The 230,686-nt window shown below is 39.5% G+C and carries 213 protein-coding genes (2 of these 213 only partly in view); 96 read left to right on the top strand and 117 right to left on the bottom strand.

Annotated features, from left to right (window positions below; all coding sequences use genetic code 11):
* Positions 1-199: the start of a hypothetical protein gene (locus ABIB30_RS06530; protein WP_354300383.1), read on the bottom strand. Its footprint begins 464 nt before the window's first position; only the first 199 of its 663 coding nucleotides appear in the window; its start codon is at positions 197-199; its stop codon lies beyond the left edge, outside the window.
* Positions 200-458: 259 nt separating this feature from the next.
* Between ABIB30_RS06530 and ABIB30_RS06525 the strand changes: the two genes are divergently transcribed.
* Together ABIB30_RS06525 and ABIB30_RS06520 are read left to right on the top strand one after the other, a co-directional pair.
* On the top strand, positions 459-1,160 hold the full coding sequence (locus ABIB30_RS06525; protein WP_354300381.1) for an SIMPL domain-containing protein: 702 nt from the start codon (positions 459-461) through the stop codon (positions 1,158-1,160).
* Positions 1,161-1,344: 184 nt separating this feature from the next.
* Positions 1,345-1,653: a hypothetical protein gene (locus ABIB30_RS06520; RefSeq protein WP_068403813.1), complete on the top strand. Its 309-nt coding sequence runs from the start codon at positions 1,345-1,347 to the stop codon at positions 1,651-1,653.
* A gap of 62 nt (positions 1,654-1,715) precedes the next feature.
* On the opposite strand, the gene ABIB30_RS06515 is transcribed toward ABIB30_RS06520, so the two are convergent.
* Positions 1,716-3,083 carry an amidohydrolase family protein gene (locus tag ABIB30_RS06515; RefSeq protein WP_354300378.1) on the bottom strand — a complete coding sequence of 456 codons (1,368 nt, stop codon included), beginning with the start codon at positions 3,081-3,083 and terminating at the stop codon, positions 1,716-1,718.
* Positions 3,084-3,172: 89 nt separating this feature from the next.
* A complete protein-coding gene (gene serS / locus ABIB30_RS06510) occupies positions 3,173-4,444 on the bottom strand; it encodes a serine--tRNA ligase (RefSeq protein ID WP_354300376.1) in 1,272 nt (423 codons plus the stop codon).
* Positions 4,445-4,488: 44 nt separating this feature from the next.
* Between serS and rsmI the strand changes: the two genes are divergently transcribed.
* The 3 genes from rsmI (at position 4,489) to lnt (ending at position 7,567) form a co-directional block, all read left to right on the top strand.
* Positions 4,489-5,199 (top strand): 16S rRNA (cytidine(1402)-2'-O)-methyltransferase, encoded by a 711-nt coding sequence (gene rsmI, locus ABIB30_RS06505; protein WP_354300786.1) that lies wholly within the window; start codon positions 4,489-4,491, stop codon positions 5,197-5,199.
* A gap of 65 nt (positions 5,200-5,264) precedes the next feature.
* Positions 5,265-5,921, top strand: coding sequence for a PH domain-containing protein (locus ABIB30_RS06500; protein WP_354300374.1), 657 nt, complete (start codon positions 5,265-5,267; stop codon positions 5,919-5,921).
* Positions 5,922-5,938: 17 nt separating this feature from the next.
* On the top strand, positions 5,939-7,567 hold the full coding sequence (gene lnt, locus ABIB30_RS06495) for an apolipoprotein N-acyltransferase (protein WP_354300372.1): 1,629 nt from the start codon (positions 5,939-5,941) through the stop codon (positions 7,565-7,567).
* A gap of 39 nt (positions 7,568-7,606) precedes the next feature.
* Here the strand turns inward: lnt and ABIB30_RS06490 are convergent, their stop codons facing one another.
* The 3 genes from ABIB30_RS06490 to ABIB30_RS06480 all read right to left on the bottom strand — a co-directional run bounded on the left by ABIB30_RS06490 (position 7,607) and on the right by ABIB30_RS06480 (position 11,304).
* Positions 7,607-8,716 carry a hypothetical protein gene (locus ABIB30_RS06490; protein WP_354300370.1) on the bottom strand — a complete coding sequence of 370 codons (1,110 nt, stop codon included), beginning with the start codon at positions 8,714-8,716 and terminating at the stop codon, positions 7,607-7,609.
* A gap of 269 nt (positions 8,717-8,985) precedes the next feature.
* The gene (locus tag ABIB30_RS06485) at positions 8,986-10,623 is read right to left on the bottom strand and encodes an NAD+ synthase (RefSeq protein WP_354300368.1); all 1,638 of its coding nucleotides are present in this window, start codon (positions 10,621-10,623) and stop codon (positions 8,986-8,988) included.
* A gap of 6 nt (positions 10,624-10,629) precedes the next feature.
* Positions 10,630-11,304 (bottom strand): porin family protein, encoded by a 675-nt coding sequence (locus ABIB30_RS06480; RefSeq protein WP_354300366.1) that lies wholly within the window; start codon positions 11,302-11,304, stop codon positions 10,630-10,632.
* Positions 11,305-11,416: 112 nt separating this feature from the next.
* Between ABIB30_RS06480 and gldB the strand changes: the two genes are divergently transcribed.
* Positions 11,417-12,448, top strand: a complete 1,032-nt coding sequence (gldB, locus tag ABIB30_RS06475) for a gliding motility lipoprotein GldB (RefSeq protein WP_354300364.1) — start codon at positions 11,417-11,419, stop codon at positions 12,446-12,448.
* A gap of 4 nt (positions 12,449-12,452) precedes the next feature.
* Entirely contained in the window at positions 12,453-13,253 is an 801-nt protein-coding gene (locus tag ABIB30_RS06470) for a patatin-like phospholipase family protein (protein ID WP_354300362.1), read from the top strand.
* On the opposite strand, the gene ABIB30_RS06465 is transcribed toward ABIB30_RS06470, so the two are convergent.
* From ABIB30_RS06465 to ABIB30_RS06435, 7 genes are read right to left on the bottom strand one after another with little or no spacing between them, the layout of a single operon-like run.
* The gene (locus ABIB30_RS06465; protein WP_354300360.1) at positions 13,248-13,970 is read right to left on the bottom strand and encodes a 2-phosphosulfolactate phosphatase; all 723 of its coding nucleotides are present in this window, start codon (positions 13,968-13,970) and stop codon (positions 13,248-13,250) included. The two genes, ABIB30_RS06470 and ABIB30_RS06465, sit on opposite strands and share 6 nt — an antisense overlap.
* Positions 13,971-13,989: 19 nt before the next feature.
* Positions 13,990-15,069 carry a glycine cleavage system aminomethyltransferase GcvT gene (gene gcvT, locus ABIB30_RS06460; protein ID WP_354300358.1) on the bottom strand — a complete coding sequence of 360 codons (1,080 nt, stop codon included), beginning with the start codon at positions 15,067-15,069 and terminating at the stop codon, positions 13,990-13,992.
* Between the two features lie 41 nt (positions 15,070-15,110).
* Positions 15,111-16,313, bottom strand: a complete 1,203-nt coding sequence (locus ABIB30_RS06455; protein WP_354300356.1) for a glycosyltransferase family 4 protein — start codon at positions 16,311-16,313, stop codon at positions 15,111-15,113.
* Between the two features lie 17 nt (positions 16,314-16,330).
* A complete protein-coding gene (gene rnhB, locus ABIB30_RS06450; protein ID WP_354300354.1) occupies positions 16,331-16,942 on the bottom strand; it encodes a ribonuclease HII in 612 nt (203 codons plus the stop codon).
* 21 nt (positions 16,943-16,963) lie between these two features.
* Positions 16,964-18,073, bottom strand: coding sequence for an ABC transporter permease (locus ABIB30_RS06445; protein ID WP_354300352.1), 1,110 nt, complete (start codon positions 18,071-18,073; stop codon positions 16,964-16,966).
* A complete protein-coding gene (locus tag ABIB30_RS06440) occupies positions 18,073-19,209 on the bottom strand; it encodes a glycosyltransferase family 2 protein (RefSeq protein WP_354300350.1) in 1,137 nt (378 codons plus the stop codon). The genes ABIB30_RS06445 and ABIB30_RS06440 overlap by 1 nt, the downstream gene beginning before the upstream one ends.
* On the bottom strand, positions 19,187-20,164 hold the full coding sequence (locus ABIB30_RS06435) for a hypothetical protein (protein ID WP_354300348.1): 978 nt from the start codon (positions 20,162-20,164) through the stop codon (positions 19,187-19,189). Before ABIB30_RS06435 ends, ABIB30_RS06440 begins: the two co-directional genes overlap by 23 nt.
* Positions 20,165-20,209: 45 nt before the next feature.
* On the opposite strand from ABIB30_RS06435, the gene ruvC reads away from it, so the two are divergent.
* Both ruvC and ABIB30_RS06425 read left to right on the top strand, forming a co-directional pair.
* The gene (ruvC, locus tag ABIB30_RS06430; RefSeq protein ID WP_354300346.1) at positions 20,210-20,773 is read left to right on the top strand and encodes a crossover junction endodeoxyribonuclease RuvC; all 564 of its coding nucleotides are present in this window, start codon (positions 20,210-20,212) and stop codon (positions 20,771-20,773) included.
* A gap of 30 nt (positions 20,774-20,803) precedes the next feature.
* Positions 20,804-21,448, top strand: a complete 645-nt coding sequence (locus ABIB30_RS06425) for an FkbM family methyltransferase (protein WP_354300344.1) — start codon at positions 20,804-20,806, stop codon at positions 21,446-21,448.
* Positions 21,449-21,564: 116 nt separating this feature from the next.
* Here the strand turns inward: ABIB30_RS06425 and ABIB30_RS06420 are convergent, their stop codons facing one another.
* From ABIB30_RS06420 to ABIB30_RS06375, 10 genes are all read right to left on the bottom strand, one after another.
* On the bottom strand, positions 21,565-21,780 hold the full coding sequence (locus tag ABIB30_RS06420; RefSeq protein WP_354300342.1) for a hypothetical protein: 216 nt from the start codon (positions 21,778-21,780) through the stop codon (positions 21,565-21,567).
* An 85-nt stretch (positions 21,781-21,865) separates the two neighbouring features.
* On the bottom strand, positions 21,866-22,651 hold the full coding sequence (locus ABIB30_RS06415; protein ID WP_354300340.1) for a 5'-nucleotidase, lipoprotein e(P4) family: 786 nt from the start codon (positions 22,649-22,651) through the stop codon (positions 21,866-21,868).
* A 114-nt stretch (positions 22,652-22,765) separates the two neighbouring features.
* On the bottom strand, positions 22,766-23,647 hold the full coding sequence (atpG, locus tag ABIB30_RS06410) for an ATP synthase F1 subunit gamma (RefSeq protein ID WP_068403871.1): 882 nt from the start codon (positions 23,645-23,647) through the stop codon (positions 22,766-22,768).
* A gap of 56 nt (positions 23,648-23,703) precedes the next feature.
* A complete protein-coding gene (gene atpA, locus ABIB30_RS06405; protein ID WP_183866077.1) occupies positions 23,704-25,278 on the bottom strand; it encodes a F0F1 ATP synthase subunit alpha in 1,575 nt (524 codons plus the stop codon).
* Positions 25,279-25,323: 45 nt separating this feature from the next.
* The gene (gene atpH, locus ABIB30_RS06400; protein ID WP_068403875.1) at positions 25,324-25,872 is read right to left on the bottom strand and encodes an ATP synthase F1 subunit delta; all 549 of its coding nucleotides are present in this window, start codon (positions 25,870-25,872) and stop codon (positions 25,324-25,326) included.
* 25 nt (positions 25,873-25,897) lie between these two features.
* Positions 25,898-26,392 (bottom strand): F0F1 ATP synthase subunit B, encoded by a 495-nt coding sequence (gene atpF, locus ABIB30_RS06395; RefSeq protein WP_111634180.1) that lies wholly within the window; start codon positions 26,390-26,392, stop codon positions 25,898-25,900.
* Between the two features lie 82 nt (positions 26,393-26,474).
* Entirely contained in the window at positions 26,475-26,681 is a 207-nt protein-coding gene (gene atpE, locus ABIB30_RS06390) for an ATP synthase F0 subunit C (protein WP_041879754.1), read from the bottom strand.
* A gap of 38 nt (positions 26,682-26,719) precedes the next feature.
* Positions 26,720-27,850 (bottom strand): F0F1 ATP synthase subunit A, encoded by a 1,131-nt coding sequence (gene atpB, locus ABIB30_RS06385; protein WP_354300337.1) that lies wholly within the window; start codon positions 27,848-27,850, stop codon positions 26,720-26,722.
* Positions 27,851-27,864: 14 nt separating this feature from the next.
* Positions 27,865-28,254, bottom strand: coding sequence for a hypothetical protein (locus ABIB30_RS06380; RefSeq protein WP_354300335.1), 390 nt, complete (start codon positions 28,252-28,254; stop codon positions 27,865-27,867).
* Positions 28,255-28,463: 209 nt separating this feature from the next.
* Complete coding sequence (locus ABIB30_RS06375) at positions 28,464-28,682, bottom strand: AtpZ/AtpI family protein (RefSeq protein WP_354300333.1); 219 nt, start codon at positions 28,680-28,682, stop codon at positions 28,464-28,466.
* A gap of 167 nt (positions 28,683-28,849) precedes the next feature.
* Between ABIB30_RS06375 and porW the strand changes: the two genes are divergently transcribed.
* Genes porW through uvrC form a run of 3 tightly spaced genes read left to right on the top strand, consistent with a single transcriptional unit; the run spans position 28,850 to position 35,907 of the window.
* A complete protein-coding gene (gene porW / locus ABIB30_RS06370; protein ID WP_354300331.1) occupies positions 28,850-31,873 on the top strand; it encodes a type IX secretion system periplasmic lipoprotein PorW/SprE in 3,024 nt (1,007 codons plus the stop codon).
* A gap of 2 nt (positions 31,874-31,875) precedes the next feature.
* Positions 31,876-34,101 carry a penicillin-binding protein 1A gene (locus ABIB30_RS06365; RefSeq protein WP_354300329.1) on the top strand — a complete coding sequence of 742 codons (2,226 nt, stop codon included), beginning with the start codon at positions 31,876-31,878 and terminating at the stop codon, positions 34,099-34,101.
* The gene (gene uvrC / locus ABIB30_RS06360) at positions 34,102-35,907 is read left to right on the top strand and encodes an excinuclease ABC subunit UvrC (protein ID WP_354300327.1); all 1,806 of its coding nucleotides are present in this window, start codon (positions 34,102-34,104) and stop codon (positions 35,905-35,907) included. It begins immediately after the preceding gene.
* 108 nt (positions 35,908-36,015) lie between these two features.
* On the opposite strand, the gene porN is transcribed toward uvrC, so the two are convergent.
* The 7 genes from porN to ABIB30_RS06325 all read right to left on the bottom strand — a co-directional run bounded on the left by porN (position 36,016) and on the right by ABIB30_RS06325 (position 43,703).
* On the bottom strand, positions 36,016-37,116 hold the full coding sequence (gene porN / locus ABIB30_RS06355) for a type IX secretion system ring subunit PorN/GldN (RefSeq protein WP_354300325.1): 1,101 nt from the start codon (positions 37,114-37,116) through the stop codon (positions 36,016-36,018).
* Positions 37,117-37,123: 7 nt separating this feature from the next.
* A complete protein-coding gene (porM, locus tag ABIB30_RS06350; protein WP_354300323.1) occupies positions 37,124-38,662 on the bottom strand; it encodes a type IX secretion system motor protein PorM/GldM in 1,539 nt (512 codons plus the stop codon).
* A 42-nt stretch (positions 38,663-38,704) separates the two neighbouring features.
* On the bottom strand, positions 38,705-39,511 hold the full coding sequence (gene porL / locus ABIB30_RS06345) for a type IX secretion system motor protein PorL/GldL (protein WP_354300321.1): 807 nt from the start codon (positions 39,509-39,511) through the stop codon (positions 38,705-38,707).
* A gap of 54 nt (positions 39,512-39,565) precedes the next feature.
* On the bottom strand, positions 39,566-40,936 hold the full coding sequence (porK, locus tag ABIB30_RS06340) for a T9SS ring complex lipoprotein PorK/GldK (RefSeq protein WP_354300320.1): 1,371 nt from the start codon (positions 40,934-40,936) through the stop codon (positions 39,566-39,568).
* A 192-nt stretch (positions 40,937-41,128) separates the two neighbouring features.
* Positions 41,129-41,899: a uroporphyrinogen-III synthase gene (locus ABIB30_RS06335; RefSeq protein ID WP_183866089.1), complete on the bottom strand. Its 771-nt coding sequence runs from the start codon at positions 41,897-41,899 to the stop codon at positions 41,129-41,131.
* 9 nt (positions 41,900-41,908) lie between these two features.
* Positions 41,909-42,877, bottom strand: a complete 969-nt coding sequence (locus ABIB30_RS06330; RefSeq protein WP_354300317.1) for a DUF4271 domain-containing protein — start codon at positions 42,875-42,877, stop codon at positions 41,909-41,911.
* A 277-nt stretch (positions 42,878-43,154) separates the two neighbouring features.
* A complete protein-coding gene (locus ABIB30_RS06325) occupies positions 43,155-43,703 on the bottom strand; it encodes a histidine phosphatase family protein (RefSeq protein ID WP_354300315.1) in 549 nt (182 codons plus the stop codon).
* Positions 43,704-43,890: 187 nt separating this feature from the next.
* On the opposite strand from ABIB30_RS06325, the gene ABIB30_RS06320 reads away from it, so the two are divergent.
* The 12 genes from ABIB30_RS06320 (at position 43,891) to ABIB30_RS06265 (ending at position 54,840) form a co-directional block, all read left to right on the top strand.
* Positions 43,891-44,052 (top strand): SDR family NAD(P)-dependent oxidoreductase, encoded by a 162-nt coding sequence (locus ABIB30_RS06320; protein ID WP_354300313.1) that lies wholly within the window; start codon positions 43,891-43,893, stop codon positions 44,050-44,052.
* 13 nt (positions 44,053-44,065) lie between these two features.
* On the top strand, positions 44,066-44,254 hold the full coding sequence (locus ABIB30_RS06315; protein WP_354300310.1) for an SDR family oxidoreductase: 189 nt from the start codon (positions 44,066-44,068) through the stop codon (positions 44,252-44,254).
* A 103-nt stretch (positions 44,255-44,357) separates the two neighbouring features.
* Entirely contained in the window at positions 44,358-44,576 is a 219-nt protein-coding gene (locus tag ABIB30_RS06310) for a hypothetical protein (protein WP_354300308.1), read from the top strand.
* 117 nt (positions 44,577-44,693) lie between these two features.
* On the top strand, positions 44,694-45,839 hold the full coding sequence (gene hemW / locus ABIB30_RS06305; RefSeq protein WP_354300306.1) for a radical SAM family heme chaperone HemW: 1,146 nt from the start codon (positions 44,694-44,696) through the stop codon (positions 45,837-45,839).
* A gap of 25 nt (positions 45,840-45,864) precedes the next feature.
* Positions 45,865-46,668: an SDR family oxidoreductase gene (locus tag ABIB30_RS06300; protein WP_354300304.1), complete on the top strand. Its 804-nt coding sequence runs from the start codon at positions 45,865-45,867 to the stop codon at positions 46,666-46,668.
* Positions 46,669-46,701: 33 nt separating this feature from the next.
* A complete protein-coding gene (locus ABIB30_RS06295; RefSeq protein WP_354300302.1) occupies positions 46,702-47,253 on the top strand; it encodes a fasciclin domain-containing protein in 552 nt (183 codons plus the stop codon).
* 144 nt (positions 47,254-47,397) lie between these two features.
* The gene (locus ABIB30_RS06290; RefSeq protein WP_354300300.1) at positions 47,398-48,279 is read left to right on the top strand and encodes a cupin-like domain-containing protein; all 882 of its coding nucleotides are present in this window, start codon (positions 47,398-47,400) and stop codon (positions 48,277-48,279) included.
* Positions 48,280-48,395: 116 nt separating this feature from the next.
* Positions 48,396-49,280, top strand: coding sequence for a cupin-like domain-containing protein (locus ABIB30_RS06285; RefSeq protein WP_354300298.1), 885 nt, complete (start codon positions 48,396-48,398; stop codon positions 49,278-49,280).
* A 188-nt stretch (positions 49,281-49,468) separates the two neighbouring features.
* Positions 49,469-50,566: a vWA domain-containing protein gene (locus tag ABIB30_RS06280; protein ID WP_354300296.1), complete on the top strand. Its 1,098-nt coding sequence runs from the start codon at positions 49,469-49,471 to the stop codon at positions 50,564-50,566.
* Between the two features lie 18 nt (positions 50,567-50,584).
* Positions 50,585-52,084, top strand: coding sequence for a sigma 54-interacting transcriptional regulator (locus tag ABIB30_RS06275; RefSeq protein WP_354300294.1), 1,500 nt, complete (start codon positions 50,585-50,587; stop codon positions 52,082-52,084).
* A 39-nt stretch (positions 52,085-52,123) separates the two neighbouring features.
* Positions 52,124-53,449, top strand: coding sequence for a metallophosphoesterase (locus ABIB30_RS06270; RefSeq protein WP_354300292.1), 1,326 nt, complete (start codon positions 52,124-52,126; stop codon positions 53,447-53,449).
* A 677-nt stretch (positions 53,450-54,126) separates the two neighbouring features.
* Entirely contained in the window at positions 54,127-54,840 is a 714-nt protein-coding gene (locus ABIB30_RS06265) for a hypothetical protein (RefSeq protein WP_354300290.1), read from the top strand.
* 77 nt (positions 54,841-54,917) lie between these two features.
* On the opposite strand, the gene ABIB30_RS06260 is transcribed toward ABIB30_RS06265, so the two are convergent.
* The 3 genes from ABIB30_RS06260 to ABIB30_RS06250 are packed head-to-tail and all read right to left on the bottom strand — an operon-like array spanning position 54,918 to position 59,181.
* Positions 54,918-55,607, bottom strand: a complete 690-nt coding sequence (locus tag ABIB30_RS06260) for a response regulator transcription factor (RefSeq protein ID WP_068403928.1) — start codon at positions 55,605-55,607, stop codon at positions 54,918-54,920.
* A gap of 4 nt (positions 55,608-55,611) precedes the next feature.
* Positions 55,612-57,279 carry a sensor histidine kinase gene (locus ABIB30_RS06255; protein WP_354300287.1) on the bottom strand — a complete coding sequence of 556 codons (1,668 nt, stop codon included), beginning with the start codon at positions 57,277-57,279 and terminating at the stop codon, positions 55,612-55,614.
* A gap of 9 nt (positions 57,280-57,288) precedes the next feature.
* Positions 57,289-59,181 (bottom strand): S9 family peptidase, encoded by a 1,893-nt coding sequence (locus ABIB30_RS06250; protein WP_354300285.1) that lies wholly within the window; start codon positions 59,179-59,181, stop codon positions 57,289-57,291.
* Positions 59,182-59,416: 235 nt separating this feature from the next.
* Between ABIB30_RS06250 and ABIB30_RS06245 the strand changes: the two genes are divergently transcribed.
* Genes ABIB30_RS06245 through rfbC form a run of 3 tightly spaced genes read left to right on the top strand, consistent with a single transcriptional unit; the run spans position 59,417 to position 62,142 of the window.
* Positions 59,417-61,228 (top strand): tetratricopeptide repeat protein, encoded by a 1,812-nt coding sequence (locus ABIB30_RS06245; protein ID WP_354300283.1) that lies wholly within the window; start codon positions 59,417-59,419, stop codon positions 61,226-61,228.
* A 54-nt stretch (positions 61,229-61,282) separates the two neighbouring features.
* Positions 61,283-61,585 (top strand): DUF4286 family protein, encoded by a 303-nt coding sequence (locus ABIB30_RS06240; protein ID WP_111634203.1) that lies wholly within the window; start codon positions 61,283-61,285, stop codon positions 61,583-61,585.
* 2 nt (positions 61,586-61,587) lie between these two features.
* Positions 61,588-62,142: a dTDP-4-dehydrorhamnose 3,5-epimerase gene (gene rfbC, locus ABIB30_RS06235; RefSeq protein ID WP_354300280.1), complete on the top strand. Its 555-nt coding sequence runs from the start codon at positions 61,588-61,590 to the stop codon at positions 62,140-62,142.
* Positions 62,143-62,224: 82 nt separating this feature from the next.
* Here rfbC and ABIB30_RS06230 read toward each other — a convergent pair whose 3' ends face one another.
* From ABIB30_RS06230 to ABIB30_RS06135, 20 genes are all read right to left on the bottom strand, one after another.
* Entirely contained in the window at positions 62,225-63,067 is an 843-nt protein-coding gene (locus tag ABIB30_RS06230; RefSeq protein ID WP_354300278.1) for an OmpA family protein, read from the bottom strand.
* Between the two features lie 2 nt (positions 63,068-63,069).
* Positions 63,070-63,732, bottom strand: a complete 663-nt coding sequence (locus ABIB30_RS06225) for a DUF2461 domain-containing protein (protein ID WP_354300276.1) — start codon at positions 63,730-63,732, stop codon at positions 63,070-63,072.
* The gene (locus ABIB30_RS06220) at positions 63,729-64,127 is read right to left on the bottom strand and encodes a DUF983 domain-containing protein (protein WP_354300274.1); all 399 of its coding nucleotides are present in this window, start codon (positions 64,125-64,127) and stop codon (positions 63,729-63,731) included. Before ABIB30_RS06220 ends, ABIB30_RS06225 begins: the two co-directional genes overlap by 4 nt.
* A gap of 15 nt (positions 64,128-64,142) precedes the next feature.
* Positions 64,143-64,394 (bottom strand): CAMCR motif-containing small membrane protein, encoded by a 252-nt coding sequence (locus ABIB30_RS06215; RefSeq protein WP_354300272.1) that lies wholly within the window; start codon positions 64,392-64,394, stop codon positions 64,143-64,145.
* A 133-nt stretch (positions 64,395-64,527) separates the two neighbouring features.
* Positions 64,528-65,100, bottom strand: a complete 573-nt coding sequence (locus tag ABIB30_RS06210) for a DUF420 domain-containing protein (protein WP_354300269.1) — start codon at positions 65,098-65,100, stop codon at positions 64,528-64,530.
* Between the two features lie 44 nt (positions 65,101-65,144).
* Positions 65,145-65,852, bottom strand: a complete 708-nt coding sequence (locus ABIB30_RS06205; protein ID WP_354300267.1) for an SCO family protein — start codon at positions 65,850-65,852, stop codon at positions 65,145-65,147.
* Positions 65,853-65,855: 3 nt separating this feature from the next.
* Positions 65,856-66,209, bottom strand: coding sequence for a cytochrome C oxidase subunit IV family protein (locus ABIB30_RS06200; RefSeq protein WP_354300265.1), 354 nt, complete (start codon positions 66,207-66,209; stop codon positions 65,856-65,858).
* 83 nt (positions 66,210-66,292) lie between these two features.
* Positions 66,293-67,000 carry a cytochrome c oxidase subunit 3 gene (locus ABIB30_RS06195; RefSeq protein WP_111634210.1) on the bottom strand — a complete coding sequence of 236 codons (708 nt, stop codon included), beginning with the start codon at positions 66,998-67,000 and terminating at the stop codon, positions 66,293-66,295.
* A 30-nt stretch (positions 67,001-67,030) separates the two neighbouring features.
* Entirely contained in the window at positions 67,031-67,624 is a 594-nt protein-coding gene (locus tag ABIB30_RS06190) for a cytochrome c oxidase subunit 3 (RefSeq protein ID WP_354300262.1), read from the bottom strand.
* 10 nt (positions 67,625-67,634) lie between these two features.
* Positions 67,635-68,537: a heme o synthase gene (gene cyoE, locus ABIB30_RS06185; RefSeq protein WP_354300260.1), complete on the bottom strand. Its 903-nt coding sequence runs from the start codon at positions 68,535-68,537 to the stop codon at positions 67,635-67,637.
* 17 nt (positions 68,538-68,554) lie between these two features.
* Positions 68,555-69,613, bottom strand: coding sequence for a COX15/CtaA family protein (locus ABIB30_RS06180; protein ID WP_354300258.1), 1,059 nt, complete (start codon positions 69,611-69,613; stop codon positions 68,555-68,557).
* Between the two features lie 85 nt (positions 69,614-69,698).
* The gene (locus ABIB30_RS06175; protein ID WP_354300257.1) at positions 69,699-71,591 is read right to left on the bottom strand and encodes a cytochrome c oxidase subunit I; all 1,893 of its coding nucleotides are present in this window, start codon (positions 71,589-71,591) and stop codon (positions 69,699-69,701) included.
* A gap of 20 nt (positions 71,592-71,611) precedes the next feature.
* The gene (locus ABIB30_RS06170) at positions 71,612-72,877 is read right to left on the bottom strand and encodes a cytochrome c oxidase subunit II (RefSeq protein ID WP_068403967.1); all 1,266 of its coding nucleotides are present in this window, start codon (positions 72,875-72,877) and stop codon (positions 71,612-71,614) included.
* Positions 72,878-72,940: 63 nt separating this feature from the next.
* Positions 72,941-74,155 (bottom strand): quinol:cytochrome C oxidoreductase, encoded by a 1,215-nt coding sequence (locus tag ABIB30_RS06165; protein WP_354300255.1) that lies wholly within the window; start codon positions 74,153-74,155, stop codon positions 72,941-72,943.
* A 14-nt stretch (positions 74,156-74,169) separates the two neighbouring features.
* Entirely contained in the window at positions 74,170-74,757 is a 588-nt protein-coding gene (locus ABIB30_RS06160) for a c-type cytochrome (protein WP_232324631.1), read from the bottom strand.
* Complete coding sequence (locus ABIB30_RS06155) at positions 74,750-75,286, bottom strand: DUF3341 domain-containing protein (RefSeq protein ID WP_068403973.1); 537 nt, start codon at positions 75,284-75,286, stop codon at positions 74,750-74,752. Before ABIB30_RS06155 ends, ABIB30_RS06160 begins: the two co-directional genes overlap by 8 nt.
* Before the next feature lie 2 nt (positions 75,287-75,288).
* Positions 75,289-76,761, bottom strand: a complete 1,473-nt coding sequence (gene nrfD, locus ABIB30_RS06150) for an NrfD/PsrC family molybdoenzyme membrane anchor subunit (RefSeq protein ID WP_183866114.1) — start codon at positions 76,759-76,761, stop codon at positions 75,289-75,291.
* Between the two features lie 23 nt (positions 76,762-76,784).
* Positions 76,785-79,817 (bottom strand): TAT-variant-translocated molybdopterin oxidoreductase, encoded by a 3,033-nt coding sequence (locus tag ABIB30_RS06145; RefSeq protein ID WP_354300252.1) that lies wholly within the window; start codon positions 79,815-79,817, stop codon positions 76,785-76,787.
* A 46-nt stretch (positions 79,818-79,863) separates the two neighbouring features.
* Positions 79,864-81,159, bottom strand: a complete 1,296-nt coding sequence (locus ABIB30_RS06140; RefSeq protein WP_354300250.1) for a c-type cytochrome — start codon at positions 81,157-81,159, stop codon at positions 79,864-79,866.
* Between the two features lie 251 nt (positions 81,160-81,410).
* Entirely contained in the window at positions 81,411-82,391 is a 981-nt protein-coding gene (locus ABIB30_RS06135) for a deoxyhypusine synthase family protein (RefSeq protein WP_068403980.1), read from the bottom strand.
* Between the two features lie 234 nt (positions 82,392-82,625).
* Between ABIB30_RS06135 and ABIB30_RS06130 the strand changes: the two genes are divergently transcribed.
* Both ABIB30_RS06130 and ABIB30_RS06125 read left to right on the top strand, forming a co-directional pair.
* Positions 82,626-82,964: a DUF6686 family protein gene (locus ABIB30_RS06130; protein ID WP_354300247.1), complete on the top strand. Its 339-nt coding sequence runs from the start codon at positions 82,626-82,628 to the stop codon at positions 82,962-82,964.
* Between the two features lie 91 nt (positions 82,965-83,055).
* Positions 83,056-84,186, top strand: coding sequence for a BamA/TamA family outer membrane protein (locus ABIB30_RS06125; protein WP_354300245.1), 1,131 nt, complete (start codon positions 83,056-83,058; stop codon positions 84,184-84,186).
* On the opposite strand, the gene ABIB30_RS06120 is transcribed toward ABIB30_RS06125, so the two are convergent.
* Entirely contained in the window at positions 84,183-84,965 is a 783-nt protein-coding gene (locus tag ABIB30_RS06120) for an O-methyltransferase (protein WP_354300243.1), read from the bottom strand. The genes ABIB30_RS06125 and ABIB30_RS06120 overlap by 4 nt on opposite strands.
* A gap of 44 nt (positions 84,966-85,009) precedes the next feature.
* On the opposite strand from ABIB30_RS06120, the gene ABIB30_RS06115 reads away from it, so the two are divergent.
* Positions 85,010-85,879, top strand: coding sequence for a transglutaminase-like domain-containing protein (locus ABIB30_RS06115; protein WP_354300241.1), 870 nt, complete (start codon positions 85,010-85,012; stop codon positions 85,877-85,879).
* On the opposite strand, the gene ABIB30_RS06110 is transcribed toward ABIB30_RS06115, so the two are convergent.
* From ABIB30_RS06110 to ABIB30_RS06100, 3 genes are all read right to left on the bottom strand, one after another.
* Positions 85,876-86,805 (bottom strand): alpha/beta hydrolase, encoded by a 930-nt coding sequence (locus ABIB30_RS06110; RefSeq protein ID WP_354300239.1) that lies wholly within the window; start codon positions 86,803-86,805, stop codon positions 85,876-85,878. The two genes, ABIB30_RS06115 and ABIB30_RS06110, sit on opposite strands and share 4 nt — an antisense overlap.
* Positions 86,805-87,882, bottom strand: a protein-coding gene (gene prfB / locus ABIB30_RS06105) for a peptide chain release factor 2 (RefSeq protein ID WP_354300237.1) whose coding sequence is annotated in 2 segments (ribosomal slippage) — positions 86,805-87,821 and positions 87,823-87,882 — 1,077 coding nt in all. Because the reading frame shifts where the segments join, the coding sequence is not laid out codon by codon here. Before prfB ends, ABIB30_RS06110 begins: the two co-directional genes overlap by 1 nt.
* A 71-nt stretch (positions 87,883-87,953) precedes the next feature.
* Positions 87,954-88,457 carry a hypothetical protein gene (locus tag ABIB30_RS06100; protein WP_354300235.1) on the bottom strand — a complete coding sequence of 168 codons (504 nt, stop codon included), beginning with the start codon at positions 88,455-88,457 and terminating at the stop codon, positions 87,954-87,956.
* Positions 88,458-88,638: 181 nt separating this feature from the next.
* Between ABIB30_RS06100 and pgi the strand changes: the two genes are divergently transcribed.
* Both pgi and ABIB30_RS06090 read left to right on the top strand, forming a co-directional pair.
* Positions 88,639-90,285: a glucose-6-phosphate isomerase gene (gene pgi / locus ABIB30_RS06095; RefSeq protein WP_354300233.1), complete on the top strand. Its 1,647-nt coding sequence runs from the start codon at positions 88,639-88,641 to the stop codon at positions 90,283-90,285.
* Between the two features lie 142 nt (positions 90,286-90,427).
* Complete coding sequence (locus tag ABIB30_RS06090; protein WP_354300231.1) at positions 90,428-90,964, top strand: DUF4251 domain-containing protein; 537 nt, start codon at positions 90,428-90,430, stop codon at positions 90,962-90,964.
* 32 nt (positions 90,965-90,996) lie between these two features.
* On the opposite strand, the gene ABIB30_RS06085 is transcribed toward ABIB30_RS06090, so the two are convergent.
* The 9 genes from ABIB30_RS06085 to secA all read right to left on the bottom strand — a co-directional run bounded on the left by ABIB30_RS06085 (position 90,997) and on the right by secA (position 102,002).
* On the bottom strand, positions 90,997-92,094 hold the full coding sequence (locus ABIB30_RS06085; protein ID WP_354300229.1) for a glutaminyl-peptide cyclotransferase: 1,098 nt from the start codon (positions 92,092-92,094) through the stop codon (positions 90,997-90,999).
* A complete protein-coding gene (locus ABIB30_RS06080; protein ID WP_354300226.1) occupies positions 92,075-92,437 on the bottom strand; it encodes a YraN family protein in 363 nt (120 codons plus the stop codon). Before ABIB30_RS06080 ends, ABIB30_RS06085 begins: the two co-directional genes overlap by 20 nt.
* Positions 92,437-94,437 (bottom strand): DNA primase, encoded by a 2,001-nt coding sequence (gene dnaG, locus ABIB30_RS06075; protein WP_354300224.1) that lies wholly within the window; start codon positions 94,435-94,437, stop codon positions 92,437-92,439. The genes ABIB30_RS06080 and dnaG overlap by 1 nt, the downstream gene beginning before the upstream one ends.
* Positions 94,438-94,446: 9 nt before the next feature.
* Positions 94,447-95,112, bottom strand: coding sequence for an SGNH/GDSL hydrolase family protein (locus tag ABIB30_RS06070; RefSeq protein WP_354300222.1), 666 nt, complete (start codon positions 95,110-95,112; stop codon positions 94,447-94,449).
* Positions 95,113-95,245: 133 nt separating this feature from the next.
* Positions 95,246-96,046, bottom strand: coding sequence for a hypothetical protein (locus tag ABIB30_RS06065; protein WP_354300220.1), 801 nt, complete (start codon positions 96,044-96,046; stop codon positions 95,246-95,248).
* A gap of 11 nt (positions 96,047-96,057) precedes the next feature.
* A complete protein-coding gene (locus tag ABIB30_RS06060; protein ID WP_354300218.1) occupies positions 96,058-96,990 on the bottom strand; it encodes a hypothetical protein in 933 nt (310 codons plus the stop codon).
* On the bottom strand, positions 96,991-98,178 hold the full coding sequence (locus ABIB30_RS06055) for a M20 metallopeptidase family protein (protein WP_354300216.1): 1,188 nt from the start codon (positions 98,176-98,178) through the stop codon (positions 96,991-96,993).
* A gap of 8 nt (positions 98,179-98,186) precedes the next feature.
* A complete protein-coding gene (locus ABIB30_RS06050; protein ID WP_354300214.1) occupies positions 98,187-98,609 on the bottom strand; it encodes an SPOR domain-containing protein in 423 nt (140 codons plus the stop codon).
* A gap of 81 nt (positions 98,610-98,690) precedes the next feature.
* Positions 98,691-102,002 carry a preprotein translocase subunit SecA gene (secA, locus tag ABIB30_RS06045; RefSeq protein ID WP_354300212.1) on the bottom strand — a complete coding sequence of 1,104 codons (3,312 nt, stop codon included), beginning with the start codon at positions 102,000-102,002 and terminating at the stop codon, positions 98,691-98,693.
* Between the two features lie 242 nt (positions 102,003-102,244).
* Here secA and purD point away from each other — a divergent pair, with 242 nt between their 5' ends.
* Positions 102,245-103,519: a phosphoribosylamine--glycine ligase gene (purD, locus tag ABIB30_RS06040; protein ID WP_354300210.1), complete on the top strand. Its 1,275-nt coding sequence runs from the start codon at positions 102,245-102,247 to the stop codon at positions 103,517-103,519.
* Between the two features lie 109 nt (positions 103,520-103,628).
* Positions 103,629-103,967, top strand: coding sequence for a hypothetical protein (locus ABIB30_RS06035; protein ID WP_354300208.1), 339 nt, complete (start codon positions 103,629-103,631; stop codon positions 103,965-103,967).
* A gap of 54 nt (positions 103,968-104,021) precedes the next feature.
* Here ABIB30_RS06035 and ABIB30_RS06030 read toward each other — a convergent pair whose 3' ends face one another.
* The 3 genes from ABIB30_RS06030 to ABIB30_RS06020 all read right to left on the bottom strand — a co-directional run bounded on the left by ABIB30_RS06030 (position 104,022) and on the right by ABIB30_RS06020 (position 106,319).
* On the bottom strand, positions 104,022-104,504 hold the full coding sequence (locus ABIB30_RS06030) for a hypothetical protein (RefSeq protein ID WP_354300206.1): 483 nt from the start codon (positions 104,502-104,504) through the stop codon (positions 104,022-104,024).
* A 27-nt stretch (positions 104,505-104,531) separates the two neighbouring features.
* Positions 104,532-104,921, bottom strand: coding sequence for a DUF3592 domain-containing protein (locus tag ABIB30_RS06025; RefSeq protein WP_354300204.1), 390 nt, complete (start codon positions 104,919-104,921; stop codon positions 104,532-104,534).
* Between the two features lie 210 nt (positions 104,922-105,131).
* Entirely contained in the window at positions 105,132-106,319 is a 1,188-nt protein-coding gene (locus ABIB30_RS06020; protein ID WP_354300202.1) for a formimidoylglutamase, read from the bottom strand.
* A gap of 73 nt (positions 106,320-106,392) precedes the next feature.
* Here ABIB30_RS06020 and ABIB30_RS06015 point away from each other — a divergent pair, with 73 nt between their 5' ends.
* The 6 genes from ABIB30_RS06015 (at position 106,393) to ABIB30_RS05990 (ending at position 113,916) form a co-directional block, all read left to right on the top strand.
* Complete coding sequence (locus tag ABIB30_RS06015; protein ID WP_354300200.1) at positions 106,393-107,361, top strand: NAD-dependent epimerase/dehydratase family protein; 969 nt, start codon at positions 106,393-106,395, stop codon at positions 107,359-107,361.
* Position 107,362: 1 nt separating this feature from the next.
* Positions 107,363-108,661, top strand: coding sequence for an HAD-IB family phosphatase (locus ABIB30_RS06010; RefSeq protein ID WP_354300197.1), 1,299 nt, complete (start codon positions 107,363-107,365; stop codon positions 108,659-108,661).
* A gap of 1 nt (position 108,662) precedes the next feature.
* Complete coding sequence (locus ABIB30_RS06005) at positions 108,663-109,622, top strand: tryptophan 2,3-dioxygenase family protein (RefSeq protein WP_354300194.1); 960 nt, start codon at positions 108,663-108,665, stop codon at positions 109,620-109,622.
* 127 nt (positions 109,623-109,749) lie between these two features.
* Positions 109,750-110,814, top strand: coding sequence for a branched-chain amino acid aminotransferase (locus tag ABIB30_RS06000; RefSeq protein WP_354300191.1), 1,065 nt, complete (start codon positions 109,750-109,752; stop codon positions 110,812-110,814).
* Positions 110,815-110,933: 119 nt separating this feature from the next.
* On the top strand, positions 110,934-111,662 hold the full coding sequence (locus tag ABIB30_RS05995; RefSeq protein WP_354300189.1) for a DUF4377 domain-containing protein: 729 nt from the start codon (positions 110,934-110,936) through the stop codon (positions 111,660-111,662).
* 133 nt (positions 111,663-111,795) lie between these two features.
* Entirely contained in the window at positions 111,796-113,916 is a 2,121-nt protein-coding gene (locus ABIB30_RS05990; protein ID WP_354300187.1) for a S9 family peptidase, read from the top strand.
* An 84-nt stretch (positions 113,917-114,000) separates the two neighbouring features.
* On the opposite strand, the gene ABIB30_RS05985 is transcribed toward ABIB30_RS05990, so the two are convergent.
* Positions 114,001-115,782, bottom strand: coding sequence for a hypothetical protein (locus ABIB30_RS05985; RefSeq protein WP_354300185.1), 1,782 nt, complete (start codon positions 115,780-115,782; stop codon positions 114,001-114,003).
* A gap of 60 nt (positions 115,783-115,842) precedes the next feature.
* Positions 115,843-117,618 carry an AsmA family protein gene (locus ABIB30_RS05980; protein ID WP_354300181.1) on the bottom strand — a complete coding sequence of 592 codons (1,776 nt, stop codon included), beginning with the start codon at positions 117,616-117,618 and terminating at the stop codon, positions 115,843-115,845.
* 184 nt (positions 117,619-117,802) lie between these two features.
* Between ABIB30_RS05980 and miaB the strand changes: the two genes are divergently transcribed.
* From miaB to ABIB30_RS05925, 11 genes are all read left to right on the top strand, one after another.
* The gene (gene miaB / locus ABIB30_RS05975; RefSeq protein ID WP_354300179.1) at positions 117,803-119,236 is read left to right on the top strand and encodes a tRNA (N6-isopentenyl adenosine(37)-C2)-methylthiotransferase MiaB; all 1,434 of its coding nucleotides are present in this window, start codon (positions 117,803-117,805) and stop codon (positions 119,234-119,236) included.
* A gap of 36 nt (positions 119,237-119,272) precedes the next feature.
* Positions 119,273-120,508, top strand: coding sequence for a sigma-54 interaction domain-containing protein (locus ABIB30_RS05970; protein WP_354300176.1), 1,236 nt, complete (start codon positions 119,273-119,275; stop codon positions 120,506-120,508).
* A gap of 3 nt (positions 120,509-120,511) precedes the next feature.
* Positions 120,512-121,021, top strand: a complete 510-nt coding sequence (locus ABIB30_RS05965) for an LptE family protein (RefSeq protein WP_354300174.1) — start codon at positions 120,512-120,514, stop codon at positions 121,019-121,021.
* 56 nt (positions 121,022-121,077) lie between these two features.
* Positions 121,078-122,166: a DUF8458 domain-containing protein gene (locus ABIB30_RS05960; protein WP_354300172.1), complete on the top strand. Its 1,089-nt coding sequence runs from the start codon at positions 121,078-121,080 to the stop codon at positions 122,164-122,166.
* 14 nt (positions 122,167-122,180) lie between these two features.
* On the top strand, positions 122,181-122,546 hold the full coding sequence (gene secG, locus ABIB30_RS05955; protein WP_354300170.1) for a preprotein translocase subunit SecG: 366 nt from the start codon (positions 122,181-122,183) through the stop codon (positions 122,544-122,546).
* 222 nt (positions 122,547-122,768) lie between these two features.
* On the top strand, positions 122,769-123,062 hold the full coding sequence (groES, locus tag ABIB30_RS05950; protein ID WP_041878207.1) for a co-chaperone GroES: 294 nt from the start codon (positions 122,769-122,771) through the stop codon (positions 123,060-123,062).
* A gap of 50 nt (positions 123,063-123,112) precedes the next feature.
* Entirely contained in the window at positions 123,113-124,753 is a 1,641-nt protein-coding gene (groL, locus tag ABIB30_RS05945) for a chaperonin GroEL (protein WP_068404075.1), read from the top strand.
* Positions 124,754-124,891: 138 nt separating this feature from the next.
* A complete protein-coding gene (locus ABIB30_RS05940; protein WP_354300165.1) occupies positions 124,892-130,273 on the top strand; it encodes a PKD domain-containing protein in 5,382 nt (1,793 codons plus the stop codon).
* Positions 130,274-130,279: 6 nt separating this feature from the next.
* Positions 130,280-131,308 (top strand): PorP/SprF family type IX secretion system membrane protein, encoded by a 1,029-nt coding sequence (locus ABIB30_RS05935; protein ID WP_354300163.1) that lies wholly within the window; start codon positions 130,280-130,282, stop codon positions 131,306-131,308.
* Between the two features lie 78 nt (positions 131,309-131,386).
* On the top strand, positions 131,387-132,043 hold the full coding sequence (locus tag ABIB30_RS05930; RefSeq protein WP_354300161.1) for an MgtC/SapB family protein: 657 nt from the start codon (positions 131,387-131,389) through the stop codon (positions 132,041-132,043).
* Between the two features lie 38 nt (positions 132,044-132,081).
* Positions 132,082-133,509 carry an L-serine ammonia-lyase gene (locus ABIB30_RS05925; RefSeq protein WP_354300159.1) on the top strand — a complete coding sequence of 476 codons (1,428 nt, stop codon included), beginning with the start codon at positions 132,082-132,084 and terminating at the stop codon, positions 133,507-133,509.
* A gap of 6 nt (positions 133,510-133,515) precedes the next feature.
* Here ABIB30_RS05925 and ABIB30_RS05920 read toward each other — a convergent pair whose 3' ends face one another.
* From ABIB30_RS05920 to ABIB30_RS05900, 5 genes are all read right to left on the bottom strand, one after another.
* Entirely contained in the window at positions 133,516-134,232 is a 717-nt protein-coding gene (locus ABIB30_RS05920) for an SGNH/GDSL hydrolase family protein (protein ID WP_354300157.1), read from the bottom strand.
* Positions 134,233-134,292: 60 nt separating this feature from the next.
* A complete protein-coding gene (locus tag ABIB30_RS05915; RefSeq protein WP_354300155.1) occupies positions 134,293-134,628 on the bottom strand; it encodes a DUF2752 domain-containing protein in 336 nt (111 codons plus the stop codon).
* Between the two features lie 5 nt (positions 134,629-134,633).
* The gene (locus ABIB30_RS05910; RefSeq protein WP_354300153.1) at positions 134,634-135,188 is read right to left on the bottom strand and encodes a DUF5684 domain-containing protein; all 555 of its coding nucleotides are present in this window, start codon (positions 135,186-135,188) and stop codon (positions 134,634-134,636) included.
* Positions 135,189-135,267: 79 nt separating this feature from the next.
* The gene (gene lipB / locus ABIB30_RS05905; RefSeq protein WP_354300151.1) at positions 135,268-135,963 is read right to left on the bottom strand and encodes a lipoyl(octanoyl) transferase LipB; all 696 of its coding nucleotides are present in this window, start codon (positions 135,961-135,963) and stop codon (positions 135,268-135,270) included.
* A 9-nt stretch (positions 135,964-135,972) separates the two neighbouring features.
* Complete coding sequence (locus ABIB30_RS05900; protein WP_354300149.1) at positions 135,973-136,608, bottom strand: 4'-phosphopantetheinyl transferase family protein; 636 nt, start codon at positions 136,606-136,608, stop codon at positions 135,973-135,975.
* A gap of 65 nt (positions 136,609-136,673) precedes the next feature.
* On the opposite strand from ABIB30_RS05900, the gene dcd reads away from it, so the two are divergent.
* The 5 genes from dcd to ABIB30_RS05875 all read left to right on the top strand — a co-directional run bounded on the left by dcd (position 136,674) and on the right by ABIB30_RS05875 (position 142,012).
* Positions 136,674-137,210, top strand: coding sequence for a dCTP deaminase (gene dcd / locus ABIB30_RS05895; protein ID WP_354300147.1), 537 nt, complete (start codon positions 136,674-136,676; stop codon positions 137,208-137,210).
* A gap of 81 nt (positions 137,211-137,291) precedes the next feature.
* Positions 137,292-139,982: a carboxypeptidase-like regulatory domain-containing protein gene (locus ABIB30_RS05890; RefSeq protein ID WP_354300144.1), complete on the top strand. Its 2,691-nt coding sequence runs from the start codon at positions 137,292-137,294 to the stop codon at positions 139,980-139,982.
* A gap of 7 nt (positions 139,983-139,989) precedes the next feature.
* A complete protein-coding gene (locus tag ABIB30_RS05885; RefSeq protein ID WP_354300142.1) occupies positions 139,990-140,751 on the top strand; it encodes an enoyl-CoA hydratase/isomerase family protein in 762 nt (253 codons plus the stop codon).
* A 3-nt stretch (positions 140,752-140,754) separates the two neighbouring features.
* Positions 140,755-141,630 carry an SDR family oxidoreductase gene (locus ABIB30_RS05880; protein ID WP_068404114.1) on the top strand — a complete coding sequence of 292 codons (876 nt, stop codon included), beginning with the start codon at positions 140,755-140,757 and terminating at the stop codon, positions 141,628-141,630.
* A 100-nt stretch (positions 141,631-141,730) separates the two neighbouring features.
* Complete coding sequence (locus ABIB30_RS05875) at positions 141,731-142,012, top strand: ATP-dependent Clp protease adaptor ClpS (RefSeq protein WP_041878221.1); 282 nt, start codon at positions 141,731-141,733, stop codon at positions 142,010-142,012.
* Here ABIB30_RS05875 and ABIB30_RS05870 read toward each other — a convergent pair.
* Positions 142,009-142,611, bottom strand: coding sequence for a thioredoxin family protein (locus tag ABIB30_RS05870; protein WP_354300139.1), 603 nt, complete (start codon positions 142,609-142,611; stop codon positions 142,009-142,011). The genes ABIB30_RS05875 and ABIB30_RS05870 overlap by 4 nt on opposite strands.
* Before the next feature lie 95 nt (positions 142,612-142,706).
* Here ABIB30_RS05870 and ABIB30_RS05865 point away from each other — a divergent pair, with 95 nt between their 5' ends.
* Complete coding sequence (locus ABIB30_RS05865) at positions 142,707-145,193, top strand: TonB-dependent receptor (protein WP_354300137.1); 2,487 nt, start codon at positions 142,707-142,709, stop codon at positions 145,191-145,193.
* Between the two features lie 2,180 nt (positions 145,194-147,373).
* On the opposite strand, the gene ABIB30_RS05860 is transcribed toward ABIB30_RS05865, so the two are convergent.
* On the bottom strand, positions 147,374-147,709 hold the full coding sequence (locus ABIB30_RS05860; protein WP_354300135.1) for a hypothetical protein: 336 nt from the start codon (positions 147,707-147,709) through the stop codon (positions 147,374-147,376).
* A gap of 109 nt (positions 147,710-147,818) precedes the next feature.
* On the opposite strand from ABIB30_RS05860, the gene ABIB30_RS05855 reads away from it, so the two are divergent.
* Together ABIB30_RS05855 and ABIB30_RS05850 are read left to right on the top strand one after the other, a co-directional pair.
* Positions 147,819-148,373 (top strand): NUDIX domain-containing protein, encoded by a 555-nt coding sequence (locus ABIB30_RS05855; RefSeq protein ID WP_354300133.1) that lies wholly within the window; start codon positions 147,819-147,821, stop codon positions 148,371-148,373.
* A 6-nt stretch (positions 148,374-148,379) separates the two neighbouring features.
* Positions 148,380-149,114 (top strand): lysophospholipid acyltransferase family protein, encoded by a 735-nt coding sequence (locus ABIB30_RS05850; protein ID WP_354300130.1) that lies wholly within the window; start codon positions 148,380-148,382, stop codon positions 149,112-149,114.
* 37 nt (positions 149,115-149,151) lie between these two features.
* Here ABIB30_RS05850 and ABIB30_RS05845 read toward each other — a convergent pair whose 3' ends face one another.
* Positions 149,152-149,901, bottom strand: coding sequence for a LytR/AlgR family response regulator transcription factor (locus ABIB30_RS05845; protein ID WP_354300128.1), 750 nt, complete (start codon positions 149,899-149,901; stop codon positions 149,152-149,154).
* An 18-nt stretch (positions 149,902-149,919) separates the two neighbouring features.
* Positions 149,920-150,945 (bottom strand): sensor histidine kinase, encoded by a 1,026-nt coding sequence (locus tag ABIB30_RS05840; protein ID WP_354300126.1) that lies wholly within the window; start codon positions 150,943-150,945, stop codon positions 149,920-149,922.
* Between the two features lie 239 nt (positions 150,946-151,184).
* Between ABIB30_RS05840 and ABIB30_RS05835 the strand changes: the two genes are divergently transcribed.
* The 3 genes from ABIB30_RS05835 (at position 151,185) to ABIB30_RS05825 (ending at position 153,867) form a co-directional block, all read left to right on the top strand.
* Positions 151,185-151,457, top strand: a complete 273-nt coding sequence (locus ABIB30_RS05835) for a hypothetical protein (protein WP_354300124.1) — start codon at positions 151,185-151,187, stop codon at positions 151,455-151,457.
* Positions 151,458-151,624: 167 nt separating this feature from the next.
* Positions 151,625-152,002, top strand: coding sequence for a BlaI/MecI/CopY family transcriptional regulator (locus ABIB30_RS05830; RefSeq protein WP_354300122.1), 378 nt, complete (start codon positions 151,625-151,627; stop codon positions 152,000-152,002).
* Positions 151,999-153,867, top strand: coding sequence for a TonB family protein (locus ABIB30_RS05825; RefSeq protein WP_354300120.1), 1,869 nt, complete (start codon positions 151,999-152,001; stop codon positions 153,865-153,867). The genes ABIB30_RS05830 and ABIB30_RS05825 overlap by 4 nt, the downstream gene beginning before the upstream one ends.
* A gap of 79 nt (positions 153,868-153,946) precedes the next feature.
* Here the strand turns inward: ABIB30_RS05825 and ABIB30_RS05820 are convergent, their stop codons facing one another.
* From ABIB30_RS05820 to ABIB30_RS05805, 4 genes are all read right to left on the bottom strand, one after another.
* Positions 153,947-154,717, bottom strand: coding sequence for a succinate dehydrogenase/fumarate reductase iron-sulfur subunit (locus tag ABIB30_RS05820; protein WP_111635398.1), 771 nt, complete (start codon positions 154,715-154,717; stop codon positions 153,947-153,949).
* Between the two features lie 23 nt (positions 154,718-154,740).
* Complete coding sequence (locus ABIB30_RS05815) at positions 154,741-156,720, bottom strand: fumarate reductase/succinate dehydrogenase flavoprotein subunit (RefSeq protein WP_354300117.1); 1,980 nt, start codon at positions 156,718-156,720, stop codon at positions 154,741-154,743.
* 29 nt (positions 156,721-156,749) lie between these two features.
* Complete coding sequence (locus tag ABIB30_RS05810; RefSeq protein ID WP_354300115.1) at positions 156,750-157,430, bottom strand: succinate dehydrogenase cytochrome b subunit; 681 nt, start codon at positions 157,428-157,430, stop codon at positions 156,750-156,752.
* A 218-nt stretch (positions 157,431-157,648) separates the two neighbouring features.
* Positions 157,649-159,181: a Do family serine endopeptidase gene (locus ABIB30_RS05805; protein ID WP_354300113.1), complete on the bottom strand. Its 1,533-nt coding sequence runs from the start codon at positions 159,179-159,181 to the stop codon at positions 157,649-157,651.
* A gap of 276 nt (positions 159,182-159,457) precedes the next feature.
* Here ABIB30_RS05805 and dapF point away from each other — a divergent pair, with 276 nt between their 5' ends.
* Positions 159,458-160,267 (top strand): diaminopimelate epimerase, encoded by an 810-nt coding sequence (dapF, locus tag ABIB30_RS05800; RefSeq protein WP_354300111.1) that lies wholly within the window; start codon positions 159,458-159,460, stop codon positions 160,265-160,267.
* Between the two features lie 22 nt (positions 160,268-160,289).
* Here the strand turns inward: dapF and ABIB30_RS05795 are convergent, their stop codons facing one another.
* From ABIB30_RS05795 to ABIB30_RS05775, 5 genes are all read right to left on the bottom strand, one after another.
* Positions 160,290-162,545: a helix-turn-helix domain-containing protein gene (locus ABIB30_RS05795; protein ID WP_354300109.1), complete on the bottom strand. Its 2,256-nt coding sequence runs from the start codon at positions 162,543-162,545 to the stop codon at positions 160,290-160,292.
* Positions 162,546-162,684: 139 nt separating this feature from the next.
* A complete protein-coding gene (locus ABIB30_RS05790) occupies positions 162,685-163,800 on the bottom strand; it encodes a M57 family metalloprotease (protein WP_354300107.1) in 1,116 nt (371 codons plus the stop codon).
* 130 nt (positions 163,801-163,930) lie between these two features.
* Positions 163,931-164,623, bottom strand: a complete 693-nt coding sequence (locus ABIB30_RS05785) for a response regulator transcription factor (protein ID WP_068404157.1) — start codon at positions 164,621-164,623, stop codon at positions 163,931-163,933.
* Between the two features lie 13 nt (positions 164,624-164,636).
* Positions 164,637-166,463: a sensor histidine kinase gene (locus tag ABIB30_RS05780; RefSeq protein WP_354300104.1), complete on the bottom strand. Its 1,827-nt coding sequence runs from the start codon at positions 166,461-166,463 to the stop codon at positions 164,637-164,639.
* Between the two features lie 149 nt (positions 166,464-166,612).
* Complete coding sequence (locus ABIB30_RS05775; protein WP_041887175.1) at positions 166,613-166,981, bottom strand: DUF3127 domain-containing protein; 369 nt, start codon at positions 166,979-166,981, stop codon at positions 166,613-166,615.
* Between the two features lie 71 nt (positions 166,982-167,052).
* Between ABIB30_RS05775 and ABIB30_RS05770 the strand changes: the two genes are divergently transcribed.
* From ABIB30_RS05770 to ABIB30_RS05735, 8 genes are all read left to right on the top strand, one after another.
* The gene (locus ABIB30_RS05770) at positions 167,053-168,258 is read left to right on the top strand and encodes a THUMP domain-containing class I SAM-dependent RNA methyltransferase (RefSeq protein ID WP_354300100.1); all 1,206 of its coding nucleotides are present in this window, start codon (positions 167,053-167,055) and stop codon (positions 168,256-168,258) included.
* A 205-nt stretch (positions 168,259-168,463) separates the two neighbouring features.
* Positions 168,464-168,715, top strand: coding sequence for a helix-turn-helix domain-containing protein (locus ABIB30_RS05765; protein ID WP_354300097.1), 252 nt, complete (start codon positions 168,464-168,466; stop codon positions 168,713-168,715).
* 38 nt (positions 168,716-168,753) lie between these two features.
* Positions 168,754-169,407, top strand: a complete 654-nt coding sequence (locus tag ABIB30_RS05760) for an HD domain-containing protein (protein WP_502931083.1) — start codon at positions 168,754-168,756, stop codon at positions 169,405-169,407.
* 45 nt (positions 169,408-169,452) lie between these two features.
* On the top strand, positions 169,453-170,709 hold the full coding sequence (locus tag ABIB30_RS05755) for a putative DNA modification/repair radical SAM protein (protein ID WP_354300092.1): 1,257 nt from the start codon (positions 169,453-169,455) through the stop codon (positions 170,707-170,709).
* Positions 170,710-171,483, top strand: coding sequence for a TIGR03915 family putative DNA repair protein (locus ABIB30_RS05750; RefSeq protein WP_354300089.1), 774 nt, complete (start codon positions 170,710-170,712; stop codon positions 171,481-171,483). It begins immediately after the preceding gene.
* 53 nt (positions 171,484-171,536) lie between these two features.
* On the top strand, positions 171,537-172,562 hold the full coding sequence (locus tag ABIB30_RS05745; protein WP_354300087.1) for a sensor histidine kinase: 1,026 nt from the start codon (positions 171,537-171,539) through the stop codon (positions 172,560-172,562).
* An 87-nt stretch (positions 172,563-172,649) separates the two neighbouring features.
* Entirely contained in the window at positions 172,650-173,291 is a 642-nt protein-coding gene (locus ABIB30_RS05740; protein ID WP_068404177.1) for a DUF47 domain-containing protein, read from the top strand.
* Between the two features lie 11 nt (positions 173,292-173,302).
* Positions 173,303-174,331, top strand: a complete 1,029-nt coding sequence (locus ABIB30_RS05735) for an inorganic phosphate transporter (RefSeq protein ID WP_354300084.1) — start codon at positions 173,303-173,305, stop codon at positions 174,329-174,331.
* An 84-nt stretch (positions 174,332-174,415) separates the two neighbouring features.
* Here the strand turns inward: ABIB30_RS05735 and ABIB30_RS05730 are convergent, their stop codons facing one another.
* Positions 174,416-175,321: an energy transducer TonB gene (locus tag ABIB30_RS05730; RefSeq protein WP_354300082.1), complete on the bottom strand. Its 906-nt coding sequence runs from the start codon at positions 175,319-175,321 to the stop codon at positions 174,416-174,418.
* Positions 175,314-175,892 (bottom strand): RNA polymerase sigma factor, encoded by a 579-nt coding sequence (locus ABIB30_RS05725; protein ID WP_354300783.1) that lies wholly within the window; start codon positions 175,890-175,892, stop codon positions 175,314-175,316. The genes ABIB30_RS05730 and ABIB30_RS05725 overlap by 8 nt, the downstream gene beginning before the upstream one ends.
* A gap of 155 nt (positions 175,893-176,047) precedes the next feature.
* Between ABIB30_RS05725 and ABIB30_RS05720 the strand changes: the two genes are divergently transcribed.
* The 4 genes from ABIB30_RS05720 (at position 176,048) to ABIB30_RS05705 (ending at position 180,576) form a co-directional block, all read left to right on the top strand.
* Positions 176,048-176,863 (top strand): DUF4197 domain-containing protein, encoded by an 816-nt coding sequence (locus tag ABIB30_RS05720; RefSeq protein ID WP_354300080.1) that lies wholly within the window; start codon positions 176,048-176,050, stop codon positions 176,861-176,863.
* Positions 176,864-176,996: 133 nt separating this feature from the next.
* Positions 176,997-178,313 (top strand): DEAD/DEAH box helicase, encoded by a 1,317-nt coding sequence (locus ABIB30_RS05715; RefSeq protein ID WP_354300078.1) that lies wholly within the window; start codon positions 176,997-176,999, stop codon positions 178,311-178,313.
* An 89-nt stretch (positions 178,314-178,402) separates the two neighbouring features.
* Positions 178,403-179,683, top strand: a complete 1,281-nt coding sequence (locus tag ABIB30_RS05710) for a replication-associated recombination protein A (RefSeq protein ID WP_354300076.1) — start codon at positions 178,403-178,405, stop codon at positions 179,681-179,683.
* Between the two features lie 212 nt (positions 179,684-179,895).
* Positions 179,896-180,576, top strand: a complete 681-nt coding sequence (locus tag ABIB30_RS05705; protein ID WP_183866226.1) for a YiaD family glycine zipper/OmpA-like lipoprotein — start codon at positions 179,896-179,898, stop codon at positions 180,574-180,576.
* Between the two features lie 88 nt (positions 180,577-180,664).
* Here ABIB30_RS05705 and ABIB30_RS05700 read toward each other — a convergent pair whose 3' ends face one another.
* Complete coding sequence (locus ABIB30_RS05700) at positions 180,665-181,009, bottom strand: hypothetical protein (RefSeq protein WP_354300074.1); 345 nt, start codon at positions 181,007-181,009, stop codon at positions 180,665-180,667.
* Between the two features lie 133 nt (positions 181,010-181,142).
* Between ABIB30_RS05700 and ABIB30_RS05695 the strand changes: the two genes are divergently transcribed.
* Complete coding sequence (locus ABIB30_RS05695) at positions 181,143-182,159, top strand: Gfo/Idh/MocA family oxidoreductase (protein ID WP_354300072.1); 1,017 nt, start codon at positions 181,143-181,145, stop codon at positions 182,157-182,159.
* Complete coding sequence (locus ABIB30_RS05690) at positions 182,159-182,938, top strand: M90 family metallopeptidase (protein ID WP_354300070.1); 780 nt, start codon at positions 182,159-182,161, stop codon at positions 182,936-182,938. Before ABIB30_RS05695 ends, ABIB30_RS05690 begins: the two co-directional genes overlap by 1 nt.
* 33 nt (positions 182,939-182,971) lie before the next feature.
* Here ABIB30_RS05690 and ABIB30_RS05685 read toward each other — a convergent pair whose 3' ends face one another.
* The 3 genes from ABIB30_RS05685 to ABIB30_RS05675 form a co-directional block, all read right to left on the bottom strand.
* Positions 182,972-183,961, bottom strand: coding sequence for an alpha/beta fold hydrolase (locus tag ABIB30_RS05685; RefSeq protein ID WP_354300068.1), 990 nt, complete (start codon positions 183,959-183,961; stop codon positions 182,972-182,974).
* Positions 183,962-184,106: 145 nt separating this feature from the next.
* Positions 184,107-186,425: a TonB-dependent receptor gene (locus ABIB30_RS05680; protein ID WP_354300065.1), complete on the bottom strand. Its 2,319-nt coding sequence runs from the start codon at positions 186,423-186,425 to the stop codon at positions 184,107-184,109.
* A 154-nt stretch (positions 186,426-186,579) separates the two neighbouring features.
* Entirely contained in the window at positions 186,580-186,924 is a 345-nt protein-coding gene (locus ABIB30_RS05675; protein ID WP_354300063.1) for a hypothetical protein, read from the bottom strand.
* 180 nt (positions 186,925-187,104) lie between these two features.
* On the opposite strand from ABIB30_RS05675, the gene ABIB30_RS05670 reads away from it, so the two are divergent.
* The 5 genes from ABIB30_RS05670 to ABIB30_RS05650 all read left to right on the top strand — a co-directional run bounded on the left by ABIB30_RS05670 (position 187,105) and on the right by ABIB30_RS05650 (position 192,008).
* Positions 187,105-187,761 (top strand): TetR family transcriptional regulator C-terminal domain-containing protein, encoded by a 657-nt coding sequence (locus tag ABIB30_RS05670; protein ID WP_354300061.1) that lies wholly within the window; start codon positions 187,105-187,107, stop codon positions 187,759-187,761.
* Positions 187,706-189,064, top strand: a complete 1,359-nt coding sequence (locus ABIB30_RS05665) for an ABC1 kinase family protein (RefSeq protein ID WP_354300059.1) — start codon at positions 187,706-187,708, stop codon at positions 189,062-189,064. Before ABIB30_RS05670 ends, ABIB30_RS05665 begins: the two co-directional genes overlap by 56 nt.
* Positions 189,061-190,518, top strand: a complete 1,458-nt coding sequence (locus tag ABIB30_RS05660; protein WP_354300056.1) for an SDR family oxidoreductase — start codon at positions 189,061-189,063, stop codon at positions 190,516-190,518. Before ABIB30_RS05665 ends, ABIB30_RS05660 begins: the two co-directional genes overlap by 4 nt.
* Positions 190,519-190,724: 206 nt before the next feature.
* Positions 190,725-191,195 carry a nuclear transport factor 2 family protein gene (locus ABIB30_RS05655; RefSeq protein WP_354300054.1) on the top strand — a complete coding sequence of 157 codons (471 nt, stop codon included), beginning with the start codon at positions 190,725-190,727 and terminating at the stop codon, positions 191,193-191,195.
* Between the two features lie 42 nt (positions 191,196-191,237).
* Complete coding sequence (locus tag ABIB30_RS05650; protein ID WP_354300051.1) at positions 191,238-192,008, top strand: dienelactone hydrolase family protein; 771 nt, start codon at positions 191,238-191,240, stop codon at positions 192,006-192,008.
* Here ABIB30_RS05650 and hisS read toward each other — a convergent pair.
* The 3 genes from hisS to pdhA form a co-directional block, all read right to left on the bottom strand.
* A complete protein-coding gene (gene hisS, locus ABIB30_RS05645) occupies positions 192,005-193,405 on the bottom strand; it encodes a histidine--tRNA ligase (protein ID WP_354300049.1) in 1,401 nt (466 codons plus the stop codon). The genes ABIB30_RS05650 and hisS overlap by 4 nt on opposite strands.
* A gap of 72 nt (positions 193,406-193,477) precedes the next feature.
* Positions 193,478-195,130 (bottom strand): dihydrolipoyl dehydrogenase family protein, encoded by a 1,653-nt coding sequence (locus ABIB30_RS05640; protein ID WP_354300047.1) that lies wholly within the window; start codon positions 195,128-195,130, stop codon positions 193,478-193,480.
* A gap of 32 nt (positions 195,131-195,162) precedes the next feature.
* Complete coding sequence (pdhA, locus tag ABIB30_RS05635) at positions 195,163-196,158, bottom strand: pyruvate dehydrogenase (acetyl-transferring) E1 component subunit alpha (protein WP_068404218.1); 996 nt, start codon at positions 196,156-196,158, stop codon at positions 195,163-195,165.
* Positions 196,159-196,393: 235 nt separating this feature from the next.
* Here pdhA and ABIB30_RS05630 point away from each other — a divergent pair, with 235 nt between their 5' ends.
* Entirely contained in the window at positions 196,394-196,948 is a 555-nt protein-coding gene (locus tag ABIB30_RS05630) for a C40 family peptidase (protein WP_041878629.1), read from the top strand.
* A gap of 69 nt (positions 196,949-197,017) precedes the next feature.
* Positions 197,018-198,127: a CapA family protein gene (locus tag ABIB30_RS05625; RefSeq protein ID WP_354300045.1), complete on the top strand. Its 1,110-nt coding sequence runs from the start codon at positions 197,018-197,020 to the stop codon at positions 198,125-198,127.
* Here ABIB30_RS05625 and ABIB30_RS05620 read toward each other — a convergent pair.
* Complete coding sequence (locus ABIB30_RS05620) at positions 198,124-198,309, bottom strand: hypothetical protein (RefSeq protein ID WP_354300043.1); 186 nt, start codon at positions 198,307-198,309, stop codon at positions 198,124-198,126. The two genes, ABIB30_RS05625 and ABIB30_RS05620, sit on opposite strands and share 4 nt — an antisense overlap.
* A gap of 124 nt (positions 198,310-198,433) precedes the next feature.
* Between ABIB30_RS05620 and ABIB30_RS05615 the strand changes: the two genes are divergently transcribed.
* Positions 198,434-199,357, top strand: a complete 924-nt coding sequence (locus ABIB30_RS05615) for an SPFH domain-containing protein (protein ID WP_068404222.1) — start codon at positions 198,434-198,436, stop codon at positions 199,355-199,357.
* Positions 199,358-199,436: 79 nt separating this feature from the next.
* Here ABIB30_RS05615 and ABIB30_RS05610 read toward each other — a convergent pair whose 3' ends face one another.
* The 4 genes from ABIB30_RS05610 to ABIB30_RS05595 form a co-directional block, all read right to left on the bottom strand.
* Positions 199,437-201,587 carry a carboxy terminal-processing peptidase gene (locus ABIB30_RS05610; RefSeq protein ID WP_354300040.1) on the bottom strand — a complete coding sequence of 717 codons (2,151 nt, stop codon included), beginning with the start codon at positions 201,585-201,587 and terminating at the stop codon, positions 199,437-199,439.
* Positions 201,588-201,778: 191 nt separating this feature from the next.
* Complete coding sequence (locus ABIB30_RS05605) at positions 201,779-202,450, bottom strand: tetratricopeptide repeat protein (RefSeq protein WP_354300038.1); 672 nt, start codon at positions 202,448-202,450, stop codon at positions 201,779-201,781.
* Between the two features lie 20 nt (positions 202,451-202,470).
* The gene (locus tag ABIB30_RS05600; RefSeq protein ID WP_354300035.1) at positions 202,471-203,313 is read right to left on the bottom strand and encodes an isoaspartyl peptidase/L-asparaginase; all 843 of its coding nucleotides are present in this window, start codon (positions 203,311-203,313) and stop codon (positions 202,471-202,473) included.
* Between the two features lie 5 nt (positions 203,314-203,318).
* Positions 203,319-204,194 carry a cyanophycinase gene (locus ABIB30_RS05595; protein ID WP_068404231.1) on the bottom strand — a complete coding sequence of 292 codons (876 nt, stop codon included), beginning with the start codon at positions 204,192-204,194 and terminating at the stop codon, positions 203,319-203,321.
* A 529-nt stretch (positions 204,195-204,723) separates the two neighbouring features.
* Between ABIB30_RS05595 and cphA the strand changes: the two genes are divergently transcribed.
* Positions 204,724-207,339, top strand: a complete 2,616-nt coding sequence (gene cphA, locus ABIB30_RS05590; protein ID WP_354300032.1) for a cyanophycin synthetase — start codon at positions 204,724-204,726, stop codon at positions 207,337-207,339.
* 59 nt (positions 207,340-207,398) lie between these two features.
* Here cphA and ABIB30_RS05585 read toward each other — a convergent pair whose 3' ends face one another.
* Genes ABIB30_RS05585 through fumC form a run of 6 tightly spaced genes read right to left on the bottom strand, consistent with a single transcriptional unit; the run spans position 207,399 to position 211,624 of the window.
* Positions 207,399-207,857 carry a PA2169 family four-helix-bundle protein gene (locus ABIB30_RS05585; RefSeq protein ID WP_354300029.1) on the bottom strand — a complete coding sequence of 153 codons (459 nt, stop codon included), beginning with the start codon at positions 207,855-207,857 and terminating at the stop codon, positions 207,399-207,401.
* Positions 207,858-207,908: 51 nt separating this feature from the next.
* Positions 207,909-208,469: a DUF1543 domain-containing protein gene (locus tag ABIB30_RS05580; protein WP_354300027.1), complete on the bottom strand. Its 561-nt coding sequence runs from the start codon at positions 208,467-208,469 to the stop codon at positions 207,909-207,911.
* 3 nt (positions 208,470-208,472) lie between these two features.
* Positions 208,473-208,913: a low molecular weight protein-tyrosine-phosphatase gene (locus ABIB30_RS05575; protein WP_354300025.1), complete on the bottom strand. Its 441-nt coding sequence runs from the start codon at positions 208,911-208,913 to the stop codon at positions 208,473-208,475.
* A 4-nt stretch (positions 208,914-208,917) separates the two neighbouring features.
* Positions 208,918-209,718, bottom strand: a complete 801-nt coding sequence (locus tag ABIB30_RS05570) for a S1/P1 nuclease (protein WP_354300023.1) — start codon at positions 209,716-209,718, stop codon at positions 208,918-208,920.
* 9 nt (positions 209,719-209,727) lie between these two features.
* Positions 209,728-210,186, bottom strand: a complete 459-nt coding sequence (locus tag ABIB30_RS05565; RefSeq protein WP_354300781.1) for a fumarate hydratase — start codon at positions 210,184-210,186, stop codon at positions 209,728-209,730.
* A gap of 40 nt (positions 210,187-210,226) precedes the next feature.
* Positions 210,227-211,624: a class II fumarate hydratase gene (fumC, locus tag ABIB30_RS05560; RefSeq protein WP_354300021.1), complete on the bottom strand. Its 1,398-nt coding sequence runs from the start codon at positions 211,622-211,624 to the stop codon at positions 210,227-210,229.
* Between the two features lie 137 nt (positions 211,625-211,761).
* Here fumC and ABIB30_RS05555 point away from each other — a divergent pair, with 137 nt between their 5' ends.
* On the top strand, positions 211,762-212,970 hold the full coding sequence (locus ABIB30_RS05555; protein ID WP_354300019.1) for a serine hydrolase domain-containing protein: 1,209 nt from the start codon (positions 211,762-211,764) through the stop codon (positions 212,968-212,970).
* 12 nt (positions 212,971-212,982) lie between these two features.
* On the opposite strand, the gene recG is transcribed toward ABIB30_RS05555, so the two are convergent.
* The 6 genes from recG to ABIB30_RS05525 all read right to left on the bottom strand — a co-directional run bounded on the left by recG (position 212,983) and on the right by ABIB30_RS05525 (position 219,912).
* A complete protein-coding gene (gene recG / locus ABIB30_RS05550) occupies positions 212,983-215,088 on the bottom strand; it encodes an ATP-dependent DNA helicase RecG (RefSeq protein ID WP_354300017.1) in 2,106 nt (701 codons plus the stop codon).
* A gap of 18 nt (positions 215,089-215,106) precedes the next feature.
* The gene (locus tag ABIB30_RS05545; RefSeq protein WP_354300015.1) at positions 215,107-216,021 is read right to left on the bottom strand and encodes an EamA family transporter; all 915 of its coding nucleotides are present in this window, start codon (positions 216,019-216,021) and stop codon (positions 215,107-215,109) included.
* Position 216,022: 1 nt separating this feature from the next.
* Positions 216,023-216,403 carry a RidA family protein gene (locus tag ABIB30_RS05540; protein WP_354300013.1) on the bottom strand — a complete coding sequence of 127 codons (381 nt, stop codon included), beginning with the start codon at positions 216,401-216,403 and terminating at the stop codon, positions 216,023-216,025.
* 3 nt (positions 216,404-216,406) lie between these two features.
* Entirely contained in the window at positions 216,407-216,538 is a 132-nt protein-coding gene (locus tag ABIB30_RS05535; protein WP_354300011.1) for a DUF6728 family protein, read from the bottom strand.
* A gap of 172 nt (positions 216,539-216,710) precedes the next feature.
* The gene (locus tag ABIB30_RS05530; protein ID WP_354300009.1) at positions 216,711-218,111 is read right to left on the bottom strand and encodes an MAC/perforin domain-containing protein; all 1,401 of its coding nucleotides are present in this window, start codon (positions 218,109-218,111) and stop codon (positions 216,711-216,713) included.
* A gap of 454 nt (positions 218,112-218,565) precedes the next feature.
* Positions 218,566-219,912, bottom strand: coding sequence for an OmpA family protein (locus tag ABIB30_RS05525; RefSeq protein WP_354300007.1), 1,347 nt, complete (start codon positions 219,910-219,912; stop codon positions 218,566-218,568).
* Between the two features lie 169 nt (positions 219,913-220,081).
* Between ABIB30_RS05525 and ABIB30_RS05520 the strand changes: the two genes are divergently transcribed.
* Positions 220,082-221,380, top strand: coding sequence for an aminopeptidase P family protein (locus tag ABIB30_RS05520; RefSeq protein WP_354300004.1), 1,299 nt, complete (start codon positions 220,082-220,084; stop codon positions 221,378-221,380).
* Between the two features lie 6 nt (positions 221,381-221,386).
* Positions 221,387-222,043 (top strand): glycosyltransferase family 32 protein, encoded by a 657-nt coding sequence (locus tag ABIB30_RS05515; protein ID WP_354300002.1) that lies wholly within the window; start codon positions 221,387-221,389, stop codon positions 222,041-222,043.
* Between the two features lie 30 nt (positions 222,044-222,073).
* Here the strand turns inward: ABIB30_RS05515 and meaB are convergent, their stop codons facing one another.
* On the bottom strand, positions 222,074-222,967 hold the full coding sequence (gene meaB / locus ABIB30_RS05510; RefSeq protein WP_354300000.1) for a methylmalonyl Co-A mutase-associated GTPase MeaB: 894 nt from the start codon (positions 222,965-222,967) through the stop codon (positions 222,074-222,076).
* Positions 222,968-223,062: 95 nt separating this feature from the next.
* Between meaB and ABIB30_RS05505 the strand changes: the two genes are divergently transcribed.
* Genes ABIB30_RS05505 through ABIB30_RS05485 form a run of 5 tightly spaced genes read left to right on the top strand, consistent with a single transcriptional unit; the run spans position 223,063 to position 228,192 of the window.
* Complete coding sequence (locus ABIB30_RS05505) at positions 223,063-223,965, top strand: glycosyltransferase (protein WP_183866258.1); 903 nt, start codon at positions 223,063-223,065, stop codon at positions 223,963-223,965.
* A 38-nt stretch (positions 223,966-224,003) separates the two neighbouring features.
* On the top strand, positions 224,004-225,830 hold the full coding sequence (locus ABIB30_RS05500) for an ABC transporter ATP-binding protein (RefSeq protein WP_354299997.1): 1,827 nt from the start codon (positions 224,004-224,006) through the stop codon (positions 225,828-225,830).
* A 9-nt stretch (positions 225,831-225,839) separates the two neighbouring features.
* A complete protein-coding gene (locus ABIB30_RS05495) occupies positions 225,840-226,625 on the top strand; it encodes a glycosyltransferase family 2 protein (RefSeq protein ID WP_354299995.1) in 786 nt (261 codons plus the stop codon).
* An 11-nt stretch (positions 226,626-226,636) separates the two neighbouring features.
* Positions 226,637-227,452 (top strand): glycosyltransferase family 2 protein, encoded by an 816-nt coding sequence (locus tag ABIB30_RS05490; RefSeq protein ID WP_354299993.1) that lies wholly within the window; start codon positions 226,637-226,639, stop codon positions 227,450-227,452.
* Positions 227,453-227,472: 20 nt separating this feature from the next.
* Entirely contained in the window at positions 227,473-228,192 is a 720-nt protein-coding gene (locus ABIB30_RS05485) for a glycosyltransferase family 2 protein (RefSeq protein ID WP_354299991.1), read from the top strand.
* Here ABIB30_RS05485 and ABIB30_RS05480 read toward each other — a convergent pair.
* Positions 228,179-229,048 (bottom strand): glycosyltransferase family 2 protein, encoded by an 870-nt coding sequence (locus ABIB30_RS05480; protein ID WP_354299989.1) that lies wholly within the window; start codon positions 229,046-229,048, stop codon positions 228,179-228,181. The genes ABIB30_RS05485 and ABIB30_RS05480 overlap by 14 nt on opposite strands.
* 133 nt (positions 229,049-229,181) lie before the next feature.
* Between ABIB30_RS05480 and ABIB30_RS05475 the strand changes: the two genes are divergently transcribed.
* Positions 229,182-230,294: a glycosyltransferase family 4 protein gene (locus ABIB30_RS05475; RefSeq protein ID WP_354299987.1), complete on the top strand. Its 1,113-nt coding sequence runs from the start codon at positions 229,182-229,184 to the stop codon at positions 230,292-230,294.
* Positions 230,284-230,686, top strand: partial view of a nucleotide-diphospho-sugar transferase gene (locus ABIB30_RS05470; protein WP_354299985.1) — the 5' portion only. 554 nt of this gene lie beyond the right edge of the window; 403 of the gene's 957 nt are visible here — the first part of the coding sequence; its start codon is at positions 230,284-230,286; the stop codon falls past the right edge of the window. Before ABIB30_RS05475 ends, ABIB30_RS05470 begins: the two co-directional genes overlap by 11 nt.

Genomic DNA, 230,686 nt, shown 5'->3' with positions numbered 1-230,686 from the left:
GGAATTCTGCTGATATACCAGTTTCGTTATAGCGGTTAAGCTGGAAGGTAATGGTCTGGGTGAAGTCACCTGAGTTTTTTTTGAAGGTTAGGGAACTTTTGGAAAATATAAATCCTGATTGGGTTAAGGGTTCCAGCAGAGTTTCTGTGATGCTTGTTGTGATTAATTCTCTGGGGGTCGGTTGTCTGGTATTTTCCAATGTTATTCTTGTGTTTATTGATTCAAGGTAAAGAATAATAATTAATTGTGAATCTCTTACCGGAGTATGGGATCATCAAAAGCAGCTTTGTGATGATATAAAGCGCCTGATTTACAGCTGTTTTTTATGAACAAAATAAATAAAGGCGGGATGGGGGAATATTCTTAATTTGCAGGAAATTAAAATTCTTCCATTATTGTTATGGAATCGGCATGGTTTTTACATCTAATCTGTAAATACACACAAATTGAATATTATTATGAGAAAGTTATTAGTTTTTGCCTTTGTTACTTTAATCAGTGTTAGCGCTATGGCCCAACAAGTAGATTTACGCAAAAAGATCACCGTTAGCGGAACAGCTGAAACGGAAGTTACCCCGGATATTATTTATTTGAGCATTTCGCTGAAAGAGTATCTGAAAGATGGTAACAGCAAGAAAAAAGTGGAGATTACTGATTTAGAGAATCAGTTGTATAAAGCTATTCAGGCTGCTGGTATTCCTAAGGAGAATCTAATGATCAATAGTTTATCAAGTTTCAATACTGCTCCGGAGAAAAAGAAAAATCCTGATTTCTTAGTAAGCAAACAATATCGTTTAAAGGTTACTGACCTGAACAAGTGGAATGAGATCATTGGTTCGGTTGATCCTAAGGGAGTAGCTTATACGAATGTGGATAGTTATGATTATTCTAAGATTGAGGCTTTAAAGAAAGATTTAAAAATTAAAGCTTTACAGGCTGCTAAAGTTAAGGCTACTTACCTGGTTGAAGCTTTAGGTGAGCAATTGGGTAGTGTAATTGACATTCAGGAGCAAGGGAATGAGAATTATCCTGTTTACCGTGCAAGTGGAATGATGATGAAGTCTGCTATGGCTGATGACAATGGAGGTTCGGCTCCGGAGATCGACTTCAAGAAAATTAAATTAAGCTATGTAATGAATACTGTTTTCCAAATTAGATAGTGACCATTACTGTATACAGTATCTTTAAATTTGACTACCTATTTATTGTTTTTTGATGGTTATCGATTTAGATAATGCATTAATAATCATCCATTCAGGGATACACGGAAAACCTGCCAACATTTTGGTAGGTTTTTTGTTATTAGCTAAGTCTGTCAATAACCACACAATTTAAATTATAACCATGAAAAAATTAATCTACTCATTCTTGTTAATCTTCGTTGTAGGATTAAGTGTTAACACGGTATCTGCTGCCACAGTTAAGGACAAAGTTGAAATGACTACTGAGCAAAAAGTTCAGTTAGAAAGAATCACTAACCGTGTGGAAGAAATCAAAGCTATGGACAAATCTAATTTGTCGAGAGCTGAGAAAAAAGAGTTGCGCAAAGAGTTAAGAACAATGAAAAAAGAAGCCCGTGCTATGGGTGGAGGTGTTTATCTTTCTGTTGGTGCAATTATCATCATTATCTTATTATTGATCCTGATTTTATAATCAAACCAAAGTTAACTTAAATAAAAGCGGTTATTTCTTTATTGAAATAACCGCTTTTTTATTTAGTTTTTATATTCCACACCATTTTTTATAATAGTCTTTGTGGCATTGAAGTTTGCAGAATCTTCGAAAGGATTTTTATCCCAGATAATTAAATCTGCTTGTTTGCCTTTTTCAATAGCTCCTACCTGGTTTGCAATTCCGATAGCCTCTGCCCCATTGTAAGTTGCTATCTTAAAAACATCAGCTACTGAAAACCCATATTGCGTCATGATCATCAGTTCAGAGATCAGCGATTGTCCTCCCTTAACCCCATCTGTACCAATACGCAGTTGAATGCCTTTATCACGCATCAGCTTTGCATATTTCATCAATATTGCAAAGTTATCTTTACAACGCTTGAGCTGTGCAGCGGTCAGCAGCTTATCGGCAGGCTGCGTGAAGTAAGTAGGCTGAAACTGCGCATAAATTCTATGTATTGTAGTGGAAAAAGTAGCATGCCTGCTTGCAAGACTATCTATTAATGCTTCCATTTTGTGTTTTTCATGCTGATCAATATAGCTGAATGCTTCTATAAACATTTCAAGTACCCTGGACTCTGTGTCGGCTGTGCCATAGTTTGCGGCAAATTCCGTCTCAAACTGCCTGTATTCCTTTTCTGTCAAAATCCCGGTGCCTAGTGTAACCAGGTGCTCATAGTTGGTCAAACCCATTTTTAAAGCGTCCTCAATATGGAGGTGACGTGTACCGAAATCTCCAATATGGCCATAGGCTATCATTCCAAGACTATCAGCAGTCTTTAAAACAGCTTCGGCCTCGGGTCTGCGGATCCGGTAGTATAATTTGATATGTTTAATTCCTAAACGGTAATATTCAAGTATTTTTACTTTTGCTTTCTCCGGATTCTCCAGCTCTGCATGGCCGATATAGGGAGTTCGCTCTTCATCTGAGATTAAAGCAGCACCACTGGTATAAAAGTCAGTATACTGAGGATCAGGATGTTTTTGCCAGTCAAGGATTGGAGTTAACCATTTTTCAGGTTGTCCTAATATTAAAGCCGTTGTAGTACCATAAGGCAGGTATGCATTTGATAGTTTATGACGAAGATATTCCAAGGAGTCCTGCGCCAGATATTCAGGGGCTTTTTCGTAATCACCAAACACATCTGTTGGATGTATATGTGTATCGATGAAGCCAGGAGTAATTAACCGGCCATGGGCATCAATATTCTTTTTCCCGGTGATTTTCTTCGAAGAGTTCATCATATTCACAATTTTCCCGTCTTTAATCAACAGCGTCTGATCATTTAATATCTCCCCCGATTTAACGTCTAATATTTCTGCATGGCTGATCACCAGGTCGTATTTACCGGATTGGCCGCGGGCTAATAAAGCAAAGCTTAGCAATAGCATCGAAAACGTGAACTTCATACCCAAATATAGATTAACGAAAGCAAAAAGCCGCTTTATCTTAAATGATAAAGCGGCTTTTTATAAGCGGGTTAATCTTTTAAAAAGGATTAATCTATACGGTCGAATCCAGTATATTTCACTAAAACTTCTGGAATGATAATACCATCTTCTGTTTGATAGTTTTCCAGGATAGCAGCTACAATACGTGGTAAAGCTAAGGCGCTACCATTTAAAGTGTGCGCTAATTGAGTTTTTCCGCCGTTTCCTTTAAACCTTAATTTCAAACGGTTAGTCTGGAAAGATTCGAAGTTAGAAACAGAAGAAACTTCCAACCAGCGTTGTTGTGCTGCACTCCATACTTCCATATCGTAAGTCATGGCTGAAGTAAAGCCCATGTCGCCACCGCATAAACGCAATACGCGGAAGTGTAAGCCTAAATCTTTCAGTAAAGATTGTACATAAGCACTCATTTCTTCCAGTACTTCGTAAGATTTATCCGGGTGTACCACTTGTACTAATTCTACTTTATCAAACTGATGTAATCTGTTTAAGCCACGTACATGTGCTCCATACGATCCTGCCTCACGACGGAAACAAGGAGTATATGCGGTATTTTTAACGGGCAATTCTTCTTCTTTTAAAATTACGTCACGGTAAAGGTTAGTGACAGGGACTTCAGCAGTAGGGATCAGGAAAAGATTATCTACTGTAGAATGATACATCTGTCCTTCTTTATCAGGTAGCTGACCTGTTCCAAAACCAGAGGCTTCGTTGATCATCAAAGGCACCTGCATCTCTCTGTACCCCTGCTCTGTAGCGCGGTCCAGGAAGAAATTAATCAATGCACGCTGTAAACGGGCCCCTTTACCTTTGTAAACAGGAAAACCTGCACCAGTAATTTTAGTACCCAGTTCAAAGTCTATAATATCGTATTTAGTGGTCAGTTCCCAATGTGGCAGCGCTTTTCCATGCAATTCTGCCGGAACACCATGCGTAAGTACTACCTCATTTTCTTCTGGTGTAGCGCCCGCAGGAACTAGTTCACCAGGTAGGTTCGGTAATTGTACCAATGCATTGTATAAATGCTGTTCTATCACGTTCAATTGATCTGAAAGGGTCTTGATATGTTCTTTATTAGAAGTCGTCTCAGCTTTAATTGCTTCAGCTTCCTCTTTTTTACCACTGCGCATCAATTCACCAACCTGTTTAGCATTGGCATTTGCAATAGCGGATAAGTTATCCAGCGAAGTTTGAGTCTGTCTGCGTTCTTCATCTAATTTGATAATTTCATCAACCAGTTCAGGTTGTTTGAAATTACGGACGCCTAAGCGTTCTAAAACTTTCTCTCTATTTTCGCGGATATAGTTAACTTGCAGCATTATTTAATTTTTTTAACAAATATAACAAGAGTTTGGAGAATACTATGGGCGGTAAACTATTTCTGGTTCCTACACCAATCGGTAATCTGGAAGATATGACTTTCAGGGCTGTCCGCGTTTTAAAGGAAGCAGATGTTATCCTGGCTGAGGATACCCGTACAAGTGCGCCTTTATTGAAGCATTTCGGCATTGATAAAAAAGCTTATTCGCATCACCAGCATAATGAGCACAAGGCAACTTCAGAAATTATTAAGTTTCTGAAGGAAGGTAAAAATGTAGCCCTGATTTCGGATGCCGGAACACCTGCGATCTCTGATCCGGGCTTCTTTCTGGTCAGAGAAGTGTTAAAAAATGATTTACCTGTAGAATGTTTACCAGGTGCCACTGCTTTTGTACCTGCGCTGGTCAACTCTGGTTTACCTACGGATTCATTTGTCTTTGAAGGATTCCTGCCCGTAAAAAAAGGCAGACAAACCCGTTTAAAGAAGCTCGCTGACGAAGAAAGAACAATCATCCTTTATGAAAGCCCGCACCGTTTATTGAAGACACTGGAAGAATTCGCACAGTTTTTTGGCGAAGAAAGACAAGCCTCAGTAAGCAGGGAACTGACTAAAATGTATGAAGAAACCGTTAGAGGTACACTGGTCGAAATAAAATCTCACTTCGAAAACAATATTTTAAAAGGTGAGTTCGTAATTTGTGTTGCTGGTAAAGAAGAAACTAAAAAGGAAAAACGCTCTTACGAAAAGGATTAACCCCTAAAAGAGCCCGTTTAATTATAAACTTAAAACAGGCTCCTGAGAGCTTAAAATAAAACAATATGATTTTAATAGATAGATTTTTGAGCGATGAGCAAGATCCTAAAGCTGTTGAAAAAGTTTTAGGTAAGCTGAACGATATGCTGACTACCAATGAGGAATTGATTTACCTTGCGGTACAAAAAAGACCTGCAGTAAATCTTCTTCCTGATTGTATTGTAGTGAGCAATAAACGCATTTTTTATTGTGAGCCAGCCAACTTCGGCATCACGATGAACTTCAAGGATATCTCCTGGAAAAGCATTAAAGAGATCTCTTTCAAAGAGGAAATTTTCGGTTCTAAATTCATCTGTGTTCCACAACATGGAGAAAACATCATTACAGAATATATCCCTAAAGTACAGGCCAGAAAACTATATCAGGCTGCTTACGAACAACTGGAAGCTTTTAAAGAGCAACAAAGACAAACTGAACTGGAAGAGAAAAGAGCACAGCAGCCAGCAACGGCAGCCCCTATTGCTCCAATTGCAGACCACCCTGTTCAGGAAAACATTCCTGCCGAAGAGCCTGTGGAAGTTTATACAGCTCCTGTAATTGTGGAAGAACCAGAAGATGAAACGACCTTAAAATTAAGGAAACTAAAGACCTTATACGATAAACAATTAATTACCCAGGCTGAATACGAGGCTAAGAAAGCTGATATATTAGATACTTTTTAAAGCGCATATCCCAATCCATGAAAGCGATACAAACCTACCTGCTTGCCCTATTAAGTGCATTTTTATTATGGCTGGCATGGCCGCCGCATACTTTTGCAGCTCCCCTTTTATTAGTCGGTCTTGTGCCACTTTTTATTGCACTCGATCAGTTAATAGCCAAAAGAGAGCCAAAAACAGGCAAAAAGGTTTTCCTGACTGCGGGCCTGACTTTCCTGGTTTGGAATACCGCTTGCATTTATTGGGTATACAACGCGATCAGTGCCTATAACAATCCGGCTGTCGCCTTAGTGATCTCGCTGATCCCTTATGGACTTGGTGCTTTACTGATGACTTTTGCCTTCTGGCTTTATTACCGGTTCAAAACCGTGGTGAGCAACCAGCGGATCGCCTACCTTGCTTTGGTCAGCTTTTGGGTGGGTATGGAATATTTACATGCCACCTGGGATCTAGCCTTCCCGTGGATGACTTTGGGTAATGGCCTTGCCGGGATGCATCAGCTTGCGCAATGGTACGAGACTACCGGCGTATATGGTGGATCAATCTGGATACTGGTCAGTAATATCCTTGCTTTTGAGGCCTATAAAGCTTTTAAAGCAAATACAGGCTATCTTAAAATCAGGCCCGCCCTTGGCTGGCTGATCTTTCTGATCGTACCTGCCGGGATTTCCCTGATTAAATACTACGGCTATAAAGAAAAGACTTTGCCTATCAACGTAGTGGTGGTACAACCAAACATCGATCCTTATGAGAAAATGGGCGGCATCACTCCTGCAGAACAACTCAAAACCCTTGTTCATCTTTCGGATTCTGTAGCGCAGGTCAATACCGAATATTTTATCTGGCCTGAAACTGCCATTCCGAGTTACGCGAACGAAGACCGTATCCGCAGCACTACAGAGTACATGGCTGCACAATCTTTCCTGAACAAATACAAAAACGGGACGCTGATCACCGGAATTGAGAGTCTTAAATTCTACAACGATAAAAATACGCTCTCTGCTAAATTCGATCCGAACAACAATCAATACTACGACAACTTTAATTCTGCGATGCAGGTGGAGAACTCCGCAAACGTTCAGTTCTACCATAAATCCAAACTCGTACCCGGCGTAGAAAAAATGCCTTTCCCAAAAACCCTATCCTTCCTTGCTCCGGTATTCGCTGGTCTTGGAGGTACAGTTTCCGGCTGGGGATGGCAGGAAAACCCTGGTGTATTTTACTCTCAGAATGGTGTAGGCGTAGCTCCGGTAATCTGCTATGAATCCCTATGGGGAGGCTGGATTGGGGAATCTGTTAAAAACGGTGCACAGCTAATCGCGATCATCACCAACGATGGCTGGTGGGGAAATACTTCGGGTAAAGACCAGCACTTCCTTTACGCTAAACTTCGTGCTATAGAAACCCGCAGATGGGTAGTACGCTCAGCCAATACCGGAATTTCAGGCTTCATTAATCAACGCGGAGACATTGTCAAACAATCTAAATGGTGGACACGTGATGCACTGAAAATGGATGTAAACTTAAACGATCAACTTACATTTTATGTAAAAAGCGGAGATATCATTCCGCAAATCCTGAGCCTGATTGGCATTGTACTGGCCTTATTCATTCCTTATAAAACTTACTTTAAAAAGAAAAAAGCATAAGCAAAGCAGTCACACAAAGAGCCCTGCCCGATTTTCCTGCTATAAAGATGGAACAGATTTAATGCCGATGGTGTGACTGGTATAATTCAACATAAACGAATTCTCCAAAAAGAAGCTTATCCCTATAATAGACACCGATTTACTTTTACGTGAATCGAGTGTCGTTTTATAATTGCTATTGTTAGCGGCATAATCATAAATAGTACCTTCATCACTCACAAACCGGATAGCAATACCAGCATTCATTTTTCCTTTTTTAGCCGCATCCGGCTCATAAATTACCCCTCCGGCAGGATTCCCGGAATCAAATAAAACATAAGACGGCGAAATAACCAGCCCACTATAACTAATAATCCCTTTTACGTAAGGATAAAAACGGCCATTCAGCGTCTGCTGCCGATGTAAAACAAACCCTTCCTTTTCCTGTTCAGTTATCCCTACAGTCAATAAAGGCACTGCCGATGTTCCATCCATAGAAGAAACCCGCTCCCATTTCACCCGGTCAAGCGGCGCAAGAATAAACCCTGCTTCTACACGATTCCCAAAATTCAGATAATTGAAAGGACTAACTACATTCTCTCTTTTCATTACCTGCCCTGCTTTCAGCTCCCCACCAGAACTCACTCCAGCGATCCCATCACAATGCTGATCCACCTGAGCAGGCTTTCCGGTAAGGTCATAAACCCCATTATAAACTAAAATAAAAGGCATTCTTTTTGTCCTCACCTGCCCCATCTTATCGCCAATCACAATCGAAGCATAAGCGATATTACCAGCATAAGAGCGTGTACCACCATATCGGGATTTTGTTTTAGTCCGGGTCACCGTGATTCCATTCAAAACCAAAGAATCCCTATCCCCAATCACAATTCCAGTATCCGCCACCAGTGAAGCCGGTAGTAATCGCTTAGCATCCATAATAAGCCCCTGAGAGCCCGTATCAAATACAACCTTAAGCTTCACCTTATTCGTGCCAATATAGCGTATCGGAAGATATAACCTGCGCCCAAGCGTCTTGATATTTTGCCCCGGCATTAAATTAATCCTCACCGGACTAACAATACTCTCTACAGAATCTGTAGGCTCAAAAGCCATAGATTTTGTGCACAAGAAAGACAAAACAATAATGACACCAGATAATTTATTCATCACAAAATATTAAAACAACCCACAAAGCAATTCAGTAAATTCAACCACAAATCAAGCCAAAAGCTTCGCCAACAAGCAACCCCTAACCAAATGTCAACAAACCGGGTATACTATTTAGCTTGCGCCCTATCATGGTGGAAAAACCTGTGAAATTAAAAAAACACCCTGTAGTGTATTACTGGCATTAGGATCCTCGAAGAGGGAACGCGCGCCAGTAATACACTACAGGGTGTTTTTTTAATCCAGATGGAAAGCCCCCCCTCTTACAGCTAAGCTAAATACTTCCCAACAATCGGCATTCTCCTCCCACTACCAAAAGCCTTCGGAGAAACCCTTAAAATAGGCGGCGTCTGATACCTTTTAAACTCCGCCCCATTGACCATTTTAATAATCCTTCTCACCAACGCATCCTCATAACCCATCGCAATAATATCCTTCGAACTCTTCTTCAACTCAATAAACTGAAAAAGGATCGTATCCAGCGTATCATAATCAGGCAGCGAATCAGAATCCTTCTGACCCGGCCTTAACTCCGCCGAAGGTGGCTTAACAATCGTATTCACAGGAATAACTACCCCATTCTTATTTATATACGCTGCCAGCTCATAAATCTGAGTCTTATAAACATCACCAATCACCCCAATCGCACCGCACATATCACCATATAAAGTACCATACCCTACCGCACACTCACTCTTATTCGAAGTATTCAGTAAAATATAGCCAAACTTATTAGACATCGCCATCACCACAATCCCCCTGCTTCTCGCCTGAATATTCTCTTCTGTCAAATTAAAAGGCAAGCCCTTAAAAGCACCCGCCATCATACTATCAAAAGCATCTGCAGCTTCCGCAATAGAAATAACCTCATGCATACAGCCAAAATTCTCTACTAAATCCATCGCGTCTTTAATAGAATGATCCGAAGAATACTTGCTCGGCATTAAAACTGCCATCACGTTCTCCGCACCCAATGCCCGGCAAGCCAGCGCACATACAATCGCAGAATCAATTCCACCAGACAAACCTAACACCGCTTTAGAAAACCCGGATTTCACAAAATAATCCTTGATCCCCAATACCAGCGCATCATGGATCTGGGCAATATCAGACATCGGCTGATGCGCCTTAACACGACCTTCAATCTTTCCGTCAGCAAAAGCATAAACCTTTAGCTGCTCCTTAAAATAATCCATTTCATCCAGCATATTCCCATCCTGATCAAAGACCATAGAACCACCATCAAAAATTAGCTCTGTCTGTGCCCCAACCTGGTTCACATATAATAAAGGCAAATTATACTTCTTCGCATTATCTGCTAATACAACCCTGCGCTCATCATCATGTTGATAAGAAAACGGAGAAGCGGCAATATTAATCATCACATCCGGATTTTCTTTGATCAGTTCATCCATTGGATTCGAAACATACAGTGGATTATTATTAATATTCCAAAGATCCTCACAAATCGTCAATGCAATTTTAACTCCTTTAAAATCAATACATTCAAAAGAAGTCGCAGGCTCAAAATAACGATACTCATCAAAAACATCATAATTAGGCAACAACGCTTTACGCGCAATTGACTTAATCTGTTTTTCTTCTATAAAATAAGCCGCATTGTATAAATCTTTACCCGCTGCCTGTTCGTTTCTGACCGGCAACCCGACAATACAGGCAATCCCCGTACAATGTTCAGCAATCTCTTTTCCCGCTTCCTCACAAAGAGAAATAAACTCTTCAAACTCCAGGAAATCACGCGGAGGATAACCACAAACAGCGAGTTCTGCGAATACAACCAGATCAGCTCCATCCGCTTTCGCCAATTGGATATGCTCTATTATTTTTTTTGTGTTAAGCTCAAAATTACCAATATGGTAATTCAGCTGCGCCAATGCTATCTTCATAATCTGCTAAAAGAATACCCCGAAATTTAAACCCACATAATGATTACGAACACTTCGGCCAGGAGCAGAAGAAATATCAGTAAATCCATTATTAAATGTTAATCCTGTAGTTACACTTGTATTTTTTGCAACATCATATTCCAGTCCGGCACCAATGATCAGTCCGGCACGGTAAAAGTTTGTATTCTTCTTGATATGATCATCTTCCACAATGCTTTTCCCGGCAATTGATACATCCTGTCTCGCTCCGATATTAAAACCATTAGAAAGACCGAACTGTCCATACCAGCGTACATCTCCTATCTTTTCAGTTTTCAACTTTAAAGTCAAAGGAACCTCTATATATTGCATTTTATACTTCAGATCGTAAGGTGTTGGATTCGGATAAGCCACAGCATCATAATAAGGGCTAGGATTAATCTCTGTGGTTTTACCATTGATAGTCGTAATTGTCAGTCCTGTAGAAAGACTATAGTTCTCCGCGAAGTTCAGGTCAGCTAGTAAACCATAAGAAAACCCCATACTGAAACCATTGCCTTTACCATTTTCAGGTTTAGCCCAGCCAAAAGTAGGATGCGCAGTTAAGCCTAGTCTGAAGCCATAATAAGGGTCAGCTCCTTGTTGTGCAAAAGCAGCAGTGGTTAAAAATGTCAGTAAAAGTCCGGTTAGTATTTGTTTCATTTGTATCATATTTGTTTATAATGAGTATTGGAGCAGCACAAAGGTAGTTTCAGTCTTTTTTTGAAGCTGGCCTATGCTGGTTTCCTCCCTGATCTGTTTATATTTGTTACCAATGAACTATAACGTTAAACATCTCCAAATCTATCTAATTTTTCTGTGTGTAGTCACATTTTTTTCCTGTAAACAGGCAGGGAAGCCCAATGTAGATGATATAAAGCTCGATATTAAGGTCGAAAGGTTCGATCAGAATTTGTATGCGGGAAAGAACAAAAAATTAGCAGAGGCAGATTTAATGCTGCGTAAAAAGTACAATTACTTTTACGATGACTATATCCACAGAATGGTCGGTGACAGAAGTTATAGCGATGCCGAAATCTTAACAACATTATATAAAGATCAGGCTTATACCGATCTGAATCAGGAAGCAGACAGTGTATTCCGGGATATGAAACCTATAGAAAAGGACTTAACCCAGACCTTCAAATACATTAAATATTACTATCCTAAAACCAGGATCCCCCGTTTCATCTCTTTTGTCTCAGGCTTTGCCGTTCAAACCCCTATTGGAGATGGTTACATGGGAATTGGCCTGGATATGTTTTTAGGCAAAGATAGCAAATTTTACAGGGCGATTGTAAAAAGCGTTCCGTTATATTTATCACGACGGTTCACGCCCGATTATGTGGTACCCCGGATCACGGAGACTTTTGCCAGAGAAGAACTCTTCCCTCAAAAAGATGAAGACCATTCTCTTTTAGCCAAAATGGTAGAGAACGGAAAGATTTTGTATTTCATGGACAAAGTACTGGATGATAAAACTCCGGACACGCTTAAAATAGGGTATACAGCAAAACAACTGGAATGGTGTAAAACCTTTGAAGGGAATATCTGGGCATACCTGATTGAAAACAAACTATTGTTTGAAACTGACAACCAGAAAATACAGATGTACGTGAGTGAGGCCCCTTTTACTCCGGGTTTAGGGGTGAAAAATGAATCCGCTCCCAAATTAGGTGTATGGATAGGCTGGCAGATGGTCAGAAAATATATGGCCGAAAATCCAAAGGTTACTTTGCAGGAACTGATGAAAGAGCCAGATCCGCAAAAGATATTAAATGGGGCAAAATATAAACCCAAAATGTAAGATTATGAGGAAGAAAGTAGGACTTGTTTTATCGGGAGGCGGAATCAGAGGCATTGCTCACCTTGGTGTTTTAAAAGCATTAAAAAATGCAGGAGTGACCTTTAGCCATATCAGCGGAACAAGTGCGGGTGCGATAGTAGGAGCGTTTTATGCTGCCGGAATTGATCCGGAGCATGCATTGGATCTCTTTATTAAAACCAGGCTGCTGCGATTTGTAAGGCCGTCTTTAGGCGCATTGGGATTGGTGAGTATTGAACACACGGAACAATTACTGATGGAATATTTCCCGGACAATAAGATAGAAAACCTGAATATCCCGCTCACCATTGCAGCAACGAATTTTAGTGAGGGCAAACTGGTTTATTTTACAGAAGGACATTTAATTAAAGCGGTACAAGCTTCCTCTTGTATTCCAGGGATTTTTAAACCTATTATGATTGACGGAAAGATGTATGTAGACGGTGGAATTCTGAATAACTTCCCAATTGAACCTTTACTGAATAACTGTGATTTTATTATCGGATCTTCTTGTAATCATCTGAAGCCCGTAGACGTGATGACCAATATCACCGCTTTAATGTCCAGAGCAGGATTAATGTCTGTCAATAAGGATATGGAACAAAAATCAGCCTTCTGTAACCTCTTAATTGAGCCTAAAGGAATGGGTGAAATCGGTACATTCGACATGAAGAAAGCTGAAACCATTTATTGGCTGGCTTATGAAGAAACACTGAAAACTATTCAGCACAATGAAGCTTTTAAAGAGTTAATCAAGGAGATTAACACGCCCGACGAAGACTTATAAACCTGTTTTTAAAGCAACCAGCTGGTCACCTTCCAGTACCGGAATCGTCTGGCAGATATTGATCTGTAAACAGAACTTCACATCCTCCTCGATATTCAGTGCAACCATACGGTGGCTGTGAGATGATTTGTGGATATAGGCTCTTAAATCGTCTTTAGCCAGTAAATAAAGATCTTCTGCGGCTACACTTGCATCATCGTAATGCGTAAATCCGCTGCGAAGCTGGTTTACTACTGCGCCTGCAAAGATGGTGTCTTCCAGGTTAAACTGGTCTTTCCATCCTGCACAAAGCAGTAAAACATCTTTTTCCTGAGTTTTAAGCCATTCACATAAAGCTTCTAAGTTCAGAAAAGAACCGATAACTACCTGGCTGGCACGTTTTCTTGCTAAATGAAGCGCTTTTGTTCCGTTCGTGGTTGTGAGCACAATTGTTTTTCCTGCCACTTTTTCGGCGGTATAAGAAAACGGGGAATTACCGAAGTCATAGCCTTCAACTACTTCCCCGTTTCGCTCTGCTGCCAGCAAATAACCTTTACCTGCATAGTTCATGCATTCTTCAACCTGCGCTACCGGGATAATTGCCTGTGCACCATTGTCAATTCCATAAACCATGGAAGAGGTTGCTCTTAAAATATCAATCACTACGACAATACTATTTTCAATAGCGTATAAATCAATAAGGGCAGGTGTCAAACAGACTTCTATCTTTCTTTGCATGGTCAGGGAGGGCGGCAGATTATTTATAAAATGGGAACTTTACTACTTTTGCTTTAATGGAAGTATTACGGATGCTGATATAGATCTCATTACCTTCTTTAGCATGCTCTTTCGTTACATAACCAATTCCGATTGCTTTTTGTAACGATGGAGATTGTGTACCTGAAGTTACTTTTCCGATCACGTTTCCTGCTGTATCAACGATTTCATAATCATGACGGGGAATACCACGGTCAATCATTTCAAAACCAATCAGACGACGTTTAACACCAGCTTCTTTCTCTGCAAGTAAAGCTTCAGAGTTGGTGAAGGCTTTAGTGAATTTAGTTACCCATCCTAAACCAGCTTCAATTGGAGAAGTCGTATCGTCAATGTCGTTTCCATATAAACAGAAACCCATTTCTAAACGTAAAGTATCACGCGCACCTAAACCAATTGGTTTAATGTTAAATGCTGCACCAGCTTCAAAAACAGCATTCCATACCGTTTCTGCATGCTCATTATCGCAATACAACTCAAAACCACCAGCACCAGTATAACCAGTTGCAGATACGATTACGTTAGCTACACCAGCAAACATACCTTTAGTAAAAGTATAGTATTCCATAGAAGCCAGGTCAATATCAGTTAAGCTTTGTAAAGCTTCTGCTGCTTTAGGCCCCTGAACTGCTAATAAAGAAGTTTTATCAGAGATATTGTGCATTTCTACACCCTGTGTGTTGAATTTCTGAATCCAGTTCCAGTCTTTTTCTATGTTCGAAGCGTTAACCACCAACATATAAGTTTTTTCGTCAATTCTGTAGATCAATAAATCGTCTACAATACCACCATCTTCATTTGGAAGATAAGCATACTGAACTTTACCATCATATAATTTTGAAGCATCGTTGCTGCTTACACGTTGAATCAGGTCCAATGCATTTTCACCCTTCAGGATGAATTCACCCATGTGGCTTACGTCAAAAACGCCTACGGCTTTTCTAACTGTAGCATGTTCTGCATTAATGCCTTCGTATTGAACGGGCATATTGTATCCTGCAAATGGAACCATTTTGGCTCCTAATGAAATATGTTTTTCTGTTAATGCGGTATTATTCATGCGATATTGCTCTTAAAATTGAGGGCAAAAGTACATAAAAATTATCCATTTACTAACCGCTGATAGACATTCAGCATCCTTTGTGAAATAGTGGCCAGGTTATGATCTCTTTCGGCTGTTCTGCGGGCATTCTCGCCGATTTCACGCCACCGGTTAGGATGGGTGATACATTGCAGAATGCAACGGTAAAACTCATCAGCAGTGTCCGCAATCAGGATATCCTTCCCATTTTCACAGTTCAGTCCTTCTGCTGCGTAGGTGGTGGCAATAATACATTTCTTCATCGCCATCCCTTCGATAATCTTTACCCGCATCCCACTTCCTGAAAGTAAAGGCACAATCATAATCGCCTTGGAATTCATAAAATCAATCGCATCGAACACCTCTCCTTCTACCACCAGGTTATCGGAGTCATATTCATAAAAATGCTGCGGCATACTTTTACCTGCTACATAAAACCGGAGTTCAGAACTGAGTTTTTCTATATCGGGCCAGATCTCTTCTATAAACCATTCCAGTCCTTCTTTATTGGGCCGCCAATCCATTGCCCCCAGGTGAAATAAAGTTGGAAAACTTGTTTTGGAAAGGTCAATAATATATTTCTCAAAATCCAGCGCCACAGGAAATACTTCTATTCCTATTTCACAGCCAAAGGAAAGAATACTCTGTCTGTCGGGATTACTAATGGCAAAAATCTGGTGAAAGCGATTAATCTGTTCAGTCTCATAGATTTTTAACCTGCGTGCTAAAAACTGCAGGTATTTACGCCTTGGAGTAAACCGTTCAGAAGTCGCCAGGCGTTCCCATACATCAAAAACAATATTATGTGCCCGATAAATCAGCTTAGCTTTACTGTAGCTTTTAACTACCTCCAGATAGGGCACCACAAATAACCCCTCAAACTGGATAATATCGAACTCATTTTCCCGGAGGATGTTTTCCAGCAATTTTGCCGCATCATCATCATAAAACCTGGAAACATTGTAAGACTCATTGGAGAAGATATTGAAAAAAGCACCCCACAAATTAACCTCTGTATCCAGATCAAAAGAATGAAATTTGATCTGGTCATAAACCGGATCATAGATATCATCCACATCCACCCGGTGTTTATTGGTGTTGATACTGAACAAAGTAATTTCCACACCCAGATTCAGCAATCCTTTCATCGTATTATAGACTACAATCGGATAACCACTGTTGGGAGGAAATGGAACTCTGTTGCTAAGTATAAGTGTTTTCAATAAGGTGAAAATACGAATTATCCTGCGTTATCTATAACGAGAATTCTTTCAGGATCACTTATTGCAAAAGTTTTACGGTGATAAGGAGTTAGTCCGTACATTAAAGCAGCAGAGCGGTGAACTTTAGTCGGGTAACCTTTATTTTTTTTCCATTGATAAACAGGAAACTGATCTGCAAGATTATCCATGTATTCATCCCGGTGTGTTTTTGCCAGGATAGAGGCAGCGGCAATATTTAAATATTTACCATCTCCTTTGATGACACAGCTATGCGCGATGCCCGGATAAATTTTAAAACAGTTCCCATCAATACTTAAAAAACCCGGCTGAACAGTCAGCTTTTCAATTGCCCTGTGCATGGCCAGAAACGAAGCATTCAGGATATTTATTTCGTCGATTTCATGGTTATCTACAGCGCCTACAGCCCATGCAATTGCTTCTTTCTCTATAATTGTTCTTAAAGCTACCCGCTGTTTATGCGTTAGCTTTTTCGAATCATTCAGTTCTCCGGCAACAAAATCCAGCGGTAAAATTACTGCGGCTGCGTAAACAGGCCCGGCTAAACAACCTCTGCCAGCTTCATCGCAACCCGCTTCTAAAAATTCTTGTTGAAAACAGTTTAATAACATCTGGTAAAGTTAAGGGATTTTTTAAACCAGTGTACCAGGTGATTTAACTTTAAAGGCATCACTTAATCCGATAGCCATTAAATTAAAAGCATACACAGTCAGCATAATTGCCATTCCTGGCAAAATAGCTAAATAAGCTGCATCCATTACGATATAACCATAGTTTTCTTTGATCATCCCTCCCCAGCTGGGCATAGGCGGCTGTGCACCGAAACCCAGAAAACTCAGGCCCGTTTCCAGTAAGATTGCAGAAGCAAAATTGGCAGAGGCGATTACCAGTACAGGCCCCGCAATGTTCGGTAAAATATGACGCGTAAGGATACGGAAAGTTGGAAAACCTAATGCTCTGGCCGCTTCTACAAACTCAGCCTCTTTCAGCGCCATCACCTGTCCGCGAACTAACCTCGATACGTCTACCCAGGTAGATAAGCCTACCGCAATAAAGATCTGCCAGAAGCCTTTCCCTAAAGCAAAGGAAATAGCAATCACCAATAACAGCGAAGGTAAAGACCAGATCACATTCATCAGCCAGCTGACTACTGAATCTGTGATGCCCCCAAAATAACCTGACACTGCACCCAGACTTAAACCGATACTCATGGAGATTAGTACGGCTAGTAAACCTACGGATAAAGAAACCCGGATACCCAGAATGAGTCGGCTCAGTAGATCTCTTCCATAGCCGTCTGTACCCAACCAGAAGGTTTGCTGGTAAAGATGTTGCTTTAAATAGGATTGATGATGAACAGGAAGCCGGATGCTGCTTTCAGCAGCTTCTTCGTCATCGCCAATGTATTCTTTGATCCACAGCTGGTTTCCTGCGATTCTGTAGCCTGTAATCGGGATGCTTTTGAATTCAGCTTCTTGCCCGTATAGCATTTTCTCCAGAAAATTGACTTTTCTGAAATCAGGGTTCTGACTGATGACCAGAAACTGAAATGATCTGCCCGGTTTTTTATTGCTTAATTGTAAGTGCATGGTGTTCGCCATTGGTGTCTGGTCTGGCGTAATCAAATAGCCCAGTAAACCCATCACTAAAAGCAACAGAATAAACAGGAGTCCTCCAACGGCAGGTTTATTTCTTTTAAACCTGCCCCATATTCTTTTTGAGGGACTCTTACTATTCTCCATTATTTAACCATTCTACCCTTCCAGTTGTATTTACCCGAATTACCAGCGATACCAATATAAATGATATACAATACATGCAGCACATTTAATACAGGCAATAATACCATCAGACTTCTTCTTTTAGCGAATTTAGTGACATCAAGCAGAAATATAAACTCTATCATTATTTTCAGCAATAACTGGATCAGTGCAATTTTCAGGAAGCCAAGGAAGAACAAACCAATGAGCATGTTCAACAGAATACTGACATTGAAAAACCAGATAAATACACCCAGTACAATGATAGATTTATTTTTATAGCGCGTACTTTTTGAAGCCCAGCGTTTACGTTGCTGTAAAAACTCTCCAAGGTTAGGCTTGGCATGGGTGTAAACCATAGCATCCGGACTTCTCAAAAACCCGATATGGTTATCATAACGGGCTGCAATTTTATGTAAAAGCAATTCATCATCTCCCGAAGCCAGATCATCTATTCCCTGGAAACCACCAACTTCATAAAAAGCTGCTTTCTCATAAGCCAGATTAGCCCCATTACAGGTGGAAGGTTTTTTATTCCCTATTGTGGAAGCTCCCAAACCAATCAGGTAAAGGAACTCTAAAGATTGCGCTCTTTCAAAAAAGCTTTTCTCTTCATCATAAGCCACAGGTGATGAAATCATTTTATAGCGTTTCTCTTCGTAAAAGGCAATGATTGTGGTGAGCCAGGCTGTTCCCATCCGGCAATCTGCATCTGTGGTGATAATTAAATCTCCGGTCGATTGCCCGATCGCTGTCTGAATAGCTTTTTTCTTATATGAATTTAAAGCCTGGTTTTCTTTCAGCGAGATCAGCTTTATGCCCGATGCAGCATATGATCTGACAATTTCGGCTGTATTGTCTGTGGAGTGATCATCAATAAAGATAATTTCTGTCAATGCTTTATTGTAATCCTGTGCCAGCAGGGATTCTATAGTCCGGTGAATATTATCGGCCTCATTACGTGCTGCAACAATAATAGAAACAGAAGTAGAGCCCGTAGTTTGCTTATACTTAAAGGGGATCAATTTATGCCAGCCACGAATAAATCCGGCAACAACAAGAAGATAAATGAGGGTTAAAAATGCGGATAGGTAACTAACGACGATTAAGACTTCCAAAAAAATTTAATTTAAAAACAAAATATGAACCTAATATAGCAGGAATAATAATATTTATGAGCCAGATGCTTGCGGTACATGCAATCACGGCAACATCCTGTTTGGTTACAAAGCTAAAAAAATAAGACGCAGTTGCACTTCTTATCCCAATATCAAATAAATCCAGAGATGGCAGTGTGGATTGTACAAAAAAGAGGATACAAACCATCATCAGGATATCCAGGTAATGAATATCAGCAATCAGCCAGTAAAACATAATGAAGTATTGTGTACTAAATACAATGTAACGCGCCAGGCAAAACATCAGAATATGAAAAAGTTCTTTTTTCTGGTAACGTCCAAGGATACTGTAGAACTTTTTATATTTCCTGGTAAAACGCATGGATAGCAATAAGCCATTTAACCAGCGGATATTAAAGAAAAACGTTAGGAAAAACAGGCAGAACATAACAGCAAGGACTATTATCGCATAGTTGAGCCGGTAATCTAAATGCAGGAAACGCAGCAGAAAAATGCTAAGCGCAATTGCTCCGAAAATATTAGTCAGCACCATCTGGCCAATATTACCTACTGCCATAGCTACAACACCAATAATCCTGCGTTTTGGAGAAAGGAAAAACACTCTCCCACCATATTCTCCCAACCTGTTCGGCGTAAAGATAGCCAGTGTTAAACCGCAAAATACGGACTCAATAGATTGCCATAAACTCAGCTTCTCTATCTTACGCAACAGTCTTTTCCATTTGAGTGCTTCCAGCCCCCAGTTCACCAGCATCAACAACAATACCAGGGAAATTACAGCAATGATTTCTGTACGCGGAATCGTAGATATGATCTTCCTGAAACTTTCTAAGTTTGCGTTTGAAGTGAGTTTATGATAGATGAACCAGAATGCAAAAGCAACTATAGTTACTTTTATAGCAAAGGAAAATATACGTTTATAGTCAGATCTCAAATTATCGTTTCTTTTATATTGTGCAAATATGCTTAATATTGTTCTATGTTGGCTGAAAAAAAGGAGCGGGTAATCATGGGTATCGACCCTGGAACCGCAGTGATGGGTTACGGTGTAATCCTGGAGAAAGGGAGTAAGATTGAACTGATTGCGATGGGCATCGTGAAGATGAATCATCTGGATGATCATTTTCTAAAATTACAACGCATTTTCGCCAAAACAGTAGGCTTGGTAGAGCAGTATAAACCAGATGTCATGGCACTGGAAGCTCCGTTTTATGGAAAGAATATACAAGTTATGCTTAAACTGGGCAGAGCACAGGGAATTTGTATGGCAGCAGCATTATCTAAAGACATTCCTATCACGGAGTATGCACCAAGAAAAATCAAACAGGCGATTACAGGAAATGGAAGTGCCGGAAAAGAGCAGGTGGCCGCTATGCTGCAGCAATTACTGAAATTCAAAGAGACACCTGAATTTTTGGATGCGACTGATGGGTTAGCTGTTGCCGTGTGCCATTCTTTCCAAAGAATACCAACCGGTGGCAGTGGTAAATCTTATTCCGGATGGGATGCTTTTGCGAAAGACAATCAGAAAAGAGTGAAATAGTAGTACATTTGAATTTAATCAATTTCAATTTTGAATAATAACATATCAAAACTAACCTTATTTAATCCCAGCAAATTACGTACGTTATTGTCACTGGGATTTAAGGGATATTTAGCAGATCAAGGCTGGTTTAAGGCCCGTGAAACGAAATCAGCAGTGGATCAGAATGGAGAAGCTATTCCATGGGTAACTTATGCTTTTATTGATTTTATCAAAGACAGGATCACTAAACAGCATGACATTTTCGAATTTGGCTGCGGAAACTCTACGATCTTTTACGCAAAAAATGCCAATTCTGTAACCGCTGTTGAACATGATAAAGCGTGGTATGAAAGAAATGCAGCGATCAAAATCCCGAATGTAGCAATGATTTATTGCGAGCTGGTTCGTGGGGGTGCTTATTCTAAAAGTGCAGTAACGACTGGTAAAAAGTTCAATATTATTATTGTAGACGGCAGAGATCGCGTTAACTGCTGCAAGGAATCGGTATTATCTTTGACCGAGGATGGAGTAATTGTACTGGACAATTCAGAACGTCCGGATTATGCAGAAGCTTTTACTTTTTTCAAAGCCAAAGGATTTAAACACCTTCCTTTTACTGGCATGAGCCCTGGAGTAACGACTTCAAACTGTACTTCGGTATTTTATAAGAGCAGTAACTGCTTAGGAATTTAATTAGAAAACCTCAAGTATAAAAAAGCCTTCTGTAAGTTATTTACAGAAGGCTTTTTCTTTAGATGCTATTCAAATTCAGCTGATAAAATCTAAATAGCTTTTTATATTTTCCGGAATTATGAACCTAGTATTTTGAATACTGCTTTACAGCAAATAAATGCACCAAGGAATAATACGATCCATGATACCAGAGATAAAGTACTTGAGTCAAATGCGAAACGCAAATAAACTCCTAACATGCTCACAACGATACCCGCAACCAATAATTTATATATTGATGTTTGATTTGCATTTTGCATGCTTTTAGTATTGTGTTTTGGCGTTTGCTCCATTTTTTTATTTTTTAATTCTGTTGCAAAATTAATATTATTCCAGCAAAAAAAGCATGTTCAACTAAGAATTTATTGAATAATGTTCCTAATAGCTTTTTAATCCCTCAATTCTTTGCTTTGATCTTTCTGTTTCACTCAAATGACCGCCTTTATACAACAGTTTCTCCCAGTCGCCATACATTGGATTAGGCAATACAATAAAGTGATTCCCAAATTCTTGCTGCGCTTTATCCACTTCCTCTTTCGTATTCTTTCCTTCTCTGTAAAAGACATTGGAAAAATCACTCAGATTATCTCCGCAAAGCAGCAATATATTATATTTTCCCAGTACCTGCTGCCTGCGTGCTTCTTTATCAGATGTCCCTTGTTTAACCATCAAATGCGCCTCGTCAGCATAAGGAAATCCTAAACGCTGTAAGTTAGTCAGTGTAGCTTTATAATCAACCTGGTCGCGGTTAGTGATGTAAAACGTTTCTACTTTTTGAGTCTGTGCATATTTTAAAAACCCTAATGCTCCAGGTACCGTATCGGCCGCTGCTTTAGCTGTCCATTCCGACCAGTCTTTAGCAGCGTAACTTAAACCCTTTTGAATTTCATGTCCCTGAAAAGGAGAATTGTCCAGCACAGTTTCATCAATATCCACTACCACACAACTTGGCTTGGTCGTATCTGCCCCTTTTAAGCGTTCCTGCAAAGAAAGTTTAGCAAAGTTATAAGCCTGAAAAGACAGTGCCCTGTACTCTCCTGAATGTTGTTGCCAGGCAACAGCAATGGTATAGTCTTTGGCAGCCTGCGCTGTTGGATTGGTTTGCGCCATTAAACCTAATGGAAACAATATGGCTAAGGCCACCGGAAAAGAGATCTTGATCATGATAGAAATGTTTCCGCAAAAATAATTATTCAGAACCCGCAAAAAGTTATTTATATGTAAAAAGGCCATTATCTAATGACAACGGCCTTTTTATTATAGTTTTTAACGTGAGTATTATCCGTTCAATGCAGCAGCACCACTTACAATCTCTGTAAGCTCTGTGGTAATTGCAGCCTGACGTGCCTGGTTGTAAGAAAGCTTTAAGGCTTTCAACAGGTCTCCCGCGTTTTCTGTTGCTTTATCCATTGAGGTCATCCTTGCTCCGTGTTCTGAAGCATGAGAATCCAATACCGCTTTGAATAACTGAATCTTAATCGACTTAGGAATTAATTCTTTAACGATTTCCTCTTTTGAAGGCTCAAGAATATAATCTACCTGGTGCTGATGAGTTTCTTCTGCTTTTTCGTTTTGTGGTAAAGGCAATAACTGCTCAGTAGTTAAAATTTGTACAGCAGCATTTTTGAAGCGGTTATAAACCAATTCTACTTTATCATAATCACCGTTTTTAAAGCCGGCCATAATTGAATCAGTAATTTTAGTTACGTTTTCAAACGTTAATGCAGTATAAACTTCGTTGTTGTTTCCAATAACGTTGTAGTTTCTCTTTTCGTAGAAATCCTGAGATTTCTTACCAATAGCTAAAATACTTACATTACCATTTTTATACTGCTCACTATATTTTTCAGCGATCAGGTTATTAGTTGCCTTGATTACATTCATGTTGAATGCACCAGCTAAACCACGGTTTGAAGATACGACCACGATTAATACCTTATTAGGCTCGCGTTCCTCAGTATATGGTGATGAAGATCCTTCCAGGTTGGCAGAAAGATTCCCTAAGATCTCTTTTAGCTTCGTAGCATACGGACGTAACTGTATAATAGCATTAGTTGCACGCTTCAGCTTAGCTGCCGAAACCATTTTCATGGCTTTGGTGATCTGCTGCGTAGACTGCACTGATGATATACGAATTCTTACTTCTTTTAAATTAGCCATTCTTTTTTAATCTTCTTTAAGCCTGTTTAAAAATTAAACAGGCTCTTTTATTTTATTTAGTATTTACCTGCTAATTCTTTAGCTACAGTTTCTAATACAGATGTAATTGCATCATCCAGTTTACCAGCTTTTAAAGCAGCTAATGTTTGTGGGTGACGTAATTCCAATTGTTGTAAATATTCAGCTTCAAATGCTCTGATTTTATTTACAGGAACTGAACGCATCAGGTTTTTAGTACCAATATAAATGATCGCAACTTGTTTCTCAACAGTCATTGGTGAGAACTGACCTTGCTTTAATATCTCAACGTTTCTTGAACCTTTATCCAGTACAGATTTTGTTGCTGCATCTAAATCAGATCCGAATTTAGAGAAAGCCTCCAATTCACGGTATTGAGCCTGGTCTAATTTCAAAGTACCAGCTACCTTTTTCATTGATTTAATTTGTGCGTTACCACCAACACGTGATACCGATATACCTACGTTGATCGCCGGACGTACACCTGCGTTAAACAAGTTAGATTCTAAGAAAATCTGTCCGTCAGTAATCGAAATTACGTTAGTTGGGATATAAGCAGAAACGTCACCAGCCTGAGTTTCGATAATAGGTAAAGCAGTTAATGAACCACCACCTTTAACGATACCTTTAAGGGATTCAGGTAAATCATTCATCGCTTGTGCGATCTCATCGTTAGAGTTGATTTTAGCAGCACGTTCTAATAAACGACTGTGCAGGTAAAACACGTCTCCAGGATAAGCCTCACGTCCTGGTGGACGACGAAGTAATAAAGATACCTCACGGTAAGCTACTGCTTGTTTAGATAAATCATCATAAACGATCAGTGCCGGACGACCTGTATCACGGAAGTACTCACCAATTGCTGCACCAGAGAAAGGAGCATAAAACTGCAATGGAGCAGGATCAGCAGCCGAAGCAGAAACAACAACTGTATAAGCCATTGCACCGTTTTCTTCAAGCGTACGCACAACGTTTGCTACTGTACTTGCTTTCTGACCACAAGCAACATATATACATAAAACAGGGTTACCTGCTTCATAAAATTCTTTTTGATTGATGATAGTATCAATACAAACAGCACTCTTACCTGTCTGACGGTCACCAATAACCAGCTCACGCTGACCACGGCCGATAGGAATCATCGCGTCAATAGCTTTGATACCTGTTTGAAGAGGCTCATTCACTGGCTGACGGTAGATTACACCAGGAGCTTTACGTTCGATTGGCATTTCGTAAGTCTGACCAATGATTGGTCCCTTACCGTCGATAGGTTCACCTAATGTATTCACTACACGGCCTAACATACCTTCACCAACTTTAATAGAGGCAATTTTTTTAGTACGTTTAATTGTATCGCCTTCTTTGATCGTGCTGGATGGGCCTAATAAAACCACACCAACATTATCTTCTTCAAGGTTCAAAACAATACCCTGCAAGCCTGTTTCAAATTCAACTAGCTCACCTGATTGAACTTTAGTCAAACCATAAACACGGGCAATACCATCACCCACTTGTAATACGGTACCAACTTCTTCAAGTTCGGCTTCTGATTTAAAGCCCGACAATTGTTGCCTGATAATTGCCGATACTTCGTCTGGTCTTACCTCTACCATAATTTTATATTATTTCTTTTGTAATTCTGTATATTGTTATCGGACCTAAACCACCCCGTGGGCTAATTCCTTTTTTAATTTGTTTAGACTACCAGCTATACTGGCATCAAATTGTTTGTCTCCAACTTTAAGAATGAAACCGCCGATTAGTTTATCGCTGATCTTTTCTTTGATGATAACTTCATTTGCGCCAATCTCTCTTTTAACAACGCTGATAATCTCTGCTTTATTCGCATCAGTCAATGCTATAGCTGATAATACTTCTGCAGTCACAATACCTTTGATAGTATTATATTGTCTGACAAATGCTTTCGTAGTATCAAATAAAATAGCAGCACGACCTTTACTGACAAGCAATTTCAGATAAGATATAGTAATTGCGTGAACGCTCTTACTGAAGATCCCTTCCAAAATAGAATATTTTTTATCCAGAGGAATCACAGGATTCTGAAGAATAGCCTCTAGCTCACTGTTTTGATCAATAACCTGCTCAATAAGAACCATATCATTTTTCATCTCTTCCAAAGCATTTTGCTCTGTAGAAAGATCAATTAATGATTTGGCGTATCTTGATGCTGCTTTATTTTCTGACATGTTATTTTAATTTGTTGGCAAGGAATTAGTTCAATTCAATATCTTTCAATAAATCAGCAACGAAATCCTGTTGCTTAGCTTTATCAGCTAACTGATTGCGCAATACGCGTTCAGCAATATCAATTGATAATGATGAAACCTGATCTTTCAATTCAGCTAATGCAGCTTTCTTTTGATTTTCAATTTCAATTCTTGCTTTTTCAATTAATTTAGCGCCTTCAGTCTGTGCTGAATGTTTCGCCTCATTAACGATTGAATCTTTTAACGTTTTCGCTTCTTTCAGCATCAAGTCTCTTTCTGCACGGGCTTCTTTCATCAATTCCTCGTTCTGTGCAGCTAAGCGTACCATTTCCTGTTTCGCTAATTCAGCTTTATTTAAAGCCTCATCAATATTATGCTCACGTTCTTTGATAGCCGCTAATACAGGTTTCCATGCAAACTTGGCCAAAACAAACATCAACAATAGAAATGCTATTGTCTGAAAAACAACTAAACCAATTTCCGGTACTAATAATTCCATCTAAGTATATATATTAAATCTTTATTTCTTAAATCATAGTATGTACTTTGCAGCAATCCTGCAAAGTACATGACCATTTTTTTTAGTTGGCAATTAATGCAACAACTACTGCGAAAAGAGCAACCGCTTCAACGAAAGCAGCAGCGATTAACATCGCAGTTTGAATTTTAGAGGCTGCTTCTGGTTGACGAGCAATACCTTCCATAGCTGAACTACCGATTTTTCCGATACCTACTCCAGCGCCAATAGCAGCTAAACCAGCACCAATTGCAGCAATACTTCCTGTAATCATGATTATATATATTAATTGTTGTTAAAAAATTCTAATTAATGGTGTTCTTCTATCGCCATTCCAATGAATAACGCAGATAACATTGTAAAAATAAACGCTTGTATAAAAGCAACAAGCAATTCGATTGCTCCGATAAACAATGCAAATGGAACCGATACCAAGGAAACATAAACAGAGTTGAATACGAAGATCAAACCAATCAGTGATAACATTAAAATGTGACCCGCAGTGATGTTTGCAAATAAACGTATCGCAAGCGCAATAGGTTTAGTGAATACACCAATAATCTCAACTGGTACCAATACGATGTATAACCACCATGGTACATCAGGTGTAAAGATGTGTTTCCAGTAATATTTATTACCGTTGGTTACCACAATGATTAAAGTGATTACTGACAATACCGCAGTAACTGCAATATTCCCTGTTAAGTTAGCTCCTCCCGGAAGGAATGGAACCAGCCCCAGCATGTTGTTGATCCAGATAAAGAAAAACACAGTTAGCAGGTATGGCATGAAACGCTCATACTTGTGTCCCAGGTTTGGTCTTGCGATATCATCACGTACAAACAGGATAAGTGGCTCAACCCAGGATTGTAATCCTTTTGGAGATTTACCCACTCTCTTTTTGTAACCGTTAGCTACATTAAGAAATACCAGGAGCATCACTACTACTGAAAGTATCAAAGTACATACGTTCTTAGTAATAGAGAAATCAAGAGGACGTGCATTTGTTGCATGGTGATCAGCACCAAGTTCTACATACTCTCCCTCTGCATTTGCAGTTTCAGAAGCATAATAAATCTTTTCGTGCAATTTCACAAAACGCTGTCCGGCACGCTCGATTACTAATTTCGCTTCATCATCTCCATGAAACTCATTAGAATTGAACATTACCAATCCACCTTGCGTATACAAAATGACAGGCAGGCCAATAAAGGTATCCCCGATTACATGCCAGCTATGCGAATCCGCAATGTGGTGTAAGGCGAACTTACCTAAATTGAACTTTTTCTCAGCCTCTGGTTCGGCGTGAGCGGTTACAGTTGCTTTCGATGTGTCTTCCTGTGCATATAACAGGGGTGTTACAAAGAATAACGCTAAAAAAAGCGTAAAAACAAGGGTTAACCTATTAACTTTAAAATCAAAAACGTGGCTACAATCCATTTACTGGCAGATTTTTACTTATTATTTTGGTGGCGCAAGTTACATAACAGCGAGTATATTTCAAAGAAGCTGAACAATAAATATAAAGAAAAAAAGTTGAGGGCGAAAACCAACCCCTTTTCTTTAGTGTTCAGGCTGTAAATCAGTACAAAAGCCATAGAAAATATCATTTTCAAAACAATTGACCCCATAATCGCCATAATACCCGTCTCCGGATCCATTTTTATCCCCAGATAAGCCATTACATAAGCTATATAGGTGAGTCCGCCTATAAAACCAAAAAGTAACCAGAACTTATTAACGAGTAAGGTGACATTTGGAAATAATACAGGTAAGGCAAAAGCGACTCCGGCAAGGAGCAGCGAATAAATCAGATAGTATAACGTAAACTTTAAAACACTCAAAATACTTAATTTTTGACAAAAGTATGAGAATCTGATTGAATTCAGATGATATAATTATTTATTAGTTCAATTTAAGCGAAACAAGTCAAATTTATTTCTGGTAACCTTCTACCAGAAATAAATTTGGCGACGTTGTAGCTAAAAGGAACTGTAAATAGTTTATCAGATTAATTTTAAACAATTTCTGCAATTAACAGAGATTATGGGTGTTAGTCTTTACTGTTCAGTTGTCTGATAACCTGATATAAGGAAATGATCACGCCTAAAAGGCCGAGCAATGCAGTAAAAATCATTTTATCCTGATTTCTATACTGGTCAATTTTGTAGCCCGCGAAAGCAAATACGCCGATGGTTGCCAGCATCTGGAAACCCATGCCGGTATACTTTACAAAATTTGCTGATTTTTTCTCTTTTGGCTGGTCATTCATGAGGTTAATGTATTTAGCGGCTATAAAAACTGACAGCGGTAATAAATTTATAACAGCTTCTTAAACGGGCTCTTATAAAAAATTAATAATTTGCATTGAAATATTGATGAATAAAATATTTTTGCATACATTCTAGTCTATTTTAAATGTTGACTCAAACTACTTATTTGAAGAATCTCCTACGCTCCAGTTTGAAATTGTTATTATTTTACCTGGGAAGCTCTTTATTAGTGGCTTGTAGTACGCCTAAAGATACGGCAACAAGCAGGGCTATGCAAAATTTAACTGCACGTTATAATTATATTTATAACGCGAATGTGATCCTGAACAATTACGAGGAAGAAGCGTATAATTCCTATATAGATAATTACAGTGACGTTTTACCAATCTACACCGATCCGGAAAAATTCAGTTCAGAAAGCGTCCTTCATGCACCAGCCAACGACAGAGCGCTGGATGCCATCGTCAAAAAATCAAGAGCCATTATTGCCGATAAAGCTTTCAGTAATTATATAGATGATGCCTACCTGCTATTGGGTAAAGCTTATTACCTTAAAACCAATTATTTCGTAGCCGAAGAATACTTCGATTATACTGCCAAAACCTATACTAAAGATATGAACGTGCTGATTACAGCACAAAACTGGAAAGCAAGAAGTTTGATGCAGCTCAACAATATGGATGACGCTGCAATTATCCTGGATACTGTTTACGACAACCTGGAACTGGTGAAGAAGAAAAGGTCTGAACCTTACGGAACCATTGCACAGTCGTACATCTATCAGAACCGGTACAACGATGCGATCCCGATCCTGGAAAAAGCGGTCAAAGAAAGTCAATTGCACCGTAACCGTATCCGCTGGACTTTTATCCTTGCCCAGCTATACGAGCGTCAGAAGAAATACAAAGAAGCTTTGGCACTTTACACTAAAGTACAAAAAAGTAATGCTGGCTTTGAATTGTATTTCAATGCAAACCTGAACAGGATCAAAGTTACCGGTATCCTCAATGGAGAACACCTGAACCGGAAGAAGGAATTACAAGCCTTGTTGAAAGATGATAAGAACCTGGACTACCATGATCAGATTTATTATCAGATTGCAGAAGACTATGCTGAAGAAGATAATATAACCGAAGCAGAAAAGTTTTACAAATTATCTATCAGGAACAGCACCAAGAACAATTATCAGAAAGGGTTGTCCTATTTAAGGATGGCCGACCTGAATTTTAATAAACATAAAGATTTCCTGAAGGCAAAAGCGTATTATGATAGTACTGTAAGCGTATTGCCTAAAAACTATCCGGGTTATGCACAGATCGTAAAAAAGAGCCAGAACCTGGAATATATTACTGACAGGTACGACGTTATTGCTTACCAGGATACCCTGCAAATGCTGGCTAAACTCCCTGAGGCAGAGCGTATCGCTAAGATTAAAAAACTCACAAAAATTAAAGTAGCCCCTGTAGCCTCAAATAACGGAACTTTCAGAAATGATCTTTTTCCTGAAGCTGGGCGGCGTAACAATACCGGTGCACCAGTTACAGGTTCATTTTACTTTAGTAATCCAGCAGCATTAAGCAGAGGTTATACAGACTTTCTGACTAAATGGGGCAATAGAAAACAAGAGGATAACTGGAGACAGAGTATCAAATCGTCTTCACAAACCACTGCTGAAAGCATTGCCAAAGTAGAGAACGATGGCTACCCGACTGACAAAGTAGGGATAGAGAAAACTATTGCTGATAAAGATACGACTGGTAAAAAATACATGGCAGCTGTTCCCCTGACTGCTGAAGCCGTTATAGCTTCGAATGGAAAAATCATTGACGCTTATTATGAAATTGCAAGTTTTTATCAGCAGGAGTTGGATGATCAGCCTGAGGCTATCCGGATCTATCAATTGATATTAAGCAGATTCCCTGATAACAATCACCTGGGTTCCGTTTATTATAGCTTATACCTTGCCTATCAAAAAACAGAGCCTGCGAATGCAGCCAGGTATAAAGCGCTGGTGCTGGATAAATTTCCGGCAAGTGTTTATGCCAAAACTATCCTTGACCCCGACTATTCTATGAAACAGTCTGACCTGGAAGCTGCAGGAATTAAAAGATATAACCAGGTATTCGAATTGTATGAAGGAAAAGCATTCCCGTCAGTGATTACTGAAGTGAATACCACTATTCAGCAGTATCCGGCTGGTTCAATCAATCCTCAGTTAAGTTATCTGAGAGCTATAGCAATTGGAAGAACACAACAAATTGATAGTCTGACAGCGGCCTTTAAAGCAATAACAAATGCATATCCGGACGATAAATTAATCGTTCCATTGGTGAAAGAACACCTCGCTTACATTGCTACGCATCAGGGTGAATTCCGCAAAAGAAGGGTTGCTTTACCAGACTTTGATCCGGCAGAGCCTCGTTTCTTTACTTCAGCTCCTGTAGCCGAAAAGGTTGTGCAACCGAGTACACAACCAGATCTTCAGCCCATTGCACAACCGGCAAAAGAGAACCAGACTGCAGTAGTTAAACCACAAGTTATTGCACCAGCAGTTGTCAAGGAACCATCAGCCATCACCAAACAGATTCCGGTTGTTGAACCAGTAACCACTAAAGACGTTCCGGTTACCCAACCACAAGTAGCTGTCGCAACTCCAGTAACCCCGCCCGTTAAAACTGAGGTGACGCCTGTTGGAACAGTTGTACCGCCAGTGACTCCGCCTGTTCCGGTTGGAACGCCGGTTGTAGCTGTTGTCACTCCGGAAGTCACGGTCCCTGTTCCAGTTAAAACAGCAGAAGTTCCGGTTCCGCGTCCGGTGATTAAAGACAAAATCTTCAGTACAGAAATAGCTAAAGTCTATTATTTTGTGATTGATGTGGCAGATGCCAGCCTGACCCTAAGCTCTTCGCGATTTGGAATCGGTCAATTTAACCGTGGAAACTTCCCTGGAGGAGGTTTGAAACATCAATTAACAGAATTTGACAATGACCAACTGATATATGTTGGGAACTTTCTTAGTTTTGCAGAAGCAAAAAGTTACGCTGACGGAATAACTCCCCAATTAAAACAGATCATGAAAGTCCCTGCTGGCACGTACAGCAGCTTTATTATCAGTAAGGAGAATTTCGAAAAGCTCCGGAGCAAGGAGCTGGTAACTAAATATTTAGATTTCTACAAAAACAATTACTAAAAATGACCAAAAATATTTCGGCTGCAGAGATAAAAAGCTATAACATTACGCTCTGGAAGTTACTGATAGGTGCGATGATCCTGTTTGCAATCTTTATTGTTGCAATCGGTTTTGGGCTATTCGGAACCCTGCCATCCTTCAGAGATATTGAACATCCTAAAAGCAATCAGGCTACTGAAATATTAACAGAAGATAAAAGAGTATTAGGTACCTATTTTGTACAAAACCGCTCTAATGTAACTTACCCTGAGATCTCTCCAAATGTAATCAATGCTCTGATCTCTACAGAAGATACCAGGTTTAAAGAACATTCTGGGATTGACTTTAAGCGTACATTCACTATTATCTTTTATAATTTAGTGGGTAAAAAACAAGGGGCAAGTACCATCACACAGCAATTAGCCCTTAACCTTTTCTCAGAAGAAGGCCGTCAAAAAAACTTCTTCAAACGTTTAATGCAAAAATTCCAGGAATGGATTGTTGCGGTAAAACTGGAACGTAACTTTACCAAAGAAGAGATTATTACCATGTACCTGAATACTGTAGATTTTGGTAACCAGGCTTATGGAATTAAATCTGCAGCAAGAGTTTATTTCAATACGACGCCAGACCAGCTCACCGTAGCACAAGCTGCAACATTGGTTGGACTGCAAAAAGGAATTACCCGTTACTCTCCTACCCGTAACCCGGAAAGATCATTAGCCAGACGGAATACAGTAATGTCAAATATGGTCAAAGAAGACCTGCTGACACAACAACAGTATGACGAAGAAAAAGCAAAACCATTAGCCCTTAAATTCAGTGCAGCAACCGTAAATGATGGAATTGCTCCATATTTCAGAGCTGTGCTGAAAAACGATATCAAGAAAATCTTCCAGGAACGTTCTATCTTAAAAGCAGATGGTACACCATACGATCTGGACAGAGATGGCCTGAAAATTATCACGACCATCAATTACGACATGCAGGTTTATGCTGAAGAAGCGCAGAAAGATGCCATGCAGGTATTACAAGCCCAATTTACAAAAGGCTGGAAAGGCAGAAATCCTTTCAAGGATAAGGAGATGCAAATTGAGCAGGGTATTAAAAGATCTGACCGTTATAAAGCTTTGCAGCTGGAAGGAAAATCAGAATCAGAAATTAAAGCAGACTTCAATACCCCGGCCGAAATGAGCATTTTCACGTGGAAAGGAAATCTGGACACGCTGATGAAACCTATAGATTCTGTAAAATACTATAAATTATTGTTAAGAAATGCCATGATGGCGATGGACCCGAAAACCGGCTATGTTAAAGCATGGGTTGGTGGTATTAACTACGAACATTTCAAATACGACCAGGTGAAAATGGGGACCAGGCAAGTCGGTTCAACAGCTAAACCTTTTACCTATTCAGTAGCGATAGAAAATGGTTACTCGCCATGTTATCAGGTCTTGAATGAGCCGGTAACAATTGAAGTTCCGGGCAGTGCGCCATGGACGCCAAAGTCGGGTGGTACCTTACCAGGCTATATTACCTTGCAGAAAGCCCTGGCATTTTCTCAGAATTACATTGCTGCTTACCTGATGAAGCAAGTGGGCCCTACCGCAGTAGCGACACTGGCCAAAAGAATGGGAATCACTTCAAATGTACCTGCATATCCATCTATTGCATTAGGCTCTTTTGATGCCTCTGTATTTGATATGGTAGGTGCTTATAGTGTATTTGCAAATAAAGGGGTGTGGACACAGCCAACTTATATTTTAAGAATTGAAGATAAAAACGGAGTGGTTCTGTTCTCTCAAACACCACAAAAACACCCTGCGATGAACGAAGACGTCGCTTATGTGATGACCCGTATGCTGGAAGGTGTAGTTAAAAATGGTTATGGCTATGGCCTGATCAGTAAATATGGACTGAAAAATCCTATTGGTGGCAAAACCGGAACAACGCAGAATAACTCTGATGGATGGTTTGTAGGGATTACCCCTGATCTTGTTGCCGGAGTATGGACAGGTTGTGAAGACCGTGCATTTCACTTTATCAGTACCAGAGAAGGTGAGGGTTCAAAAACAGCCATGCCTATTTTTGGTGGTTTCTTAAAGAAAGTATATGCTAATCCTAAATTAAAAGTAGGCAAAGGCGACTTTGAAGTACCGAAAAGCGGTGTATCTATCACTTACGATTGTAACCAATATCAACAGCAACAAACTGATACCACAGAACTGGACAAGAAGCTGGGTTTTTAAATGAGCATTTTTGATTACAAAAAGGCGTTAGCCGATATTCCGCACAAACCCGGTGTTTATCAATACTGGGACCAGGAAGATACGCTTATTTATATCGGCAAGGCCAAAGATTTAAGAAACCGTGTCGGCTCTTATTTCAACCAGGATAACCAGATGAATGGTAAAACACGGGTATTGGTTTCCAAAATCCGCAAGATTACTTTTACCATCGTCGATACCGAAATTGATGCCTGGCTGCTGGAAAACAGCCTGATTAAAAAACATCAGCCAAGGTATAATATCATGCTGAAAGATGATAAAACCTATCCATGGATTATCATCAAAAAAGAACCATTTCCACGTTTGTACTGGACGCGTAAAATGATCAAAGACGGATCCACCTATTTTGGCCCTTATGCCTCTGTAGGGATGATGCACACCATCCTTGATCTGATTAAAGAAACTTACCCGCTGCGCACCTGTAACCTTCCGCTTACAGACGAGAATATCCATGCCGGAAAGTTCAAAGTCTGCCTGGAATATCAGATTGGCAATTGTAAAGGTCCTTGTCAGGCTTATCAATCGGACGAAGATTATGATCAGAGCATTGCAGAAATTAAAGATATCCTGAACGGAAAAATCGGTAACGTTATCAAAGACGTTAAACAGGTGATCAAAAAAGCGGTCGATGAATTGAATTTTGAATATGCCCATCAGTACCAGAAAAAATTATTGGTCTTAGAAAAATATCAAAGTAAATCGACTGTAGTCAACAGCTCCATTACCAATGTAGATGTGGTGAGTATTGCTTCTGATGAGCGTTATGCTTTCGTCAATTATTTAAAGATCATGAATGGAAGTATCATTCAGACGCAAACCATAGAGATCAAAAAACGACTCGATGAATCTGATGAAGAACTGCTTACCCTGGCTATTACAGAATTCAGGACAAAGTTCAGTAGTACTTCCAGGGAGATTATCGTTCCTTTTGATATCAAATTAAAAGATGAAAATTTAAAGTTTACCGTTCCTAAACTGGGTGAAAAGAAAAACCTGCTGGAACTTTCTCATAAAAACGTATTGTTCTTTAGACGTGAAAAGCTGAATCAATATGAAAAACTAAATCCTGATTTAAGGTCTGAACGCATTTTAACACAAATGCAGAAAGATCTGATGCTGACACAGCTGCCCGTTCATATTGAATGTTTTGATAACTCGAACTTTCAGGGCGCTTATCCCGTTTCAGCGATTGTGGTCTTTAAGGATGCAAAGCCTTCTAAAAAAGATTACAGGCATTTTAATGTAAAAACAGTAGAAGGCCCAAATGATTTTGCCACGATGGAAGAAGCTGTTTACAGGCGATATAAGCGCATGATAGAAGAAGAGGAGTCTCTACCTCAACTGATCATCATTGATGGTGGTAAGGGCCAGCTATCGTCTGCAGTAAGCAGTTTAAAAAAATTAGGGATAGAACATAAAGTTACTGTCATTGGTATTGCTAAGAGACTGGAAGAGTTATATTATCCGGGAGATAGCTATCCGCTGCACCTGGACAAGAAATCTGAGACACTGAAAGTTATTCAGCAGCTCCGTGATGAGGCTCACCGTTTTGGGATTACCTTTCATAGAAAGAAAAGAGATCAGGGCACTTTAAAGACCGAACTGGAAGATATTCCTGGTATTGGTAAGGCAACAGCCGATAAGCTTTTACGCCAGTTTAAATCCGTTAAAAAGATCAGAGAGGCAACAGCAGTTGAATTGGAAAAAGTGCTGAACAAAGCGCAGGTTAAAACCCTGCTGACTCATTTCGCTCCGAAAACCACTTAAATTTGCTGACCTTTTCAGTCGAAAGAATTTTAAATTTAACCTCATAAAAAAAGCGCTGCTATCTAATGATAACAGCGCTTTTTTTATGTTTTGATATTTATAAAGTTCTTAGTATTCCCACAAACTTTGTTCGTAGTCTGCCATTCCTTTTTTGATACGTTCTGATTCGTATAATTTTCTTGGATCTTTAGGATCGGTCTGATTCAAAATCTCTACGATAGTTTTATTGGCCGGGTTTGTTTCTTTCACGATATTACTGGAAAACAACCGTCTCACAAAGAAATCGTCGAAAGTGAGTACTGATGCATCATTTGATGGATCCTGCAGTTTCTTCTTGCTCAGTATGGTCCTGGCTTCATCATAATAAATCCAGAATACTGGTTGCCAGTTCCCTTCAACCATTTTCATGGGTGCAAGACCAACAATACGTGGTTCAAAGATTGAGCGCTTCACGTCAAGAATCCAATCTTCTTTAATTCTGTATTTTAAGAATTCATCTGCTCTTAAGCGTTTCAATACCGGATCTCCAATTTTACCTTTCTCATCAGCTTCTCCTTCAGAAGTTCCTCTTGCATTTCTCAATGCCTCAGCCGAAGTTAAAGCAATCTTGAAAGCGTCATTGTCTTCCAGGACTTTTCCAGCAGTCGTATCTTTAGGTGAATAAGCTGTTAGTTCTTCGTTTCCAATAGCTTCCAGCAGAATTTCTATCAATTTAGAGTTTTCTGTATTCAACACCGAATTGATAGTATCACGTAAATCGATTTCTCTCCAGATACGTTTAGAATAAAACACATCTTCTTCTCTGACATCCGCATACGGCACCATTACACTGCTATCTACATCTTTTCTCGCAAAAAAACCATCTTTTGGAGGTGTCTTGATTTTCGATTTTTTGAGCAGAGGTGTAGTCGCAGCAGCAGCTGTTGTAGCTACTGGTGTATTAACCGATGGTGTATTTACTGCAGGAGTATTCACCGAAGGGATAGCAACTGCTGGCGTAGTAATTGGGGTAACCGTTTCAGGCACTGGTTTAGTTACTTCTGTAGCCGGTACTGCAACCGCATCCGCAACTGGTGTAACTGCCGCAGGAGTTGATTTTGTTGGTTTTACCTTCGGACGCTGACTAACAACTGGTTTTACAGGTTTACTCTGCGCAAACGCTCCGGTTCCCAAAAACAACAGGATAATCAGATATAAAAATTGTTTCATCTTGATTCTATTTAGCTGTAAATGTTATACCATCTAAATTCTTTTGTCTGCCGTCAGGTCCTTCAGCAATGATATCTTTAAAGATTACAGTTGCTCCTGGTTTAATCGAATTCAAAGCCCCCTTAATCTGACCGCTGAATGAACCACCACTGTTAGGGATATTCACCGCATCCGATCTTGGATTAATAAAGGTAGCGTTAAACCTGATTACTTTATATTTAATATCAAATACAAAATCATCCAGCTGGGTCTCAATTGCACCAGACCTTGCCAACCATTCCAGTTCAACATTACCACCAGATTTACCTTTAATAAAGGCTTTTGGCGTAGGCAATGCTTTTACTCTGAATTCTTGTGAGCCTAAGTTTACAGTTTTACCAGCATTGTTCGCAGTTACATTAATGTGAACTGTTTTACCGATCTGATCACCGCCAACACTTACTGAGTATTTACCATTCGAGCCGCTCATTGAACCTCCCGAGATATTTGCTTTCACACTTTCCAGAGGAAAACCCGCAGCAGAAACTGAGAACGGATTAGGGATACCGGCATAAATTACGTTCATCTTATCTGGTGAAACCGTAGCCGATGGCTTGGCAACCTGGTAAGTTTGTTCAGGAGTTCTGTATTCTTTAATCTGTCCATCAGTTTGTTTCACACGGATTGTTCCAACCCATTTAAATACACCTACTGAACCCGTTCCGCCTGTATAAGTTCCTTTACCGTCTTTAATGGCCAATCTGCCACCACCAACGCTAATTTCAGGACTTGATTTAGAGTCACTTGCTGTTAAAAACACCTGTGCACTGTAAGGTTGTCCCTGAATCACATAAGAAGTAGGTGCAACCGCTACAGCTGCAAACTGATCCAGATTAACCAGCGACTTGTCCATGTTTCCGAACAACTTTTTAACAATTTCTGCTTCAGCATTTCTTGTATCTGACTGAATTTTAGTCAATACGGTATTCGCAGCAGTTAATGGGGTACCTTCTCCAAAGTTAATGTCTTCCCACTTCTTTTTACCTTCTATACTTTTTTCTGCATCTTTTGCTTCCAGAGAGAAGGAAACATGTTTACGGTCTTCGGCCTCTAACAGGGCAATTAATTTTTCACGTGTTTCATTAATCTTTGCTTTAAGCTTTTCGCCTTCTTTAGCATTGATCATAATGCCCTGAGCGATATCCTGGTTTCCTCTTTCTTTCAGGTCACCTGTTTCAGGGTCTATACCGCCACCGGCAGTATTGAATTGTTGTTTCAATTGCTGGATATAACCATTCAGGTCGTCCGCATATTTTTTTGCCTGATTGGCTTTATCCCAAATCGGCTGTGCCCTTCCAGGTTCCTCTTTAAGTTTAGTATTCTGAAATGCAGTGAACAACTGATCAATGCTCGTACTTACATTCGTGCGTGACGAATCCAAACTATCATTGATATTCTTAAAGGCATTCAGTATAGTATCAGATACGTTTAGCGCAAGCATAGCTAACAATACCAAATACATGATATTGATCATCTTCTGCCTCGTTGTTTCTTTTCCTCCGGCCATTAGTTATGGTTCTCTGTGGTTATAAATAAATTGATTACCTGATTATGGACGTGGCTGGTTCATCGCTGTTAACATGTTGCCATAAATAGCATTCAGCGAAGAAAGATTTTTAGCCAGTTTACCTACTTCTTCCTTAAATTGTTTTGAATCATCCATCGATTCATTGAAATTATTCATTGTCGCAGAAAGGTTCTGATAGAATTTATTCATTGACTTAAGGTGTGTAGTAGAATCCTGTAACTCTAATTCATAAACTGCGTTTAAGGCTGAAAGATTTTTAGAAAGGTTGTTCACCTGCTCATGGTAAGATTTTGAGGCATTACCACTTTCGCCCAGTTCTACCAATTGAGAAGTCGCTTTACTAAATGCGCCATTCAGCTGATCGAAACCTGCAGAAGCTTGTTTTACTTTTCCTGTGAAATCATTCGTCGCAACCGCTGCATCAGCAACCGTCGAAATGGTTGCTACTTTGTCTCCGAAGTTACGTAACCCGTTACCCAGGCTTTCAATTAATTCAGGGCCGATTTTAGCATCACCCAGCATTTTATCCAATGCTGCTGTAGAAGAAGGTCCCGCCGCAGCAACTGGTCTTGAAGTAGCTACAGGCAATTCGCCTTTAAAATCATCTCTTAACTCAGGATATACTTTTTCCCAGGCCAGTTCTGGCTCTGGTGGAAAAAATCCGGTGATAAAGAATAAGGCTGCTTCCACACCCAAACCTATACCAATGGCATAACTTCCCCAAATACCTCCAATGTGAAGGATTTTACATAATGCCCCCAAAATTACAATACTCGCTCCCCATGAGATTGCCGAGTGTAACCAATTAGAATTCTTTTTAGCTGCCATATTACTACTAGATAGATGTTATTTTTAAAATTTTATAATTGAGATTGAATCAACTTAATTTTTGAAGTGGATGTCAGTACCCGCATAAGAAGCAACACATCTGAATCCGATGTATGATCTCGCCTGATCCTGGTATTCGTAAGTACCCACTGAGTTCTGAAGGAAGAAGCCGATATCTTTCCAGGATCCGCCTCTAACAACTTTACGTTTAAGGTATTTACTATCTGTAGTTTTAGCTACGTAAGTGAAATTCGGGTTGAAATCCAGCAATTGAGGTGCTGCTGAATTGTTGTAAGCTGTTACTGTCCATTCAGCAACGTTACCAGCCATGTTATACAGCCCGTAATCGTTAGGGAAATAAGATTTCACATTAACGGTATATAAACCACCGTCATCAGAGTAATTTCCTCTGCCTACTTTAAAGTTGGCTTGCATACATCCTTTTGTATTTCTGACATAAGGTCCACCCCATGGGTATTTTGTCTTCACATTACCACCTCTTGCTGCATATTCAAACTCAGCATCAGTCGGTAATCTGTATTCAGGACGTGAGCTTAAAGGAATTTTTCTGGAAGCAGCAACCGGCTCATATAAGCGGGTACGCCAGAAGCAGAATGCGTTGGCTTGTTCCCAGGTTACCCCTACTACAGGATAATTATCATAAGAAGGGTGATTGAAGTAAGATTTCACCATCGGATCATTCTGAGAGTAAGAATAATCTATTTTCCAAACCATCGTATCCGGGTAAACGCTCACCGAAGGAAACTGATTCGGGTTATTCGGATCTGGTGAATCCACATAACTTTCAATAAAGTCTTTACGCTTTTTGGTCGGATCTTTTCTTCCGGCTTCCGCCAGGTCAAGATTTACGAAACTATAAGAATATCTTAATTTTCTGATGTCTAAGTCATTGCGACCAGGTAATGCGTCATCACCTGCATAATACATGTCCTTGAATTTATTGCTCAGACCACCTTTTTTATCATTCCACATCGCAGAACCATTACCGACTTTTTTCCAGTCAATATTTTTTTGTCCTGAGGTGAGGCTTGCCCCGCCTGCAGTCTGGCCTTTAGGGGTAATGAAATAACCCGGAGCCCCGCTTGGGCCAACAGAAGTTAATGCAACTGAGTCTCTTACCCAATTTACAAACTGTCTGTACTTTGCGTTAGTGATCTCAGTTTCGTCCATATAAAACGCACTGAATGAGGTCATCTTACTGGGAGAAGTCTGTGAGTTGTTAATATCCTCGTCAGACATACCAATAAGCGTTTTGCCCTGAGGGATGTAAACCATTCCCCTTGGCATTTTCTTGTTGTTAAATTTTTTATTGTATACACCAACCAGCTCTCCTTGCCCACCTTTTCCGCAGCTTGAAAACAATGCTGTAATTAATAAAAAACCCAGTGTGTAAATTTTCCTCATAAGCCCTGGAGCAATTTTACAACAATTTTATCAAATATGATTGATATAAACAATTATTATGAGATAAATATAAGTCTTAAACACAAAAAAAGCAAGATGTTAATAATTATATAACATCTTGCTTAATAGATTAAAAGAATTTAGCAGGCCAATTGATTCCCCAATTTGGGAAAATTTATCAACAGTACTATTTTACTTATTGGATTTCTTAATATAATTTTCAATCGCCATGATCATCGAAGGCGATTCCGGTGATGGTGCGGCAATGTCTACGATCAGGTTATTATCCATAATCGCTTTATGTGTGTTTACTCCAAATGCTGCAATCCGCGTATTATTTTGCTGGAATGTAGGGAAGTTTGTATAAAGCGATTGGATACTTGACGGGCTGAAAAAGGCAATCATGTCATAAGTCACTTCAGCCAGATCTGAAAGATCGCTTACTACGGTCTTAAACAATACTGCCGGGGTCAGATCGTATCCATTTTTCAACAGGAAATTCATGGTATCTTCCGTCGCTACGTCAGAACATGGATAAAGAAATTTCTCCCCTGCATGTTTCTTCAATACTTCCGATAAATCGGCAGCAGTCTGCTTACCGAAAAAGATCTTCCGTTTCCGGTACTGGATATATTTTTGAAGATATAGAGCGGTTGATTCTGAAATACAAAAGTACTTCAGATCTGCAGGCACTTCGTACCGCATTTCCTCACTAATTCTAAAAAAATGATCTACCGCATTCCTGCTTGTAAAAACTACAGCAGTAAAATCAGCTAATGTGATCTTGTCTTTTCTGAAGTCCCTTGCTGGAATACCTTCCACATGAATGAAGGATCTGAAATCAATTTTTAAATTGTATTTCTTAGCCAAATCAAAGTATGGGGACTTCTCTGTTTCGGGCTTTGGCAAAGTTATCAGTATACTTTTTACTTTACGCAACCTATCTTCTGTTTTTTCTTGCATTTTACCTAATTACAGCTCCAATCCTATGGCCTTGATTAATATCAAAATAGGACATATTTCGAGGGCACAAAAGTACATAAATAAATAGAACTTCGAAAACCGATAATGAGATAAAATATTTATTCCTGCTCTTATAAATTGAAACGTGAAGATAATCCCCAACAAAATAAATGAGATAACTATGTAGTATATACCATATTTCATTGGCGATAAAGCAAAAGCGACAACCAGTGGAATGAAGATTAAAGAGATGTTAAAATAACTCAAATATAATATAGAAACGTACTCGTGGACGGCTTTTTGGATGTTAAACAGATGTCCGAGCACACGCAATAAAAGAATTTTCGTCGCATAGAGTACGACAATAAGAATGGAAACACTGACGAAAAAACGGAAGCCCTGGTGTACGTAAGCGAGCTGATAATATTGTGCAACGAGATAAAAAAACATCCCGATTGTGAAGCCAAATTGTATAAATAAAAATAAAAATGGCCACGAACTGAACACATTATCTTCTTTATTCAGGTTACTTAGTCCGCGATTACTGTAAAAAGATTGGATAATACTCTGTAATTGCTTCGCAAAAGAGATCCTGAGGATGGCAAAAACAACCAGTAACAGGACGATAAAACCGAGTACCCAGGTCTGTCCTTTGTGCAAAGGATTACCTGTCCTGAACTTGCTTACTTTCTTAAGTTTGCTGTACTTTTTAAACCAGGCATCGAGATCAAGTTTTTCGAAAACATTGGCTTTCATGATGCTGTCCATCAGGATATGTTTGTTGATCAGCGAGTCCGGAAGAATCCAGGTATGTGTCATGATGGAGTCGGTGACGAACTTTTGCCGCACCAAAAAAGCAGAGTCTCTGACCACACGAGGTTTATAAAACCTGCGTTGTATGGTAGAATCTCTGACAACTGGCAAATTCTGCGCATTCGCCTTTCCAAAGCCCGCTATGCACAGCAGGAAAAAAGTCATCAAAAAGTATTTATACATCGACCTATTAACGTAACGGGATTATTCCTTTGTGCAAATCTAAGATATTATTATTTCACATTCATGCTTTGCTACAGATTAGCACGGCCTCTATAAGTAAAGTCTTAGTTAAGTATGGATCTGCATCAGGTCTGCCTCAACTCCATAGTGATTCTACGTATTTTCAGGAAAAGGTGGACTCATACCCTAGTCAACCAGCCGCGTGCAATAACCTCCTCTTTACAAAAGCAGGCAGAAATTCAAAAATTAATAAGCGTTTTTAAAAGATTGGACAATCAGCACCAGCCAGTATGCCTTCCTGATCTGTTTTCAGCACTTTGTCTTTGCCACTACCGGTAATGATCCAGATCGAATCAAAATCGTTTGGGTTCCAGTTTAATTTCTGATGCTTAATTCCGAGCGCTTTGGCTAATGCAGGAATATTGCCATGGTTCCAAACCAATAATACTGTTCCTTTTTTATGTTTGATTTCTTTAGCGATGCTGGCGTAATCTGCTCCATTAAAGCTGCTGTTAATACTTAAATTATATTTAATGGCAAACGGGGTAATGGTCTGAAACATGCGCGAATGGCTGGTTTGGTTCCCGTTTCCTAAAGACGGTACATAGATTGAAGTTGGAACTCCAATTTTCTTAGCTAATACATTGGCTAATTTTAAAGACCGGTTAAGTCCTTTACAATTGAGGTTTTCGTTCTTTTCTTGTTTTTCTCCATGACGGATGATGACAATTTTAGTTTGTGCTTTTACGATAAGCGGTAAAATCAGGGTGTATAGTATACAAAGAACGGTTAAGACAGTTTTTTTCATGGGGTCTAACTATAACGCATGAGCCGGTTAAATAATTTAATCGGCTCAAATATAAAGAATACATGAGCCGATTAATCATTTAACCAGCTCATTGAATTGTCTATTTAAAATCATGATCCTGGTATACACGATTATACCAACGAAGAATAGCTATCAAATGAATTATATGTTTGCTAAAAATATCACAATGGCAAAAACAATTTTCATTACAGGTGCCAGTAGTGGCCTTGGTAAATTAACCGCAATACACTTCGCAAAAAAAGGCTGGAATGTCGCAGCAACTATGCGCAATCCAGAAAAAGAAACGGAACTCGCTGCATTTTCCAATATAAAGGTTTTCAAACATTGATAAGCAATTCGCAGTGAATGTTAAGGGTGTAATTAATGTCATTCGTACATTTTTACCTCATCTAAGAGCCAATCGGACTGGTAAAATCATCAATATCAGTTCTATAATGGGGATCAGTACTGCATTACCTTTGGGCTCTTTATACAATATGTCCAAATTCGCACTGGAAGGACTTACAGAGGGCTTAACATTTTTGAATTAAAGCCACTAAATATTGAATTGCATTTAGTGGAGCCAGGAGGATTTGGATCTGCTTTTGGAGAAAATATCACTTTTAGTAAATTGAACTCATTAAAGATTATGATTTGATCACTGACAAGGTATCAAAGGTAAACGCTGCGACGAAAGCAGAACCTCAAGTCATTCCCCAGCCAATCATCGCCGAAATTTATGCCCTATCCACAGGAAAAAATACAGCGTTCAGAACAATGGTTGGAAAAGATGCAAAAATGGTCGCAATTGTTCGCAAAATCCTGCCGATTAAGATGCTCTTAAATTTGCTCGGTAAAAAATTTATAAATTAAGAAAATCAAGCCCCACCAATTTTAGTAAGATTAACTTTAACCTCCCTAATTTCGGATTGGAGTCATCTTTACAAACACAGATGCCTCAAAACACATAATTGCACTTACCTTTGCCCCATGGCAGGAATTTATATCCATATCCCCTTTTGTAAACAAGCTTGTAATTATTGTGATTTTCATTTCAGCACTTCTCTGCAACATGTAGAGGAGATGACGGACGCGATTTGCAAAGAAATCCTTTTGAAAAAGAGCAGAATAGCTGATGAGCATATCGGAAGTATTTATTTTGGTGGTGGTACGCCTTCTCTTTTACCAGAGAAAGCATTGGCCAGAATCTTTGACACTTTAACTTCTAATTTTTCTATAGCAGCCGATGCGGAGATTACGATTGAAACTAATCCTGATGATTTAGACGCCAAAAAGATTGCACAATTGCGTCAGCTTCCTGTCAACCGTTTCAGCATTGGCGTACAGTCTTTCTTTAATGAAGATCTGGTTTGGATGAACAGGGCACATACTGCTAATGAAGCGGAAACTTGTATTAAACGGAGTCAGGATGCAGGATTTGAGAATCTGAGCATCGACCTTATTTATGGATTCCCTTTGCTGACGGATGAAAAATGGATGAGTAATATCAACAAAGCCATCAGTTTGCAAACGCCACATATTTCGGCCTATTCTTTAACCGTTGAGCCTAAAACAGCTTTGGCCGCAGCGATAAAAAAGGGAAAGCAGATTCCTGTGAATGATGAGCAAAGTGCGGCTCAGTTTATCACATTGACAGAAAAGCTGGCTATTGCTGGTTTTGACCATTATGAAATATCAAATTATAGCTTACCTGGCCGTCATGCGGTACACAATACCAATTACTGGAGAGGCATTCCCTATTTAGGAATTGGCCCTTCTGCACATGGCTTTAACGGAAATGTAAGGTATTTGAACATTGCAAACAATGCTAAATATATGCAGCAGTTAGCGCTGGGCAAGCTAGCAGAAACCATTGAAGAACTGGATATTTATGATCGCTTTAATGAGTATATCATGACTTCGCTCCGCACGATGTGGGGTACAGATTTACAAAAGATAGGCAACGAATTTGGTAAAATCTTCTTAGAAGACACACTAAAAAATATTGTTCCGTTTTTACAGCGTGACTGGTTGAAGAACGAGAATAACAAACTGATATTAACACCAGACGGCAAGCTATTTGCCGATTATATCGCTTCAGAATTATTCCTTTTAGATGAACATCCGGAAGATTAATCCTGAATAATTAATAAAAACTATAATGAAGAGTAAAGTAATCTGGATCACGGGAGCTTCTTCGGGTATCGGCGAAGCGCTTGTTTATGCTTATAACAATTCTGGGGCAAATCTTATTATTTCTGCCCGCAACAGAGATGAACTTTTCAGGGTAAAAGGAAACTGTAAAAATCAGATCAATGTACATGTTCTTTCCTTTGATCTGGAAGACACCGCCCTGTTAGCGGACAAGGCCAGGGATGCACAGAAAATATTTGGTCATATTGATATGCTGATCAACAGTGGAGGACTAAGCCAACGGTCATTAGCCTTGGAAACAGCTTTAAATGTAGAACAAAAGCTGATGAATGTTAATTTTTGGGGAACTGTTGCATTGAGTAAAGCAGTATTGCCTCAGATGATTGCTAAAGGTGGCGGAAAAATTGTCTGCATCAGCAGTTTGACAGGAAAATTCGGCTCGGCTTACCGCTCTGCATATGCAGCTTCTAAACATGCTTTGCATGGGTACTTTGATTCGTTACGTGCAGAGGTATTTGACAAAAACATCCAGATCACAATGGTGTGTCCTGGTTATATTAAAACGAATATTTCGCTGAATGCGATGACTGCCGATGGCCGGCTGCATAATAAAATGGACGAGAACCAGGAGCATGGTCTTGCAGTAGTTGAGTGTGCAAGTTTAATCGTTAAAGCTATTCAACAGAACAAGGAAGAAGTCTATATGGGCGGCAAAGAAGTAAAGGGAGTTTTATTCAAACGCTTTTTTCCTTTAAGGTTCTCCAAATATATGAGAACAAAAAATTTGGCTGTTCAGAAAACCAAGCACTAGTATTCGCCGTATCTCCTGCTATAAAACAAAATCATGAAAAGATTCATCTTACCTGTATTTGTCATAGTAGCTATGGCATTTTCAACTTCAGTTTACGCTCAAAAAAATCCAATGGTTGGTGGTGCAGCTATGTACGCCAATAAAGATATTGTTGACAATGCGGTAAACTCAAAAGACCACACTACATTGGTTGCTGCTGTTAAAGCTGCTGGCCTTGTAGAGACTTTAAAAAGTGCCGGACCTTTTACTGTATTCGCACCAACGAATGAAGCTTTTGACAAATTGCCTGCCGGTACTGTAGAAACAGTTTTGAAACCAGAAAACAAAGCAATGTTAACTAAAATCCTTACTTACCACGTTGTTGCTGGAAAAATGGATTCAAAAGCAATCGCTAAAGCAATTAAAATGGGTAATGGTAAAGCAGAATTAACTACTGTTGCTGGTGGAAAATTATGGGCTTCTATGGACGGAGACAAATTAATTTTAACTGACGAAAAAGGTGGAACAGCTATGGTAACTATTGCCAATGTAATGCAGAAAAATGGTGTGATTCACGTAATTGACAGTGTTTTAATGCCTAACTAATCTATTTAAGTTATTTCTTATAAATAATGAAAACACAGCACGCGTTGCTGTGTTTTTTTATTGTCAGAATTTTTTATTTTCCATTGACCTATTGGTAAGAAAAGTCAAATTCTATAATTTTACATGAATTAACATTATTTTAACATGAAGTTTGATTTAACTCAGATTGATTGCGTTGATGATATTTCCAAAGAGGATTTTGAAAAAAACTATCTCAATGCACGCAGACCATTAGTCATCAAGAACATGGCTAAAAACTGGCCGGCATATGAGAAATGGTCTATGGATTATATGAAGACTGTGGTTGGAGATAAATTAGTCCCACTTTATGACAGCGCTAAAGCTGATCCATCCAAGCCAATTAATGCTGCCGCTACAGAGATGAAGTTTGCAGATTATATTGACCTGATTAAAACTACACCAACTGATCTCCGGATTTTCTTGTTCGATCCTATCAAACAAGCGCCTAAGTTATTGAATGATTATATCGCTCCTAAAGATTTGATGGGCGGTTTTCTGGATAGTTATCCTAATATGTTCTTCGGCGGAAAAGGTTCTGTTACCTTCCTGCATTATGATATAGACATGGCGCATATTTTCCATACGCATTTTAACGGCCGCAAGCATGTCATTTTATTTGAGAATAAGTGGAAGGAGCGCCTTTATCAAATTCCTTATGCAACTTATGCTTTAGAAGATTATGATATTGAAAATCCTGATTTTGATAAGTTCCCTGCTTTAAAAGGTGTAAAGGGTGTAGAGGCTTATCTTGAACATGGAGATACGCTGTTTATGCCGACGGGTTACTGGCACTGGATGAAATATCTGGACGGTTCTTTTTCTATCAGCTTGCGGGCCTGGGATAAGTCATGGGCAGTAAAAGCGAAGAGCTTATATAACCTGACCATCCAACGCAAATTCGATAATTTCATGAAGGCCAATTTCAGGGAGAAGTATATGGCATGGAAAGAGCGGCTGGCCATAAAAAGGGCCAATAAAGCACTGGCGGAACATGCTCCATCCTAATTAAGAATCAGTTTAATTTCAGATAGTATATTTTTTCTGCGTCATACCTTGCGTTTTTATATAAATAAATAGATTTTAATTTACACTTTTGTTGTCAAACAAGATCTTTTTTGATTATGAGCTTTATATTAAAGCCGGTAGATACCGTTGAGAATATCAGTCCCGCAGACTTTAAAAAAAACTATTTAGACCCTAGAAAACCTCTAATCATTAAAGGTTTAACAAAGAGCTGGCCTGCAAGAGAAAAGTGGACAACTGAGTACCTGAAAGAAATTGCTGGTAACCTGGAGGTTCCTTTATATGACAATGCAAAAGTAGACCCATCCAAGCCTATCAATTCGGCGGCAGCGCATATGCGTTTCGGCGATTATCTTGATTTGATTAAGTCAGAGCCTACAGAACTCCGTATATTTTTCTTCAATTTATTTAAGCATGTACCGAGTCTGATCAAGGACATCGTATTGCCTAAAGATTTAATGGGTGGTTTCATTGAAAGTATGCCTGCCATGTTTTTTGGTGGTTCAAATTCTGTGACCTTCCTGCATTATGACATCGATCTTCCGCATCTTTTCCATACGCACTTTGGTGGCAGAAAGCATATTATATTATTTGATAACAAGTGGAAAGATCGTCTTTACTGTATTCCAAATGCTACTTATGCGCTGGAAGATTATGATGTGGCCAATCCCGATTTTGATAAGTTCCCTGCACTAAGGGGGGTTGAGGGATATGAGGTTTTCCTTGAGCATGGCGATACGCTGTTTATGCCTACAGGAATGTGGCATTGGATGAAATATCTGGATGGTTCTTTCTCTTTGAGTTTAAGAGCATGGGATGCCTCTCCAATCAGAAAAGCACAAAGTTTATTCAATCTGGCGATTAAAGGTGGTTTAGACAGTGTGTTGAAAATGGCACTCAAAGCTCCTTATGCAGAATTCAGAGAAAAACTGGCTGTTAAAAGAGCAGAAAAGGCTTTAGCTAAAGGCTTGCCAAAAAAATAAAGGCACAAATTGTGTCATAATTCATTTCAAATTTCGGCTTATCCGCAGCCTGAACGCAAAAAAACCAGTATTCTTAAATCTGAATGCTGGTTTTTTTTGCGTTCAGGCTGCGGAGGGTATTTTTACAAGCAGGTAACATTAGTTCACTGGCAAACTTTTACCTTCGATATTCCGTTATATACTAACATATGAGAGGTTTCCATTTTTCTAATTTTCAAGCAGATGACAAGCCTAAGGGCGGGTTTGATGAAATGCTGAAGTTATTTACCCAGCTATTGAATTACACTGCGGGTGATGCAGGTGAAACATTGGCCTGGATGAATGAACTGGACAAGCAATATAAGTTTACCACGGGCGATTACGGCATGGGTGATTTCATTGATGAGCTGAAGGATAAGGGCTATATCAAAGAAGATCCTAAGGATGGCAGTGTGGATATCACTTCCAAAACTGAACAGGTGATCCGGAAGTCTGCGCTGGAGGAAATCTTCGGCAAACTGAAGAAAGCCGGAAAGGGTAATCACAATAGTAATATCTCTGGTATCGGGGAAGAGAAGAATGCCGATCGCCGTGAGTATACCTTTGGAGATAGCCTTGATCAGATTGATATGACTGCGTCGATACAAAATGCACAGATCAATCATGGTATAGGTAATTTCACTTTAACTGAGGGTGACCTGGAGGTAGAAGAAAAAGATTATAAGACGCTTACTTCGACAGTGCTGATGATTGATATCTCCCATTCTATGATTTTATATGGAGAAGATAGAATTACCCCGGCCAAAAAGGTAGCTATGGCCCTGGCAGAGCTAATCAAAACCCGTTATCCTAAAGATACACTCGACATTGTAGTATTTGGAAATGATGCCTGGCCGATTACGGTGAAAGATCTTCCCTACCTGCAGGTTGGGCCATATCATACCAATACGCTTGCGGGTTTGGAACTGGCTGCAGATTTATTGCGCCGCCGTAAAACACATAACAAACAGATTTTCATGATTACTGATGGTAAACCGACCTGCCTGAAGGAGAATGGACGTTACTATAAAAACAGTATGGGACTGGATAGAAAGGTGATTAATAAAACCTTGAACATGGCTGCACAATGCAAGCGTCTGAATATCCCGATTACGACTTTTATGATTGCCCAGGATCCCTATTTACAACAGTTTGTAAGGGAGTTTACAGAAATAAACGGTGGAAGAGCGTTTTACAGCTCTTTAACTGGTTTAGGCGAGTACATTTTTGAAGATTATATTAAAAACCGAAGAAAAATAGTTCGTTAATACGGACGAATACAACCTATGGAGCAAACCTCAATTAAAACTCTTGGCGACTTAAAAGCCTCAAATTACATCTCCTTAACAGTAAAAGACGAATTGCGTAAGAACCTTATTCAGCAGCTTCAAAATAAAGATGCTGGTTTTGAGGGTATTGTGGGTTATGATGAAACTGTTATTCCAGAACTTCAGACTGCAATTTTATCCAGACACAATATTTTACTATTAGGCTTAAGGGGCCAGGCTAAAACACGTATTGCGCGTTTAATGGTCAACCTCCTTGATGAATATATCCCTTACATTACGGGAAGTGAAATCTTTGATGATCCTTTAAACCCGATTTCCTGGTTTGGAAAACAGGAAGTTGCTGCACATGGTGACGCTACACCAATCAGCTGGCAGCACCGTTCGGATCGCTATACAGAGAAGTTAGCGACCCCAGATGTGACTGTAGCCGATTTAATTGGCGATATGGACCCGATTAAAGCCGCTACACTGAAGTTAACTTATAATGATGAGCGTGTGATCCACTTTGGATTAATTCCAAGAGCACACAGAAGCATTTTCGTTATCAATGAGCTTCCCGATTTACAGGCTAGAATACAGGTGGCATTATTTAACATGCTGCAGGAAAAAGATATTCAGATCAGAGGTTTCAAATTACGTCTTCCTTTGGATGTACAATTTGTATTTACAGCGAATCCTGAGGATTATACGAACAGGGGATCAATTGTGACCCCTTTGAAGGACAGGATAGAGAGTCAGATCCTTACTCACTATCCTAAAACGATAGCGATCTCCCGCAAAATTACTTTTCAGGAGGCAAAAATCACTGAAGCACAAAAACTAATCGAAGCCGATGGTTTAGTGAAAGATTTGATTGAGCAGGTTGCTTTTGAGGCACGTAAGAGTGAGTTTATTGATCAAAAATCTGGTGTGTCTGCACGTTTAACGATTTCTGCTTACGAAAACCTGATCAGTACTGCTGAAAGAAGGATGCTGATTAATGGTGAGAAAAAAACCTTTGTCAGACTAGCTGACCTGACTGGAATTATACCGGCGGTAACTGGTAAAATAGAATTGGTTTATGAAGGTGAACTTGAAGGGCCTGCAAAAGTGGCCAATATCTTAATTGGTAAAGCTATCAAAACTTTATTCAACCGTTATTTCCCTGATCCTGAGAAGGCAAAGAAAAGCAAAACCGCAAATCCTTATCAATTGATCACAGATTGGTTTACGGATGGTAATACACTGGACATTGCTGATAACCTGACAGAATCTCAGTATAAAAAGGAGCTGATGCAAGTTGGAGGGCTGAATGAATTGGTTAAACAGTTTCATCCTAAACTAAGTGCAAATCAAACCCTTTTATTAATGGAGTTTGCTTTACATGGCCTGGCAGAATACTCTCAGTTGAACAAAAAGTACCTGAGCGGTGGTTTCGGTTTCTCTGATATGTTTGATAGCTTATTTAATACCGATCCTGAAGAGGACGAAGATGATGACATTGATTTCAATGCTTAGTCTGATTTAAGAAGTATCTTTTAACATTAATATAAATAAATGGGCCGATTACCCTTTCTTATTATCGGATGCCTTTTAATCATCGCATTCGATTTTTACTTCGTTAAGGCTATTTTATCTGCTTTTAAGAACTGGAGTGAAACAGCGAAAAAGAGATTTACCCGCATTTATTGGGGAATTACCATAGTATTGGTTATTGGTGTTTTTGCTGGTATCTTCTTAAATCTGTTTTTATCACTGCGCGCAATCATCTTAGTCACCTTTTTCCTGACTACGGCATGCAAAATCGTAATGCTGCCTTTTCTGCTGGTTGATGACCTGCGCAGATTCAGTATCGCTATGTTCAGACGTATCAAAAGATCAGAAAACAACAACGCAGCAGTATCAGGAAACTTAAATGATCAGGATAACGCAACAGATTCATCCCGTCAAACAGGCGCCATTAATAAAACCGGTTTAGCGATTGAAGAACCAATCAGCCGTTCTTCATTTATCGTCAAAGCCGGACTCGTCGCGGCTGCAATTCCGCTGACATCATTGTCCTGGGGTATTGTATCCGGAGCTTATGATTATCAGGTTCGTAGAAAAACACTGATCCTCCCTAATTTACCTGCTGCCTTTGATGGCATCACTATGGGACAAATCTCCGATATTCACTCGGGAAGCTTTTACAATAAAACTGCCGTAAAAGGTGGGGTAGAGATGCTGCTTGGGGAAAAACCAGACTTCATCTTTTTCACTGGTGATATCGTCAACGATATGGCTACTGAGATGCGCGACTATCAGGATATCTTCAGTAAAATAAAGGCCCCACTTGGTGTTTATTCATCCCTCGGTAACCATGACTACGGAGATTATCATTTTGGTAAAGAATCCTCCCCCGCCAAAGTGAAAAACCTCAAAGATGTGATAAAAACCCACGAACTTATGGGTTGGGATCTCTTAATGAATGAAAATCGCAGGTTAAAAATTGACGGTGAAGAGATCGGAATCCTGGGTATCGAGAACTGGGGCATGGGACGTTTCCCAAAATACGGCCGTATGGAACTTGCTGTTAAAAACACCGATGACCTTCCCGTAAAGCTTTTACTTTCTCACGATCCCTCACACTGGCGCGCAGAAGTACTGCCAAAATACCCTCAGATAGACGCCATGTTTAGTGGCCACACGCATGGCATGCAATTCGGTGTCCGCACAGAAAAGTATCAGTGGAGTCCTATAGAGTATATCTATAAAGAATGGGCAGGATTATACCAGGAACAAAAACAGCAGCTCTACGTGAACGTAGGTTACGGCTTCCTCGGTTACCCAGGAAGAGTAGGTATCTTACCGGAAATCACCATCTTCACACTCAAAAGAGCATAAGAAAAAGAATAAAAGAACATCCCTGTAATTCCTGCCCTCAGTTGTATAATTCACAAAACAGAGGGCAGAGATTACAGGGATTTGTGTATAAAGCCGTCACAATTAAGCTTTCCAACAAGTTCTTCTATTTAACCACCCAACAAACTCCATCTATGTATGGATACCGAAAAAAAACAAGCATGCTAATGGGAGGACATTCGTTCCGAGCCTCTTCAGGCGAAGGCAATGTCGGCCGAACATAGTATGCTTGTTTTTTTTGCGAAGCCGGACATCCCCACCCCTCCTATTTAACCATCCAAAAAACTCCATCTATGTGTGGATACCGAAAAAAAACAAGCATGCTAATGGGAGGACATTCGTTCCGAGCCTCTCCAGGCGAAGGCAATGTCGGCCGAACATAGTATGCTTGTTTTTTTTGCGAAGCCGGACATCCCCCCTATTTAACCACCCAACAAACTCTATCTATGTATGGATACCGAAAAAAAACAAGTATGCTAATGTGAGGACATTCGTTCCGAGCCTCTTCAGGCGAAGGCAATGTCGTCCGAACATAGTATGCTTGTTTTTTTGCGAAGCCGGACATCCCCACCCCTCCTTTCAACACTGTTAATAACTCACTAACAACTTAGCCAACCTCGTTAAAATTAATTTATTACATTATAAATAAATTAAACGCGATGAAAACTCACTTTATAACCTATGGAGACGATAAATACAGAGCGCAGAGAAAATTTCTCAAACAAACAGCCATTGACTCCAAATTTTTCGATGAAGTAAAAATCTTCAGTCCAGCCGCAATTGACCCAATCTTTGCCAAACGCTTTAAAACCATTCTCGAACAATCAAAAGGCGGAGGATACTGGATCTGGAAACCCTACCTTATCAAAAAAATACTCGACACCCTTCCCGAAGACGACATTTTAATTTATGCCGACGCAGGATGCCTTATTAACAAAAGTGGTAAAAAACGTTTCCACGACTACCTCACGCTTCTAAAAGCAACCGACACCGGTACAATCGCCTTTGAACTACCCCACAAAGAAAATGAATACACTAAACAAGAGGTATTTGATTACTTTAATACCACCACAGAAATCATCAATTCTAATCAATTGATCGCAACTGTGATCATGCTGAGAAAATGTCAGCACGCCACACAACTTATAGACAAATGGTACGACACCCTTTATGAAAACCTATCTCTTTTTACAGATCAGAAAGACGCAGCGCTACAGCAAAAATCCTTCATAGATCACCGCCATGACCAAAGCATATTCAGCGTACTCAGAAAAACCCACGGAGCCCTTATTCTGCCTGACGAAACTTATTTCCCCAATTTCATACAAGACGGTGCAAAATATCCCTTCTGGGCAACACGCCTGAGAGACTAACCCCATCTAAAAAACTAACCTAAAAAAATAGCGCAGTCCTGTAAAAAGACTGCGCTACTCTATATAACTATTAAAAACTATCCCGCATTAAAACGGTATCCAATACCTCTCACAGTCTGCAACAACTGAGGATTATCAGGATTCAGTTCAATCTTCTTTCTTAAACGAACAATATGCATATCAAGCGTACGCGTATTCACATCAGAATTGTATCCCCAAACAACAAGCATCAGCTCATCACGATTGATCACCTTATTCGGATTTCTCAGGAAATACAATAAAATCCTGTTCTCTAATATCGTCAACTCAATCTTTCTTCCACTCCTGTAAAGTGTATGAATATTAGGATGATGCTCCATATCTCCGAAACGGTGAATCTCCGACTTATCATTGTTCAGCAAAAACTTCACCTTACTCTCCAGCATCGCCACCAAAACATCCATATTAAATGGCTTGGTTACATAATCAGACACACCGAAAGTATAAGCATCAATCTTATCTACATCCTGCGCCTTTGCAGTCATCATAATAATCAGGTTTTCAAAACCTTGCTTACGCACCTCCTGACAAACATCTGATCCCTGCTTACCCGGCAACATCCAGTCCAGCAAAACAATATCCGGCTTCTCATCCATGATAGTTTTTACCGCCAGCTCACCATCCCCGGTTTCCAGTACATCATAACCCTCAGACTTTAGCCTGTGTACAACTAAAAACCTTAAATTTTCATCATCCTCAACTATCAGTATTTTAATTCCTTTAGACATATCATTAATTATTATAAGGCAGTACTATTTTAAACTCTGTTCCTTTATTTACTTTACTCTTTACCGAAATCTCGCCCTTCATGAAATTCACCAGCTCCTTACAGAAAGCCAGTCCCAATCCAACACTACCATTCTGATTATACTGATTCTGTATCCGGTAAAACTTCTTAAAGATATTATTAATTTCCGGTGTGGGAATACCTATTCCCTGATCCACAAACCTGAATACAACTTTTCCCTTAATCATTCTCGCTACAATATGCAGCCGCTTATGCTCAGGACGCGAATACTTATAAGCATTCTCCGCTAAATTATCAAAAAGGCTGCCCAGCAATACCGGATCAGTAATAAACGTCCCAAAACCAGTGACTTCATAGGTGACTACAAAATCAGGGTGTTTCAAAGTATGCGACTCTATGGTACTCTCAATAAAATCCACAATATTGATTTCATCATGATTCAACTGAATAGCCCTGTTTTCAATCTGTGTAAAAGCCAGTAACTTGTTCATCAGCCCATTCAACTTATCGGCTTCCTCATCCAGGATCTTACCGTACAACTTTAGCTCTCTTTCTGTCAGTGCACTCGCACTTTTAATATTGTTACCAGCTATCTTAATTACGCTCACTGGCGTTTTAAACTCATGCGTCAGGTTATTCACAAAATCATACTGCAATTTAAACATCTTATGATTAATATTCAGATTTCTGTAAATCAAAACAGTTACCAGAACCAGAATTCCATAGAAAAGTAACATGACCAGAGCAATAGGCATAAAATAACTCAGGATTTCCTGAGCTACAAACGACTTTGCAGAAATGAAATAAAGTTTATAATCTGAAAATGGCCCCGGTAAGGTAATCTCTGTAGCCACATATTCTGTAGACGTATTTAAAGGGTCGTAAGTAAGTGGTTCAATTCGTATATTTTGATACAACAGCGGACGCGTATTGATAATCTTGATTTTATAAGGATCAAGATGAAAAGATAACATATCCTGCTGATAAACCGGAGACGGACTCAGCTGCTGCCTTAACATCTGCTTATAGATCTTTAAATCTTCAAATCCAGGAATATTCAGGTAGGTTATTTTATTAGAACGAATAATACTGAAATTGGTAAAAAGTTCCTCCTGACTAGGCACAATAGTTGTATCCAGACTCTCAATATAAGAAATCAACTTGATCCCTAAAGCATTAAAATCATCTCCCCTGCTGAATTTCTTCGTATCATCTCTCGAAAACAACTTAACTGAATCCAAAGGCACCAGATCACCGAACTGATAAATATTCTTAGGCCCAAAAGAGAAATGCCCTGTATTTAATCCATCCCTGACTGGTGTATTCCCAATCTCTGAATCATAAAAGACCACCTTTGAAACAAAGGGGTACGCATTAATAATAGTATCGACAAATTTAGATGCCGTAGCAGAATCAAGATACCCATTATAGTAAGAGATTTCAGGAACTTTGTTCTGAAAAAACTCATTGTAAGGCTTAATACTTTCTTCCAGTACCTTCACCTTTTCTGAGACAAATTCGTTCTCTATAAATTTCTTACTAAAATTATAAGCTAAAAATAGCGACAAGATGAACAGTACAGAGATCAGCACAATAAAGGTGACGATCAGTGAAAAGTTCTTACGATAGCCACTAGTTTTTTCCGGAGCCATATTATTCACCTATTTCCTGGACAAATTTACAGACAAAAATTGCTCCAGCGAAGCATATAATTTCTGGCGCATATCTTCGCCCTGTGGAGAGAACTCACTATATTCTTTTTCCAGATAAGTCACATTCACATTTCTTTTTTTGAGTTCTTTTACAAACTGAACCGCTTCGCCCGAATTACTTCTGGGATCCTTTGGACTTTGTGCCAGAAAAACAGGAACCCTGAACTTATCGGCATGGAAGACCGGAGATACCTGGCGCATCCGGTCACCTTCTGTTACTGGATTACCGATTACCTCATAGTACATTTGCAAATTGGTCTTTAAAAACGGAGGAATAGACTTCAGATAACTGAATAAATTAATCACTCCTGAATTAGAACCACCGCAAACATACATTCCCGGACTCGAATATAGACTATTTAGTGCGATATAACCACCAAACCCAGAGCCATAAATAGCGATTTTTCTTGGATTAGCAATCTTATTCTCAATAAGCCATCTTACGCCATCATTAATATCATCTTTAATTTTACCCCCCCACTGGCCAGATCCTGCAGCTGCAAAAGACTTCCCATATCCGGATGAGCCTCTGTAGTTAACCTGAAAAACTGCATATCCTCTATTTGCCAGGAATTGTACCTCGGCTTTATAACCCCAGGAATCTCTGCGCCCCGGCCCGTCATGCGGCAGCACAATTACAGGAAGGTTCGAAGACGGTTTATTAATCGGTAAAGTAAGGTATCCTTGTATTTTTAAGCCGTCACGTGCAGTATAAGAAACAGGTTTCATCTCGCACATTTCGGCCTCTTTAACGTAAGGATTAAAATCACTTAGTTTTCTGATCGTGCCTTTATCGGCTATATATAAATAATAAGAACCTGGATTTCTATCTGTAAACGTCCTTACGATAAATGTATTTTCTGCTTTATCTCTGTCAATAATCCTGGATTCAGTGCCGGGCAATAACTTATCCAGCTTTTCATATAGTTTTTTAACAGAGGGGTCAAGATAATGCTTCTCCTTTTTCCAGGTTTCGCAAATTACAAAGGCTATTGTTTTTTTGGATTCGGAGTATTGAGCATCCACCACGTTCAGGGTGTCATTACTAAAAAGCACTTTGCTTTCTTTTCCCGTTGCACAGTTCAATTCTATCAATGCATTTTTATCTCTGTTGACGTTAGAAATAGCATAAACAATATTTGGCCTCACATCCGAAATTGCAATAGGTGTAAAAGTAGTTTTAAAATTATTGGTCACTACCGCTCTGAAGGCTTGGTTTTCAGTCTCTCTGTAGAGTAATGTCTGGTTCACACCATCACTGGTAGTGGCCAGCCGGATTTGCCCTTTTGAGTCTGTTACCCAGTTCGTGATGTTTCCAGGATTTCTGGCAGCCATATCCATCTGGCCATCCCTTACATTTAAGCGGTAAACGTCAAATACTGTAGAATCTCTCTTATTGGAAGAAACCAATAAGAATTTGCCGTCAATCAGCTGATCTTTGAGTACATGCATTCTGCTTTTCCCATTATCACTAAGCTGACGTTCATTTTCTCCGTTTTTATTGATAATAAAGATATCAGATAACCGCTCCGCTCCTGCTTTCTCTTTATAATAAACGATCTCATCGTTACTTACCCAGAAATAATAATTGATATTTTTTTCATTCAATTGTGTAATTTGTGATGATCTGCCGGTAGTCAGGTCTTCGACAAACAGGTTTTGTTTTTTACCCTGTGACTTTAGATAAGACATGGTTTTACCGTCCAGAGAGATTGCATAATACCCTTTATCCTGAGCTTTAAAGAATTCTGCTACAGGAATAATCCTCACTTGCCTGTTTTGCCGGCAAGCACTAAAAAGGGCGAGAAGAACAATCAATAAATATCTTTTCTTTAAGGTCATAGCATTCTGGTAGCCTGCAAAAATACGCAACACCTTCTGTCTAAACAGGCAATACACTAATATTGTTACCTGATTAGCAAATGGAGAGCGTCTCAAAATAGGAATATTTTATCGCTGACAAAGAAATGTCTGGTAACATTTAAAATACGGGTAATCTGGAATGATGGAAAACCACAATTTAGTATCTTTATTTTTGAGAACAGTTTCTTTGCTGTTTAAGTAGCTTCAGAATATTATGATAAAAACAATATTGGCGATCATACTCTGCTTTACAGGTTCATTATCATTATTTGCACAAAGCAATAATGATAATGAAATGGCCATGCTGTATTATCAAAATGGAGATTATCAAAAAGCTGCTGTTTTATTGGAAAAGATAGTCTTCAAAACAAAAAATGAAGCTTATTCAGACCTGTACTTCAACGCTCTGCTGAAATCAAAACAATATGAAATTGCTGATAAAGCCATTAAAAAGCTGATCAGGCAAAGTCCTGAATCTTCAAAATACCTGACTATACAAGCCAGGGTTTATAAAGAAAAAGGAGAACTGGATAATGCAAAAAAGACTTTTGACCAGCTTTTACACTCCCTTCCTGATGACGAGTCAAAAATAAGAACACTGGCCAATGATTTATACCAGATGGCAGAGTATGACCTGGCTGCTGATGTGTTTCTGCAAGCCAGAAAAAACCTGAAAAATGAGCAGATCTTTACCTTTGAATTGCTAAGTATTTATCGTTTCAAGAAGGACAAGACTAAACTGGGCGAAGAATATCTGAATGCGCTGTCAACCATGCCACAAATGCTCCAGCAGGCTGAAACAGTACTTCCTTCTGTGTTTGAAACGAATGCTGATTATCTGACCCTCCAAAATTCATTATTCAAAAGGATACAGAAGGATCCTCAGAACGAATCTTATTCAAAGCTGCTAATCTGGCAATTTTTGCAGCAAAAAGAATACGATATGGCATTACGTCAATTAATTGCACAAGATAAAAGGATTAAGGATGATGGAACAATTCTATTTGAGCATGCACAAATATTTGCTTCCAACAAGGCTTATGATACAGCTATAAAAGCTTATGCCTATTTAGCCCTTAAAGGCAAGGATAGCCCATATTATGTGCCTGCTAAATTAGCTTTGATTGATGCCAGTTATCAAGCACTTTTATTGGGCAAAAATGATCAAAAAGATATTATTACGCTGGCAGCTCAGTATCAGGAAATTCTGGATGAATATGGCAAAAATGCAAAAACTCTTTTTGCACTCAGGAAGTGGGCAAATCTACAAGCTTATTATCTGAAGGATCTTAAAAAGGCGGAATCAGCTTTGGAAGAAGCTATAAAGATTCCGGGTATTACCAATGCTGAACTGGGGGAGATGAAGCTTGAGCTTGGAGATATTTACAGACTTACGCAACAGCCATGGGAGGCTATTTTAATGTATGAGCAGGTTGCTAAGGAATTTGAAAATCAAAATATAGGAACTGAGGCCAAATACAGGTCTGCAAGGTTATCATTTGAGCAGGGAAATTTCAGTTATGCCAAATCTCAGGCAGATGTATTAAAGGCTTCGACTGAACAATTAATAGCGAATGACGCGCTAAATCTCAGTCTTTTGATTTCAGATCATCTGGAAACTAAAACGGATACGCTGGCGCTTAAAATGTACGCTGCTGCTGAAGCATTGCAGTTCAGAAACCTGAATAAGGAAGCAATAGCCAAGGTGGACAGCATTGCTTTGCTATATCCTAAAAACAGCCTCACTGATGATATTTTGATGTTTAAATCGAACATTTATATCAAAAACAGAGATTTTTCAATGGCTGTACTCCTGCTTAAGGAATTGATTGGGCATCAGCAAAAAGGGAATTGGGCAGATGAAGCCTTATTTACCCTGGCCGGAATCTATGAAGATGCGCTGAATGATCCTGAGCAGGCTAAAGTATACTATCAAAAGTTGATTGTGGACTTCCCGGGCAGTATGTTCGTGACCGAGGCACGCAAGCATTTCAGAAAACTGAGAGGTGATCCTGCTGAGTCCTGAATTTATTCCTGTAATTTATAAAGTTACACAAGCTCTTAATTATATCTTTGTGTCATGTTATTATACAATGTAACCCTGATTATTGAAGAAGCCTCTGCTGCGGCATGGCTGCAATGGATGCAAGAAGAACATATTCCTGAAGTAATGGCTACTGGATTATTCGTTTCCAACAGATTATTAAAGGTGGTTGATTCACCAAATGAAGGTGTAACTTATTGCGCACAATATGTTGTACAGTCAATTGAAGATTATGATGCTTATCAGTTAACGCATGCAAATGCCCTGGCAGCAGAATTAAATAGTCGTTTTAAGGATAAATTTGTTTCTTTCACTACCGTAATGGAATATATAGCCTAACTATGAATATAATACAAACACCTATAGCTGATCTTTTTGTCATCGAACCTAAAGTATGGAAAGATAACCGCGGCTATTTTTATGAAAGTTTTAGTACACGCGCGTTTGCAGAAGCTGGCATTCAGGCTAACTTTGTACAAGACAACCAATCTTTCTCACAAAAGGGTACTTTGCGTGGCTTACATGCTCAGAAAGCTCCTTTTGCACAAGGGAAATTGGTAAGAGTTATACAAGGTAAGGTTCTTGATGTTGCTGTGGATGCCAGAAAAGAATCTGCTACTTATGGCCAGCATTTCAGTATCGTCCTTAGTGGAGACAACCATAAGCAATTATGGGTTCCGCCAGGGTTCCTTCATGGTTTTTTAACTCTTGAAGATGATACTATTTTCACGTACAAAGTGACTAACTATTATGATAAAGAATCTGAGTGCGGAGTAATCTGGAATGATCCGGATTTGAATATTAACTGGAGTGAGGAACTTGCCAAAGAAGAACTTTTACTTTCTGATAAAGATCTGGTACTTCCCTCTTTTAAAGATTTCTCAAGTCCTTTTTAATTCAGGATCTGAGCTTTACTGCGCTAAAGAATATAAAAAAAGCATCCGGATAATCCGGATGCTTTTTTTATATCATGATAATTTATTTTTTGATCAGGTTGTACAGTTCATCCAATTTAGGTGATAGTACAATTTCAATTCTGCGGTTTTTGCTTCTTCCTTCAGGCGTAGTATTCAGCTCTAATGGCTGGAATTCACCTTTTCCTGTGGCAGTTAACCTTACACCAGGAACTTTTTCAGTTTCGGTCAGGTAACGCACTACAGAAGTAGAACGCAATACACTCAGATCCCAATTATCTTTGATCTGACCCAGATTCGTTATTTTCTGTGAGTCTGTATGTCCTTCTACTGCAATGATAATCTCTGGTTGCTCTTTTAATACTTTAGCGAGCTGAGCCAATGCTTGTTTCCCTTTTTCATCAATAATAATACTTCCTGAAGGAAATAATAATTTGTCCATCAGAGAAACATAGACTTTACCGTTTTTCATTTCAACCGTTAATCCGTTCTTAGAGAATCCCAGAAGTGCTTGTTCCAGTTTCTCTTTTAATTGATTAGAGGCTTCATCGCGTTTGCGTAATATGTCCTCTACTTCTTTAAGGCGTTGTTCACGCTTTTTAAGGTCATCTGAGAGCTTACTGATTGCTGAAGAACTATTGTCTTTTAATTTGGCGTAATTGCCGTCTATGGCTTTATATTTACCCTGAAGTTCATTCAGCTTACCATTCAGGTTGGCAGTATCACGCTGTAATTTAGCAATAGCGCTCTGCAAGTGGTCTATGGACTCTTGTGCTCCACTCCAACCGGTGCCTAATGAATCTTGTTTAGCCAGCAGGGCTTTATACTTTTTTGGGGACAGGACTACACAAGAACTAAATGCACTGGCTAATAGACCGATGCTTAAAAACAAAATAACTTTCTTCATAATTATGGTGCTATAGCTCCCCTCAGGAAGCGAACAAATGGGTATATCCCTATAAATGCCTTTTTCAAATGATTAACTAATGTAGGTTTTAATAGTTCCGGATCAGTGAGCGGAAGTACAGCAATATAGCTTTTGAGTTTTAACAAATCAATATGAGGATGTTCCGGATCATATCCTTTAGGGGCTTTCTTCAGGGTATCGTTTTTACTCAATTCAAACTGGTCTTTAAACCCTTTCGCTTCTATAATTTCAAGGAAATCTGAAGTGTTATAATCTATTTCTTCTCTTATTTTTTTTAGCAGCGATGCTTCCGGCATCCAATAGCCGCCGACAAAAAAAGAATTCCCTGGCTGCAGGTGTAAGTAAAACTCCGGTCCGTTTCCTTCTGAGTTTTTCACAGAAAAGGAGATGCCAAAGTTATTCTTGTAAGGGTCTTTATTTTTACTGAACCGCACATCTCTGTAAATTCGCATCACGCATTTCTTAGCTTGGGTTTCGAGTGGAAATTGTGGGTCGACGTTTGCAAGAATAGGAATAAGTTCTTCAACCAGGCTAATCACATCAGCCTTTGCTGTTTCATAAACTTCCTTGTTCAGGGCAAACCATTCCCTGTTATTATTTGCTGCTACTGCGCTTAAAAAAGCTAGTGTTTCTGGCTTAATCATGGTCTGTCGTAATAGGCGTTATAACTAATTTTAGGGGAGAGCCAATGTAATAAAATCACGCGTGAATAACGATAGTTAAACGGTGCAAGAACTAAGCATCCACTAAAAATCACACCTACATACATCCACAGGGAATCAAATTCCAGATTACCACCAGAAAAGATATAGGTTGCAATACCCACGGCAATCATTTCCATCACATTCATTGCATAGCTGACATACATAGAGGCATAAAAGTAGCCCGGTTCTATCTCATATCGTTGCCCGCAATGACTGCAGATGTCATTTGTGCGTTGTAAATCGAAACCATATAATGTACCAGTGAAGATATCTCCTCTGCGGCAATGCGGACATTTACCTTGTACTAATGCATATAGTTTGGTTGTTTTCTCCATCTAAGCTGAAGGAGATCAGGAACGCAGGGAAGCTTGTGAACGACGGTATCTTTTATACCACAAAAAGCCAATGGCAGCGATCATCAGATAAGGAATTGCCATCAAATACAAAACGCCTGTATTTAGTCCGACAGCTTGTGTATTTCCATTTTGAGTTCCCTGCTCTGCACTGATTGTACACATGGCACATTGTGCTGCAGCTTTCTGTATACCAGCTCCTGCTGTTACAGCAACCAAAAGAATAAAGAAGATAATAGCTCTTTTCATTGGATTCTATTGTTGATGAACCTTACAAAAAGCAAGGTTCATTATGTTAATTAGTAACGCTAACAAATATAAGATTAAACGAACAATTAAGCTTTACATTACATAAGCCTAATGTAAAAATACCCTATGTCGTTTAAAAATTGTAATACGGTGAAATCATCAGGTAAACAATCACTCCGGTAACCGCTACATATAACCATACCGGATAAGCCCATCTGACAATTTTACGATGTCTTTCAATCTGCATACTGAATCCTCTCAGGAAGCTGATCAGGATCAATGGCAATACAATAACGGCCAGCATAATATGGGTAATCAGAATAAAGAAGTAAATCATTCTTGTTCCGCTTACTGCTGCAAGTTCAGCGACAGAAAGAATGCCGTTATGATCAATATCGCCGTATTTGGTATCCTTTTCATAAAGGTGAAACAGGATATAAAATACAAGGAAAATAGCCGACAGGATAAACGTAATCACGTTCGTTATTTTATGTGCTTGTATGTTTTTCTTCTTGATAAAGATTAAAGACAGGATCAGTAATACTGCACAGGTGGCATTAATGCCACCAATCAAATGTGGTAATAAATAGATGAAAGATGGTTTTGTTGTTGGTGGGGGTACGATCTTCAAAGCAATAACTACTGCAAGTACGACTGCACTCACAATCCAGATCAGACGTAAAAAGAATTTATCGTTAATATTCATGGTGTGTATCTTTATTAAGCATCAGGCGACCTGCACGGGCAAGCCTACCTTCCGTCTTTTACATTTCTAAGTTCTTCGGCAACGAGAACTTTTATTTCATCATTCAGCTTGGAGAGCGCTTCCTGATTAGTCGCATCATAATAACCTCTGATACGGTGCTGTGGATCCAGAAGAACAAATAAATTGCTGTAGGTAAATTTACGTTCTCCCTTTTCAAAATGCTGCTGGGCATCAATATAAAGCCCTTTATTAATCCAGTTATAAACTGCAGTGCTATCTCCGGTCAGTATATCCCATTTACCTGCCTTTGCTTTTAGTTTCTCAGCATAGGGAAGTATTTTAGCAGGAATATCAGTTACCGGATCTATACTTAGGCCGATAAAATGAATTAACGGGTTCTTGATATAGGTGTTCATATACACGTTCATTGCTTTGTTGGCAAATTCTACGGCATAATTATTCCCGGATGTATAAATCAGGTTCAGCACAATGATCTTTCCCTCGTAATTCTTCCAGCTCAGGGTATCTGCCTGCTGATTGATAAACCGGAAATCAGGTAACTGATGATAAATGGTATCAGGAATCTGTTTTCCTCTTTTGGAATGGAAAGTAGCTGCTACTTTTTTGGGGCCGAAAAAGGGTAACGGTTTATACCTGTTCTTTCCTTGTTCAACAAGTTCATAATATAAAAATCCCGGTACCGCTAAAATCGATACCAGGATTATTATTTTTTTTATTGAAGAAAACTTCATGAATTAAACAGTCATATGTATATGCAAATAACCACCTTCAATGAGCATCAAGGTTATAAAGTACGCAATAAATATAAATGCGAGCCCAAGTGACAGCTGCAGTCCTGTTTTCTCAAACTTAAGGTGCATAAAGTAGGCAACAATATAATATGCTTTTAAAAGAGTTAATAAGATATAAGCAATATTACCAGCAGTATGAGGAATCAAATGTTTTGGTAAAATCACCAATGCAATGATAAATTCTACCACAGTAATCCCTAATAAGATAAAGAATACCTGCCAGATTTTTGATTTGCTAAGGCCAGCATGCTCATCGTGTGCATGCTCTTCTGTATTTTGTAAGTTATGTTCAGACATAATATTTTTATTTAGATTATATTTATTTTAATAGATAATAAAGCTATCATGAGCCTGCGGCTGATGATGGTTTTTTTGAGGAATTAAACTAAATAGAAGAAGGTAAATACGAATACCCAAACCAGGTCAACAAAGTGCCAGTATAAACCTACTTTTTCAACCATCAGATAATGACCACGTTTCTCGAAAGTCCCGTTAATAGTCATACATAAGATGATAATATTCAATAATACACCTGTGAATACGTGAAATCCGTGGAAACCAGTAATGGTAAAGAACAAGTTAGCAAATTGTTGTGCCGCAACGTTAGACACTGGCCCAACAAAGAATTCTTGTAATTTCTCTGGTTTTGGAATAGACGCCCACCAGAAACCTTCATGGTGAAGGTGAGTCCACTCTAATGCCTGGCAACCCAGGAACATGAAACCACCGATAATAGTAGCTACCATCCACCAGATCACTTCTTTTTTAGCACGTCTGTGACCAGCTTCAACCGCTAATACCATGGTTACCGAACTCATGATCAGAATAAACGTCATGATACCTACGAACACTAATGGTGCTCCGGAATCCATTACACCTGGAATAGACTGGAATACCAAATCCGGATCAGGCCATGTAAACTTTGTGAAACGTTGTGCTCCGTAGTATACCAATAATGAAGAGAATGTAAATGCATCTGATAGCAAGAAAAACCACATCATTATTTTTCCGTATTCTACCGACCACGGTGAACGGCCGCCACTCCATGGAGTAGTTTTTACCTGATCTAATTGTGATAATGAATTCATTTTAAAAATTGTAATAGTTTGTTAAAAAGTCTAACTGTTCAAAAGTAAAAAAACATAGAGATATATCCATAATATATCTATAAAATGCCAAAATATAGAGGCTATTTCTATGCGATACACCGCATTTTCTTTAGGAATTTTGCTATATGCACCCCAAAGACTGTTCAGGATGAAACAAAGTCCTGCAAAAATGTGCAGTAAGTGCATGCCGGAAACAATATAAATCGTAGAAATTGCTGCGTTATTGTTAACCAGTGTTGCACCACTTTGGTATAATGCCGACCATGCATCTACTTGAAGATAGCCAAAAGCAATCCCCAATGCTAAGGTTGACCATAGAAATATTTTTTGTGTTTGTATATTTTGCTGACGGACTGCTTTTGCCGCAAAGAATAAACAAATGCTGCTCAATACCAACACTGCTGTGCTGTACATAAAGACATCCGGAAGAACTAATCCATGTCCCTTACCTTTAGATGCCGCAAAAACGATATAATAACTTGTAAATCCTCCAAACATAATAGTCGAAGAGACCACAAATAGCCAAAGAACGAATTTCTTAGCTTTAAAAGAGGTAGCTAATCTATCTTGCGCTACGTCTTCCGGTTTTAATGTGTGTACCATATATAAAAAACTATTTACCTATAAAATCAAACAATAAAATCAATTGTACCAGTGGTATGTAAAAGAATGAGCAGAACATCACTTTACGTGCGCTGTCTATATCCAGTTTTACCAGTAGTTTAAAAGCAAGCAGTGCAAAAATCACACCGGCTATGATCGAAAATCCTGCGATGTAATAACCACCGAATCCGAAAAAGGTAGGCAGTAAACTCACAGGTATTAGTATTAACGTGCTTAAGAAAACAAGAAATGCACTGGTCTTGTCTCTTTTTTTAGTAGGCAACAACCTGAAGCCTGCTTTTTTATAGTCATCATCCAAAACCCATGCAATTGCCCAGAAATGTGGAAACTGCCAGACGAACTGTACAAGGAAAAGAATTCCTGCTACTTCATAATCTACATGCGTAAAGTTTGTAGTATGGCCCAGGGCAGCTAAATAACCGATTAGCGGTGGTAAAGCACCTGGTATTGCACCTACAAAAACGGCAATCGGAGATTTACGTTTCAAAGGGGTATAAACAAATGCATAAAGTAAAATAGAAAATACAGATAAAAGACCTGTTTCCAGATTCAGCTTACCTAATAACCAGGTACCAAGCATTCCCATGATCAGACCCAGTACTAATCCCTGGCCTGTTGTCATCCTTCCTGCTGGCATTGGACGATCCATTGTGCGGGTCATCAGTTTATCCAGATCCTTTTCTATAATCTCATTGAAGCAATTTGCTGCTGCAGTCACTAAAAATCCTCCAGCTACCAGAATCAGCCAGTTTCCCCAGTCAATAGACGGAACCTCACCTCTGGCAACCTGCATCCTTGAACCAATTAAAAAAGTAATTGACGCAGAAAACACAACCAGAAAAGTAAGTCTGAATTTGATGAGTTTAGATAAATCTGAGAAAAATAATTTCAATTCTATGTGTTTTAATATTATTGATTATAAGTACTTGTTCTGTATACCAGCAGGTAAAGATAAAACTGGAGTGTAAACAGAACTGTTGAGAACACTAAATGTATAACCTGAGCTGCAGGTGGCAGTGCAAAGTTAGATAATAATAACCCACTCGCAATTTGTACCATCAGCACCAGTACAATTGAATTCCCTAATTTCAATTCTGTTGCCTTACCCCCAAATTTATTCATCACAAACTGATAGATGAACGCATTCAATACGACTACAAAAATTGCCAGATCACGGTGATAAGAGAAGATATCCCCTATTTTCCCGATCCAGGTATGTCTTTCCTGGTATAACAGGTTTTTTGAAATCTCATCGATAGCTTCTCTTACTTCTGTTCCCAAAACAATTTGCAGAACGCTCAGGATTAAAGAAACCAGGATCAATACTTTTAACCAGAATACTTTAGAAATAACAACAGTTGGTTCTTTATGCAGTGATACCCCGTAGTAGTGAGTGTAGACCAGTATAGCCAGCATCACCAGCGCAAGCAGCATATGAACGGTCACTACCCAGGCCAGTAAGTTAGTGGAAACAACAATTGATCCCAGCCAGGCCTGAAAAACTACCATAAAAAGATTCAGTACACTTAAAACTATAATCCTTTTAGCTTTACTTTTATACGTAAATGAAAGAACGGTAACTGCAATTAATAAAAATCCTGTAGCTGCACCAGTAAGCCGGTTAATATATTCAGTCCAGGTTTTTGCTGCATTAAATGATTCCGGAACTGTTATACTTTGATCGTGACGGATACTATCTGCCACATCTTTCTTACCCATTTTATCAAGCATCAGCGCAAAACGCTCATTCTTTTTAACCCTGCCTGCTACGTACTTTTCTTTATAGTCTTTCGGAAGCTGATCTACCGATGTTGGTGGAACATATTGGTCAAAACATTTTGGCCAGTCCGGACAACCCATACCTGAACCCGTACTTCTTACTACTGCACCGGCTAAGATGAGTACTAATGTCACTATTAAAGTAATCAGGTTTAACCGGATAAATCTCTTTTCAGATTTAGGAACCATTGGTTTGATTTTAAAAAAAATGAGGTTATCGTTCTAAGTAGATACTCAAGCAGATAACCTCATTGTATAATTTTAATAAAGGAGATTAATCCAGTATTGCTTTTTCTTTTGCTTGTTTTTCTTCCCATTCTCTCTGGATGCGCTCAGATTCTGCATTTCCTTCGAAGTCATGCGGCATGTTTGAGCTCATTGTCTGAGAATAAGGAACAGTCTGAGGAATGAAATCTGCTTCAGAACCTGGCTTACTGTAATCATATGGCCAACGGTATACTGTAGGGATTTCTCCTGGCCAGTTACCATGGATATGCTCAACTGGCGTAGTCCATTCTAAAGTATTAGATTCCCAAGGATTCTGTGTTGCTTTTTTACCTTTGAAAATTGAGTAGAAGAAGTTGAACAGGAATGCAACCTGTGCTAATGCTGCAACGATCGCTGCCCAGGTAACAAAGATGTTTACAGTAACCCATTTCTGCATAAATTCAAATTCAGTGAAAGCATAGTAACGACGTGGTACACCATCTAGACCTAAGAAGTGTAATGGGAAGAATACTAAGTAAGCACAGATAAATGTAATCCAGAAGTGAAGGTATCCTAATTTCTCGTTTAACATTCTTCCGAACATTTTCGGATACCAGTGATAAACACCTGCAAGCATACCAAAGATCGCAGCAGAACCCATTACCAGGTGAAAGTGAGCTACTACGAAGTAAGTATCGTGAAGGTTGATATCCAGAGAGGCATTACCTAAGAAGATACCAGTTAAACCACCTGAGATAAAGAATGAAACCATACCAATAGCACATAACATTGCAGGTGTGAACCTGATATTACCGCGCCATAATGTAGCCAGGTAGTTGAAAGTTTTTACTGCTGAAGGAACAGCAATAATCAGGGTCGTGATCATAAACACACCACCCAGTAATGGATTCATCCCCGTTACAAACATATGGTGACCCCATACGATGAAGGAAAGAATAGTAATACCGATTAATGAATAAACCATCGCATGGTAACCAAAGATTGGTTTTCTTGAATTTACCGAGATAACCTCTGAAGAGATACCTAAAGCCGGCATAATTACAATATATACCTCAGGGTGACCAAGGAACCAGAATAAATGCTGCCACAAGATTGGAGAACCACCTTCGTTAGGTAATACCTGAGTACCCATAACGATATCAGATAAATAGAAACTTGTACCGAAACTACGGTCAAAGATCAATAACACAACACCTGCTACTAAAACAGGGAAAGATAAAATACCTAAGATAGCTGTTAATAAGAAAGCCCAGATTGTTAATGGCATTTTCCAAAGGTCCATACCTTTAGTACGCATGTTTAATACAGTACTTACATAGTTGATACCACCCATTAACTGAGAAGCTACAAAAAGAACCATACTGATTAACCATAATGTCATCCCTAAACCAGAACCTGAAATAGCTTTTGGAATTGCAGATAATGGAGGATATACCGTCCAGCCCGCACTTGCTGGTCCGGTCTCAATAAAGAATGAACTCATCATCACGATACAAGCGATAAAGAATAACCAGTATGAAAGCATGTTCATAAATGGTGAAGCCATATCCCGTACCCCGAGCTGAAGAGGAATCAGTAAATTACTAAACGTACCGCTCAATCCTGCGGTCAGTACAAAGAATACCATGATGGTACCGTGTATAGTTACCAGAGCAAGGTAAAAATCAGGTTTGATTCTTCCTCCTTCTGCCCATCTTCCTAAAAATGTTTCAAGAATAGGGAAACTTTTATCTGGCCATGCCAGTTGCATACGAAATAAGATAGACAATCCCATTGCAATAACAGCCATAACGATACCAGTTATTAAAAACTGCTTAGCGATCATCTTGTGATCCTGGCTAAAGATGTATTTCGTTATGAAAGATTGTTCGTGATGCCCATGATCGTGACCGTCATGGTGATCGTTGTTATGTGTATCGTGTAATGTTATAGTTGACATAATGCGCTATTCCAGTATAATTATTTTTTTAAAGCCGGTTTATTCATTGCTACAGCAGGAGCACTTGTCGCAGCTTTAGCTGTACTATCAGCTGGTGCTGCTGCCGCTGGTGCAGCTGCTGGTTCTGGTACGATTGGCAAGTTAAATTGCTTTCTCAAATCGTTATTGATAAACTTAGGTTGTTTAACTATCCAGGCATCATATTCAGCCTGAGAAACAACTCTAACAACCTTTTGCATGTTATAGTGACCAGATCCACAGATTTTCGAGCAATAGAACAAGAATTTAAATGCTGGATCATTTACTTTAGTCTGCATATCAGCAGTAGTAATTGTTGGTGTGAACTCGAAGTAAGAAGTCATACCCGGAACAGTGTTTAACTGAATCCTGAAATGCGGCATGTAAAAACTGTGCAATACATCTTTACTGGTCAGAATCAATCTTACTGGTTTGTTGACAGGAATAACCATTTCCTCTGCCATCTGATCATCAAGATTGTCCTTATCATTAAAGTCCATACCCAAACTGTTCGTCCCGGTAATCAGTTTATAGTTTTTCTTACCTACAATCTTATCAGCTCCAGGATAACGGATAGTCCATGCGAACTGCTGAGAAGTAATCTCAATGCTCAATGGCTTGTTATTAGGATCTTCGATTTTGTAGAAAATTGATCTCCAGGTAAGGAATCCCATTAATACCAATACTGTAAGCACTAATGCCGGAACAATTGTCCAGATACGCTCTAATGCATTATTGTGTGGGTAGTAATAAGCTTTTCTTTTACCAGTATTCTTATAGAAATAAGAGAACAGGAATAATACAAGGTGTGTTCCGATGAATACGATAGTAGTCAGGATCAGTGTGATGTTAAACATCTGGTCAATCTTCTTACCGTGTTCTGAAGCAGCGTCAGGAAGAATCATGTTACCATGAACTGTATATTCAAAGTAAACACCGTACAATCCGACGATTAAGAAAATCACGAAAAGAACACCATTCACTGTATTCCAGTTGATGCCGGCAGGTTTATCCTGAGCTTCACGTGTCAATTCATATACCCGCATAGCTTTACCAACTATTGCTATGAATAAGCAAAGCAGTAAAAATAACAGGGTATAAAATGCTGCCGACTTATAGATCGGGAACATATCAATAGGTTTTTTCGCAGCCGTAGCGGCAGCACCGGCGGCAGCTTCTTGTGCAAATGCGCTCGTATTTGCAAACACAGTAAGAATTACTGCCAGGGCCGCTATTGTCTTATTGCTTATATATTTTCTTAAACTCATTTTCTTAAAAGTAGTACGATGTACTTCTACTATAAATTAATGTATATACTCTCTAACCAGTTACTACAAGTGGTGATTCAGACTTTCCTGTAAGAAAGGGTGATTCTTTGCAATTAAAGGTTTCTTACTTAATGAAGATAATACTGTAAAGGTAAACAAGCCTACAAAACCGATTGCTGTACCTATTTCAATAATACCAAAACCATTATGTGATTCTACAGTTCCAGGCATAATCATTTGGTAGTAATCTACCCAGTGACCGCATAATACAATTATACAAACACCAAGCATGATATTTTCCTGTCTTTTATTGTCACGATCCATCAACAACAGAACCGGAGCAAGGAAGTTCATCACTAAATTCAAAAAGAACCAGAACTTGTAAAACTCAAATCGTTTGTAAAAATACACAGTTTCTTCCGGCATGTTGGCATAATAGATCAACATAAATTGCGCAAACCATACATAAGTCCAGAAAATTGAGAACCCGAAGATGAATTGACCTAAGTTATGAAGATGACTATTGTTAACCCATTGCATATAACCTGCTTTTCTCAACAGGATGATAATTACAGCTATAGTAGCTAAACTGCTCACCCACATTGCTGCGAAATTATACCAACCAAACATTGTAGAGAACCAGTGTGCCTCTAATGACATCACCGTATCAAATGCAAAGATTGGCGTAGTAAAGCCGTAGATAACTAAAAATATACAAGAGTATTTAAAACTCTTCGTGTATGAATTCAAACCACCTTCTAAATCTTCGTTAGTTGATAATTTAGAGAGTAAGATAGCGAAGAAAGAATAGATACTTAAAAATACAACCTGACGTCCTAAAAAGAAAGGTACATTTAAGAAAGCAGACTTTCCATCGATTAATTTATCATAGTTAGTGGAAGACGGATCAGTTAAACCCGGTGCATTCCAGTGGTGATAAAGATTATGTGTGTATAGTCCCAGGCTAATAACCACGATAAGGATTACTACTGCGATAGGCAATGTTCTTGCCATAGCCTGAGGCACACGTAAGATTGATGCAGACCATCCCGCCTGCGCTACAAACTGAACAGCTAAAAAGAATGCACCCGACATACATACACAGGCGAAGTAATAGGCCATAAGTAACAGGTTGGCAAAAGTCCGCTCATGAAGTCCATGATCAGAAAAACCATAAGCTATACTTGCGATACCAATAACGATCGCCGCTATGCTTAAAGTTTTAGCTTTTCCTGTAAACTCAAACTGCTCATTGAAATTATAATTGTGAGTTCCCATTTATATCTGCTTTTCTATTGTATTTTTTGTAATTGTTGAACATACATCACAACTTTCCATCTTTGATCTGGAGTAAGCTGAGAGGCATGTGACCCCATGTTATTTAATCCGTACATGATAGTGTGATAGATTTTACCTTCCGATAAATCTTTCATCAAGCCACCACGCGATGACGCTGCATCACCATGATAAGCTGGTACACCTGTAAATTTCTCAATTTGAACAAGGTGTCCTTTACCATCTCCTTTTTCACCGTGACAAGGTCCGCAGAATACAGTAAAGTAATGTTTACCTGATAATAAATTCTGTGGTGTCTTAGCTAGAGGGTTGTGCAGATTTAAACCTGCGGCTTCATAACCTTCTTTAGTATTTGCATACTCATACTTTACAAATCCTACCGGGCTTGTATTTGCAGGAGGTGTTTGTGCAGTTTGTCCGTTTGCAAAATTCTTGTTCGGCTGGTCAGGATCATAAGCAATATGATCATACATATTCCTTGCATATTCCAAACCGGGGTTATTCTTATTCCTGCAAGACGAAAGTGTTGTAACAGCCAGGGCAAGAACAACAAATGAGGCTGCAACTATTTTATTCTTATTCATAGCTAATATACTTCCTTTCATTGTGCTTAACTTCAATAGCACCAGCTTCTTTTAATAGTCCGTCAATTTTACTGTGATCTCCGTTTTCCTGAGCATCAACAGCTATAATAAATCTATCATCTGTGGCTCTTAAGTCCATTACTCTTGGCGCTCTTCCTGGGAAAAGGTGAGTAGATGCATAATAAGACCCTACTAATCCAAATGCACAGAATAAAATAGTTACCTCAAACATAATCGGAATAAAATCCGGTAATGCGAATGCTGGTTTACCACCAATATTATGTCTCCAGTCTACTACCGAGGTAAGATAGATCAGTGCAAATGCTGATACTGTTCCTGTTATCCCGCAGAAAAATGCAAGGATATCCAATCTTGATCTTTTAATTCCTAGTTTGGCTTCGATGCCATGGATAGGCATAGGCGTATAAACATCATGGATCTTAATGTTGTTCTCCTGTAACTTTTCGATGCCATGCATCATTTCGTCAGGATCGCCAAAACTGCCTAAAATATATTTGATATTACTCATTGTTATATTTTTGCGTATTCTTCTTGTTTAACACTATCAAATTTCTCTAAAGACTCAACGTATTCTTTAACGTGAGTTTTGTCCAAATGACCTTCTTTAATCTGTGCAAGTTTAGCTTGCTCACTTGATGTTTTAAGTAATAGTTTCACCTCAGCAATTGCAATTGAAGGCAGAACTCTTAAGAACAACAGGAATAAAGTAAAGAATACCCCGATTGAACCTACAAAGACACTCACATCTACCCATGTAGGATAGAACATCGCCCAACTTGATGGAAGGTAATCACGGTGTAATGAAGTAACGATAATTACGAAACGCTCAAACCACATACCGATGTTTACCACGATAGATAAGATCCATGTTGCAGGGATGCTCAAACGGATTTTCTTGAACCACAGTAACTGCGGAGAAATTACGTTACAAGTCATCATCATCCAGTATGCCCACCAGTATGGACCAGTTGAACGGTTGATGAATGCATATGCTTCATATTCTGAACCTGAATACCAGGCAATAAAAAACTCAGTGATGTAAGCCACGCCCACGATCGATCCTGTAAGAATGATGATTTTGTTCATCGATTCAATGTGGAACATAGTGATGTAGTTTTCAAGACCCAATACTTTACGGGCAACCAGTAATAAGGTTAACACCATGGCGAAACCAGAGAAGATCGCACCAGCCACAAAGTATGGAGGGAAGATTGTAGTGTGCCATCCCGGAATAACCGAGGTTGCAAAGTCCATAGATACAATCGTGTGTACCGAAAGTACCAGTGGTGTAGAGATACCAGCAAGGATCAGAGACACAGTCTCAAAACGCTGCCATGTTTTAACGTTACCGCTCCATCCGAAAGAGAAGATAGAGTAAATTCTGCGGCGTACACCTGTTGCACGGTCACGAATAGTAGCGATATCTGGTAATAAACCTGTATACCAGAATAATAAGGATACAGAGAAGTAAGTAGAGATCGCAAACATATCCCACACCAGTGGTGAGTTAAAGTTTACCCAAAGTGAACCGAACTGATTCGGTAATGGTAATACCCAGTAAGCTAACCATGGTCTTCCCATGTGGGATACAACATACGTTGCGGCACAGATAACGGCGAAAATCGTCATCGCCTCTGCCGACCTGTTAATTGAGTTACGCCAGTTTTGACGAAAGAGTAATAATACCGCTGAAATCAGTGTTCCTGCGTGACCAATACCTACCCACCATACGAAACCGGTGATATCCCATGCCCATCCTACAGTTTTGTTCAGACCCCATGATCCGATACCGTTCCAGAAAGTATAACTTACTGCAACTAACCATAAGGTTGCTCCCATAAGGGAAACTATAAAACCTATCCACCAGGCCCTGTTGGGCTTATTCTCAACTGGCATTAAGATATCATCCGTAATTTTTGCATACGTGATATCATTGCCGGTGATTAGTGGTTCTCTTAATATTGATTCGTTATGTCCTGACATAATGTGTTTTCTTTAATATCAGCTTACGCTTGTACTGTTGGTAATGAATCTGTGTTTCTAATTTTTGTCATGTAACCTACTCCCGGTTGTGTATTGATCTCTTCTAATACATAGTAAATACGCTCACTACGTAATGCTTTCGATACTTCCGATTCCGGATCATTGCCATCACCAAATATAATTGCATTGGCTGAACAAGCTTCCTGACATGCCATTTTGATATCTCCATCTTTCAACGGACGTTTCGCAATCTTAGCTGACAACTTACCAGCCTGGATACGTTGGATACACATTGAGCATTTCTCCATAACCCCTCTTGAACGGGTAGTCACGTCTGGGTTAAGAACCAGTTGAGTGAACTCATTGTTCAGGTAGTTATCGAAACGTGAATCATTCCAGTAATTAAACCAGTTGAAACGACGTACTTTGTACGGGCAGTTGTTTGCACAGTAACGTGTACCTACACAACGGTTATAAGCCATATGGTTCAGACCATCCGAAGAGTGAGTCGTTGCCAATACAGGACAAACAGTTTCACAAGGAGCGTGATCACAGTGCTGACATAGCATCGGCTGATGAACAACTGATACACGGTCAAGATTTTCCATGTGTGCAATTTCTTTCTCCTCAGATACGCTCTTATCGCCTTCTTCAAAGCTATAGTAACGGTCAATACGGATCCAGTGCATCTCTCTGCGTCTGCGAACCTCATCGCGTCCAACAACAGGGATGTTATTTTCTACGTTACAAGCAACAATACAAGAACCACAACCAGTACAAGCATTCAAGTCGATTGCCATTACCCAGTTGTTACCTGGTTTTTCGTATTTATCCCATAAATCGTAAGTTTTATGTTCACTGTCATGCTTACCAGTACCCGCAGCAGGATTTTTCACATATTCCTTGAAAGTAGCTTCGCGGATAATGTTTCTTCCTTCAAAAGAGTGGTGAGTCTGCGTTTGTGCAAGCTCGTTGGTAGCACCAGTTTTAGTGATCGTGATCGTATTTGCATACTGTAACGTTCCATTGCTGAAAGTTACGAATGGATAAGCATTCTGACCTACATTATCACCAGCTTTACCCACTTTAGTACGTCCATAACCTAAAGCTATAGAAGCGGTACCCTGTGCTTGTCCTGGCTGAACCAGAACTGGTAAAGTAATTTTATATCCGTTGCTTCCTTTAACGTCAACAACATCGAATTCTTTGATTCCCAATGACTCAGCGAACTTAGGCGCAAGAGCAATGTAGTTATCCCAGGTTACTTTAGAAACCGGATCAGGTAACTCTTGTAAAAATGCGTTGTTGGCATGTTTACCATCGCGCATCGCTACACTTTCATAAACCTGAAGCTCAATATCCTTAGCTAAAGCAGCACTGCTTTTCACTACTGAAGGAGCAACGGCCGCTAATGAAAGGTTGAAAGTATAAGAACCTGCTGTTTTAGGCGCTGAAGCAAAAACTCCAGTCTCTAATACATCATTCCATGATTTACCGAAAGTTGGAAGTATATTTTTCTCCCAGTTGTTACGCACATACTGATAGTATTCTTTAACAGGTGCGTTAGACCAGATCAGTAAACTTTCTTCAGCCTGACGTGAATTAAATACCGGGTTGATTGTTGGCTGAACGATAGAATAATATCCTTCGTAGCTATTTGCATCACCCCATGCTTCTAAATAATTCTGATTAGTTGCAATCACATCACATAAAGTTGAAGTCTCATCCTTACGGTCTGAGAAAGAAACTTTCAATGGAACTTTACTTAATCCATCAGTGAATGACTTAGTATTAACCACATCATAAGCAGGATTGTTATCTAAGAAGAATACAGCAGCAACTTCGCCCCTGTTCATCTCATTTAAGAATTCTGCAAATTCAGCATCATTACCAGCATAACGTTTGTTTGGATTGTCTAAATCGATAGTCGTACCATAACTGCCGATAGCAGAGTTGATCGCGTTAACCAGGATTTGAGTAGAAACATCGTTAGAACCACATACTACTAAAGCTTTTCCTTTTTGCTGAACTAATTCTTTCGCAACAAGTTTAATCGCTTTTTCAGCAGTACCGTTCTTAGGTAAAGAACCACCAGCTAAATTGCCACCAGTGACTGCATTATATAAGGTAATCAGTGCAGGACCCTGCTCTGATAATTTAACCGGGATACGTGTATCGGCATTGGTACCTGTCAAACTCATACCAGCTTCGAACTGGAAGTGACGTGACATTTTACCTTTTGCCAATGATTTGTGATTTCTGTTAGCTACATACTGAGAAGTAAATTCTTCTCCGCTAATCCACGTTCCTAAAAAGTCAGCAGCAAAACTCACGATTAAGTCAGCTTTGTCGAAGTTATATTTAGGAATTACAGCTTTACCAAAACTATTCTCATTTGCTTTGATTATACCAGTATAAGATACTGCATCGTACTGTACATGTTTAGTTGCAGGATAAGCAGCTATAAAGTCTGCAACTACTGCTTTAGTAGAAGGACTGTTTACAGATGAAGAAACGATGCGGATTTTCTTGCCCGAAGCTTTTGCTTTTGCCAGCTCTGCAGCTACAAACGCATCAACCTTCGCCCAGGTAGTCTCATCATTCTTTAATACAGGTGCTTTAAGTTTCGAAACATCGTACAAATCTAATACAGAAGCCTGAGCCTGTGCATCAGTACCGCAATTGAACTCACCCGCATTTGGGTTTGGCTCAATCTTGATAGGTCTGCCCTCTCTGGTTTTCACCAGGATGCTCTGACCATTATAACTTGACACATAGTAATTCGGGATACCCGGGATTACTTCTTCAGGTTTAATCAGGTAAGGTATTGATTTGTGAATCGGAGCAGGCTGACAAGCGGCAAGTGTTACCGCACCAAGACCAAAGCCTAAGGCTTTTAAAAAGTCACGGCGAGGAGTTACTGTACTTAATCCTGCTTCATTTAAAACATCTTCTATTGGAAGCGGCTCCGCAAATTCGTTTTTGTTGTTTTCAACAAAATCGGAGGTCTTGTTAAATTCCTCTAAGCCTTTCCAGTATTTTTTATTGCTTTCCATTTAAGCTATATTACTGTTTATCGAACGTTCTTTTTACTAAACTCTATTAATAGTGACATTTGCCACACTCAATTCCACCTAATGCTGCAGGTGTAATTTTCTCACCTTTTTTGATTTTCTCATGAGCCTCAATAATTTTGGTGTAGAATGCGTTGTCTTTAACTTCTAACTTGGTGTCTTTATGACAGTTGATACACCATTTCATGGTTAGAGGAGAATACTGATAAATCTCTTCCATTGTATTCACTGGTCCGTGACAAGCAAAACAAACTGGCTCGTTTGGTTTCAACCCTTTTTCTTTACGGATAGCTTCTTCAGCTACAACAACGTGTTGCGAGTGATTGAAGTAAGCGAAATCAGGAAGGTTGTGAACACGTACCCACTCAATTGGTTTTTCTTTAGACTTGTCATAAGTCATTTTATCTGCATCGTAACCTAATGCATTGTAGATTTTCTGAATCTCAGGAGAGATGTTTCCATCATGGCTGTCTCTGGCCTGTACCTGTTTGTGACAGTTCATACAAACGTTAAGCGAAGGTATGGTTGCGTTTTTAGATTCGAATGCACCAGCGTGACAGTACTGACAATCAATCTGGTTTACACCAGCGTGTAATTCGTGAGAGAACTTAATTGGCTGTGTTGGCTGGTAACCTGTAGCAACACCAGTGTTCCACATGCCCATCCATCCAAATGAACCTAAGCTTATCACTAAGCACAGGATCACGAAGAAAACAAACTTCTTGTTTTTGAATAACTGACCAATGCCAGCTAACATTGACGCTTTCTCTTCGTCTTCTTCGATTTCTACACCTTGTTTTTTCAGGATCAGGCGCTCAAGCATTTTGATTGCTCTTGCCAGGATCACTAATACAATAATAGAGATCAGGATTACAGCAATTACTCCTACGATAGAGAAGTTTGAAACTTCATCAGAACCAGTAGCTGCACCAGCAGCTTCTACTTTCTTAGGCTCACCTACTTTTACGTAAGCAAGGATGCTTTTAATCTGCTCAGGCGTTAATGATGGAAACGCTGTCATGTCGGCATTCGGATTGAACTTCGAAGCCTCTACAGCCTCTTTGTCTCCCGACGCGATAAATGCCGGAGCATTGTTGATCCATTTTAACAAAAACGCTTCGCTCTTTGTAGGTACAATCGTTTGTAATGCCGGGCCGATCAAATCGCGGTCCAGTGCATGACATGAAGTACATTTTTCCTTGAAGATTTTTCTACCTTCTACTGCGTCTTGTGCTTGCGTACCAGAAACGATTAAAACAGATAGAGCCGTAAACATAAATGCCGACTTCCAAACTCTTCTAATGATCAATGAGATATTCCTCATAATGAGTATTTTATGCTTTATTTTAAAAAACTGTAATGAACGTATTGATGTTTAAACTCTTGTTCTTCACCAAAACGTCCACAAAAGTAAAATTTATTAAGTTACCAATGACAAAGAAATGACAGTAAATACAATTTATAATCATTCTAAACTTTTCCATTTTATGGCTTTAAACGAAGAAAATCAGCAAATTTTTCTATTTGCTGATTTTCTATACGACAAAAATCCAGATAAGGATTTGGAATTATAATTTACATTTTTAATATCCAGGCAAAAATCAATGGCGCTACGATAGTTGCATCAGATTCCACGATAAACTTAGGCGTATTGATGTCCAGCTTGCCCCAGGTGATCTTTTCGTTCGGAACAGCACCAGAATACGATCCATAAGAAGTCGTAGAATCAGAGATCTGGCAGAAGTAAGTCCAGAAAGGAATATTCTCCATTTCCATATCCTGATATAGCATAGGCACTACACAAATCGGGAAATCTCCTGCAATACCACCACCAATCTGGAAGAATCCGATTCCTTTTCCACCACTGTTTTTAATATACCAGTCTGCAAGGTAACCCATATACTCAATTCCACTTTTTACTGTAGAAGCCTGTAATTCATTTTTCATCACATACGAAGCGAAGATATTTCCCATCGTTGAATCTTCCCATCCCGGAACTACAATCGGCAGATTTTTTTCCGCAGCTGCAAGCATCCATGAATTTTTAGGGTCGATTTCATAATATTGCTCAAGCACGCCGCTCAATAACATTTTGTACATATACTCATGCGGGAAATAACGCTCACCTGCTTTTTCAGCATTTGTCCAGATCTCCTGAATATGTTTCTGTAAACGTCTGAAAGCTTCTTCTTCAGGGATACAAGTATCAGTTACGCGGTTATAATGGTTTTCCAATAAATCCCACTCATCCTGAGGAGTTAAATCACGGTAGTTAGGTACACGTTTATAATGTGAATGGGCAACAAGGTTCATAATATCCTCTTCCAGATTCGCACCTGTACATGAAATTATAGAAACTTTATCCTGACGGATCATCTCTGCTAATGAAATTCCCAGTTCAGCAGTACTCATTGCACCAGCCAGGGTAATCATCATTTTTCCACCTTCATCTAAATGCGTTTCATAGCCTTTAGCCGCATCCATCATTGCTGCTGCATTGAAATGGAGGTAATGCCCTTCCATGAATTTTGATATTGGTCCTCTTGTTACGCTCATTTTAATTAAGATTATTCTGTTTTATATAAACCGCCGCAAAAATAAGGAAATATTCGTTAAAAACGACTCCCCGCTCAACACCACCTTATTAATCAATCAGTGCTTTTATTTAGAATCCTTAGACAAATATTCTTTTTTATTTAGAATAATTATAAATAATGTATTATGTTTGGACTATTCTAACAAAGCCGCTCTCTTTTTATGCTTAATTGTTAAACTCAAAAATGCAATCCTATGTGCAAAACAATAGTTTTAAGTTCAGGAAAAGACACTGCAATATCACATTGCCCATGCTGTAATGTATTTTACATCTGGCATAACAATCTCTTGTTAAACTTTACCCACAATGACTTTTTAAACTTTAAAGATATTATTCAAAACTTCGCTTTCTCAGAAACCAGCCTGCCCTTTCCAGATAAAAAGGAGAGAATATTATTACGTACCCCAAATGAAGACATCAGCTTTGCCTTTACGCACGATGAGCTGGATTCTTTCCGCTCTATGCTCAACGAAGCTGTGTTTATGAAAGAAGTTTATACCCTGATGGGAGCAGAGCCCGGAACAAATCATTAGCGATAAATAAAGCTGCACCAGATTTTACTCATAAATTGCTTACTTTAGCGCCTTTATTTTACCCTATTATAACTACGCGCAGCCCACTCTAATGAGAAAATTTTTGCTTTCCACCACCCTATTGCTCTCAACGCTTCATGGATTTGGACAAATGAAACTGATCAAACGTATGTTGTCAGAAGATGTGGACACTACCCGTAAAGCGAGTTTCATGCCACTTCCTCTGTTAAGATACGCTCAGGAAACAGGATTAGAGTTTGGCTTTGGCGGTCTTTATTCCACCTATATGGATCGGAAAGATACTTTAAACCGTAGTTCCAATTTTTCAACAGTACTCTCCTTTTCTACTGAAAAACAATATAACATCAGCCTGAAAGGTGACGTGTGGACTAAACACAATGCCTTTCACCTGATCAGCGAACTCAGGTTCAGAAGTATGCCCTTTAACTTTTACGGAATTGGGAACCAGACCCTCGAAGCCGATAAAGACAGGTTGGTGCAACGTCAGATCAGGGCATTCTTCGACGTAGAGAAAAACGTACTTCCCTTCTTTTATACAGGCGTATCCTTAGGCTTTGAAAACTTCAGCTTTAAAGACAAAGAGCCAGGAGGTATTTACGAAACAGATCCGGCGGTATTAGGTAAAAATGGAGGATCTGTCGTTTATCTGGGTGTCTCTCAAACCTACGATACCAGGAACTCAAATAACTACCCGACCAAAGGATTTTTTGGCAGGGTATCCTATCAATATGCCCCGAATATCTTTGGCGGAAACGATTTTTCTGGCAGCCAGATCAAAGTAGTTGTCCGTAACTTCTGGTCACTTTCCAAAAAATTCGTCTTAGGTGTTAATGGTATTTATCACACTGTACAAAGCAATAACACCCCATTCTATCTGTTACCGCAACTCGGTAATGATGAAATGATGCGTGGCTATTATTCAGGCCGTTATAGAGACGAAAACTTACTGGCCGCACAAACAGAATTGCGGTACCGTTACAATAACCGCTTCGGCTTAGTTGCATTTGGCGGCGGCGGACGTGTTTTTGCCAACGGAGATTTCTCTCTTAAACAATTTAAGCCATCTGTCGGGGCAGGATTAAGATACTTCTACGATCCGGCTAAAGGCCTGAGCGTAAGAGCAGACTATGCAGTTGGAGAGAAAAGACCGAATGAAGCCAGACAATCGGGATTTTACCTGAGCCTGGCAGAAGCATTTTAGAACTTAATCTTAAAATGTTCCTTTTTCTGGCCTTTTTTGAAGTAGACCAGACCGATCCAGAATAAATCTACCGTTACCGTTACATCCGGGTGGTTCTTGATTTCTTCCCATGCTTCCTTCATTCCTTTGCTCCAGTAAATATCATCGAAGATCAGTAATGAATCCTCATGCACCTTTGGCAAGCACCATTTGAAGTAATTTATCGTAGCATCTTTACGGTGGTTACCATCGATATAAACAAAATCCAGCTTTGCGGCCTGATCAATTACAACCGGCAACAACACATCAAAATTACCCACCTGTAACTCTATATTATCCAGTTCAAGGTCCTGAAAATTCTCATAAGCCTTCTTAGCAGTCTCCGGACACCCCTCAATCGTGATAATATCTGAAGCAGGGCAAGCCTTCGATAAATAAGCAGTGGTAATGCCAAGGCAAGTACCCAATTCGATCAAATTTGCAGGCTTACTGTTTTTTGCCAGGCGATAGATCAATTGCGCTAACCTTGGCGACTTCAGCGCATTTTTAGCGATTTCCTTTACCTTTTTTGTACGGTTTTTGTTCAGATGAGAACCAGCACCAAGATCAGTAACCGTGATTAAGGCATCGTCATTTAAAAGTTTTTTTCTTTGTTCCTCAATATCTTTGTATTCAGTTTTGGAGTTAAAATCGTAAATTACCTCATCTACCAAATGATAAACAAAAGGCGAATGGGTACCGTGCCTGCTTTTAGAGGTTAAACGATGTTTCAGATAGTCGCTGATAAATTGTAATGCCATAACTGCAAAAATAGATAAACGATTATTCTAATTGGTATTTTTTAATGGAAAATAGTACAGAAATAAAAGCACTGGTAAAATTACTCGATGACACTGACCAGGAAGTTTTTGAACAAGTAGCAAAACGTCTCCTTGAACACGGAACTTCGGTCATTCACTTTCTGGAAACGGAATGGGAGAAATCCCTCGATACACTTTTACAGGAAAGAATAGAAAACATCGTTCATCAGATCCAGTTTAACACTGTCAAAGAAGATCTTAACCTTTGGTACCAGAGCGGTGCGTTTGATCTTCTGCAAGGTGCCTTAGTCATCAACCGTTATCAATATCCTGACCTGGACGAACAGAAAGTAATCAACCAGATTGAAGAACTTAAAAGAGAAATCTGGACGAACCTGCAATACGAAATGAGTTCTGTAGAGAAAATCAAGCTCATTAACCACATCTTTTATAACATCCACGGCTTTAAAGGCAACACGAAGAACCACCACGATCCGCAGAACTCCTACATTAACCAGGTGCTGGAGACTAAAAAAGGGAACCAGATCTCTCTGGCTATTATTTATGCCACCATTGCACAGAAATTGGATATTCCGGTTTATGGCGTCAACCTGCCGCAGCATTTCATACTTGGCTATATTGATGAAAGCAAAAGAGAAGAAAATGAATTCGGGGTGTTGTTTTACATCAATGCCTTTAACAAAGGAGCTATTTTCGGCAAACACGACGTAGACCAGTTTTTACGCCAGCTCAATCTGCAGCCATTACCGGGGTTTTATGCCCCATGCAGTAACGTGGAAATTATCCGCAGGATTATCCGTAACCTGATCTCTGCTTATGAAAATCTTGGTAATCCGGATAAAGTAGAAGAATTGAAAGAATTACAGGATATCCTGATCAAAAGCGAACTCTAGTTTGTAGTTAACAACTGATTAGCCAGCATCCATTCCTGCAAACGAAGAAACCAATCATCAGAAGTCTTCGTATTGTGCATACCATACCCGTGCCCGCCTGTCTGGTAAAGATGAGTTTCCACAGGAACCTTATTCTTCACCATAGCCTGGTTAAACAGGATGGTATTTTCAACCGGCACAGTATCATCATCATTCGCATGCACCAGGAAAGTTATTGGCGTCTGCGCATTCACATGCAACTCATTAGAAAAGTATTCCTTTTGTGCCTGCGTAGCATCCGGACCGAGCAGATTTTTGACAGAGCCCGTATGCGCTGAAGCTGTAAAACTGATCACCGGATAAATCAACACTGCAAAATCAGGTCTGAGACTCAGTCCTCCGGGATTTTTAATTTTAAGATCGCCATAATGAACCGCAAGCGAAGCCGCAAGATGTCCACCAGCAGAGAAGCCCATAATCCCGATTTTCGAAGGATTAATGTGCCAGGCGGCTGCATTTTTACGAACCAGGTAAATTGCCTGCTGCGCATCCTGTAAAGGGCCCGAAGAACGGTCCACCATAATCGTGTCACTCGGCAAACGATATTTCAACACAAACGCTGTTACACCTAGTGCAGCAAAACGGCGTGCCACTTCCTCTCCCTCATGGTCCGTAGCCAGAAAAGCATAACCACCCCCTGGACAAATAATCACAGCTGTTCCATTTGCCTTCTGCGGATCAGCAGCATAAAGACTGAGCGAAGGGTCAGTGACCTTGCTCAGTCCAAAAACTTTGCCCTTAATGATTGTTTCTTTTTGTTTATAAGTAGCAGGAGCCGATTTTGCTCCCGGTATTTTTCCAGAGTACAGCTTCATCACTTCCTGAGCCTGTACTCCACTCCCCACCAATATTCCCATAACTAAAAGTAACAACCAATTTTTATGCATTAGAATTCCATTAAATATGCTTTCAAAAAATCATTCAGCTCCCCATCAAGGACAGCCTGTGCATTAGACGTTTCATAATTAGTTCTCAGATCTTTCACCAGTTTATACGGATGTAAAACATAGTTTCTGATTTGTGAGCCCCACTCAATCTTCATCTTTGAACCTTCAACAGCAGCAGAAGCGATCATTCTTTCGCGCATGACAGCTTCATATAACTGTGACTTCAGGAGTCTTAACGCATTCTCCTTGTTCTGTAATTGAGAACGCGATTCCTGGTTTTTAATTACAATACCAGAAGGTTTATGATACAAACGTACCGCAGTTTCCACTTTATTTACATTTTGTCCACCCGCTCCACCAGAACGGAAAGTCTCAAATTCAATATCCGCGTCCTTGATTTCAATCTCGATCGTATCATCCACTAATGGATAAACATAAACAGAAGCGAATGAAGTATGCCGGCGTGCATTAGAATCAAAAGGTGAAATTCGCACCAACCGATGCACTCCGTTTTCCCCCTTCAAATAGCCATAAGAAAAATCCCCTGCAAACTGTAAAGTAACCGATTTTACACCAGTCACCTCTCCAGGCTGAAAATCCTGCTCAGTTACCTTGTAGCCATTCTTTTCGCCCCACATGATATACATCCGCATCAGCATGGCTGCCCAGTCACAACTTTCAGTTCCACCAGCACCCGCAGTAATTTGCATCACTGCATTCAGCTGATCTTCCTTGCTGCTCAACATGTTTTTCAATTCCAGATCCTCGATCAGATGCAGACACTTTTCGTACTGCTCTTCCATCTCCTCCTTGGTAGCATCACCGGATTGCAGGAAATCAAATAAGACCTGTGTATCCTCAAACTCCGCGTTAACTTTCTGCCAGGCATCGGTCCACACTTTTTTGGAGTTCATTTCTGCCAAATGCTTTTCAGCCTTTTTGGGATCATCCCAAAAATCTGTTTGTAAGGTAAGCTCCTGTTCTATATAAATAGCTTCGAGTCGGGTTTCGACGTCAAAGATGCCTCCTCAGCGACGCTACTCTGTCCCTTAAATCCTGTATTTGTTCTTTTGTCATAATCACAAATATAACACAAAAGGCTACCTGAACAACATCCAGATAGCCTTTTACGAAATTAGTATCTATATTTAGCTAAAAAGCCCTTTAAGTTTATCTACAATACCACCGCCTTCAGCACCCGGTTCCCCTGCTTTAGCACCCGTGAATAAGTTGGTCAGATCTGACAATTCAAACTTTCCATCCGGCCCCGATATTTTGCTCAATACATCTTTAAGATCAAAAGAGCTATCATCAGGATCATTTGTTTTGTTAATGAATTTACCAATTATGCCGGGAATAACAGAAGCAGCAATTCCTTTGGCTGTATCCAGGTTAATTCCCATGCCGGCCAATTTATCAATAAAGCCAGCCGAAGCGTCCTGCGCGACAGCACTCCCCTCAATATTTCCACCTTTAAAAGCGTCTACAAGACCACCAATGTTACCAGAAGATAATTGTTGTTTTAAGGCATCAACAATAGATCCCGAAGCCGCAGAAATCGCAGCCTCATTATGCTCATCAGGAATTTCACTATTATTGACAATAGCATCCTGAGTACTATCCTTAACCAGTTGATTTAAATTTTCTAACATAATGGGTAGTTTTTATAGGTGAACTGTTATTTTTTATTAAATATAATATAAATAAAAACCAGTGACAACCACTCATTTAACTGTTAAAAGTAAAATATTCAATTTAAAAGCCCGTTTTACTATTAAATACAATCCAATCTGCCGACATTTAAATTATACATTTACAGAAACACCATTATTTATGTTACCAACCATAAACTTTACAGAGACAGCGGCCTATAAATATCTGGCTGATCACTTCATTGACATTAATGAAAAGGACTTAAAACAACTGTTTGCAGAAGATGAAAAGCGTTTTGAGAAGTTTTCACTGGTTTTCGAAGACATCCTGCTGGATTATTCAAAAAACAGGATCAATGATACTACCCTTGCTTTGCTGATGCAACTTGCCAGAGAATGTAAACTGGACGAAGCCATTAAAGCAATGTTTAGCGGAGAAAAGATTAATCAAACAGAGGACAGAGCTGTTTTACATACTGCCTTGCGTAATCAAAGCAATAAGCCGGTTTACGCAGATGGTGTCAATGTGATGGACGATGTCAACGAAGTACTGGCCAAGATGGAGAAATTCAGTGAGGCAATTATTTCCGGATCATGGAAAGGTTATACAGGTAAAGCAATTACTGATGTAGTGAATATCGGTATTGGCGGATCTGATTTAGGACCAGTGATGGTTACTGAAGCCCTGAAAGCCTACAAGAACCATTTAAATATGCATTTCGTGTCAAACATAGATGGCACACATATCGTGGAAACCCTGAAAAATGTAGATCCTGAGACTACCCTGTTCCTGGTCGCTTCAAAAACATTCACGACACAGGAAACCATGACTAACGCGAATACAGCAAGAGAATGGTTCCTGAACAAAGGCGCAAAACAAGAGGACGTTGCGAAACACTTCGCAGCTCTTTCTACCAATGCCAAAGACGTAGCTGCATTCGGAATTGACACTGCAAACATGTTTGGTTTCTGGGACTGGGTAGGTGGCAGATACTCTTTATGGAGTGCTATTGGTATGCCTATCGCATTAAGCGTAGGTTTTGCTAATTTCAAAGAACTATTAGCTGGTGCACACGCAGCAGATGAGCACTTTGAAAACACTCCATTTGAGAACAATGTGCCCGTTATCCTTGCTTTAATAGGCATCTGGTACATCAATTTCTTTGATGCAGAAACAGAAGCTATCCTTCCATATGATCAATACCTGCACCGTTTCGCAGCTTATTTCCAGCAAGGAGATATGGAAAGCAATGGTAAACATGTAGATCGTAACGGAAATGAAGTTACTTATGAAACAGGCCCGATTATCTGGGGTGAGCCAGGAACAAATGGTCAGCACGCATTCTATCAGCTGATTCACCAGGGTACACGTATTATACCTTGTGATTTTATTGCACCTGCACAAAGCCTGAATCCAATCGGAGAGCATCACCCAATTTTACTCTCTAACTTCTTTGCACAAACAGAAGCCCTGATGAACGGTAAAACCGAAGAACAGGTAACCGCTGAATTGAAAAAAGAAGGAAAAACAGAAGAAGAGATCAAAAAACTTGCGCCATTTAAAGTGTTTGAAGGTAACAGGCCAACGAACTCCATCTTACTGAAAAAAGTAACACCACGCAGCCTGGGAACACTGATTGCTATTTATGAACACAAGATATTTGTTCAGGGTATCGTATGGAACATTTTTAGCTTTGACCAATGGGGTGTGGAATTAGGAAAACAACTGGCAAAAAGCATCCTTCCTGAATTGAAGAATGACGACTCTGTTTCCTCACACGATGTTTCTACAAACGGATTAATCAACCAATATAAAGATTGGAGATAAGCGTATGTTCCTGTTTAGCAATAGACAGGAATATTAACTAAACGTTTCCATTTGTACATTTCTTATATTAAACCTTTATTCCTAAAAACTGTCTTAGGCTTAAATTCGTTAATCAAGCAAACAAATTATAAAATATATACAAATGGAAACGTTTAAAAATTGTCTGCTCCTGGTTCTTATCTTTTCAGGCTTTCAATTAAAAGCTCAGACGGCAGAAGAAACCACTACAAAAAATGTAGAAGCAAAAAACTATGTATTTGTCGCCAACAGCGCAAATCCTTTGAATGCTGCAGACATTAACAACGTGATGAGCAGAATGCCGGGTTATACCGGTGGAGGCAATATTAACCTTTCAGGATCAAATTACAACCTGACCATAACCCCAGATAGCCTGGTTTCTTACCTTCCTTATTACGGCAGATCTTATACCCCTAAAATCGGAGATCCCAATGATAGCGGCATTAAATTCAAGTCTAAAGATTTTACTTACAAAAGCACTAAAAATAAAAAAGGCAGCTGGCTGATTCTGATTAATCCAAAAGATGTGAAAGACAATTACAACCTGACGCTTTCCATTACAAAAGCAGGTCGTGCTACCCTCTCTGTCACCAGCAATAACCAGCAAGCCATCAGCTTTGAAGGGAACATCACTGAACCAGAATTAAAAAAGAAAAAATAGGCACAGACCAATGCTGTGTGCAAATCCAATACTTATTTTGGCGTAACCGGAACAAGCTGTATCTGAAACAACTTACTGAACTTCTTTCCAGTTACAAAAAGACGTTTACCAGCAGCATCCCACGCAATCCCGTTTAACACATCTGTATTAGGAAATCTGTCTTTTGCAGGTAATATTCCGGTCAGGTCAACATAACTCAATACAGAGCCGCTTTTAGGGTCTATAACAGCAATTTTATCTGTTTGATAAATGTTAGCATAAATTTTCCCGTCTATGTACTCTAATTCGTTCAATTGAGCGACCTCTCCGTTGTTATCATAGACATCTACATAACTTTCTTCCTTATAGTTGTCTTTGTTTAAAAACCAGATCCGGTTAGTTCCATCAGACTTAATGATCCGCTGCCCATCAAAGGCAAGCCCCCAACCCTCTCTGCTATTCTGATAAGGGAAAGTACCTAACTGTTTTAACGACCTGGCATCATAAATAAACCCAACATCTTCTTTCCAGGTCAGCAAAATAATTTTATCGCCAATCAGCGTAGAGCCTTCCCCAAAGAATTTCTTTTCCAGCTCAATCTTCGGAGACGCTTTACCCGTATGCAGATCTACCCATTTTAAAGTAGAAAAACCATACTCACCGCTGCTTTCCAGCAAACGGCCATTGTGATATTCTAAACCTTGTGTATAAGAACTTGTATCATGCGGAAAAGTATTGATCACTTTATAAGTGAACTCAGTTGGCTTAACCGACGACTTCAGAACAATATTAATCGTTAATGTATCTTTTTTGGATCCATTATCCACTACCGCAGTAATCAATTTATAACCCAGCGACAAATCACCAGTTTTGATGGTCAATGCCTCTCCGTTATTTTTTGATCCCACTGGTTTACCATCCAGCAGATAATTTACACTACTTACTTTACCCTCAGCAGGAACGTCCAGTTGAACCCTTACATCCTCACCCAGGCCATAACTCTGCCCCTGTTCAGGAAGTTTGAAGCTCAGTGCATCACTAGTTCCACCGCCGCTTTTACATGAGATCACGAAAGTAATACCAGTAAGTGCACCAATCAGGAGTATTAATTTAGGTAATTTAACGAGCGTATTAGTTTGGCCAAAATGCATCTTCAATATGATTAATTTTATAAAGTTGTTCATTTTCAAAAACAATTGCAACAATATCGTACCGAATTTCCCCTTGATGGTTCTTTCTGTCGATATAAATAGCGGAGGCGAATTCCATTTGCTTTTCCTTTTTCCAGTCCACAAAATCTTCTGGTTCACCATGCCCGACAGAGCTACGGGTTTTTACCTCCACGAAAATAAGCTTACTGTCATAAAAAGCAATCAGGTCTATTTCTGCTCTTTTAAACACCCAGTTTTTCTCCAGAATGCGATAACCGAGCTGCTGTAAATAAGACGAAGCCAATTGCTCCCCTCTTCTTCCCAGTTCGTTATGCGCCGCCATTATTTAATGACAACAGATCCTAAAAACCTGGAAATTTCCCGTTCCACATTTTTTATGTGTGCATACCGCTGCATCAGGATCTCCTGGTTCACAGCATCCGTTTCCACTTTAATCTCCTGTAGTAAACCAAGCAGAATACGGTCAACCTTTCTCTTTTTCAGATGAAAAAGCCCACCCAGAATAGTCGCTTTTAAATTAACCGTTTCATCCCGCACATAAATCTTGTGCTTGTTATACCAGTTCTCACTTAGCGAATAAGGGGAACTGGATAAAGTAATCGCCAGATCGGCAACATTGCGGTCACTATTTTTAATAAACTGATTTGCCACCGGCAAATGGCCGTTCTCAATTTCTTCTTTGTAATTCTGAATAATCAGCTTGCAGGTTTCATCCTCAAAAGTAACATCAGAAAGGTTTTGCATGATAAAAGAACCGATGTACATGTTATCAATGTTATCCCAGCTCACCAGCTCATGCCCAAAGGCTAGCAAAAGCCTTACAATCTCATGTTCCTGTAATAAATCATCATCCGCCCGGGTTTCCGTTTCCGGAAGATCCATAGGCGCATTGTCATCAAACAAATTATCAGGCGGGCCATCCGGATAAGGAGAATGCTGGTTCGTATTGGACGACTTCTGCTGATAACCTTGTTGGTATCCCTGCTGCTGTCCCTGACCTTGTCCACCCTTTTTAAACTTTGCCGAACGGATTTTGTTCAGCTCGGTCATTAACATCCGTTCCTCTACCTGGAGCAAATGACTGCACTCTCTGATAAATACAGAAGCTTTGATATCATCTGGTATCTTGGCGATACTTTCTACAATATCCCTGATAATACCCGCACGTTTAATCGGATCTGTACCCGCTTCCTTTAACAGCGTATCTGCCTTGTAAAGAATAAAATCCTTACGGTTATTTTCTATATAAATCTTAAACGCACCGGCGCCAACCTTGTGCATATAAGAATCCGGATCATGGCCATCAGGAAAGTTAACAACTTTCACATTCAACCCTTCTTCCAGGATCATATCCAATCCACGCAGCGAAGCTTTAATCCCAGCCGCATCCCCATCATATAAAATGGTTACATTCTGCGTAAAACGTCCGATCAGCCTGATCTGTTCGATCGTTAATGAAGTACCCGAAGAGGCAACCACATTTTCAATATTTGCCTGATGTACAGAAAGCACATCCGCATACCCCTCTACCAGGTAACAATTGTCTAAATCCCGGATTGCTTTTTTAGCCTGATACAAACCATAAAGCACATTTGATTTATGGTAAATATCACTTTCCGGAGAGTTGACATATTTAGGGACATTTTTATCTGTTTTCAGTGTACGGCCACCGAAACCAATTACCCTGCCGGTAAAATTATGGATCGGGAACATGACCCTGCCCCGGAAACGATCATAAACCTTTCCCTTCTCATTACGGATGGCCAGACCAGTTTTTTCAAGATACTCTTCCTTATGTCCTGCCGAAGCTGCACTTAAAATTAAAGCATCCCACTGATCAGGGGAATATCCCAATTCAAATTTCTTAATGATATCTTCCCGGAAACCGCGTTCTTTAAAATAGCTTAAACCAATTGCACGGCCTTGTTCACCTGTCCACAATTCATTGGCGAAATAATTTGCCGCATACAACGAGACTACATATAAACTTTCCCTTGCGTTGTTGGCCTCCAGAACTTCCGGACTCTCTTCCTTCTCCTCAACCTCAATATTGTATTTCTGCGCCAGATATTTTAAAGCCTCAGGATAAGAATACTTCTCGTGGTCCATAATGAAACGCACAGAATCTCCCCCTTTACCGCAACCAAAGCACTTGTAGATGCCTTTAGTAACCGATACGTGGAAAGAAGGTGTTTTCTCATTATGAAAAGGGCAATTACCGATTAAGCTTGTCCCACGCTTCTTTAAAGACACAAAATCACCAACAACCTCCTCAATACGGGAAGTGTCCATGATTTTATTAATAGTATCCTGATATATCATTCAAACAAATTACTTGACTAGTGGTATCAACGTTGCAGCTAACGTTTGATTACCTTTTTCATTAAGATGTACGCCATCAGTTGTTAAGATTCCTTTTGGGAGATCCTGTGGATTATTGTGCAAATCATAGTCCGTAAACAACTTTCTCAAATCACATAACACCAATTTATTTTTAGTGGCCAGTTCCCTGATCGCTGCCGAATAGGTATCCAGCTCAGCGTCCAGTTCATTGGAACCACTCTTTTTTTCTCCAATAACTGCTGGTGTACAAACGACAACCTTAGCACCATTAGTCTGAATTTTATTAATTAATGCCTGGTAGAATTTCACAAATTTATCCAGATCCGTTCCCGTATGAGAACTCTGTTTGTGCCACACGTCATTTACACCGATATAAATGACAACCAGGTCTGGTTTTTTATTTAAAACATCATCTTCTAAACGCAGGTAAAGATCATATACCTTGTTCCCGCCAATTCCAGCTCCAATAACTTCATAAGCCGGGGAACTCAGTTTTTTACTGATCAAATCAACATAACCGCCCGGCTGGGCACCTTGCTGGGTAATAGAATCACCAAAGAAAATAATCTTTTTAGATTTGGCTTTCATAGCCATAAAAGTAAGTAACAAGCATCCTGTAGCCAGAAATGCCATAGTTTGAATCAGTCTTTTCATGAACATGCGTTTTGTGGTTAGAATAGGGTTTGGTATCGCCGGAAATCTGGTTAAAATCCCCAGGAATCAAAGGTAACCAATTTAGAACTTTTTTAGGTAAAGCTTTAATGCCTATTCCGTAACGCCTGATTTTTTAACGTGGCTTAAACATACCCCTGATCGAATCTTGTATCCGGAATATATCACTCATTCCATATAGCCCAACTGACTCTTCAAGATGGTCATTTGATGGTTTTTCTTCTACTCCCGCAGCAATCAGGTGAACTTGATTCGCAAGGTCTGGTAAATATTTCATCAGATAAATAGCATCAAGAGAAATCCTTGCTACCTCATCATTATAGACAGCTCCCCTGGCTTTTAGACCCTTCAAGTCCTTTAATTCCGGAACCCGCGTAAAAACCTGATCATAAAATTCTATAATAGGATAATTATTCTGCCCAACCAGATCATGGATATAAGCCGCATAAAATTGACCATCCAATTGGAATGAAATTACATCTTTTGATCTGTAGAAAGTGATACTCTCACGATGTCCTGGTCTTTTTTTAAGTGGTACCGGATCAGAATTTAAAACAGCCTTGATCTCTTCCGTCTTTCTGAAAAAATGATCACTCAGCACCACCCCTTTATTCAATTTATCGATTGCCTTTAATGCCTGCTCAGTAATCGCTTTATCCTTAAAACCATACTTATGCAGTAATACAGCCAATACAAGAATCACTTTTTCTTTATAATAAGCACCAACTTCTTCTTTTCCAGCCTTCAATACACAATTCCACCGGGACAATAATTTGGGAAGAAAATCAGCAAGCTGCTGATCCGCAGTTTCAAATTCTTCATTCATTGACCAGCCTACCAGTCTGGCCAGTTCATCATCAATACAGGAGACTACCCCTCCCGCTGCTAGTTTATCTAATATCTGCTGATGTGTCATTCCTGAAAATTCTAATGATAATCTTTATGCAATATCAAAAAGCTTGCCCTTTCTTCTTTCTTAAAAGGCACATTCCAGTTTCCCTGGTACGTAATCTTGGTCGGTAATTTATCCTCCCCAAAATAGCCCATTTCAATATTCATCTGTACATTAAAATCAAACAGCATATTGCTGTATTTCATATCCACATAACGGCCAAGAATTGCAAAATCATGCTTATCAAAAATCGTAACCAATTCTTTGATCATTAAACCATCCTTGGTCCATGAACTTAAATCATTCTTCACACTTACCCTGAAACGGTACACCGGGATCGAATCCAGGTAAGTTCCGCTCTGGAAATTATAATCATAATACTGGCGCATATTCGGGGTAAAGATCTCCGTTTTGCTGCCAATAAAAGGAATCCCCTTTACCGGTTTTCCAGGATTAAAAATCAATGTTTTTAACTTATCCTTATAGCTTGAATTGCTATCACCCTTACCCCCCGGAGAAGAGGTGGGAGTACTGGAAACCAGGTCAGACTTATAAGCATTCATAAAAATGTAATCAAACATTTCTATTGTATACAATTGATACTTGCCATTCTTTTTAAACACCTTCCCTGTATCCTGTTTAACCAGGTATTCCATCCTTACCGGCCCGGAATTGGAATGCTTGATCTTGCGGTAAATTTTCCCGTTTACCTTATTCTTCTTATCATAAGTATAAATCCTGTTTTCAGCGATGAAACTATATTTTTTCATCTTTCTGAATGCCGCATAAAAACTCGTATCAGTCGTAATCGCCCTGATAAAAGTCTCGACGCTCAGCTTCTGAGCAACAATATTTACATTAGAATCCAGTTGGATCGTCTTGATCGTATCCGGATTAAAACGCGGAATTTCCTGCGCAAAACTTCCAAACCAGCAAAACAGTAAAGCAGTAATAAGAAACCCCTTCATTTAGTTCCCTAATTGTTTTAAAGCAATATAAGCCATCAGGCCAGTAGATATTTTCAACGCATCTTCATCCACATCAAAATTTGGATGATGTACAGAATATTTAGTCCCTTTAGCCTCATTTCCCGTACCTAAACGATAGAAACAAGCATCAGTAACCTGAGAATAATAAGCGAAATCTTCCGCAGCCATCCAGATATCCAGATCAACCACATTTTCTTTCCCTAAATAATCTTCCGCATAACCGCGTGCACTTGCTGTTAATTTTTCCTCATTCACTAAAAAAGGATAACCATGCATGATATTAAACTCACAACTACCACCCATACTTTCTGCAATCCCTTCAGCCATTTTCTTCATCAAACGTTTCGCTTCCGCTCTCCATTCCTCATTCAACGTTCTGAAAGTTCCTTCAAGCTTCACTTCATTTGGAATAATATTAGTCGCACCATTTGCAATCACCTTTCCAAAAGAAAGAACAGATGGCAACCTTGGATCCGCATTACGGCTTACAATCTGTTGTAAAGCCACAATAATATGAGAAGTAATCAATACAGGATCGATGTTCTGCTGAGGCTGTGCCCCATGCCCACCTTTTCCTTTAACCGTTACATATAATTCATCGGCAGATGCCATATAAATACCAGAACGGAAACCCACTTTTCCTGCATCTATCCAGGGCATTACATGCTGTCCGATAATGCTTGCCGGCCTTGGATTCTCCAACACCCCTTCCGCAATCATCAAACTTGCCCCCCCCGGAAGGATTTCCTCACCCGGCTGAAAAATCAATTTAATCGTTCCTCCAAACTCTGCCTTCATCTCGTTCAGAATGAACGCAGCTCCCAACAAAGAAGAAGTATGTACATCATGACCGCAGGCATGCATTACCCCAACATTCTTCGACACATAAGGCTTGTCATTCGCCTCAATGATTGGCAAAGCATCAATATCTCCACGAAGTGCAATAACCTCATCAGACGGCAGATCCCCTTTGATCAAACCTACTACTCCAGTATTCGCCATCAGCGTAAAAGGAATACCCCAGGAAGTTAGTTTATCCTGAATAAATGCTGAAGTCTGGAACTCTTCAAAAGAAAGTTCCGGATTCATATGAAGATGCTGACGATAACCTACAACATCCTGAAATATAGTATTTGCTAAATTTTGAATCTGTTCTTTATTGATCATTTGATTGGCTATAAACGGGGTGCATTGATTTTTTCTCTGAAAATGAACAAAGTCGGAAACGTTGACCTGAGTTCATTCATCAGTCTCTGAGCTTCCAGACGCGTTCTGAAATCGCCCACACGGAGATAATAATTTGGTTCTTTATAAGTAATATAAGTGTTCAGCTTCGGATAAGCCGATTTAAAACGTACCTGTTCATTAAAAGTCTTTCTACGGTCTGAACCATAAAACACCTGTACGCGGAAACCCATCTGTGAAACAATTGCTCCATTTCTGTGCCCCGTGGCGGGTACTGCTTTTTTGCTTAAAGCGATCCTTTTTTCGATCAGGCTGTCTACCAGCGGATCTTTCACAATGACCACTTCTCCTCTTTTCTGGGCGAAACCAGCAAAAGAAAAGCAACAAATAATAAATGTAAAAAGTGTTTTCATAGGAAAGGTTACAAACTGTGCTAAAAAAAAGAATGCCGATTTCTTTTTACAAAAATCGGCATTCTTTATGTGTATTACAAATTACAATCCTGCACCATGACAGTTTTTGTATTTCTTGCCGCTTCCACAAGGGCAAGGATCGTTTCTTCCGATAGTAACTTCCTTACGAATCGGTTGTTGCGGAACCGCCTCACGTGTATCCTCAAACTGTACATCTCCTGTACTGGTTGAAGAAGCAAATTCAGGTTTTGATAACTGCAATTTGCTCGCTACCGGCTTAGGTGCCTGCGCTTCTCTGATGTCATCAGCTTCCTGCTGCATCGGGATACCACCTTTATATAAGAAACTTACTACTTCTTTATTCACTGCGTTCAACATGTTTTTAAACAAATTGAAAGCTTCCATTTTGTAAATGATTAAAGGATCTTTCTGCTCATAAACTGCATTCTGTACAGACTGTTTTAACTCGTCCATTTCACGCAAATGCTCTTTCCATGACTCATCGATTAAAGCAAGAACGATAGTTTTCTCAAACGACTTCGTTACTTCTCTGCCATGATTCGCAATTGCTTTTCTCAATTCCACAGGAACCTGGATACTTCTGATTCCGTCAGTAAAAGGAACAACGATTTGCTCAATATGCTCACCACGTTCTTCAAACACCTGTGTTAATACAGGCATCGCCTGAAGAATGATGTTTTCAGATTTTCTTGCGTAAAACGTAGTTGCTTCTTCAAACAACTTATCAGTTAAAATATGGATACTTCTTGAACTGAATTCGGCCTCAGTAATATCAGTATCCAAAGAGAAGTTTTTAATGACCTCTAATTTGAAACCTTCATAATTACCAGCCTCTTTGTATTCAGAAACAACATCTTCAGCCACATCAAACACCATGTTGTTCATGTCTACATCCAGACGCTCACCAAACAAAGCATTTTTACGTTTTGCATAGATTACAGAACGCTGCGAGTTCATCACATCATCATATTCCAGCAAACGCTTACGGATACCAAAGTTATTTTCTTCTACTTTTTTCTGTGCACGCTCAATAGATTTGGTAATCATAGAATGCTGAATTACTTCACCATCTTCAATTCCCATTTTGACCATGATATTAGAAATACGCTCAGAACCAAATAAACGCATTAAATTGTCTTCCAGTGACACGAAGAACTGAGAAGAACCCGGATCTCCCTGACGACCTGCACGACCACGTAACTGTCTGTCTACACGACGCGACTCATGACGCTCTGTACCAACGATAGCTAAACCACCTGCTTCTTTAACACCAGCACCTAATTTAATATCCGTACCACGACCAGCCATGTTGGTTGCAATCGTAACCGTTCCAGCCTGACCAGCTTCAGCTACAATATCAGCCTCTTTCTGGTGCATTTTCGCATTCAGTACGTTGTGTTTAATACCACGTAATTTCAGCATACGGCTTAACAGCTCTGAAATCTCTACAGAGGTAGTACCCACCAACACTGGTCTTCCTGCTTCTGTTAATTTTACGATTTCTTCTGCAAGTGCATTATATTTTTCACGAACAGTACGGTAAACGTAATCCTGCTCATCCATTCTCTGCATCACTCTGTTTGTAGGTATCTCTACCACATCCAGTTTGTAGATAGACCAGAACTCACCAGCTTCAGTTGTTGCTGTACCAGTCATACCACATAATTTATGGTACATTCTGAAAAAGTTCTGTAAAGTAACTGTCGCATAAGTTTGTGAAGCATCTTCTACTTTCACATTTTCTTTAGCTTCAATTGCCTGGTGTAAACCATCAGAATAACGACGGCCATCCATGATACGACCAGTCTGCTCATCTACAATTTTGATTTTACCTTCATCGATGATGTATTCTACATCCATTTCGAATAAGGTATAAGCTTTTAACAATTGATTCACAGAGTGAACACGTTCTGCTTTGATAGAGTAATCGCGCATCAAAGCATCTTTCTGTGCAATCTTATCTTCGCTTTCCAAAGCTGATTTCTCAATTTCAGCAATTTCAGTACCTACATCAGGCAACACGAAGAAATGCTCATCCTCACCAGATTTGGTGATCAGTTCAATTCCTTTTTCTGTTAATTCTACCTGGTTGTTTTTCTCATCGATATAGAAATATAAATGTGAATCTACTTTAGGCATATTTTTCGACTGATCAGCCATATAGCTGTTTTCAGTTTTAAGCAGGATATTTTTGTTATTTCCTTCACTCAAAAACTTAATCAGTGCTTTATTTTTTGGTAAACCACGGTGTGCTCTTAATAAAGCTAAACCACCTTCGCCTTCTTCAGTTCCGGTTTTACCATCTGCAATTAATTTTTTAGCTTCATTTAAAGCTCTGGTCACATATTCTCTTTGGGCATTTACCAAACGTTCGATTCTTGGTTTCAGCTCATGAAACTCATGCTGATCTCCAAAAGGAACCGGACCTGAGATAATCAATGGAGTACGTGCATCATCAATTAATACTGAATCGACCTCATCCACCATTGCAAAGTGCAATTTGCGTTGTACTAACTGACCTGGTTCCTGCGCCATATTGTCACGCAGATAATCAAAACCAAACTCATTGTTTGTACCATAAGTAATATCAGCCAGGTAGGCATTTCTACGTTCCTGAGAGTTAGGCTCATGTTTATCGATACAATCTACTCTGATACCATGGAATTCAAATAAAGGACCATTCCACTCCGAGTCACGTCGTGCCAGGTAATCATTCACTGTTACAATGTGTACACCCTGACCAGCTAAAGCATTCAGGTAAGCAGGTAATGTACTTACCAGCGTTTTACCCTCACCCGTTGCCATCTCAGCAATTTTACCATTGTGTAAGACGATACCACCGATTAACTGTACATCATAGTGAACCATGTTCCATACTACTGTACTTCCCGCAGCATCCCATGAATTAGCCCAGTAAGCTTTATCGCCTTCAATTTTCACGTTAGCTCTGCGCGCAGCATACTCCCTGTCATATGGAGAAGCCGTAACTTCAAGCGTAGGATTCTCAGCAAAACGTCTTGAAGTTTCTTTCACCACTGCGAAAGCAGCAGGAAGGATTTCCATTAATATAACTTCTAATTCTTTATCTCTGTCTTTTACCAGTACATCGATCTGCTCATAAATGGCAGTTTTTTCAGGCAATGATAAATCCTGACCATCAGCATCAGTTTTCAGGGTACTAATTTGAGTATCAATCTCCGCTAAAGATTTGGCTATAATGTCTTTGAAATAGACAGTTTTGTTACGCAATTCATCATTGCTTAAGGCCGAAAGCTTAGCGTATTCTTCATTTATCTTAATGACAAGTGGTTGGATTGCCTTAATATCTCTTTCTGATTTGCTTCCAAAAACTTTGGTTAAAAATCCCAGCATCGTTTTATTTATGTTTTATTTGTTTTAAAATCATCATTTTACAACAACCAAGCCACACCAGTCTATAGGTCACTTTGGCAGTTATCGAGGGATAAAACTACAAAATATCTTGTAATTGTTACGGCTATACCAGCTTTATTTAAGCAGATAAGTACAATTTGTCATCTTGCGGTAATGATTGGATGAATATAATTTAGGAGAGTCTGTCTAAAATTTAGGCAAAGCGTTTATCTTTGCTGAATATGAATATCTTATTATTAGGTTCTGGTGGAAGAGAAAGCGCTTTCGCCTGGAAGATGAGTCAATCTGAACAATGCTCAAAACTATTTATCGCACCAGGTAATGGTGGAACAGCAGCATATGGTAAAAATGTAAACCTGAATCCGAATGATTTTGCAGCAATCAAAACGTTTGTTTTAACGGAGAAGATTGAGCTTGTTGTTGTGGGGCCCGAAGAACCTCTGGTAAATGGTATTCATGATTTTTTCCTGGCGGATGATAAACTAGCAGGCATCCCGGTTATCGGCCCTAAAAAAGAAGGCGCTATACTGGAAGGCAGCAAGGATTTCTCTAAAGAATTTATGGCACGCCATAACATTCCTCACCCGGGCTCTAAGTCGTTCACCAAAGAGACTTTGGCAGAAGGATTAGCTTACCTGGAAACCCACAGCTTACCGGTTGTTTTAAAAGCAGACGGTTTAGCAGCAGGAAAAGGTGTATTAATTTGTGAAACCGCAGCAGACGCAAAAGCTGAACTGACCTTGATGTTAAGTGAAGGTAAATTTGGGAATGCAGGTGCGATTGTGGTGATCGAAGAGTTCTTAACAGGAATTGAATTATCCGTATTTGTATTAACTGATGGCGATAATTATGTGATCTTACCAGAAGCGAAAGATTACAAACGTATTGGTCAAGGTGATACTGGGTTAAATACAGGTGGTATGGGTTCTGTTTCTCCAGTTCCTTTTGCAGATGAAAAATTCTTAAAGGAAGTTGAAAATAGCATTATCATTCCCACAATTAACGGCTTAAAGAAAGATAAAATAGATTATACAGGTTTCATTTTCTTCGGACTATTCAAGGTTGGCGATAAACCAATGATTATTGAATATAACTGCAGAATGGGTGATCCTGAAACTCAAAGTGTTATACCCAGAATCGAGAACGATTTAGTAGAGCTTTTCATCGCAGCTTCGAAAAAGCAGTTAAAAGATGTTCAACTGAAAATCAGCCCGAAAAGTGCAGCTACAGTTGTAATTGTAGCAGGTGGTTACCCTGGCGATTATGAAAAAGGCAAAGCAATAACCGGAATTGATAACATCCGTAAGTCTTTGGCTTTCCATGCAGGAACAGTTGCAGAAGGTGGTGTAATTAAAAGTAACGGCGGACGTGTGTTGGCGGTAACAAGTTTACAGGATAACATGTTTGAGGCATTACAGTCCGCAACAGCTGATGCAGCAAGGATATACTTTGACGGGAAATATTTTAGAGAAGATATAGGTTTTGATTTGATGTAAATCAGATTTCTGATGCTTTTCACAAAAAAATTATTTTTTTAACAGGAATCATTAAATAATCATAAGAATTTTTAAATATATTTAGGATTAATCAATCAATCCTACCCTTATGAAAAAATTAATGATCAATGCAATGATTGCTGGCTGTATGCTGGGGTCATTGACAATTCAGCCAGTTATGGCAGCAGCAACAGCTAAAATTGTAAAAGCTAAAGGTACAGCAATCGATTATGGCAAAGTAAAACAAGGCAAATATATTGTCTCTTTGTTTGGAGATGGTGCCCAGAATTTTACCAGTGCAGAAGTGTATGACACAATTAGTGGTACATGGCTAAATGTAACCTCCATTACAGGAAAAATTTCTCCTGAAGGCAAGGCAAATGCAGTGATCCGTTATGACAATGGCACCAAGACATTGTATGTGGTAAATCAATTATTTATTCAGTAATCAAAAAGGCCCGGCAAATAGCCGGGCTTTTTTATAGATATCTTATTCAGTGCATTACTTTTTATTCAACCCGGCTGGCAGCCCGATCTCATCCATATTCGCAAGAATCGCATTTTCAATTAACACCACCCTTTGCTTTAACAACACTGCCATTTCCATCGTAGGCGCGATATTAAAAGGATAACAATCCGTAACAGGCAGACCTGCCTCTATAACCGAAATCCACTTTTTAGCCAGATCAACATAATCTGCAAGTACATGAACGGTGTTTTTAGGCCCGTAAATATCGAGGTACATGGGAGGAAGATCACCAACCACTACCCACAAAAAATTATCATCCTTACTTGCTGCATTATCAATTTCGTATAGAAAGACACACAGCTTCTCTCCCAAATTGAAATACAGAGAAGATGCGATAACAGCTTTACACCACGGAAATCCCTGGAGGTATTGAGTTGCACGTTCCTGCATCAGGATTACTTCACTATAAAAGTCAAGATTTTCTTGTAATTCAGTTGTTTTTATTGGGTAGATCATATAGCGTGTGAAGATAAGAATCCCCTGTTAAAAGTCCCAGCTTCCATTCTCTGTATAGGAATAATAACAGGAAATAAACATCATAATCACTCCAATTGCAATAAAACCAAACTCTATATATTCAGAAGACTTATTATCAAGAATGAATTTTTTACAATCTTCCTGTTTGTAAATGACTTTAACAGATTCTCCTTTTCTGTATGCTGAAGGCATTGACCCCAATGAGTACTCCTGCTCTACGCTAACTCCGTCAAGCGTTTCATAACTCACGATCGGATAATAACTCCTCCCACTCATTACGATATCAGAAACAATCCCCGAAGTTTTGACTCCGGACTTTTGATAGCGCTTCCGGTCAAAAACTTTAAAAAGGCCAAAACCCGACAACAATAAACCAATAATTAATAAATATATCATCTGATTATCCGCATTAAAAACCTCAATATCAATTTATTACATTAACGCCACTATTAGACAGGTCAACGTCGGCCAATATACCATTTAAACGATAATAAACCCAGGCATGTAGAGAATTATTTACGTTAAAATAAAAAATCATACCCGTAAATTAATAATCAACCTTGTGCCTTTAAAGGGTATTGACCGCTGTTACCAGCGAGGTAGAGTCTAAAGCAGCTTTTGATAAGTACGCCACCATAAATCAGGCACTTCGCCATTAACAGCCATGGTATAATCTTCATACCGGCAAGGCACTAAATGGAAACGCTCATTTTTAGATACACCCGAAGGATAGGGAACCTGCATCCACCAGCGGTCAGATTTTTTGCTTTTCACAAAAAGCATTTCACCTGAACCGTCATTTAAGCTTGCACGATAAATTAAATATTGAGACTTAGGATTTAATGGAAAATCTTTTTTACGGTTATAAAAACCATCTACAAAATACCAAACCATCTGGCCCAGCAACATTGCTGACTGGCTGCCATGATCAAACGCGGGGTTAAATTCATAAAAACCAATAGAGGTTAATTTATCATTTAATCCCGCATAATGGGCAATCTTACAGGCCTGCTCACCATAAAAACCATTCGGGCCGGCATTCCCGTTTGCAGAAGAGTCCGAAGAACGGATGCACGAAAAGTCAAAGCTCATCATGTTTGCATTCCTGATCACAGGTTCAGCAGAACTCACATCTGTCAGAAACTCACCCAAACGGTGAACATCGAAATATAATTTATTCATCACCTTCAGACTGTCCTGATTAACCAGGTAAGTCTGATAACCGATGTTACTAAAATTAAACAGGTAATTGGGTTGGTGCATAAAGATCCTGTTCAGATAAGTGTCCGATCTGGTCGCAATACTCCCCTGTTCATTTTCATCCTCATCCAGATCAAATCTGCTATCAACCACCACCAGATCTACCTTTTGCTCTAAAGCTTCATAAGCCATATATTGTGCATAAGTCAGATCCTGACCGCCACCAATAATAACCGGAACGATATCCAGTCTCATCAGTTCAGTCACCACCATCTTAAGCGCAACATAAGTATCAGAAATTGTTGCTCCGGCTATGATATTCCCCAAATCAACAATCCTGCTCTCAAATGCACCTTCATGAAGTAAATAGAACTGTTCCCTGAAATAATCCGGACCTAAAGAGCAACCATTATTATTCACCGCACCACGGTCATCCTTTACTCCCAGAATCGCGATATCAAAGGTTTTATCACCCAGTTCAGGAAATTTTTCCGTGTAAAAACTAGCCTTCATTCCCAGCTGACTGGTATAAAAGCCCTGTTTAGGCGTGAATTTTTCGAGAGCTAAAGGGGAGAAAAAATCGGATAAGGACATAATTAATGGTATCTATGCTGTCAAATATCTATTTTTGAGATCATATATTAATGAACATCCTAAAAAAAATGAAATGATTTTAGTTACCGGTGCCACAGGATTTTTAGGAGCTGAACTCATTTACCAGCTTACCGGGCAAGGACAAAAGGTACGTGCCCTGAAAAGAGAAGACTCCGTAATCCCTGCGATACTATCCGGCAATACATTGATTGAATGGGTAGTAGCCGACATTAATGACCTCGCTACACTTGATGATGCTTTTGAAAATGTCACAAAAGTATACCACTGTGCAGCTAAAGTATCATTTGATCCCAAGGATAAAGCAACCCTGCTGAAAGTTAACATTGAAGGAACCAGTAATGTGGCTAATTTATGTGTACACCATAACGTAAGGCTCCTTCACGTTAGTTCTGTTGCCGCATTGGGTGAAGCCAAAAAAGGCATGCAGATTACCGAAAAAGACTTTTGGGAATACGATGCCAATGTCCACTCCTATGCAATTTCCAAATACGAAGGAGAAATGGAAGTATGGCGGAGCATGGCTGAAGGCCTGGACGCAGTGATTGTGAATCCATCGGTCATCATTGGCCGTAATGCCGGATATGCAGGTAGTGGTGCCATCTTCAAACTCGTCAAAGATGGTTTAGGCTATTATACCAAAGGAGCAACCGGTATTGTAGACGTTGAAGATGTCGCAAAAAGCATGATCCTGTTGATGGAAAGTGAGATCACCGGTGAAAGATTTACAATATCAGCAGAGAATTACTATTATAAGCAGTTTTTTTCAGAGATTGCCAAAGGAATGGGTGTTAAAACCCCAGCTAAAGAGGCTAAACCGTGGATGCTTGGTCTTGCATGGCGGGCAGCAAAACTAGCTTCCTTATTTACAGGAAAAGCAGCCGCACTAACCAGCGATGCTGCTAAAAGCAGTTTAAATATAAGTTTATACAGCAACGATAAAATCAGGAATAGTACGGGTATCACCTTTAAGCCCCTGCATCAAAGCATTCAGGAAGTATGTGCAGGTTTAAAAAAACTTTAAAATGAAGCAAAAGAATATTTACATCATTGATTTCGACAGCACTTTCACACAGGTAGAGGCTCTTGATGAGCTTGCCCGTATTTCCCTCAAAAAGCATCCCGATAAGGAAGCCATCTTTAAGAAGATTGAAGACCTGACTAACCTGGCGATGGAAGGGAAACTATCCTTTGGTGAAAGTCTGGCGCAAAGAGTAAAGTTACTGGAAGCTTCAGAAGATCACCTGAAACAATTGATCACCCGGTTAAAGAAGAAAGTATCAAAGTCTTTTTCCCGCAATGCAGAATTTTTTAAAAAACACGCGGATCAGGTATTAATCGTATCGGGCGGATTTAAAGAGTTTATTACCCCGGTAGTGAGCCAGTACCATATCAAAAAAGAAAATATCTACGCCAATACTTTTGTGACTACAGGCGATGGTAAAATCATTGATTATGATCATGCCAATCCATTAAGTGAAGAAGGTGGCAAAGTAAAGTTAATGCAGCACCTGAACCTTGAAGGCGATTTATACGGAATCGGTGATGGGTATTCGGATTTTCAGCTTCGTGAAAGCGGAATGATTAAGAAATTCTTCGCCTTTACAGAGAATATTTCCAGAGAAAGTATCGTGAGCAGGGCTGATCATGTGACGCCAAGTTTTGACGAATTTTTATACGTTAATAACCTGCCAAGAGCAATTTCTTATCCAAAAAACAGGATTTTATGTCTCGCAATCGGAGATATTCCAGAAGAAAGCCTGGCACTTTTAAAGAAAGACGGTCTTTCTATCCGTCACAAAACGTCTTTTGAAGATAAATATGTGAAAGATGTCCATATGATCTTGCTGGGAAAAGGCGAAAAAATGGATCCTGAGAAATTAAAGATCGCACTGAAGTTAAAAACGATTGGTTACCTCGGCAGCGCATCCAGTAAAATGGATTTACAAGCTTGTACAGGTATGGGCATCGTGGTCTTTGAAGACCAAAAAAACAACCCGAGAAATGCCAATTTCATTCCTAAAAGAATGTTGGATTTCATGAATAAAGGGACTACTTATCTGAGCGTTAATTTCCCGAATTTACAGTTGCCGAGAATTGATTCTTCACACCGGCTGATTCACGTCCACCATAACGTTCCGGGGATTATGGCCCAGATCAATACTGTTTTTGCCAAACACAATATCAATATTGTAGGCCAGTTTCTGATGACTAATTCATTGATTGGTTATGCGATCACGGATATCAATGCAGAATATGACAAAGACCTTTTTAAGTCTTTAAAGAAAATTGAACAGACTATAAAATTCAGAGTACTTTATTAAAATGGAGCTAACACCAGAAATAAAAAGCAAGCTGGATAAACTACAGGAAAAGTATGAAGCCATGGGCCAGGATATGGCCGCCTATCTGGATGGGCTGCTTTATGCCGACTTCTTAACCTATTGGGATTATATCCATCTTGACACCTTGTTGAGTCTTCAGAGTCCGAAAACACCTTTTCCGGACGAAGAGATTTTCATCATGTACCACCAGATTACAGAGCTTTATTTTAAGCTTTGCCTGCATGAGTGCAAACAAATTGCGGAACATGCTGCCTTAACAATAGAGTTTTTCACAACCCGCGTAAAACGTATCAATGCTTATTTCACTGCACTGACCAGCTCTTTTGACGTGATGGTAGAGGGTATGGAGAAGGAACAGTTCCTTAAATTCCGGATGTCGTTGTTACCAGCCAGTGGCTTTCAATCTGCACAGTACAGAATGATCGAAATTTGTGCGACAGATTTTACCAGGTTAGTTGACAAGAGTAAAAGGGAAGAACTGGCCAATGCGAGTCTGGAAGAGAAGTTTGAAAACATCTACTGGAAATTCGGAGCCACTGAATTGTCGAGTGGAAAACAGACATTGACTTTAAAACAGTTCATCACCAAATATGCTGCACAGTTTTTGCAATTGGTTAAAGACAGGGAATTCAATAATTTTTCTGCCTTATATACCAGGTTTGAGAAGGAAGGCCAGGATGTTGGTTTATTAGCCGAAGAGTTAAGAAAGCTCGATCTGTTCGTGAATGTAGAGTGGCCTTTGTCACACTATAAGTCGGCAGTCAGATATCTGGAACGTGACCCGGTAGACATCGCTGCTACAGGAGGAACCAACTGGCAGAAATATTTGCCTCCGCGTTTCCAGAAAAGAATCTTTTATCCGTTTTTGTGGACAACCGAACAAGTAGAGGAATGGGGTAAGCCGTGGGTATTGACTGTACTGAAAAGTATTAAAAAATAAATCAATGACAACAAACCCTTCTTTATTGACAATGGAACGACTGACACCGGACAAATGTCATAAAGAGAAATAATATATTATATAAGACGAATATTTCGTAATTTTGTACTGATAAATAAGAGAAACCGTGATAGATACATTAACTATAAAAACCACAAAAGCTGGTCATTCCAGACTGGCTGAAATAGATTATACTGACTTGCCTTTTGGAAAAGTTTTTACAGACCATATGTTCGTGGCTGATTATGAAGATGGTGAATGGAAGAATTTCGAAATCCTTCCTTACGGCCCGATTCCGATGAGCCCTGCTATTTCTGCTTTACATTATGGACAGGCAATTTTCGAAGGACTGAAAGCTTATAAACAAGCGGACGGTGGTGTAAGCGTATTCAGAGCTGATAAAAACTTTGCACGTTTCAACAAATCTGCTACCCGTATGGCGATGGCAAATATTCCTGAGGAAGTTTTCATGCAGGGTATTGCAGCGCTGATCGATATTGATAAAGCGTGGGTTCCGGCTGAAGAAAATTATTCGTTATACCTCAGACCAGTAATGTTCGCTACGGACCCGGTTTTAGGTGTAAGACCGTCTTCAACCTACAAATTTGTAATCCTTGCCAATCCAAGTGCTCCTTATTACAGCAAGCCTTTAAAAGTTAAAATTGAGACGCATTATACGCGTTCGGCTGAGGGTGGTGTTGGTGCAGCAAAAACTGCAGGAAATTACTCAAGAGCAATGCTTCCGACTGTTGAAGCACAGGCTGAAGGTTTTGATCAGCTGATCTGGACTGACGCTAAAGAACATAAATACCTGGAAGAGTCTGGTGCAGCTAACCTGATGTTTGTGATCAATGGTAAAATTGTAACGCCTGAAGTTCGTGAAACGATTCTGGATGGTGTAACCAGGGATACGATTATCCTGCTGGCAAAAAGCATGGGCACTGAAGTAGAAGAAAGAAGAGTATTGATCCAGGAAGTTTTAGATAACATCGAAAACGGAAGTTTAACAGAAGCTTTTGCTGTAGGTACCGCAGCAACAGTTACACAGATCAGTGAGATCACGTATGAAGGTAAAACTTACCAGCTGACTGATCCTGCTACACGTACGGTTTCTACCGGAATTGCTAAAAAATTAAATGACATCCGTTACGGAGTTACAGCTGATGAGTTCGGCTGGAACTGGTCAATTTAATTCAAAATAAAATAATTTAAAAAAATGGGGATGTTCATAGTTTATGAGCATCCCTTTTTTTATATTTATGGAAAGGTAGCCATTCCGGCATCCTGTTGGGGTAACATAGCAAACACACAATGAAAACACAATTCAAAAACTTCAGCACCAAATTAATTCTTACCCTGATTTTTATAGCTGGCCTTTCCAGTTATAGCAAAGCAGAAGACATCCGGATGGTTATCAAAGAAGAGCGTGCAAACTGTACAGGTATGGGAACTCAAACCTGTTACCTGGTCAAATATACAACGAGTAAAGACTGGGAATTTTTCTATGGCGGCATCGTAGGATTCAGTTATCAGCCTGGTTACCGGTATACCCTGCTGGTTTCGCGGACTAAAAGAGCAAATGTTCCGGCAGATGCTTCCAGTTATAGCTACAAAGTAAAAAGAGTTTTAAAACGCCAGAAAATATCACGGGGCATCGAAAGCACGCTCACAAATACTGCTGAAGCGAACTTCGTTTTTAATCATAAATGGAACTTAATCCAGCTGAACGGGATTACCCAGGAAGAATCACCTGCTTATCTGATCTTTCACCGTGAAGACCAGCGGTTCAACGGTTCTGCGGGCTGTAATAACATTTTCGGAAGTTATGAGTTCAGCAAAGGTGCAATTACGTTTAAACAGATCGGAAGCACTATGATGGCCTGTTCAGAAGAGAAGATGAAACTGGAAAATGATTTTGTAAATCTGCTGAACGATAAAACATTCAGATATGACATTGCAGATCAGACCTTAAACTTTTATCTGGGCAATAAACTGGTCGCGATGTTTGGGATGTCCGATCTGGAAACCAATCCACAATAATAATTTAAAAAGATATTTTCACGAAAGCATGCTGCATTAACGCAGCATGCTTTCTTTTTATCAGGTAACATCTATTACACAATACAAATAATGCGCCGTTGCTTTCTTAGTTTTGTGCCATTAAATTTCCCATATGAAGAATCCTTTACTATTTAGTCTGGCAGCCGGACTCTGTTTCAGTATCAATCTGCAAGCCCAGGAGCACAGACTTAATTTTGCACAAACGCAGGGCCTCTCCCCTTCGTTAACGAAAAGCCTGAATAAAGTTACAGGCTGGAGTGATGAAAACCACTACATAGAAAAAGACGAGAAAACACACAGTTTGTATGCAGTAGACATCAATTCAGGTGCAAAAACAGCCTATACACCGCCGCCAAAAAGTGATGTGGAGGTGACGGTAAAAGACAATGATATTTATATTCAATATGGTAAATCAGCACCTAAACGTTTAACCAATACTCCTGAGGAAGAGCTTAACCCAACCCTCTCTCCAGACGGAAAATACGTAGCCTTTACCCGTAAAAGCGATCTTTATGCTGTTGATGTGACTACAGGTAAAGAAATCAGATATACAACCGATGCCACAGATGTGATCTATAACGGGTATTCTTCCTGGGTTTATTTCGAAGAAATACTGGGCCGCCCTACAAAGTACAAGGCTTTTTGGTGGGCCCCGGACAGCAAGCATCTTGCTTTTATGCGTTTTGACGATACTAACGTACCGATGTTCCCAATCAATGGTTCAACAGGGCAGCATGGTTACGTAGAGAAAACACGTTATCCAAAAGCTGGCGATCCTAACCCTGAAGTTAAAATAGGTTTTGTTCCTTCGGCAGGTGGTGCTATTGTATGGGCTGATTTCAACGAAAAAGACGATCAATATTTTGGAACTCCATACTGGAGCTACGATGGCAGCAATATGATGGTGCAATGGATGAACCGCGGACAGGATAACCTGAAGTTTTACGCAGTTAAACCAGAGACTGGTGCTAAAAAAGAGATCTATGATGAGAAACAATCATCGTGGGTAGACCTGGATTACGATGGTCGCATTACCTATTTAGAGGATAAAAAACACTATATCTTAAAAAGTGATAAAACAGGCTGGGCGCATTACTACCTGTATACCCTGGACGGCAAACTGGTGAATCCATTGACCAGTGGTAAATGGCAGGTAAAGAATATTGTTAAAGTGGATGAGAAGAATAAAGTAGTCTATTTCATGGCGAATAAAGAAGCTTCGACAACAACCGACCTGTACAGTGTTAATTACAATGGTAAAAATCTAAAAAGACTGACTTTCGGAAACTATACCCACGAAGTAGAAATGTCTCCTTCGGGCGATAAATTCATTACGACTTATTCCAATGTAACCACGCCAACTAAACAAGCGTTAGTGGATCACAATGGAAAAATCATTAAAGAAATCGCGGATAGTAAATCTGCTGATTTCGCAAGCTACAATATCGGGAAGACAGAAATGATCACGATCCCAACCGATGATGGTTATAATTTGCCTGCGGTGATTACTTACCCGGTAGATTTTGATGAGACTAAACAATACCCTGTGATCTTCAGTATTTACGGTGGCCCTGATGCCGGAACTGTAAAAAACACCTGGAAAAAAGCCGACCTGCAATGGTGGGCAAATGAAGGTATTATCCAGATAGAGGTAGATCACCGTGCTTCTGGTAAATTCGGTAAAGAAGGTGTAGCCCTGATGCATAGAAATCTGAGTAAATGGGAGATGAAGGATTACATTACCGCTGCAAAATGGTTAAAAGCGAAACCGTGGGTGAACAATAAAAAGCTGCTGATTACAGGCCACAGCTATGGTGGTTATATCACAACGATGGCTTTAACCTATGGTGCAGATTATTTTGATTTTGGTTATGCAGGAGCTCCTGTTACGAGCTGGGAACTTTATGACAGCGTATATGCAGAACGTTTTATGGACACACCTAAGGAAAACCCTGAGGGTTATAAAAATGCTTCGGTATTAACATACACTAACAAATATAAAGGTTTGATGCGTATCATGCACGGTGATATGGATGACAACGTCCACATGCAAAATACAATTCAGCTGATTAACAAACTTGAAGATGAAAACAAGCACTTCGAATTGATGATCTACCCAGGTGGCAGACATGGTTGGAGAGGTGTTAAAAGCAAGCATGATTTTTCAGAGCGTGCCCGTTTCTATTATACTAACTTGTTAGACAGACCAGCACCTGCAGAGGTTTTACAATAAAAAATAAGCTCTTTAAAACAGAAAATGCCGAATGACTAGAGTTGTTCAGCATTTTCTGTTTGAGGAGATCTATAGCTGTAAATATTATTTTTTCCTTCTCCGCCGGGCCTCTCTACGCCGCTCCCTATCACTCTTCATCTTCTCGAACTTCGCTATCTGCGAATCGATCTCGGCCTGCTTCTCTGGCGTTAACCCAACCGTATATTTAATTCCCTGCAACAACGTTTTCCAGATAAAACTAAAGAAAGAAATCTTCGGATCCCTTTGGAAATAGATCGAGGCACCAACAAACTTCCCCCTTTCGTCTGGATTATCCGGTCTGATCACCAATGAATTTGCCAGCATAGAAAATAATCCCAGTTTCACTAATCTGTTCTTTCCTTCCACCTTCCTCATCAAACCAATCGACAAATCCTTGTACCTGAAACTCAGATCACCACTAGCTTTTGCTTCATCTGCCACCACATTAAAACTCAACTTTTTCACCATTCCACTATTCACCTGCAACATACCCAATGGCTTGGTAATTCTATTTAAAAATCCACCATCCATATCCCCCAGCTCACCATTATAAGAAAACGCCCCGTTCTTAGCATTCAGATCAAACTTGAAATTGACTGTCAGCTTCCCCTGACCCATCATATACGTATTTAAATTGGCCAGCATGAAAGGACTCTTAGCCTTCACTTTCGCCTCGTTCGTCACATTTAAAATCGTTCCCGATGTTTTTTCAAAAGTAATCCTGCCCTTTTGCTTGCTATCACTATCAAACTCCGCATAACTAATATCAACATCATTCAAACTCAACTTCTTCACCGTTAATTGCGCTTTAACCATTTGTAACAGCTGGTGTGGAAATTTCCCCACCCGTTCTATTCCCTGCGAAGGCAATGCATTGTTATTGAAAACAGACACAAAACCATTCGTAATATTCATTTCCTCAGCCGCAAGTTCCTGCTTCTTGATATACAACGGCAAATCGATCCCACTCAAGCTAATATCACTCAGCTGAATACTGAAACGTTCTTTAGAAAAACCAACCTTACGTCCAAAATCCATTTCAGAATACCGTGGCACTACCGCAAACTTCTTCACATTCAATTTCCCTGTCGAAGCCGCAAAAGAAAACTCATTCAACTGTATATGGTATAAACTATCAGGCGTAGCAAACTGATAATCATTCAAATTGATCAGTACATCCTTTAACAGGTAAATCCGGGTTGGATCAGTAGCCGAATTTGCATCAATCAACCAATCCTTCATCGTAATGTCCAGCTTATCCAGAGAGTCTGCTACTGGTACCGGTAAATTTTTATTGATATACTTGAAACTCACATCCTTTAAACTGATCGTGTTTACACTCACCAGCTTCAGAAACTTCGAAATATATTCATAAGGAGATTTATTTGGTCTTGGAGGCCTGTTCTCATTGAAATCAAACTGCCTGTTGATCATGACTACTTTAGGATGCTCAAACAACAACTGCTCTACACTCAGCTTCTTGTCCCTGTAAATACGGAGTGGATGAAAGTTACGGATGGTCAACTTTTTCAGGCTGACTTCATAAATATTATTCGGCGCTCGTTTAAGCTTGATCAGCTTATTAAAAATATTGGTATCAGGGATAATCTTCACGTTACTGACAGAAGCATTCCCCAGCAGGAAGTTGGTATTTACGGTAGAAAACTCAATACGATACAGGCTATCCGTAGAATTCAGCACCAAATCCTTCAGTTCTTTCATAATAACGGGCCTTAGCTTCACACTAAGATACCATGACATCGCATCTGCTGCTGCAAACAGCAGAAACATGATAGCAGCAACCCATTTAATTACCGTAAATGTTTTTCGGGTTTTTCTCATCATGCCTAACCAAGCGTCTAAAAATTACAATATACGTTTTTAAGAAAATAAAAACCAGTCATTTTACCTCTTCCCGTTAATTCTTTCCGCCTTTTTGACCCGGCGCTCCTTCATTTTATTCACTACTTCTTTCCGGCTTTTCTCCGGGCTCTGCATCGGGATAATTCCCAATCCTATCGTTTCCCTCATTCCTACAAAAACACTCTTCCACAACAGGTTAAAAAACGAGGCGCCGGGAGGCCGCTCAAAATGGATCTTAGCTGTTCTTAAATCACCGTTTTTAGACGGATTTTCATCTTTAATAATCAAAGTATTCGCTAAGAAAGAAAGTAAACCCTTTTTCTGAACAGGCTTTCCGTTTTCCCCTTCTTTCAGTAATTTAACTTTCAACTGATTATAATAGAGCTGCATAGTCCCGTCAGATCCCTTTTCGTTTGCGTGAACATCAAAATCTATCTTTTGTATCTGCCCAGTCTCAATTTCTACCATTCCCAATGGCTGAGCAAGCGGATTTAACTTCACCATATCCAGTTTTCCGATATGGCCCTTAAAAGAAAAAGTGCCGTTTTTTGCCAGCAAATTAAACTTAATCACGATATTTAACTGTGCTGCCTTAATCATCAGCGCATTTACATCGGCCACGGCAAAATGATTCCTTGCCAGTGAAGAGGAATCATTGGTTACATTCAGTACTTGACCAGTCAACTGGTCTATGTTCACTGTTCCACGTTGCTGCGACATCGGATTATACTCCGTATAAGCAACGCTGACCTTATTCAATTTTAAGGTATCAATCGTAACTGGTATAGGTAACCGCTGCAAGGCCATATGCGGAAAATTATTTCCCTTATTTGCTGAACCTGGCGGCATTTCCCTATTCATAAAGACCTTAGCTATGGTCTGCCCTATTTTCAGACTCTTTGCATGAATCACCCGGTCTAAGTTAAATTTTACGAAATCAATGCCTGTAAAAGCAACTTCGCCAAAGACCAGGTCATAACGATCTTTTTGAACTTTCAGTTTCCTGCTGAAAGCCAGGTCAGGATACATGGGGATCATTTTAAATCCTTTGATCCGGATGGTCTGACCAGTTGCAGATCCCGTTATCGTATCTACTTTCATTGTATAAAGCTTATCTTTCGTTAAAGAATGATAGCCCGCCAGTTCAAATGATACATCTTTTGCATAATAAAACCTGGTTGTATCTTTTTCAGTAGCAGCATCCAGCTTAAAATCCCTGATCTGTACATTCAAATGCTTTACGGAGTTCAGTAAACGTCCATCTGCCCCGTTGATATAATCAAAATCTGCATCTGCAATCTTAATTCCCCCAATATGAACAGTCGCAAGTGTTTTTGAAATCAGCTCATAAAGACTCCGTTTGTCTTTAACCGTATCCGGCTTTTTATCAACTTTATTATAAATCATATTAATCGAAGGATTCTCCAGAATAATATCATTCATCTTTATCTTTTTATGAAGCCAGACTTCAAGGATACCGATATGACGCAGTCTGAGGCGTGCGAGCTTCACCTGGAATAAGTGTGTTGGTGCATTCCCCAATTTCTTTCTTGCATTAAAAACGGCAGTATCAGGAGCCAGTAAAATACTGTCAACAGTTACACTTCCGGCAAGCAGGTTCAGATGGATATCCTTAAAATCAATTTTATACAGATCGGCTGAACCTTTTGAAACTACCTCTTTAATTTTTTTAGTCAGGACAGGTTTCCATTGCATACTGAAATAAAGTGACGCACAACCAACACTAACAATCAGGACTAAAAGCACTCCAGCGAGCCATTTCCATATTTTCTTTTTCCCTGATGTATGGTCTGTCATATTTATGTATTTAACTAATATTACAGATAATGCCTTATAATGTTTTTGATATTTGAAACGTTGAATGTCAGTATAGCGTCTAAAAGGGTTAGATATACAGCTTAACCAGATTTTTAAATGCTGCCAATTTGTCATTTACAAATTAAATTTAGTATTTTTGTCCCTTTAAGAATGTTACTCATTTATGATCGATTTACAGCTAACAGACAAAACACATGATGAAGGGCGCCAGGGTGAAGCTCTGATTGTTGATGCCCCAAAACTGCTTAATGCGAGGAAGCTTTATATTGAAAGTTATGGTTGCCAGATGAACTTCGCTGATAGTGAAATTGTTGCCTCTATCCTGTTAGATCAGGGTTTTGAGACGACAGGTAATTATCAGGAAGCAGATGCAATCTTTATCAATACCTGCTCGATCAGGGAAAATGCAGAACAACGTGTCCGTAACCGGTTATCACAGTTCGGTATAGAAAAACGTAAAAACCCTAAACTGATTGTGGGGGTTTTAGGCTGTATGGCAGAACGTTTGAAATCTAAATTCCTTGAAGAAGAGAAATTGGTGGATCTGGTTGTCGGACCTGATGCTTACCGCGATTTACCACAACTGATAGAACAGGTGGGTGATGGTCAGAAAGCAATTAATGTTTTGCTATCCAGAGAAGAGACTTATGCAGATATCAGCCCGGTTCGTTTAAACGGAAACGGAATTACTGCTTTTATTTCCATTATGCGTGGTTGTGATAATATGTGTTCTTTCTGCGTAGTTCCTTTTACCAGGGGCCGGGAACGCAGCCGCGATCCGCATTCTATTCTTGCTGAAGCGCAGGATTTACATGACCGCGGTTACAAAGAAGTGACCTTACTTGGACAGAATGTTGATTCTTACAAGTGGAAAGGTACAGCAGAAGCAGAAGATGGTGCCGAGATCATGGTCAACTTTGCCCAGTTACTGGAAAAAGTAGCACTGATCAGCCCAGAATTACGTGTTCGTTTCTCGACTTCTCATCCAAAAGATATTACAGACGAAGTATTACATACCATTCAGAAATATGATAACATCTGTAACAATATCCACTTGCCGGTACAATCGGGAAGCAGCAGGGTATTGGACCTGATGAACCGTACTTATACCCGCGAATGGTATATCAACCGGATCGATGCGATCAGAAATATTATTCCTGATTGTGCAATCTCTACAGATATCATTGCTGGTTTCTGTACAGAAACGGAAGAAGAACATCAGGAAACCTTATCCATGATGGATTATGTGGGTTATGATTTTGCTTTCTGTTTCAGTTATTCTGAAAGACCAGGAACAATGGCTGCAAGAAAACTGGAAGATGATATTCCGGAAGATGTTAAAAAACGCCGTTTACAGGAAATCTTATTGAAACAACAGACTACTTCTCATTACAGGTTACAGAAATCTGTAGGAAAAACAGTCCGGATTTTAGTAGAAGGGTTCTCTAAGAAGTCTGACAAGGACCTTTGCGGAAGAAATGACCAGAATGCAATGATCGTATTCCCGGCAGTAGAAAATGTGAAACCAGGGCAATACGTAAATGTCATTATTGAGCGTTGTACATCAGCGACTTTACTGGGCAGAATTACCGCTTAACAAATATACTCCAGTGAGCATTTAAATATAATTATTTTGGACGTACAAGATATTAAAAACCGATTTGGGATTATTGGTGGTTCTCCACTTTTAAACCGTGCTATAGATATTGCCAGGCAGGTAGCGCCAACGGATATGTCAGTATTAATTACTGGGGAAAGTGGTAGTGGAAAAGAAGTATTTTCACACATTATCCACCAGATGAGCACCCGTAAACACGGTGCTTTTATTGCCGTAAACTGTGGTGCCATTCCCGAAGGCACAATAGATTCAGAATTATTCGGACACGAGAAAGGCTCTTTTACTGGTGCTCATGAAGCCCGTAAAGGGTATTTTGAAGTAGCAAACGGAGGAACTATCTTTTTGGATGAGGTTGCAGAATTACCTTTAGGTACGCAGGCCCGTTTATTAAGAATACTGGAAAGCGGAGAATACCTGCGTGTAGGTTCTTCTAAAGTACAGAAGACTGACGTCCGTATTATTGCAGCAACAAACGTAGATGTGTATAACAGGGTAAAATCTGGTAAGTTCCGTGAGGATTTATATTACCGTTTAAATACTGTGCCGCTGCGTATTCCTGCTTTACACGAAAGAAAAGAAGACATATTCCTGCTGTTCAGAAAGTTTTCTGCTGATTTCAGCGATAAATACCGCAGCCCCGGTATCCATTTAGAACCGGATGCGATACAAATGCTGAGCAATTACAGCTGGCCGGGAAACGTCAGACAGCTTAAAAACATTGCCGAACAAATTTGTGTCCTTGAAAAAGACCGGAATGTAACTGCTGGTGCTTTGTTGAATTATATTCCGAATGAAGGAGGCAGCAATTTGCCAATGGCACTGAATAACGGAAGTAATAAAGAAGATTTTTCTGAAAGAGATATCCTGTATAAAGTTCTTTTCGACATGAAAAAGGACATGATGGATTTGAAGAAACTGGTTGCCGAGATTATTCAGAGTGGCGGAAATACTTCACATATCATGGAGGAAAACCCGCATTATATCAATCAGCTTTACCAGGAAGTAGATCAGACTGTGAGCAATGATTCTACTTTCATGATTAAAAAATCTCCGCAGAATACACCTGTAGACTATAACTACACACATGACGCGGAAGAAGTAGAAGAATCCCTATCCTTGATTGACAAGGAATCTGATCTGATCAAGAAGGCCCTGAAAAAACATAAAGGCAAGCGTAAGTTCGCAGCCCAGGAACTGGGGATTTCAGAACGCACGCTGTATAGAAAAATCAAGGAACTCAATTTAAATTAGGTCATGAAAAGAATCTGTTTATTGTTATTGCTTCCGCTGGCAACCTTAGTGAATTCGTGTTCAGTAAAGTTAAACGGAGCTTCTATTCCTGCAGAGATGAAAACGGTAACCGTATCGTATTTTGAAAATAATGCGCCCTTGGTAATCCCGACATTAAGTGCAGATTTTACGGAGGCATTAAAGCTGCGTATCCGGAATCAAACCAGACTTGTGGTTACCCAGAGTAATGCAGATGCTATTTTTGAAGGCAGGATTACGGGTTATGACATCCGCCCTATTGCCCTTCAGAATAACAACGCACCAAGTGCAGGTGGAAACAGGCTGACGATTAAAGTAAGTGTAAAATACACGAACAACCTGAATCCTAAACAAAGTTTTGAAGAATCATTTGAGCGGTTTAAAGATTTTGACATGAGAGGTCAGAGTCTGGAATCTGTTCAGCTCCAATTAAATAAAGATATTAACGCACAGCTTACTGAAGATATATTCAACAGGGCTTTTGCGCAATGGTAAAAGAGCTGAAAAAACCGGTATATTAAATGAATTTCAATTGTTAACTTAGCCTCATAATGCTGGATAAAGATACACAACAACAACTTGCTGAATTAATTGCGGATCCTCAAAAGGCTTCTCCGCAGCATACGGCTATGTTGAGCGATTTGTTGCAGACTTACCCATATTATCAGCCTTTGCATTTATTATTGGCTAAAGCCGATTTACAAAGAGCAAAAAGTACCAATCAACTTGTTCAGGCCTCACTTTATACCAATGGGTCACTTTTACATCAGTTTCTGTTCAAAAAAGAAAATACACCAGTCACCTTTTTAATTGTCAACGGATGTGCCGGGGTGAGAGAAGAGAATGAACAGGAAAGTTTCGATGAACTGGAAGAAGTATTTGAGGAAATTGCTGAGGTTGACCATACCAATTACCGCCCATTCAGGAACTCAGATTCTGATGCTGAAACAGCCGTTACAAATGAGGCTCCCGAACGCAAGAACTCCCTGGAAGATGATTTCGTTTTTGAGAGCATTGCTTCTTCAGACTTCTTTGCCTTTGAACAAAACTTCAGTACAACAGAGGTTGCAGAGCCAAAAAATGAGCAGGTTGCAGCTGCGCCGGTGATTGAAGAACATGAAGCTCAGGCAGCAGCCGAAGTAGAAAATAGCCAGGTTAGTAATTACCACGATGAAAATCTGCCTTACACCTTTTTATGGTGGCTTGCTAAAACCCGTAAAGAGCATCAGAGTATATTTCAGCCTTATGCTTTACCTAAAACAAATAATGCCCAGGAATTACAGCAGCAGTATGTAGAACACATTTTTCATATACAGAGCCACCTGACCGGAAGTGAAGCTTTACTCGGTACCGAAGAGCAGCAAAGACCAGCGACCAAAGATGCGGAGATTATAGAAAGTTTTATTAAAAATGACCCGCAGATCCTGCCCCCTAAACCCGAGCAGATCGATAATGAAAACAAGGCCAAGAAAAGTGCAGAGGATCAGAATGACCTTGTATCTGAAACACTGGCCAATATTTATATCGAGCAAATGCTTTACGACAAGGCGATAGATACTTATGAAAAATTAAGTTTGAAGTTTCCAGAAAAAAGACGTTACTTTGCCGACCTTATCCAATCTATAGAAAAGAAAATTTAACCATTTAACATACTATGCTTTTTTTAATTATTTTATTGATCATTATTTGTGTTGCATTAGGCCTGTTTGTTTTAATACAAAATCCTAAAGGCGGTGGTCTGGCAACAGGCGGATCGGGAAGCAATATGTTCGGTGTACAACGTACAGGTGATGTACTTGAAAAAGGCACCTGGGTTCTTTTAACTTTAGTTGTTGTAATTTCACTGGCAATTACTGCGATTGGAAAAACAGGATCAACCGGAGCTACTGGCGGCGGCGATTCTAAAATTCAACAGCAATTGGATAAAACACCTACACCTTCTCCAATTGGCGGTGGTATTAAACCAGCTACAACTCCTGCTCCGGCAACTACACCTACACCGGAAGCACCAAAAAAATAAGCGCTGTTACAAGAGTGCAGAAGCCCGTCAGAAAATAAATCTGACGGGCTTCTTTCGTTTATCCCTGCCAGTCTGACACAAAAAAAATAGGCGCTTAATCTATTAGCTGACAAGGCTGTGTAAATTTGGCAACCGAAAGCTCCTTGGCATAAAAACTGATGTGTCTTTAGCGTTATTATACAATTTATACGTTAACCTTTAAATTAAAACAATAATTAAGTTATGGCTTTAAACATTAAACCCATTGCAGATAGAGTAGTTGTTGAAGCTGCTCCTGCCGAAGAAAAAACTGCTTCGGGTATTTATATCCCGGATACAGCTAAAGAAAAACCTCAGCAAGGAACAGTAGTTGCAGTTGGCCCGGGTAAATATGCCGAGTTAACAGGAAACTTAGTACCATTGAGCGTTAAAGTTGGTGATGTAGTTTTATATGGCAAATACGGAGGTACTGAAATTACTTTTGAAGGTAAAGAGTATCTTATTATGCGTGAAACTGATCTTTACGCAGTTCTTTAGTTGTTGGTTTAACCCGGCAAATCTCACCAAATATTAAAAAAAAGTTAAAAATGGCAAAGCAAGTAAAATATAACGTAGAAGCCCGTGACGCCCTGAAAAGAGGTGTTGATACTTTGGCTAATGCAGTAAAAGTAACTTTAGGTCCAAAAGGACGTAATGTAATTATTGATAAAAAATTCGGTTCACCAGCAATTACGAAAGATGGTGTTACTGTTGCGAAAGAAATTGAATTAAAAGACCCAATCGAAAACATGGGTGCTCAAATGGTTAAAGAGGTTGCTTCTAAAACTGCTGATATTGCAGGTGACGGAACAACTACTGCAACTGTATTGGCTCAGGCAATCGTTACAGCGGGTATTAAAAACGTTGCTGCTGGTGCAAATCCAATGGATTTGAAACGCGGTATCGATAAAGCGGTTACAGCTATTGTAGCAAACTTAAAAGCTCAGTCTCAAACTGTTGGTGAAGACAATAACAAAATCAAACAGGTTGCATCTATCTCTGCAAACAATGACGAAGTTATTGGTGCATTGATCGCTGAGGCAATGGGTAAAGTAGGTAAAGATGGTGTAATTACTGTTGAAGAAGCAAAAGGTACTGAAACTGAAGTAAAAACAGTAGAAGGTATGCAATTTGACCGTGGTTACTTATCTCCATACTTTGTAACTAATGCTGATAAAATGGAAGCGGAATTAGAAAACGCTTACATTTTGATCTATGACAAAAAGATCAGTAACATGAAAGAATTGTTACCGATTTTAGAGAAACAAGTTCAAACTGGTAAACCATTATTAATCATCGCTGAAGATTTAGATGGTGAAGCTTTAGCTACTTTAGTAGTGAATAAAATCCGTGGTTCTCTGAAAGTTGTTGCTGTTAAAGCTCCAGGTTTTGGTGACCGTAGAAAAGCAATGTTAGAAGATCTTGCTATCTTAACAGGTGGTACTGTAATTTCTGAAGAAAGAGGTTACAAATTAGAAAATGCTGACCTTACTTATTTAGGTACTGCTGAGAAAATCGTTGTAGACAAAGACAATACTACAATTATTAACGGTGCTGGTTCTTCTGAGGACATCAAAGCACGCGTTAACCAGATCAAAGCTCAAATCGAAACTACAACTTCTGATTACGATAAAGAAAAATTACAAGAGCGTTTGGCTAAATTAGCTGGCGGTGTTGCAGTTCTTTACGTAGGTGCAGCTTCTGAAGTAGAGATGAAAGAGAAAAAAGACCGTGTTGATGATGCTTTACATGCAACCCGCGCGGCTGTTGAAGAAGGTATCGTTGCTGGTGGTGGTGTTGCTTTCATCCGTGCTATCGAAGCTTTAGAAGGAATGAAAGGATCTAACGAAGACGAGACTACTGGTATCGCAATCGTTAAACGTGCTATCGAAGAGCCATTACGTCAAATCTGCCAGAATGCAGGTATTGAAGGTTCTATCGTAGTTCAAAAAGTTAAAGAAGGTAAAGGTGATTTCGGTTACAATGCCCGTACTGATGTTTATGAAAACTTAATCAGTGCAGGTGTTATCGATCCAACTAAAGTTGGTCGTGTAGCTTTAGAAAACGCAGCTTCTATCGCAGCGATGTTGTTAACAACTGAGTGTGTATTAGCTGATGATCCTGATGATAATGCAGCAGGTTCTGCTATGCCTCCTATGGGTGGCGGTGGAATGGGCGGAATGATGTAAGTAAATTCTGTTAATCGCTGATTAAAACCTCCAGTCTTAAAACTGGAGGTTTTTTTATACTTTAGAAATTTCAACTCGTTGTAAGGCAGGTGTTTGGAAAAATAGATTCTATTTTCTAAATTGATATACCGATACAATATGAGGAAAATTCTAACTGTCTTTTTCGCTCTCTTCCTTAGTATTATATCCTTTCATTCCAACGCTCAGCTTACCCTTGGAATGGTGGATGGAGGACCTTATACGCCCGGATCAACCATCAGCGCCACTTTCAATATCGGCGAAAGCAACTGTATCAAGATTGGTAACACGTTTAGCCTGGTCTTAGTTAACTCCGCAGGTAACGAATTTACACTAGGAAATTACAATGGGTTTTACTCCACTTTTGTCAACGGAAAAATACCACCGGGTACACCAGCTGGCGCAGGTTATAAAGTAAGGGTTAAATCTACAAACCCCGCGTTGAGTACTGATCTGTCAGCTCCTTTTGAAATTAAGGCCGGAACACCGGTCACAGCTGCGCTGAGCAGTGTCGCATCCACCATAAGTACAAACCCGCTGACCTTTGGCTCCTGTAACAGCGCAGCGGATACAGAATTCAATTTTACCAATGAATCTACGACCGATGCGGTCACTGCTACAATTAATAATGAATTAAATCCAGGAACTCCGGTCGTACTTACCTATTCTGCTGCAACGAAACTGAACAGCTTTACAGCAGATCTGGCACACTATACAATTTTTGTGAAAGCCACCTCTCCAGATGGAACGGTAGGTACGCAAGCCTATTTTCTGATCAACAATCTTGCGATCACTGCATTTTCGACAACAAGCGGTAATACGGTCTGTTATCCGGTCGGTTCTTTTGAGTATGGTGTAGAAGTGAATAAACTGACTGGTATCGCAGCCAATTTCCCGGGTAATACTTATAAAATAGACTGGGGAGACAGGAAATCAGACGAGTATACCATTTGTGATATCAAAGCAAACAATAATAAGGTACAGCATACATTCACTGAATCCTCGTGCGGGTTTACTTATACTACTGGTAATAAAACCAATTATAATGCCTTTGGAATCAATGTCCAGGTTTCAAGTCCGTATTGTGGTGCTATTGGGACAGGTATCTCTACGACGGCAAGAGTCGTTTCCAGACCGATCAACAAGTTTGAAGCACCTTCTGTGGTCTGCGTGGGCGACCGTGTTTTACTGACCAACCAATCTACTGCCGGACAAAACCCAAATGAGAATTCAACGGGCTGTAATGATAATCTGGTGCTTTATACGTGGTATGTGGATGGAGTCAGAGTGTTGACAGATGTTACTTTTGCCACTCCGCCACCGAGCCCTGTTTTTACGACAAAAGGTACACATGTGATCCGGATGACTTCAAAGAGCAACGGCAATTGCCAGGCAGAAGATGCAGAAAAAAATATCTGTGTACAGGATCCGCCAAAACCGAACTTTACTCTTGAAAACAACCTGATCTGTTTAACTCCTGGAACGCTAATCCCAGTTAATACTACTGTTCTGGACAATACTTGTCCTAATGCCGGCCCTGTTTATACCTGGGCAATCACTCCGGTAACAGGGGTTACTTTTGATGCGCATACCGCAACTCCGAAATTTAAGTTTACGCAGACCGGAGTATATGATATAACGTTAGCTGTTCAGTCCGGCACCTGCACAGTGACCAGTGCCCCGCAGAAAATTGTAGTCAATACACAGCCGCAAGCAACTTTATCCCCAGATATTACCTTGTGTGCTACTGGAAATTACACTTTTAATCCTACCGCTGGCCCTACGCAAACCACGCTGAATGGCACAGCAGAAGAAATCAGTGGAACCTATACCTGGACAGTGACCAGCACGGGTAATTACACATTTGTATCACCCGATGGCCCGAATACTAAATACCCAACGCTGAATTTTGCCGATTACGCTGCTTATACGGTAACGCTGACACATACCAACAATTGCGGGACCATAACAAAAATGCAGAAAATCACACTTTCAAAATCACCAAAACCTGAAATAACTGCCGCTGCTAACCCGGCTTGTTATAATGCAGCGATCAGTTTGACCGGGACTATCACTGACCGTAATCCAAATACGACCTTTACATGGGTAGGTGGTGGAGGTGTTTTTTCCGCACTTGATAATCTAATTACTACTTATACGCCCACTGCTGCTGAACGCAATGCCGGAGTTGCAACTGTTATATTAAGAGTCCAAACCGGTCTTCCTGCTCCTTGCGCAAGCGTTGAAGCAAATCTTTCGATACAGATTTACCCTAACAATACAGGCACAAATACGACGCAGAATATTTGTTCGGGTCAGGCAGCCTTTCATACGCCTGTATCCAGCGTAACAGGCAGTAGTTTCACGTGGACAGCTGCTAATGCCGATGGAATGGCTACGGGGTTTTCACCATCGGGTTCTGGCCCGATTAATCAGGTCATCAGGAATACAAATGCAACCACCAATGCCGTAGTCATCTATACGATTACACCTAAAAGCAATGGATGTGATGGTATTCCCTATACTTTCACCGTAACGATTACGCCAATACCAGTGGTCACAGCTACTGTAGCTCAACCCGTAATCTGTGGAAATGAAGCCGCCGGAATTACATTGAGTTCCACCATAACGAATACTCAATATACCTGGACAAGTACTGCTACTGGTATTACCGGAAATACAAATCAAGCCACTCCAGCTGCTGTTACTGCTATCCAGGATATTTTAGTGAACAGTGGTGCTGTGCAAGGCATTGTGACTTATACCATCACTCCGGTTTCTACTACCGGCTGCCAGGGAACACCAGTTACTATTGCTGTCAAAGTTGATGCAGCAATTACTATTGCCAATGCCGGGCCTGCACAAATCTTATGCGCCAAAACAGTGACATCAATGGCTGGGAATACACCTAAAACCGGAGAAACGGGGCAATGGTCTGCGGTTTCCGGAACACTGGTGATTGCCGATCCGTCAAATCCGCAAACACAGGTTACCGGGCTTACTCCAGGCCAGGCTTATGTATTAAAATGGACAATCAAAGGCGCTGCAAACTGTAACCCAACAACGGCTGAGGTAACAATTACCAACCTCCCTGCTGTCAGCAATACGATTAGCAGCAGTAGCGCTGAGGTATGTTATGGACAAACGATTGACATCACAGGTGATACGCCAACCGGAGGAAACGGGACTTACACTTACCTCTGGGAAAGCAGCGCCGACAATGGAGTTACATGGAATGTGATTAGCGGACAAACCTCAAAAGACCTGAATTTCAAACTTTTATCTACTTTAAGTTTCCGCAGAACAGTAACCAGTGGCCCCTGCCCTATGCTGAGTAATGTGATTCAGATAATTGCCCAGCCTCCAATCAGCAATAACACCATCACTGCTGATCAAACAATCTGTACAGGCCTAATTCCCGCAGCTTTGACTGGCAGTACGCCCACCGGATCTGACGGTCATTTTAATTATCAGTGGCAATCCAGTCCGGATAATACGGTTTGGATGGACATTAGCGCAGCTGTATTTTCAGGCTATATACCACAAGCGTTAACTGCCACTACTTTTTACAGACGTGTGGTGAGTACACAAGCTTGTAACGGAGCTTTACAGAGTATCAGCCCTTCCGTAAAAATTACAGTCAAACCCAATGCGAAAGCTGAATATACTTTTACCGCAGATAACGGCTGTATTCCTTTTGTTTTAAATATAACAGCCATTACTTATCCCGATCGCAATGCTACCTACACCTGGTATGCTGACGATTTACAAATTGGAACTGGCAGCAATTTCCCGGGTTATACGATGAAACTCAGCAATAGTACGGTCGTGATTAAGCTGGTGGTGACCAGCAGCCTTGGCTGTACGCAAGATGAATTCAGCCATACTTTTAGTACGATTGAGAATGTCGTCCCTGCTTTTACACAAAGTGCCAAAGAAGGTTGCGGCCCGCTGAAAGTCAATTTCATCAATACCTCTACCTCTTTGACCAACGCAACTTTCTTCTGGGATTTTGGGAATGGCGTAACTACCACGCAGGTTATGCCCGGGCAAGTTACTTTCCAGCCAGATCCGCTGGGTAAGGATACCACTTATAAAGTTGCACTGACTGCCACAACTTCTTGTGGAAAGGTAACGGTAGTTTCTGGTGTATTTGTAAAGGCCAGACCAATTTCTTTATTCTCTCCTGATAAAACTGCAGGCTGTTCTCCAATGAAGGTAATCTTCAGCAATACTTCTCCCGGGGGAACCAATACTTATTACTTTGATTTCGGTGACGGCACCTTATTAACCAAGAATGACAAATCACCTGTAGAACATACTTACACTAGCGGAGCTGTCAAAGATTACGTGGTCAAAATGGTTGCGCAGAATGAGTGCGGACGAGAAGAAACCTCTTATATAATCCGGGTATCTCCGAATACTATTTTACCAGAATTAGTAGTAAATGCGGATGAAAAAGAAGGTTGTGCACCTTTGAAGGTTAATTTTTACAACAATAGTAAAGGGGCAAGCAGCTTTCAATATGATTTTGGAGATGGAACTACTTTGATCACCCGGTCTGCACCCGAAGTAGTGACACATACTTTTAAAACCTCAGGGACTTTTACCGTGAAGCTGACAGCCTCAAACGGATGTTCGGACACCACAACAACTGAAATCATCAAAGTGCTTCCTCAGCCAGCTATAGCCTTTACAGGTGATGTACTATCCGGTTGTCCGGGACTGGTTGTGCAGTTTAAAAATACCAGCAATGGCGGAGTCAGTTATTTATGGGACTTTGGCGATGGAACTACTTCCGCCGAATTTGAACCAAAACACACTTTTGATGGCAGTAAAGAATTTTACACAGTTACTTTAACAGCAACCAATACTTTAGGTTGTTCGAATGTTTCGGCATTGACTGATTATATCCATATCGTACCGGCTCCTGTTGTGCAGTTTAACGTCTCTCCTTCTACGGTCATTAGTATTCCGGATTACACGTTCAGGTTTGAAGATCAGAGTACAGGAAGTCCTGCAGTTTGGCTCTGGGACTTTGGAGATAAACAGACTTCTATCCTTAAAAATCCTGTGCATACTTATCTGGATACCGGAACCTACATCGTTACGCTGAGAGTTACCAATCAGCAAGGTTGTTTTGCTACCACTTTCAAGAAAGTTTCTATCAATGGTGTACCGGGTTATTTATTTCTGCCCAACTCGTTTATCCCCGGCAGTGAGACGCCTGAACTCCGGATTTATAAAGCGAAGGGATCAGGAATTAAGAACTGGCGGATGAGCATTTTTAATAAATGGGGACAGGACTTATGGGAAACGACCAAGCTTGATGAAAACCGGCCCGCCGAAGGATGGGACGGATCATTCCATGGAAGCCCGGTCCCACAAGGCGTATATTTTTGGAAGATTGACGTAGAGTTCATCAACGGCACCGAGTGGAAAGGGATGACTTATGATTCTTCAGCACCGAAAAGAACAGGAATTATCCACTTGATTAGATAATGGAATATGAAACTGAGATCAACCTACATTTTGCTGCTATGCTTGTTTGCCAGATCAATTGCTGCGTTGGCTCAGGATCATATTTACTCCCAGTTTTTTAACGCACCATTATATCTTAATCCTTCCCTGACCGGGCAGTTTGAAGGTGATTTCAGGATGAATATGATTTACCGGAACCAGTGGACTGGATTGAATGGTACACTTTCTTATATTAACGCATCTGCCGATTTGAATATCCCACGTTTTGGTGGCGGAGTTGGTTTACAATTTAACCGCAGCTCTGAAGGGACAGCCTTTCTGGTGAAAAACAATGTGGCAGCGACTTATTCTTATAGCGTAGGTACAGATGATTTCGTATTGTCCTTCGGCATCCAGGCTGGGTTCACCATCAGGCAGATCGATTGGAATAAACTAGTATTTTCCGATCAGATTGACAACCGGCTCGGTTATATTCCAGGAAGCATCAGCGCTGCACAGCCACCCAGCCAGGCCAGTAAATTTTTCTTTGATCCTGCGGCAGGAGTCAACCTGGTTTACGGAAATTTCATGACTGGTGTTGCCGCTCACCATATTAACCAGCCGGACGAGTCTTTCAGCGGCGCACAGGCAAAACTGCCAATGCGGCTTACTGGTTATGCCAGTTACAGAATCGCGCTTACCCAGAATTATACCTATGGCGTAGATGAAGCATCTTATGTGATTCCTTCAGTCGTGTATTACAAACAGGGAAATGTGTCTTCGATGAGTGCCGGGGCACAATTTAAACATAAAGGGCTTAACTCAGGTCTGTGGTACCGCACCGCTGGTGAAGGCGGCCCGGACGCGATCGTAGTTTCTCTGATCTTCGATATTTTTACCGGACGCGAAAACGGGGAGAAATTAAGAGTAGGGATCAGCCATGATGCGACCACTTCAAAAATAAACTATACCAATACCAATGGGACAACAGAAGCTAGTGTTGGTTATCAAAAGTATTTCCCTAATAGTTCCAGCTTTAATAAATTCAATGGCTTAAGGTGTTATGACTTCTATTAAAACCTTCCACTATGGTGCGTTCTTTCCTTATCTTTAAAAAGATTAAAACTTTTACGCGAATTTCATCTTTTTGATACCATGGAAGAATTTATTGAAGGCAACCATTTTTTAACCCAAAGCGAGGTATATAAATTTTTACTGACCATCTTATTGTGCGGTCTTATTGGTATTGAACGCGAATTAAGAGCCAAACAAGCCGGATTAAAAACCATGATCATGATTGGCCTTGGCTCCACTCTTTTTACTATATTATCTATAAAAATCGGGACGGGAAGTCAGGATCGTATTGCTTCTAATATTGTGACAGGAATTGGCTTTCTTGGTGCGGGTGTAATTTTCAAAGAAGAAAACCGGGTCAGAGGGCTAACAACCGCCTGTGTGATCTGGATTGTAGCCGCAATAGGTATGGCCGTAGGTGCTGGTTATTCGGAACAATCTATTGGTGTAACTATCGTGGTTTTATTAGCCTTGATTTTCTTCCCTTATGTGGAAGAATTCGTACAAAACCGTTCTTCTTCAAGAGAGTATAAAATTGTAAAGCAATATGAGAATGAGGGGTTGGATAGCTATGAGGAACATTTCAAAATCGCAGGTTTGAGGCTAAGCCGTGGCCAGCAGCGCATGTCTGAGGGGATTATCAGCGGAACATGGACTGCGGTAGGTTCACCAAAAAACCACAAGCTATTTGTCGACCATATGTTACAAGATGAAAAAATTCTTGAATTTCAGTTCTAACCTCCTTTAATTCATCTTAAACTATTTAGCTTTGTATCATGCATAGAGAACAAATCTCCGTATTTGATATTTTTAAGATCGGGATAGGCCCGTCGAGTTCACATACCCTTGGCCCCTGGAGGGCTGCCCAGCAGTTTACGGCTTCATTAGCCAGCAAAGACCTATTGAGTGGCGTTGAACAGGTAAAAATATTGCTATATGGATCTCTTGCAAAAACAGGTCATGGTCACGGTACTGACATTGCTATCTTATTGGGAATGATTGGTGCGGATCCGGTGACTTTTGATGTCAATGCAATTGATTCTACAGTTGCAGCGATTAAAGCCGACCAGGAGTTATTATTAGGCGGCAGTCATCAAATCGCTTTTGATTATACGGATGACTTAATATTCCTTTATAAAGAGAGTTTACCTTTTCACCCGAATGCGGTGACTTTCCAGGCCTTTCTGACTAACGGCAGCGCATTTTCCGAAACCTATTATTCTATTGGTGGTGGTTTTGTAGTTAAAGAAGGCGAAACAGGCGGAGATAAAGAGCAGGTGGAGCTTCCCTTCCCTGTTGAAGTTGCAGGCGATTTATTACATTGGTGCTTAACTACTGGCTTAAAAGTTTCTGAAGTCGTGATGGAAAATGAACTGATGTGGCGTACAGAAGCGGAAACCAAAAAAGGCATGCTTCAGCATTTCAGAGTCATGAAAGAATGTACCTTCCGTGGTTGCCATACCGGTGGATTTTTACCCGGAGGATTAAACGTTGGCCGCAGAGCAGCAGCTTTAAATAAAAGGCTGATTGGCGACAGGACTTATACAGATTACGAAAGCTGGATTCAAGCCATCAGAGCTGGTGGAAATAGTTTCAATTATACCTTAGATTGGGTGAGTTGTTTTGCTTTGGCGGTGAATGAAGAAAATGCATCATTCGGCCGTGTAGTCACAGCTCCAACCAATGGTGCTGCTGGTGTAATCCCGGCTGTATTACAATATTATATTGCTTTTTGTGATGGCTTCGGGGAAGACAAGATCACACAATTTATTGCCTGTGCTTCTGAAATCGGAAGTATTTTCAAAAAAGGAGCAACAATATCGGCAGCAATGGGTGGCTGTCAGGCAGAGATCGGCGTTTCTTCTGCCATGGCCGCAGCTGCCTTAACAGAGTGTATGGGCGGTTCTCAGCGACAAGTAATGATGGCTGCAGAAATTGCCATGGAACATCATTTGGGCTTAACCTGCGACCCTATTGGCGGCCTTGTACAAATTCCTTGCATAGAACGGAATACAATGGGTGCAATTAAGGCAATTACTGCAAGTCAGCTGGCTTTGCAGAGTAATCCGGATAAGGCAAAGGTAAGTTTAGGTGCAGTGGTCAACACGATGTGGGAAACTGCATTGGATATGAACTCGAAATATAAAGAAACTTCGGATGGCGGTTTAGCAACCAACATTCCAATCAGCTTACCTGAGTGTTAATTATAGTTATTTAAAAACTTTAATAACGGATGGGCTGAGGTGATCTGCCCATTCTTTATACATTTTTCCTGAAGGGTGCAGTCCGTCGGAGGCCACCAGCGCAATGTCAGTTGCCGCATTTCTGGAACCGGGTGTGATATCTGTATAACTAATCCCTGATTTAAGGCTTTCTTCTTTATTCACAGCATTAAATGCATCTATTTCTTTCGCAATAACTTTCACATTTCTTCCGCTTTGTGCACCATAAGGGGTTGCTCCCCAATCAGGTATAGAAACCACAAATACATGTGCTGCGTTCCCTCCTGCAAAAATAACCGCAGTTTTTAACAGGGCAATAAACTCTTTACGGTAGGCTGCTATTGAATAGCCTCTATACTGATCATTTACACCAATCAGCAAAGTCACGAGATCATATTCCGGCAAAAATGTTTCGCCCTTAATTCCTGCAATCAATTCTCCTGCAGTCCACCCGGTTGTGGCAACAATTTTAGGGGCCGAGAAATGAAGTGACTGCTTGTTCAGATTCTCTCTCAGTTGATAAGGAAAACTTTCCGCCTGCTTTACCGCCTCTCCAATGGTATAAGAATCTCCCATTGCGAGATAAGTCAGCTGATCTGTGGGTGGATCAATTTGAGGTATATCAGTTTTATTCATGCCGTTTGTTGAGCTTTTCCCACATCCTAAAATGAAAACCATCAGGATAGCTATTGTCGTTAACTTCATTTTAAAATTTACGAAAGACGCCTCGGGTCAGATGTTGAAGGTAATAATTTATAGGTATTGTTAGTGAATATGCGGTGCAAAAATCTTAAAAAGATAACTGATCGTAATGATTGACCCTGTTAGCATAAACAGCACATTAACGAGCATTTTACTTTTCGGGCCCCAGAAGTAATTGGCCGTAAGACTAATCACAATGGTCAGAAGTATAGGAACAGTAGCCGGATACAAATGGAAACTCTGCCCGAAATCACCTTTGAGCAAGGCTAGAAAAGAGCGCTGGAATCCGCAGCCGGGACAATCATATCCTGTCAGATATTTAAAGGGGCATGGCAGCATATAATTACCCGCTTTCTCCAATAAAAGAGAGAAAGCGGATAAAAGAAATATTTTAGGCATTGAAATTAAGCCTCTGGTGTTGCAGGAGGTGTTGGTGGGTTCGGCGCCGCTGGTGGTGTAGTTGGTGTAGTTGGTGGCGTAGCCGGAGGTTGATTAAAAGGATTGTTTGCACCAAAAGGATTATTCCCATTGAATGGGTTATTTGCACCAAATTGATTGTTAGGACCAAATCCGTTTGCTTCTTTAGCTGATGGGCCCAGATATCTTGCATCTGTAAGACCAAGCAGCGGGAAAAATATAAATGGAAGCAAGATCAAACCAATCGTAAAGCCTTCAGATTTACCGAAGCTTTTAGACAATAGGTTCAATGCCCAGATACCAAAGATGATGTTAGTACATGGCAGCAGCATCCATAAGATCCAGATTGGTGGCTTTCCTATAATTTCAAGCAAAACAATAATGTTATAAATAGGAACAATTGCTGCCCATCCTGGTTTTCCTGCTTTTTCGAAAACTCTCCACATGGAGTAGACTACCAGGACAAGAATAGCGAGATAAGTAAATCCTCCAAAAAGGCCTACTCCTGTAGACATCGGTGAAGATGAAGCGTTATAATCCATAATTTATTTAATTTTTATCCCGGTAAGATAAGAAAAAAATAAATAAATGTTTTACCAAAGTCTGACAAATAACAAAGAATTAATAGAGTTCCATGTGGAACAACTTGGCGATATGCATTTTAAGCACAGATTTCACCTCAGCTAAATTTAATTCGTGACCAAGCTCTCTTTGCATCGAGGTTACATCCTTATCATCTATCCCACAAGGAATTATATTTTTAAAATAATCCAGATCTGCATTTACGTTAAAAGCAAAACCATGCATGGTCACCCAACGGCTGCAACGCACACCCAGTGCACAAATTTTTCTTGCTTTTTCATTGTCCGCATCCAGCCATACCCCTGTAAATCCGGGGTACCTGCCAGCAGTAATCCCATAATCTGCTAAGGTCAGAATAACTGCCTCTTCCAATGTTCTGAGGTATAAATGGATATCAGTAAAGAAATTATCCAGATCCAGAATCGGATAACCTACAATCTGACCTGGCCCATGATACGTGATATCACCGCCACGATTCGTTTTATAGTAGGTTGCATTTTTCGCCTTCAGCCCTTCTTCGTCCAGTAAAAGATATTCAGCGTGTCCGCTTTTTCCTAAAGTATAAACATGAGGGTGCTCACAAAACACCAGAAAATTTGGCGTCTCTACAGTAGTCTCTTCTATACGGTTATTTGTTTTAACGGCAATCGTATCTTTAAAAATAACTTCTTGATTGTCCCAGGCTTCCTGATAATCCAAAAGCCCCCAATCAACAAATTTTACTTTTTTATTCATCTCTTAAAATTAAGCCACCACGTATCCCAGCATGTAATTATCTGCGGTCTTGAAGTAATTTGCGGTCACAGTTCTTGTGCCCTCAGGTAAATCAACTATAACGATCAATTCCCCTTCTTCCTGGAGTTCGAAAGGTTGTATATGTATATCTCTTTTAAATTCCAGTCCTTTTTTACCATACCATTTGTAAACGGCCTCTTTGATACACCAGCAAACATAAAGTGCGTCTGTATCATCTTTGACATGTAACAATTCTGGCGGAGAGAGAAATTTATGTTTAATCCGGTGAATCTTTTGTTCTATTCTTTCTATATCTACACCAACACCTTTTTCTTTTCCGATCATGACCGCTGCATAATCAAAAGAATGACTCAGTGAAATGGTTGAAGCAGAGTTAACCAGGTATGGCTTTCCATGCGAATCTATCCGGCAGTCAATATAGTCTGCTGTGTTCAGCATCTTCCTTAAAAGCAAACGTGTACTTAACCAGTGCAACAGGCGTTTACCGTTGTTTAAGGTCGCGAGAAAATCGAGTTCATGCGCCTTTAATTGCAGGCCGGAAATCAGCTCTTCTTCGCTTTCCTGGATTTTCCATACGGCTAGTATGGTGTGATCATCAATATCTTTATTATAGATTACAGGCATCGTATTTAAAAAATCAATGCAAAAGTATCTTAAATTAATCATAATTTCGCCCAAAGACTTTACAAATGATACTTTCCGATAAGCGTATTCTAGAAGAGATTGACAGAGGGACAATAATTATTGAGCCCTTTAATTCAGATTGTCTGGGCACAAATTCCTATGATGTTCATCTTGGAAAATACCTGGCTACTTATACTGACAGAGTGCTTGATGCCAAAGCACACAATAAAATTCAGCATTTTGAGATTCCAAAAGATGGGTTTGTTTTACAACCCGGAACTTTATACCTGGGGGTAACCCTTGAATATACGGAGACCCATGCACATGTTCCTTTCCTGGAAGGAAAATCAAGTACCGGCCGTTTAGGAATTGATATCCATGCGACTGCCGGAAAAGGTGATGTAGGTTTCTGCAATACCTGGACACTGGAAATTTCTTGTGCACAGCCAGTAAGGATTTATGCAGGGATGCCAATTGGCCAGCTAATCTATTTTGCTGTGGAGGGTGATATTGAAACGCTATACAACGCGAAGGATGATGCGAAATATAGTAACAAGACTACCAAGCCAGTAGAAAGTATGATGTGGAAGAACACGTTTTAGAAACTGTTTAAACTTCGCATTAATAATATAGCATTTGAGCCTCAATATTCATATATTGAGGCTCTATTTTTTTACTATATTATGAAATCCAAATATCTCTATGCTTGCCTTTTCCTGCTGGTTTGCGCTTTCTCTTTTGCATTCAGAATAGCAGATGATCCCTTCGAAACACTCCTGAAAAAACTTGCTGATTATACGCAGGAAAATCCACAGGAAAAAGTCCATTTACATCTGGACAAGCCTTATTATGCCATTGGTGATAATATCTGGTTTAAAGCCTATGTGACAGATAACAGTACGGACCAGCTTTCCAAAATCAGCCAGGTTTTATATGTAGAGCTGATCAGTGAAAGTGACTCAGTAAAGCGTCAGCTTAAATTACAGCTGGTTTCTGGCCTGACCTGGGGGGATTTTAAATTAACAGATACTTTACCAGAAGGAAATTACAGGATCAGAGCTTATACGCAGTGGATGAGAAATGCAGGTCCGGATTTCTTTTTCGATAAAACGATAAAGATTGGAAATGCCTGGGCGAACAAGGTGCTGACCGACACCAAATACTCCTACAGTAAAAAAGATAATGAAGACCATGTGAATGCAGTTATCAAATTCACAGACAAAAAAGGTGCGCCTTATGGAGAGGTCCCTGTGGCTTATACGGTAAGGTTAAGAGATAAAAATATGGACCGCGGAAAAGCAATGACTAATGCACAGGGAGAGCTATCACTTTCTTTCAGCAGCAAACAAGCTGAGGTGCTGACATCCGGAAGGATCACCGCTACACTTACGCTGGCCAATAAAGAGAAGATCGTTAAAACTATTCCAATAAAGGCAGTTTCGGATGCGGTTGCTGTTCAGCTATTTCCTGAAAGCGGAAATCTTGTAGAAGACCTTCCTTCGAGAATTGGGATCAAAGCAGTTGGATCTTCCGGTCTTGGAGAGGATGTTTCAGGTATGGTGGTCGATAATGAAGGAACAGAGGTTCTTCCCTTCAAAACCACCTACCAGGGTATGGGGAGTTTCATCTTGAATCCGCAGCCGGGAAAAACTTATACAGCAAAAATTAAATTGAAGAATGGCGCTGTTCAGCAAATACCATTCCCTAAAGTGCTGACTTCGGGTTATGTACTCGCCGTTAATAATGCAGACAGCAGCAAAGTAGGTGTAAAGTTACTGGTTAGTCAGTCGCTTCTGAATACAGGTGAAATGAAATTGGTGATTCAGCGTAACAATACGGTAATTGCAGTATTGAAAGCAAATACATTAAAGCAAATTAATGCGCTTTCTCTGAATAAGAAGGAACTTCCGTCGGGCGTCCTTCATTTTACTTTATTTTCTCCTGAAAATATTCCTGTTGCTGAAAGATTGATTTTCATTAACAATCCAGCCGATCAAATAGATCTTAATGTACTGAATTTAAAAAAATCATATAAGGTCAGAGAAAATGTACCGCTTGAATTTTCGGCCACAGATGAAGGAAAACCTACTTATGGTAGTTTTTCTGTAGCCGTAACTAATGCCAGTATTGTAGAACCTGATGCTGACAATGAAAGTAATATCATGACTTCTTTATTGCTGAGTTCAGACTTGAAGGGATACATTGAAAAGCCTAATCAATATTTTCGTGACCACAGTGCAGAGACAAGGGCGCATTTAGACGAGCTGATGCTGACCCAGGGATGGAGCAGGTTATTGTGGAAAGATGTAATTGGTAATACAGTTGTTAAACCTGTTTTTGCAGCCGAAAAATCTTTAAAGGTAAGTGGTATTGTGACTACACCGGGCGGGAAACCAATCGCAAAAGGAAAGGTTACCCTATTTTCCAATACAGGAGGGTTCTTCATGCTGGATACTTTAACAGATGCCAATGGTCATTTTAATTTTGATGACCTGAGGTTTGGTGATAGTACAAAGTTTGTTGTTCAGGCCAGAAATGCGAAGGACAAAAAATTCGTAGAAATCAAAATAGACCAGGTTCCCGGACAGCTCGTTACACCGAATAAGAACACAGGTGATATTGAGATCAATGTCAATGAGGCTATACAAAGTTATATCATCAAAAGTGAGAGCTATTTTGATGACCTGACTAAACGCGGATTACTGGAAAGAAGTTATACACTTGATCAGGTAAATATTGTAAAGCAGAAATTAAAGGCACAGAATTCTGCAAATCTGAACGGCGCTGGTCATGCAGATGCAATCCTCAAAGCCTCAGATCTGGCTTATTGTACTACGCTGGCGCAATGTCTGCAAGGCCGCATTGCCGGGTTAACTATCCAGGGTTCACAGGCCTACTTAGCCCGGAACAATGGGGTGCCGATGCAAATTATTCTGGACGGAACAAATGTGACCCCAGATTTCCTGGATAACATACAGCCTCAGGATGTAGAAACCATAGAAGTGTTGAAAAGTGGTGCTAATACTGCTATTTACGGATCGAGAGGTTTCGGAGGCATTTTAATCATCACCACTAAAAGAGGTGGCAATACTGGCTATGCTACTTATGCGCCAGGAATTGTCAATATTACAGCTTCGGGTTATTATGCAGTACGTGAATTTTACTCGCCGAAATATAATACTTCACAAAATATCAGGGCAGCAGATAAGAGAACTACTGTTTACTGGAATCCCAATCTGGCTACCAATGAAGCAGGAACAGGTAAATTTAATTTCTACAATACAGACGAATCCGGTACTTATAGAGTTGTTATAGAAGGAATGAACCTGGATGGCCGCATGGCTAGAAAAGTATATACTTACGAAGTAAAATAAAAAAGCTATGAACACAATCAATGTGACAATAAAAGATCGTTTAGCGCTGATTACACTTAACCGTGGTAAATCAAATGCCCTGAACAGGGAAATGATAACTGAACTGACTGATATGCTCCATAACATTGCCAATGATGACAATATAGGTGGGGTAATCATCGCAGGCCGTGATAACTTTTTTTCTGCCGGACTGGACTTAATCGAGCTATATGGTTACAATGAAGAAGAGGCAGAGTCCTTCTGGCACTTATTTCTGGCTTTCATTGCTAAAATCACTGCATTTAAGAAACCTATGGTTGCTGCAATCAATGGCCATTCTCCTGCCGGAGGATGTGTAATTGCTTTGGCTTGTGATGCAAGGGTAATGGCTGAGGGTAAGTTTATCATTGGTTTAAATGAAGTTCCTGTTGGGATTATCGTTCCTGAAAGTATTTTCAGCCTGTATTCTTTCTGGCTGGGTAAAGGTCATGCGACCAGAAGCCTGTTAGAAGGTAAATTATTCAGCCCTGAGGAAGCTTTAAATATTGGACTGGTAGATGAACTGGTGAATCAGGATAGTATCATGACTGCTGCAGAACGCAGAATAAGAAAATATATGGCATTGGAGCCCAATACCTGGCAGCAGAGTAAGCTGAATATCAGAAAAGAGCTGATTGCAGCGACTTCTGCGGATCAGTCTGAGGCATTAAAAATTATGCTTGCGCAATGGTGGTCTCCAGCGACCAGGAATATTTTGAAAATGATTATTGACAACCTTCAAAAGAAATAAGTTATGTACAATCAACCGATGTTAAGAGATGATGCTTTAAAAGGCAAAACAATTGTAGTTACAGGTGGCGGTACGGGACTTGGTAAAGCAATGGGTACCTATTTCCTGAAACTTGGGGCTAATTTAGTGATCACCAGCCGTAAAGCTGATGTGTTACAGAAAACGGCAGATGAGCTGGAAAAGGAAACCGGCGGTAAAGTCCTGGCAGTAACTTGCGATGTACGCGATTATGAGCAGGTGGAAAATGTACTGGCAGAAACGCTTAAAACTTTTGGACGTGTAGACAGCTTGCTGAATAATGCGGCAGGAAATTTCATCTCTCCTACGGAACGTTTATCGGCCAATGCCTTCTCTACGGTTATAGATATTGTTTTAAAAGGATCGGTTAATTGCACGCTTGCCTTTGGTAAACACTGGATCAAAGAGAAACAGGCCGCAAGTATTTTAAATATAGTGACCACTTATGCTTTTACAGGCTCAGCATTCGTTGTTCCTTCAGCTTGTGCTAAAGGTGGCGTATTGGCGATGACCCGCTCTCTTGCAGTAGAGTGGGGAAAATATGGGATCAGAACGAACGCAATTGCTCCTGGTCCTTTTCCAACTAAGGGGGCTTGGGAACGCTTACTTCCTGGAGATCTGGCAGAGAAGTTTGACTTCAAGAACCGTGTTCCGCTGAAACGCGTTGGGGAACATCAGGAACTGGCAAACCTTGCTGCATTCCTGGTGAGTGATTTCTCAGGGTATATTAACGGGGAGGTGATTAGTATAGACGGTGGTGAATGGCTGCAGGGCGCGGGTCAGTTCAATGGTCTGGAGGCTATCCCTGGTGAGATGTGGGATGCGTTTGAGCAAATGACAAGGTCGGCTAAAGGCAGTTAATCAGACCAATTTCATCTAAAATCGTTTAATGTCAATAAGAACGTGTTTAAAATTATAAATTAAACACGTTCTTATTTTAAGAATAGTTTATTTTTGTATCATGTCAACAGAAACAAAAGAAGAAACATTTACACTGGAAGAGATTTTAACATCCCTTAAAACCTCGCATCGGCTGATTTTATGGAATGATGATGTAAATACTTTTGACCATGTAATCTATTGTATGACAAAATACCTTGATTATACGGATTCGCAGGCAGAGAAAATTGCCTGGGAAGTCCATAATAAGGGTAAATGTGCGGTACTGGAAGGTTCTTTCACTGAAATGGAAGTCTACCGCAAAATCCTTCAGCAAGAAGGATTAACGGTAACTGTAGACTAGTTTTCCAGGTCGCTGATCAATGCGGTCAGCTCCAGTTGCGTTGTTTGTGTCTTATCTCTGGCATACCATAGGTGCAAACGCTCTGCCAGTTCAAACATATCAGAAATTTCTGTTTTCCATTCTCCTAATAAGCCCTGCAGAATGTCTGGCCTTGGTCCCCATTTGGAAATCAGTTCGCCGTTTGCATCCAGCAGGAGCAGCACAGGGATAGCCCGGCTTCCGTTTGTCAGGTGTGCATCTATTAGCGGCAGATTTTTATCTCTGAGCAAAAGACGCAAAGAAAATTTCTCTGGTGCAAATTCAACCATCTTTTCAAAGATGGGAATGATCTGTGCAGCATCTCCGCACCATCCTTCGGAAATCACCAATAGTTGATAGCTTTTATGTAGTTTGTTAATGGCTTGTATGAAAGCTTCATTGAGCACACCAGTCTTATCGACTCTGCTCATTCGCTGTACGTTCATCTTGCTATAGTGCAGCATGGCTTCGCTGTGATCTTCGCCTGTTGTTTTATTGCTTTTAAGAAGAGAATCTATCAAATCCCTATACTTGGAATAAGTTAATCCTTCATTCACAAAAATATTACTGTAATTACTCATAATCGCGTTGTAATAAAATAGTTACCCCCGTTTTTTACCATTCTCAGGCCGTTACTTTGCCGTTATATAAAAAATCTAAACACAGACTATTCTAAATGAAGAACTATTGCGCAAAGTTTCTATTCGTAACTTTCACTATTTGTACCACAATTTTTCAACTAAATGCACAAACTCCTGCTACTGGTAAACTTACTGGAAAAGTAGTAGACATCCAAAATAATGAAACAGTTCCTTTTGCCACGGCAGTATTAATTAACAGAAAAACAAAAGCGACTGTAAAAGTTGCACAAACTGATGCCGATGGCTCTTTGCTGATGAATGACATTCCTGCGGGAGTTTTCACTTTTAAGGTTAGTTATGTGGGTTATCAGACAATGGTCAGGGATTCAGTAGCGATCACTAAAAATCAGCGGATAATTAGCCTGGGCACGATAAAAATGAAGGCGTCCAAAGGAAATGTCCTGAGTGAAGTCACAATTTCCGGAAAGAAAAGCCCTATACAGCTGGGTATTGATAAAAAAGTTTTCTCGGTAGAACAAAGTCTGGTTAGTGAGGGCGGGTCTGCTAGTGACTTATTACAAAATGTACCTTCCGTACAGATTGATGTAGATGGGAATGTGAGTTTGAGGGGCTCTACTGGAGTGAAGGTGTTAATTGATGGCAAACCATCTTTAATTGCGGGTGGAGATATTGCACAGGTACTGGCTTCTATCCCGGCCAGCTCGATTGAAACAGTTGAAGTGATCACAAATCCATCTTCAAAGTATGATGCGGAGGGACAGTCTGGTATTATCAATATCGTTTTGAAGAAAAACACGAAGTTAGGCTTCAATGGAAACGTAGCTTTAACGGCTGGAAACAGGGATAATTACAATGGAAATGTGAGTTTAAGTTTCCAGAATAAGAAGATCAATATTTACGGAAATTACGGTTATCGTTATGGTAACCGCCCTGGTGGTGGTTATAACAATATCCAATATCTGACGCGTAAGGATTCACTGGCTTATGCAGATCAGTTAAACAAGTGGGAGTCGGTTGATAAAACACATAATTTAAAGGCTGGATTAGATTATTATCTGACGGATAAAGATATTTTAAGCTTTTCGGGCGGGTTCAATAGCAGGATTAATGACCGTACGGAATACCTGGATATTAATAAATATGCGACTGGAAGGGTTCCTTTGGAGTTCAGTAAGAGGATAAACACGAATGATGGAAGTGGGCATAGTTATGATTTAAATTTAGACTATAGTCATAAGTTTAAGCCGAATCAGGAGCTGACTTTCAATTTTGGATATTCAACGGGTACGAATGATAATTTCCAGGTTTATAATACTTCGGTTTATAGTTTAAACGGGGTTCCTGCATCGTCAGCTCAGGATATTCTGAACAATACAAATGATGGGACAAACAAGAATTATAATATTCAGCTGGATTATACCATGCCTTTGGGGAAATTAGGAAAGATTGAGACTGGCTACAGAAGCCAGATCAGGTTTTCTGATGCGAACACAGTGGCCAAAAGGTTTGATAATGCTTCAGGGTCTTATGTGGATAATCTTCCTTTATCGAATGATTTTGATAGTAAGGACCAGGTGCATGCGATTTATTTAAATTATCAGAACCAGATTAAGAATTTTGGGTACCAGCTTGGGTTAAGGGCTGAGGATGCGTTACTGAATACAACTTCTGGTGGATATGACCAGTCGGGTGTGTTTGGAACTGCGCCTGCGCGTATTGCTTACAAGCGGTTATATCCGAGTGTTTATTTAACGCAGAAGTTTACTGGTGAGCAGCAGATTCAGCTGAGTTATTCGAGAAGGGTAAACAGACCGAGACCTTGGGATACGAATCCATTTATTGATTATTCTGATCCGCTGAACTGGCGTAAGGGTAATCCGAATTTATTGCCAGAGGATGTGCATTCTTTTGAGTTGGGTTATAGCAAGTTCTGGCCTAAGGTGACTTTGATTTCGAGTGTTTATTTGAGACAGACGAATGATTTGATTCAAAGGGTAAGATCAGTGCCTGATGCGGATGGGGTCATTATCACAACGCCTGAGAATTTAACGAAAGATCTTTCTAGTGGTTTGGAGTTTATTGCAAAGGTGGATGCGTTGAAGGTGTGGAATTTTACGGGAAATCTGAATGTTTATCATAGTAAGATTGATGGGGTTCCGGCTTTTGGTATTCAGGGTAATTCTGGGTTTAGCTGGAATGCGAATTTGACGAATAATTTTGTGTTACCGCATAGTATTACTTTGCAGGTAAGGGCGGATTATAATTCCTCGCAGGTGTTGGCGCAGGGTACGAGAAAGGCGATGTATGGTATTGATGGGGGTGCAAAGTATGATTTTAAAGGAAAAAAGGCTTCTCTTAGTTTAAATGTGAGGGATATTTTTAATACGAGGAAGTTCGGAATGTTAACGCAGGATGCGAATTCTATTATCGATTTTCAAAGGTATCAGCAGGGGCCTATGGGGAATTTGACGTTTTCTTACAGGTTCGGAAAAACTAGTTTTATGAAAAAGGGTAAAAAGGTGGAACAGCAGGAGAATAAGGCTGACGAAGGTTCCTTCTAAGGGGGCTTCGTACAAGAAGGGTTTCTCCACCAGGGTTTTAAAAAAAAGCAGCCCTGTATTTTGACGGATTTCTCTGAAGGGAGAAACATTGTCAAAATACAGGGCTGACTTTTTTATTAAAACTCATGATTAAGAGGAGAAACTCATAGTACTCAGGCCCTCCTTCTGCGTCATGGGAAATAGGGCGGATAGTTTGGCAGGGATCTAAAGGAAAAACTTTTAGACGGCTTTTAGCAGAACCTTTAGGACAAAATTCAGATATGTCTTTTCCTATACTTTTAGACGACTTTTAGCAGAACCTTTAGGACAAAATTCAGATATGCCTTTTCCTATACTTTTAGACGGCTTTTAGCAGAACCTTTAGGACAAAATTCAGATATGCCTTTTCCTATACTTTTAGACAGGGCTTTTAGCGGAACCTTTAGGACAAAATTCAGATATGCCTTTTCCTATACTTTTAGACGACTTTTAGCAGAACCTTTAGGACAAAATTCAGATATGCCTTTTCCTATACTTTTAGACGGCTTTTAGCAGAACCTTTAGGACAAAATTCAGATATGCCTTTTCCTATACTTTTAGACAGGGCTTTTGGCGGAACCTTTAGGACAAAATTCAGATATGCCTTTTCCTATACTTTTAGACGGCTTTTAGCAGAACCTTTAGGACAAAATTCAGATATGCCTTTTCCTATACTTTTAGACAGGGCTTTTAGCGGAACCTTTAGATATAACCTACACTTATATTTTTAGACAGGACTTTTGACGGATTCGATTTGTTAAAAAATATATCTTGAAAATATAATTTAATTTCGTAAAAATTATATCAGTATATTGATGATATGCTATTAGAAGAATTGTTGTTATTGCATGTTCAAGTAATACGGGCAAAGAAAATACTCAATTAGTCAAAACATTAACTGATACCTGCGGAGATTTAGGAAGTATACCGGCAGCTTCATATTGTCTGATGTGGGCTGTTCTGGTTGTCATTCCGCTGGAGAAAAAAGGATATTCTCTGATATCCCAACATTTTCAGAAGTAGCTGCAACTGATAGCTTAAAATTAAGCGATTACATATTTAAAACACAATAGTCTATACATTAAGGAATCTATGCTTAAGGAGCACGGCAATAAAAAACTCTACAGCCTAAGTGAATGTCAGAAAAAAAGCTTGATCCACTATATCAAGGATTCCAACAGAAAGATTCTTAAGATATAATATACGCTTGGTTATATTTTTTGATTCTATTACGGATCAAGTCATAAACTTGTGGAGCAGTCTCTTTTTTAAGCATAAATTTTTGACACGCTAAACAGAAAGTCTTTGCTATAACGGATGCGCTTATACCTCTGGAAGTTTCGCTGAAAGCTTTCAATTTGCATGGGAATGACTCAAGGGAAACAAGGCCGGGCTGTTCGTAAATAAATTCAAAATAGCTAAATAATAAAGCTATATCGCCGGGTACTGCCTGAGTACTGTCCGGGTACTCGTTAGGGTAAGAGCAGTGCTAAAGTAACGCGAGAGCATGGCAAGTCCAAGTCAAAACAACTAGTTGAAATGACTTAGAATATCCATGCTTAAAGGCTGTTTATAGCTTGGTCTTACACCGACCACCACTCAGGCACAACCCAAGCATAACCGGATGAAGATTAATGAAATTATATTCCCTTTGACTAACCCGCAGACAACTGCGGACAATTGCAGACAGCTGCGGACAATTGCGGACATTTTTTACGCATCAGGATAATCTTTAACGCTAATAGCCTACATTGGTGGAAAAGCATTTGTTTATTATGGGAAGTTTAACGGGTAAATTTTCAAAGGGAATCCTGGGCGGTTTCATTTTTAAAGCAGCAGTTTGGAGCACTGGTTGTTTCAAAAGTTCTGTAAGGGGCATAATGAAACAATCAATGGAAACTGAAAAAGCATCAGAGAACTTTCGTAAAAGTAGCAGGCCTGGAAAAATCAGGATCTTCCCTCCCCCTAAGAATTCCGCTGAAGCGTTGACCGATCTCTTATCAAAGTAATCAGGAGCGTTTAATAAGGATAAATTGAACTATAAAATCAGCGAGTAATCAGCTTAGTAAAGAATCGTAACCAACTGCTTTGAACTCAAAAAATATCAAACCCAAAACTTGAAATTTAATCCCTGATCCACAAGTTTATGACTTGATCCGCTATTACCAGATGTAAGTCTTTAATCTTTCTTCGAGTTGTGCAAGTTCTGCGCGAACGTCAACAGTGATTTCTAAGGAGTGACAGTATTCGTCGTCGTCAAGGACTTGTTTTAGTGCGGCTATTCCAAGTTTAAGGTCGTCTTTGAGTTCTTCGGTTGGCCAGATGTAAATGCGGCCGAATTGTACAAGGCAAAATGCGGCAGCCCTGAGTACTTCAGTATTGTCTTTATGTTCTTCTGACAGGGTTTTCCTGACGTGAGCCGCCAGATCTGTTTTTTTCATCATCGTACCGTACCAATCGGCAGCACGGTCGTTATCCCATGGTTGATCTCCCCACATATGATTGATTTTTTGTTGATTAGTAGTAAAACAGTTGAGTTTGCAAATTGTTGCATGAGTTAGATTTACAGTTCCCTTATACTTTTTAGAAATTTTGTAACTTGCGGACATGGAAGAGCACAATCCCTGGACTATTCTGGATAGCCAAAAGATTTATGAGAATAATTGGATTGGGGTTACTGAACATCAGGTTCTTAATCCTTCTGGTGGAAAGGGTATTTATGGGGAGGTCCATTTCAGGAATTATGCGATCGGTATTTTACCGCTGGATCAGGACATGAATACCTGGCTTGTGGGACAGTACCGTTTTCCAATCAAGGCTTATAGTTGGGAGATTCCGGAAGGGGGCGGCCCGCTGGGGTTAGAACCGCTGGATAGTGCCAAGCGTGAGCTGCTGGAAGAAACGGGTTTGATGGCTACGGAATGGATGGAGGTGCAAAGAATGCATTTATCAAATTCAGTAAGCAATGAACTGGCCATCATTTATATTGCAAGGGGCCTGACTATGGGGGAAGCTGAACCGGAAGAGACTGAGGAGCTGGTTTTACGGAAGTTACCGTTTGAGGAAGCTTACCAGATGGCTATGGATGGGAGAATTACCGATAGCATGAGTGTTGCAGCATTGTTGAAAACCAAAATATTATTACTCGAAGGCAAACTATAGAATTATATGAACAAATTTCTGGGATATATCCTGACTCCCGTATTTTACTTTTTCTTTTTCCTGACCCTGATTATTTTCCAGCCTGTTCAATGGGTGTGCTTTCGCCTTTTTGGTTATAAGGCACATAAGGTGTCGGTTGATTACCTGAATTTCTTTTTGACGTATTGCCAGATCTTTTTAGGTAATTCAATAACCTTTTTGAATCAACAGGATTTGCCAACTGACAGACCTATTATTTTTGTAGCGAATCACCAGAGTATGTATGATATTCCAGGGATTATCTGGTTTTTGAAGAAGCATCATGTGAAGTTTATTTCCAAGATTGAACTGACTAAGGGTATTCCTTCGATCTCCTTTAATCTGAAGTATGGGGGTGGCGCAAATATCAATCGTAAAGACAGTAAACAGGCCGTTTCTGAGATCATTAAGCTGGGCAGAAGGATGAAAGACAATAATTGGTCAGCGATGATTTTTGCGGAGGGTACAAGGGCTAAGGATGGTTTGATGAAGCCTTTTCACGTTGGAGGGATTGCCACTTTATTGAAAGCAGCCCCTGACGCGTTGATTGTTCCGATCGCAATTGAGAATTCCTGGAAGATTGTACAGTATGGGGCATTTCCGCTGAGCTGCGGAGAGAAGATCAGATGGACTGTTCTTCCTCCTGTTCCAACTGCAGGCCTGAACCCGGAAGAATTGACATTGGCAGCCGAACAGGCTATCAGAAAGTTCCTGAAGCAGTAGTCCGGCTATTTGTTAGGGCAACCGCTGACTGTTGCGCTCAGATATTTTTATTTTCTATCCGCTTAAAAAACTCATCCCGGTAGGTGTCTCCTATAGGGATGATCTTGCCGCAGATCGCTATCCGGCTGCGCTCTATGCTTTCAATTTTATCGAGCGCTATGATATAGGATTTATGTACCCTGATAAACTGAGTTGAAGGCAGGGTCTCTTCCATTTTCTTCATGTTCTGAAGGGTAATTATCCTTTCGTTCTTCGTGAATATAGAGATATAGTCTTTCAGCCCTTCGATGTAAAGGATATCACTGAGTTCAATTTTCTGGATTTTATGCTCCGTTTTTACAAAAATAAAATCCTGAACTGACTGAATTGCAGCTGCAGGGGGAACTGCCACAGGAGCAGGAGCGGTAACAGCAACCGTTTCTGCATTACTTTTATGCTGGTTATGGACTTTTTCTACAGCTTTATAAAAACGGTCAAAAGCAATAGGCTTCAGCAAATAATCAGATACATTTAAATCATAACTCTCCAGCGCATACTGTGAATAGGCAGTAGTCAGGATATATTTAGCTTTGTTGTTGGCAATTTTAAGGAACTGAATCCCCGTCAGATCAGGCATCTGAATGTCCAGGAATACCAAATCAATTCCTCCTGCCTGAACAAGCTGTAAAGCTTCGATGGCATTCTCTGTTCTTGTCACCAGCTCCAAAAAGGGCACTTTTGAGACATAATCTTCAATGATATCAAGCGCTAATGGCTCATCATCTACAGCTATACATTTTAGTGTCATTGTAATAATTTTATCTTTTTATATGTCAAGCATGAGCTCACTTGTATAATGGGTAGCCGAATTTACGATATTTAACTTATACCTTTCAGGATAAAGTAACTGTAAACGGCGCTCCACATTATTCAGTCCTACTCCCCCTACTTCATCTTTATTTCCGTTACTTTTCTTATTCGTGATACTGAAATGCAGTATTTTCTGGTTCGCAATGATATTGATCCGGATAGGATCTTTAGGATCATTGGCCACGCCGTGTTTGAAAGCATTTTCCACGAAGGAAATCAGGATTAACGGAATAATCTGCTGGTCATCGATTTCACCGTTCAGGGTCATCTCTACGGCTGCACCATTTTTAAACCTTAGTTTCTGCAACTCAATATAGCTTTGGACATACTCAATTTCTTTACTCAAAGCGACCCAGCTATCATTACTTTCATAGATCATGTAACGCATGATCTCCGCCAGCTTTAAAATGGCATCTGCTGTTTTATCCGATTTCTGATAGGCCAGTGAATAAATATTATTTAAGGAATTAAACAGAAAATGAGGGTTAAGCTGTGATTTAAGGAATTGTAATTCCATGTCTTTTCTTTCTGTTTCAAGACTGCGCTGAATACGGATATTGCTAAACCAGTCCAGCATAAATTTGATCAGACAACTGGAAATAATGAAGAATCCAGAAATGAATACCGAACTCAGCATGTAAAGATTAATATCAGTGTGTTTGGTAATCCCGGTTTTAGGATTCGTCTGCTCCAGCATCACATCACGGTAAAGTAAGGCGAGACCCGTCTTTAAAAACATCATGACTATAATCAATGCCACAATAGAGAGCACATAAATCCAGTATTTTTTGAGCAGTTGAGGGATAAGAAGTGTGTAGTTAATATAAAATATAGAGATATTGATAATGGAGAAGTAACAGATACCCACCAGAATGTACTCCTTAGTCATCCGCTCTTTACTGAAAAATATGATCAGGGCCATAATTACCCCAAGAAATAACCAGTAAACAGAATGTACAATCAGCGCTCTTTTATCCTTCATTTGATTTTATTGTTTTAAACAGAAGTCAGTTTTAGTGACCGCTCAAAGTAATGAAAGTAACGTTTTTAAGCCATAGGTTTCGACGAACTGGCATTTTTTTTCTACCAACGCCCGAAAATAGGATATTCTCTACTTATTGGCAAAATAACCCGTTGATCTATAATTATATCCACTTGGTATAATACATTTTAGCCAGAATAATTTTATGAGTCTATTTGTTTCATCAAAACGAAACAATTATGAAAACAGCATCTCTTCAATACATCGATACTACAGTAAAAAATAGCTTGCATGTTTCATATGAATCAGAAATCAACACTTTAAATAATATAGCCTCTTATACAATGAAAAAATTAACGAATGTCTCTCCTTTTATATTATTGTTGATTCCAGTTTTTGTCATGATGATTTTTGCCCTTACAGGCCCTTCAAATATGACCAGGGGTGGTGAAATCGCTGCTAAAGCTACTTCTGCAAATCAAGTTGCGGAAACAGCTTTCCAGGGTAGATAATACTGCCCGCTTTCTTAAGAATTTAGTTTTTAGTTAATAGTTAAAAATATGGTGATTGGATGGTCACCATATTTTTTTTGTGCTTATTCTTTGAAACTAAATAATTAGTTCATACATTTATATAACTAGTTTTTTAGTTACAACCTAACCACAAGAATATAAGCTCTATGGAAATTAAAGACCTGACCAAAGCCGAAGAACAATTAATGCAGATCATCTGGCAAATCGAGAAAGGGTTTGTCAAGGAGGTGATGGATTTCCTGCCAGAGCCTAAACCGGCTTACAATACAGTCTCTACCATTATCCGGATATTGGAAGTTAAAGGATTCATTGGTCACGAAGCCTTTGGAAAATCACACCAATACTATGCACTAGTATCTAAAGAAGACTATAAACGCCATGCCACAGAAAAACTACTTGGAGGGTACTTTGAAAACTCTGTAGAAAGTATGTTCTCCTTTTTTGTAAAGGAAGAGAAGATGGATGTTAGTGATGTAGACGAAATTCTTAAAATGATCAGCAAACTTAAAAACAAAGCAAAATGACCTGGGCCCACTACCTTCTGCAAGTAAATATATACCTGGTTATATTTTACGCATTTTACAGATTGCTGCTGCATCAGGAAACCTACTTTGTGTTAAACAGGATTTATCTGATTGCCGCGGGTACGCTTTCTCTGATTATTCCATTTTTAAGACCAGAATGGTTTGTCAGACAGCCTGCTGCACAACAAATTAAGATTAGTATAGACGAGTTCACAATGATGGCTCAGGGACCAGTATCAGCTGATCAGGGCCAGTATTTCAACCTGATCGCTTTCTTAGTCTGGACTTACCTCGCAGGTGTTTTATTATTCCTGTGCCGGTTGAGCTATCAATTGCTTACGGTAAAAAAATTACTGAACGCAAATGCACAGGGCATGGCCTTTTCCTTTTTTCGCAAAAAAGTAATCGACCCCGCACTTCCAGGACTACATACAATTCAAAAACATGAAGAAATCCATAGCCGTCAACTGCATAGTTTTGATGTATTGTTCTTCGAACTTTTAGGAGCCCTGGTTTGGTTCAATCCGATTATCTACGCTTACAAAACTACAGTAAAACATATTCACGAATACCTGGCCGATGAAGAAGCCGCCCGTTTTCAAGGCGACAAAGAAAGCTATGCCCTGCTAATCTTAAGTCAGGCCATGGGAGTCGACCAGCATGTACTAACCAATAGTTTCTTCAACAAATCAATGCTTAAAAAACGAATCATCATGCTAAACAAACAACGCTCTGCAAAAACAGCGATATTGAAATATGGCTTGTTTTTACCCCTGTTCGCAGTTACTTTACTATTCTCTTCTGCAGCGATCAGTAAAAATGAGAATTTGAAAACTGTTGCTACAGAAATTGAAGCTCCGGTTTTAATTCCTGATGCCATTTTACCAGCTTTAATCCAAAGTGATCATCAGCGTAGTAGTAGCAGTATAAGGCAAACAAATCAATGGACACCACTTTATAACTATTTAGCTAAAAGCATTAAATATCCTGTTGCAGCTTATCAGCGTCATTTGCAAGGGAATGTACAGATTAGCTTTACACTGCAGAATGGTGAGCTTAAAAACATCGGTGCGGGCACGCAGCTAGGCTCAGGATGTGATGCGGAAGTGATCAGGGTTATTTCAGCTTTTGAGGGCTTTAAATCGACTGAGAATGGCAAATATAGCCTTACCGTAGCTTTTCGTCTAAAAGGTGCAGCGACACCTGTAAAGAACAGAAATACTGGTGTCCTGAAAGGATACACTGCTTTAAATCTGATTACAATAACCGGGTCATCTGCTAAAAATGAACAGACTGCTCAAACTAAAGAAGAGCCAGTTTACGATTTCGTTACGCTGACTACTCCACCATCTTTCCCTGGAGGAATGGAAAATTTTTATAAGTTCCTCGGAAAAAGTGTTAAATATCCTGAGGAGGCAGTAAAAAATAATGTTGAGGGTAAAGTATTCCTCTCTTATATTGTAGAAAAAGACGGGACCCTCACGGATATTAAAGTAGTCAGGGCACTTGGGGCGGGAACTGATGAAGAAGCAGTCAGGGTGCTCAAATTATCACCGAAATGGACTCCTGGTTATAGCGGCAAAGATCCTGTAAGGGTTAAATATAATCTGCCAATCGGTTTTACTTTAACCAAAGAAAAACCGAAGCAAGAGGATAAGCAAAAGCAAACTGGCATGGTTGCCCCACCTGCAAATCCATTGTATATAATCGACGGTAAAATAATGACTGATCAGACAGATAAACAAAACATTAACCCCGATGACATTGAAAGTGTAAATGTCTTAAAAGGAGGTGATGCGGTGAAACAGTATGGCGAGGCAGCGAAGAATGGAGTGATCCAGATTATTACCAAAAAGAAAGGATAAAAAACAAGGATTTAACACAAAACCCCTGCCATAATAGCCGGGGTTCTGTGTTAAATCCTTGTCTCGTTGTCTAAATCTATTAAACTTCTTCCTCAGAAACAAATTTTGCGGAATAAAAGTCTCTGTTCATACGCGCAATATTCTCTAAAGAAATTCCTTTAGGGCATTCAGCTTCACAAGCACCTGTGTTGGTACAGTTACCAAAGCCTTCAGCATCCATCTGCGCAACCATACTCTGTACACGACGGTAACGTTCTGGCTGACCCTGAGGTAATAGTGCCAACTGTGAAATCTTAGCAGAAGTAAATAACATCGCAGATGCATTTTTACAAGTAGCTACACAAGCACCACATCCAATACAAGCCGCAGCCTCAAAAGATAAATCTGCCTGGAACTTAGGAATTGGCAGTGCATTTGCATCCTGCGCATTACCCGTGTTTACTGAAATAAACCCTCCTGCTGCAATAATTCTATCGAATGCAGTACGATCTACCGTTAAATCTTTAATCACTGGAAAAGCCTTCGCTCTCCATGGTTCTACTACAATAGTATCGCCATCTTTGAAAGAACGCATATGCAGCTGACAGGTAGTAATACCTTCTTTTGGTCCATGTGGTCTTCCGTTAATATACATTGAACATGCACCGCAAATACCTTCTCTGCAATCATGGTCGAAAACTACCGGCTCTTCGCCCTTATTAATTAGCTGCTCATTTAAAACGTCGAACATTTCTAAGAAAGACATATCAGGAGAAATTTCTGATATTTTGTAGTCTACCAAATTACCTTTGGCTTTGTTATTCTTCTGACGCCAGATTTTCAGCGTTAAATTCATATTTCCTGTACTCATGGTATTGAGATTTTAGTACTAGATTATTTATAACTTCTTTGTGCAATTTTGATGTTCTCGAATTTCAACTCCTCTTTATGAAGTTCAAACTTAACATCATCCTTGTATTCCCATGCAGATACGTAAGCATAGTTTTCATCATCCCTCAGGGCTTCGCCTTCTTCAGTCTGATATTCTTCTCTGAAGTGACCTCCGCATGATTCATTTCTGTTCAATGCATCCATACACATCAGCTCACCTAACTCGATAAAGTCAGCCACACGGCCAGCTTTTTCTAATTCAGGATTGAATTCTTCTGCTATACCTGGAACACGTAAATCAGACCAGAAATCTTTACGCAATTGTTGTATTTCTACAATCGCTTCAGAAAGTCCTTTTGCATTACGCGCCATTCCACATTTTTCCCACATGATCTTACCTAATTTCTTATGGAAGAAGTCTACAGATTTTGTTCCTTTAATCGAGATGAATTTATCAAGGATAGCTTTAACACTAGCTTCTGCCTCCACAAATGCAGGGTGATCCAGAGGAATTGCTTTCGTAGCTAATTCTTTAGAGATATAAGAACCGATAGTATAAGGGATTACAAAGTAACCATCTGCAAGTCCCTGCATTAAAGCAGAAGCACCTAAACGGTTAGCACCATGGTCAGAGAAGTTAGCTTCACCTAAAGCATATAAGCCTGGTACAGTAGTCATCAGGTTATAATCTACCCATAGTCCGCCCATTGTATAGTGAACTGCAGGATAAATACGCATTGGTAAATCATAAGGATCTTCACCGGTAATTTGTTTGTACATATCAAACAAGTTTCCGTATTTCTCTTTGATCACCTCACGGCCCAAGCGCATGCAAGTTTCTTTATCCGGATTGTGGATATTATGTACTGAGGCTTCAATACGTCCGTAACGCTCTGTATTCGCTTTGAAATCCAGGTATACAGCCAGTTTAGAAACACCAACACCATAACCAGCGTCACAACGTTCTTTGGCAGCTCTTGAAGCCACGTCACGTGGAACAAGGTTACCGAAAGCAGGGTAACGACGCTCTAAATAATAATCTCTTTCCTCTTCAGGAATATCTGTTGCTTTACGCTGATCATCTTTTTTCTTAGGAACCCAGATACGTCCGTCATTACGCAATGACTCAGACATCAGGGTTAATTTCGATTGGTGATCTCCTGATACCGGGATACACGTAGGGTGGATCTGGGTAAAACAAGGATTACCAAAGAAAGCTCCTTTTTTGTGTGCTTTCCAGGCAGCAGTTACGTTACTTCCCATTGCATTGGTAGAAAGATAGAATACGTTTCCGTAACCACCTGTTCCTAACAATACCGCATGACCGAAGTGGCGTTCCAGTTCACCTGTAATTAAGTTACGGGCAATAATACCACGTGCTTTACCTTCAATTTTAACAACTTCAAGCATTTCATGACGGGTAAACATCTCTACTTTACCCATACCAATCTGACGCTCTAAAGCACTGTAAGCACCTAATAGCAATTGCTGACCTGTTTGTCCGGCAGCATAAAAGGTACGTTGAACCTGAGTACCACCGAATGAACGGTTATCCAGCAATCCACCATACTCTCTTGCTAAAGGAACACCCTGAGCCACGCACTGGTCAATGATATTCGCGCTTACTTCAGCTAAACGGTGAACGTTTGCTTCACGGGCGCGGTAATCACCACCTTTAATTGTATCGTAGAATAAACGGTAAACACTGTCACCATCATTCTGATAATTTTTTGCTGCATTGATACCACCCTGAGCTGCAATAGAGTGCGCTCTTCTTGGTGAATCCTGGAAACAAAAACATTTAACTTTATATCCCATTTCGGCAAGGGTTGCTGCTGCCGAAGCACCTGCAAGTCCTGAACCTACTACTACAATTTCTATACTTCTTTTATTCGCCGGATTAACCAGAGGCATTGAAGACCTCAGTTTAGTCCATTTCACGGTCAGTTCCCCTTCCGGTATATTTGCATTAAAATCTGCCATTTTATTTAGCGTTTTATACGTTCGAAATTTTATTTAATAAGTCCTGTATGCACTGCAATAGGCATAGCTGCAAAAAGTAATGCGATGATAATTGAATACCATACACCAAAACCTTTGATAAGCGGACTATACTTTTTGTGGTTCCATCCTAAGGTCTGGAATGCAGAAGCGAAACCATGTAATAAATGGTAAGCTAAGGATGCCATTGCAAGGACATATAAAACCACGATCCAAACATTTTGAAAAGTCTCTCTCATTACTGCGAACAAATCTTCATGTCCATTTGAATCTGTTGTCGGGATACCTGTAAAACGAGATACAACCCAGAAATTAGATAAATGCACAATCAGGAAGATTAACAATAATGTCCCTAATAATCCCATTGAGCGGGAGTACCATTTACTATTTGCATTTCCATCATTCACTGCATACTTTACCGGGCGGGAAGCCTGATTTTGAAAAGTCAGACGAAGGCCTTGTACGATGTGTAAAAGCAAGCCAACCATCAGTATAACTTCTGACCCTCTGATTAACCAGTTTGTAGCCATGAAGTGAGCACCAAGATTGAATGTTAATCCACCGTCATTCAGAAATATCAACGAATTGATAAAGCAATGCACAATTAGAAATAAAATAAGAAACAGGCCGGTGATACCCATTATTAGTTTTTTTCCTATAGACGAGGAAAAAGCGTTTCCGAAACTAGCCATTAGATTTATATTTTTGAGTTCTATTCCTGCAAAAGTATTTAATAAATGACTTAATTTATACAAGAATTCCAGTTAAAATCAATAAATAAACTATTTAGAAACGTTCTAAGTTTTATGCTTTTAGGGGGTTATTGTGCAAATTACACGAACAAGAGCGCATAAAAAACGGGAAGCAATTATGATTGCTTCCCGTCAGAAAATATTTAAAATCTAATGCTTTAGTTAAAGCTGAAAGTGTAATTTCCATTAGGTCCGATTCCCGCTACAGTCGTCTTTCCATTTTTAGAAGTTGGCAATGCAGCTTCTACATCTTTCGCACTGTTTACTGGTTTACCATTGATACTTGTCACCAACAATCCTTTAGGGATATCCAGGTTATCAAATGCCTTACCTGGCTCTACAGCAGTCACTACAACTCCGTTTTTAGCACCAAATTTAGCTTTAATTGCTGGTGATGCCGGTGCAAATGAGGCGCCCAGTTTACTCATTGTTGTTCCTGTTGTCTTTGCAGCAACACGTGTCTTCGCTTTATTTAAACTTTCATCACCTTTCAAGGTAACGTTTACATTCTGCTCTTTTCCATCTCTTGAAATCGTCAGCTGCACTTTATCACCAGGGCTCATACGGCCAATCTTTTCCTGAAGATCAGGAGAAGCAAAGACCTCTCTGCCCTCTACCTTTTTAATGATATCGCCTTTTTTAATTCCTGCTGCTGCGCCACCACCTTCTGGCATCACATCATTTACATACAGACCTGAAACATCACTGATTTTTAGATTTTCTGCTGCATCAGCATTCAATTCCTGGAAAGTAACGCCTACATAACCGCGTTTTACACTGCCATATTTTTTGAAATCTTCTAAGATTTTTTTAGCAAGGTTTACAGGAATAGCAAATCCATATCCTTCGTTCGTACCAGTCTGAGAAGCAATTGCAGCATTGATACCAATCAGCTCACCGTTTGCATTTACTAACGCGCCCCCACTGTTTCCAGGATTAATCGCCGCATCAGTCTGAATGTAAGATTCAATTGCACTGTTCGTTCTTGCTGGTGCTTTACCAGTACGCTGATATTCTTCATATTCCTCTTCAGTAGGCTGCTGATCTCTGTTTAAAATACCGATTGCACGGGATTTAGCACTGACAATACCAGCAGTTACCGTAGTTTGTAAATCTAATGGGAAGCCTACAGCTAATACCCATTCCCCCACCTGAACGTTATCAGAGTTACCCATTTTTACTACTGGTAAATCTGAAGCATCTACTTTGATCAAAGCAAGATCGGTATTCGGGTCTCTGCCTATCACTTTAGCTTCTACTTTACGGCGGTCTGAAAGAACGACCTGAATTTTATCTGCGTTATCTACTACGTGGTTGTTGGTTACGATATAACCATCAGGCGTTAAGATCACTCCTGAACCAGAAGCGGCTCTTGGTGCACGTGATCTTCTGCCACCACGACCACCGAAGAATTCTTCCATCATATCCATTGGAGAACCTGAGCCTCCATCTGAACCTTCTGCTTTAAATGTTGTTCTGATATGGACTACTGCCGGGGAAACCGCAGCCGCAGCCTGAACGAAGTCAACTGCCCCCGTTGAAGAAATCTTTGATGGGTTACTTGCAAAAAGAACATTTTGCTTTTCAGTCAATGTCATTCCGCTTGTACTACGTTCAAACATTTTATAACCGCCAATTGCTACTGCACCTCCAATGAATGCAGCTAAAACTATTAATGCTATTTTTTTCATCAGTTTATAATTGTTTTTTAGTGGTTATGAAGCTATCATGTGCAACTTAGTCCTGCTCGTTTCTATTTGTGCTGTACTGCACATGATGGTTTCATCAGTTTGTTAATTTATTTATTAAATGGTGTTGAAGCTTGCACGGGCCTAACTTTATTCGGTAATTTGAACATTAAAACTCATGCAGGTTTCATTTGTGTGTGTTTCTTTGTTCGTATTACTCAAAGTTAATACCAATACAACGATATTTGTGTCACCGAAGCATCCCTTAATTGTTAAAAAATGTTAAATACCAAACCTATCGATCCGTTAAAACCACATTTCTATAAATATCAAGGTGCTGGCAATGATTTTGTCTTAATCGACAACCGCAGCCAAACATTTCAATATAGGGATAATAATCTTGTTCACCAACTGTGCGACAGGCGTTTTGGCGTTGGAGCAGATGGTTTAATGCTATTGCAGAATCACTCAGAATATGATTTCGAGATGCTCTATTTCAATGCAGACGGCAACCTGGGCAGTATGTGCGGGAATGGCGGCAGATGTATCGTCGCCTTCGCTAAACATTTAGGTATTATAGACAGACAAACTAACTTTCTGGCAGTTGATGGGCCTCATTATGCCAAAATTTCAGAAAAAGGGAACTGGGTTGATTTGCAAATGATCGATGTTCATGCATTCAGCAGAGACGGAGAAGCTTATGTGCTGAATACTGGTTCTCCGCATTATGTAGCACAGGTAACTGCGCTTAAAGAAATGGATGTCTTTAAACAAGGCAGTAAGATCCGTAACAATGCAACTTATAAAAAAGAAGGAATTAATGTAAATTTCGTAGAAGACAAAGGTGACCATCTGTTTGTACGCACTTTTGAACGTGGCGTAGAAGACGAAACTTTTGCATGTGGAACCGGAGTCACTGCAGTTGCATTAGCCATAGCTAAAGACCAGGGAAAAACAGGCAGTCAGGTTACTGAAATAGAGGTATTAGGCGGCAACCTGCGTGTCGGCTTCCACTATGACGGACAGGAATTTACCAAAGTGTTTCTATGTGGACCGGCAGAACTGGTTTTCGAAGGGAATATCAAATAATAGTCAAAGCAGCCCCGGAGTTTTAGTTTTCAGCCAGATGGGCAGCAATGCCTATCTTGATTTCGCCAAAAGTAAAGCTCTTACCGAGATGATCTCTGATGGGCGCCAGGCTCATGGTTTTCAAATCTTTAATGGCTTCAAGGATATTGTCCAGCTTTTTGCGGCCTAAGATATCCTTTGCAGAAATCTCCTGTAAGGCCACGTAATGTGCTAAGTGGCCTTCTATAGTACCTATCACCATTTTCCGCTCTTCAGCAATCTCACTAACCGTTTTCCCTTTTAAAAACAGCTCCAGAGAAATGACTTTAGTATCTTCTTTCGGTGCTTTAGGTGCAGTTGTCTTTTTCGGCCTTTCTTTTTTAGCCGTAAAGTCCAGCTTATTTGGCATCGCATAAACTGATTTCATTTGTGCTTCGCGCTCTTTCTGATTCAATAAAGAACCAACATCTGTTTTTGTGAAATCTGTTCCGTTAATTGTAGCTTGTAATAACCCGGTAGCCTTTCTTATCTTTTTAAATTGCTCATAAAACAATGATTCCATTTCCAGCAATTCAGTCAGGAAAGCAGTCACCTGCTTATCCTGTTTCACTAATTCCATTCTTTCGAAAATACGTTTGGAAAGATCAAGGATCAGTGGATTAAAATAATTCTCTGCTGCTGTAGTTCTGACCAGCAGATTAGCCAGACCATCAGTAGATTGGTCATTACATAAACGCTGAAGCTGTGCAAGGAATTTATTTGCATTGGCCTTAATCTCACTCAGATCCTTAAGCAACAGCTGTGCCCATTTGACATGTTTTTGCTTAGCAGACTTATTGATATCCTTGCTGTAAGAATGCACATGCTCATAAACGTAATTATCAAGCGGGGTCAAATCGAAACAAGTAATCAGATAGCTTTTCAGGAAAACCTGGCTCTCCTGCGTAATCTGCTCCTTCAACTCTTCCTCTTGCTGTTTGTTCTTAGAGAACAAAGCAACATTCTGGTCCTGTCTGATCCCAGTTCTTGAAATCTGAGAAGTCAGCACCAAACCGTCCAGCGATCGTAAACGGGATAAAGCCACATAAATCTGTCCGGGCGCAAAAGCATTCCCAATATCAATGATGGCTTTATCAAATGTTAAACCCTGGCTTTTATGTACAGTAATTGCCCAGGCCAATTTAATCGGATACTGGATAAACTTACCAATAACCTCTTCTTCAATCTCATTGGTAACCTTATGATTGCTATATCTTATATTTTTCCAGGTAAATTTCTCCAGGATAATTTTTTCTCTTTCCCCTTCTGTTTCTACCTCTATCCCGTCCTCGCCCAAACGAATCACAGTGGCTATTTTTCCATTAAAATAGCGGCGGTCACCACTCTGATCATTTTTGATAAACATAATCTGGGCACCCAATTTCAGTTCAAGCAGATGTTCGGCCGGATAAGAGTTTTCAGAAAACTCATCCTCTACCGTTGCCTTGAAAAAATAAGACTTTCCACCAAGCTCTTCCAGACTCTTTTTATTCAAAGTATCTGCACGCTGGTTATGGGTAGTCAATGTGATATATTTATCATTCTTTGCTGGCTCAAAACCGGCTTTATAATATTTCTCCAGCAGCGTGATATTCTCTGCTGTGATTTCATTATTTCTCAGGTTATTTAACAAATCAATAAACACAGAGTCTGCTTGTCTGTAAATCTTCTCCAGCTCAATGTATACCGGAGGATTATGATACAACGCATGTGCATCAAAGAAATAGACACTCTTATAAAATTCGCCTAAAAGCTGCCACTCATTAGATTTAACAACTGGAGGTAACTGATGAAGATCCCCGATAAACAAGACCTGTACCCCGCCAAAGCTGGCATTATTCTTTCTGATATAACGCAATACCATATCAATCGCATCGAGCAAATCTGCACGCAGCATACTCACTTCATCGATGATCAGTAATTCAAGATCCTGAAATATCCTTCTTTTAGTGGTGTTCATCTGTAAATGACGAACGATGGATCTCGGTGTATTGTACTGCTGATTAACAGGTTCAACAGCAGGTTGTTTAGGCAGATAGGTTCCAAATGGAAGCTGAAACAGTGAATGAATCGTTACCCCTGCAGCATTAATCGCAGCAATTCCTGTAGGGGCCACAATAACCGCTTTTTTATGTGTCAGCTCAATTAAATTTCTCAAAAAAGTAGTCTTCCCGGTTCCCGCCTTCCCGGTCAGGAAGATGTGCCTTGAAGTGTAATTGATAAATTTAGCTGCCAGTTCAGCAGGGTTGTATTCACTCATATTTTGCACCGTTGTTAAAAAGCAAAGGTACTAAAGCTTTCTAGAAACTAATTAATTACACGGGGTAGTTTATTGTTAAATCAGGATGGGCCCGGTAAAATACCAGGCCCATCCTGTTAATACTCAACATTTACCTGGTTTAAAGTGGGCAGTTCCCACAGTACTTAGATATTGCATTGAAAGTAGCCGTTTTGGTTGTTCCATCCAGACTGGTTATTAAAACGCTGGCAGTGTAGGCATAAGGAGCAGTACCAGTAATATTTTTTAAAATAACATCCAGAGTTTCTGTATTCTGACCACTGATAATTGTTGCAGCGTTACTAGTTACGGTCCAGGCAAAAGTATCACCCAATACTGATCCGTATACAGTAAATGAATAATCCTGTCCTCTGTAACCACTACCATATCCATAAATACTTGGCGTAGTAGTCCCGTATAAATATTTCAATGCAACAATATCATTGTTATTAAAAGTTCTGTTTCCACCATTTAAACAGGCCAGCATAAATGATCCTGCTTCAGCAGCAGAAGGCGTACCTGGAATATAAATAGCCCCAACAGTAGAAGCTCCTTCATTGACTGCCTGCCCGCCACAGCTATAAGCTCTGTTTGCCAGATCGGTATGGCGCAAACCAATCGTATGTCCAACTTCATGCTGCAATACCGAAGCCAGATTTAATAATTCTGGATTTGTACCATATGCAGCTTCATTAGTATTCATTCTGACCTCATTAAAGGGTTGCCCTGTTGCCGTTGGGAAACCAGATGATCCCAGAACAATCTGACCACCACTCGGGCCTTGATTGAATCCTACTACATTAATGTCACCGATTGTACCAGTATTTGCACGTTGGAAAGAGATTTTCAGACCAAGCTGATTATACCTTTCAATCATTAAATTTGTTGCGTCACTATAAACCGCCGGTAAATTTGTGACTGATATCGTAAAAACCCGTGGTAAGCCTTTTACCACATTCGTAGTCCTGTAGTGCTCTGTTTTAGCAATATTTAAAAGGTTAGTCGCCGGATTTTCATCCAGGATTTTTTCCGTCAAAAGGATATCACCTTCCACTAAATAACCTCCTGGCACTTTTTGAGCGCCAGCAGCACTAAAGCCTAATTTATTAATTTTTGCCTTAGCTGAAGCTGATATTTCGGTATTCGTATCAACCGTCTTAGGATTTTCCTTTTTTTGGCAGGAAATAAAACCAATAGTCAGCAAACCGACCACTAAGAGTAGATTTCTTTTTTTCATGAGCGTTAATTTAAATAAAATAATATAACTCTAATTTAAATAATTAACCTATGAATACAAAACAAATTATTATTAAATAAAAAAAGCCATTTTCTTTCCAGAAAATGGCTTTTAAACAAAATATTTTTTACTAATTAATCAAAAGTTTGTAACCCTTACCATGCACATTCAGGATCTCCACCTTAGGATCTTCCTTTAAATACTTACGAAGTTTGCTCAGAAATACATCCATACTTCTTCCGTTAAAGTAATTATCATCATGCCAGATGCTTAGCAAAGCTTCTTCGCGGGTAAGCACCGCATTTTGTTTCAAGCAAAGCAACTGTAATAACTCGGCTTCCTTAGTTGAAAGTTTTTGTTGCTGTCCGTTGTGCTGAATCAATTGTGTCGTATAATCAAAAGTATAGCTGCCAATCTGGAATTGAGACTGTACCGGCGCGGCCACTTTGGTTTCCTTAGCAGATACACGTTTCAGTAAAGCATTGATCCTAAGCAATAATTCTTCAATACGAAAAGGTTTCGTAATGTAATCATCACCCCCTAAATCATAGGCAGAGGCTTTATCTTCCATCATGGCTTTTGCCGTCGCAAAAATAATAGGGATATTTTCATTGACCTTTCTGATTTCCTTGCCCAAAGCAAAACCATCCTTTTTAGGCATCATCACATCAAGGATACATAAATCGAAAGCCTGTTTATTGAAAGCGCGGAGACCTTCTTCACCGTCAACACATAACACTACATCGAATTTACCCTTTAGCTGTAAATAGTCCTGCAGCAGCATTCCAAGATTAGGATCATCTTCTACCAATAGAATTTTCATAAGTAATATCGTGTTATTTTAGGGGTATAATTATTTCAAATACTGTTCCTTTATCCTTTTCACTCTTCAACTTGATTGTTCCGTTCATTTGGGTAATGATATCCTGAACGTAATTTAAACCGAGCCCAAATCCTTTAACATCATGTAAATTCCCGGTGGGCACTCTGTAAAACTGATCAAAAGCACGTTTGCATTGTTCTTTTGTCATTCCGATCCCTTTATCCTCGATGTCTATAAACAGACATTTATTATCATTCTTTGTACTCAGGGTAATCTGAGGCGGATCGATACTGTATTTGTTCGCGTTATCTATTAAGTTATAAATTACATTTGACAAATGCAGCTCATCTCCTGTCACTAATGCGTTGGATGCCTTAAGATTTAAGGTCAGGGCCGCTTCTTTTTTCTGCAACTGAAGGCTCATACTATCTGCCACTGCTGCAATCAGCTCATTCATGTCTACATCTTCTGCCTCTAACTTCAATTCCTTTTTATCCAGCCTTGCGATACTCAGTACACGCTCAATATGGTTGCCTAAACGAACATTCTCATCATATATAATTCCCGCAAGTCTGCTTACGCGTGTCTTGTCCTCCTGAATCTCGGGGTCCCTAAGCGCTTCACTTGCAATCATGATCGTAGATACCGGAGTCTTGAATTCATGCGTCATATTGTTAATGAAATCTGTCTTCATTTCGGCGATCTTTTTCTGTCTCAATATCGCATAAAGTGTATAAGAAAAAATAGAAATCAATACAATCAGTAAACCTGCAGAAGAGGCCATAGTGACACTAAGATTATTAAATATGGCAGCATTTTTATTCGGAAAATTGATGTAAAGCATACCGGGGTCCCGCAGTACGTCATTGCTAAAAAGGGCCGTCTTATAAGTATTGGCAGGCAAAATCTCCCCGCTCAGAGAAGATATTTTACGGAATACCAATCGGTCACTGACCAGGCTTTTCAGCCAGAAATCGTAATCAAGATTGATATTTTTATTAACCAGCTCTGCACGAAGTAAAGTATCAAGCGTCCCTTTTGAAACACGCTGCGCCAATGGCACATCCAGCTGACTCATTTCTTTAGCCGCTGCTTCGATTACACTAAAACTTCCTTCATCCAGCAAGCGTACCGTATCTGCTTGCAGCTCCTTCAAAGCATGATTTCTTCGCCTGGTGGCGATCTCATCTTCTACCTTGAATTTTAACCGCATATCACCGTTTAAACTAGGCAAAGAAACCCTTAAAGGTCTGCTGTCATAACGGCTGTAAACCAGGTAGCGGATACTGTCTGGCAATTTTTTTGGCTCTATATCAAACGTTTTAACGGAGCCAAGCCTGAAAGTTTTCTGCACGTTACTTCCAATCATATTCAGATTAGCATCAAATCCAACGTTCACATCGACATTCAGCGGAGTTGTTGCCCGGTTTTCCAATGCGTAAAAATCAGCCTCAGAAATTATAGTCGGGCTCAGGTACATTTTCCGGATCATCTCATCCTGATAATTGAGCTCATCAATCATCTGCTTGCGCTGATCGTATTTTCTCTTTCTTTCTAATTCTTTGTATTTCTGATCCAGGTCAATCAGCTGGCGGGTACGGTCACGACGCTGGTTCTCCGCTTTAATCCGCCATTCCAGGTCTTTCTTATTGATATGATTTACCGCATTTAAGCGTTGTACTTTATCAGCAACAGCACTTAATACCTGGTTAACTTCCTGTTCAAAAAGCTGAGATTTTAGTCTGTAGGCTTCCCTGATGTAATACAGCTGCATTACAAACACGCCTAGCAGAGCTATGGTCATGAGGGCGGTGATTAACCAAAGACTTCTCTTTTTCATTCTCGAAAGTCAAAAATAAGCATAGAGTGAGGCAATAAGTTCTATTTTAACAAAATTTAACACGTAAGGTTCGAACTTTGGATCCAAAAAAAAATGCCAGGAAATAATTCCTGGCATTTTTATACCATTTGATTCTTCTGAAAAGACGCTTAGAATGGCAGATCATCTTCCTCACCCGGTGCATTGTTTAAATCTGCAGGGGGAGCATATTGTGGAGTTGAAGCCGCTGCACCACTGTTCGTCAGTGCATTGATACGCCAAACTACTAAACTATTAAAATAAGAAACTTTACCCATTTTATCTGTCCACGGACGACCGCGCAGATTGAATGAAACTTCTACATCATCACCGGTTTTCAAGCTATCAAATAAAGCAGTTTTATCTTGTAAAGCCTCGAACCTGATATATTCAGGATAAGTTGGGTTTTCTGCATATTCAATAATGAGATCACGCTTTTTAAAAGTCTCACTCACCTGCTGTAATGCACCGATTTCGTGCACTTTTCCTTTTAATTCCATAACAATAACTCTTTTATTCTATTGACTAGTTCAAATCTCTATATTATTATTGATAACTTAGCACAATAATTATGCAAGTTTTCCACAACAAAAGTAAGGTTATTTTAACCTGTAACAAAAGACTTTCGCCTTATTTGGTAGAAGAGGTAAAAGCGCTTGGCTATGAAATCGTAAGAGATTTCCCTACGGGAGTAGAGCTTAATATCACACTGACAGAGTGTATTAAACTGAATTTAAACTTAAGATGTGCCAGCCAGATCTTATACTGTTTAAATAGCTTTAAAGTCAATAATCCAGAAGAATTGTACCGTGAACTGGTAGATATGCCATGGGAAGATCTGATTGATTTTTCAGGGTATTTTTCAGTGACTTCCAACGTAGATAATCCAACAATAACAACCCCTCTTTTCACCAATCTGAAAGTTAAAGATGCTATTGTTGACCGAATAAAAGACAAAAAAGGAATGCGTCCGAATTCAGGTTCAGATGCGAACAAAACTGTTGTTCACCTGTACTGGAAAGACGATGAAGCAGATATTTTCATCGATACTTCAGGAGAAACTTTAGCGAAACACGGTTATCGTAAAATTCCTGGAAAAGCGCCTATGCTGGAAGCACTTGCTGCAGGTGTGGTGATGAGTACAAACTGGGATCAGAAATCACCATTTATCAATCCGATGTGTGGTTCGGGAACACTGGCAATTGAAGCTGCTTTAATAGCAACCAACAGAAGACCTGGATTATTCCGGATGAATTATGGCTTTATGCACATTCTGGGTTACGACGAAGAAGTATTCTTCGCTGAACGCAGGATTCTTAAAGAACAGGTGATCAAAAATATTGACTTACAGATTGTAGCGACAGATTTATCTGAAGATGCGGTTGATATTAGTCGTAAAAATGCACAGACTGCAGGTGTGGATACGCTGATCACTTTTGAAGTTTGCGATTTCGCAGATACACCGGTTCCTGAAGGTGGAAAAGGTGTTGTGGTATTTAATCCGGAATACGGAGAACGTTTAGGTGTTCACTCTCAACTGGAACTTACTTACAAACGTATCGGTGATTTCCTGAAAAAAGATTGTAAAGGTTACAGTGGTTATATTTTCACAGGTAATCCTGATCTGGCTAAAAAGATCGGCCTAAAAGCTTCACGCAAAGTTGAATTCTATAATGGTAAATTAGATTGCCGTATGATGGAATATGAATTGTATGACGGTACGCGCAGAGCCGAAGAAGAAAGACCTCAGCCTAAAGAACATAAAGCAGAAGATTAAATCTTTTTTAATGCAATATAAAAGACTTGTCCGGTTCGGACAGGTCTTTTTTTATGTCGTTTTAAGAAGTATTGTGAATCGTGTCACAACTATATCAGGGACTGTTCACCCCTAATTTTCAGACCCCTGACAGGAATAAATTTCAAAATCTGAAATCCGTACACTTTCCATTTACGTTAGTTAGTCATCACGACTAAAATAAATTATGAGAGACCTCCTGGAATTGAAACCGGAAATTGTAGCGGCTAACATCAGAAAGATCCGAGAATTTAGGAATTATACGCAGGATTACCTGGCGGCCAAACTGACAATTTCTCAAAATGCTTATAGCAAAATTGAATTGGGCTATAGCAAACTTACTGTAGAAAGATTATTTCATATCGCATCTGTATTGGATGTCAAGGTAACAGACTTAATTGCGATGGATCATAGCCGTGGCGTACACCTGGAGCAGTGATGAAATAGTCAGGATTATAATATCTTTGTTTCATGCAAATGGACTTTGATACTATAAAAGAAAAAACAATCAGTTTTGTAAAAGACACCCTTCAGGGAGCAGAAGCCGGTCACGACTGGTTTCACATTGAAAGGGTTTACAAAACTGCTTTAAGTATAAATACCAAAGAGGGTGGAGATTTACTTCTGGTTACCCTTGCTGCTTTATTGCATGATATTGCTGACAGTAAATTCAACAATGGCGATGAAGAAATTGGGCCACAGCTAGCTGGAAATTTCCTGCGTACGCTTGGTCTTACAGCAGGCGTAATTCTTGAAGTTCAGCAAATCATCAGAAACCTGAGCTACAAAGCAAGTCTGGGAAAAATCGAATTTTCTTCTAAAGAACTCGATATTGTACAGGATGCAGACCGGCTGGACGCGATCGGTGCGATCGGAATTGCCAGAGCCTTCACTTATGGCGGTTATAAAAACAGGGTGCTCTACGACCCGGAAATCAAGCCCGATCTGAATATGAGTAAAGAAGCTTATAAAAATTCTGAAGCACCGACCATCAATCATTTTTATGAGAAACTGCTGCGCTTAAAAGACCTGATGAAAACCAGGACAGGAAAAGAGCTCGCTGAACAGAGACATCAGTTCATGCTGCTTTATCTGAATCAGTTTTATTCGGAGTGGGAAGGTAAAAGCTAAAATAATTAGTATTTAAATACTATATTTGTTAGTAAATATAGTATTATGTCTGAACGTCTTAGAGAAAAGCTGAATATTCTGGCAGATGCCGCCAAATATGATGTATCGTGTTCATCCAGCGGAGGAAATAGAAAAAATGACAATAAGGGTTTGGGAAATAGCCACGCTTCTGGTATTTGTCATACTTATACGGAGGATGGCAGGTGTGTTTCCCTGCTGAAAATCTTGCTGACTAACCACTGTATTTTTGATTGTGCTTATTGTGTTTCCAGAAAAAGCAATGATATTATAAGGGCGGCATTTACTGTAGAAGAAGTGGTAGAACTTACGATGAATTTCTATAGAAGGAACTATATTGAAGGCCTGTTTCTGAGTTCAGGAATTTTCAAGAATGCCGATTTTACGATGGAGCGTTTGCTTAGAGTGGTAAAAAAGCTCAGATTGGAAGAGCGCTTCAATGGCTATATCCATTTAAAAACAATTCCCGGAGCAAGTGAAGAACTGATCAGGGAAGCGGGCATGTACGCAGACCGGATGAGTATTAATCTGGAAATGCCTACTGAAAGCGGCCTTAAATTACTTGCTCCTGAAAAAACCCATCAGCAAGTGACCCAGCCGCTGGGCTTCATCAAAAATCAGATCGTACAGTTCAAAGAAGAGCGTAAACTCATTAAAAGTACGCCTAAGTTTGTTTCCGCTGGTCAGAGTACACAAATGGTAATTGGTGCAACTCCTGAAACAGATCAGGAGATTATGCAGACCGCAGCACTCTTTTACAAAGACTATTCGCTGAAAAGAGTTTATTACTCAGGTTATATCCCTATCAGTTACGATCAGAGACTCCCGATGATTGGTTCTCAACCCCCGTTAATCAGAGAAAACAGGTTATATCAAACAGACTGGCTAATGCGCTTCTACGGTTTTCATGTCAATGAATTGCTGAATGATGCCAATCCACACCTTGATATTGATATTGATCCAAAATTAAGCTGGGCTTTGCGCAACCTGCAACATTTCCCGGTAGATATTAATGTAGCGGCCTACAAAGTCATTCTCCGGATTCCCGGAATCGGAGTTACTTCTGCAAAAAAGATTGTACAGGCACGTAAATTTGGAAAACTGCGGATAGACCAGCTCAAAAAAATCGGAGTGGCTTATAACCGGGCTAAATATTTTATCAAATGTGCAGATAGCCCCTACCAGCTAAAGGATTACCAGGGAAGCCAGATCAAATCATTTATACAGGCTGAAAGTCAAAGTAAATATCTGAAATACGACACCAGCCAGCTTATTCTTTTTTAAATGCAGAACTACATATTTGACGGGAGTTTTGAGGGATTGTTATGTGCGGTATTTAACTGGTTTGAGCGCAGGCCCGGGCAGGTCAAACTCCAAACTGAAGCTGTTTTTCAACCAGATGCTTTTATGTCTTGCCTGCACATTGTGAATGAACGTGAAAAAGCAGACCGGGTTTGGAAGGGCTTACAATCGAAATTATCCAAAGCCACGCTCCGTAAGTTTTATTGCACTTATCTCTCTGAACTGGAAGAAGGCTATACCTCATTATTTGAGTTCGCGTGTTATCTATTTATTGAAGGCGCAGCTATAGAAAATAACTATGGCAATCCTTATGTACTGGCTTTAAGTAAAATAGCTAAAAAAGTGGAGCGGGAGAAACATCGGATGGAAGCTTTTATCCGATTTCAGCATAACGCAGATGGTATTTTCTATTGTGGAATAGATCCGGATTTTAATGTCCTGCCTTTAATTGCCACCCATTTCAAGAACCGGTATGCGGATCAGCAGTGGATTATTTATGATTTGAAAAGAGACTACGGTTTATTTTATGACCTGAGCAAAGTCGAAGAAATCAACATCGATTTTAACCAGCGGCAAAAAACAACAGGAATAGCAAACGCTATCGTTTCAGAAAAGGAAGGTCTGTACGCCTTGCTTTGGAAAGACTACTTCAAAAGCACAAATATCCAGGCCAGAAAAAACACGAAATTACATGTACAACATGTACCCAAAAGATATTGGAAATACCTCACTGAAAAACAATTTGAGCAGGATTAAGTTGAATTCTAAATTTAATATTCCGTTTGATTATTATCTCGTAAATTGCCCTTATGAAGTTAAGTGTCCTGGTTTTAATTACTGCACTCGCAGTTGGCCTGTCTATCGGGCTGGTCAATTTCCATTTTCAGCAAAGCTGGTATTTTATGCTGGTCTCTTTTGCGGTTTCGTTTGTGACGAGTTTTATTATGTTTTATTACCTGCTGGAAAAATATATCTACTCTAAGATCAAACTGATCTATAAACTGATCCATAACCTGAAATTGGGGAAAGACCTGAAAGACGCATTGGGCGAATATGTGAGTACTGATCCAATTAATGATGTAGAGCATGAAGTTAAAGAATGGGCTGGCGCTAAAAAGCAGGAAATAGATCTGCTTAAAAAACAGGAACAGTTCAGAAGAGAGTTCCTTTCTAATGTTTCTCATGAATTTAAAACTCCATTGTTTGCGATCCAGGGTTACATAGAAACTTTACAGGATTGTCTGCTTGATGACCCGGAAATGGCGGTTAAGTTTCTGCAAAAGGCAGAGAAAAACGTAGAGCGCTTAAGCTACCTGATTAACGATCTGGACGCGATTTCGAAACTGGAATCTGGCGAAGTACCTATCGATTACCGGAAATTTGATTTCGTGCTGCTCGCTAAAGAAGTGATGGAAGCACTGGAAGACAAAGCGACCAAAAGAAGGGTTCAGCTGTCCTTTAAAGAGAAATATATGCACCCGGCTTTTGTAAATGCCGACCGGGAGAAAATACGACAAGTGATGATTAACCTGATTTCCAATTCTATCAAGTATGGTAAAGAGAACGGATCTACGGCAATCAAGATTTTTGAATTGCATGATCAGTATTTGATTGAAGTGACAGATGATGGCATCGGAATCGACGAAAAACATTTACCAAGATTGTTTGAAAGATTCTATAGAATCGATTCTCACCGCTCCAGAGAAGTTGGCGGAACAGGCCTGGGACTGGCAATTGTCAAACATATCCTGGAAGCACATCAGCAAATTATATCGGTTAGAAGTACCCTGCAAATCGGGACTACTTTTGCGTTTACGCTTCAAAAAATCGGTTAAGATTTAAAGAAATATTCCTTTTATGTTAACACTTAACACTAACTTAACATTGCGATCCTACTTTTGTAACCATATCTTATAGTTAACATGAATAATATTTTTAAGTTCTTTACACCAAAAGACAAAAAATTCCAACCGCTGTTTGAACAAGCCGGAAGTAATGTATTAAAGATCTCAGAAGCACTTTTTCTTGCTTTAAGTACCAAAGATCTGGAAAAAAGAAAAGAATATATAAAGGAGATTGAACGCCTTGAGCACGTTGGTGATGATATCACGCACTCGATCTTCTTAGAATTAAGCAAAAACTTTATCACACCTTTCGACAGGGAAGATATTCATGCATTGGCAAGTGCGGTGGATGATATTGCAGATTATATTCATGCTTCAGCAAGTAATATAGAATTGTATAACATCACGAATATCGGAGACGCCATGATTAAACTGGCTGAATTACTGGTTGAAATGTGTACAGATTTAGATAAAGCCATCAAAGAATTGAGAAGCTTTAAAAACATCCGTGTCATTGCTGATGCCTGTGTACGCATCAATAGTGGTGAAAATCAAGCGGATTATGTTTGTAATATCGCAATCGCAAGGTTATTCGAATTTGAAACCAATGCAATTGAACTGATTAAGCAAAAAGAAGTTCTTCAAACACTTGAAATGGCTACAGATAAATGTGAAGATGCAGCAAATGTGTTGGAATCTATATTGGTTAAAAACGCTTAAAATTCAACGAAATGCTTACACCCTTATTGATCGTCGTAATTGTACTGGCTATCGGTTTCGATTATATCAATGGCTTTCACGATGCCGCCAATTCTATTGCAACGGTTGTATCGACAAAAGTACTTACCCCATTTCAGGCGGTACTCTGGGCAGCACTTTTTAATTTTGCTGCTTACTTCTACTTTACAGATCACAAAGTTGCAAACACTATTGCTAAAACGGTTGTAGAGAATTTTATTACACTGGAGGTGATCCTCGCCGGGCTTTTAGCAGCAATCACCTGGAACTTATTTACCTGGTGGTACGGTATCCCTTCAAGTTCATCACATACTTTAGTAGGTGGTTTTGCTGGTGCTGGTATGGCTAAAGCAGGTTCACTGGGTTTTGGAATCATGTCAGCAATTAACCTGGCTCCGATTCTGAAAATTATCGCTTTTATTGTCCTTGCCCCTGTAATCGGGATGTTTATTTCGGTAATCATTTCCATTATCCTGTTGCATCTTTCTAAAAATGCAAGACCTTCGGTTGCAGAAAAATGGTTTAAAAAACTACAGCTGATCTCTTCTGCAGCATTAAGTTTCACACATGGTGGAAATGATGCGCAGAAAGTAATGGGTATTATTTATGTAGCCATGGTTGCAGCGAAAGTATTAAAAACAGGCGATACAATGCCAGAATGGATTCCATTTACTTGTTATGCAGCTATCTCTTTAGGCACAATGAGCGGTGGATGGAAGATTGTTAAAACAATGGGTTCAAAAATCACGAAGGTCAATGCTTTTGAGGGCGTAGCAGCAGAAACTGCAGGTGCGGTGACTCTTGGAATCACAGAGCACTTCGGTATCCCGGTTTCTACAACGCATACCATTACAGGTTCCATTGTTGGGGTTGGTTTACTTAAAAGAGTTTCCGCTGTAAGATGGGGAGTAACGGTAAGTTTACTTTGGGCATGGGTTTTAACTATTCCTGTCTCTGCAGTATTAGCCGCCATTATTTTCAAATTGGTTGACTTTTTCTTCCCGGGTCTGGGAGTTGTATAGAAAGAATAGATTTACGCAAACCATGGTTATACGGTTATACGGTCATAAAAAAGCCCTTGAACGAAATGTTCAAGGGCTTTTTCTTTAAAAGGCAACGGTATAGACTACCCTGCTTTCTTTATCTTTGGGCTGTTCCCATTTCGGTCCTTCTTTAATCAGCCGTATGGCTTCTTCATCAAATTGTTTATCGATGCCTTTGGTTACTTTTAAATCAGCAGGATTTCCCTCGTTGTCTACCAAAAAGCTTAATTCTACCAATCTGTCGCCTGTGCCACGCAATTTATTGTGGTCATTCAGGTAAGTGTCCAGATTTACCCAGCCGCCTACCGGAGTGGATACGGACTGAACAGCTGTAGAGACTGCTTCTTTGGCCACCACTTTACTCATCCTGGCCATGGCCTGTACCGGAACATCAGCCGTAATAGTGCTGTCTGCGGGTTTAACTGGTGCAGCTTGCATAGCATAGGGCTGTACAGCACGTTCTCCGATCCCATCGTTTTGTAATACTCCTGAAGGTGTAACCTGTCCTGCAGTTATGGGTTTAGTTTTCGCAGCCGGAACATTGGCGGCATAAATATCATTCTTTGCAGAGTCAATCACAGCCTGAGCTGGTGAAGGTGCAATATTTACCTCTACTTTTCTGGGCTGGTTTTTAGCCATTTCTTCACGCTTCTCTCTGTCCTTCATGAAGAACATGATACTTACGGAGATAAACATCACAGCTGCTGCTGCTGCGACGCTTAAGCGCTGCCAGGTGAATACCGTTTCTTTCTTGGTCACCTGCTGCTGTGCAATGCGCTCATACAGCTGTTTTTGAAGCAAAGAGACATTTTGTACTGCTCTTCCACGCGATTCACTTAGTCCTGCCAATGCCTGGGCAACAAAAGGATCTTCCAGCGCCTGCTTCTCAATTTTGTGCATAGCTTTGCTATCAAGCTTACCATCCAGGTAATCTTCCAGTAATTCTATATCTAACCAATCGTTATTCACTGCTGTTTTTCTCTATACAAATTTTCAAATTCCTTTTCCCATTTTGAATATAGCTCTTTACTTTGACCATTTCATAACCTGTGATCTCGGCAACTTCTTTATAACATTTTTCCTGAAGATAGAATAAGTCAACGCTCTTGCGCTGTTCTTCAGTCAGGGTTTCCATACACTTTTCCATAACGGTCAACTGTGTTTCTTTGGTATCGTCTATATCCAGATGCACAAAGTCGGTATTTTCCACAAAAGTATCATCAATAGACACGGTATTGTTCTTAGCTAGCTTCCTCAGCGCCATTAAACAATGATTTCTGGTTAACACGTGCAGCCAGCTTTTGAAATTCTGCACTTCATGAATCTTTAATTTTAAGACCAGTTCCTCGAAAATCTGCATGACAGCATCTTTACTGGCTTCTTCCTCCTTGAAATAATTGAGACAGACCCCGTAAACCAGGTGCATATACCGCTTATAAAGCATGCCCAATGCATCCAGACTTCCTGTACTTTTGTACCGCAAAAGAAGTGCTGCGTCATCGAGATCCTTGATTCCTGTTGTATTCTTTATAAATTTCAATTGTATATAGTGGAAAATTCTCTTCAAGTATAAAAATATTTTCTGACTCTGCGCTTGTTTAAATTTAGAAAAGGAAGAGTATATAGGCACATAAAATTGATAATCAGCATTTAATGGCCAGAAATTTGCTTACTATTGACTTTATAACAACCATCATGAATAAAATAAAACTCGCGTCCCTGGCTTTTGCAGCCATCGCATTCAATAGCTATACTGCACAAAGTCAATCTCTTGGGAACCTATTAAAGAAAGTAAAATCTGCTACGGAGACCAAACCTGCCACTACACAAACAGCCACGAAAACCATAACACAAACCAATGGAACGACCACCACAACTTCTACAGTGGTTAAGCCTACAAATTCAGAAATAGGTACCGGAATTAAACAGGCACTGGAAGCTGGGATTTCTAAAGGGGCCGACCAGTTGTCTGTGAAGGATGGCTTTTTAGGAAATATGGCGGTTAAAATTTTATTCCCTCCAGAAGCACAGAAAGTAGAAAAAACGCTGAGAAGCATTGGTCTGGGTTCACTGGCAGATAATGTGGTGACCAGTTTAAACAGGGCAGCAGAAGATGCAGCGAAAGAAGCGAAGCCAATATTTGTATCTGCAATCAAACAAATGACGATTACTGATGCCACTAATATTTTATTAGGCGGGGAAAATTCAGCAACCGAATACTTTAAGAAGGCAACTACGGCACAGCTTTTAGAGAAATTCAGACCTGTTGTGAATGCGAGTTTAAGTAAAGTTGGTGCAGCCAAATATTGGGGCGACGCGACTGGACAGTACAATAAATTACCAATGGTTAAACCTGTTACGACTGATCTTCCTGCCTATGTAACTCAAAAAGCAGTAGAAGGGATGTTCATTCAGGTCGCACAGGAAGAATTGACGATCAGAAATAATTTAGGTGGCCGTACAACTTCTGTACTTCAGAAAGTATTTGGATACGCAGATCAGAAAAAATAAAAATTAATCAGCAGATTAATTTAAATTCAGCTAAATATTGATTGCAAGCTTTATAGCCCTTAAAAAAATCTACATTAAGATAAAAATAAAGGCTACTTTTATGCAGAACAATTACGAATAACATACAAGTATATTGGATTTTAAAGATTTTAATTTTAACCCTGATTTATTAGAGGGTTTATTAGCAATGGGTTTCAGAAATGCAACCCCTATACAACAGGAAGCGATTCCCCTTATCTTAGCAAAAAAAGACTTGATAGCGTGTGCCCAAACGGGAACAGGTAAAACAGGTGCTTATTTGCTGCCGGTTATGAATATGATCAGCCAGACGGAGAACCGACATAACAATACCCTTATTCTTGCCCCTACACGTGAACTTGCACAGCAAATTGATTTGCAGGTTGAAGCACTCTCCTATTTCACAAATATCAGCTCACTGACCGTTTATGGTGGTGGAGATGGTATTGCTTACGAGCAACAGAAAAGAAGCATGCGTGAGGGGGTTGATATTATCATTGCTACACCAGGAAGACTTATTTCTCATCTCTCTTCAGGCTTACTGAAGCTGGATCAGTTACAGCACCTTGTTTTGGATGAAGCAGACAGAATGCTCGACATGGGCTTCTATGATGATATTATGCGTATTGTAAGTTTCCTTCCGGAAAAAAGACAAACTGTATTGTTCTCTGCAACAATGCCTCCTAAAATAAGAAAGCTTGCGGGCACTTTATTGAAGGATCCTGAGCAGATCAGTATTGCAATCTCTAAACCAGCAGCGGGGATCAATCAGCAGGCTTATATCGTACATGATACCCAAAAGGTAAAATTACTGACTGAGCTGATGAAAAATGTTGATTTCCCTAGTATTTTGATTTTTGCTTCCACCAAAGAAAAAGTTAAAAATCTGGGTAAAGTTTTCCGGGGTCTTGGATTTAAAGCAGAAGCTTTTCACTCCGATCTTGGACAAAAGGAAAGAGAAGCTATCTTATCAGAATTTAAGAATAAACGTGTTCCTGTATTGATTGGTACCGATGTACTTTCCAGAGGAATAGATGTAGAAGGAATTTCATTGGTAATCAATTTTGATGTACCACATGATCCTGAAGATTATATTCACCGTATTGGCCGTACAGCGAGAGCTGCAACTACGGGTACAGCCATTACCTTAGTAAACGATAAGGATAAACGTAAGTTCGCGAACATTGAAAAGCTGATTGATAAAACTATTGAGAGAATGCCTTTACCTGAACATTTAGGGGAAGCACCAGTAGAAACTGCAGCAACTTCGTCTTCAAGACCTGAACATAACAGAGACAGAAAAGCACCTCAACGCAAGTTTTGGAAAAAGAAGCCTAAAACCGAGGGTTCTGCGGCAAGAGGTGGAGCTTCTTCGCCAAAAGCCGAAGGCTCAGCGCCCAAGGCAGAAGGTCCAGCCCCAAAAGCTGAATAATATAAAAACTGTTTAGCTTATTTGTAAATTTTAAGCAGTTCTAAGGCAGGAGCAATAAAAATTGCTCCTGTTTTTTTATCTTTACATTTATGCAAAACCTACCTCCATTAGCAGAACGCATGCGTCCGCAGAATCTGGACGAATATGTTGGACAACAACATTTGGTAGGACCGGATGCCGTTTTACGTAAAGCGATACAAAGCGGTCAGCTTCCATCAATGATCTTCTGGGGCCCTCCGGGAGTCGGAAAAACAACCCTGGCTTATATCATTTCTCAAACACTGGATCGCCCGTTTTTTAACCTGAGTGCAATCAATTCAGGGGTTAAAGATATTCGTGAAGTCATTGATAAAGCAGCACTATTAAAAGATAGTTTTCTCGGTTTGCCGATTTTATTTATTGATGAGATTCACAGGTTCAGTAAATCGCAACAGGACAGCTTACTGGGCGCCGTAGAACGTGGCCTGGTCACTTTAATTGGCGCGACAACAGAAAACCCCTCATTCGAAGTTATTTCCGCTTTACTGTCCCGCTGCCAGGTTTATATTCTGAAATCTCTGGATGAAGATGAACTCGCTGGTTTATTGCAGACAGCCATCAGGGAAGATGTGGCGCTGAAGGAAAAGAAAATTACTATTAAAGAACATGAGGCTTTAATTCGTTTATCAGGAGGTGATGCCAGGAAATTATTAAATGTTCTGGAAATTGCGGTGAACGGAATTGGTGGAGATAAAATTGTGCTCACCAATGAAAATGTATTGAAACATGCACAGCAGAACCTTGCTTTATATGATAAGGCCGGCGAGCAGCATTATGATATTATCTCTGCCTTTATCAAATCAATCAGGGGAAGTGATCCAAATGCCGCGGTTTATTGGCTGGCCAGAATGATTGAGGGTGGTGAAGACCCGCTGTTTATTGCCAGGAGGTTATTGATACTGGCTTCTGAAGATATTGGCAATGCCAATCCAAATGCGCTGTTATTAGCAAATAACTGTTTCCAGGCGGTCAATGTGATCGGTTATCCCGAAGCCCGGATTATTCTTTCACAGGCGGTCACTTATCTAGCTTCGTCGGTCAAAAGTAATGCAGCATACGAAGCAATTAATAAAGCGCAACAACTGGTTAAACAAACTGGTAATTTACCTGTTCCGCTGCACATCAGAAATGCGCCGACTAAATTGATGAAAAACATAGGCTATGGAAAAGACTACAAATATTCTCATGGTTATGAAGGTAATTTCGCCGCGCAGGAATATTTGCCTGATTTGATTAGCGGAACTAAATTATATGATCCCGGCCAAAATCCGGCAGAAGATAAACTCCGCGAAAAGTTAAAGCAGAACTGGAAAGATAAATACGATTACTAGCTTTATTAGTGATAAACATTTGTGCTAATTAATTACCTTTTTCAAAACAAATTGTACAGAATTGTAGTCAATTCCGATATTTTCAGACAATCTCTTATCAGTTATACCCGGAAATTTAGATAAAATCTAAGTCTTATCATAAGAAATCACAAAAAACTTACACTTGGCATTACCTTTGAGTAAATGCCCTTATAAACAAATAAATTATTATCATGATTACTTCGAAATTTAAAATAGCTGCATTCAGCATCGCCTTATCCTTAACCGCAATGGGGTTTCAAGGATGTGACAGTTTAACAAAAACACAAAAAGGAGCTGGTATTGGTGCTGCTGCTGGTGGTGTTTTGGGTGCTATTATTGGCAAAAAAGCAGGTAACACTGCGATTGGAGCTATTTTAGGTGGTGCAATAGGTGGTACCGCTGGTGGGTTCATCGGAAAACGTATGGATAAACAAGCGGCTGAAATTCAGAATGCTATTCCAAATGCAGAAGTAGTACGTGAAGGTGAAGGTATCATCGTAAAATTTGATAGTGGTATTTTATTTGATTTTGATAGTGCAAACTTAAAAGCGCAAGCAAAAGATAACGTAAAATCATTAGCGGGATCATTGGAAAAATATCCTGATACTGAAATCAAAGTTATTGGCCATACAGATAATAAAGGTACTGAAGCTTATAACATGAGCCTTTCAGAAAGAAGAGCGGCATCTGTTAAAGCTTATGCAGTTACACAAGGTGTTCCATCATCTCGTTTAACTACTGTAGGTAAAGGTTTCTCTGAGCCAATTGCAGATAATGCAACTGATGCTGGAAGAGCTGCTAACCGTAGAGTTGAGATTGTTATTGTAGCGAATGATCAATTGAAAAAACAAGCGCAACAAGCTAACAACTAAAAATATTAAGATCTACCTATTTTAATAACATAAAAAGCCGAAGTAATTATACTCCGGCTTTTTTGTAGAGATAGATTTTTATCCTGTCTTATTGATAGATATCTTCGAAATAATGAATGGCCAGAGATTTTAAAAGCAATTCCTGCTCCATCATGGCAAATGAAGGAACTTGTTTGACCAGCTTCCAATGCGGCCATCCGTCCTGATCCAGGCCTTCAAGCTCGTAAAATCCCATTTCACTCATTAAACGGCAGGTGGCAATATGCATGAGCTCTTCTTTTTGACGTTTGCTATACTTACCTGGCCCCTTACCCAATTCCTGAACACCTATCAAAAACAACATTACCTTTAAATCAGGTATATCTGAATCAAATTCTTCAGCAATCTTTTGCTGTAGAATTTTCCATTTTGCGTGAATTTCTGCGGGTTTCATACACAAAGATAAAAAATATAAGAGCCTGCCTCCTATTTATTGAATAAATACAAAGAGTTAAACGGTTTATGACAATATTATTAAAACATCAATTTCTGGATTGACTAATTTAGCTGCTCAAATAGAGCAATTGATGACTAAAGTAATCTCGACTGGCCTGATGGCCTATGGCATGTCCGGAAAAATATTTCACGGTCCATTTCTAACTGCGCATCAAGGGTTTAAACTCCATGCGGTGACAGAACGTAATCAAAAAAATGCAGAGAAAGATTTTGCAGGTATCATCAGTTATGATAGCACTGAAGAATTACTAAATGATAAAGAGATTGAACTGATTGTCATCAACACACCAAATAACACACATTATGATTATGCTATACAAGCTTTAAATGCGGGCAAGCATATTTTAGTGGAAAAGCCATTTGCGGCAACCTCTGCAGAAGCTACTGAAATATTTAAATTAGCTGAAACTCTGGGTAAAAAGGTATTTGTTTACCAGAACCGCAGGTGGGACAGTGATTTCGTAGCCGTAAAAAACACAATTAAAAGTGATAAGTTAGGGAAACTCTCTGAAGTTCACCTCAGATTTGACAGATATAAAGCAAGCATAGGCGTAAAAAGCTTTAAAGAAGAACCGGTTGCAGCCAGTGGTTTACAATATGACCTGGGACCTCATTTAGTGGATCAGGCTATTAGTCTTTTTGGCAAACCACTTTCATTTCATAAGATATTAGGCAGAAACAGGAAAAACACAAAAGTTGACGATTTCTTCTCTATCCATTTGAGCTATCCGGATAGTTTAAATGTTTTTGTGCATGCCAATATGATGGTTACTGATATCCAGCCTTCTTTTGTTTTACATGGGGAAAATGGAAGCTTTATTAAAGAACGGGCGGATGTACAGGAAGAACAGCTGTTAAAAGGAATTAAGCCTAATGAGCCTGGTTTTGGAATTGAAGCCAAGGGAAAAGAAGCCGTATTAACTTTAATCAGTGAGAGTGGAGAAAGAACTAAACGCCTCGTTCCTTCTAAGCCCGCAAGTTATATCTCCTTGTTTGAAGCAGTATATCAATCTCTGGTTCATAAAGAACCTTATCCAATACGCCAGGAAGAGATTCTGGCGCAACTTGAAATCCTGGAAGCAGAATAATGACGCCGTATCTGATCTTACTCGCTGCATTTATAGTTGCCTTATATTTCATTTTCCGCAATAAAAAGACCAAACAGGCTGCTCAAAATACGATGACTGAAACAGACCGGCAGCTATTGCTGAGTCATGTGGCTTATTATGAGCACCTGGATCAGAACAGCCGGTTAAAGTTTGAGCAAATGCTCCTGGACTTTTTAAGTTATGTTCGCGTAGAAGGGATTGATCTTGTTCCTGATGCTACGGATCGTTTGTTAATTGCATCAAGCGCAATTATTCCGGTATTTGGATTTGGACAATGGAAATATCAGAATCTTCATGCTGTAATTTTATATCCTGATACTTTTAATAAAGATTTTCAATTTGAGGGTGGAGACCGGAATATCCTTGGAATGGTTGGTACGGGCTATATGAACGGCCAGATGATCTTGTCGCGTTCTGCATTATTGGAAGGATTTTCTATCAGTACAGATAAGGAAAACACCGCAATTCACGAATTTGTACATTTGCTGGATAAATCGGACGGGGCAACAGACGGTATCCCTGAAAACCTGATGCCGCATCAGTATATTATTCCATGGGTAAAAATGATTCACCAGGAAATTAGTAAAATTGAGGCTGGAAAGTCAGATATCAATCCTTATGCAGTGACAAATGAGGCTGAATTCCTTGCCGTAGTCTCAGAATATTTCTTTGAAAAACCAGCCCAATTCAAAGATAAACATCCTGAGTTATATCAAATTCTAGCCGCAACTTTCTCGCAAGATCCAGTAAAGAAATAAATGAAGACCCTGCTAAGCAGGGTCTTCATTTATTTATAATCCGCCCAGTAATGCAACTGTAAATTCAGTAGGCACTTCCAAATGAGGAATGTGACCACTACCATCAAATTCAATCAGCTTAGCATTCGGTATTCTTGCTGCGATTTGTTTTCCCAGCAATTTATATTGTCCATGAAGCGCTTGCTGCTGAGGGCTTAACAGGCCTTTACCGACAATCGTTTTATCTTCTTTACCAATAAACAGAATTGTTGGAACAGTAATATTCTGGAATTCATAAACTACAGGTTGTTCGTAGATCATAGTAAAGGTCATCGCGGCTACTTTTGCCCAGCGGGCATAATCCGAACTGAAAGTCACGCCCGCAGCGATCTTAACCAATTCATCATATTCTGGTTTCCATACGGTGAAGTAAGAGCTTTGATAGTATTTTTTGATACTTTCTGCTGTAGCTGTCAGTTCTGTTTTATATTGTTCTTCTGTAGTTACATAAGGGACAAAGGCGCGGTAATCTTCCAGTCCGATCGGGTTTTCCAATAAGAGTTTTTCTGTAGTTTGCGGGTACATCAGCGCAAACCTGGTGGCTAACATCCCACCCATAGAATGGCCAAGGATATTTGCTTTCTGAATCCCTAAAGTATCTAATAATGCTTTATTCCAGCGCGCCAGCTGATGAAAGCTGTAATGAATAAATGGTTTAGACGATTTACCAAATCCGATCTGATCTGGCACAACAACTCTGAATCCTCTGCTGGTTAAAGCCTTAATCACATTAGTCCAGTAATATCCGCCAAAGTTTTTACCATGAAATAAGACTACAGTTCTGCCATTTGCATTCTGTACCGGCGCAATATCCATATAGGCCATCTTGATATCTTGTCCTTCAGTATGGATAGGAAAGTATTTTACCGGATAAGCGTATTTTACATTCTCAAGGGTAATAGACAGTGTATCTGCCTGTTGCGCAGATGCGGATAAAGACAAACAAAATAAAAGGATTGCTGGTAGCAGTAGTTTTTTGAACATATGATCTCAATCGTTTAGTACCTACAAACAAAGCAGGAAGTCGAAAGTTCTAAAACTAACGATTATTTTACAAGAAAACCCCGTTCCTTAACAGGAATCGGGGTTTCGTTACAAACGTGTGTGTGTATTTGTGGTGTGTTATGTGCTATTTTTTCAATGTAAATGGAAGAGTTACCCCGAAAGTGATACTGCGGCCCATGTTATAAATACCCAAAGTTGGATCTTCATCACTTAGTCTTCCTGGTTTGAAACGGCTTAAATGATCATAATAAGCTTTGTTCAATAAGTTTTTGCCAGCTGCGTAAATCGTGATATCCTGGTTTTTGCTTAATTTCAAAGTTGTTCCGATTGATGCGTTTAATAAAGTATAACCTGAGGTTGGTTGCTCAAAACTATCAATCTTGGTTTGCTTAAAGTAGTTATCAATTCCTACAGAAACATAAGAATGAGAAGTACCTGCAACAGTTGGTTCAAAACGCAATTCGTTATGTAATGTAGCTGCAGGAATGAATGGAAGTGATTGTTTAGTCGTACGGTTTGTTGCTCTGGTATAAGAGAATCCATTCTCAAAGTGAATAAAACTAACCGGATGTAAAGTTAACGATGCTTCTACTCCACGTAAAAAGGCATTATCCTGTACAAAGTTATAAACAGGAAAATCTCTGCCGTCTACAGTTTTAGTTGTTCCGTCTGTGTTATAATAAATGTAATCATTAATAAAGTTGGCGAAACCTCCCAAGCTAGCGCTTACGTACTGATTCTGATAGTCAAAAGAAGCATCAAACTGGTAACTCTGCTCTGGTTTAAGATTTGGGTTACCTACTTCGTAACGGAACACACCTTCATGTACACCATTTGAAGCTAATTCTGCAATATTCGGTGCTCTGAAAGCACTTCCTGCATTCGCTTTAAAGCTAAAAGCTTCATTAAATTCATGAGTATAACCTAATGCACCGGTAATATGAGAGAATTTATTGCTGAATGCCGGATAGTTTGATTCACCATTAAATTCTTTACCAGTCATTTTTCTATAGTCAAAACGGATACCTGCATTAAAGGTATCATCATCCCATGTTTTTTTAACAAAAGCAAAACCACCAAAGGCCTGCGTATCGAAATCAGGAATTAATTGCTCGCTACCTGCTGTATTTAAACTATGAATATATTCTCCGGAAACACCAACAACCGGTGCCCAGCCATTTACTTCTTTAAACGAATATTTAAGGTCGTAACTGTAAGTATAGCTGTTCAGGAATAAATCAGGGCCTGCATCAGCTTCTCCGAGTTCTCTGCGCAAATTGTGCTGATAACCCAAAGTAGCTTTCAAACTTCCTTCTCCTAAAAGAATATTACTGTTTAACGCGATTTTATAATGACGCACATCCTGTTTGGGATAAGCCAAAGTTCTGTCTTTATTTTGTGCATCTGAAAAAGGATTACCATCAGCATCGACCAACTGACCTGCTTCGTTTCTTACAGGATCGTAAAAACCAATGTTAGTACGGAATGTTGACGCATCTAAATGTGCATATCCCCATTTTTTGTTCAATCCGATCTGTCCTTCAAAATTAGTTTCGTTGAAACCTGAATTAGGGACATATTCAGTAGGTGTTTTATAGGAATAAGCATTTTTATAAGATCCACGTACTTTATAGATCAGTCCGTTTTCATTTCCCTGCAGCATTAGTGAATTGCCAGTCATTCCGTTATTGGTAGAATAATTAGTCAGGAATTCTCCTCTTAAAGTACCGTCTGGTGCTGGTAATCCATCGAGAATATTAATAACTCCGCCCAAGGCATCCGAACCATACATTAAACTTGCCGGGCCCCTTAAAACCTCTACACGGTCTGCACTGTATTGATCGATTTCAATTCCATGCTCATCTCCCCATTGTTGTCCTTGTTGTTTAACACCGTCACTTAAAGTAACGACACGGTTATAACTCAGACCACGGATTACTGGTTTTGAAATTGCCGGCCCTGTGGTGATTTGAGACACACCTGGTACACGTGAAATCGCATCCATCAGATTTGTAGACGGGCGATATAACAAATCCGCTTTACTTACTGTAGTGACAGAAGTCGAGTTTTTACGGTTATCCGAGCTGGATGCTGAACCGGTAATCACCACTTCTCTGCCTTCGATCACACTTGGCTCTAAAGCGAATTCAAGCTTTCCGGGATTAGAAAAATCGACCGATTGTGTAATTGTTCTGTAGCCTATATAACTAACCTGAACAAGGAAACGACCATGTGCGGGTGCATTTTTGAAGGTAAATTCTCCATTTTGGTTGGTAATTGCCGAAGTGCGCAAATCTGGAATAGTAATAGAAGCGCCTGGTAATGGTGTTTTAGTCTGAGCATCAATAATTTTGCCTTTAAATTCAGCGACATCAGCCGCGAACGTGCTGGTGGAAATAAAAGCTGATAGTAGTACAACTAGAAATAGATGTATCTTTTTCATATATCTGTATGGTAATTTTTTACACGAAGCTTTCCTGAGCTCAAGCCCATTCAGGTTTCCTGATCAAATGTGTGTTTGTCTTTTTTTGGATAAAATTGCGCGAAGCCATTGGGAATTAAACCCATCAATGCCCTTGCAATAAATTAGAATTGTTTTATACCTGAGCTGTAGGGGGCCCGCGAAGAGAGGTACTGATTAATGCAGTATAACTAGCGCTTATTAAAGCATAGTTTTTCACTACGGATTTACTTTCCAGTGTAGCCTGGTAAGCTACCGCAGTTGTATAATAATCCTTTTCAAAATGTGCAGAACAGATCAGACAGTTGTGTCTTTCACTGCCAACATGGAATTTGTGCAAACATTCTTTACCGTTTTTAGCGCAATAGTCGGGCACCTCTTCATGGTGATGAAGAGAGCTCCAGGGCGTAAGTGCAATGGCAAAAACCATTAGCAATAACGTCGCGAAAATACGGCTGATATGTAAGCGTCTGTTGTTCAATTAGACACAAAAGTAATCAAATCTGCACAATTCAGGTAATCTTCACGTAACATTGCTTTGATATGGGCTAAATAAGCGGGCTGATATGTCATCAGAATGCTTTTATTCAGTCACAAGCGGCCTCATTAAGCGAATTGGAAAACTATTCTGAACCCTAAATCGTTAATAAAGAAAAAAGGTATGGCAACGGCTCAACAAATCAGAACTGCTTACATCGATTACGTGCTAACGCAGGACGAAAAACCCAAATCAGTTTATAGTTTCGCTAAAAAAATAAAGATTTCAGAAGCTGAGTTTTACGAATTTTACGGCTCCTTCGAGAGTATTGAAAAAATGGTCTGGGTAGATTTGACTGTCGAGGCCATCAGTGCTGTTCAACAACAGGAAGTTTGGGCGCAGTATTCGTCAAGAGACAGAATGCTGTCTTTTTTCTACAGTTATGTAGAATTACTAAAGCAACATAGAAGTTTTATCGTCTATAGCCTTAAAAGTCATCAGGACAGATTTGCTACACCAAAAGTATTATCAGGTGTAAAACCTATTTTCGAGCACTTCGCAGAGGAATTGATTAACGAGGGATTGGAATCGGGAGAATTGGCAGACCGTAAGTTTTTCGCCAAAAGGTATAAAGATGCACTTTGGATTCAATATGCTTTTATTTTGAACTTTTGGGTGAATGATGACAGTACTGATTTTGAAAAAACAGATGAAGCTATAGAAAAAGGGATCAATGTAACGTTTGATTTATTTCAGCGCTCCCCTATTGATAATCTTTTTGAATATGGTAAATTCTTGTCGAGAAACGGAAAGTTTGCAGAAAGCAGGGGTAGAGCATAACATGGCTGAACAGAACAGTATTCCAGTAACTAAAACAGAACGCTCTGCTAAATTTGTTAAAACAGGTTTTCAGATTGGCGGCAATTATATCAAACATTATTCTAAAAAACTATTCAATCCGCAGTTAGGGAGAGATGAGCTGAATGAGGATAATGCAACCGATATTTATAAATCACTGAGTGAGCTAAAAGGAAGTGCTTTAAAAATTGCACAAATGCTCAGTATGGATAAAAATATCCTTCCGAAATCATATGTAGACAAATTCACGCAGTCACAATATAATGCACCACCACTTTCAGGGCCGCTGATTGTCCGGACATTTACCAAGAATTTCGGTAAACCGCCAGAAGCGATTTATGATAAATTCAACTTGGTTTCTACCAATGCCGCTTCTATCGGGCAGGTGCATGAGGCAGAGCTAAATGGGAAAAAATTAGCAGTTAAGATTCAATATCCCGGAGTTGGCGATAGTATTTCTTCAGACCTGAAATTAGTAAAACCTTTTGCCTTCCGTTTATTGGGAATGAGCGAAAAAGAGCTTAATATTTATATCAAAGAGGTAGAGGAACGTTTGTTAGAGGAAACGGATTATGAGTTGGAGGTTCGCCGTTCTATCGAGATTACTGAAGCTTGCAAGGATCTGAACAATATAGTTTTCCCTACTTATTACCCTGAACTTTCGGGTAAAAGGATTATCACGATGGACTGGATAGAAGGCCTACATCTCAAAGAGTTTCTTCAAACCAATCCTTCTCAGGAACTCAGAAATAAAATCGGACAGGCTTTATGGGATTTTTATAATTTCCAGCAGCATGAACTGAGGGCTGTACATGCAGATCCCCATCCAGGAAATTTCATGATTACACCGGATGAAAAATTAGGCGTCATAGATTTTGGCTGTATTAAAGAATTACCAGATGATTTCTACATTCCCTTCTTTTCACTGATTTCCTCTGATGTGATTCAGGATAAAAACAAAACTATTGAAGCTTTCAGAAAGCTGGAAATGATCCATCCAGATGACGATGCATCGCAGATTGAGTTTTATTATAAAGCATACCTCGAAATGATCCAGCTATTTGCGAAACCTTATACGAGCAAAACTTTTGACTTCAGTCAGCCTGAGTTTTTTGCGCAGTTATATGCTTATGGCGAAAAAATTGCCAAAATGCCAGAGTTTAAACAAGCCAGAGGCGTGAAACATTTCATTTATGTAAACCGTACAAACTTTGGTTTATACACAATTTTACAAGAGTTAAAAGCCGTTATTCAAACAGATACGTATAATCCACATACGGCATGAAAGTCCTGCTGACCGGCGCAAACGGCTATATAGGCACCAGATTATTACCTGTTTTACTCGAACAGGGACATGAGGTGGTTTGTATGGTTCGTGATCAGCGCCGTTTTGCAGAAGAATCCGACTTTGGTGATCAGGTAAAGATCATTACTGCCGATCTGCTACATCCGGAATCTCTGAAGAATATACCTGAAGACATTGATGCAGCTTATTATCTGGTGCATTCGATGTCTTCAGGAAATCAAAAGTTCGCTGACCTGGAATTTGATTCGGCAATGCACTTTGTCAAAGCGATACAGCAAACAACTTGTCGCCAGCTGATTTACCTTACAGGGATTGCAAATGATGAGCATCTTTCCGCCCATTTGACTTCCCGGCTTTCTGTGGAAGATGAACTTAAAAATTCAGGTATTGCCTTTACCATTTTGCGTGCTGCTATCATTATCGGATCAGGAAGTGCTTCTTTTGAAATTATACGTGATCTTGCGGAAAAATTGCCTGTTATGGTTGCGCCTAAATGGGTCAATACCAAATGCCAGCCGATTGGTATCAGGGATGTGCTGGGTTATCTGACCGGGGTATTAATGAATGAAAAAGCTTTCAATCAGATTTTTGATATTGGAGGCCCGGACATACTGACCTATAAGGAAATGATTCTTCAGTATGCCGTTTCCAGAAATCTGAAACGCTGGATACTCACCGTTCCAGTACTCACGCCAAGATTATCTTCCTTGTGGCTTTATTTAGTAACCGCAGTGCCCTATTCGTTAGCCAGAAGTTTGGTTGACAGCATGAAAAATGAGGTAATCTGTAAGGATGAACGGATCAAAGAGATTGTACCGGGTACCTGCTTCACTTATAAAAAGGCATTGAAACTCGCTTTTGAAAAGATAGAGCAGCATTCGATTGTTTCGAGCTGGAAGGATGCCTTGAATAGAGGTTATCTGGATACTTCCTTTATGGACCAGGTGAAAGTACCTCAGAATGGTACGCTGGAATATAAAGTTAAAATGCCTTTTAAACGAGAACCTGAGGAGGTTTTCGAAAACATCTGGAGCATCGGAGGAAGCAGGGGTTGGTATTATGCAGACTGGCTCTGGAATTTAAGAGGTTTCATTGATAAGTTATTTGGCGGTGTGGGGACCCGAAGAGGGCGCACGAATACTGTTTCTATACATGCAGGCGATGTGATTGATTTCTGGCGGGTATTGCTTGCCGATAAGAAAAATGCGAGGTTACTGCTTTATGCAGAGATGAAAGTACCGGGAGAAGCCTGGCTTGAATTCAAGGTAATCAATTATCGCGGGGAAGCATTTCTGTCGCAGATTGCAACTTTCAGACCTTCAGGCTTATGGGGCAGAATTTATTGGTATGCTATGTTTCCCTTCCATATTTTTCTCTTTAAAGGGATGGCCAGACAAATTACCACCTACGGTTCAAGTACTGAAATCGTTTAAAAGACAAAGGTATAGTCGCCACAACTATACCTCTGCTAACCTATAAACTTGTATATAAGACGTAAATGAATTGAAAAGGTTTCAAAGCGTTTATATTTATTTTTCAACCTTTCCACATTCTACCCGGATTAGCCTCAGCCATTGTCATTACCGCTTAGAATTATACATATATTAGTGTTGTCCAAAATGAGACACCATCTACTATTATGAAACCTAACGAAAACCTCATTCATCATTTTTACACTTGTTTTAAAAACAAAGATTTTAAGGGTATGCAAGCTTGTTATGCAGATAACGCCACTTTTAGTGATGCCGTATTTAAAAATCTGGATGCTGCACAGGTGCGCAGCATGTGGGAAATGCTGATTAAAAGTGGCAAAGATCTGCGTTTAGAATATAATCATGTCCACACCGACGAAGAAACGGGTACTGCTGAATGGGTAGCACATTATACCTTTTCAGCTACCGGAAAAAAAGTGGTCAACAGGATTCAAGCGTCCTTCGTTTTTGAAAACGGAAAGATAGTTCAGCATACAGATCATTTCAACTTCTATAAATGGTCAAGTCAGGCTTTGGGTTTACCAGGTATTTTATTGGGATGGACAGATTTCCTGAAAAATAAGATCCGAAAACGGGCGGCTGAAAACCTCCGCCTATATATAGCTGCTCACAATTAAACATTATAAGTTCATTTCTTGTTATACTAAAAAACTAAATAGATGAAACCAATTCTTACCATCGCCATGACACTGATCGTATCTGGCTCCTTTGCGCAGCTTAAACCTGTTGCTTATCAGGATGGACAGCAGCAATTAAAAGGGCTCGTGATTTCACCAGCCAAAACCACACAAAAAAAGGCAGGAGTGCTTATTCTGCCAGCCTGGAAAGGAATAGATAATAACGCTAAAGAAACAGCTGTAAAATTAGCTGGTCTGGGTTATTATGCCTTTGTGGCGGATATTTATGGCGAAGGTCATTACCCTAAAGATGCAAAAGAAGCTGGCCAGCAGTCGGGTTATTATAAAAAGAATGTTGCTGCTTATCAGCAAAGAATTAAGCTTGCTTTACAACAGTTAGTTAAAGCAGGTGCTGATCCAGCAAGGATTATTGTGATTGGTTATTGTTTTGGTGGCACAGGCGCCCTGGAAGCAGCCAGAGCTGACCTTCCTGTCAAAGGAGTTGTTTCTATCCACGGCGGCCTTGCCCAATATGCAGGCGAAAGAGCTGTAAACCCAATTCATACCAAAGTATTGGTTTTACATGGCGCGGACGATCCATCTATGACCAATGAACAGGTTTTAGGTTTCCAGCAGGAAATGAGAACTGCTAAAGCAGATTGGCAAATGATTGAGTATGCGAATGCTGTACATGCGTTTACGGACCGTGAAGCGGGCAATGACAATTCGAAAGGCGCAGCTTACAATGAGCTGGCCTCGAAAAGATCATGGAAACATATGTTGTTATTTTTTGATGAAATATTAGCCAATTAACTGGCTAATATTTCTGCTTTAAGTATTTCGATAATGGCAGCAGCAGATATTTTCTGCTGTTCGCCTGTATGCATATTTTTGAAAGTCAGGATGCCACTTTGCAATTCATCGCTTCCAATCAGGATTACATAAGGGATCGATTTGGCATCTGCATAACTCATTTGCTTTTTAAGTTTTGCTGAAGATGGGTAAAGTTCAGCAGCGATATCTGCATCTCTTAATTGTTGTAATAAGGGTAAAGCGTAAAGTTCTGATTCCGCATCAAAATTACTGATCAGTACTTTTGTTCCGGCAGCTGCAGATTCCGGGAACAGGTTTAATTCTTGCAGCACGTCATAGATACGGTCAGCTCCGAAAGAGATACCCACTCCGGTCAACCCTTTTAATCCAAACATTCCAGTCAGGTCATCATAACGGCCACCTCCGCAAATACTGCCCATTGCTGCTTCATTGGTTTTTACCTCGAAGATACAGCCGGTATAGTAATTCAGACCACGGGCCAGTGTAATATCAAGTTCAAGATCTGGTTGTCTTAAATCACTATTTTTTAACAGTCCTTTTACATAAGTAAATACTGTTTCAATTTCAGCTATTCCTTTTAATCCGACTTCCGAAGTTGCCAGTACTTCTTTTAAGCGGTCTAGTTTTTCTGCATTCGTTCCTTCTAACAGGATTACCGGTTTTAACCTGGTAATATCATCTTCGGTAAAACCTCTTTCCAGCAGTTCTTTGGTTACCCCTTCAAAACCAATCTTATCCAGTTTATCGATGGCCACAGTCATATCAATAATCAATTCTGGTTTACCTATGATTTCAGCAATTCCCGAAAGGATTTTCCGGTTATTGAGTTTAATCGTAAAATCAGTCATTCCAAGGTTACAAAGGGCTTCCTGGTAAATCAGCACAAATTCCGCTTCGTTCAACAGGCTTTCTGAACCTACCACATCTACATCGCATTGGTAGAATTCACGGTAACGGCCTTTCTGCGGCCTGTCAGCTCTCCATACAGGTTGGATCTGGAAACGTTTGAAAGGAAGCGCTATATCGTTCTGGTGCATCACAACATAGCGTGCAAAGGGTACAGTTAAATCGTAACGCAACGCTTTCTCACTAATGGATGAGATCAGTGCATTAGAGTTTAAAGTGCTTAAATGATCCGCATTCGCTTTAGAAAGGTAATCTCCTGAGTTCAGAATCTTAAAAATCAATTTATCGCCTTCATCACCGTATTTACCAGTCAGGGTAGAAAGGTTTTCCATCGAAGGAGTCTGTATTTCAGCATAACCATATTTCTTAAATACTTTTTTTATAGTATCGAATATGTAATTACGTTTCACCATTTCCTGAGGTGAAAAATCACGGGTTCCTTTTGCTAAAGACGGTTTAATGTTTGACATGGGGGCAAAAGTACAAAAAGTAGCACGCATAAAAAAAGCTGCCGAAGCAGCTTTTTAAATATTTCAATATTATTAAACCAATAATCTTACCGGTTCTTCTAATAATGCTTTGAATGTTTGTAAGAATGCAGCACCTGTAGCGCCATCTACCGTGCGGTGATCACAGCTCAAAGTAACTTTCATTACGTTTCCAGGAACAACAGCACCATTTTTAACTACTGGTACTTGTGAAATCCCGCCTACTGCAAGGATACAAGAATCAGGTGTATTAATAATAGCAGTAAATTCATCAATACCGAACATACCTAAATTAGATACGGTGAAAGTTGAACCTTCCCAGTCTGAAGGCTGAAGTTTTTTAGCTTTTGCACGTTGTGCGAAATCTTTAACCTCAGCTGAGATACGTGACAATGATTTTCCATCAGCAAAACGTACCACAGGAACTAATAACCCGTCTTCAACGGCAATAGCTACCCCAACGTTTACGTGCTCATTGTAGCGGATTTTATCGCCTAACCATGAAGAGTTCACGTTTGGATGTTGTTTTAAGGCAACAGCTACCGCTTTGATCACTAAATCATTGAATGAAAGTTTAACCGGAGAGAATTCATTCATCTTTACACGTGCAGCCATCGCAGCATCCATATCAATACTCATGGTAAGATAGAAGTGCGGTGCAGTGAATAAGCTTTCTGATAATCTTTTCGCGATTACTTTACGCATTTGAGAAACTGGTTTCTCCGTATATTTTTCTTCGCCGATATATTGCGCAAGAACTGGCGCCGGTTTCTCAGCAGATGCAGGAGCTGAAGCAGCTTCTGTGCCTTTTGCAGCCGCAGCAGCAGGCTTGAAGTTCTCGATATCTTTTTTAATGATACGACCACCGTCAGCACTACCTGCAACCTGTGCAAGATCTATACCTTTTTCTTTTGCAATTCTTTTAGCTAAAGGAGAAGCTTTCAGGCGTGAACCATCAGCTGCATGTGTTTCTTCTTGTGCTTCTGCCGGAGCAGCAGCAGTTTCTTTAACAGGAGCATCTGCTTTATCAGCAACTGGTTTTGCCGGAGCATCGCCCTGGTTTAAGATACCGCTGATATCAAATCCTTCCGGACCTACTATCGCGATGATACCGTTTACTTTCGCAGCAGCACCTTTTTCTACGCCAATATGTAATAAAGTTCCATCTGCATAACCCATTACTTCCATAGTTGCCTTATCGGTTTCTACATCAGCAAGGATATCATCATTTTTAATTTTATCACCTACTTTTTTATGCCATTCAGCAATTACGCCTTCAGTCATGGTATCGCTTAACAATGGCATACGTACTACTGTAACGCCTTGTTTTTCCAGATCAGCATCAGTTACCGCAACACCTTTTGCTTCAGCTTTTGGAGCTTCTTCAGCAGGTTTTGTTTCTGCAGCTTTTTCCTCTTTTGCCGGTGCAGCAGCACCTTCTGCATCAAGAGCAGCTTTATAATCTTCGCCTTCTTTACCAATAACTGCAATTACAGCATCAACAGGAACAGCTTTACCTTCTTCTACACCAATAAAAAGGATGGTGCCATCCCAGTAGGACTCCAGATCCATAGTCGCCTTATCGGTTTCTACTTCTGCCAGAACATCTCCACTTTTAACTTTATCGCCAACTTTTTTATGCCACTTCGCCATTACCCCTTCGGTCATGGTGTCGCTCATTTTGGGCATCTTAACTACTTCAGCCATTCTATAATATCAATTGAAAATAGGTTGTAAAATTAATCTTGGATATATGGATAGTCTTGTTGCACATAAACATCAGTATATAATTCTGATGCTTCAGGCCATGGTGACTCTTCAGCAAATTTCACAGACTCATCCACGATCTGTTTCACTTTAGCTTCAATTTCTTCAATCCACGCTTGATCAGCATACTTTTCGTTAAGAATAGTTTCTCTTACTGATTCAATCGGATCTTTAGCTTTATATTCTTCTAATTCGTCTTTAGTACGATATTTAGCAGGGTCAGACATAGAATGTCCACGGTAACGGTAAGTTCTCATTTCCAAGAAGGTTGGTCCTTCACCATTACGGGCACGCTGAGCTGCTTCGTCCATTGCATTGTGAACAGCAACAGGGTCCATTCCGTCAACCGGAGCACATGGCATATCGAATCCTAAACCGATTTTGTAAAGATCTAACATGTTAGTAGTACGCTCTACAGAAGTTCCCATTGCATAACCATTGTTCTCACAAACAAAGATTACAGGAAGTTTCCATAACATAGCCATATTGAAGGCTTCATTCAGTGCGCCCTGACGAACAGCACCATCACCCATATAGCAAACGTTTACATTTTTAGTCCCTTTATATTTTTCAGCAAATGCGATACCTGCACCTAATGGTATTTGACCACCTACGATTCCGTGACCACCATAAAAATTATGTTCTTTGCTAAACATGTGCATTGAACCACCTTTACCTTTGGAACAGCCGGTAGCTTTACCGTACATCTCTGCCATTATACTGTTTGCACTTACACCTTTCGCCAAAGCATGAGCGTGATCACGATAAGCGGTGATCATAGAATCTTCAGGTTGTAATGCAGAAATCGCTCCGGCAACAACAGCCTCCTGACCGATGTATAGATGACAAAAACCACGGATTTTCTGTTGTCCGTAAAGTTGACCAGTTTTCTCTTCGAATTTACGCATTAGTAACATCGACTCAAACCACTTCAGATAGGTATCCTTATTAATTTCTACTGCACTCATTTTTGGCTATTGATTTTTATTTATGAGAGCAAATCTACTTTTTTATTGTAATATATCGAAGGATTAGTGTAAAATGCATGTGAGCAATGACCGTAAAATGTTAATAACTCATGCATTTCATCAAAATACATTTGGATTACATATCTTATTTACATAGTTTTGACAACCTGACAATAAGCCTTAGCTGGTGTACGTTTAAGTGCAAGTGCCTATTACCCAAACTTAACAGTGTAACATGATAAAAAAATTTTTGTTTTCTGCCCTTATTGCTTTGTGCAGCGTGACTGCTTTAAACGCGCAAACTAAAACAAAAGAAACCAACAAATTAGAGGATCCTGATAACTTAGCTTCCCAATATTTCTCCCAGGTTATGGGTATCGCAGTAGACGCGACATCTAACGTTAAGCTCTACAAATTCATTTATGAATGGATAGGAACCCCTTACCGGTTTGGAGGAAATACCAAGAAAGGAATAGATTGTTCAGCGTTTACCAAGGCGATCTACGACAAAGTTTTCAACACTACATTGTTAAGAAATTCAAGAGACATCTTCAGCATGGTAGACCCACTACCTAAAGACGAACTAAAAGAAGGAGACTTAGTCTTCTTTAAAATCAGAAGTACAAGAATCACACATATCGGAATTTATTTAGGCGACAACCGCTTTGCTCATGCATCTTCTTCAAGAGGTGTTGTAATCAGCAATCTGAACGAGCCTTATTATTCACGCTTTTTTTATAAGGGCGGGCGGATTCTTGAATCTGCTAAAAAAGATTTAATCGAAGAATAATATCTTCTATACCAATAGCTATACGATCCTTCTAAATTACTTTAGAAGGATTTTTTTATGAAAGAAAAGATGAAAACGAAAATAACCTGCTTTATTCTGCTTGCTGTAGTAACCAGCCTGATTTTATTGAGCTGCACGGGAAATGTGAATATGGCTGCTGAACAACACTCAGCTGTTCAAAGAGATACAATTCTAGGTTCAAAAAAAGATACACTGACCATTACTGCTGTTGGCGATATCATGCTGGGTTCTGCTTATCCTTCGAAATCGAACCTGCCTGCTGATGATGCAGTTGGCAGCTTTAAAAATGTAGCGTCTTTTTTAAAGGGCGATATTGTATTTGGTAATCTGGAAGGTTGTTTCCTGAACAGCGGGAAATCAACGAAGTGTAAAGATACCACTGGCAATAGCTGTTTTGCTTTCAGAATGCCGGAACGTTATGCAGGAATTTACAAAGAAGCAGGCTTCAATCTACTCAGTGTGGCGAATAACCATGTGGGAGATTTTGGCTGGAAAGGAAGAAAACGCAGTGCTGCAATCCTGGATTCACTGGGCATTCAATATGCTGGCTTAACTTCTCATCCTTATACGATTTTTGAAAAAGACAGTGTTAAATATGGTTTCTGTGCTTTTGCGCCTAATGAGGGTACAGTTTCCATCAATCAGGTGGATAGTGCAAAACAATTGGTTGCTTTCTTAAAAAAGCAAGTCAATATTGTAATTGTTTCTTTCCATGGTGGTGGTGAGGGCGCAAGGTTTGAGCATGTACCCAGAACTAACGAGATCTTTTATAAAGAAAACAGGGGGGATGTTTATGCTTTCGCGCATGCGGTAATCGATGCGGGTGCAGATATTGTACTGGGGCAAGGGCCTCATGTTACGCGTGCAGTCGAGGTTTATAAGAACAAGTTTATTGCGTATAGTCTTGGGAATTTCTGTACGTATGGAATGTTCAGCCTAAAAGGTCCGAATGGCTTTGCTCCGCTTTTAAAGGTAAAGATCAATGGCAAGGGAGATTTCCTATATGCTGATGTTATTTCTGTAAAGCAGGATAAAATTCACCGCCTGACTTTAGATACAGCACAAACTGCTTTCAAAAAAATAATTTCTTTAACAGCTGCCGATTTCCCTGGCCATCGTCTAAAGTTTACTGACCAGCAGATCCGGATGCAGGATTAAGCCTCATCTTTTGTATTTTTAATCAGTCCTATACCTGAGAAAAAGAAGATGATACTGATTACTGCGGAAACCAAAAGTTCACGCGTCAACATCGTATGTTTTACAAATCCAATACCTGCATAAATCAGACCGATAATGCCAAGGATAGTTAAGATTGTACCAAAAATTCTTTTTACGTTCATGATGATTAAGTTAATTCAAATCTTCTTATACAATATCTGTGCCCGGAGTGTTTGAAGACCAGAGGATTTGCATGTGAGAGTTATTGCGTATCTTGAAAAAGTTTAACTTATTAAATTATTAATCATGAATTACGCCATGTACATTTTTTTCTTCTTTGTCCTGATCGTGCTTTTTAGCTCTTTTGTAACGGTAAAGCAAGGTACAATTGCAGTTGTTACAGTCTTTGGAAAGTATAGACGCCAATTGAGACCAGGACTTAATTTTAAAATCCCGCTTATTGAAGTTATCCATTCCAGGATTTCTATACAGAACCGCTCAGTAGAGTTATCTTTCCAGGCAGTGACGCAAGATCAGGCCAATGTATATTTCAAGGCCATGCTGCTCTATTCGGTATTGAATCACGATGAAGAAACGATTAAGAACGTTGCTTTTAAGTTCGTAGATGCAACCAATTTAATGCAGGCATTGATTCGTACCATTGAGGGCTCGATCAGGGCATATGTAGCAACACAGAAACAGGCTAATGTTTTAGCGCAGCGAAATGAGATTGTAATGCATGTGAAAGAACAAATAGATATTGTTTTGGAATCATGGGGTTATCATTTACAGGATCTCCAATTAAATGATATTACTTTCGACGATGAAATTATGCGTTCTATGAGTCGTGTAGTAGCTTCAAATAATCTTAAAGCTGCTGCTGAAAATGAAGGACAAGCTTTATTAATTACGAAAACCAAGGGGGCTGAAGCTGATGGTAATGCGATTAAAATTGCCGCAGCAGCCGAACGTGAGGCCGCACAATTACGCGGACAGGGTATCGCTTTATTCAGAGCTGAGGTTGCGCATGGTATGACTAAGGCAGCACAGGAAATGGAAGAAGCAAACCTGGATATTTCCGTAATCTTATTTACCATGTGGACTGAATCTATCAAACATTTTGCAGAGAACAGTGATGGGAATGTGATTTTCCTTGATGGTTCTACCGACGGGATGAACAAAACGATGAAGGAAATGATGGCTATGCAAGTCCAGAAACCTAAGAACTAACAGACATCAAAATTAACAGTTACCAAAAAGGGCCTTTTCATAAGTTGAAAAGGCCCTTTTTAATTTTATAGATTGGTGGTTATTGCTTAAGCTGGATAAAATCTCCCATTACCCTCAGACTCTCATCCTGGAAGAAGTCAAAGTCTTCGTTCTTCTTGATCTTGTCTCCTTTTTTAACAGGTGGCAGACCTCTTGAAGCTCTCAGTTTATTAGTTTTTTCCAGAGATTTAGCTTCCAGACTATCTCTTTCTGCTTTCAGTTTACCTTCGTTCAAAGTCACTGAGGTTTCCAGATCACGTTTCTTCATGTCAGCAATTCCCTGAATCAACACTTTATAATCCAGTGATTTTTCCATTCTTGCATCATGCAGTTTAACCAGTTCTGGTTTCACAGCAGCTAAGTTCGCAACTGGTATAAAGTTAGATTTCTGAACCTCATCCCATGGCAACGCCGATGTTTCTGTGTCTTCTCCAATTTTATCCATTGGATAGAAAGATGGCAACGTAATATCCGGCATTACTCCTTTATGCTGTGTACTGCTACCGTTTACACGGTAGAATTTAGCCATAGTCAGATTGATTTGTCCAAGCTGAGGAGTATCTTTTCCTCCTTTAATAGTCAAACCAGAACCTGGAGCACCTTTTTGCACCAAACTTGCCAGACGTTGCAGGATAGAAGGATTAACCAATTTGTTTAAGTCAATAGATGACTGAACAGTTCCTTTACCATAAGTTTGTGTACCAATAATAATTCCTCTTCCGTAATCCTGAATTGCTCCTGCAAAGATTTCCGATGCCGAAGCACTCAAACGATCTACCATCACACCGAAGGGACCAGACCAGGCAACACCAGGGTGTTCGTCACTGCTTACCTCTACATTTCCTTTTAAATCTTTAACCTGAACTACAGGCCCTTTATCAATAAATAATCCCGTCAAATCAATCGCTTCTAACAATGAGCCACCGCCATTTGCACGAAGGTCCATCACAATTGCATCAACTTTATCTTTATTTTTTAGGGTATCAATTAATAGTTTTACGTCGCGGGTTGTGCTTTTATAATTCGGGTCTCCTGCGTTGGCTGCTTTAAAATCTGCATAGAATGCAGGAACAGTGATGATTCCTATTTTATAAGGTTTACCATTGGACTCGATAGTTTTTACTTCTTTTTTAGCAGACTGATCTTCCATCACGATCCGCTCTCTCGTGAGCTCAACGATCACAGGTTTAGAAGACATATCCTGACCTACAGGAATGATTTTCAATCTTACTTTAGTGCCTTTAGGGCCTTTTATTTTAGCGACAGAGTTATCAATTCTCCATCCAATAATATCTTCGAATTCTCCTGTTGCTTGTCCTACGGCAACAATTCTGTCACCTGAGTTTAGTAGTTTACTTTTAAAAGCGGGTCCACCAGGAATGATCTCTGAGATTTTCAATACATCATTTTCCAATTGCAGACGTGCACCGATTCCTTCAAAAGAACGTGCCATATCCTCATTGAACTGAACAGCTTTAGCCGGATTAAAGTAATTGGTGTGCGGATCGATAGTTTCTGTAAAAGCATCCATAATCATCTGGAATACATCCTGATTATTCAATTTAGAAGACTGTGATTTCAGGTTTTGATACCTTTTAGTCAATGTTTCTACATTTTTAGCCTCAGCAGTACCAGCTATTTTTAAATTGATCAGTTCATATTTGACTCTCTTTTTCCAGATATCATTTAAAGCAGCTGTAGAAGTTACCCATGGCATTTTCTCTCTGTCAAATACGTAAGTATCATTCTGGTTGAAATCATATTTATCCTTGATATGTGCCATAGCATAATTCAAGGTCTCATTATATCTTTTAGAATAAACGTTGAAAATATAAAATGGAGCACTTAAATCACCTGCTCTGAAAGCATCATCCAAGGTAGTCCGGAATTGTTCAAAATCTTTAATGTCTGAAGCCAGGAAATAACTTCTGTATGGATCCAGTGCCTTGATATATTTATCAAGTACAAGAGAGGAAATAGAATCGTTTACTGTTAATTTCTTATAATTATAATTCTCTATGAGCGCCACGATCTCCTTGCATACCAAACTCTGTTGCTCATCAGGCTTAATATTAGGGATACCTTCAACCAACTGTTGTGGTTTTGGAGCGGCCGAGCAGGCAAGTACAGCTGCAGTGAAGGTTACCAGTAATATTCTTTTCAACATCTCTTTAAATAATTTAAAATCCATTTTTATAATAACAACCAATATGATACCAATTTCTCAAATAAACAGAAAAGAGACAGCATTATACTGTCTCTTTTCTGTAATCTTTACCAAAGATAATTAAATAGTGTTCAATACGATCTATATCGGCGATTAAAATAAACGCTAACAGACACATAAACAGCATTTTCAATGGGAAATAAATAAGGGAGATTTTATTTTAATGTAGTCTTTTTTTCTGCAATAGATGTTCTGGCTTGCTTAAATTGTCCTTTAAACTGATTTAAGTTGGTCGTTTTAGCAAATAATTCTGCACGATTGATATCCTTTAAAGCCAGTGAATATTCTTTTTTCTTCATTTTAACCTGCACAAGACCAAGTATAGAGTCAATATAAGCGGAGTTATTATTGACTTGCCGGGCTAAAATACCCTGCTGGGTAAAGAACCACATAGATTGTGTCAGCTTATTTGCAGCCAGATAAATTTTACCTAACTGGTTATAAGAAGCCATTTGTCCAACTCTGTTTCCAAAACGTGAATAGGTTTTAAGGGCAACGTTTAAAGTCACCTGTTCTGCTTCGGTATAATGCTCCATCAGGTAATGAACATTGCTTAACCTCAAAAGAGAAGCACCGTAACGGGAAAAATTCTTAGAGTTATTATATTCAAAAGCAGCCTTTCCAAATAAGGTTACTGCATCATTTAAATCACCGTTCTTTTCATTCTTCTCAGCCTGTTCAAAGTAAAAATCACCATCTGCTCCGGATACAGCAATAGTGATCGAACCATTGTTTGAGAGTGGTTCTTGCTGAACAAAGGTATTTGTTTGTGCCATTGCTGACCCGGAGAATCCCAGGCATAGCAAAGCGAAACAGAGTTTATACATATTACAAATATATATATATTTTAGTTAAACACCTGTAAACTACCATCAAAAGAAGCCCATACCATATAAGGATGTGAATCAGTGTGGTAGACTTCTCCGGCAGCGGTAATGCCAATTACACCTGCAAAACCATTTATAGCCTTCAATTCCCGGAAAGACTTATCGCAAGCTTCCTTTAAGGTAAAGCCATCAGTAACCCTGGTCACAATCCGGGCGGATAAAGCTACACTCACAATATCTTCTCCTACTCCGGTACAGGAAATCCCGGCGTGTTCATTTGCGTAGTTCCCGGCTACAGTTGCCGAATCACTAACCCTGCACGGGATTTCAAAGCCCTTCCCTCCGGTAGAGGTTGCGGCTGCAAGATGACCAGCAGCGTCCAGTGCTACACAACCCACAGTTCCTTTGTTATTCTGCTGATTAAGTTTTAATTCAAATTCGGCTAAGCGCTGAGGTATGATTGGATCAAAATAGGGGAATTTATTATTTCTCGCAAAATCTATTGCACCCGCTCCGCTTAATACACTGTCTTCATAATTTAACAGCAATGAAGCAATCCTGATAGGGTTCTGAACGTCCTGAATATTAATTACACCAGCAAATTTCTGCGTTTTTCCATCCATGATAGAGGCACTTAACCTGACTTTACCATCACTTTGAATCTGTGAGCCTAAACCTGCATTAAAAAGAATATTATCCTCAAGCAGATTAACCGCATAAGTTACGGTTTCCAGTGCGGTATGGGATTGCAGATAGGTATGAGCTAGTGAAGCAATTTCGGATAATGCGTCTTGCTTCGCTTTTTTAGTTTCCTGATTGGTGGAAGACTCACTAAAAAAACCGCCGTGGATGATTAATTTCATACTCATTAGGGTGTAGGTACAACTTTTGGATGATGAATAGTTAACTGGTGCGCTGTAAGATCATAAATATCCCCGTCGCACATTACGTGTACTACCATATTTTTGATGGAAACAGGTTGTCCCATTTCTACATCTGTCAGATTAGTATCCGACATACTTCTGCCGTCAACAAGAATAACCATTCCCGAACCGATCGCTTCCATGGTATTGCCATTGGATATGTACAAGCCTGTATCTTCTCCAAGCCCAATTCCAAGTATGCCAGGGCTACTTGCTGTTGCATAAAGTAAACGTCCAATCCTACCGCGTTGCACGAAATGGGTGTCAACGATCACGCCATCAATAAAACCCAGTCCTGCAGTAATTTTAACTTCTCCTTTTAACAGGGCATCTTTACTATTGCCCTGGTATATCATATTTTTAGAACTTGCCGCAGCCCCTGCTGAGGTGCCTGCAATTACAACTTCTTCATTCGCATATTTATCAAGCAAGATTTCATGTATGGCTGTACCGCCAAAAATAGAAGATAACCGAAGCTGATCTCCACCAGTAAACACCAGTACATCAGCTGCTTTAACACGCTCACAATTGAGAAGATCATTCGCTTGTTCTCTATTCACAATATTAAGTACGCCAACATCATGTACATCAAGTTGTGCGAAAGCCTTAATATATTCTTCTCCAACTTTTTCTGGAACCAGCGATGCGGTAGTAATGATTTCGAAACGGGAAGAAGTATCTTTAACAGATTCAGTAGTAATACGTTTTAGAATACCACGCTCAAAGAAATTCATATTCTGAGGTAGTCCGAATTGTGTTTCAGTAAAACTTCCGGTATTTATTGCACCACCAATAATTATCAATTTACCTTTTGGAGCCATTTTATTTGTTTTCTTAGCCTAAAATCTCAAATATATATTCATTAGTTTAAATATTACCATATTTAATCAATAATCTGTGTGCAAACAACAATTATTCCTTTATTATCCAATTCTTTGATTAAATTTATGCACGTTTATATTTTAAGTGTTTTTAACCGGATAGCTTCGGCTATTTATAAAAAAACATTCATATATTGATTAACCGTTTAACAGCTTTTTTAAACAAAAACAATAACGGAATTATCCATACACCAACTTTATTGAAACTTAAATCGAATAATCCTGAAGTCAGGACAGTCCTCGGGGACAACAGGTTCACTGTTAAAGAAACATGATTAGAAAAACAAATGAAGGGTGAAACTGGTTGTTTCATTGGGTTAAACCCGCCAGGGTGCTTTTAGCGATTCAGCCCGGCAAGCTTCGTTTTCTTATAGGAAAATTAAAAAACAATAAATAACATATATGAAACCTGCCAGGGCTCTTCAGCCCGGCAAGCTTCATCTCCATTAAAAAACAATAAATAACATATATGAAAATACTCGGCATTCAAGTGCTAAGGGGACCAAATATCTGGTCGGTCAACAGGAAAAAACTAATACAAATGAGATTAGATCTGGAGGACATGGAACAACGTCCGACAAATCTGATTGATGGGTTTGGTGATCGTCTGGAAAAAATGATGCCAAGCTTATTTACGCACAGGTGCTCGAAAGGTGAACCCGGAGGCTTCTTCGCCCGTATAAAAGAAGGAACATGGATGGGCCACGTCATTGAACATATTGCGCTGGAAATCCAGACTCTTGCTGGTATGGATACTGGTTTTGGAAGAACAAGACAAACCAAAACAGAAGGCACCTATAATGTAGTATTCAGTTACCTGGAAGAAAAAGCAGGTATTTACGCTGCAGAAGCCAGTGTCAGAATCGCTGAAGCCCTGATCGATAACCTCGATTATGACCTTGAATTTGATATTCACAGGTTAAGGGAACTGAGACAAATGGAACGTCTTGGTCCAAGTACCGGATCTATTGTAGATGAAGCTATAGCAAGGGATATCCCATGGATAAGACTGAACAAAAGTTCTTTAATCCAGTTAGGCTATGGTAAAAACCAGGTGCGCTTCAGAGCGACGATGACAGAAAAAACAAACAGTATTGCTGTAGATATTGCTGGAGATAAGGACGAAACCAAACGGATTTTAAAGGATTCTGCTATACCAGTAGCAAATGGAGTGACCATTTCTGACATCAGTGAACTGGATGATGCCATTGAGAGCATTGGCTTCCCTCTTGTATTTAAACCACTGGATGGAAATCACGGTAAAGGTGCCTCTATAAATGTCAAAACACCGGAAGCTGCTAAACTTGCCTTTGAGCATGCAAAACAATATTCAAGAAGAATAATCATTGAAAGCTTTATCACAGGATACGATTTCAGAATCCTGGTTATTGACAATAAAATGGTTGCCGCAGCTTTACGCGTACCAGCCCATGTTACAGGAAATGGAACTGCCACTGTTCAGCAATTAATTGATAAAGAAAACGAAGATCCACGACGTGGTTACGGACATGAGAATGTCTTAACAGAAATACTTGTGGACCGCGATACACTTGATTTGTTATCTAAAAAGAATTACACACTGGAAACCGTTGTACCAAACGGAGAGCTTGTTTATTTAAAGTCAACAGCGAATCTGAGTACTGGCGGAACTTCTATTGACGTAACCGATCTGGTTCACCCGCAAAACATTTTTATCAGTGAACGGATATCACGTATTATCGGTTTAGATATTTGCGGAATTGATGTCATGGCACAAAACCTGACGCAACCTCTTACAGAAAATGGTGGTGTAATCCTGGAAGTTAATGCTGCACCTGGATTCCGGATGCACCTTGCTCCAAGTGAAGGTTTACCAAGAAATGTTGCTGCACCGGTGATTGACATGTTATATCCTCCTGGAAAAGCCAACAGAATTCCAATTATCGCGGTAACCGGCACCAACGGAAAAACAACGACAACAAGGCTGATTGCGCATATCGTAAAAAGTAATGGAACAAGAGTTGGTTTCACGACTTCGGATGGTATCTACGTTCAGAATACTATGCTGATGAAAGGTGATACAACCGGACCAGTGAGTGCAGAATTTATATTAAGAGACCCTACTGTTGAGTTTGCCGTATTAGAAACCGCAAGAGGCGGTATTCTGAGAGCCGGACTTGGGTTTAAACGCTGTGATATTGGTGTAGTAACCAACATACAGGAAGATCATCTTGGAATTGCAGATATCCATAGCTTAAATGACCTGACCAGAGTAAAGGCCGTTGTTATCGGAGCGGTTAAAAGAGACGGATGGGCAGTCCTGAATGCCGATAACAAATACTGCGTTAAAATAGCTGAAACTGCTGATTGTAAAGTGGCTTACTTTAGCATGGATGAGAATAATCCTGTTATTGTAGAGCATTGCAAAAAAGGTGGTTCTGCAGCAATTTATGAAAACGGATATATCACGATCAAAAAAGGAGACTGGAAGATCAGAGTAGATAAAGTAACGCATATCCCGTTAACTTTTGGTGGCAGTGTTGATTTTATGATCCAGAATGTACTGGCAGCAACATTGTCTACTTTCCTTTGGGGATATAAAATCGAAGATATCCGCATGTCTCTGGAGACCTTTATTCCTTCTGCCGCACAAACACCAGGAAGAATGAACATCTTTAAATTTAAAGAGTTTAAAATCCTTGTCGATTTTGCACATAATGCGAATGGATTTAACGGGATCAAAGACTATTTGAAAACGATTGAGGCAACAGAGCATATCGGAGTAATCTCAGGAACCGGCGACAGACGTGATGAAGATATCAAAGAAACAGCGCGTATTTCTGCACAAATGTTTGACAAAATTATCATTTGTCAGGAAAGATATCTTCGTGGCCGTCAACCACAGGAAATCATTGATATTTTGATCTCAGGCATAAGAGAAGTCAAACCTGATATGGAGATCATTATTAACAATGACTCTGCAGATTGCCTTCAGTTTTTAATAGCAACAGCAAAATCAGGTTCTTTCATTACTATTCTGAGTGACACTATTGATAGTGCAATAGAAAAGGTAACAGAATATCTGGATAAGGAATTTGGCATCTAACCAATTCTTATCAAACAAAAAAAGCCTGAGCATATGCTCAGGCTTTTTTTGTTTATATACTAAGATGGAGTCTGATCTCTTAATCCTTTGATCTGATCATGAGATGCACGCAGCTCAGATTTTTGCTCAGTAATCAAGCTTCTTGTATCTGCAGAAAGACCTTCCTCTTCTAAAGCCGATTTATAAGCTCTTTGTGCAGCATCTTCTCCAGCCTCACAATTATTTAAAATCGTTTTGCGGTCATGGCCAGTAAATACTGCTTTTACATCCATCCAGGCACGATATATTTTACCAGATGTTGTAGTTCCTGTTTCCATTTCAGTACCCGTACCTTGAACTGCAGTAGCTAAAGCCAATTTATTTTTATGACTTTCTGCTACCATTTTAACAAATAAGTCTTTCAGATCACTGTCTTCTGGTGATAATTCCTGAATAGCTTTTTCATAACCAGCAATACGGTCATTATTAATTTGAATCAGGTCGTTCAGTGTTTCTGGGTTTACTTTTGTATTTTCCATGTCTCTAAAAAATTAGTGTCAGGGAAGTAACGTGTACCCCACGGAAAAGTTTTACAAATTTTTCAAAGGAAGATACCCCAGGTGTATTTCGTCCTGAACAGTTGTTTCACCAGCAGTTATTAAAATCTGATAGCGTTCTTTAAGCTCAGGTGACAGTACGTCTTCAATTTCAAAGATGTCATCCACGTCAACACCATATTTATCATCTATATGAGAAGGTGCTCCTTCAAAACCTGTATGCAGAAAAAATGCAGACTCTTTAGCCTTTTTAATAACTTCAGCTTTATTAGCTCCGACAAGCAGCATTCTATAATGCAGCTCATCAAACTCATCCTTTTTATAGCCACCCAGATTGAGGAAAAACAAGGCATGTGAAGGTTGATTATGAACCGCTGTTTTCTCAACGATGGAGATATTAAATCCTTCCACTACCGTCACTTCTCTCCAGGCATCTAAATGTATTTTACCATCCGCTTCAGGCCAGAACTCCTGAATCTGAGAGGTCAGTTCTTTTAATGATGTTCCTACTGCAAAAAATACATCATGTTGTTCCGTATTTCTGCCTGCTGGTTTACATCCTACTAATATTTGATATAATTTCAACGGCTCCATTCTTTATTTTTTTAATTCTTCTATCAGTTTTTTTGCCCGCTCTTCTATCGTTAAAAAAACGGGATCAAATAGCTGATCATCAAAGTAAGGGTCAGTAACTTCCTTTTCATCAGTCAAAAACAACCTTACTTTCTGACGATGCGCTTCATTTACCGCTAATTTCAGGACGTCACGTAAATTGTTTTTATCCATCACCAGGATATGATCAAATTCATCAAACAGCTCCTGCCCAAAAAGCCGGGCACGCTGTCTGGAAATATCATATCCATAGTTTTTAGCTATAGATATACTTCTTTGATCTGCAGGCTGACCGGTATGCCAGTTTCCTGTACCGGCAGAAGCGACTTCCCAATCCAGGTTTTCAGCGGCAATTAATTGCCTCACAATCCCTTCAGCAAGTGGAGAACGGCAGATATTACCGAGACAAACCATCAGAATCTTCATCGGGTTATGAATAAATGTCGTTAATGATCTGTGCTAAACGTACACCACCTTTTAATAACTGCTCATTCATCAGGTCGATAAAATCAAAGTTATAACGGTAGCTTAATTTATCATCAGCTTTAGTCTTGTCATATATTTTATTGCAAGCCACATAAGATTCATAAACAGTTTCCTTCAATGAATCATGACTCCATTTTGTAAATTGTTCTTTCGAAGGATGATTAATCGCTGTTGCGTATTCAGTATAACTTAACTGTTGTCTGTCAATCAGATCCTCATCCCAAACGCGGTGAAGATTTGAACGCTGGCCAAACCACATTACGCTTACTTTATTACCACCAAGATCTTCTTTTCTTGCGGTATGCATCGGCTGATGTACATCACCTAACATATGTATCAGTAAACGCATAGCCATTTGCTGTTGTTCAGCTGTGCTTTGCTTATTCTTAAGAATCTTGATCATTTCTGGAATCTTGTTGTAAACATTAGGTTCCTTACTTGTTTCCAGGAAATTAAATACTCCATTCTGATCCAGATCACCAGGAATATTTACGTAATGCCAGCTAGTCAGGTAATTATATGATGTATCCGACTTGATAAAATCCGGCCAGTTACTAGCAATTGCCATACTTTCATTTCCCAACACCTGTTTTACAGCTTTACGGGCCTTTGCAGTCAGATAATAGTCGGCAATCTGTCCAACAATCCTGTGTCCTGTTTGTCCCCAGGCTGCTGCATTCAATGGCAGGTACGCAATCAATACGACTGCGATACAAACCTTTTTTATATTTACTACTGAAATCATTGTTTTATTTTATAATTCTTGCGGTACACATTTGATTTTTTGCTTCAGGACAAGATTGACATCCCTTTGATCACTCAGGCTTTGTAAAGAGAGGTGAGTGGAATCCTTTGACTTGATCAGGAAACTTTTCCTGTATATCCCGACCGTATAACAGCCGGAAACCTTTTGCTTGTAATTAGCTTTAGTATAAGTTCCTTCTAAGAACAAACTATCCTTTCTTACTTGATATACACCCTTTGCATATTCTTTCCAAACGCCATTATTGTAACAGGGATCTTCATAATAGTTGACCTTTGAATGTGTAGTCAGGTCAACATAAAAAGAGTCACAGGTGATCTTTACCTGATGCTGCGTATAATTCATCAGTTTAGCTGCACTTGCAATGCTATCCTGACTCCATACTCCCTGTAAAAACGTTTCTCCATTACCCTGGACGTTTGGGCGTCTCTCGCAACCGGGAAACGCCATCAAACAAAATAGAATAATTAGATAATGGTATCTATTCATGTTATTTTAAACTACCTACCATATCTTCTGGTCTTACCCACTCATCAAACTGCTCACTGGTTAACAACCCCAGTTCTACGGCAGCCTCACGAAGTGTTTTATTCTCTTTATGCGCTTTTTTAGCAATTTTAGCCGCGTTCTCATAACCGATATGCGGATTAAGTGCTGTAACCAGCATTAAAGAGTTTTCCAGATGTTTTTTGATCTCCGGTAAATTTGGTAAAATACCTACTGCACAGTTATCATTGAATGACACACAAGCATCACCAATTAATCTTCCAGATTGTAATACATTCGCTGCAATAACCGGTTTGAAAACGTTCAGTTCGAAATGACCGTTGCTGCCACCAATACCTACAGTTACATCATTACCCATTACTTGTGCACAAACCATAGTTAATGCTTCTGGTTGCGTAGGATTAACTTTTCCTGGCATAATAGAAGATCCTGGCTCATTGTCGGGGATGATGATCTCTCCAATACCCGAACGCGGACCAGAGCTCAGCATTCTGACATCATTACCAACTTTCATTAAAGCCACAGCTGTACGCTTGTAAGCGGCAGATAATTCTACCATTGCATCATGTGCAGCCAGTGCTTCAAACTTATTTGGTGCTGTTACAAATGGTAAACCCGTAAGTTCTGCAATTTTGCGGGCAACAAGTACGTCATATCCATTTGGTGTATTCAATCCTGTTCCAACTGCAGTACCACCTAAAGCTAATTCGGTAATCATCACCAAAGCATTTTTAACCGCTCTGATACTATTGGTAATTTGCTGTGCATAACCTGAAAACTCCTGACCCAATGTTAATGGAGTTGCGTCCATAAAGTGAGTTCTTCCTGTTTTCACGATCTGTGCAAACTCAACTGCTTTCGCTTTTAAAGTTTTCTCCAGCTTTTCTAAACCAGGTATAGTAATTTCTACAGCTTGTTTATATGCCGCAATGTGCATAGCTGTAGGATAAGTATCATTTGAAGATTGTGATTTATTGACATCATCATTCGGATGAAGAATTTTCTTCTCATCTGTCAAGCTACCACCGTTCATCACATGTGCACGGTTCGCAATCACTTCATTGGAGTTCATGTTGCTCTGGGTTCCAGAACCTGTCTGCCAGATTACCAGAGGGAACTGATCGTCTAACGTTCCTGCAATTACTTCGTCGCAGGCCTTAGCAATCCATTCTGCTTTATCACTTGCAAGCACACCAAGTTCTTGATTGGCCAGTGCCGCAGCTTTTTTGAGATAACCAAAAGCATGGATAATCTCTTTTGGCATTGAAGCCTCAGGACCAATTTTAAAATTATTACGTGAACGTTCAGTTTGTGCTCCCCAATACTTATCAGCAGGGACCTGCACTTCGCCCATGGTGTCGTGTTCGGTTCTAAAATTCATTTCTTTTGTTTTTTTTCAAAAATAAGCTTTTATCTCTATAGAAGATTGTAAAGTATATGATAATGTTTAAAACTCTTTTGCGTTTAAAGGCTTAATATTGTTTATTTTTCAGCCTTCAAAAAAGACTAATCTAATTCATGACTTACCGTACCTTTTTTCCCGTGGCTTTACTGGCCACTTTTCTCATCAGTGCCTGTTCACATGCTAACAAAAAACATCAGGATCCGAAAATCAGAACCGTAAATGATGATAAAGCTGATAGCCTCCTCATTTCATATGATCCTGCTAAAGGTGACAAATGGATCGCTAATTTTGTAGACAACCTGCACAAGAAATTTGGGTTTAACGGAAATATGCTTGTTGCCAAAGACGGTAAAATCCTCTATGAAAAAGCAATCGGATGGGCCGATTATCTTCACCGTGACAGTTTAAAGATCAATTCTGAATTTGAACTGGCCTCTATAACCAAAACATTTACAGGAGTTGCCATCATGCAGCTTGTAGAACAAGGTAAACTTAAACTAACTGATAACGTTAAACAATTCTACCCTAACTTCCCTTACGAGGACATCACTGTAAAGCTATTGCTTACACACCGCAGTGGAATGATGAACTATGTATATTTCAGCGATGGCGTATGGAAGGATAAAAAGAAACCGATGAGTAACCTCGATGTAATGAATCTCATTGCACAATATAAGCCAAACCGTTACGCTAAACCAGATACAAGATTTCATTACAATAACTCCAATTTTATGGTACTTGGTGCTATAATTGAGAAAGTAACTGGAAAAAAATACTCAGATTATATGATGGAAAATGTTTTCAAACCTGCTGGTATGAAACATACGCACGTATATTCTACCACTGCTTATTCTAAGATCCCTGTTGATGTGGTTGGCCATGACCGTACCTGGAAATACTCCGTAGTACAGAATTTCCTGGATGGACCTGTAGGTGACAAAGGGATTTACAGTACAATTCATGACCTTGTTTTATACGACAATGCCCTTAAAAAAGGCAGACTGTTAAAACAATCCAGTCTGGACTCTGCCTATACAGGTCACAATAAAGCTATCAACGGCCACTTTAACTATGGTTACGGATGGAGAATGTATGATGGAGAAAACGGCCGTAAAGTAGTTTATCATACAGGCTGGTGGCATGGTTTCCGTCACATCTATGTGCGCGACATACAAAAGAATATTGTAATTATTTTCCTGGGTAACCTGACTAACGGAAGTCTGATGCACTTAGACGACCTTTATAAACATTTGGGTGTTCCGGTTATCAGAAAAGGAGCCTATACAGGAACCGGATCTATGCCAGGTAGTGATGAAGATTAAGAAAATTCAATGCTAAGATATTTTATCCAAAGCGATCCCTCTGCTTTTTTTATCGACAAAGCGCTTCAATAAAGCATTTTCCGGTAAAGAAAGCGTAGGGTCTTGCTGAAAAATCTCAATCACTGTATTTCTGGCTTCATGTAAAATTTGCTGATCTTTCACTAAATCTGCCAGCTTTAAATCCAGTACTCCACTTTGCATGGTACCAGAAAGATCTCCCGGTCCACGCAACTCCAGATCAATCTCTGAAATTTCAAACCCATTATTGGTCATCACCATGGTTTCCAATCGCTTTCTGCCTTCTCTGCTTAGCTTTTCTCCCGACATTAAGATACAAAAAGATTGTTCTGCGCCTCTACCCACTCTGCCACGCAGCTGATGTAACTGTGATAATCCAAACCTCTCTGCATTCTCTATAATCATCACAGAAGCATTAGGAACATTTACACCAACCTCTATTACCGTTGTAGCGACCATGATTTGCGTTTGACCGTCTATAAACCGCTGCATCTCATATTGCTTGTCCTTATTAGGCATTTGCCCATGAACAATGCTGATCTGAAAATCTGGCAAAGGAAATTGATAACGCATTTGCTCTATACCTGCTTCCAGATGAAGTAAATCCAGCTTTTCACTTTCTTTGATGAGTGGATAAACTACATAAACCTGCCTGCCTTTAGCAATTTCAGTTTTCATGAAGCCAAACATCCTTAGTCGCTGCCCTTCCACCAAATGTTTAGTTTCAATGGGCTTTCTTCCCGCAGGAAGTTCATCAATCATAGAAACATCCAAATCCCCATATAAGGTCATAGCCAGTGTTCTGGGAATGGGTGTGGCAGTCATCACCAGGATATGCGGAGGAGTACTATTCTTGCGCCAAAGCTTGGCTCTCTGTTCCACTCCAAAACGATGCTGTTCATCGATAACTACTAAACCGAGATTTTTAAAAACTACTTTATCCTCAATCAGCGCATGTGTGCCAACCAGGATATCTATTTCGCCGGCCTCCAATTGTTCATGTAAAAGTATTCTTTGTTTCTTGGTCGTATTACCCGTTAAGATATCGACCTTAATCAGTCTTCCATCCAGTAAAGAGGAAATAGAATGATAATGCTGACGCGCCAGAATTTCGGTTGGAGCCATCATACAAGCCTGATAACCGTTGTCATTCGCAAGCAGCATACTCATTAAAGCCACTACTGTCTTCCCGCTTCCAACATCACCCTGCACCAATCTGTTCATCTGGATACCGCGTTGCGTGTCCAATCTGATTTCTTTGATTACCCGTTTCTGAGCACCGGTAAGTTCAAACGGCAAAATATCTTTATAAAAAGTATTCACTCTTTCCCCAACCGTACTGAACAGGTGCCCTTTGAATTTCAACTCCCTAAATTGTTTATTACTTAATAACTGCAGCTGAATAAAAAATAGTTCTTCAAACTTCAATCTTCGCTGTGCATTTTGCAAAGCAGTGGTATCTTTAGGAAAATGGATATTTAATAAGGCTTCCCGTCGGTTAACCATCCGGTACTTATCCAGAATATAAGCAGGAATTGTTTCCCTGATTTCTTGCAGACATTGTTCGATAACCAAAGCCTGCATTTTCTGGATCCCTTTACTATCCAGCGAAAATTTCTTCAGCTTTTCTGTAGAGTTGTAAACAGGCTGCAAGGTTAAATTTCCGGTCAGTGTAGCAGGTCTGGGGTAACTTTCCATTTCGGGATGAGAAATGCTGTAGGAGCCGTTGAAAACGGTCGGTTTACCAAAGGCAATATAGACCTTACCACGCATTACATTTTCATCTACCCATTTTAAACTTTGAAACCAGACCAGTTCAATAGTCCCGGTTTCATCTGTCAGTCTGGCTACAATTCTTTTCTTATGTTTTTCACCAATAGTTTCCTTGCCGGTAATGCGTCCAAGAATCTGAACATAGGGTAAATCAGCATCAAGCTCATTTATTTTATAAAAACGCGTTCTGTCAATATACCTGAAAGGATACCACCCCAGCAAGTCGGCATAAGTATATATACTTAATTCTTTCTGTAAAATTTCAGCACGCTTGGGGCCTACTCCTTTCAGAAATTCAATCGTTGTATCTAAATCAGAAGCAAACAAGTTGTTAGTAATTAGGTATTAAATATTAGATAATGTTTTAGCAGTAAATATATTCCTGATCAAGTTCCAGTTAAACAAAATTACTGAAAATAATAACAGCGCATAGGCATAAACCTGATGGACATCAATTGCCTCACCAAAGTAAAAAACGGCAATGGCGAAGGCAATGATCGGATTAATATAAATCAGAATCCCAAGTGTAGAGGAAGGGATACCAATCAGCGAATAAAGACTTAAGAACAGAGGTATAATTGTAAATACAACAGCGATAATCAGAATATGTATCCAGAACCAGCTACTCTGCGGAAACCCTTTATACTGGTAAAGGAAAAAAGGGAGCAGAATTATACAGGCTACTAAAAACTGAACAGCCAGTACATTGAGTTTATCAATTCCCTGCATTTTTCGTTGAATGACCAGGTAGCCAGCATAAAATGCTGCAATCACGACCGACCATATTACATCTCTCAATGAGCCTGTCGCTAAAAATACAACGCTAATCAGCGCAACTACTAACGAAATAAGTTTTAAGGTCGATAATTGCTCTTTAAGGATTACAAAGCCACCAAAAGCTGTCAATAATGGACATACCATATAAGCAAACGCTGCAGAAGTAAGGCTGACATTATTGACAGCATAGATAAAAGTATACCAATTGAGCGCCAGGAAAACCGTTGCACAAAGAATTTGCCACAGATAGGTAATCCGCTGCTTTTTAGTTACAGCTTTTACATAAGCAATATCCGTGTTCAGTTGCTTTCTCCTGAAAAGGAGAATCACTGTCCAGATCAAAATCAGGGAGGTAAATATACGGTAGTACAAAATCTCTTCAGACGGGAAACCTTTGATATTTCTTAAAGGAATAGCAAAGCATCCCCAAATTACAAAGGGGATGAATCCTGCCAGCAGGTAACGTACATTCGACCCCGCCAAATTATCCTTTATAAGCAATCACTGAGATTTCCACATTCACTCCTTTTGGCAATCCTTTTACAGCTACAGTTTCACGTGCAGGAAAGTCAGACTCAAAGTAAGATCCATAAACTTCATTCACTTCTGCGAAGAGCTCCATATCTGATAAAAAAATGGTTGATTTCAGGATATGTGTAAATTCAAAACCCGCTTCCAGCAATACTGCATTCAGGTTACGCATTACTTGTTCAGTTTCATCTTTAATAGAAGACTGTGTAAGCTCTCCTGTTGCAGGGTTGATTGGGATTTGTCCGGATACGTATAGAAATCCATTAGCTAATACAGCCTGGCTATATGGGCCTATCGGAGCTGGTGCATTCGAGGTATTGATAATTGTCTTCATTATTTATATCCAGTGTAAAAGTTTCAGGGTAATTCCAATGATAAAAATTGAGATAGCAAGCGCATTAATGACATGCATGATTTTGATGTCAATACTAGTTGGCCTGTTCGGATCTTTTTTTCTAAAAAAGTACATAACACAAATGTATAAAATAATGCGCCATTCGAGTAAAGTCTTCAAATGAAATAACTACATAAAAGAGAAGTTCCAACTAAGATCTTAAAAAGATAAACTAAATTAAAAAGGCTTAAAAAAGCGATAATATATCACTTTTTTAAGCCTTTTTAATTTATCAATGAACTGTTAATTAACGCGGAAAAGCGTAGAAACTAACTCCAAATTTAGCCCAGCCTGGGAATTGGCTTGTAATATTAGGTTCTGAAGTTGTATAATGATTCTTGCCACCGGCATTATAATATACATATATTGGAACTGTACCAGGAACTTGTGTTGGGTAAGCATAAAAAATAGTTCCATAAAACTGCCAATCATTGAAGCCATTCACCGAGCTTCTGTCAGCTGTAACAAAGTGGTCAAAACTTGGGTTATTATAAAATAAGTAAACAGGAACTGTTCCTTCTACCTGGCTTGTAAACGCTTTAAAATCTACACCCAAAAGTCCCCATCCGCCAGTATTACCATTTGTAGCATTTATATCTGGTGAAGCGTAATGATTACCGCCATCTTTACCGTTGTAAAACTGATAAATCGGATCAGCAGAAGCCTTAACCTTATTATCAGATAAATACTTATCAACATATTGATGAACAGCAGCCTTTTTACCCGGATCAGAGATTAGTTCATAAATTGCGATCAGACCATCTGGACTAATATCTATTAATTCTGCATTTTCAACTTTAGAACTACTCTGCCAATTCGCTACACTAACTTTCGGAGGGGTATTTTGATCCAGAGAAACTGTTGTAGGCATAAGGCTTATTGAAGGGTCTCCTCCATACGTCCTGTAATGTAACTTCTGAGAAGAGTTTCCTGACGTAGAGGCCTGATCGTATCCAAGTCCGGTATTTATACTAAATAATTTTCCAATACCTACATCCATACCAGCTGCTGCCGCGACTGTCCTATCCGATTTAGAAGTTTGTGCTTGATATAATACTTCAAGTTTAGCCCCTAAAATAATATCTGAAAGCACATGAGTACCATATTTACGAACAATATACTCCGCAGAATTATTTTGAATATCCGCAGTAAATTCAGGAGTAATGTAATTTTTTAAAAGATCGATAGTTGAATTAAATTTAACCCTTTTTTCCTGAATCACTAAATTGTAGCTTCCATATACATATTTTGAAGAGAAAGCACTTGCATCAGAATAGGATGCTGATACAGATCCTTTGAAAAAGAGAAAGCCTGTAGTTGCCTTAAGATTAGCGGATACCTTTCTAGAATAGCTCTCCACATTTTCGCTGGTAATTAATTGATTATCCTGCTTCTTTGATAAGTCAGTCTCAACGCGATTAGGAGCCTCGGCTTTTAGTCGTGCAACATCTATAATTTTATAGGTAGCAGCACTTGAATTACCATATTCGCCGGTTACGTTATACCCATAACCTAATACATCAAACAAGCCATCTGCTGCAGAGAAGGTTTTACGTTTATCAGTCCCATTTTGTGATTGGGAAATTTCATTTTGTTTCTTACATGACCAAAGCGAGCATACGGCAAGCAGGACTAGAAGTTTTTTCATACAACTTGATTATCTTAAAATGTAATAAATGTTTAATTATTGCAAATGTAATATTATATTCAAGAATATAATTAGCAATTAAATGAAATCTACACATCAAATCTGTTAATTATTCAAACAACAAGCTCATAATTAAACATTAAATTATAATAATAAAAGAAAAATGACATTAAATAATCGGTAAATCACTAATAATCAAACAAATAATAAATAATAAAAAAATCAAAAATCAACAACAAAAATGAATTAAATTAAATCACTAAAAGTTGAATTCATGTAATAAAAACGAATAAATATGAAAATAAAGAAATCAATAAGAGAATGAAGGCAATTACCCTGAGGGCTACAAGCCCTACCAGAAACAGAGAAGATATTCCTGAACGATATCAAAATCCAGCGCATAAAAAAAGGGCTCTGATAAATCAGAACCCTTTTCTATGTTGTTTAAGAAATACTAGTTTCTTGAAGTTTCAACACGACGGTTTTGGATACGACCTTCTTCAGTATCGTTAGAAGCGATTGGATTTGCTTCACCTAAACCTTTTGTAGCAACTTTGCTAGCACTAACTCCAGAGTTAACTAAGTAAGTTTTTACTGAGTTTGCTCTGTCTTTAGATAATTTCAAGTTGTAAGCAGCAGTACCTTCGCTAGAAGCATAACCTTTTACTAAGGCTTTACCATTGCTTTCTTTCAATACAGAAGATAATTTATCTAAAGTAGGGTAAGATTCAGTTTTTAAAACTGAAGAATTGAATTCAAATTGGATAGTTTCGAAACCAGTTGCGTTAGAAGCATTAACTACTGTAGGTGCTGCTGCAACAGGAAGTGGACATCCTGAACCATCAACTGCAGTACCAGCAGGAGTTCCTGGGCATTTGTCGAATTGATCAGAAACACCGTCTCCATCGCTATCTTTTTTCAAATCTTCAACAGATTTTTCAACGTTAGAAACACGAGTTTTAAGTGCTTCAACTTCTTGACGTAATGAAGGGTCTTTTAACTCATCATACATAATTGCAAGAGGGTTAACCCAGTCAAGGTTTGGTTTAGCTTTAGAACCTAATGAGAATTCTAATCCAGCATAACCGTATGAGAATTTATCTTTAGTTGTTCCTTTAGCGTAAACTCCGTCAAAGTTATCACCGTCAATGAAGTGCATAGTGTAACCTAAGTTAAACGCAACACGGTCAGAAACTTTGAATTTCACACCAGCACCAACTGGGATGTAAGCTTCTTTAACGTATTTTTTATCACGGCTATCACCAGCTTTGTCTTTCCAGTCAGTAACTGCACCACCTACTGAAGTTACTTTAGGAGCATAAGCAACTAAACCGTAACCAACAGTAACGAAGAAGTTAACTGAGTTTTCGCGACGTAAGAAATCTACAGTAGCAACATTAACAACACCTCTAATGTCAGCTGCATAACCGATTTGAGTTTCAAATCCAGTAACACCACTTGCTTGACCACCTGGTAAGTCTTTGTTTGTACCAGAAACTTTTCCGCGGAAAATGTTACCTTCTAAACCGAAAGCATGACCTAATTGTTTTTTCAATGAAACACCGTAACCTAAGTTAACGTCTGCATTTTTGAAGTCATTTGATCCACCAATCGCAACGAATGGAGATAAAACACCAGCATTAACACCAATTGACCAAGTTCTGTACTGGCCTCTTCCGCCAAACACTTTAGCTGAAGATGAAGTGGAAGTAGAATCAGTTTGAGCTGAAGCAAGAGTAGTAACACCCATTACAGCAACAAAAGAAACTGCTAAACCCTTCTTTAAAGTAGAATAATTCATAATTTTTCTTTTTTAAGGTTAAACAAATTTAAAAATGTATAATTTTTTTGTGTAGCAAAATTAAACAAATTTTTAATTCTCACAAGGTATATACAAACTCCGTTCCAATTTTAACAAATTTTAGGAATTCGATATATTTCCCTTTATTTGTCTACAGATAAAGCTGAATATGAAATATCAGAACATAGAAAACAAACTCTTTGTTAAACACAGAACAAACTTCAATAAACACCTAAAAAACAACTCATTAGCCATATTTAATTCTAATGATGAGTTCCCAAGAAGTGGTGATCAGAATTTTCCTTTCAAACAAAATTGTGACTTGTTTTATCTTACTGGAATAGACCAGGAGAACACCGTTTTATTGCTTTACCCTGATTGTCCTAATCCATTATATCGGGAAGTCCTTTTTTTAAGACAGACAAATGAGCATATTAAAGTGTGGGAAGGGCATAAATATACTAAAGCAATGGCAGAAAATGCTTCTGGTATAAAAAACATATACTGGATAGCCGAATTTGATAATATTCTTCACAGTATTATATCTTATGCAGACCATATTTATCTGAATACGAATGAGAATGATAATAAAGCACATACCGTAGCTTACCGCGACATCCGTTTTATCGGAGAGATGAAAGCTAAATATCCATTACATCATTACGAAAGGTCAGCGTCAATTATGCGTCAGTTGAGGGAAACAAAATCTGAAGGAGAAATTCAGTTGGTTCAAAAAGCATGCGACATAACCAGAGACGCTTTTATACGGGTTCTTAAATTTACTAAGCCAGAGGTAACTGAATATGAAATCGAAGCAGAAATCATACATGAATTTATCCGTCAGCAAGCTACCGGGCATGCCTACCCGCCAATTATTGCATCCGGCAACAACGCAAACATCCTTCACTATGGCGACAATAATCAAATCTGTAAAGATAACGAACTGATCCTGATGGATTTTGGCGCAGAATACTCAAACTATAATGCAGACTTATCCCGCACTATTCCTGTAAACGGCAGATTTACACCAAGACAAAAAAGCGTCTACAAAGCTGTGCAGCATGTACTGCAGGAATCCATAAAACTAATGAAGCCCGGTATTTCGGGAAGTGACTATAATCAACAGACAGGTGAGCTCATGACTGAGCAGCTGATCAAGCTGAAACTCATCACGATGGAGGAGGTGAAGAATCAAAATTCAGGATATCCGGCTTACAAAAAATACTTTATGCATGGCATCAGCCATCACCTTGGTCTTGATGTTCATGACTTTGCCAACCGCTACACCTCTTTCCAGCAGGGAAACCTCCTGACTTGTGAACCTGGAATCTACATCCCGGCAGAAGGGTTTGGTATCAGATTGGAAAACAATATATGGCTTACCGCCGATGGGAACATCGACTTAATGGCCAATACCCCAATGGAAGCTGAAGAAATAGAGGAAATTATGAACAGCTCAACCTTATAAGAAAACATGTCAATACCAAAAATAATACACCAGACCTTCAAAACGTCTAAACTGCCGTTATTAACCCAGTGGCATATTGCACGGTTCAGAAAGAAAAATCCTGACTATGCCTATGAATTTTATGACGATCAGCGCATTGAAGCTTTTCTGGCTCAGGAATATGGAGCAGAAGTGCTATCCCTTTATAAAAAAATAAATATAGGAGCAGCCAAAGCAGACTTCTTCCGCTATGCAGTCCTTTATAAGAAGGGTGGAATCTACGTAGATATTGACAGTGGCATTAACGGAAGTCTGGATCAATTCATTATGCCTGATGATGCTGCGATCATTACTAAAGAAGGAAACCCTGATTTATTTGCACAATGGGCGCTAATTTACAGCCCTGAACATCCATTCCTGAAAAAGACAATGGAGCTGGTTCTTGAAAATATCCGTCAAAACAAATATCCGCACGATGTCCACCAGATGACAGGGCCTACTGTTTATACTAAGGCTATTCTTGAAGCTTTAAAAGACAATCCTGAAATCCCGCACCGCATATTGGGTACAGATTATAATGGCTATTTAAAAGTAAAATATAAGCTGGGAAAATTTTTCTTATATGAAAAAGGCGATCATTGGAAAAAAAAACAACTCACTACTCCTGTACTCAAACAGGAATAATTTGCAATTATTTCAGGAGTAATTCTGCAGTTATTTAAGGTATGCTCCAACAAACCTGTAAAGATTAAAATCTTTCTGCTCTAGAACTTCAGCAATTTTCTGTTGAAGTTCAGCTTTCAGCACATCATGCATTCTGTCATTCTGTATTAATTTGAATGCTTTTTCAGTATACAAGAATAGTTTTTTCTCATTCTTTCGGATTTCCATTCCCGTAAGCCAGGCTAATAATTCATCAACGCCGGTCTTTTTATCAGCAACCGTTTTAAATACGGGCACGATATGAACACGTTGATGCAACATCTTCTTCAGCTGATTTGCAAAACTGTCTGCTCCTTCCCGGTCTGCTTTATTCACGACAAAAGCATCTCCTATTTCCATCAATCCTGATTTAATATGCTGAATTTCATCACCAGCCTCAGGAACTAAAATGACCATAGTTATATCTGCCAAACCTGCAATTTCAATCTCCGACTGACCAACACCAACCGTTTCTACAATAATATAATCAAAACCTGCTGCCCTTAAAACATCAGTCATCTCAATAATCTTTGCAGAAAGCCCTCCTACAGAGCCCCGTGTTGCTACAGAACGGATAAAAACGTTTGGTTTATTAAAATGTGCTGACATCCGCACCCTGTCTCCTAATAATGAACCCAGATTAAAAGGAGAAGTAGGATCCACAGCCAGTACTGCAATTTTTTTATTCTGATCACTAAGGCTGTCAATCATTGCATTGACCAAAGTACTTTTACCGGCCCCGGGAGGACCAGTGATACCAATGACCGGGGTCTTTTGATTAATGACGAGCTCCTTTAGTATTTCACTGCTGCCTGGAAGAGAATTTTCAATAAGTGTCAGCACCCTTGCTAAAGACAAATAATCACCTTCTTGTATGGCCGACAAATATTGCGCTATGGTTTTCATTGGCAAAAACTTAATCTATCTTTGCCTGCAAAGAACCAGAATATATATTCTTTAGCAAAATAAATAATTAGTAATTCTTTATCAAAGCGATCAAAATGAAAGTAAGCGGCTTCACTTATATGCGAAATAGTTTCAAATACGGATACCCTGTAATTGAGTCTATAAAATCTATACTCCCTTTGTGCGATGAATTTATAGCTGTGGTAGGTAAATCGGAAGACGGAACACGCGAGGCCATCGAAGCTATTGGCTCAGACAAGATCAGGATCATAGATACCGTTTGGGATGATGATTTAATCAAAGGAGGTAAAGTATTCGCCCAGCAATCCAATATCGGCCTGAAAGCAGTAACTGGTGACTGGGCATTTCATATTCAATCTGACGAAGTGTTTCATGAAGATGACCTGGCTGAAATAAAAAAGGCCATGGAAGATAACCTCCATGATAAAAAAGTAGAGGGGTTTTTATTCAATTTTCTTCATTTCATAGGAGATTACAAACATAGAGGTACAACCAGAAAATGGCACCGCAGAGAAATCAGGATTATCAGAAATGATCCTTCTTATTATTCTTATAAAGATTCACAAGGATTCAGAAGTTATCCTTCATTAGCTGATTACGAGAAAAACACGAACAGCAGAAAGTTAAAGGTTAAATTGCTGAATGCCCGTATATTTCATTACTCTTATTGCCGTAACCCGGATTTATTACTGGGAAAAGTAAAGAGTTTTGGAAGTTATTATGCGCCAAAAGAACACGTTCTGGAACACTACAAAAAATTCAAGACCTTCGATTTCGGAACTGTTGCAGATATCCTGGCACCTTTCGAAGAGCCGCATCCGGCGACGATGAAAGACACGATTGCAGCACAAGACTGGACTTTCAAACACAACCCCAATAAGATAGACTTATCCCCACGGAGAATGTTTCTGCACCGGATTGAAATGCTAACTGGATGGCGTATTGGTGAATATAAAAACTACATCATCATTAAATAGCTCGTAAATCCGTAACTTTGAAAAATTTTTAGATTTTAATGAAGACCTATTTTAGATTACTCGCCTTTGCAAAGCCGATAGAAAAATACGCTATTCCTTATGCATTGGTAACTATACTTGCCATATTTTTCAATACGCTCCTTTTTACGATGCTGGGCCCATTATTGGAAACACTTTTTTCTTCGAAGACCGCGAGTGCCGGCCCTACGCTATTGGAAAAAGCATCTGCATTTGATTTCATCGGACATATTAACGCCTATATCAATTATACTATTGAGAACTATGGCAAACTATACACACTTAAAATTGTCTGCGGAGCCATCGTAATCTGTGTATTTTTAGCGAATCTTTTTCGCTATCTCTCACAGCGCTTCATGGAAGACCTGAGAGTACATACCTTATTAAATCTTCGGAAATCAGTTTTTAACAATGTGATGGATCTTCACCTGGGTTATTTCAGTAATGAAAAAAAAGGCGATATCATTTCTAAAGTTGCCTCAGATGTACAGGTTGTACAAGGTACAGTAACCAATACTTTACAAGTCGTATTTAAAGAACCAGTTCAGCTTATTTTTTATATCGTTGTATTGTTATCAATCTCTCTGAAACTTACTTTATTTTCTCTTCTGGTTATCCCGGTTTCTGGTTTTATTATCAGTAAAATTGTCAAAAGATTAAAACAGCAGGCCAGAGAATCCCACGAAAGTTTTGCCAGAATGATTGGTTTTCTGGATGAAGCGCTTGGTGGGATCAGAATCATCAAAGCATTTAATGCAACAACCCGGATCAAAGATAAATTTCATAACGAAAACCTTCTGTATTCAGATTTAAACAGGAAAATGGCACGCAGACAGCAGCTGGCCTCACCAGTTTCACAAACGCTGGGCGTATTAGTTGTTGTTTTTATTGTTCTTTACGGAGGAAGTATGATCCTTCAGAACCAGGGAGACCTTACCCCTTCAAAATTCCTGGTTTACATTGCTACTTTTTCACAGGTTATGCAACCTGTAAAAGCATTGTCCGATTCATTCAGCTCCATTCACTCAGGACTGGCAGCTGGTGTACGGGTATTAGATCTGATCGATACTAAACCTGAATTGACAGATGCCGAAAATGCGATACAACTTCAGGATTTCAAAGAAACTATCCGTTTTGAAAATGTGTCTTTCAATTATGGTGAAAAACAGGTGTTAAGCGATGTAAATTTTACGATCAAAAAAGGTCAGAATATTGCACTTGTAGGCCCATCAGGAGGTGGAAAGAGTACAATGATTGATTTGATTCCAAGATTCTACGATCCAAAATCAGGAAGTATTTATTTCGATGACATTAATTTAAAAGATGTTGCACTGAATAGCCTGAGAAAGCAGATGGGAACTGTCAATCAGGAGTCCATATTATTCAACGAGACTATCTTCAATAACATTGCTTTTGGTAAGCCAGAAGCAACCAGAGACGAAGTTATTGCGGCAGCGAAAATCGCCAATGCCCATGATTTTATTCTGAATACAGAGAACGGTTATGAAACCAGTATCGGAGACAGAGGAAATAAATTATCAGGAGGACAGAAACAACGTATTTGTATTGCCAGAGCTGTATTAGCAAATCCGCCGATTATGCTCCTTGATGAGGCTACGTCAGCATTGGATACGGAATCAGAAAGACTGGTGCAGGATGCCCTGAACAGATTGATGGAAAACAGGACGTCTATTATAATCGCGCACAGGTTAAGTACAATTCAGCATGCGGACATGATACTTGTGGTTGATAACGGTAAAATTGTCGAATCTGGGAACCATTCTGCTTTACTCAATCAGAATGGTCTTTACAGAAGATTAATAGATATGCAGACTTTTGCAGATTAATCATTTTATATGCTTATAACGTCCCTTATAGTAGCTACATACAATTGGCCGGAAGCACTTAATTTATGCTTATTAAGTATTAAAAATCAAAAGGTGCTTCCCGCTGAAGTTATCATTGCAGATGACGGATCAGGACAGGATACTAAATTATTAATTGAAAAATTCCAGCGTAATTTTCCAGTTCCTTTAATTCATATCTGGCACGAAGACTCAGGATTCCGAAAATCTATCAGCTTAAATACTGCCATTAAAAACGCTAAAGGGAATTATATTGTTCAGATAGATGGAGATGTTATCCTGGATAAGAGTTTTATCAAAGATCATCAATCACTTGCTGAAACAGATGTTTTTGTGAGGGGTACACGCGCTCATATTACTCAAAAAATGCTGCCTGAGATTTATAGCGCCGAAAAGATCAGTTTTAATTTCTTGTCCAAAGGGATAATTAACCGCTTTAATGCAATTCGTTTACCCTTGCTGGCATTTTTATTTGAAAAGAAAATAAAAAATTCAAATAGTGTAAGAGGAAGTAACATGGCTTATTGGAAATCAGATTTTTTGCTGACCAACGGATATAATAACGAACTTAAAGGCTGGGGACACGAGGATGAGGAGCTTGCTGCCAGATTTATCAATAATGGAAAATTGAAGAAAGCAGTTAAATTCAAGGCTATTCAATTTCATTTGTCACATCGAGAAAGCCCGAGAACAAACGAACCAATACATGCACAAGTAGTACAAGATACGCTCCAAAAAAAAATAAAAGTTTGTGATAATGGTATTACACAACTCTAAGTCAATCAAATATGAATGATCCAGTATTTCCAGGTATTTCATTAATCGTTTCTACCTATAACTGGACTGAAGCTTTAAACCTATGCTTGATCAGCATTAGTAAACAACGCATATTACCTGATGAAGTTATTATTGCAGATGATGGCTCTGCTGAGGAAACTAAAAACCTCATCACAAGGCATCAGAAAAACTTTCCAATCCCTTTAATTCATGTCTGGCAGCAGGATGATGGTTTTCAGCTCTCAAAAATCAGAAATAAAGCAATAGTTAAAGCTTCCAAACCCTATATCGTGCAGATTGACGGAGACCTCATCCTTGAAAAGGACTTTATTAGTGATCATATGAAATTCGCAAACCCCGGAAGCTTTGTTTCCGGTACGCGTGTCAATATGTCTTCTGCGTTATCAGCGAAATTAATCAAGGAAACTAATATTAAAGTTTCCGTTTTCTCAAAAGGAATAACCAATTTTTCGAATGGAATAAAGTTGTCCTTTCTTACCGATTTCCTTGCCACCAGGTATAAAGCAGGTAATATTACTTATGTACGGGGCTGTAACATGGCTTTCTGGAAAACGGACTTATTGAAGGTGAACGGATATAATGAAGCTATAGTAGGGTGGGGAAGAGAAGACAGTGAACTTGCTATCAGGCTTATAAATGCTGGTATAAAGAAAAGGATTATTAAATTTGCTGCGATTACTTTTCATATTTATCATCCTGAGATAGCCAGGACTCATTTATTAGTGAATGACGAAATTCTTAATCGTACTTTAAAAGATGCGATAAAAAACTGTGAACTGGGTATTTCACAATACCATCAAGATTAATATCAAAAAATAAGTTTTTCATGGACAAAGTATCTATTGTTATCGTCACCTATAATGCAGTCCGGGATTTGCAAAACTGCCTGGACAGTATTAAAAAACAAACATATACTCCATTGGAGGTTATTGTAGTTGATGGATTAAGCCAGGACGGAACAGTAGATATTCTGAAAAAAAATAGTGATATAATAACGAAATGGATCAGTGAAAAGGATAATGGAATATATGATGCTATGAATAAGGCATTAAAAATGGTGACTGGAGATTGGGTTTATTTTTTAGGCGCCGACGATCTCCTCTTAACCGATTTCTCCCGCATGTTAAATGGCCTTCAAGAAAAAAACGCCATATACTATGGAAGTGTACTGAAGGGCAAAGAAAAATATTTAGGCTACCTGAGCCCATATAACCAAGCCAAAATAGGGATCTGTCACCAATCTATGATCTACCCTAAAAGGGTTTTTGATAAATATCATTTCGACGAAAGATACCGCATCTCAGCAGACCATCATCTCAATATGAAATGCTGGGCTGACCCAGATTTCAAAATTCAGTTTGCCGATTTTGTAATTGCTGATTTCAACGAAACAGGTATATCTTCTTTATCAAAGGACGAACTCTTTGAGAAAGAAAAAAGTGGTCTGATGCTTAAGTATTTTGGCTTCTCTATCTGGTCAAGATTTTTGTTCAGAGAATTAAAATGGTGGTTATTTAATAGAGCTAACAGGTCTATTTCCAGCTAAATCTGTAAGTTCCATCAGGGTTATAAACTATTTTTGGAGGCATAGCCATAACTTTCATAATAATTTTACTTTTTAATTTAAATAGGGGAACAAGCTTTGCGAAAAATTTTATAAAACGCATAAACTGAAAATAAGCTCTTGTATTTCCTATACTTAGCTCCCGTTGAATAACAGTACTGAGTTCCACTATATATTCTTCCCTTTGATCTTTACTCTTTTGAATTCCACTTCTGAAACGGAATCCGGAAAGCAAAAGTTCTGTTGAATAAAGTTGATCATGTCTGAAGAACCTTAACCATAACTCAGCGTCACTAGCAAGAGAAAGATTTGTGTCTATATAAGCACCCGATTTCTCCCATAAACTACGTCTCCAGAAAACAGATTCCTGTTGAATATATTCGCCATCCTGATCGTACATTTTCCACTTTGACCACCTTTCATTAAACATATTAGTGCCATAAATAAACTCCCTGCCCTGCTCATCATAAAAGGTATTTTTTCCCATGATCCAGTTGATATCCGGAAAATCTTTAAAAAGCTCTGCTATAGTCATTAAGGATCTTCTATGATGCATATCATCAGAATTTATCCAACACATAATTTCACCCGTTGACCGCGCAAATCCTTTCTGCAAAGCATGATATAAACCATTATCTTTTTCGCTTACCCAATAAGTTAAAAGGTGCTCATATTTTTTTATAATCTCTACCGAATGATCCGTACTACCACCATCAATAACAATATATTCCAGATTAGGATACCCCTGATTCAAAATCGAAGTTATGGTATGCTCCAGATATGCTCCCTGGTTAAAAGATGGTGTTATTACAGTTATTTTAGGGTATTTCTCTAACATAATTTCAAATGAAACAGCTATATTCCTTTAGTTAAAGGATTGATTGATTAACTTTGGTAAAGTTAGCAATTTATCACCATAGAACATTCATTGTTAAATCAATGGAACTATAAGCACTCTTTACAATTTATACATGCCGAAACAATCCAAAATAATATACGAACCACAGATGTTTGATCTGCAAAACTATGGTGGTATATCAAGATATTTTGCCAATTTGATTGAAGGTGTTAACAAAACAAAAGAATTTAAAGCAGAACTTCCTCTTGTCTATTCGACTAATTATTATGTACGCAATTTTCCACATTTATTAGTGAGCTGGATTGCTAAAATTATTCTTAAAAAAAAACGTAAAAGAAATAACTGGAATCTCTCTTATGCAAATCACAAGATCAGCAAGAATAATTTCGGGCTTCTGCATGCAACTTATTACAATCCATACTTTTTAGAAAATTTAAAAAAGCCATTGGTAATAACAGTTCATGACATGATTCATGAAAACTTTTCTCATTTATTTAAAGACGTTGAAGAAACAATCAATCAGAAAAAAATTATGATTGAATCAGCTGACCTTATCATAGCTATCTCAATGTACACCAGGCAAGAAATCTTACGTCACTACCCACACCTGGCTGATAAAATAAAGGTTGTTTATCATGGTCTTCCTGAAAACATATTAACAGCGGCAAATGAAATTTTACCTAAACGGTTCTTGCTCTATGTTGGAGACAGGTTTGCACAGTATAAAAATTTTGAACCTTTAATCAATGCCATTTCTCCAATTATAACCCATGAAAAAGAGCTGTATCTCATCTGCGCCGGTGGTGGGGAATTTAACAATGATGAAATAGAACTCTTTAGAAAAAATGGCATTTTAGAATATGTCAAACAAACAGATGCAACTGACTCTCAGCTAATACAATTTTATCAGGATGCCTTAATGTTCTTGTATCCTTCACTTGAAGAAGGTTTTGGGTTACCTATTTTAGAGGCTTTCAAAAACGGTTGCGCAATTGCTTGTAGTAACAGCTCTTGTTTGCCGGAAATCGGTGGTGATGCAGTAAGCTATTTTGATCCAAAGGATATAAATTCAATCCACCAAACGGTCTTCATGTTAATTAATGATGCTGCATTAAGATTGCAGCTCATCAATAATGGCCATGAGCGGATTAAAGACTTTACTTTTCAGAAGTGTCTTGATCAGACAATAGATTGTTATAAACTATTAATAAAAGATGAATACTAATACCAGTAATTTAACTAACCATCAAACTAAATCCGCAGTATTGTTTCTTATATTCAATAGACCCGATACTACAATAAGAGTTTTTAATAAAATCAGGAAGGCACAACCTCCACGATTATATATTGCTGCAGATGGACCCCGCCCTGATCGTAAAAATGAAACGAAATTGTGCCAGGAAGCAATTTTTATAGTTCAGCAAATTGATTGGGAGTGTGAAATTAAAACACTCTTTCGTCGTAGCAATTTGGGTTGTAAAAATGCTATTTCATCCGCATTGGACTGGTTTTTTGAACATGAAGAGGAAGGTATTATTTTAGAAGACGATTGTCTGCCGGCACAAAGTTTTTTTTATTACTGCGATACCTTGCTTGAGAAGTATCGGTTTGATACAC

Source organism: Pedobacter sp. UYP1 (genome assembly GCF_040547305.1).
Classification (GTDB): Bacteria; Bacteroidota; Bacteroidia; order Sphingobacteriales; family Sphingobacteriaceae; genus Pedobacter.
The sequence above is the reverse complement of the archived record's forward strand: the minus strand, read 5'-3'. Positions and strand labels throughout refer to the sequence as shown.

Coding starts and splice junctions, on each gene's coding strand:
- ABIB30_RS06525 (WP_354300381.1), top strand. CDS start 459: ATGAGAAAGTTATTAGTTTTTGCCTTTGTTACTTTAATCAGTGTTAGC.
- ABIB30_RS06520 (WP_068403813.1), top strand. CDS start 1,345: ATGAAAAAATTAATCTACTCATTCTTGTTAATCTTCGTTGTAGGATTA.
- ABIB30_RS06515 (WP_354300378.1), bottom strand. CDS start 3,083: ATGAAGTTCACGTTTTCGATGCTATTGCTAAGCTTTGCTTTATTAGCC.
- serS (WP_354300376.1), bottom strand. CDS start 4,444: ATGCTGCAAGTTAACTATATCCGCGAAAATAGAGAGAAAGTTTTAGAA.
- rsmI (WP_354300786.1), top strand. CDS start 4,489: ATGGGCGGTAAACTATTTCTGGTTCCTACACCAATCGGTAATCTGGAA.
- ABIB30_RS06500 (WP_354300374.1), top strand. CDS start 5,265: ATGATTTTAATAGATAGATTTTTGAGCGATGAGCAAGATCCTAAAGCT.
- lnt (WP_354300372.1), top strand. CDS start 5,939: ATGAAAGCGATACAAACCTACCTGCTTGCCCTATTAAGTGCATTTTTA.
- ABIB30_RS06490 (WP_354300370.1), bottom strand. CDS start 8,716: ATGAATAAATTATCTGGTGTCATTATTGTTTTGTCTTTCTTGTGCACA.
- ABIB30_RS06485 (WP_354300368.1), bottom strand. CDS start 10,623: ATGAAGATAGCATTGGCGCAGCTGAATTACCATATTGGTAATTTTGAG.
- ABIB30_RS06480 (WP_354300366.1), bottom strand. CDS start 11,304: ATGAAACAAATACTAACCGGACTTTTACTGACATTTTTAACCACTGCT.
- gldB (WP_354300364.1), top strand. CDS start 11,417: ATGAACTATAACGTTAAACATCTCCAAATCTATCTAATTTTTCTGTGT.
- ABIB30_RS06470 (WP_354300362.1), top strand. CDS start 12,453: ATGAGGAAGAAAGTAGGACTTGTTTTATCGGGAGGCGGAATCAGAGGC.
- ABIB30_RS06465 (WP_354300360.1), bottom strand. CDS start 13,970: ATGCAAAGAAAGATAGAAGTCTGTTTGACACCTGCCCTTATTGATTTA.
- gcvT (WP_354300358.1), bottom strand. CDS start 15,069: ATGAATAATACCGCATTAACAGAAAAACATATTTCATTAGGAGCCAAA.
- rnhB (WP_354300354.1), bottom strand. CDS start 16,942: ATGTTATTAAACTGTTTTCAACAAGAATTTTTAGAAGCGGGTTGCGAT.
- ABIB30_RS06445 (WP_354300352.1), bottom strand. CDS start 18,073: ATGGAGAATAGTAAGAGTCCCTCAAAAAGAATATGGGGCAGGTTTAAA.
- ruvC (WP_354300346.1), top strand. CDS start 20,210: ATGTTGGCTGAAAAAAAGGAGCGGGTAATCATGGGTATCGACCCTGGA.
- ABIB30_RS06420 (WP_354300342.1), bottom strand. CDS start 21,780: ATGGAGCAAACGCCAAAACACAATACTAAAAGCATGCAAAATGCAAAT.
- ABIB30_RS06415 (WP_354300340.1), bottom strand. CDS start 22,651: ATGATCAAGATCTCTTTTCCGGTGGCCTTAGCCATATTGTTTCCATTA.
- atpG (WP_068403871.1), bottom strand. CDS start 23,647: ATGGCTAATTTAAAAGAAGTAAGAATTCGTATATCATCAGTGCAGTCT.
- atpA (WP_183866077.1), bottom strand. CDS start 25,278: ATGGTAGAGGTAAGACCAGACGAAGTATCGGCAATTATCAGGCAACAA.
- atpH (WP_068403875.1), bottom strand. CDS start 25,872: ATGTCAGAAAATAAAGCAGCATCAAGATACGCCAAATCATTAATTGAT.
- atpF (WP_111634180.1), bottom strand. CDS start 26,392: ATGGAATTATTAGTACCGGAAATTGGTTTAGTTGTTTTTCAGACAATA.
- atpB (WP_354300337.1), bottom strand. CDS start 27,850: ATGGATTGTAGCCACGTTTTTGATTTTAAAGTTAATAGGTTAACCCTT.
- ABIB30_RS06375 (WP_354300333.1), bottom strand. CDS start 28,682: ATGAATGACCAGCCAAAAGAGAAAAAATCAGCAAATTTTGTAAAGTAT.
- ABIB30_RS06365 (WP_354300329.1), top strand. CDS start 31,876: ATGACCAAAAATATTTCGGCTGCAGAGATAAAAAGCTATAACATTACG.
- uvrC (WP_354300327.1), top strand. CDS start 34,102: ATGAGCATTTTTGATTACAAAAAGGCGTTAGCCGATATTCCGCACAAA.
- porN (WP_354300325.1), bottom strand. CDS start 37,116: ATGAAACAATTTTTATATCTGATTATCCTGTTGTTTTTGGGAACCGGA.
- porM (WP_354300323.1), bottom strand. CDS start 38,662: ATGGCCGGAGGAAAAGAAACAACGAGGCAGAAGATGATCAATATCATG.
- porL (WP_354300321.1), bottom strand. CDS start 39,511: ATGGCAGCTAAAAAGAATTCTAATTGGTTACACTCGGCAATCTCATGG.
- porK (WP_354300320.1), bottom strand. CDS start 40,936: ATGAGGAAAATTTACACACTGGGTTTTTTATTAATTACAGCATTGTTT.
- ABIB30_RS06335 (WP_183866089.1), bottom strand. CDS start 41,899: ATGCAAGAAAAAACAGAAGATAGGTTGCGTAAAGTAAAAAGTATACTG.
- ABIB30_RS06330 (WP_354300317.1), bottom strand. CDS start 42,877: ATGACTTTTTTCCTGCTGTGCATAGCGGGCTTTGGAAAGGCGAATGCG.
- ABIB30_RS06325 (WP_354300315.1), bottom strand. CDS start 43,703: ATGAAAAAAACTGTCTTAACCGTTCTTTGTATACTATACACCCTGATT.
- ABIB30_RS06320 (WP_354300313.1), top strand. CDS start 43,891: ATGGCAAAAACAATTTTCATTACAGGTGCCAGTAGTGGCCTTGGTAAA.
- hemW (WP_354300306.1), top strand. CDS start 44,694: ATGGCAGGAATTTATATCCATATCCCCTTTTGTAAACAAGCTTGTAAT.
- ABIB30_RS06300 (WP_354300304.1), top strand. CDS start 45,865: ATGAAGAGTAAAGTAATCTGGATCACGGGAGCTTCTTCGGGTATCGGC.
- ABIB30_RS06295 (WP_354300302.1), top strand. CDS start 46,702: ATGAAAAGATTCATCTTACCTGTATTTGTCATAGTAGCTATGGCATTT.
- ABIB30_RS06290 (WP_354300300.1), top strand. CDS start 47,398: ATGAAGTTTGATTTAACTCAGATTGATTGCGTTGATGATATTTCCAAA.
- ABIB30_RS06285 (WP_354300298.1), top strand. CDS start 48,396: ATGAGCTTTATATTAAAGCCGGTAGATACCGTTGAGAATATCAGTCCC.
- ABIB30_RS06280 (WP_354300296.1), top strand. CDS start 49,469: ATGAGAGGTTTCCATTTTTCTAATTTTCAAGCAGATGACAAGCCTAAG.
- ABIB30_RS06275 (WP_354300294.1), top strand. CDS start 50,585: ATGGAGCAAACCTCAATTAAAACTCTTGGCGACTTAAAAGCCTCAAAT.
- ABIB30_RS06270 (WP_354300292.1), top strand. CDS start 52,124: ATGGGCCGATTACCCTTTCTTATTATCGGATGCCTTTTAATCATCGCA.
- ABIB30_RS06265 (WP_354300290.1), top strand. CDS start 54,127: ATGAAAACTCACTTTATAACCTATGGAGACGATAAATACAGAGCGCAG.
- ABIB30_RS06260 (WP_068403928.1), bottom strand. CDS start 55,607: ATGTCTAAAGGAATTAAAATACTGATAGTTGAGGATGATGAAAATTTA.
- ABIB30_RS06255 (WP_354300287.1), bottom strand. CDS start 57,279: ATGGCTCCGGAAAAAACTAGTGGCTATCGTAAGAACTTTTCACTGATC.
- ABIB30_RS06250 (WP_354300285.1), bottom strand. CDS start 59,181: ATGACCTTAAAGAAAAGATATTTATTGATTGTTCTTCTCGCCCTTTTT.
- ABIB30_RS06245 (WP_354300283.1), top strand. CDS start 59,417: ATGATAAAAACAATATTGGCGATCATACTCTGCTTTACAGGTTCATTA.
- ABIB30_RS06240 (WP_111634203.1), top strand. CDS start 61,283: ATGTTATTATACAATGTAACCCTGATTATTGAAGAAGCCTCTGCTGCG.
- rfbC (WP_354300280.1), top strand. CDS start 61,588: ATGAATATAATACAAACACCTATAGCTGATCTTTTTGTCATCGAACCT.
- ABIB30_RS06230 (WP_354300278.1), bottom strand. CDS start 63,067: ATGAAGAAAGTTATTTTGTTTTTAAGCATCGGTCTATTAGCCAGTGCA.
- ABIB30_RS06225 (WP_354300276.1), bottom strand. CDS start 63,732: ATGATTAAGCCAGAAACACTAGCTTTTTTAAGCGCAGTAGCAGCAAAT.
- ABIB30_RS06220 (WP_354300274.1), bottom strand. CDS start 64,127: ATGGAGAAAACAACCAAACTATATGCATTAGTACAAGGTAAATGTCCG.
- ABIB30_RS06215 (WP_354300272.1), bottom strand. CDS start 64,394: ATGAAAAGAGCTATTATCTTCTTTATTCTTTTGGTTGCTGTAACAGCA.
- ABIB30_RS06210 (WP_354300269.1), bottom strand. CDS start 65,100: ATGAATATTAACGATAAATTCTTTTTACGTCTGATCTGGATTGTGAGT.
- ABIB30_RS06205 (WP_354300267.1), bottom strand. CDS start 65,852: ATGAAGTTTTCTTCAATAAAAAAAATAATAATCCTGGTATCGATTTTA.
- ABIB30_RS06200 (WP_354300265.1), bottom strand. CDS start 66,209: ATGTCTGAACATAACTTACAAAATACAGAAGAGCATGCACACGATGAG.
- ABIB30_RS06195 (WP_111634210.1), bottom strand. CDS start 67,000: ATGAATTCATTATCACAATTAGATCAGGTAAAAACTACTCCATGGAGT.
- ABIB30_RS06190 (WP_354300262.1), bottom strand. CDS start 67,624: ATGGTACACACATTAAAACCGGAAGACGTAGCGCAAGATAGATTAGCT.
- ABIB30_RS06180 (WP_354300258.1), bottom strand. CDS start 69,613: ATGGTTCCTAAATCTGAAAAGAGATTTATCCGGTTAAACCTGATTACT.
- ABIB30_RS06175 (WP_354300257.1), bottom strand. CDS start 71,591: ATGTCAACTATAACATTACACGATACACATAACAACGATCACCATGAC.
- ABIB30_RS06170 (WP_068403967.1), bottom strand. CDS start 72,877: ATGAGTTTAAGAAAATATATAAGCAATAAGACAATAGCGGCCCTGGCA.
- ABIB30_RS06165 (WP_354300255.1), bottom strand. CDS start 74,155: ATGGGAACTCACAATTATAATTTCAATGAGCAGTTTGAGTTTACAGGA.
- ABIB30_RS06160 (WP_232324631.1), bottom strand. CDS start 74,757: ATGAATAAGAATAAAATAGTTGCAGCCTCATTTGTTGTTCTTGCCCTG.
- ABIB30_RS06155 (WP_068403973.1), bottom strand. CDS start 75,286: ATGAGTAATATCAAATATATTTTAGGCAGTTTTGGCGATCCTGACGAA.
- nrfD (WP_183866114.1), bottom strand. CDS start 76,761: ATGTCAGGACATAACGAATCAATATTAAGAGAACCACTAATCACCGGC.
- ABIB30_RS06145 (WP_354300252.1), bottom strand. CDS start 79,817: ATGGAAAGCAATAAAAAATACTGGAAAGGCTTAGAGGAATTTAACAAG.
- ABIB30_RS06140 (WP_354300250.1), bottom strand. CDS start 81,159: ATGAGGAATATCTCATTGATCATTAGAAGAGTTTGGAAGTCGGCATTT.
- ABIB30_RS06135 (WP_068403980.1), bottom strand. CDS start 82,391: ATGAGCGTAACAAGAGGACCAATATCAAAATTCATGGAAGGGCATTAC.
- ABIB30_RS06130 (WP_354300247.1), top strand. CDS start 82,626: ATGTGCAAAACAATAGTTTTAAGTTCAGGAAAAGACACTGCAATATCA.
- ABIB30_RS06125 (WP_354300245.1), top strand. CDS start 83,056: ATGAGAAAATTTTTGCTTTCCACCACCCTATTGCTCTCAACGCTTCAT.
- ABIB30_RS06120 (WP_354300243.1), bottom strand. CDS start 84,965: ATGGCATTACAATTTATCAGCGACTATCTGAAACATCGTTTAACCTCT.
- ABIB30_RS06115 (WP_354300241.1), top strand. CDS start 85,010: ATGGAAAATAGTACAGAAATAAAAGCACTGGTAAAATTACTCGATGAC.
- ABIB30_RS06110 (WP_354300239.1), bottom strand. CDS start 86,805: ATGCATAAAAATTGGTTGTTACTTTTAGTTATGGGAATATTGGTGGGG.
- ABIB30_RS06100 (WP_354300235.1), bottom strand. CDS start 88,457: ATGTTAGAAAATTTAAATCAACTGGTTAAGGATAGTACTCAGGATGCT.
- pgi (WP_354300233.1), top strand. CDS start 88,639: ATGTTACCAACCATAAACTTTACAGAGACAGCGGCCTATAAATATCTG.
- ABIB30_RS06090 (WP_354300231.1), top strand. CDS start 90,428: ATGGAAACGTTTAAAAATTGTCTGCTCCTGGTTCTTATCTTTTCAGGC.
- ABIB30_RS06085 (WP_354300229.1), bottom strand. CDS start 92,094: ATGCATTTTGGCCAAACTAATACGCTCGTTAAATTACCTAAATTAATA.
- ABIB30_RS06080 (WP_354300226.1), bottom strand. CDS start 92,437: ATGGCGGCGCATAACGAACTGGGAAGAAGAGGGGAGCAATTGGCTTCG.
- dnaG (WP_354300224.1), bottom strand. CDS start 94,437: ATGATATATCAGGATACTATTAATAAAATCATGGACACTTCCCGTATT.
- ABIB30_RS06070 (WP_354300222.1), bottom strand. CDS start 95,112: ATGAAAAGACTGATTCAAACTATGGCATTTCTGGCTACAGGATGCTTG.
- ABIB30_RS06065 (WP_354300220.1), bottom strand. CDS start 96,046: ATGACACATCAGCAGATATTAGATAAACTAGCAGCGGGAGGGGTAGTC.
- ABIB30_RS06060 (WP_354300218.1), bottom strand. CDS start 96,990: ATGAAGGGGTTTCTTATTACTGCTTTACTGTTTTGCTGGTTTGGAAGT.
- ABIB30_RS06055 (WP_354300216.1), bottom strand. CDS start 98,178: ATGATCAATAAAGAACAGATTCAAAATTTAGCAAATACTATATTTCAG.
- ABIB30_RS06050 (WP_354300214.1), bottom strand. CDS start 98,609: ATGAAAACACTTTTTACATTTATTATTTGTTGCTTTTCTTTTGCTGGT.
- secA (WP_354300212.1), bottom strand. CDS start 102,002: ATGCTGGGATTTTTAACCAAAGTTTTTGGAAGCAAATCAGAAAGAGAT.
- purD (WP_354300210.1), top strand. CDS start 102,245: ATGAATATCTTATTATTAGGTTCTGGTGGAAGAGAAAGCGCTTTCGCC.
- ABIB30_RS06035 (WP_354300208.1), top strand. CDS start 103,629: ATGAAAAAATTAATGATCAATGCAATGATTGCTGGCTGTATGCTGGGG.
- ABIB30_RS06030 (WP_354300206.1), bottom strand. CDS start 104,504: ATGATCTACCCAATAAAAACAACTGAATTACAAGAAAATCTTGACTTT.
- ABIB30_RS06025 (WP_354300204.1), bottom strand. CDS start 104,921: ATGATATATTTATTAATTATTGGTTTATTGTTGTCGGGTTTTGGCCTT.
- ABIB30_RS06020 (WP_354300202.1), bottom strand. CDS start 106,319: ATGTCCTTATCCGATTTTTTCTCCCCTTTAGCTCTCGAAAAATTCACG.
- ABIB30_RS06015 (WP_354300200.1), top strand. CDS start 106,393: ATGATTTTAGTTACCGGTGCCACAGGATTTTTAGGAGCTGAACTCATT.
- ABIB30_RS06010 (WP_354300197.1), top strand. CDS start 107,363: ATGAAGCAAAAGAATATTTACATCATTGATTTCGACAGCACTTTCACA.
- ABIB30_RS06005 (WP_354300194.1), top strand. CDS start 108,663: ATGGAGCTAACACCAGAAATAAAAAGCAAGCTGGATAAACTACAGGAA.
- ABIB30_RS05995 (WP_354300189.1), top strand. CDS start 110,934: ATGAAAACACAATTCAAAAACTTCAGCACCAAATTAATTCTTACCCTG.
- ABIB30_RS05990 (WP_354300187.1), top strand. CDS start 111,796: ATGAAGAATCCTTTACTATTTAGTCTGGCAGCCGGACTCTGTTTCAGT.
- ABIB30_RS05985 (WP_354300185.1), bottom strand. CDS start 115,782: ATGATGAGAAAAACCCGAAAAACATTTACGGTAATTAAATGGGTTGCT.
- ABIB30_RS05980 (WP_354300181.1), bottom strand. CDS start 117,618: ATGACAGACCATACATCAGGGAAAAAGAAAATATGGAAATGGCTCGCT.
- miaB (WP_354300179.1), top strand. CDS start 117,803: ATGATCGATTTACAGCTAACAGACAAAACACATGATGAAGGGCGCCAG.
- ABIB30_RS05965 (WP_354300174.1), top strand. CDS start 120,512: ATGAAAAGAATCTGTTTATTGTTATTGCTTCCGCTGGCAACCTTAGTG.
- ABIB30_RS05960 (WP_354300172.1), top strand. CDS start 121,078: ATGCTGGATAAAGATACACAACAACAACTTGCTGAATTAATTGCGGAT.
- secG (WP_354300170.1), top strand. CDS start 122,181: ATGCTTTTTTTAATTATTTTATTGATCATTATTTGTGTTGCATTAGGC.
- groES (WP_041878207.1), top strand. CDS start 122,769: ATGGCTTTAAACATTAAACCCATTGCAGATAGAGTAGTTGTTGAAGCT.
- groL (WP_068404075.1), top strand. CDS start 123,113: ATGGCAAAGCAAGTAAAATATAACGTAGAAGCCCGTGACGCCCTGAAA.
- ABIB30_RS05940 (WP_354300165.1), top strand. CDS start 124,892: ATGAGGAAAATTCTAACTGTCTTTTTCGCTCTCTTCCTTAGTATTATA.
- ABIB30_RS05935 (WP_354300163.1), top strand. CDS start 130,280: ATGAAACTGAGATCAACCTACATTTTGCTGCTATGCTTGTTTGCCAGA.
- ABIB30_RS05930 (WP_354300161.1), top strand. CDS start 131,387: ATGGAAGAATTTATTGAAGGCAACCATTTTTTAACCCAAAGCGAGGTA.
- ABIB30_RS05925 (WP_354300159.1), top strand. CDS start 132,082: ATGCATAGAGAACAAATCTCCGTATTTGATATTTTTAAGATCGGGATA.
- ABIB30_RS05920 (WP_354300157.1), bottom strand. CDS start 134,232: ATGAAGTTAACGACAATAGCTATCCTGATGGTTTTCATTTTAGGATGT.
- ABIB30_RS05915 (WP_354300155.1), bottom strand. CDS start 134,628: ATGCCTAAAATATTTCTTTTATCCGCTTTCTCTCTTTTATTGGAGAAA.
- ABIB30_RS05910 (WP_354300153.1), bottom strand. CDS start 135,188: ATGGATTATAACGCTTCATCTTCACCGATGTCTACAGGAGTAGGCCTT.
- lipB (WP_354300151.1), bottom strand. CDS start 135,963: ATGAATAAAAAAGTAAAATTTGTTGATTGGGGGCTTTTGGATTATCAG.
- ABIB30_RS05900 (WP_354300149.1), bottom strand. CDS start 136,608: ATGCCTGTAATCTATAATAAAGATATTGATGATCACACCATACTAGCC.
- dcd (WP_354300147.1), top strand. CDS start 136,674: ATGATACTTTCCGATAAGCGTATTCTAGAAGAGATTGACAGAGGGACA.
- ABIB30_RS05890 (WP_354300144.1), top strand. CDS start 137,292: ATGAAATCCAAATATCTCTATGCTTGCCTTTTCCTGCTGGTTTGCGCT.
- ABIB30_RS05885 (WP_354300142.1), top strand. CDS start 139,990: ATGAACACAATCAATGTGACAATAAAAGATCGTTTAGCGCTGATTACA.
- ABIB30_RS05880 (WP_068404114.1), top strand. CDS start 140,755: ATGTACAATCAACCGATGTTAAGAGATGATGCTTTAAAAGGCAAAACA.
- ABIB30_RS05875 (WP_041878221.1), top strand. CDS start 141,731: ATGTCAACAGAAACAAAAGAAGAAACATTTACACTGGAAGAGATTTTA.
- ABIB30_RS05870 (WP_354300139.1), bottom strand. CDS start 142,611: ATGAGTAATTACAGTAATATTTTTGTGAATGAAGGATTAACTTATTCC.
- ABIB30_RS05865 (WP_354300137.1), top strand. CDS start 142,707: ATGAAGAACTATTGCGCAAAGTTTCTATTCGTAACTTTCACTATTTGT.
- ABIB30_RS05860 (WP_354300135.1), bottom strand. CDS start 147,709: ATGTGGGGAGATCAACCATGGGATAACGACCGTGCTGCCGATTGGTAC.
- ABIB30_RS05855 (WP_354300133.1), top strand. CDS start 147,819: ATGGAAGAGCACAATCCCTGGACTATTCTGGATAGCCAAAAGATTTAT.
- ABIB30_RS05850 (WP_354300130.1), top strand. CDS start 148,380: ATGAACAAATTTCTGGGATATATCCTGACTCCCGTATTTTACTTTTTC.
- ABIB30_RS05845 (WP_354300128.1), bottom strand. CDS start 149,901: ATGACACTAAAATGTATAGCTGTAGATGATGAGCCATTAGCGCTTGAT.
- ABIB30_RS05840 (WP_354300126.1), bottom strand. CDS start 150,945: ATGAAGGATAAAAGAGCGCTGATTGTACATTCTGTTTACTGGTTATTT.
- ABIB30_RS05835 (WP_354300124.1), top strand. CDS start 151,185: ATGAAAACAGCATCTCTTCAATACATCGATACTACAGTAAAAAATAGC.
- ABIB30_RS05830 (WP_354300122.1), top strand. CDS start 151,625: ATGGAAATTAAAGACCTGACCAAAGCCGAAGAACAATTAATGCAGATC.
- ABIB30_RS05825 (WP_354300120.1), top strand. CDS start 151,999: ATGACCTGGGCCCACTACCTTCTGCAAGTAAATATATACCTGGTTATA.
- ABIB30_RS05820 (WP_111635398.1), bottom strand. CDS start 154,717: ATGAGTACAGGAAATATGAATTTAACGCTGAAAATCTGGCGTCAGAAG.
- ABIB30_RS05815 (WP_354300117.1), bottom strand. CDS start 156,720: ATGGCAGATTTTAATGCAAATATACCGGAAGGGGAACTGACCGTGAAA.
- ABIB30_RS05810 (WP_354300115.1), bottom strand. CDS start 157,430: ATGGCTAGTTTCGGAAACGCTTTTTCCTCGTCTATAGGAAAAAAACTA.
- ABIB30_RS05805 (WP_354300113.1), bottom strand. CDS start 159,181: ATGAAAAAAATAGCATTAATAGTTTTAGCTGCATTCATTGGAGGTGCA.
- dapF (WP_354300111.1), top strand. CDS start 159,458: ATGTTAAATACCAAACCTATCGATCCGTTAAAACCACATTTCTATAAA.
- ABIB30_RS05795 (WP_354300109.1), bottom strand. CDS start 162,545: ATGAGTGAATACAACCCTGCTGAACTGGCAGCTAAATTTATCAATTAC.
- ABIB30_RS05790 (WP_354300107.1), bottom strand. CDS start 163,800: ATGAAAAAAAGAAATCTACTCTTAGTGGTCGGTTTGCTGACTATTGGT.
- ABIB30_RS05785 (WP_068404157.1), bottom strand. CDS start 164,623: ATGAAAATTCTATTGGTAGAAGATGATCCTAATCTTGGAATGCTGCTG.
- ABIB30_RS05780 (WP_354300104.1), bottom strand. CDS start 166,463: ATGAAAAAGAGAAGTCTTTGGTTAATCACCGCCCTCATGACCATAGCT.
- ABIB30_RS05775 (WP_041887175.1), bottom strand. CDS start 166,981: ATGGAATTAAAAGGAAAAGTGCACGAAATCGGTGCATTACAGCAGGTG.
- ABIB30_RS05770 (WP_354300100.1), top strand. CDS start 167,053: ATGCAAGTTTTCCACAACAAAAGTAAGGTTATTTTAACCTGTAACAAA.
- ABIB30_RS05765 (WP_354300097.1), top strand. CDS start 168,464: ATGAGAGACCTCCTGGAATTGAAACCGGAAATTGTAGCGGCTAACATC.
- ABIB30_RS05760 (WP_502931083.1), top strand. CDS start 168,754: ATGGACTTTGATACTATAAAAGAAAAAACAATCAGTTTTGTAAAAGAC.
- ABIB30_RS05755 (WP_354300092.1), top strand. CDS start 169,453: ATGTCTGAACGTCTTAGAGAAAAGCTGAATATTCTGGCAGATGCCGCC.
- ABIB30_RS05750 (WP_354300089.1), top strand. CDS start 170,710: ATGCAGAACTACATATTTGACGGGAGTTTTGAGGGATTGTTATGTGCG.
- ABIB30_RS05745 (WP_354300087.1), top strand. CDS start 171,537: ATGAAGTTAAGTGTCCTGGTTTTAATTACTGCACTCGCAGTTGGCCTG.
- ABIB30_RS05740 (WP_068404177.1), top strand. CDS start 172,650: ATGAATAATATTTTTAAGTTCTTTACACCAAAAGACAAAAAATTCCAA.
- ABIB30_RS05735 (WP_354300084.1), top strand. CDS start 173,303: ATGCTTACACCCTTATTGATCGTCGTAATTGTACTGGCTATCGGTTTC.
- ABIB30_RS05720 (WP_354300080.1), top strand. CDS start 176,048: ATGAATAAAATAAAACTCGCGTCCCTGGCTTTTGCAGCCATCGCATTC.
- ABIB30_RS05710 (WP_354300076.1), top strand. CDS start 178,403: ATGCAAAACCTACCTCCATTAGCAGAACGCATGCGTCCGCAGAATCTG.
- ABIB30_RS05705 (WP_183866226.1), top strand. CDS start 179,896: ATGATTACTTCGAAATTTAAAATAGCTGCATTCAGCATCGCCTTATCC.
- ABIB30_RS05700 (WP_354300074.1), bottom strand. CDS start 181,009: ATGAAACCCGCAGAAATTCACGCAAAATGGAAAATTCTACAGCAAAAG.
- ABIB30_RS05695 (WP_354300072.1), top strand. CDS start 181,143: ATGACTAAAGTAATCTCGACTGGCCTGATGGCCTATGGCATGTCCGGA.
- ABIB30_RS05690 (WP_354300070.1), top strand. CDS start 182,159: ATGACGCCGTATCTGATCTTACTCGCTGCATTTATAGTTGCCTTATAT.
- ABIB30_RS05685 (WP_354300068.1), bottom strand. CDS start 183,961: ATGTTCAAAAAACTACTGCTACCAGCAATCCTTTTATTTTGTTTGTCT.
- ABIB30_RS05680 (WP_354300065.1), bottom strand. CDS start 186,425: ATGAAAAAGATACATCTATTTCTAGTTGTACTACTATCAGCTTTTATT.
- ABIB30_RS05670 (WP_354300061.1), top strand. CDS start 187,105: ATGGCAACGGCTCAACAAATCAGAACTGCTTACATCGATTACGTGCTA.
- ABIB30_RS05665 (WP_354300059.1), top strand. CDS start 187,706: ATGGTAAATTCTTGTCGAGAAACGGAAAGTTTGCAGAAAGCAGGGGTA.
- ABIB30_RS05660 (WP_354300056.1), top strand. CDS start 189,061: ATGAAAGTCCTGCTGACCGGCGCAAACGGCTATATAGGCACCAGATTA.
- ABIB30_RS05655 (WP_354300054.1), top strand. CDS start 190,725: ATGAAACCTAACGAAAACCTCATTCATCATTTTTACACTTGTTTTAAA.
- ABIB30_RS05650 (WP_354300051.1), top strand. CDS start 191,238: ATGAAACCAATTCTTACCATCGCCATGACACTGATCGTATCTGGCTCC.
- hisS (WP_354300049.1), bottom strand. CDS start 193,405: ATGTCAAACATTAAACCGTCTTTAGCAAAAGGAACCCGTGATTTTTCA.
- ABIB30_RS05640 (WP_354300047.1), bottom strand. CDS start 195,130: ATGGCTGAAGTAGTTAAGATGCCCAAAATGAGCGACACCATGACCGAA.
- pdhA (WP_068404218.1), bottom strand. CDS start 196,158: ATGAGTGCAGTAGAAATTAATAAGGATACCTATCTGAAGTGGTTTGAG.
- ABIB30_RS05630 (WP_041878629.1), top strand. CDS start 196,394: ATGATAAAAAAATTTTTGTTTTCTGCCCTTATTGCTTTGTGCAGCGTG.
- ABIB30_RS05625 (WP_354300045.1), top strand. CDS start 197,018: ATGAAAACGAAAATAACCTGCTTTATTCTGCTTGCTGTAGTAACCAGC.
- ABIB30_RS05620 (WP_354300043.1), bottom strand. CDS start 198,309: ATGAACGTAAAAAGAATTTTTGGTACAATCTTAACTATCCTTGGCATT.
- ABIB30_RS05615 (WP_068404222.1), top strand. CDS start 198,434: ATGAATTACGCCATGTACATTTTTTTCTTCTTTGTCCTGATCGTGCTT.
- ABIB30_RS05610 (WP_354300040.1), bottom strand. CDS start 201,587: ATGGATTTTAAATTATTTAAAGAGATGTTGAAAAGAATATTACTGGTA.
- ABIB30_RS05605 (WP_354300038.1), bottom strand. CDS start 202,450: ATGTATAAACTCTGTTTCGCTTTGCTATGCCTGGGATTCTCCGGGTCA.
- ABIB30_RS05600 (WP_354300035.1), bottom strand. CDS start 203,313: ATGAAATTAATCATCCACGGCGGTTTTTTTAGTGAGTCTTCCACCAAT.
- ABIB30_RS05595 (WP_068404231.1), bottom strand. CDS start 204,194: ATGGCTCCAAAAGGTAAATTGATAATTATTGGTGGTGCAATAAATACC.
- cphA (WP_354300032.1), top strand. CDS start 204,724: ATGAAAATACTCGGCATTCAAGTGCTAAGGGGACCAAATATCTGGTCG.
- ABIB30_RS05585 (WP_354300029.1), bottom strand. CDS start 207,857: ATGGAAAATACAAAAGTAAACCCAGAAACACTGAACGACCTGATTCAA.
- ABIB30_RS05580 (WP_354300027.1), bottom strand. CDS start 208,469: ATGGAGCCGTTGAAATTATATCAAATATTAGTAGGATGTAAACCAGCA.
- ABIB30_RS05575 (WP_354300025.1), bottom strand. CDS start 208,913: ATGAAGATTCTGATGGTTTGTCTCGGTAATATCTGCCGTTCTCCACTT.
- ABIB30_RS05570 (WP_354300023.1), bottom strand. CDS start 209,718: ATGATTTCAGTAGTAAATATAAAAAAGGTTTGTATCGCAGTCGTATTG.
- ABIB30_RS05565 (WP_354300781.1), bottom strand. CDS start 210,186: ATGGCGTTTCCCGGTTGCGAGAGACGCCCAAACGTCCAGGGTAATGGA.
- fumC (WP_354300021.1), bottom strand. CDS start 211,624: ATGAATTTTAGAACCGAACACGACACCATGGGCGAAGTGCAGGTCCCT.
- ABIB30_RS05555 (WP_354300019.1), top strand. CDS start 211,762: ATGACTTACCGTACCTTTTTTCCCGTGGCTTTACTGGCCACTTTTCTC.
- ABIB30_RS05540 (WP_354300013.1), bottom strand. CDS start 216,403: ATGAAGACAATTATCAATACCTCGAATGCACCAGCTCCGATAGGCCCA.
- ABIB30_RS05535 (WP_354300011.1), bottom strand. CDS start 216,538: ATGTACTTTTTTAGAAAAAAAGATCCGAACAGGCCAACTAGTATTGAC.
- ABIB30_RS05530 (WP_354300009.1), bottom strand. CDS start 218,111: ATGAAAAAACTTCTAGTCCTGCTTGCCGTATGCTCGCTTTGGTCATGT.
- ABIB30_RS05525 (WP_354300007.1), bottom strand. CDS start 219,912: ATGAATTATTCTACTTTAAAGAAGGGTTTAGCAGTTTCTTTTGTTGCT.
- ABIB30_RS05520 (WP_354300004.1), top strand. CDS start 220,082: ATGAAATATCAGAACATAGAAAACAAACTCTTTGTTAAACACAGAACA.
- ABIB30_RS05515 (WP_354300002.1), top strand. CDS start 221,387: ATGTCAATACCAAAAATAATACACCAGACCTTCAAAACGTCTAAACTG.
- meaB (WP_354300000.1), bottom strand. CDS start 222,967: ATGAAAACCATAGCGCAATATTTGTCGGCCATACAAGAAGGTGATTAT.
- ABIB30_RS05505 (WP_183866258.1), top strand. CDS start 223,063: ATGAAAGTAAGCGGCTTCACTTATATGCGAAATAGTTTCAAATACGGA.
- ABIB30_RS05500 (WP_354299997.1), top strand. CDS start 224,004: ATGAAGACCTATTTTAGATTACTCGCCTTTGCAAAGCCGATAGAAAAA.
- ABIB30_RS05495 (WP_354299995.1), top strand. CDS start 225,840: ATGCTTATAACGTCCCTTATAGTAGCTACATACAATTGGCCGGAAGCA.
- ABIB30_RS05490 (WP_354299993.1), top strand. CDS start 226,637: ATGAATGATCCAGTATTTCCAGGTATTTCATTAATCGTTTCTACCTAT.
- ABIB30_RS05485 (WP_354299991.1), top strand. CDS start 227,473: ATGGACAAAGTATCTATTGTTATCGTCACCTATAATGCAGTCCGGGAT.
- ABIB30_RS05480 (WP_354299989.1), bottom strand. CDS start 229,048: ATGTTAGAGAAATACCCTAAAATAACTGTAATAACACCATCTTTTAAC.
- ABIB30_RS05475 (WP_354299987.1), top strand. CDS start 229,182: ATGCCGAAACAATCCAAAATAATATACGAACCACAGATGTTTGATCTG.